Source organism: Campylobacter concisus (genome assembly GCF_003049705.1).
Classification (GTDB): Bacteria; Campylobacterota; Campylobacteria; order Campylobacterales; family Campylobacteraceae; genus Campylobacter_A; species Campylobacter_A concisus_AR.
The window spans coordinates 1-230,686 of the sequence record NZ_PIRF01000001.1 but is presented as its reverse complement, the minus strand read 5'-3'; the positions used below and the strand labels follow the sequence as shown (position 1 = coordinate 230,686).

236 protein-coding genes, 1 tRNA gene and 1 pseudogene (1 of these 238 cut by a window edge) are annotated in these 230,686 nt (G+C 37.5%); 97 read left to right on the top strand and 141 right to left on the bottom strand.

What is annotated here, in order from left to right; genetic code table 11:
* The 17 genes from CVT05_RS01180 to gap form a co-directional block, all read right to left on the bottom strand.
* A protein-coding gene (locus CVT05_RS01180) for an STT3 domain-containing protein (RefSeq protein WP_107697531.1) crosses the window boundary here: on the bottom strand, positions 1-2,047 show its 5' portion. It extends 80 nt beyond the left edge of the window; only the first 2,047 of its 2,127 coding nucleotides appear in the window; the start codon lies at positions 2,045-2,047; the stop codon falls past the left edge of the window.
* Between the two features lie 8 nt (positions 2,048-2,055).
* Positions 2,056-3,288, bottom strand: coding sequence for a nucleotide sugar dehydrogenase (locus tag CVT05_RS01175; RefSeq protein ID WP_107697530.1), 1,233 nt, complete (start codon positions 3,286-3,288; stop codon positions 2,056-2,058).
* Complete coding sequence (locus CVT05_RS01170) at positions 3,285-3,725, bottom strand: ecotin family protein (protein WP_107697529.1); 441 nt, start codon at positions 3,723-3,725, stop codon at positions 3,285-3,287. The genes CVT05_RS01175 and CVT05_RS01170 overlap by 4 nt, the downstream gene beginning before the upstream one ends.
* On the bottom strand, positions 3,722-5,044 hold the full coding sequence (locus tag CVT05_RS01165; protein ID WP_107697528.1) for a UDP-glucose dehydrogenase family protein: 1,323 nt from the start codon (positions 5,042-5,044) through the stop codon (positions 3,722-3,724). Before CVT05_RS01165 ends, CVT05_RS01170 begins: the two co-directional genes overlap by 4 nt.
* Before the next feature lie 8 nt (positions 5,045-5,052).
* Complete coding sequence (gene galE, locus CVT05_RS01160; protein WP_107697527.1) at positions 5,053-6,036, bottom strand: UDP-glucose 4-epimerase GalE; 984 nt, start codon at positions 6,034-6,036, stop codon at positions 5,053-5,055.
* 80 nt (positions 6,037-6,116) lie between these two features.
* Entirely contained in the window at positions 6,117-6,965 is an 849-nt protein-coding gene (locus CVT05_RS01155; RefSeq protein ID WP_107697631.1) for a DNA ligase, read from the bottom strand.
* On the bottom strand, positions 6,965-7,543 hold the full coding sequence (locus tag CVT05_RS01150; protein WP_107697526.1) for a DNA-3-methyladenine glycosylase I: 579 nt from the start codon (positions 7,541-7,543) through the stop codon (positions 6,965-6,967). Before CVT05_RS01150 ends, CVT05_RS01155 begins: the two co-directional genes overlap by 1 nt.
* Positions 7,544-7,552: 9 nt before the next feature.
* A complete protein-coding gene (locus CVT05_RS01145; RefSeq protein ID WP_107697525.1) occupies positions 7,553-8,611 on the bottom strand; it encodes an NAD-dependent epimerase in 1,059 nt (352 codons plus the stop codon).
* A 45-nt stretch (positions 8,612-8,656) separates the two neighbouring features.
* Complete coding sequence (locus CVT05_RS01140; protein WP_234400516.1) at positions 8,657-9,334, bottom strand: DUF4272 domain-containing protein; 678 nt, start codon at positions 9,332-9,334, stop codon at positions 8,657-8,659.
* A gap of 38 nt (positions 9,335-9,372) precedes the next feature.
* Complete coding sequence (locus CVT05_RS01135) at positions 9,373-10,719, bottom strand: FAD-dependent oxidoreductase (protein WP_107697523.1); 1,347 nt, start codon at positions 10,717-10,719, stop codon at positions 9,373-9,375.
* A gap of 127 nt (positions 10,720-10,846) precedes the next feature.
* On the bottom strand, positions 10,847-12,859 hold the full coding sequence (locus CVT05_RS01130; RefSeq protein WP_107697522.1) for a TonB-dependent receptor domain-containing protein: 2,013 nt from the start codon (positions 12,857-12,859) through the stop codon (positions 10,847-10,849).
* 633 nt (positions 12,860-13,492) lie between these two features.
* Complete coding sequence (locus tag CVT05_RS09610) at positions 13,493-13,639, bottom strand: DUF2625 family protein (protein ID WP_265094338.1); 147 nt, start codon at positions 13,637-13,639, stop codon at positions 13,493-13,495.
* Positions 13,585-13,776 (bottom strand): DUF2625 domain-containing protein, encoded by a 192-nt coding sequence (locus tag CVT05_RS09405; RefSeq protein ID WP_265094337.1) that lies wholly within the window; start codon positions 13,774-13,776, stop codon positions 13,585-13,587. The genes CVT05_RS09610 and CVT05_RS09405 overlap by 55 nt, the downstream gene beginning before the upstream one ends.
* A gap of 238 nt (positions 13,777-14,014) precedes the next feature.
* A complete protein-coding gene (gene fabI, locus CVT05_RS01120) occupies positions 14,015-14,833 on the bottom strand; it encodes an enoyl-ACP reductase FabI (RefSeq protein ID WP_107697521.1) in 819 nt (272 codons plus the stop codon).
* Between the two features lie 171 nt (positions 14,834-15,004).
* On the bottom strand, positions 15,005-15,682 hold the full coding sequence (locus CVT05_RS01115; protein WP_107697520.1) for a triose-phosphate isomerase: 678 nt from the start codon (positions 15,680-15,682) through the stop codon (positions 15,005-15,007).
* Positions 15,679-16,881, bottom strand: coding sequence for a phosphoglycerate kinase (locus tag CVT05_RS01110; RefSeq protein ID WP_107697519.1), 1,203 nt, complete (start codon positions 16,879-16,881; stop codon positions 15,679-15,681). Before CVT05_RS01110 ends, CVT05_RS01115 begins: the two co-directional genes overlap by 4 nt.
* A 16-nt stretch (positions 16,882-16,897) precedes the next feature.
* Positions 16,898-17,896 carry a type I glyceraldehyde-3-phosphate dehydrogenase gene (gene gap, locus CVT05_RS01105; RefSeq protein ID WP_107697518.1) on the bottom strand — a complete coding sequence of 333 codons (999 nt, stop codon included), beginning with the start codon at positions 17,894-17,896 and terminating at the stop codon, positions 16,898-16,900.
* A 79-nt stretch (positions 17,897-17,975) separates the two neighbouring features.
* Between gap and nadD the strand changes: the two genes are divergently transcribed.
* Positions 17,976-18,857, top strand: coding sequence for a nicotinate (nicotinamide) nucleotide adenylyltransferase (gene nadD, locus CVT05_RS01100; RefSeq protein ID WP_107697517.1), 882 nt, complete (start codon positions 17,976-17,978; stop codon positions 18,855-18,857).
* Here nadD and CVT05_RS01095 read toward each other — a convergent pair.
* On the bottom strand, positions 18,841-19,824 hold the full coding sequence (locus tag CVT05_RS01095) for a YeiH family protein (RefSeq protein WP_107697516.1): 984 nt from the start codon (positions 19,822-19,824) through the stop codon (positions 18,841-18,843). The two genes, nadD and CVT05_RS01095, sit on opposite strands and share 17 nt — an antisense overlap.
* 103 nt (positions 19,825-19,927) lie before the next feature.
* On the opposite strand from CVT05_RS01095, the gene CVT05_RS01090 reads away from it, so the two are divergent.
* Positions 19,928-20,863: a sugar transferase gene (locus CVT05_RS01090; protein WP_107697515.1), complete on the top strand. Its 936-nt coding sequence runs from the start codon at positions 19,928-19,930 to the stop codon at positions 20,861-20,863.
* Between the two features lie 5 nt (positions 20,864-20,868).
* On the opposite strand, the gene CVT05_RS01085 is transcribed toward CVT05_RS01090, so the two are convergent.
* From CVT05_RS01085 to gpmI, 29 genes are read right to left on the bottom strand one after another with little or no spacing between them, the layout of a single operon-like run.
* Complete coding sequence (locus tag CVT05_RS01085; RefSeq protein ID WP_107697514.1) at positions 20,869-21,612, bottom strand: glycosyltransferase family 2 protein; 744 nt, start codon at positions 21,610-21,612, stop codon at positions 20,869-20,871.
* Positions 21,609-23,267 (bottom strand): sulfatase-like hydrolase/transferase, encoded by a 1,659-nt coding sequence (locus CVT05_RS01080; protein ID WP_103588449.1) that lies wholly within the window; start codon positions 23,265-23,267, stop codon positions 21,609-21,611. Before CVT05_RS01080 ends, CVT05_RS01085 begins: the two co-directional genes overlap by 4 nt.
* Positions 23,242-24,351, bottom strand: a complete 1,110-nt coding sequence (locus CVT05_RS01075) for a glycosyltransferase (RefSeq protein ID WP_103588450.1) — start codon at positions 24,349-24,351, stop codon at positions 23,242-23,244. Before CVT05_RS01075 ends, CVT05_RS01080 begins: the two co-directional genes overlap by 26 nt.
* Complete coding sequence (gene asnB / locus CVT05_RS01070) at positions 24,341-26,260, bottom strand: asparagine synthase (glutamine-hydrolyzing) (protein ID WP_103588451.1); 1,920 nt, start codon at positions 26,258-26,260, stop codon at positions 24,341-24,343. The genes CVT05_RS01075 and asnB overlap by 11 nt, the downstream gene beginning before the upstream one ends.
* Position 26,261: 1 nt before the next feature.
* Entirely contained in the window at positions 26,262-27,725 is a 1,464-nt protein-coding gene (locus CVT05_RS01065; protein ID WP_107697513.1) for a lipid II flippase MurJ, read from the bottom strand.
* Entirely contained in the window at positions 27,725-29,170 is a 1,446-nt protein-coding gene (locus CVT05_RS01060; RefSeq protein ID WP_107697512.1) for a hypothetical protein, read from the bottom strand. The genes CVT05_RS01065 and CVT05_RS01060 overlap by 1 nt, the downstream gene beginning before the upstream one ends.
* The gene (locus CVT05_RS01055) at positions 29,167-30,252 is read right to left on the bottom strand and encodes a polysaccharide pyruvyl transferase family protein (RefSeq protein ID WP_107697511.1); all 1,086 of its coding nucleotides are present in this window, start codon (positions 30,250-30,252) and stop codon (positions 29,167-29,169) included. Before CVT05_RS01055 ends, CVT05_RS01060 begins: the two co-directional genes overlap by 4 nt.
* Entirely contained in the window at positions 30,249-31,136 is an 888-nt protein-coding gene (locus CVT05_RS01050; protein ID WP_159071210.1) for an acyltransferase family protein, read from the bottom strand. Before CVT05_RS01050 ends, CVT05_RS01055 begins: the two co-directional genes overlap by 4 nt.
* Positions 31,129-32,307: a hypothetical protein gene (locus tag CVT05_RS01045; protein WP_159071209.1), complete on the bottom strand. Its 1,179-nt coding sequence runs from the start codon at positions 32,305-32,307 to the stop codon at positions 31,129-31,131. The genes CVT05_RS01050 and CVT05_RS01045 overlap by 8 nt, the downstream gene beginning before the upstream one ends.
* Positions 32,304-33,404 carry a non-hydrolyzing UDP-N-acetylglucosamine 2-epimerase gene (gene wecB, locus CVT05_RS01040; RefSeq protein ID WP_107697508.1) on the bottom strand — a complete coding sequence of 367 codons (1,101 nt, stop codon included), beginning with the start codon at positions 33,402-33,404 and terminating at the stop codon, positions 32,304-32,306. Before wecB ends, CVT05_RS01045 begins: the two co-directional genes overlap by 4 nt.
* 2 nt (positions 33,405-33,406) lie before the next feature.
* Entirely contained in the window at positions 33,407-34,462 is a 1,056-nt protein-coding gene (locus CVT05_RS01035; RefSeq protein WP_107697507.1) for a GNAT family N-acetyltransferase, read from the bottom strand.
* Complete coding sequence (locus tag CVT05_RS01030; protein ID WP_107697506.1) at positions 34,459-35,229, bottom strand: oxidoreductase; 771 nt, start codon at positions 35,227-35,229, stop codon at positions 34,459-34,461. The genes CVT05_RS01035 and CVT05_RS01030 overlap by 4 nt, the downstream gene beginning before the upstream one ends.
* 27 nt (positions 35,230-35,256) lie before the next feature.
* Complete coding sequence (locus CVT05_RS01025) at positions 35,257-36,549, bottom strand: glutamate-1-semialdehyde 2,1-aminomutase (protein ID WP_107697505.1); 1,293 nt, start codon at positions 36,547-36,549, stop codon at positions 35,257-35,259.
* Complete coding sequence (locus CVT05_RS01020; RefSeq protein WP_107697504.1) at positions 36,546-37,262, bottom strand: cytidylyltransferase domain-containing protein; 717 nt, start codon at positions 37,260-37,262, stop codon at positions 36,546-36,548. Before CVT05_RS01020 ends, CVT05_RS01025 begins: the two co-directional genes overlap by 4 nt.
* Entirely contained in the window at positions 37,262-38,308 is a 1,047-nt protein-coding gene (locus CVT05_RS01015; RefSeq protein WP_107697503.1) for a nucleotidyltransferase family protein, read from the bottom strand. The genes CVT05_RS01020 and CVT05_RS01015 overlap by 1 nt, the downstream gene beginning before the upstream one ends.
* On the bottom strand, positions 38,305-38,964 hold the full coding sequence (locus CVT05_RS01010; protein WP_107697502.1) for a PIG-L deacetylase family protein: 660 nt from the start codon (positions 38,962-38,964) through the stop codon (positions 38,305-38,307). Before CVT05_RS01010 ends, CVT05_RS01015 begins: the two co-directional genes overlap by 4 nt.
* Positions 38,961-39,842 (bottom strand): formyltransferase family protein, encoded by an 882-nt coding sequence (locus CVT05_RS01005; RefSeq protein WP_107697501.1) that lies wholly within the window; start codon positions 39,840-39,842, stop codon positions 38,961-38,963. The genes CVT05_RS01010 and CVT05_RS01005 overlap by 4 nt, the downstream gene beginning before the upstream one ends.
* A complete protein-coding gene (gene neuC, locus CVT05_RS01000) occupies positions 39,839-41,002 on the bottom strand; it encodes a UDP-N-acetylglucosamine 2-epimerase (RefSeq protein WP_107697500.1) in 1,164 nt (387 codons plus the stop codon). Before neuC ends, CVT05_RS01005 begins: the two co-directional genes overlap by 4 nt.
* Complete coding sequence (gene neuB, locus CVT05_RS00995; protein ID WP_107697499.1) at positions 40,999-42,000, bottom strand: N-acetylneuraminate synthase; 1,002 nt, start codon at positions 41,998-42,000, stop codon at positions 40,999-41,001. Before neuB ends, neuC begins: the two co-directional genes overlap by 4 nt.
* Before the next feature lie 24 nt (positions 42,001-42,024).
* A complete protein-coding gene (locus CVT05_RS00990; protein WP_107697498.1) occupies positions 42,025-42,636 on the bottom strand; it encodes an acetyltransferase in 612 nt (203 codons plus the stop codon).
* 2 nt (positions 42,637-42,638) lie between these two features.
* Positions 42,639-43,790, bottom strand: a complete 1,152-nt coding sequence (locus tag CVT05_RS00985) for a LegC family aminotransferase (protein ID WP_107697497.1) — start codon at positions 43,788-43,790, stop codon at positions 42,639-42,641.
* Positions 43,777-44,964, bottom strand: a complete 1,188-nt coding sequence (locus CVT05_RS00980; protein WP_320205010.1) for a UDP-N-acetylglucosamine 4,6-dehydratase — start codon at positions 44,962-44,964, stop codon at positions 43,777-43,779. The genes CVT05_RS00985 and CVT05_RS00980 overlap by 14 nt, the downstream gene beginning before the upstream one ends.
* Complete coding sequence (locus tag CVT05_RS00975; RefSeq protein ID WP_107697495.1) at positions 44,964-45,689, bottom strand: class I SAM-dependent methyltransferase; 726 nt, start codon at positions 45,687-45,689, stop codon at positions 44,964-44,966. The genes CVT05_RS00980 and CVT05_RS00975 overlap by 1 nt, the downstream gene beginning before the upstream one ends.
* Position 45,690: 1 nt before the next feature.
* On the bottom strand, positions 45,691-47,274 hold the full coding sequence (argS, locus tag CVT05_RS00970; protein ID WP_107697494.1) for an arginine--tRNA ligase: 1,584 nt from the start codon (positions 47,272-47,274) through the stop codon (positions 45,691-45,693).
* 9 nt (positions 47,275-47,283) lie between these two features.
* Complete coding sequence (gene tatA / locus CVT05_RS00965) at positions 47,284-47,505, bottom strand: twin-arginine translocase TatA/TatE family subunit (protein WP_021091616.1); 222 nt, start codon at positions 47,503-47,505, stop codon at positions 47,284-47,286.
* Positions 47,506-47,555: 50 nt separating this feature from the next.
* The gene (gene gmk / locus CVT05_RS00960; RefSeq protein WP_107697493.1) at positions 47,556-48,167 is read right to left on the bottom strand and encodes a guanylate kinase; all 612 of its coding nucleotides are present in this window, start codon (positions 48,165-48,167) and stop codon (positions 47,556-47,558) included.
* Entirely contained in the window at positions 48,168-49,610 is a 1,443-nt protein-coding gene (locus tag CVT05_RS00955; RefSeq protein WP_107697492.1) for a Highly acidic protein, read from the bottom strand. It abuts the gene before it with no gap.
* A gap of 57 nt (positions 49,611-49,667) precedes the next feature.
* Entirely contained in the window at positions 49,668-50,429 is a 762-nt protein-coding gene (fliR, locus tag CVT05_RS00950) for a flagellar biosynthetic protein FliR (RefSeq protein WP_103600644.1), read from the bottom strand.
* Between the two features lie 4 nt (positions 50,430-50,433).
* Entirely contained in the window at positions 50,434-51,897 is a 1,464-nt protein-coding gene (gene gpmI, locus CVT05_RS00945) for a 2,3-bisphosphoglycerate-independent phosphoglycerate mutase (RefSeq protein WP_107697491.1), read from the bottom strand.
* A gap of 79 nt (positions 51,898-51,976) precedes the next feature.
* Here gpmI and mraY point away from each other — a divergent pair, with 79 nt between their 5' ends.
* From mraY to CVT05_RS00905, 7 genes are all read left to right on the top strand, one after another.
* Positions 51,977-53,041, top strand: a complete 1,065-nt coding sequence (mraY, locus tag CVT05_RS00940; RefSeq protein WP_107697490.1) for a phospho-N-acetylmuramoyl-pentapeptide-transferase — start codon at positions 51,977-51,979, stop codon at positions 53,039-53,041.
* An 8-nt stretch (positions 53,042-53,049) separates the two neighbouring features.
* On the top strand, positions 53,050-54,267 hold the full coding sequence (murD, locus tag CVT05_RS00935; RefSeq protein WP_107697489.1) for a UDP-N-acetylmuramoyl-L-alanine--D-glutamate ligase: 1,218 nt from the start codon (positions 53,050-53,052) through the stop codon (positions 54,265-54,267).
* A 144-nt stretch (positions 54,268-54,411) separates the two neighbouring features.
* On the top strand, positions 54,412-57,972 hold the full coding sequence (locus CVT05_RS00930; protein ID WP_107697488.1) for a glycoside hydrolase family 19 protein: 3,561 nt from the start codon (positions 54,412-54,414) through the stop codon (positions 57,970-57,972).
* 11 nt (positions 57,973-57,983) lie between these two features.
* A complete protein-coding gene (locus CVT05_RS00925; RefSeq protein ID WP_107697487.1) occupies positions 57,984-58,781 on the top strand; it encodes a hypothetical protein in 798 nt (265 codons plus the stop codon).
* Between the two features lie 464 nt (positions 58,782-59,245).
* Positions 59,246-59,542, top strand: a complete 297-nt coding sequence (locus CVT05_RS00915) for a hypothetical protein (RefSeq protein WP_107697485.1) — start codon at positions 59,246-59,248, stop codon at positions 59,540-59,542.
* The gene (locus CVT05_RS00910) at positions 59,514-60,071 is read left to right on the top strand and encodes a hypothetical protein (protein ID WP_107697484.1); all 558 of its coding nucleotides are present in this window, start codon (positions 59,514-59,516) and stop codon (positions 60,069-60,071) included. Before CVT05_RS00915 ends, CVT05_RS00910 begins: the two co-directional genes overlap by 29 nt.
* A 188-nt stretch (positions 60,072-60,259) precedes the next feature.
* Positions 60,260-60,517: a hypothetical protein gene (locus tag CVT05_RS00905; protein ID WP_199906720.1), complete on the top strand. Its 258-nt coding sequence runs from the start codon at positions 60,260-60,262 to the stop codon at positions 60,515-60,517.
* 71 nt (positions 60,518-60,588) lie between these two features.
* On the opposite strand, the gene CVT05_RS00900 is transcribed toward CVT05_RS00905, so the two are convergent.
* Positions 60,589-61,620 (bottom strand): 3'-5' exonuclease, encoded by a 1,032-nt coding sequence (locus CVT05_RS00900; RefSeq protein ID WP_107697482.1) that lies wholly within the window; start codon positions 61,618-61,620, stop codon positions 60,589-60,591.
* Positions 61,621-61,683: 63 nt separating this feature from the next.
* Between CVT05_RS00900 and waaC the strand changes: the two genes are divergently transcribed.
* The 9 genes from waaC to CVT05_RS00855 are packed head-to-tail and all read left to right on the top strand — an operon-like array spanning position 61,684 to position 68,482.
* Positions 61,684-62,658: a lipopolysaccharide heptosyltransferase I gene (gene waaC / locus CVT05_RS00895; RefSeq protein WP_107697481.1), complete on the top strand. Its 975-nt coding sequence runs from the start codon at positions 61,684-61,686 to the stop codon at positions 62,656-62,658.
* Positions 62,651-63,544: a lipid A biosynthesis lauroyl acyltransferase gene (locus tag CVT05_RS00890; protein WP_107697480.1), complete on the top strand. Its 894-nt coding sequence runs from the start codon at positions 62,651-62,653 to the stop codon at positions 63,542-63,544. Before waaC ends, CVT05_RS00890 begins: the two co-directional genes overlap by 8 nt.
* Positions 63,538-64,242, top strand: coding sequence for a glycosyltransferase family 2 protein (locus tag CVT05_RS00885; protein WP_107697479.1), 705 nt, complete (start codon positions 63,538-63,540; stop codon positions 64,240-64,242). The genes CVT05_RS00890 and CVT05_RS00885 overlap by 7 nt, the downstream gene beginning before the upstream one ends.
* Positions 64,239-65,300, top strand: coding sequence for a putative lipopolysaccharide heptosyltransferase III (gene rfaQ, locus CVT05_RS00880; protein ID WP_107697478.1), 1,062 nt, complete (start codon positions 64,239-64,241; stop codon positions 65,298-65,300). The genes CVT05_RS00885 and rfaQ overlap by 4 nt, the downstream gene beginning before the upstream one ends.
* Before the next feature lie 4 nt (positions 65,301-65,304).
* The gene (locus tag CVT05_RS00875) at positions 65,305-66,378 is read left to right on the top strand and encodes a glycosyltransferase family 4 protein (RefSeq protein WP_107697477.1); all 1,074 of its coding nucleotides are present in this window, start codon (positions 65,305-65,307) and stop codon (positions 66,376-66,378) included.
* Positions 66,375-67,172 (top strand): polysaccharide deacetylase family protein, encoded by a 798-nt coding sequence (locus CVT05_RS00870; RefSeq protein ID WP_107697476.1) that lies wholly within the window; start codon positions 66,375-66,377, stop codon positions 67,170-67,172. Before CVT05_RS00875 ends, CVT05_RS00870 begins: the two co-directional genes overlap by 4 nt.
* Positions 67,172-67,390 (top strand): hypothetical protein, encoded by a 219-nt coding sequence (locus tag CVT05_RS00865; RefSeq protein WP_107697475.1) that lies wholly within the window; start codon positions 67,172-67,174, stop codon positions 67,388-67,390. Before CVT05_RS00870 ends, CVT05_RS00865 begins: the two co-directional genes overlap by 1 nt.
* 43 nt (positions 67,391-67,433) lie before the next feature.
* Positions 67,434-67,679, top strand: a complete 246-nt coding sequence (locus CVT05_RS00860; protein WP_107697474.1) for a hypothetical protein — start codon at positions 67,434-67,436, stop codon at positions 67,677-67,679.
* 17 nt (positions 67,680-67,696) lie between these two features.
* Entirely contained in the window at positions 67,697-68,482 is a 786-nt protein-coding gene (locus CVT05_RS00855; protein WP_107697473.1) for a glycosyltransferase family 25 protein, read from the top strand.
* Positions 68,483-68,491: 9 nt separating this feature from the next.
* Here CVT05_RS00855 and CVT05_RS00850 read toward each other — a convergent pair whose 3' ends face one another.
* The 3 genes from CVT05_RS00850 to CVT05_RS00840 are packed head-to-tail and all read right to left on the bottom strand — an operon-like array spanning position 68,492 to position 71,340.
* Positions 68,492-69,262 carry a polysaccharide deacetylase family protein gene (locus CVT05_RS00850; RefSeq protein ID WP_107697472.1) on the bottom strand — a complete coding sequence of 257 codons (771 nt, stop codon included), beginning with the start codon at positions 69,260-69,262 and terminating at the stop codon, positions 68,492-68,494.
* Positions 69,259-70,308 (bottom strand): glycosyltransferase family 4 protein, encoded by a 1,050-nt coding sequence (locus CVT05_RS00845; RefSeq protein ID WP_107697471.1) that lies wholly within the window; start codon positions 70,306-70,308, stop codon positions 69,259-69,261. The genes CVT05_RS00850 and CVT05_RS00845 overlap by 4 nt, the downstream gene beginning before the upstream one ends.
* Positions 70,309-70,311: 3 nt before the next feature.
* A complete protein-coding gene (locus tag CVT05_RS00840; protein ID WP_159071208.1) occupies positions 70,312-71,340 on the bottom strand; it encodes a glycosyltransferase family 2 protein in 1,029 nt (342 codons plus the stop codon).
* Positions 71,341-71,426: 86 nt separating this feature from the next.
* Here CVT05_RS00840 and CVT05_RS00835 point away from each other — a divergent pair, with 86 nt between their 5' ends.
* On the top strand, positions 71,427-72,602 hold the full coding sequence (locus CVT05_RS00835; protein ID WP_103600434.1) for an O-antigen ligase family protein: 1,176 nt from the start codon (positions 71,427-71,429) through the stop codon (positions 72,600-72,602).
* Between the two features lie 57 nt (positions 72,603-72,659).
* Here CVT05_RS00835 and uvrA read toward each other — a convergent pair whose 3' ends face one another.
* A complete protein-coding gene (gene uvrA / locus CVT05_RS00830) occupies positions 72,660-75,488 on the bottom strand; it encodes an excinuclease ABC subunit UvrA (RefSeq protein ID WP_107697469.1) in 2,829 nt (942 codons plus the stop codon).
* A 175-nt stretch (positions 75,489-75,663) separates the two neighbouring features.
* Between uvrA and CVT05_RS00825 the strand changes: the two genes are divergently transcribed.
* The 14 genes from CVT05_RS00825 (at position 75,664) to CVT05_RS00760 (ending at position 87,798) form a co-directional block, all read left to right on the top strand.
* On the top strand, positions 75,664-75,948 hold the full coding sequence (locus tag CVT05_RS00825; RefSeq protein ID WP_021091598.1) for an NADH-quinone oxidoreductase subunit I: 285 nt from the start codon (positions 75,664-75,666) through the stop codon (positions 75,946-75,948).
* A gap of 110 nt (positions 75,949-76,058) precedes the next feature.
* The gene (gene ndk / locus CVT05_RS00820) at positions 76,059-76,472 is read left to right on the top strand and encodes a nucleoside-diphosphate kinase (protein WP_107697468.1); all 414 of its coding nucleotides are present in this window, start codon (positions 76,059-76,061) and stop codon (positions 76,470-76,472) included.
* 16 nt (positions 76,473-76,488) lie between these two features.
* Positions 76,489-76,848, top strand: coding sequence for a hypothetical protein (locus CVT05_RS00815; protein WP_087579289.1), 360 nt, complete (start codon positions 76,489-76,491; stop codon positions 76,846-76,848).
* Positions 76,849-76,860: 12 nt separating this feature from the next.
* Complete coding sequence (rpmF, locus tag CVT05_RS00810; RefSeq protein WP_002942540.1) at positions 76,861-77,007, top strand: 50S ribosomal protein L32; 147 nt, start codon at positions 76,861-76,863, stop codon at positions 77,005-77,007.
* A gap of 3 nt (positions 77,008-77,010) precedes the next feature.
* Entirely contained in the window at positions 77,011-78,000 is a 990-nt protein-coding gene (gene plsX, locus CVT05_RS00805) for a phosphate acyltransferase PlsX (RefSeq protein ID WP_072594492.1), read from the top strand.
* A gap of 3 nt (positions 78,001-78,003) precedes the next feature.
* Complete coding sequence (locus CVT05_RS00800; protein WP_107697467.1) at positions 78,004-79,008, top strand: beta-ketoacyl-ACP synthase III; 1,005 nt, start codon at positions 78,004-78,006, stop codon at positions 79,006-79,008.
* 238 nt (positions 79,009-79,246) lie between these two features.
* Positions 79,247-79,846 carry a peroxiredoxin gene (locus CVT05_RS00795; protein ID WP_107697466.1) on the top strand — a complete coding sequence of 200 codons (600 nt, stop codon included), beginning with the start codon at positions 79,247-79,249 and terminating at the stop codon, positions 79,844-79,846.
* A 123-nt stretch (positions 79,847-79,969) separates the two neighbouring features.
* On the top strand, positions 79,970-81,052 hold the full coding sequence (locus CVT05_RS00790; protein WP_107697465.1) for a pilus assembly protein PilZ: 1,083 nt from the start codon (positions 79,970-79,972) through the stop codon (positions 81,050-81,052).
* A gap of 8 nt (positions 81,053-81,060) precedes the next feature.
* Positions 81,061-83,349 (top strand): ATP-binding protein, encoded by a 2,289-nt coding sequence (locus CVT05_RS00785; RefSeq protein ID WP_107697464.1) that lies wholly within the window; start codon positions 81,061-81,063, stop codon positions 83,347-83,349.
* A gap of 59 nt (positions 83,350-83,408) precedes the next feature.
* Positions 83,409-84,020, top strand: coding sequence for a glycerol-3-phosphate 1-O-acyltransferase PlsY (gene plsY, locus CVT05_RS00780; protein WP_107697463.1), 612 nt, complete (start codon positions 83,409-83,411; stop codon positions 84,018-84,020).
* Positions 84,017-84,343: a dihydroneopterin aldolase gene (locus CVT05_RS00775; RefSeq protein WP_107697462.1), complete on the top strand. Its 327-nt coding sequence runs from the start codon at positions 84,017-84,019 to the stop codon at positions 84,341-84,343. The genes plsY and CVT05_RS00775 overlap by 4 nt, the downstream gene beginning before the upstream one ends.
* Positions 84,344-84,419: 76 nt before the next feature.
* Positions 84,420-85,091: a homeostatic response regulator transcription factor HsrA gene (gene hsrA / locus CVT05_RS00770; RefSeq protein ID WP_021091657.1), complete on the top strand. Its 672-nt coding sequence runs from the start codon at positions 84,420-84,422 to the stop codon at positions 85,089-85,091.
* Positions 85,092-85,129: 38 nt separating this feature from the next.
* Entirely contained in the window at positions 85,130-86,347 is a 1,218-nt protein-coding gene (locus CVT05_RS00765) for a sensor histidine kinase (protein WP_199906719.1), read from the top strand.
* A 2-nt stretch (positions 86,348-86,349) separates the two neighbouring features.
* Entirely contained in the window at positions 86,350-87,798 is a 1,449-nt protein-coding gene (locus CVT05_RS00760; RefSeq protein WP_107697461.1) for a Ppx/GppA phosphatase family protein, read from the top strand.
* 61 nt (positions 87,799-87,859) lie between these two features.
* Here CVT05_RS00760 and CVT05_RS00755 read toward each other — a convergent pair whose 3' ends face one another.
* The 10 genes from CVT05_RS00755 to CVT05_RS00710 all read right to left on the bottom strand — a co-directional run bounded on the left by CVT05_RS00755 (position 87,860) and on the right by CVT05_RS00710 (position 96,254).
* The gene (locus tag CVT05_RS00755) at positions 87,860-88,738 is read right to left on the bottom strand and encodes an excinuclease ABC subunit A (protein WP_107697460.1); all 879 of its coding nucleotides are present in this window, start codon (positions 88,736-88,738) and stop codon (positions 87,860-87,862) included.
* Positions 88,735-89,052 carry a flagellar motor switch protein FliN gene (gene fliN, locus CVT05_RS00750; RefSeq protein WP_021091807.1) on the bottom strand — a complete coding sequence of 106 codons (318 nt, stop codon included), beginning with the start codon at positions 89,050-89,052 and terminating at the stop codon, positions 88,735-88,737. The genes CVT05_RS00755 and fliN overlap by 4 nt, the downstream gene beginning before the upstream one ends.
* Positions 89,049-89,468: a chemotaxis protein CheX gene (locus CVT05_RS00745; protein ID WP_072594500.1), complete on the bottom strand. Its 420-nt coding sequence runs from the start codon at positions 89,466-89,468 to the stop codon at positions 89,049-89,051. The genes fliN and CVT05_RS00745 overlap by 4 nt, the downstream gene beginning before the upstream one ends.
* A gap of 78 nt (positions 89,469-89,546) precedes the next feature.
* Positions 89,547-90,296: a tryptophan synthase subunit alpha gene (gene trpA, locus CVT05_RS00740; RefSeq protein WP_107697459.1), complete on the bottom strand. Its 750-nt coding sequence runs from the start codon at positions 90,294-90,296 to the stop codon at positions 89,547-89,549.
* On the bottom strand, positions 90,289-91,470 hold the full coding sequence (gene trpB, locus CVT05_RS00735) for a tryptophan synthase subunit beta (protein ID WP_107697458.1): 1,182 nt from the start codon (positions 91,468-91,470) through the stop codon (positions 90,289-90,291). The genes trpA and trpB overlap by 8 nt, the downstream gene beginning before the upstream one ends.
* Positions 91,463-92,074, bottom strand: a complete 612-nt coding sequence (locus CVT05_RS00730) for a phosphoribosylanthranilate isomerase (protein WP_107697457.1) — start codon at positions 92,072-92,074, stop codon at positions 91,463-91,465. The genes trpB and CVT05_RS00730 overlap by 8 nt, the downstream gene beginning before the upstream one ends.
* The gene (gene trpD, locus CVT05_RS00725) at positions 92,061-93,677 is read right to left on the bottom strand and encodes an anthranilate phosphoribosyltransferase (protein ID WP_107697456.1); all 1,617 of its coding nucleotides are present in this window, start codon (positions 93,675-93,677) and stop codon (positions 92,061-92,063) included. The genes CVT05_RS00730 and trpD overlap by 14 nt, the downstream gene beginning before the upstream one ends.
* Positions 93,678-93,760: 83 nt before the next feature.
* Positions 93,761-94,333: a recombination mediator RecR gene (recR, locus tag CVT05_RS00720; RefSeq protein ID WP_103570086.1), complete on the bottom strand. Its 573-nt coding sequence runs from the start codon at positions 94,331-94,333 to the stop codon at positions 93,761-93,763.
* Positions 94,330-95,586 carry an ArsS family sensor histidine kinase gene (locus tag CVT05_RS00715; protein WP_103583079.1) on the bottom strand — a complete coding sequence of 419 codons (1,257 nt, stop codon included), beginning with the start codon at positions 95,584-95,586 and terminating at the stop codon, positions 94,330-94,332. Before CVT05_RS00715 ends, recR begins: the two co-directional genes overlap by 4 nt.
* The gene (locus tag CVT05_RS00710) at positions 95,583-96,254 is read right to left on the bottom strand and encodes a response regulator transcription factor (RefSeq protein ID WP_021091583.1); all 672 of its coding nucleotides are present in this window, start codon (positions 96,252-96,254) and stop codon (positions 95,583-95,585) included. Before CVT05_RS00710 ends, CVT05_RS00715 begins: the two co-directional genes overlap by 4 nt.
* A gap of 122 nt (positions 96,255-96,376) precedes the next feature.
* On the opposite strand from CVT05_RS00710, the gene dnaJ reads away from it, so the two are divergent.
* Positions 96,377-97,519, top strand: a complete 1,143-nt coding sequence (dnaJ, locus tag CVT05_RS00705) for a molecular chaperone DnaJ (RefSeq protein WP_054197114.1) — start codon at positions 96,377-96,379, stop codon at positions 97,517-97,519.
* A gap of 514 nt (positions 97,520-98,033) precedes the next feature.
* On the opposite strand, the gene pyk is transcribed toward dnaJ, so the two are convergent.
* Positions 98,034-99,485 carry a pyruvate kinase gene (pyk, locus tag CVT05_RS00700; RefSeq protein ID WP_107697455.1) on the bottom strand — a complete coding sequence of 484 codons (1,452 nt, stop codon included), beginning with the start codon at positions 99,483-99,485 and terminating at the stop codon, positions 98,034-98,036.
* A gap of 91 nt (positions 99,486-99,576) precedes the next feature.
* Between pyk and CVT05_RS00695 the strand changes: the two genes are divergently transcribed.
* Positions 99,577-100,632, top strand: a complete 1,056-nt coding sequence (locus tag CVT05_RS00695; RefSeq protein ID WP_021091622.1) for a TRAP transporter substrate-binding protein — start codon at positions 99,577-99,579, stop codon at positions 100,630-100,632.
* A gap of 151 nt (positions 100,633-100,783) precedes the next feature.
* On the opposite strand, the gene CVT05_RS00690 is transcribed toward CVT05_RS00695, so the two are convergent.
* From CVT05_RS00690 to gatC, 9 genes are read right to left on the bottom strand one after another with little or no spacing between them, the layout of a single operon-like run.
* Entirely contained in the window at positions 100,784-101,572 is a 789-nt protein-coding gene (locus CVT05_RS00690) for a shikimate dehydrogenase (RefSeq protein ID WP_107697454.1), read from the bottom strand.
* Complete coding sequence (locus CVT05_RS00685; protein ID WP_107696009.1) at positions 101,569-102,414, bottom strand: SPOR domain-containing protein; 846 nt, start codon at positions 102,412-102,414, stop codon at positions 101,569-101,571. The genes CVT05_RS00690 and CVT05_RS00685 overlap by 4 nt, the downstream gene beginning before the upstream one ends.
* Positions 102,415-102,427: 13 nt before the next feature.
* Positions 102,428-102,970, bottom strand: coding sequence for a DUF1882 domain-containing protein (locus CVT05_RS00680; RefSeq protein WP_107696102.1), 543 nt, complete (start codon positions 102,968-102,970; stop codon positions 102,428-102,430).
* Positions 102,970-104,214: a serine hydroxymethyltransferase gene (locus tag CVT05_RS00675; protein ID WP_107696010.1), complete on the bottom strand. Its 1,245-nt coding sequence runs from the start codon at positions 104,212-104,214 to the stop codon at positions 102,970-102,972. The genes CVT05_RS00680 and CVT05_RS00675 overlap by 1 nt, the downstream gene beginning before the upstream one ends.
* Positions 104,211-105,719, bottom strand: coding sequence for a lysine--tRNA ligase (gene lysS, locus CVT05_RS00670; RefSeq protein ID WP_223154669.1), 1,509 nt, complete (start codon positions 105,717-105,719; stop codon positions 104,211-104,213). The genes CVT05_RS00675 and lysS overlap by 4 nt, the downstream gene beginning before the upstream one ends.
* Positions 105,720-105,723: 4 nt before the next feature.
* Complete coding sequence (locus tag CVT05_RS00665; RefSeq protein ID WP_021091630.1) at positions 105,724-106,191, bottom strand: Fur family transcriptional regulator; 468 nt, start codon at positions 106,189-106,191, stop codon at positions 105,724-105,726.
* Position 106,192: 1 nt separating this feature from the next.
* On the bottom strand, positions 106,193-106,804 hold the full coding sequence (locus tag CVT05_RS00660) for a CvpA family protein (RefSeq protein ID WP_054197121.1): 612 nt from the start codon (positions 106,802-106,804) through the stop codon (positions 106,193-106,195).
* Positions 106,804-107,943: a type IV pilus twitching motility protein PilT gene (locus tag CVT05_RS00655; protein WP_103577001.1), complete on the bottom strand. Its 1,140-nt coding sequence runs from the start codon at positions 107,941-107,943 to the stop codon at positions 106,804-106,806. Before CVT05_RS00655 ends, CVT05_RS00660 begins: the two co-directional genes overlap by 1 nt.
* 10 nt (positions 107,944-107,953) lie before the next feature.
* Complete coding sequence (gene gatC / locus CVT05_RS00650; RefSeq protein WP_072594515.1) at positions 107,954-108,241, bottom strand: Asp-tRNA(Asn)/Glu-tRNA(Gln) amidotransferase subunit GatC; 288 nt, start codon at positions 108,239-108,241, stop codon at positions 107,954-107,956.
* Positions 108,242-108,368: 127 nt separating this feature from the next.
* Here gatC and CVT05_RS00645 point away from each other — a divergent pair, with 127 nt between their 5' ends.
* The 6 genes from CVT05_RS00645 to CVT05_RS09400 all read left to right on the top strand — a co-directional run bounded on the left by CVT05_RS00645 (position 108,369) and on the right by CVT05_RS09400 (position 111,989).
* Positions 108,369-108,932: a hypothetical protein gene (locus CVT05_RS00645; protein WP_087580345.1), complete on the top strand. Its 564-nt coding sequence runs from the start codon at positions 108,369-108,371 to the stop codon at positions 108,930-108,932.
* A complete protein-coding gene (locus CVT05_RS00640) occupies positions 108,932-109,939 on the top strand; it encodes an L-seryl-tRNA selenium transferase (RefSeq protein ID WP_107697453.1) in 1,008 nt (335 codons plus the stop codon). Before CVT05_RS00645 ends, CVT05_RS00640 begins: the two co-directional genes overlap by 1 nt.
* The gene (locus CVT05_RS00635) at positions 109,936-110,268 is read left to right on the top strand and encodes a hypothetical protein (protein WP_107697452.1); all 333 of its coding nucleotides are present in this window, start codon (positions 109,936-109,938) and stop codon (positions 110,266-110,268) included. Before CVT05_RS00640 ends, CVT05_RS00635 begins: the two co-directional genes overlap by 4 nt.
* Entirely contained in the window at positions 110,255-110,884 is a 630-nt protein-coding gene (locus CVT05_RS00630) for a type III pantothenate kinase (RefSeq protein WP_084041953.1), read from the top strand. Before CVT05_RS00635 ends, CVT05_RS00630 begins: the two co-directional genes overlap by 14 nt.
* The gene (gene hisG, locus CVT05_RS00625) at positions 110,881-111,489 is read left to right on the top strand and encodes an ATP phosphoribosyltransferase (protein WP_107697451.1); all 609 of its coding nucleotides are present in this window, start codon (positions 110,881-110,883) and stop codon (positions 111,487-111,489) included. Before CVT05_RS00630 ends, hisG begins: the two co-directional genes overlap by 4 nt.
* Positions 111,490-111,815: 326 nt before the next feature.
* Positions 111,816-111,989, top strand: a complete 174-nt coding sequence (locus CVT05_RS09400; RefSeq protein ID WP_167496287.1) for a hypothetical protein — start codon at positions 111,816-111,818, stop codon at positions 111,987-111,989.
* A gap of 194 nt (positions 111,990-112,183) precedes the next feature.
* Here the strand turns inward: CVT05_RS09400 and CVT05_RS00615 are convergent, their stop codons facing one another.
* The 15 genes from CVT05_RS00615 to CVT05_RS00545 form a co-directional block, all read right to left on the bottom strand.
* Positions 112,184-112,828, bottom strand: coding sequence for an ABC transporter ATP-binding protein (locus tag CVT05_RS00615; RefSeq protein WP_107697450.1), 645 nt, complete (start codon positions 112,826-112,828; stop codon positions 112,184-112,186).
* Positions 112,828-113,892 (bottom strand): translation elongation factor Ts, encoded by a 1,065-nt coding sequence (gene tsf, locus CVT05_RS00610; protein WP_107697449.1) that lies wholly within the window; start codon positions 113,890-113,892, stop codon positions 112,828-112,830. Before tsf ends, CVT05_RS00615 begins: the two co-directional genes overlap by 1 nt.
* On the bottom strand, positions 113,892-114,680 hold the full coding sequence (gene rpsB, locus CVT05_RS00605; protein ID WP_002941277.1) for a 30S ribosomal protein S2: 789 nt from the start codon (positions 114,678-114,680) through the stop codon (positions 113,892-113,894). The genes tsf and rpsB overlap by 1 nt, the downstream gene beginning before the upstream one ends.
* A 145-nt stretch (positions 114,681-114,825) precedes the next feature.
* Positions 114,826-115,041 (bottom strand): acetyltransferase, encoded by a 216-nt coding sequence (locus CVT05_RS00600; RefSeq protein WP_021091731.1) that lies wholly within the window; start codon positions 115,039-115,041, stop codon positions 114,826-114,828.
* Positions 115,042-115,118: 77 nt separating this feature from the next.
* Entirely contained in the window at positions 115,119-115,898 is a 780-nt protein-coding gene (locus CVT05_RS00595; protein ID WP_107697448.1) for a DUF4198 domain-containing protein, read from the bottom strand.
* 155 nt (positions 115,899-116,053) lie between these two features.
* The gene (gene pgeF, locus CVT05_RS00590; RefSeq protein ID WP_107697447.1) at positions 116,054-116,785 is read right to left on the bottom strand and encodes a peptidoglycan editing factor PgeF; all 732 of its coding nucleotides are present in this window, start codon (positions 116,783-116,785) and stop codon (positions 116,054-116,056) included.
* Positions 116,786-116,794: 9 nt separating this feature from the next.
* A complete protein-coding gene (locus CVT05_RS00585) occupies positions 116,795-117,409 on the bottom strand; it encodes a riboflavin synthase (protein WP_107697446.1) in 615 nt (204 codons plus the stop codon).
* Between the two features lie 215 nt (positions 117,410-117,624).
* The gene (locus CVT05_RS00580; RefSeq protein WP_107697445.1) at positions 117,625-118,476 is read right to left on the bottom strand and encodes a YwqG family protein; all 852 of its coding nucleotides are present in this window, start codon (positions 118,474-118,476) and stop codon (positions 117,625-117,627) included.
* Positions 118,477-118,486: 10 nt separating this feature from the next.
* Entirely contained in the window at positions 118,487-119,341 is an 855-nt protein-coding gene (locus tag CVT05_RS00575; protein WP_107697444.1) for a CbrC family protein, read from the bottom strand.
* A 192-nt stretch (positions 119,342-119,533) separates the two neighbouring features.
* Positions 119,534-120,469, bottom strand: coding sequence for an acetyl-CoA carboxylase carboxyl transferase subunit alpha (gene accA / locus CVT05_RS00570; RefSeq protein WP_107697443.1), 936 nt, complete (start codon positions 120,467-120,469; stop codon positions 119,534-119,536).
* 1 nt (position 120,470) lies between these two features.
* Positions 120,471-121,682, bottom strand: coding sequence for a beta-ketoacyl-ACP synthase II (locus CVT05_RS00565; protein WP_107697442.1), 1,212 nt, complete (start codon positions 121,680-121,682; stop codon positions 120,471-120,473).
* Positions 121,683-121,715: 33 nt separating this feature from the next.
* Entirely contained in the window at positions 121,716-121,949 is a 234-nt protein-coding gene (gene acpP / locus CVT05_RS00560; protein WP_021091725.1) for an acyl carrier protein, read from the bottom strand.
* Between the two features lie 88 nt (positions 121,950-122,037).
* Positions 122,038-122,781: a 3-oxoacyl-ACP reductase FabG gene (fabG, locus tag CVT05_RS00555; RefSeq protein ID WP_072594528.1), complete on the bottom strand. Its 744-nt coding sequence runs from the start codon at positions 122,779-122,781 to the stop codon at positions 122,038-122,040.
* A 58-nt stretch (positions 122,782-122,839) separates the two neighbouring features.
* A complete protein-coding gene (locus CVT05_RS00550; RefSeq protein WP_107697441.1) occupies positions 122,840-123,259 on the bottom strand; it encodes a pyridoxamine 5'-phosphate oxidase family protein in 420 nt (139 codons plus the stop codon).
* The gene (locus CVT05_RS00545; RefSeq protein ID WP_234400515.1) at positions 123,260-123,628 is read right to left on the bottom strand and encodes an L-arabinose ABC transporter; all 369 of its coding nucleotides are present in this window, start codon (positions 123,626-123,628) and stop codon (positions 123,260-123,262) included.
* 84 nt (positions 123,629-123,712) lie between these two features.
* On the opposite strand from CVT05_RS00545, the gene CVT05_RS00540 reads away from it, so the two are divergent.
* Positions 123,713-124,234 (top strand): ATP/GTP-binding protein, encoded by a 522-nt coding sequence (locus CVT05_RS00540; protein WP_103593654.1) that lies wholly within the window; start codon positions 123,713-123,715, stop codon positions 124,232-124,234.
* Between the two features lie 18 nt (positions 124,235-124,252).
* On the opposite strand, the gene CVT05_RS00535 is transcribed toward CVT05_RS00540, so the two are convergent.
* Both CVT05_RS00535 and CVT05_RS00530 read right to left on the bottom strand, forming a co-directional pair.
* Positions 124,253-124,993, bottom strand: a complete 741-nt coding sequence (locus tag CVT05_RS00535; RefSeq protein ID WP_107697440.1) for an EI24 domain-containing protein — start codon at positions 124,991-124,993, stop codon at positions 124,253-124,255.
* Positions 124,990-125,685: a dUTP diphosphatase gene (locus CVT05_RS00530; protein WP_107697439.1), complete on the bottom strand. Its 696-nt coding sequence runs from the start codon at positions 125,683-125,685 to the stop codon at positions 124,990-124,992. Before CVT05_RS00530 ends, CVT05_RS00535 begins: the two co-directional genes overlap by 4 nt.
* Before the next feature lie 129 nt (positions 125,686-125,814).
* Here CVT05_RS00530 and CVT05_RS00525 point away from each other — a divergent pair, with 129 nt between their 5' ends.
* The gene (locus tag CVT05_RS00525; protein ID WP_107697438.1) at positions 125,815-126,003 is read left to right on the top strand and encodes a hypothetical protein; all 189 of its coding nucleotides are present in this window, start codon (positions 125,815-125,817) and stop codon (positions 126,001-126,003) included.
* Here CVT05_RS00525 and CVT05_RS00520 read toward each other — a convergent pair.
* Positions 126,000-127,715, bottom strand: coding sequence for a bifunctional diguanylate cyclase/phosphodiesterase (locus CVT05_RS00520; protein WP_234400514.1), 1,716 nt, complete (start codon positions 127,713-127,715; stop codon positions 126,000-126,002). The two genes, CVT05_RS00525 and CVT05_RS00520, sit on opposite strands and share 4 nt — an antisense overlap.
* Before the next feature lie 106 nt (positions 127,716-127,821).
* Between CVT05_RS00520 and CVT05_RS09395 the strand changes: the two genes are divergently transcribed.
* Both CVT05_RS09395 and CVT05_RS00515 read left to right on the top strand, forming a co-directional pair.
* On the top strand, positions 127,822-128,055 hold the full coding sequence (locus CVT05_RS09395; protein WP_234400513.1) for a hypothetical protein: 234 nt from the start codon (positions 127,822-127,824) through the stop codon (positions 128,053-128,055).
* Positions 128,056-128,445: 390 nt separating this feature from the next.
* A complete protein-coding gene (locus CVT05_RS00515) occupies positions 128,446-128,985 on the top strand; it encodes a hypothetical protein (protein ID WP_107697436.1) in 540 nt (179 codons plus the stop codon).
* Here CVT05_RS00515 and CVT05_RS00510 read toward each other — a convergent pair.
* Complete coding sequence (locus CVT05_RS00510; RefSeq protein WP_234400512.1) at positions 128,978-130,861, bottom strand: putative bifunctional diguanylate cyclase/phosphodiesterase; 1,884 nt, start codon at positions 130,859-130,861, stop codon at positions 128,978-128,980. The genes CVT05_RS00515 and CVT05_RS00510 overlap by 8 nt on opposite strands.
* A 453-nt stretch (positions 130,862-131,314) precedes the next feature.
* The gene (gene ciaB / locus CVT05_RS00505; protein WP_107697434.1) at positions 131,315-133,156 is read right to left on the bottom strand and encodes an invasion protein CiaB; all 1,842 of its coding nucleotides are present in this window, start codon (positions 133,154-133,156) and stop codon (positions 131,315-131,317) included.
* A 91-nt stretch (positions 133,157-133,247) separates the two neighbouring features.
* Between ciaB and CVT05_RS00500 the strand changes: the two genes are divergently transcribed.
* Together CVT05_RS00500 and CVT05_RS00495 are read left to right on the top strand one after the other, a co-directional pair.
* Positions 133,248-133,661 (top strand): acyl-CoA thioesterase, encoded by a 414-nt coding sequence (locus tag CVT05_RS00500; RefSeq protein WP_087580368.1) that lies wholly within the window; start codon positions 133,248-133,250, stop codon positions 133,659-133,661.
* A 148-nt stretch (positions 133,662-133,809) separates the two neighbouring features.
* On the top strand, positions 133,810-134,448 hold the full coding sequence (locus tag CVT05_RS00495; protein WP_107696032.1) for a Crp/Fnr family transcriptional regulator: 639 nt from the start codon (positions 133,810-133,812) through the stop codon (positions 134,446-134,448).
* Positions 134,449-134,528: 80 nt separating this feature from the next.
* Here the strand turns inward: CVT05_RS00495 and CVT05_RS00490 are convergent, their stop codons facing one another.
* The 11 genes from CVT05_RS00490 to CVT05_RS00440 all read right to left on the bottom strand — a co-directional run bounded on the left by CVT05_RS00490 (position 134,529) and on the right by CVT05_RS00440 (position 145,033).
* Entirely contained in the window at positions 134,529-135,395 is an 867-nt protein-coding gene (locus tag CVT05_RS00490) for a formate/nitrite transporter family protein (protein ID WP_072594540.1), read from the bottom strand.
* 162 nt (positions 135,396-135,557) lie between these two features.
* Positions 135,558-136,004 (bottom strand): hydrogenase 3 maturation endopeptidase HyCI, encoded by a 447-nt coding sequence (locus CVT05_RS00485; RefSeq protein WP_021091859.1) that lies wholly within the window; start codon positions 136,002-136,004, stop codon positions 135,558-135,560.
* Positions 136,004-136,348 (bottom strand): formate hydrogenlyase maturation HycH family protein, encoded by a 345-nt coding sequence (locus CVT05_RS00480; RefSeq protein ID WP_107691306.1) that lies wholly within the window; start codon positions 136,346-136,348, stop codon positions 136,004-136,006. Before CVT05_RS00480 ends, CVT05_RS00485 begins: the two co-directional genes overlap by 1 nt.
* Complete coding sequence (locus CVT05_RS00475) at positions 136,345-137,169, bottom strand: NADH-quinone oxidoreductase subunit B family protein (protein ID WP_021091627.1); 825 nt, start codon at positions 137,167-137,169, stop codon at positions 136,345-136,347. Before CVT05_RS00475 ends, CVT05_RS00480 begins: the two co-directional genes overlap by 4 nt.
* Positions 137,166-137,705 carry a formate hydrogenlyase complex iron-sulfur subunit gene (locus CVT05_RS00470; RefSeq protein WP_021091765.1) on the bottom strand — a complete coding sequence of 180 codons (540 nt, stop codon included), beginning with the start codon at positions 137,703-137,705 and terminating at the stop codon, positions 137,166-137,168. The genes CVT05_RS00475 and CVT05_RS00470 overlap by 4 nt, the downstream gene beginning before the upstream one ends.
* Positions 137,702-139,438, bottom strand: coding sequence for an NADH-quinone oxidoreductase subunit C (locus CVT05_RS00465; RefSeq protein WP_107691304.1), 1,737 nt, complete (start codon positions 139,436-139,438; stop codon positions 137,702-137,704). Before CVT05_RS00465 ends, CVT05_RS00470 begins: the two co-directional genes overlap by 4 nt.
* The gene (locus CVT05_RS00460; RefSeq protein ID WP_021091695.1) at positions 139,435-140,916 is read right to left on the bottom strand and encodes a hydrogenase 4 subunit F; all 1,482 of its coding nucleotides are present in this window, start codon (positions 140,914-140,916) and stop codon (positions 139,435-139,437) included. Before CVT05_RS00460 ends, CVT05_RS00465 begins: the two co-directional genes overlap by 4 nt.
* Before the next feature lie 2 nt (positions 140,917-140,918).
* Positions 140,919-141,563, bottom strand: a complete 645-nt coding sequence (hyfE, locus tag CVT05_RS00455) for a hydrogenase 4 membrane subunit (protein WP_107697433.1) — start codon at positions 141,561-141,563, stop codon at positions 140,919-140,921.
* A gap of 1 nt (position 141,564) precedes the next feature.
* Positions 141,565-142,485, bottom strand: a complete 921-nt coding sequence (locus CVT05_RS00450) for a respiratory chain complex I subunit 1 family protein (protein WP_084041928.1) — start codon at positions 142,483-142,485, stop codon at positions 141,565-141,567.
* 9 nt (positions 142,486-142,494) lie between these two features.
* Positions 142,495-144,462: a proton-conducting transporter membrane subunit gene (locus CVT05_RS00445; RefSeq protein WP_107697432.1), complete on the bottom strand. Its 1,968-nt coding sequence runs from the start codon at positions 144,460-144,462 to the stop codon at positions 142,495-142,497.
* 1 nt (position 144,463) lies between these two features.
* The gene (locus CVT05_RS00440; protein ID WP_087577839.1) at positions 144,464-145,033 is read right to left on the bottom strand and encodes a 4Fe-4S dicluster domain-containing protein; all 570 of its coding nucleotides are present in this window, start codon (positions 145,031-145,033) and stop codon (positions 144,464-144,466) included.
* 413 nt (positions 145,034-145,446) lie between these two features.
* Here CVT05_RS00440 and CVT05_RS00435 point away from each other — a divergent pair, with 413 nt between their 5' ends.
* A complete protein-coding gene (locus CVT05_RS00435; protein ID WP_107697431.1) occupies positions 145,447-146,532 on the top strand; it encodes an MBL fold metallo-hydrolase in 1,086 nt (361 codons plus the stop codon).
* A 44-nt stretch (positions 146,533-146,576) separates the two neighbouring features.
* On the top strand, positions 146,577-146,864 hold the full coding sequence (locus CVT05_RS00430) for a hypothetical protein (protein ID WP_103640812.1): 288 nt from the start codon (positions 146,577-146,579) through the stop codon (positions 146,862-146,864).
* A 694-nt stretch (positions 146,865-147,558) separates the two neighbouring features.
* On the opposite strand, the gene CVT05_RS00425 is transcribed toward CVT05_RS00430, so the two are convergent.
* The 4 genes from CVT05_RS00425 to mnmG form a co-directional block, all read right to left on the bottom strand.
* Positions 147,559-148,602: a c-type cytochrome gene (locus tag CVT05_RS00425; RefSeq protein WP_107697430.1), complete on the bottom strand. Its 1,044-nt coding sequence runs from the start codon at positions 148,600-148,602 to the stop codon at positions 147,559-147,561.
* 2 nt (positions 148,603-148,604) lie between these two features.
* Positions 148,605-149,849: a cytochrome b gene (locus tag CVT05_RS00420; protein ID WP_107697429.1), complete on the bottom strand. Its 1,245-nt coding sequence runs from the start codon at positions 149,847-149,849 to the stop codon at positions 148,605-148,607.
* A gap of 10 nt (positions 149,850-149,859) precedes the next feature.
* Positions 149,860-150,363 (bottom strand): ubiquinol-cytochrome c reductase iron-sulfur subunit, encoded by a 504-nt coding sequence (gene petA, locus CVT05_RS00415; protein ID WP_021091707.1) that lies wholly within the window; start codon positions 150,361-150,363, stop codon positions 149,860-149,862.
* Between the two features lie 174 nt (positions 150,364-150,537).
* Positions 150,538-152,403: a tRNA uridine-5-carboxymethylaminomethyl(34) synthesis enzyme MnmG gene (mnmG, locus tag CVT05_RS00410; protein WP_107697428.1), complete on the bottom strand. Its 1,866-nt coding sequence runs from the start codon at positions 152,401-152,403 to the stop codon at positions 150,538-150,540.
* A gap of 169 nt (positions 152,404-152,572) precedes the next feature.
* Between mnmG and CVT05_RS00405 the strand changes: the two genes are divergently transcribed.
* The 5 genes from CVT05_RS00405 (at position 152,573) to CVT05_RS00380 (ending at position 159,325) form a co-directional block, all read left to right on the top strand.
* Entirely contained in the window at positions 152,573-156,025 is a 3,453-nt protein-coding gene (locus CVT05_RS00405; protein ID WP_107697427.1) for an acyl-[ACP]--phospholipid O-acyltransferase, read from the top strand.
* Positions 156,026-156,381: 356 nt separating this feature from the next.
* The gene (locus CVT05_RS00395) at positions 156,382-157,134 is read left to right on the top strand and encodes an amino acid ABC transporter substrate-binding protein (protein WP_084041921.1); all 753 of its coding nucleotides are present in this window, start codon (positions 156,382-156,384) and stop codon (positions 157,132-157,134) included.
* A gap of 9 nt (positions 157,135-157,143) precedes the next feature.
* On the top strand, positions 157,144-157,896 hold the full coding sequence (locus CVT05_RS00390; RefSeq protein ID WP_107697426.1) for an amino acid ABC transporter substrate-binding protein: 753 nt from the start codon (positions 157,144-157,146) through the stop codon (positions 157,894-157,896).
* Positions 157,897-157,919: 23 nt separating this feature from the next.
* Positions 157,920-158,588 (top strand): amino acid ABC transporter permease, encoded by a 669-nt coding sequence (locus CVT05_RS00385; protein ID WP_103566155.1) that lies wholly within the window; start codon positions 157,920-157,922, stop codon positions 158,586-158,588.
* Positions 158,588-159,325: an amino acid ABC transporter ATP-binding protein gene (locus tag CVT05_RS00380; RefSeq protein ID WP_107697425.1), complete on the top strand. Its 738-nt coding sequence runs from the start codon at positions 158,588-158,590 to the stop codon at positions 159,323-159,325. Before CVT05_RS00385 ends, CVT05_RS00380 begins: the two co-directional genes overlap by 1 nt.
* A 33-nt stretch (positions 159,326-159,358) precedes the next feature.
* Here the strand turns inward: CVT05_RS00380 and fldA are convergent, their stop codons facing one another.
* The 4 genes from fldA to CVT05_RS00360 form a co-directional block, all read right to left on the bottom strand.
* Entirely contained in the window at positions 159,359-159,850 is a 492-nt protein-coding gene (gene fldA / locus CVT05_RS00375; RefSeq protein WP_103583123.1) for a flavodoxin FldA, read from the bottom strand.
* Between the two features lie 11 nt (positions 159,851-159,861).
* Entirely contained in the window at positions 159,862-160,575 is a 714-nt protein-coding gene (locus tag CVT05_RS00370) for a UDP-N-acetylmuramate--alanine ligase (RefSeq protein WP_107697424.1), read from the bottom strand.
* Positions 160,576-160,578: 3 nt separating this feature from the next.
* Positions 160,579-160,890 (bottom strand): DUF2325 domain-containing protein, encoded by a 312-nt coding sequence (locus CVT05_RS00365; protein WP_002939277.1) that lies wholly within the window; start codon positions 160,888-160,890, stop codon positions 160,579-160,581.
* 132 nt (positions 160,891-161,022) lie between these two features.
* On the bottom strand, positions 161,023-162,186 hold the full coding sequence (locus tag CVT05_RS00360) for a sugar transporter (RefSeq protein WP_107697423.1): 1,164 nt from the start codon (positions 162,184-162,186) through the stop codon (positions 161,023-161,025).
* A gap of 168 nt (positions 162,187-162,354) precedes the next feature.
* Here CVT05_RS00360 and nifJ point away from each other — a divergent pair, with 168 nt between their 5' ends.
* The 7 genes from nifJ (at position 162,355) to CVT05_RS00330 (ending at position 170,839) form a co-directional block, all read left to right on the top strand.
* The gene (nifJ, locus tag CVT05_RS00355) at positions 162,355-165,957 is read left to right on the top strand and encodes a pyruvate:ferredoxin (flavodoxin) oxidoreductase (protein ID WP_107697422.1); all 3,603 of its coding nucleotides are present in this window, start codon (positions 162,355-162,357) and stop codon (positions 165,955-165,957) included.
* A gap of 133 nt (positions 165,958-166,090) precedes the next feature.
* A complete protein-coding gene (locus tag CVT05_RS00350; protein ID WP_107697421.1) occupies positions 166,091-166,591 on the top strand; it encodes a DNA-deoxyinosine glycosylase in 501 nt (166 codons plus the stop codon).
* A 351-nt stretch (positions 166,592-166,942) separates the two neighbouring features.
* On the top strand, positions 166,943-167,695 hold the full coding sequence (locus CVT05_RS00345; RefSeq protein ID WP_107697420.1) for a DUF4198 domain-containing protein: 753 nt from the start codon (positions 166,943-166,945) through the stop codon (positions 167,693-167,695).
* A 245-nt stretch (positions 167,696-167,940) separates the two neighbouring features.
* Positions 167,941-168,063, top strand: coding sequence for a hypothetical protein (locus CVT05_RS09605; RefSeq protein WP_265094336.1), 123 nt, complete (start codon positions 167,941-167,943; stop codon positions 168,061-168,063).
* Entirely contained in the window at positions 168,033-168,182 is a 150-nt protein-coding gene (locus CVT05_RS09390; RefSeq protein ID WP_234400511.1) for a hypothetical protein, read from the top strand. The genes CVT05_RS09605 and CVT05_RS09390 overlap by 31 nt, the downstream gene beginning before the upstream one ends.
* Before the next feature lie 107 nt (positions 168,183-168,289).
* Positions 168,290-169,435, top strand: coding sequence for a toxin-antitoxin system YwqK family antitoxin (locus tag CVT05_RS00335; protein ID WP_107697419.1), 1,146 nt, complete (start codon positions 168,290-168,292; stop codon positions 169,433-169,435).
* 693 nt (positions 169,436-170,128) lie between these two features.
* Complete coding sequence (locus tag CVT05_RS00330) at positions 170,129-170,839, top strand: aspartate/glutamate racemase family protein (RefSeq protein WP_107697418.1); 711 nt, start codon at positions 170,129-170,131, stop codon at positions 170,837-170,839.
* A 58-nt stretch (positions 170,840-170,897) separates the two neighbouring features.
* On the opposite strand, the gene CVT05_RS00325 is transcribed toward CVT05_RS00330, so the two are convergent.
* Positions 170,898-171,257, bottom strand: coding sequence for an HAD family hydrolase (locus CVT05_RS00325; protein WP_320205009.1), 360 nt, complete (start codon positions 171,255-171,257; stop codon positions 170,898-170,900).
* Here CVT05_RS00325 and CVT05_RS09385 point away from each other — a divergent pair.
* The gene (locus tag CVT05_RS09385) at positions 171,244-171,399 is read left to right on the top strand and encodes a hypothetical protein (RefSeq protein ID WP_234400523.1); all 156 of its coding nucleotides are present in this window, start codon (positions 171,244-171,246) and stop codon (positions 171,397-171,399) included. The two genes, CVT05_RS00325 and CVT05_RS09385, sit on opposite strands and share 14 nt — an antisense overlap.
* Before the next feature lie 231 nt (positions 171,400-171,630).
* Entirely contained in the window at positions 171,631-171,858 is a 228-nt protein-coding gene (locus tag CVT05_RS00320; RefSeq protein WP_141089978.1) for a M3 family oligoendopeptidase, read from the top strand.
* 102 nt (positions 171,859-171,960) lie between these two features.
* Here the strand turns inward: CVT05_RS00320 and CVT05_RS00315 are convergent, their stop codons facing one another.
* Positions 171,961-172,509: an NAD(P)H-dependent oxidoreductase gene (locus tag CVT05_RS00315; RefSeq protein ID WP_054197179.1), complete on the bottom strand. Its 549-nt coding sequence runs from the start codon at positions 172,507-172,509 to the stop codon at positions 171,961-171,963.
* A 65-nt stretch (positions 172,510-172,574) separates the two neighbouring features.
* Here CVT05_RS00315 and CVT05_RS00310 point away from each other — a divergent pair, with 65 nt between their 5' ends.
* Complete coding sequence (locus CVT05_RS00310) at positions 172,575-172,886, top strand: hypothetical protein (RefSeq protein ID WP_103583463.1); 312 nt, start codon at positions 172,575-172,577, stop codon at positions 172,884-172,886.
* Between the two features lie 9 nt (positions 172,887-172,895).
* On the opposite strand, the gene CVT05_RS00305 is transcribed toward CVT05_RS00310, so the two are convergent.
* The 9 genes from CVT05_RS00305 to CVT05_RS00265 form a co-directional block, all read right to left on the bottom strand.
* The gene (locus CVT05_RS00305; RefSeq protein WP_103583218.1) at positions 172,896-173,318 is read right to left on the bottom strand and encodes a Sua5 YciO YrdC YwlC family protein; all 423 of its coding nucleotides are present in this window, start codon (positions 173,316-173,318) and stop codon (positions 172,896-172,898) included.
* Complete coding sequence (locus CVT05_RS00300; RefSeq protein ID WP_107697416.1) at positions 173,315-174,202, bottom strand: DMT family transporter; 888 nt, start codon at positions 174,200-174,202, stop codon at positions 173,315-173,317. The genes CVT05_RS00305 and CVT05_RS00300 overlap by 4 nt, the downstream gene beginning before the upstream one ends.
* A gap of 5 nt (positions 174,203-174,207) precedes the next feature.
* Positions 174,208-174,885, bottom strand: coding sequence for a DUF799 domain-containing protein (locus CVT05_RS00295; RefSeq protein ID WP_107697415.1), 678 nt, complete (start codon positions 174,883-174,885; stop codon positions 174,208-174,210).
* Positions 174,875-175,279, bottom strand: coding sequence for a DUF4810 domain-containing protein (locus CVT05_RS00290; protein ID WP_107697414.1), 405 nt, complete (start codon positions 175,277-175,279; stop codon positions 174,875-174,877). The genes CVT05_RS00295 and CVT05_RS00290 overlap by 11 nt, the downstream gene beginning before the upstream one ends.
* Positions 175,264-175,932 (bottom strand): CsgG/HfaB family protein, encoded by a 669-nt coding sequence (locus tag CVT05_RS00285; protein WP_103599902.1) that lies wholly within the window; start codon positions 175,930-175,932, stop codon positions 175,264-175,266. Before CVT05_RS00285 ends, CVT05_RS00290 begins: the two co-directional genes overlap by 16 nt.
* Positions 175,933-175,979: 47 nt before the next feature.
* Positions 175,980-177,338 (bottom strand): MATE family efflux transporter, encoded by a 1,359-nt coding sequence (locus CVT05_RS00280; RefSeq protein WP_107697413.1) that lies wholly within the window; start codon positions 177,336-177,338, stop codon positions 175,980-175,982.
* Positions 177,339-177,417: 79 nt separating this feature from the next.
* Positions 177,418-178,749 carry an acetyl-CoA carboxylase biotin carboxylase subunit gene (locus tag CVT05_RS00275; RefSeq protein ID WP_072595397.1) on the bottom strand — a complete coding sequence of 444 codons (1,332 nt, stop codon included), beginning with the start codon at positions 178,747-178,749 and terminating at the stop codon, positions 177,418-177,420.
* A complete protein-coding gene (gene accB / locus CVT05_RS00270) occupies positions 178,749-179,195 on the bottom strand; it encodes an acetyl-CoA carboxylase biotin carboxyl carrier protein (RefSeq protein WP_084041901.1) in 447 nt (148 codons plus the stop codon). The genes CVT05_RS00275 and accB overlap by 1 nt, the downstream gene beginning before the upstream one ends.
* A gap of 109 nt (positions 179,196-179,304) precedes the next feature.
* Positions 179,305-180,147 carry a DUF3737 family protein gene (locus tag CVT05_RS00265; protein ID WP_107697412.1) on the bottom strand — a complete coding sequence of 281 codons (843 nt, stop codon included), beginning with the start codon at positions 180,145-180,147 and terminating at the stop codon, positions 179,305-179,307.
* Between the two features lie 118 nt (positions 180,148-180,265).
* Here CVT05_RS00265 and dcd point away from each other — a divergent pair, with 118 nt between their 5' ends.
* The 8 genes from dcd (at position 180,266) to CVT05_RS00225 (ending at position 188,199) form a co-directional block, all read left to right on the top strand.
* Complete coding sequence (gene dcd / locus CVT05_RS00260) at positions 180,266-180,826, top strand: dCTP deaminase (RefSeq protein WP_021091674.1); 561 nt, start codon at positions 180,266-180,268, stop codon at positions 180,824-180,826.
* Between the two features lie 216 nt (positions 180,827-181,042).
* Positions 181,043-182,038, top strand: a complete 996-nt coding sequence (pseB, locus tag CVT05_RS00255) for a UDP-N-acetylglucosamine 4,6-dehydratase (inverting) (protein WP_021084119.1) — start codon at positions 181,043-181,045, stop codon at positions 182,036-182,038.
* The gene (gene pseC / locus CVT05_RS00250) at positions 182,035-183,153 is read left to right on the top strand and encodes a UDP-4-amino-4,6-dideoxy-N-acetyl-beta-L-altrosamine transaminase (RefSeq protein ID WP_107697411.1); all 1,119 of its coding nucleotides are present in this window, start codon (positions 182,035-182,037) and stop codon (positions 183,151-183,153) included. The genes pseB and pseC overlap by 4 nt, the downstream gene beginning before the upstream one ends.
* Entirely contained in the window at positions 183,150-183,830 is a 681-nt protein-coding gene (pseF, locus tag CVT05_RS00245; protein ID WP_107697410.1) for a pseudaminic acid cytidylyltransferase, read from the top strand. The genes pseC and pseF overlap by 4 nt, the downstream gene beginning before the upstream one ends.
* Positions 183,831-184,703, top strand: a complete 873-nt coding sequence (pseG, locus tag CVT05_RS00240; protein WP_107697409.1) for a UDP-2,4-diacetamido-2,4,6-trideoxy-beta-L-altropyranose hydrolase — start codon at positions 183,831-183,833, stop codon at positions 184,701-184,703.
* Positions 184,688-185,146, top strand: coding sequence for a UDP-4-amino-4,6-dideoxy-N-acetyl-beta-L-altrosamine N-acetyltransferase (pseH, locus tag CVT05_RS00235; protein ID WP_107697408.1), 459 nt, complete (start codon positions 184,688-184,690; stop codon positions 185,144-185,146). The genes pseG and pseH overlap by 16 nt, the downstream gene beginning before the upstream one ends.
* A gap of 3 nt (positions 185,147-185,149) precedes the next feature.
* Positions 185,150-186,181, top strand: coding sequence for a pseudaminic acid synthase (gene pseI / locus CVT05_RS00230; RefSeq protein ID WP_107697407.1), 1,032 nt, complete (start codon positions 185,150-185,152; stop codon positions 186,179-186,181).
* Positions 186,178-188,199, top strand: a complete 2,022-nt coding sequence (locus CVT05_RS00225) for a motility associated factor glycosyltransferase family protein (RefSeq protein WP_107697406.1) — start codon at positions 186,178-186,180, stop codon at positions 188,197-188,199. Before pseI ends, CVT05_RS00225 begins: the two co-directional genes overlap by 4 nt.
* A gap of 264 nt (positions 188,200-188,463) precedes the next feature.
* Here CVT05_RS00225 and CVT05_RS00220 read toward each other — a convergent pair whose 3' ends face one another.
* Entirely contained in the window at positions 188,464-189,969 is a 1,506-nt protein-coding gene (locus tag CVT05_RS00220) for a flagellin B (protein ID WP_072595387.1), read from the bottom strand.
* A gap of 190 nt (positions 189,970-190,159) precedes the next feature.
* Between CVT05_RS00220 and topA the strand changes: the two genes are divergently transcribed.
* The 3 genes from topA to crcB all read left to right on the top strand — a co-directional run bounded on the left by topA (position 190,160) and on the right by crcB (position 194,164).
* Positions 190,160-192,274 (top strand): type I DNA topoisomerase, encoded by a 2,115-nt coding sequence (topA, locus tag CVT05_RS00215; RefSeq protein ID WP_107697405.1) that lies wholly within the window; start codon positions 190,160-190,162, stop codon positions 192,272-192,274.
* 697 nt (positions 192,275-192,971) lie between these two features.
* Complete coding sequence (locus tag CVT05_RS00205; protein WP_107697403.1) at positions 192,972-193,811, top strand: biotin synthase; 840 nt, start codon at positions 192,972-192,974, stop codon at positions 193,809-193,811.
* The gene (crcB, locus tag CVT05_RS00200; protein ID WP_107697402.1) at positions 193,811-194,164 is read left to right on the top strand and encodes a fluoride efflux transporter CrcB; all 354 of its coding nucleotides are present in this window, start codon (positions 193,811-193,813) and stop codon (positions 194,162-194,164) included. The genes CVT05_RS00205 and crcB overlap by 1 nt, the downstream gene beginning before the upstream one ends.
* A 418-nt stretch (positions 194,165-194,582) precedes the next feature.
* Here crcB and CVT05_RS00195 read toward each other — a convergent pair whose 3' ends face one another.
* Entirely contained in the window at positions 194,583-195,065 is a 483-nt protein-coding gene (locus CVT05_RS00195; protein ID WP_103588327.1) for a hypothetical protein, read from the bottom strand.
* A gap of 117 nt (positions 195,066-195,182) precedes the next feature.
* Between CVT05_RS00195 and CVT05_RS00190 the strand changes: the two genes are divergently transcribed.
* Genes CVT05_RS00190 through CVT05_RS00180 form a run of 3 tightly spaced genes read left to right on the top strand, consistent with a single transcriptional unit; the run spans position 195,183 to position 198,429 of the window.
* Positions 195,183-196,346: a cation:proton antiporter gene (locus CVT05_RS00190; RefSeq protein WP_072595383.1), complete on the top strand. Its 1,164-nt coding sequence runs from the start codon at positions 195,183-195,185 to the stop codon at positions 196,344-196,346.
* Positions 196,347-196,348: 2 nt separating this feature from the next.
* Positions 196,349-197,626 (top strand): citrate synthase, encoded by a 1,278-nt coding sequence (locus CVT05_RS00185; protein WP_107697401.1) that lies wholly within the window; start codon positions 196,349-196,351, stop codon positions 197,624-197,626.
* The gene (locus CVT05_RS00180) at positions 197,623-198,429 is read left to right on the top strand and encodes a 3'(2'),5'-bisphosphate nucleotidase CysQ (protein ID WP_107696069.1); all 807 of its coding nucleotides are present in this window, start codon (positions 197,623-197,625) and stop codon (positions 198,427-198,429) included. Before CVT05_RS00185 ends, CVT05_RS00180 begins: the two co-directional genes overlap by 4 nt.
* A 3-nt stretch (positions 198,430-198,432) precedes the next feature.
* On the opposite strand, the gene CVT05_RS00175 is transcribed toward CVT05_RS00180, so the two are convergent.
* From CVT05_RS00175 to CVT05_RS00145, 7 genes are read right to left on the bottom strand one after another with little or no spacing between them, the layout of a single operon-like run.
* Positions 198,433-199,989, bottom strand: coding sequence for a class I SAM-dependent methyltransferase (locus CVT05_RS00175; RefSeq protein ID WP_107697400.1), 1,557 nt, complete (start codon positions 199,987-199,989; stop codon positions 198,433-198,435).
* Positions 199,990-199,997: 8 nt separating this feature from the next.
* Positions 199,998-200,495 carry a redoxin family protein gene (locus tag CVT05_RS00170; protein ID WP_107696071.1) on the bottom strand — a complete coding sequence of 166 codons (498 nt, stop codon included), beginning with the start codon at positions 200,493-200,495 and terminating at the stop codon, positions 199,998-200,000.
* Positions 200,496-200,543: 48 nt separating this feature from the next.
* The gene (modB, locus tag CVT05_RS00165; RefSeq protein ID WP_107697399.1) at positions 200,544-201,221 is read right to left on the bottom strand and encodes a molybdate ABC transporter permease subunit; all 678 of its coding nucleotides are present in this window, start codon (positions 201,219-201,221) and stop codon (positions 200,544-200,546) included.
* Positions 201,218-202,075: a sulfate/molybdate ABC transporter ATP-binding protein gene (locus tag CVT05_RS00160; RefSeq protein ID WP_107697398.1), complete on the bottom strand. Its 858-nt coding sequence runs from the start codon at positions 202,073-202,075 to the stop codon at positions 201,218-201,220. The genes modB and CVT05_RS00160 overlap by 4 nt, the downstream gene beginning before the upstream one ends.
* Positions 202,072-202,467 carry a TOBE domain-containing protein gene (locus CVT05_RS00155; protein WP_107696073.1) on the bottom strand — a complete coding sequence of 132 codons (396 nt, stop codon included), beginning with the start codon at positions 202,465-202,467 and terminating at the stop codon, positions 202,072-202,074. The genes CVT05_RS00160 and CVT05_RS00155 overlap by 4 nt, the downstream gene beginning before the upstream one ends.
* Positions 202,464-203,219, bottom strand: coding sequence for a molybdate ABC transporter substrate-binding protein (gene modA / locus CVT05_RS00150; RefSeq protein WP_107697397.1), 756 nt, complete (start codon positions 203,217-203,219; stop codon positions 202,464-202,466). The genes CVT05_RS00155 and modA (CVT05_RS00150) overlap by 4 nt, the downstream gene beginning before the upstream one ends.
* Positions 203,220-204,002, bottom strand: a complete 783-nt coding sequence (locus tag CVT05_RS00145; RefSeq protein ID WP_072595374.1) for a TOBE domain-containing protein — start codon at positions 204,000-204,002, stop codon at positions 203,220-203,222. It lies immediately after the preceding gene.
* Positions 204,003-204,167: 165 nt separating this feature from the next.
* On the opposite strand from CVT05_RS00145, the gene CVT05_RS00140 reads away from it, so the two are divergent.
* From CVT05_RS00140 to CVT05_RS00130, 3 genes are read left to right on the top strand one after another with little or no spacing between them, the layout of a single operon-like run.
* The gene (locus tag CVT05_RS00140) at positions 204,168-204,878 is read left to right on the top strand and encodes a VacJ family lipoprotein (protein ID WP_103588304.1); all 711 of its coding nucleotides are present in this window, start codon (positions 204,168-204,170) and stop codon (positions 204,876-204,878) included.
* 2 nt (positions 204,879-204,880) lie between these two features.
* Positions 204,881-205,483, top strand: a complete 603-nt coding sequence (locus tag CVT05_RS00135; RefSeq protein WP_107697396.1) for an ABC transporter substrate-binding protein — start codon at positions 204,881-204,883, stop codon at positions 205,481-205,483.
* Positions 205,483-207,927: an efflux RND transporter permease subunit gene (locus tag CVT05_RS00130; RefSeq protein ID WP_107697395.1), complete on the top strand. Its 2,445-nt coding sequence runs from the start codon at positions 205,483-205,485 to the stop codon at positions 207,925-207,927. Before CVT05_RS00135 ends, CVT05_RS00130 begins: the two co-directional genes overlap by 1 nt.
* Before the next feature lie 7 nt (positions 207,928-207,934).
* On the opposite strand, the gene CVT05_RS00125 is transcribed toward CVT05_RS00130, so the two are convergent.
* Positions 207,935-208,510 (bottom strand): BON domain-containing protein, encoded by a 576-nt coding sequence (locus tag CVT05_RS00125; protein WP_084109631.1) that lies wholly within the window; start codon positions 208,508-208,510, stop codon positions 207,935-207,937.
* 75 nt (positions 208,511-208,585) lie between these two features.
* Here CVT05_RS00125 and CVT05_RS09250 point away from each other — a divergent pair.
* Positions 208,586-208,683: transfer RNA gene (locus tag CVT05_RS09250), tRNA-Sec, on the top strand.
* Between the two features lie 8 nt (positions 208,684-208,691).
* On the opposite strand, the gene CVT05_RS00120 is transcribed toward CVT05_RS09250, so the two are convergent.
* Positions 208,692-209,351 carry a molybdate ABC transporter permease subunit gene (locus CVT05_RS00120; protein WP_107697394.1) on the bottom strand — a complete coding sequence of 220 codons (660 nt, stop codon included), beginning with the start codon at positions 209,349-209,351 and terminating at the stop codon, positions 208,692-208,694.
* A gap of 8 nt (positions 209,352-209,359) precedes the next feature.
* Complete coding sequence (modA, locus tag CVT05_RS00115; RefSeq protein ID WP_107697393.1) at positions 209,360-210,058, bottom strand: molybdate ABC transporter substrate-binding protein; 699 nt, start codon at positions 210,056-210,058, stop codon at positions 209,360-209,362.
* A gap of 124 nt (positions 210,059-210,182) precedes the next feature.
* Here modA (CVT05_RS00115) and CVT05_RS00110 point away from each other — a divergent pair, with 124 nt between their 5' ends.
* From CVT05_RS00110 to CVT05_RS00060, 11 genes are all read left to right on the top strand, one after another.
* Positions 210,183-211,271, top strand: coding sequence for a nicotinate phosphoribosyltransferase (locus tag CVT05_RS00110; RefSeq protein ID WP_107697392.1), 1,089 nt, complete (start codon positions 210,183-210,185; stop codon positions 211,269-211,271).
* An 8-nt stretch (positions 211,272-211,279) separates the two neighbouring features.
* Positions 211,280-211,777, top strand: a complete 498-nt coding sequence (locus CVT05_RS00105) for a chemotaxis protein (RefSeq protein WP_107697391.1) — start codon at positions 211,280-211,282, stop codon at positions 211,775-211,777.
* A gap of 112 nt (positions 211,778-211,889) precedes the next feature.
* Complete coding sequence (locus CVT05_RS00100; protein WP_234400521.1) at positions 211,890-212,705, top strand: MqnA/MqnD/SBP family protein; 816 nt, start codon at positions 211,890-211,892, stop codon at positions 212,703-212,705.
* Positions 212,702-212,971: a flagellar biosynthesis protein FliQ gene (fliQ, locus tag CVT05_RS00095; protein ID WP_223154231.1), complete on the top strand. Its 270-nt coding sequence runs from the start codon at positions 212,702-212,704 to the stop codon at positions 212,969-212,971. The genes CVT05_RS00100 and fliQ overlap by 4 nt, the downstream gene beginning before the upstream one ends.
* Complete coding sequence (locus tag CVT05_RS00090) at positions 212,968-213,765, top strand: UDP-N-acetylmuramate dehydrogenase (protein WP_107697389.1); 798 nt, start codon at positions 212,968-212,970, stop codon at positions 213,763-213,765. Before fliQ ends, CVT05_RS00090 begins: the two co-directional genes overlap by 4 nt.
* Positions 213,766-213,773: 8 nt before the next feature.
* Positions 213,774-214,262, top strand: coding sequence for an addiction module antitoxin (locus CVT05_RS00085; protein ID WP_107697388.1), 489 nt, complete (start codon positions 213,774-213,776; stop codon positions 214,260-214,262).
* A 62-nt stretch (positions 214,263-214,324) separates the two neighbouring features.
* Positions 214,325-215,422 carry a recombinase RecA gene (recA, locus tag CVT05_RS00080; protein WP_087580781.1) on the top strand — a complete coding sequence of 366 codons (1,098 nt, stop codon included), beginning with the start codon at positions 214,325-214,327 and terminating at the stop codon, positions 215,420-215,422.
* Positions 215,422-216,672: a phosphopyruvate hydratase gene (gene eno, locus CVT05_RS00075; protein ID WP_107697387.1), complete on the top strand. Its 1,251-nt coding sequence runs from the start codon at positions 215,422-215,424 to the stop codon at positions 216,670-216,672. Before recA ends, eno begins: the two co-directional genes overlap by 1 nt.
* Positions 216,669-216,959, top strand: a complete 291-nt coding sequence (locus tag CVT05_RS09380; RefSeq protein WP_107697386.1) for a septum formation initiator — start codon at positions 216,669-216,671, stop codon at positions 216,957-216,959. The genes eno and CVT05_RS09380 overlap by 4 nt, the downstream gene beginning before the upstream one ends.
* A 5-nt stretch (positions 216,960-216,964) precedes the next feature.
* The gene (locus CVT05_RS00065) at positions 216,965-217,825 is read left to right on the top strand and encodes an AMIN domain-containing protein (RefSeq protein WP_107697385.1); all 861 of its coding nucleotides are present in this window, start codon (positions 216,965-216,967) and stop codon (positions 217,823-217,825) included.
* A 68-nt stretch (positions 217,826-217,893) separates the two neighbouring features.
* Positions 217,894-218,958, top strand: a complete 1,065-nt coding sequence (locus tag CVT05_RS00060; protein ID WP_107697384.1) for a tyrosine-type recombinase/integrase — start codon at positions 217,894-217,896, stop codon at positions 218,956-218,958.
* 316 nt (positions 218,959-219,274) lie between these two features.
* Here CVT05_RS00060 and CVT05_RS00055 read toward each other — a convergent pair whose 3' ends face one another.
* The 5 genes from CVT05_RS00055 to CVT05_RS00035 form a co-directional block, all read right to left on the bottom strand.
* A complete protein-coding gene (locus tag CVT05_RS00055; protein ID WP_107697383.1) occupies positions 219,275-220,408 on the bottom strand; it encodes a glycerate kinase in 1,134 nt (377 codons plus the stop codon).
* The gene (locus CVT05_RS00050; protein WP_107697382.1) at positions 220,405-221,799 is read right to left on the bottom strand and encodes a GntP family permease; all 1,395 of its coding nucleotides are present in this window, start codon (positions 221,797-221,799) and stop codon (positions 220,405-220,407) included. Before CVT05_RS00050 ends, CVT05_RS00055 begins: the two co-directional genes overlap by 4 nt.
* A 166-nt stretch (positions 221,800-221,965) precedes the next feature.
* Positions 221,966-222,934 carry a phospholipase A gene (locus tag CVT05_RS00045; protein WP_234400509.1) on the bottom strand — a complete coding sequence of 323 codons (969 nt, stop codon included), beginning with the start codon at positions 222,932-222,934 and terminating at the stop codon, positions 221,966-221,968.
* On the bottom strand, positions 222,924-223,499 hold the full coding sequence (locus CVT05_RS00040; protein WP_103648652.1) for a molybdenum cofactor guanylyltransferase: 576 nt from the start codon (positions 223,497-223,499) through the stop codon (positions 222,924-222,926). The genes CVT05_RS00045 and CVT05_RS00040 overlap by 11 nt, the downstream gene beginning before the upstream one ends.
* Positions 223,500-223,605: 106 nt before the next feature.
* Complete coding sequence (locus tag CVT05_RS00035; protein ID WP_087586026.1) at positions 223,606-224,094, bottom strand: hypothetical protein; 489 nt, start codon at positions 224,092-224,094, stop codon at positions 223,606-223,608.
* Between the two features lie 159 nt (positions 224,095-224,253).
* Here CVT05_RS00035 and CVT05_RS00030 point away from each other — a divergent pair, with 159 nt between their 5' ends.
* Positions 224,254-224,478, top strand: coding sequence for an SWEET family sugar transporter (locus tag CVT05_RS00030; RefSeq protein WP_265094339.1), 225 nt, complete (start codon positions 224,254-224,256; stop codon positions 224,476-224,478).
* Positions 224,479-225,083: 605 nt separating this feature from the next.
* Here the strand turns inward: CVT05_RS00030 and leuC are convergent.
* Positions 225,084-226,349, bottom strand: coding sequence for a 3-isopropylmalate dehydratase large subunit (leuC, locus tag CVT05_RS00025; RefSeq protein WP_107697380.1), 1,266 nt, complete (start codon positions 226,347-226,349; stop codon positions 225,084-225,086).
* Between the two features lie 84 nt (positions 226,350-226,433).
* Positions 226,434-228,578 carry a TonB-dependent siderophore receptor gene (locus CVT05_RS00020; protein ID WP_107697379.1) on the bottom strand — a complete coding sequence of 715 codons (2,145 nt, stop codon included), beginning with the start codon at positions 228,576-228,578 and terminating at the stop codon, positions 226,434-226,436.
* A gap of 233 nt (positions 228,579-228,811) precedes the next feature.
* Between CVT05_RS00020 and CVT05_RS00015 the strand changes: the two genes are divergently transcribed.
* The 3 genes and pseudogenes from CVT05_RS00015 to CVT05_RS09375 all read left to right on the top strand — a co-directional run.
* Positions 228,812-230,134 (top strand): NFACT RNA binding domain-containing protein, encoded by a 1,323-nt coding sequence (locus CVT05_RS00015; RefSeq protein WP_107697378.1) that lies wholly within the window; start codon positions 228,812-228,814, stop codon positions 230,132-230,134.
* A 3-nt stretch (positions 230,135-230,137) separates the two neighbouring features.
* On the top strand, positions 230,138-230,482 hold the full coding sequence (locus CVT05_RS00010; RefSeq protein WP_072595345.1) for a hypothetical protein: 345 nt from the start codon (positions 230,138-230,140) through the stop codon (positions 230,480-230,482).
* Positions 230,482-230,686, top strand: a pseudogene (locus CVT05_RS09375) (hypothetical protein); the annotation flags it as partial. The gene CVT05_RS00010 and the pseudogene CVT05_RS09375, both read left to right, overlap by 1 nt.

Sequence of the window (230,686 nt, the reverse complement as noted above, 5' to 3'; positions counted from 1 at the left end):
TAAAAAGCTGCACAAAAGATGAGTTAAAAGCATTTTCATCAAGCAATAATATCCGCGCATAGTCTTCCAAAAAAACCACATAAATTTTGGCGTTTTCATCTATGATTTTTTCATCTATTCGCAAATCTCTTCCAGCACCTTTTACCTTATAAAATGATTTTACGGCTATTTTCTCACCGTTATGTATGATAAATTTTTGCTCATTTGTAGGCAAAGCATAGCCATCTCCAAGGTCGATACCAGCTTCACTAATGCCATTTAATGCACTAACATGATAAAAATCCTCTTTTTGCTTTTTACCAGTTGTAATGTCGATATAGCTATACCTAAAGATATTTGGCGCGATGTCAATCATATTTGGCACAAGATAGTAAAAAACCTCTTTTTTTGCAGCTGGCAGAGTGAAATTTTTGCTTTCAAGCTGACTCAAAAAAGTATTTATATCGCTTGTGTTGTAGTCTTTTAAAATTTTATCTATTGGCCTTATATTTTGCTCAAGCGAGATGTCATTATACGTAACTGCCACTCTTGCAAGTCTAGCCGAAAATGCCTCATCTTTTCTCAAAGCAAGGCTAACAAAATAATTATTTTCGCTACCTTGTCTGCCAGGATCATTTAAAGTCATAACATCAGCAAAATACCTTATAGCATACCCGTAATCCCACCATGAAAATACATAATTATCGCGCTTTGTGACCTTTTTGAGCCCATCAAGCGCTACTGCTTCATCACGGCTAATTACAGTCTTTGGCCTATATGAATAAGCAAAATCTAAATTTATAGCAAGAGCAGCTACGGCAAAAACTAAAAATGATAAATTTTTAATAGATTTTCTAAGATCAAATAAATTTAAAAAAAAATGCAAAAAATACCCAAAACCAAGCGCAACAAGTGGTGTTACGTACATAACAAATCTAACTCCACCAAAGAAAGAGAGGAGTCCAAGTCCAAGCATTGGCAATGTAAGCAAGAATGGACGAAATTTAAAGCAAAGTAGCAAGTATCCAATAATAGCTGCCAGCAATATAAGAATATTTCCTGACATGAAATATATAAAATACAAAGGACTGGCACTTTTTACTTCGCTGATGTAATTATACTCATTTATAAAGTGAAATTTATCGCTAAGAATTTCATTGCCTTTAAAAACATAAATACCCATTTTTGAAGTAATGAAATCAAAACCACCAAAATAGATAAAAATAGCTAGCATCAAAGTAAGAAAAATGGCTAAATTTCTAGCTGAGAGTAAATTTTTATATTTGCAAAAAAGAGAGAAAAATAAAGCAATAACTGCTAAATTTAAAACCAAAATTTTATTTGCTATTAGTGGATCTTTAGTAAAAACATTTGAGCTTACGATGCTTATAAACATAAAAAATATCGCTTGATAATTTTGCAATCTATCTCGCATAAAAACTAGCGTATATAGTAAAAACATAAAGAAAATGCTTAAAATAAGTGCATATGAGCTTTGATACCACCAAAGATAAAGCGATACAAAGACTCCAGGCAAAACGATAAATTTTTGTTCATTTGTGTTTAAGAGCCTGATCAAAAAATAGATAATAAAAAGCGCAAATGTGACATTTAACATGTCACTATCAAAATATCCAGGCAATGTCCTTGAAAGATAGCTTGGCAAGACAACGCTCATAAATGCAGCCACAGCCCCAGCTTTTAGCGCCTTAAGCTCATTTGATATCAAAACAACTGGAAGTGCGATAAGAGGAGCTAAAAAGATGCTCATATAAAACATCACGCTTTCGATCTTAAAAGGTAAAATTTTGCAAATATAAAAAACTATAGTTGAGATTGGGTGATTAAAGGGGCTAAAGTCATTTTGCTGATGAAAGCCAGCTAGCATATCTCTAGCACCCTCTGCGTAATAATATGCGTCATTTGTTGTAAGCATAAACTCGCCATTAAAGTAAAACTCTGGCATCTCCTTTGCCCACAATACCCAAAGCATCCTAGCCGCAAATCCAAACAGATAAGCGACTAGAAATATAAGTAAAATTTTACAATTTACGCTTACTTTGTGCACTAAATTCCTTACAGCCTAGCATCAGCCTCTGGATAGATATTTTTTATATCATAAACTAAATGGCCTTTTAAATTTAGCTTTTTAAACTCATTGTGAGCTACGGCGATCACGATACAGTCGTAGTCATCTAGGTTATACTCTTTCACTAGATCAAAGCCGTACTCGTGTTTTACCTCAGCGCTATCAGCCCAAGGATCAGTCACATCGACCTTGCAGCCAAAGTCTTTTAACTCATCAACTACGTCTATAACGCGAGAATTTCTTATATCTGGGCAGTTTTCTTTAAATGTCATACCAAGAACAAGCACGCGGGCTTTGTTAATAAGCACGCCTTTTCTTATCATTAGTTTTATCACTTGATCAGCTGCGTATCTGCCCATATCGTCGTTGATACGGCGGCCTGCTAGGATCATTTCAGGATGATAACCTACCTCTTGAGCTTTGTGAGTGAGGTAGTATGGATCTACGCCGATGCAGTGACCGCCAACTAGACCTGGGCGAAAATTTAAGAAATTCCACTTCGTACCTGCAGCCTCAAGCACGTCGATGGTGTTGATGTGAAGCTTTTCAAAGAGCATAGCAAGCTCGTTTATAAATGCGATGTTTATATCGCGCTGTGTGTTTTCTATAACTTTTGCGGCCTCGGCTACCTTGATGCTTGAAGCTTTGTGAGTGCCAGCTGTGATGATCGAGCGATAAATTTCATCGACTTTATCAGCAATCTCTGGGGTTGAGCCGCTAGTGATTTTTTTGATTTTAGTTACGGTGTGTTCTTTGTCACCTGGGTTTATACGCTCTGGAGAGTAGCCGCAGAAGAAATCTTTGTTAAATTTAAGCCCACTCTTTTCAAGAAGTGGCACGCAAATTTCTTCTGTAACGCCTGGATAAACGGTGCTTTCATAGACAACGATGTCGCCTTTTTTAAGTACTTTTGCCACGCTCTCAGTCGCTTTTACGACTGGAGTTAGGTCAGGGCGCTTGTTCTTATCTATCGGAGTTGGAACGGTCACGATGAAGAAGTTGCAACTTCTAATATCATCTAAATTTAGGCTAAATTTCATGCCATTATCGATCGCTTTTTTCATCTGCTCGTTGCTAAGTTCAAGCGTTCTGTCATACCCAATTTTAAGCTCCTCTATACGTTTTGCATTTACATCAAAGCCCACTACTTCGTACTTTTCGCTAAAAGCTGCTGCAAGTGGAAGTCCAACATATCCAAGTCCTACTACTGCTATTTTCATTTACTTTTTCCTTTCTTTTTTGCTTCTATCTTTTTTACGCGTTCGTACATTCTTATTTCCGCACTTACACCTTTTGGAGTTATAATTCTAATAGGGCTAACGCCTGGTAAAATTTGAGTGAGCTCGTAATAAACCCGTCTCTTTTTCTTTCCGTCCTTGCATAGCATCATCGTTTGCGCTAGCTCATCCCCGCCGCTAAATTCGTAATAAATCCCGCGCGCGTCCTCTTTTTCCTCGAGCTTTCCGCCGAGCAAAAAGGCGAAGTTGCAGTCGATTTCTATCTCTTTAAAAAACGCGACTTCGTATTTAAAATAATCAGGCGGCATCTTTGAGATAGGTAACTCAAAAATATTTTCCTCGGTTTTTGGCGCATTTTCGCCTGCAAAAAGCGCAAATGGAAGCACGCAAGCTGCGATAAAAAGTAAAATTTTTCTCATGCCTTTACTCCGATTTGAAAATACTTAAATCCATGCTCAGCTAAAATTTTAGCGTTATATTGATTTCGTCCGTCAAATATGACGGCATTTTTTAGCCTCTCTTTGATCTCCATAAAATCAGGCGATCTAAACTCACTCCACTCGGTTACAAGCACCATTGCATCGGCGTTATCAAGCGCGTCATATTTATTTTTAGCGTATTTTATATCTAAATTTGGCATATATTTTTTAGCTTCTTCGCTTGATTTTGGATCATACGCCACCACTTTCGCACCAGCCTCATCCAAAAGCTTTATCAAAGTTAGCGAGCTAGCCTCGCGCATATCGTCTGTGTTTGGCTTAAACGCAAGCCCCCAAATAGCGATAGTTTTGCCCTTTAGATCGTCGCCAAAGAAGTTATAAATTTTATCAAACAGCACTCTTTTTTGAGCCTTATTTCTTGACTCGACCGCGTTTAGAAGCTCTGGCTCAAAGCCATTTTGTCTAGCTGTGTAGATGAGTGCCTCGACGTCTTTTGGAAAGCAGCTGCCACCGTATCCGCAGCCTGGATAGATGAAGCTATAACCGATACGAGAGTCGCTGCCGATGCCTTTTCGCACCAAATTTACATCAGCACCCACGCGTTCACAGATATTTGCTATCTCGTTTATGAAGCTTATTTTGGTTGCCAGCATCGAATTTGCAGCGTATTTTGTCATCTCGGCTGACTTTACGTCCATGCAAATGAGCCTGTCGTGATTTTTCATAAATGGCTCATAAAGCTCTCTCATCACGCTAAAGCCCCACTCGCTGCTAGCTCCGATAACTACGCGATCTGGCTTTAAAAAGTCCTCGACTGCCGCACCCTCTTTTAAAAACTCTGGGTTTGAAACGACTTCAAATTTAACCTCTACATTTCTCTTTTTAAGCTCAGCCTCGATCACCTCATGCACCTTAGCTCCAGTGCCTACTGGAACGGTTGATTTATCTACGACTATTAGTGGTTTGCTTAAATTTTCTCCGATCGATTTTGCCACCGAGAGAACGTATTTTAAATCCGCCTGTCCATCAGCGCCCATAGGCGTGCCAACTGCGATAAATAGCACATCTGCATGCTCTAGCGCCTCAGTTATATGCGTGCTAAATTTAAGCGAGCCATTTTTGTAGCACTCGCTCACGATATCAGCAAGCCCTGGCTCATATATCGGCACGATACCGTTTTTTAGTGCCTCGATTTTTTTTTCATCGACATCGACGCAGATCACGCTATTGCCCATTTTAGCAAAGCATGCACCACTTACTAGCCCGACATATCCGGTTCCAATCACAGCTACTTTCATACTTATCCTTAAATTTTCTTTTCCCACTCAAGGGCAGTTTTTATGATGAGCGCTAGATCATCTCTTTTTGGCTTCCAGCTTGTTAGCGAGCGTAGTTTGCTTGCGTTTGAGATGAGGATAGCTGGGTCGCCGTCTCTTCTTGGCGCGTTTAGCACTTTGAAATTTACTCCGCTCACCTCTTTTGCGGTCTCGATGACCTCTTTTACGCTAAATCCTCTGCCGTATCCCACGTTAAAAGTTTCACTTCCATTTTGACCGATATACTCAAGTGCGCTAATGTGAGCGTCTGCTAGGTCACTAACGTGAATGTAGTCTCTTACGCATGTGCCATCTTTTGTCGCGTAGTCATCACCAAAGATGCCCATGCTATCGCGCTTACCAAGTATAGTTTGCACAGCCACCTTGATAAGGTGCGTGGCATTTGGATAGTTTTGACCGATAAGTCCCTCTTCGTCTGCACCTGCCACGTTGAAGTAGCGAAGTATTGCAAATTTAAAATTTTCATTTGAAGCGGCGTAGTCTTTGATGATCTGCTCGCTCATAAGCTTACTTCTGCCGTATGGATTTATTGGGTTTGTAGGCGTTGTTTCGCTAACCTCCGCCACATCTGGCTCGCCGTAAACTGCAGCAGTTGAGCTAAATATAAATTTATTTACATTGTAAGCTTTTGCGTATCTTAGCACCCTTGCGACGTTTGCAGTGTTATTTAGATAGTATTTTAGCGGCTCGCTCATACTCTCAAAAACCTCGATAAACGCTGCAAAATGGATGATCGCATCAAATTTGCCATTTTCAAAAATTTCACTTAGATCATCTTCTAAATTTGCATTTATAAATTTAAAATTTCCGATTTTTTGGAGCGCCTCAAGTGCTTTTTGTGAGCCCTTGCAGAGATTATCGATGATGGTTATCTCATCTTTACCTTGCTTTAAAAGTGCTTTTACTACGTGGCTGCCGATGTATCCAGCACCACCTGTTACTAAAATTTTCAAGTTTAAGCCTTTCGTAAAAAGTGGTTAATTTTATCAAAAATAGGGTAAAACAAAAGTAAAGCAAGGCTTTTGAATAAATTTTAATCTTCTCTAACCCTTAAAAATATTGGAAATCTTGGCTTGCCATTAGCAGTTAAATTTTGAAATTTATATGTAATTATAGAGCCTATTTTTGGGGGATTTTGACGATTTTTGTCGCTTAGTCCTGAGCCTATTTTAAAGATAGTGCCAGATTTTGGCTCGCCAGCTTTTTCTTCATCCTGCTTGCCACCAAGTGCTTTGCAGGTAAGCGAGCCAGCAAATTTCGCATATTTGCCGCTACCTTTATTTATAGCGATTACTTCGCACTCGGCATCTTTAAATTTTTTAAATTTCAGTGCATTTTTGCTTCTTTTTCGCTCGTACGGTGTATTTGGCTCACGCACGACGGCTCCCTCTCCGCCCTTTGCGATAATGTCCTTTGTAAATTTTAAAAACTGGGCGTTATCTCGCATTTTTATCTGTTTTATGATGATTAAATTGTGATTTGGCTTATTTTTTAGAAATTTAGCCAAAACTTCAAGCCTATCAAGCAAGCCACCACTTGCCTCTGGCACGTCAAAAACATGAAATTTAAGCCTTCTCCACGCCTTTTCATCTGGCAACTTATCCATCACGGTCGCTTGAATTTCTTCAAATTTAAGCTCTTTTGCGTAAAGCTCGCCATCGAGCGCAAATTTAGGAAAATTTTTAGTAAAACTTAGCGGTGCATTTAGCTTTTTGCCCTGTCTTGAGAGTAAATTCTCTCCGTCCCAGTAGGCACGCACGCCATCAAGCTTCTCGCTAGCTAGCCAGCCTGAGATATTTTGATCTTTATACTCGCTAAGGCGCAATAAATCAAGAGAAAATGCAAAATTTAAAAGGACTAAAACCGCAAAAATTATTCTAATCAAGCTTTTGCCTTGCAAAAACAATAATCCATATGATCGTCCACCACGCCCACACTTTGCAAAAATGCATAGGTGCTAACAGAGCCTAGAAATTTAAACCCTCGCTTTTTTAGCTCCTTTGCCACAAAGTCTGACATAGGCGTAGTGGCTGGCACTTGTTTGATATCTTGATAGTGATTTATGATCTGTTTGCCATCAAATTTGGGGTCAAATTTTCTTAACAAATATCCCCAAAGATAGTCATAAAAGCTGCCAAATTCTTGCGTTACGGATAAAAATGCAATGGCATTTGCAGAAAGTGATTTTAGTTTTAATCTATTGCGAATCAGCCTCTCATTTTGCATAAATTTCGCTATCTCAGCCTCGCCGTAAAGCTTGATCTGCTCTGGATCAAAGCCATCAAATGCCTCTCTCATAGCCTCTCTTTTTTGAAGCACTCCATGCCACGAAAGTCCCGCCTGAAAGCCTTCCAGAACTATCATTTCAAAAAATTTTCTATCATCTTTTATGGCTTTGCCCCACTCATTATCGTGGTAAGCTATATCAAGCTCGCCTTTTGCCCATTCGCATCGCCTCATCTGCGTCCCTTAAATCTCAACCCCGTAAAACTCGCAGTACCACTCGATAAACCTAGCCACCCCGTCATTTACGCTAGTTGCGGGCTTATACTCAAAGTCCGCAACTAGATCGCTCACGTCCGCAAAGGTCGCAGGCACGTCGCCAGCTTGCAGCGGAAGGAAGTTTTTCTCTATCTCGCGGCCGATTTTTAGCTCGACGGCCTTGATGTAGTCCATGAGCTCTACGGGACTGTTGTTGCCGATATTATAGACCTTAAACGGCGCGCTTGAGCTGGCAGGATCGGGATGCTTCGCGTCCCACGCGGGATTTGGCTTGGCTGGGTTATCGACGCATTTTATGATGCCCTTTACGATGTCGTCCACGTAGGTAAAGTCGCGCTTCATCTTGCCGTAGTTAAAGACGTCGATTTTCTTGCCTTTTAGCGCGGCATCGACGAACAAAAACAGTGCCATATCAGGGCGTCCCCATGGTCCATACACCGTAAAAAAGCGAAGTCCAGTCGTTGGCACGTTAAATAGATGACTATAAGTATGTGCCATCATCTCGTTACTCTTTTTAGTCGCTGCGTAGAGGCTTATTGGGTGATTCACCGCCTCGTGCGTAGAAAATGGCATGTTCTCATTTAGTCCATAAACCGAGCTAGAGCTTGCATAGACTAGGTTTTTGATCTCATTGTGGCGGCAGCACTCGAGGATATTCACAAAGCCCGTGATATTACTGTCTATATAGGCTTTTGGGTTTATGAGCGAGTAGCGAACGCCAGCTTGTGCGGCTAAATTTACTACTACGTCAAATTTTTCTTTGGCAAAAAGCTCTTTCATTGTCTTTTCATCAGCGAGGTCTGATTTTATAAATTTTAAATTTGGATGCGTTTTTGAGATGATAAGCTTGCCATAGTCTATCTCGCTCGTATCAAAGCCAGCCGTTTTTAGGCGTGCAAGCTTTAAATTTACGTCGTAATAGTCGTTTATCACGTCATATCCAACGACCTCATCGCCTCTTTTTACAAGGGCATTCGCAAGGTGAAATCCTATAAATCCAGCTGTTCCAGTTACTAAAATTTTCATATTTTTCCTTTCATTTTTGGCTTATTTTAGTGCAAAAATGTAAATTTACGTATTTAGATCAGGGTAGTCCCAGGCGTTAAATTCAGACTTTATATCATCATTTTCTTGTCCTTTGCAACATAACCACTCAAGCCCTGCACGTCTTTCCATAACGATCTCTTCGTCAAGTCCAGCAACCTTTTTGCCATTTACCCTTGCATCCACACACGCCCAGTGGTAGCGATAAACTAGGTCAAGTTTGTTTAAAATTTCATCCAAACTGCGCGGTTTTGAGCGGTTTTTGAGTCCACCCTCTCTAAAGATATCCATCACAAAATCACAGTCGCAAATTTTATCCATCTTACCGATATCTTCAGCAATACCAAGTACCCAAAGCAAGATCCAAAGCGACTCATACTTCCAGCCCATATTTACGGCTAAATTTATATCAGCCCTGCCCTCTACGACCTCTTTTTCTTTTACACTTAGATTACCATAAAAATCGCCCAAAAAGTCTTTAGCCCAAGCTATCTCATCTTCACTTAGGTGGCCATTGTCGCGGATAGTGCAAGCACACATAATGGCCGTAAATGAGCAAACCGCACGAGCAATGATCTCATCAACGCTTCTTGGCGTAACTTCACTATTGTCATACCTTAGTGGCAGGCTCTCAAGCACAGCCACACCCTCTTTTTTTAAAATTTTTATACTCTCATCTTTTCTTTGTTGTGCTGTTTTTGGCATATCCGCACCTTTTTTAAAAATATCAAACACTCCCATTTTTATCCAAAAAACTCAGCGTTAAATTTCTCTTCGTTAAAATTTTTACCTAAAAATTTACAAGCTTCGATCATATCAGTTCTTGCTATTTCAAAGCAACTCGTAGCCCCAGGGCTTGGAGTCATATTAAAACTTATGCCCTCGCCTGTGCTTATCTTGCCCTCGCCAAGCTCAAGGCACTTTTTATTACGGTCGATAACTTGCGGTCTTACGCCGCCAAAATTTACAGCATAGCTTAGGTCATTTTCACTTAGGCTTGGCACAATCTTTCTGGCATCTTTTACAAATTCTTTTTTATTGATAAATGGCACTTCAAATAAGAAATTTCTTAAAATATAAGATCTGATGTCGCTATCTTTTAAGAGATTTGTAAAGACTTCAAAGATATTTTTATCAAATTTTAGACATTTACAAAAGTCAAAAAAGCTTGAACAGCCGTGGTATCTCTCTAGTTTTGGTATGACTAGAGCTGTTGGTCCAAAGCGAGTGTTTCCATTAGCTAGGATATCTGGATCGCCGTGAAGCGCGGCAAATGGTAGCTTATCGTTTTGTACCATATAAACTTTGCCGTTTAGCAGGCGTTTTTTTGCGAAATAAAAGCTTCCAGCAACAGGCAATGTGCTAAGATGAAGTCCATAACCCATTTTGTGAGCCAAAAATAGCGAGTGTCCTCCAGCATCTACTACAACGTAGTTTGCGGTGATCACCTCGCCATCATTTATCTTTATGTGAAATGTATCGCCTGCCTTTTTTATATCAGTTACTTCTGAGTTTAGACTGATCTCGTAGCCATCTCCGCCTAAATTTAGCGCATTTTGCACAAGTGAGTTTGCTAAGCCACCAAAGTCCATCGTCGTAAACTGCCCATTTTGCGTGCCTATGGCGATGATGTTTTCTGGCCTCTCATTGCCATTTGCATCAAAAACGACGTTTGGCTCGATTTGTTTTAACTTCTCTTTGCCATAAATTTCAAGGTAAGGAAAAAGCTCTCTAAAACTCTCATATCGCTCTTTCATGCGCTCTACTTCGGCATCTCCGATAGCTAGTGCCATCTTTTGATGAGCGAACATATATTTACCATCAAGATTGTATTTTAGAGCATATTTTACTGGCATATTTGCCACACGAGAGACTTTTTTTGCCTTTTCTAGTGTGTAGTTTGTCTCGATATCGCCACAATGAATGGTTTGTGAGTTGCCTTTGCCGTTTGAATTTAGAGTAGCTACGCCGTCATATTTTTCTAAAAGTGCGACCTTTTTTATATCACTAAATGCAGCCAACTCATAAAAGAGCGCCGTCCCACTAATGCCTGCTCCGACAATTACCACTTCAAAGTGCTTCTGCCTCATTTTTTCTCCCAAAAAGTTTAGTCGTCAAAATGATACTATATTAATTTTAAAACAAACAGCATGATGAAAAAAGCTAGAATTTTTATATAAAAGAGAAATTTGGCAAGGCTTTCACCTTGCCTTGAAGTTAAAATTTATAAGATACGTTTACTTTGAAATTTCTACCTGGCTCCCAGTCTACATAGTCTGGATTGCCTGTATAATCAGCCATTCTTTGAGACTGCGAAGCATAAGTTTTATTAAAGAGGTTATAAATTCCAGCATTTATCTCTAGTCCTTTAAATTTACCGCTACTTGGCGTATAGCTAGCATAGATGTCGCTGACCGCATAGCTTGGTATCTTGGCATTTTCACTATTGCCAGCCGAGATGGTATTTTTCGAGGCAAAGTAGATTAGGTTATAGCCTATTAGCGTATCAATCCTTGAAAATGCATACTCGGCGTTAAATGTGTATTTATCGCCTTGATCTCGGTAGCCAATGATATTTGAGGTGTAGTAGCTGCCGTTTGCTTTAGCAACCCTATCTTTGTATTTTACATTTTGATGAGTGTAGCTAGCAGCTAGGCTTAATGCATCTAAATTTAGCCTTGCAAGTAGCTCAACGCCACTTATATCAGCCCCGCCAGCGTTTATCCTAGCTAAGGTTGGATTTACGCCACCATTTGCTGCGTTGTTATCTACTATTAAATTTTTATATTTTGTCATAAAGTATTTTGCAGAGAGGCTGTACGAGCTAGTTTCACTTATTTCACCTTGATATCTAACGCCCGTCTCATAGCTATTGCCAGTTGTCGCTTTTAGATCTTTATTTGCCGCCCAGCTTAAAGGCCTGCCCCTACTAGTTCCACTCGCCATCATAGACTCCATGACGTCAGGCCCTCTAAAGACCCTCGCATAGCTTGCAAACGCATGCAAGCCTTTAATGATCTCATAATCAAGCGCAAGCGCTGGGGTAAATTCGTTAAATTTATAAGTGTAGCTCTTTACATTTCCAGCCCTGCCATCGTAGCTTTTTAGCTCATGGTGCGTATATCTGATGCCAGGTGTAACGGTTAGCGAGCTAAAATTTAGTGCATCTTCTGCGTATATCGAGTAGTTATTTACCTTTTCTGGATAGCGATTGTCTGGTTTGTTGAAATTTTTACTTTGATAAAACTCAGCACCATATCTAAATGTCTGCGTCAAAGTGCCGGTCTCGACTATACTCTTAGCCTTTGCATTTATACCGTTTGTTTTTACGCCTAAAATTTTTAAGACCGGGTCATCTTTTTTATGCTCGGTATTGTATACCGTTACATCTAAATTTAGAAGATCACTTGGTTTGTACTCGTATTTTAGCGTTGTAGTATCACGTTCATATTTTCGGTTATCAACAGGATAATCACCAGTATACCAGCTGCCAAACTCGGCTCTCATTGGATACATGCCCTTAAATTCATTGTGCTCTCTTGAGATAGAAATTCTATGCGCATCAAGGAAGCTGTAACCAAGCTTTAAAAGATAGCTAAGGTCGTTGCCGTCGCCGCCTATCTTTCTTTTGTTGCCGCTTTTGCCGTAGTCGTAGCCCTTATGATTAATAGCGGCTATAAAGTCAAGCCCTTCAACCGGTGCAGTAAAGAGCATAAGGCCTTGAGAAAATTCGCTGTTATTTGAGGCGTATCCTGTCTTTATCTTTGCGCCGATGATCTCACCATCATCAAGCAAGTCTTTTGCATCAACCGTTTTAAAGGCGACCGAACCGCCAAGTGCGCCCGAGCCGTTTACCACTGATCTTGAGCCAACCTCGACATCAACAGCTTTTATAAGATCTGGATCGATCAGCAAGTCAGCGTTGTGGTGAAATGTATTTCCGTTTTGTTTTGCGCCGTCTATCGTGATATTTAGACCGCGGTCGCTCACGCCCCTCATGTAAATTTTTTGATTCATGCCGTTCGTGCCGCCCACATAAACACCAGGAATATCTCTCATCACGTCTTTTACTAGGCCAGCGTTTCTAGTTGAAATTTTGATGTCATCAACGCCGTATCCGCCACTACTACTTGTTACCTCAACTCCGCTTAATACGCTCTCGTCTGCCCCATTTGCACAAACTGCTATGCTTGCTGCAAGAGATAGTTTAAATAAGCTTTTAAATCTCATATTTTCTACTATTTTGGTTATTAAAATTACTATTTTAATTTTATAGCATAATTTTGAGATTGAATATTATAATTTTAAATATAAATTTTGGATAAATTTTTTAGTTTTTTGGCAAAAATATAAATTATTTTTAAATTTTAATTATCTAATAAATTAATTAGATTCTGAGATAAGGAACGAAATTATATAATTTTATCAAGGTAGTAAATAAGGTTAATTTTTAATAAAAAATTCTTAAATTTTACAGATAATTTTTATCAAGAAAGGCTTAAGAAATCTAAAATAAATTTTACTTTTTTAGCGCTCAGATTTTTTTTATAAACACTCTTAAGTAGCTTATGAATAATTTTTATAAATTTTAAATAAAATAGAGCAAAACTCCTGGATCTGCTGGAAGTATCATATAAATTTACTAGACGCCCCTTAAAGGCAAAAATGAAAAATTCATTCATACAAACATCATCTTTTTTCATGTCTTTTAGTCTTAACTTTATGTCGACGCCTTGCCAAAGTATCGGCGGTAGCGCAAATATCGTCCTATCAAGACTAAAATTTCTCACATCCTCGCGTCAACCATCCCAGTGGTAAAGCTCGCAAAATTTAGATATATCCCCACTTAGCACCCAGTAAAAACTACGAGTAGCCAAGCTGTGCATCTTCCCATTTGCCGCTATCTAGCGCGCAGTAAAAGATATTGCCAGCTTTGCCACCAAAGTCGACGCCATTTAGTGTGAAAATTTTACCCAAAATATCGTTTGCCACGAACAAATAGCTAGGCATCTGCCTTGCTTCGCTAAAGCTTTTACCAAGGTAAAGCTGTAAATTCCCCGCTTCATCTGTTCACATCCTGAGCCAAGCATACACAGCCAACCTTCATCCATCACGATGCCACCATACCTATAAACAAGCACACCCATCGACGATCGAGTGGCTACTTGAAGCCCAAAAAAATCGCTCTTTGCGCCCTGCCCTCATCACGCAGTAAAATTTCACCCATTTTTAGCTTATTTAGCCGTTCTTCGACCAAGCTCCCAAGCCCGGCTTATTTGTATCTATAAGCCACCCTAGAGCTCTTATTGCGTACCGTTACAATAAATTTAATGAAATTTAAAAGAAGAATTTGGCGAGTCACCCCACCAAATTTGTATTAGTAGATTATTTTGCGTCCCAAGCTAGGATCGTGTTGCCTTCGGCGTCGGTAGCCACGTCGCCCATACCCATGATGTTGTAGCCGCAGTCTACGTAGTGAACCTCACCTGTTACGCCGCTAGCTAGGTCGCTAAGCAGATACATAGCGCTGTTGCCGACGTCTTCAGTCGTGACATTGCGTTTTAGCGGGCTATTTACTTCGTTATAGCGTAAAATCATCCTAAAATCGCCGATCCCGCTTGCAGCAAGCGTTTTAATCGGACCCGCGCTGATAGCGTTTACGCGGATATTTCTAGCGCCAAGATCGTGAGCGAGGTAGCGCACTGAGCTTTCAAGAGCTGCTTTTGCGACGCCCATGACGTTGTAGTGAGGTACAAATTTCGGCCCGCCAAGATAGGTGAGAGTAAGTACCGAGCCGCCCTCTTTTAGCACCGGAAGCACCGCGCGCGTAAGGCTCAGTAGTGAATACACGCTCGTACCCATCGCGATATCAAAGGCTTCTTTGCTCGTGTTTACAAACTCACCCTCAAGCGCTTCTTTTGGTACGTAAGCCACTGCATGCACAACAAAATCGATCTCGCCAAGGTCTTTTTTGATCCTATCAGCAAGGCCGTCTAGGTGAGCTTGGTTATTTACGTCAAGCTCATAGACAAATTTGCTACCAAACTCCTCAGCGATCGGCTCTACGCGCTTTTTAAGAGCATCGTTTAGGTATGTAAATGCCATCTGCGCACCTTGATCATGACAAGCTTTTGCGATGCCGTAAGCTATTGATTTAGCATTAGCAACGCCTACGATCAGACCTTTTTTACCTTTTAGTATCATCATTTCTCCTTTTTATTTTGTTTGACTTTTAAGCGATATTTAAATTTTAAACCAAATTTAATAGCGGCAGTATCGTGAGATGAATTTTAATGTTGTGTAGAAATTTTAGGTCAAGACTAGGCAAATAGCAGCCTGTCGCAGACTTAAAATTTCGAACTCATTAAAAGGCACTCACGAGACAACGCGTATCAAATTTAGAAAATTATTCGCATCCCAGCTGGCCGTGCCTACCAAAACCCCATCGCAGCTTTTTATACCTGCGATATCAGCGATATTTGCTGCATTGACGCTTCCGCCGTAAAGTAGCGGCACATTTGCCTTTGTCTTTAAAAAACTTAGCACCTCATCTATCTGCTCTATGCTAGCGCTCTTGCCGGTTCCTATCGCCCAGATCGGCTCGTAGGCGATCAGCAGCCGCTCGTAGCCAAGGTCGATATTTTTTAGCTGTTCCGCCAAAAACTCCTTCGTGCCGCCAGCTTCGTTCACGCTCAAATTTTCGCCAATGCAGTAGACGATCTGCCAGCCCACCTTTACGGCAAAATCAAATTTAGCTCGCAAAAGCTCCTCGCTCTCGCCAAGCTCGCGTCGTTCGGAGTGCCCGATCAGCACGCTTTTTACGCCAAACTCGTCCAGCATCGCCTTACCGATCTCTCCGGTGTAAGCGCCGCTTTCGCATGGGTAGAAATTTTGCGCGCCGAGTTTAAATTTATGAGCCGCGCCATCAAGCGCGCTAAACGGGGGGAATACCGTCACGTCGTCGTTTGCGCTTAAATTTGCGTCTAAAATTTCAGCGTATTTAGCAAAGCTAGCTCTCGTGTGATTGCACTTCAAATTTGCTAAAAACCTCACTCCGCAGCCTTTCTAAGCGGTTTTATACCAGGTAGCTCCTTGCCCTCGATAAGCTCCAAGCTAGCACCTCCGCCCGTGGAGATAAAGGTCATCTCGTCGGCGTCTCCCGCGCGCTCGACCACGTCAGCCGTATCACCGCCGCCAACGACAGTTGTCGCGTGAGTGTCGATGATAGCGTGGCTCATTTTGATGCTACCTTTGCTAAATTTATCCATCTCAAAAACGCCCATAGGTCCGTTCCACCAGATAGTTTGCGCATCGGCGATGACCTCTTTAAATAGCCTAATCGACGCAGGTCCTATATCAAGCCCCATCCAGCCATTTGGGATCTCTTGGGCAGGGACATATTTTACGGCACTTTCAGCTGAAAATGTCTGAGCAGCGACGACATCTACTGGTAGGTAAATTTTCACTCCTAGCTCTTTGCCTTTTTGTAAAATTTGCCTTGCATCTTCGATGAGCTCTTCTTCAAGGAGCGAATTTCCGATGTTTTCGCCAAGTGATTTTAAAAATGTAAATGCCATGCCACCGCCAATTATGAGCTTATCGACGCGTGGCAGAAGGTTATGTAGGGCTTGAAGCTTACCACTAACCTTTGAGCCACCCACGACTGCGACAAATGGACGAGATGGATGTTTTATCAAATTTTGAGCGAAATTTATCTCTTTTTGTAGTAAAAATCCCGCTGCTTTGTGCTTTTCATCATAAAATTTAGTGATCGCTTCGACAGATGCGTGAGCCCTGTGGCAAACGCCAAATGCGTCATTGATGTAAAATTCGCCGTATTTAGCGAGCTCGGCGGCTAGCGCCTCGTCGTTTTTGGTCTCGCCCTTTTCAAAGCGTAAATTTTCAAGAAGCAAAATTTCGCCCGGTTTTAGCGCGGCGACTTTAGCTTTGGCGTCCGCGCCGACGACGTCCTCGGCAAATATCACGTCTCTATCAAGCAGTCTTGAAAGCCTCTTTGCCACGCCTCGTAGCGAAAATTTCTCCTCAAAGCCGTTTTTCGGGCGTCCTAGGTGGCTAGCCAAAACCACGCTGCAGCCGTTATCTAGGCAGTAGCGGATAGTAGGGATCGCCGAGCGGATACGGCGGTCGTCGGTGATGTTCAAAAACTCGTCCATCGGCACGTTAAAATCGCACCTGACAAATACCTTCGCGCCGCCGAGCTCAAGGTCGTTGATCGATAAAATTTCACTCATTTTTCACCCTTTAAATTTACTTCGTAGCCACGATCTTAGCTAGATCCACAAGCCTTGTCGAGTAGCCCCACTCGTTATCGTACCACGCAAAGACCTTCACCATATCATCAGCAATGACCTGCGTAGTGTCGCTGGCTACGATGCTGCTGTATGCACTCGTGCAAAAGTCGCTGCTAACCCTATAATCGTCATCGACGAATAAAATTCCCCTTAAATTTGACTCAGCAGCCGCTCTAAACGCCTCGTTTATCTCCTCTTTGCTAGCAGGTCTTTTTAAAACCGCCGTTAGATCAACCATAGAAACGTTTGCTACCGGTACGCGCACGCTTTGTCCGTGCATCTTGCCGTTTAGCTCGGGAAGTACTTTTGCGATCGCTTTTGCAGCTCCGGTTGTCGTAGGTCCGATATTTAGCGCTGCAGCGCGTGAGCGGCGGAAATCTTTAGCTTTTACATCAACTAGGCTCTGACCATTTGTATATGCGTGTATCGTAGTCATCAGCCCTTTTATGATGCCGAATTTATCGTTTAGCACCTTTGCCACTGGAGCTAGGCCGTTTGTGGTGCAGCTTGCGTTTGAGACGATCGCTTCGCCTGCGTATTTATCATCGTTTACGCCGACTACAAATGTTGCTGTATCGTCTTTTGCTGGAGCGCTCATAACGACTTTTTTGACGCCGCGAGCAAGATATGGCTCACATTTTTCAGTGGTTAAAAACTTGCCAGTACACTCTAAAACTACGTCCGCGCCGTAATCTACGTAGCCTAGCTCGTTTAGATCTCTTGTTGAAAAAACTCTTATCTTTTTGCCATTTACTTCTATAAATTCGTCGCTTATCACCTTAACGTCTTGCTTAAATTCGCCGTGCACGCTGTCGTATTTGAGCAGATAGCGCGTCATATCCCTTGTTGCGGTGTCGTTAATAGCGACAAGCTCAACATCATCACGCTCTAAAATAATACGAGCGGCACACCTACCGATACGCCCAAAGCCGTTTATTGCTACTTTAACTGACATCTTAGCTCCTTTTGATATAATTACGCCTAATTCTACAAAAAAGAATTTTAAAACAAATATAAACAAGGCACTTTAATAGATGAAGTTAGCACTTTTTGGCGGGAGCTTTGATCCGGTTCATTTAGGACACGATAGCATTGTGAAAATGGCACTAAGCGGCCTTGACATCGACAAGCTCATCATCATGCCAACTTTTATAAGTCCCTTTAAGAGCGAATTTTCAGCTCCGCCAGAGCTTCGCCTAAAGTGGATAAGAGAAATTTGGGGCGGACTAGAGAAGGTCGAGATATCAGACTATGAGATAAATTTAGCTCGCCCAGTGCCTACCATAGAGACGGTTAAGTATTTGTATAAGAAATTCAAGATAGAGAAATTTTATCTCATAATAGGCGCGGACCACCTAGCCACGCTTGATAAGTGGCACGGATATGAGGAGCTAAAAAATTTAGTGCAGTTTGTGATCGCTAAGCGCAATCACATAGAAATTCCGCGAAATTTACAAAAAATGGACGTGCACGTGGATGTTAGCTCGTCGCAGATCAGGCACCAAAAGGGGCTTGATGAGCTGCCTAGCGAGATAAAAGATGAGATTATAAATTTTTACCAAGGATTAAAGATGCAAGAGAGATCGATGCAAGAGCGCACCGAAAGTATAGTTAAGGTTTTAGACGCAAAAAAGGCTGAAGAGATACAAGTGTTTGATATGAGCGGGGATGATTATTTCGTAAAGGCCGTAGTTATCGCTACTACGCTTGGCGAGAGGCACGCTTACTCGCTGGCTGAGGATCTAAAAGAGGAGCTTAAGCCTCTTGGAGAGAAATTTATAGGCACGGAGAGCTCGCCTGACTGGATCGTGATGGACCTTGGCGACATTTTGATACACCTTTTGAGCCCAGCTTACAGGGCAAAATACAACATCGAAGAGTTTTTGCAAAAGCTAAAAACTAGCAAAGAGTCTTAACAAATACAAGCGATGAGCAAATAAGCCATAAAAATATAAAAAATGCTAGCAAAAATGGCTTTTTACCCGTCGCTTTAAAAATGCTTCTATCTATCCCAAATCCTAAAGCACACATCGCGACGCAAAGACAAATGCTAGCAACCAGCTTTAAAATTTGTACCAAATTTTCAGGGAAAAATGGCAAAGATCTAACGCAGATCGCCACTAGGAAAAACAGCGCAAACCATGGTATGCTCTTTAGCTTTGAGCCACCGCTATTTTGGCTTAAATTTAAGAAATTTAGCAAAAACAAAAATGGCACAAGCATGATGACACGAAGCATTTTTATGATGACGGCAGTGCTGCTTGCTGTGCCATCAAATGCTGCTGAGGCTGCCACTACATGGGCTACCTCGTGAAGTGAGCCGCCGATAAAAAAGCCAGTTTGGTGTGACGTGAGAGCTAGAAATTTAGCGATAAATGGATAGATAAACATACCAATCGTCCCAAAGAGCACCACCGTGCAAATGGCGATAGCAAGCTTGTTTGCGTCTGCTTTTATCTCATTTTGTGTAGCCATAACAGCAGCTGCTCCGCATATACTTGCCCCTGAGCCAATGAGCACAGTACTATCCTTGCTAAGCCCCAAAGCCTTAGCGGTAAAAAGTGCAAAGCAAAAGGTCGCAAAGACCATAAAAGCTGCGTATATCACGCCTAGAGTGCCGACACTTGCGATCTCACTAAGGCTTATGTTAAAGCCAAAAAGTATGATGCCTAGCCTTAAAATTTGCTTCCCAGCGATCGCTACGACGCCACTACTTTTTAAAATTTGAGTTTGTTTTGTAAAAAGATTTGCAAAAATGGCGCCTAGAATGATAGAGATGATGAGCGGGCTGGTGTGAAATTTGGCCAAAACCGTGTTTGAGAGCGCAAAAGAAACGCCGCATATGAGCGCCAAAACAAGCACAGCAAGAAATTTATGAGACATATTTTAACCTTAACTCTTTTTTTAAAAATGCAATTAGCACGTTTGGGTATAATTAGACGAATTTTATAATGCAAATTTAAAATAAAGATAAAGGGATAGGCCTATGATCATCCTTGGCGAGAAATATGCTTTTACCAGCTTAGAACTAGAAAAGCTTAGAAAGAAATTTGGTCAAGTAAATTTTTTATCCCATGAAAATAGCGACGCAAAAGCCTTGCGAAGCGCACTAGAAAATCTCATAAAATCAGGCGATCAAAGGCTGATCGTACTAAATACTGCAAAGCCAGTCGATGGCAAACTGGTGAGATTTCTCACGCTTTTGCAGTTTAAAACGAAGTATAAAAAGATAAAATTTCTAAACGTAGAGAATTTTTTAGAAATTTATCTGCACAAATGTTATATCCCAGAAAATGGCGAAAATCTTAATTTTTTAGATGAGATAAGGCCTTATAGTGCCTTTGATTACGCACTCAAGCGAATGATCGATTATGCTGGCTGCTTAATACTTTTCATCTTGCTTTTTGGCCTAAAATTTTATGTAAAAAGAAAGATAGATGAGCAATCGCCTGGAAGTCTTTACTTTTTACAAAGTAGAGTTGGGCTGGATAATAGAGAATTTGAGTGCATAAAATTTCGTTCGATGATGGAAGATGCCGAGAAAGATGGAGCAAAATTTGCTAGTGAAAATGATGAGAGAGTGTTTGAGTTTGGCGAATTTATGCGAAAAACTCGTATAGACGAGGTGCCACAGTGCATAAATGTCTTTCGAGGGCAAATGCATCTGATAGGGCCAAGGCCTGAGCGAAGACACTGGATAAATTTCTTTGAAAAAGAGATACCCTACTACAACGAACGTCATATCGTTCGCCCAGGGATAACTGGCTGGGCGCAGGTAAACTACCCTTATGGCTCAAATACAAACGACGCCAAACAAAAACTCATGTATGATCTTTATTACATCAAACACTGGTCACTTTGGCTGGATATAAAGATCATAGTAAAAACCATTGCAATTGTATTTGAGAAAAGGGGAGTTTAGCCTATTTATTTTTTGTATTTAGTTACCCCATTGTAGGCGTAAAATACAAAATAATATAAGCTTTTTAAAAAGCTTAGCTTCTCTATATCTCTATAAATTTTCCACTGGTATTTGGCTGCTTTTACCTTGTTTGAAGATACTGAATTTTTACGAATTCTATAGGTAGCCAGTGGCTCCGAAATACCCTTAGTCTCGCCAATAAGCTTTAATATTTTCAACCACAACCCATAATCTTGTCTTTTTAAGATCAGTGGCATATATTGTTTACCTATTTTTTTTGTGTCATATATTGCAGTTAAGCATCCCACACTGCATGTTTTTAACATATTAAAATATGAAATTTTATCTTTTGTGATAAAAACACCTAAGTGTTCATTATCCTCTCCAACAAGCCTATACGAACTATATGTAAAAGCCAGATCATTATCATGCATAAAATTTATTTGAGTTTCAAGTTTGTTTGGCAGCCACACATCATCAGAGTCTAAAAAAGCTATATATCTACCACTTGCAGCTTCTATAGCCGTATTTCTAGCCACAGCTGGACCGCTATTTTTTTGTAATTTTATTAATTTTATACGGCCATCGCTATCAACATACTTTGTTATTATCTTATTTGAATCATCTGGCGAACAATCATCTACAATTATTAGCTCCCAGTTAGAATATGTTTGCGCCAGAACGGACTCTATTGACTCTATAATAAATTTTTCAGAGTCATATGACGGCATAATAATAGTAACGCTCATTGCGCACCCTTGTCGTCAAATGCATTTTTGTATCCATTACCAAAGACATTACCAGAATAAAAAGATCTGACTTGTTCTCCGCTGACACTATCACTGAAAAAACTATAGTTGTATTTATGATAAACATCTTTGTCATACCCCATCAAGTCCAATATAGATGGAAAAATCATAAAATGGCTATATATATTTTTATCAAATTTATATTTACTAGTGATGTCTTTTGCAAAAAGCAATATAGGAACAGTTGCCGTTGTCTTTGGCGGATTTAGCTCCATTCCATAGTGCATAGTAGTGCCGCTCTCTGCTATATTGATCCCATGATCAGAAGTATAAATAATAATCGTATCATCCAAAGATATATTGCTTAATAATTCTTTAAAGAACCCATCCATACTCCATCTTAGGCTATTTACATATGTGTTTATAGCTCTATCCCTATTGCTAAATTCAACCGACTCCATGTTTTCAAGGACGGGTGAAAAGGTGGCTGAATTTTCTGGATAGTTCATCTTCCATGGAACATGAGAGCCATATTTCACGATATAAATAAAATTATGGTCATTTGATGATAGTATTGTCTTTATTTTTGGTATCAACTTTCTATCCAAATAATAAAATGGTTTTCTATCTTTAATAGTAAAATACTCATCTATGTATTCTAGATCGTAGCTAGACATAAAATTTTGTAGTTGCTGATACTCCACCTGACTATCTAGATAGTATGTGTGGAAATTTGCATTTTTTGCATATTGAAATATATTAGGGATTGCCAATGTAGCAAATTTATTATCTGGCAAATCTCGCATCTGGACACCATTTCTTATTATGTATTGAGATGGCGCAGAGTTATTGCCACCAGAAGAAGCTATGCCCAAACTAACGACATTATCATATGTATCAAGAAAAGGAGTGGTCTGCATGTTAAATCCATTGATAGATAGATAATCTCCCCTTACACTTTCATCAACAATTAAAATAATATTCTTATATTTTGCAGCACCGTCTGGACGGATAGTCAAAGCATCCCTTGCTTTAAATTTGATATCAAAATAGCCATTATGTTTAGCTGCGTATATATACATAGGTATTTTTGTAAAAAATGGATACTCATATGCTGCATACGCTGACTTATTAAAGACCATATATGACCCAACCAATGAAAGTGGCAGCATAATAATTGGAATGTAGAAAAATTTAATATCTATAAATTTTCGTATAATTTTTATTGTAAACAAGACAGTTACAGATATTAGCAGTGAAATTATTATTGCCCCAGAATAAGCCCAAAAAGCACCTAATATATGAGATGTTTCATGATAGGCAAGTACTATCTGGTGCATAGAAATTCCAGTACCATTCTTATCAATAAGATAATATACGATATCCACATTAAGTAAAATAAATAATGCAAATATCAAAATTTTAAATATCACACCATTTTTCATAAATAAGATAAATATAAGATTAGCAAATACAAACAAGTAAGATGCAACATATATTGATACTTTTAGCAACCCCTTAGGTCCATGCGGTTGATACAGCACATCCATAATATTAAAAAAAGCAAAATTACTCAATGAATTTATGCCAACAAAAACAACAAGCGAACATAAAAATAATAACAAATATTTACTCAATAATTTTTTTGTAATCATGGACCAAATCCTCTATACTATTTAAAGTTTTATGCTTTACATTTTTACTGTTTTTAGCATCCAGGATCGCTTGAGACAATCCAACTATATCACACTTTCTAACGATTTTACCATACTCATCATTACCTATCAACTCTTTTGATCCGGCCTTAAAATCAAAAGATATGATTTTAAGATTATCAAAGACCATAGCTTCAGCTAGCGCATTTGGATATCCTTCGTATAGTGATGTAAAAGCAAAAATATTGGCTCTTGATAGATATTTATATGGATTTTTCCTATATCCCAATAAAAAAACAAAATCACATAACCCCAGCTCAGAAATCAGCCTCTCCAAATACTCACGCAAGGCCCCTTCTCCAATTATCAAAAGACAGTAGTTTGATCTACTTGGTAACATTGCAAATGCCCTAATAAGATACTCTTGTCCTTTTTGTTTATCCAGTCTACCAACATTAACAATAACCTCCTTTTCAGCAAAAAGAGGAAGCAACTCTACTTCTATCTCCTCTTTTCCAAGCCTAGTAATAATTTTAGCATCATAAGCATTTTCTATAACTGTAATTTTATCTCTATCACAATTATAAAATTGAACAAGCCCTTCTTTAATATCTACAGAATTGCAAGTAATGGCATCAGCCTTATTATAAAGTACTTTTATGGCGTTATTAAAGAAATTTTTTTTAAAATCATGCTCAAAAAAATCTTTTGTATATATTCTTTCACTTATGATGCTTTTAAATTTTTTAAATAGCAACTTAGACAAACAATTTATTATGTTTGAGCGGTGTTGAAATGACAAAACAACATCTATATTTAAATTTTTAATTAAGCCTATTAGCCTAAAAACATCTAATAAAATTGTTATAAGCTTTTGGAAAACGCCAAAATTATAGCTATTTCTAAAAGAGATACATTTTATACCAGAATTTAGCTCAAACGAGATCTTGTCTTCTAATAAAACCAAATATATTTCATATCTAGGGTCTTTAACCAATTCATTGGCTAAAACCGCCATAGATCTCTCGGCTCCGCCACCATACAACCAGTCGTTTAATAATATTAGCCTAATTTTATCTTTCATTTATCATCCACTGCTTGTACCATAGCTGAAATATCAAAAAAAGCCATAATTTATATCCAGGTTTTTTTTCTTCATAAAATTCTTTTTTTAGCTTAACTACCTCTGCATGGCAAAAAATACCTTGGTCTTCAATAAAATCTTTATTAGAGCAATCATCAACAAAATTTTTTAGATCACCATTTAACCAATCCTCAAAAGGTGGAACGAAGCCCTGCTTTGGACGGTCTAGTAAATTTTTTGGGATAAAATCATGAACAATATCTTTTAATATCCCCTTGGGGCCATTTTTTAGCTTTAGACTAGATGGAACTTGTGCTAAATATTCTATTATCCGCTGATCTAAAAATGGCTCTCTAGACTCCAATGATACAGCCATGCTAGCCCTATCTACTTTCATCAAAATTTGGTACATATATGTTTGAAAGTCTACACACATTGACTCGTCGAAGTAATCTCCATTTACACATCCAAATTTATTATAAGATGTTTTGTACTCAGAGCTATAATTTTTTATGAATTTTGCGACATCTTCCTTTAAAAAATACTGACTTGAAATTTTAAAAACACTTTCCGCTTTAGCGTCAAGTATATTTATAAATTTTCTAAATTTTCCAGAAAAATTTGTCATTTTTTTCCCAGTTAGCTTTAATAAAATTTTTTCCAATATTTTTATATCTAGCAATAACAAAAACGACTTAGCTACTTTTTTAACAAAAGAGGGAACTTTTGATGATAAACGATATACCTTGTTCCCAATAAAATACTTTGGATAACCACCAAAAATTTCATCCCCACCATCGCCAGACAAAACAACCGATACATGCTCTTTTGCAAATTTTGAAACAAAATAAGTCGGTATAGAAGAGACATCACCCATTGGCTCATCATTTATAACACAAAGCTGATCCACCAAATCCAAACAATCTTTTTGAGTAACATAATACTCGTAATGCTCTGTGCTTAAAAAATTTGCTATATCTTTAGCATATGGAGCTTCATCAAAATTTTTATTATCAAAACCTATACTAAATGTTTTTAGCTTGGCACTAGAATTTGACTGCAATATCGCTGCAACAGCAGAGCTATCATATCCTCCGCTTAAAAATATCCCAACTGGCACATCAGATACCAACCTATATTTAAAAGCAGATAATAGCAATTCAGAGACTTCTTTTTTTATAACCTCATACCCTTTGTCTGTCTTTTCTTTATTATAGTATTCCTCTACGCTCCAATACTGCTTCTGGGTATACGACATCGATCTTAAATCAAATTCCAGCATATTACCAGCTGGTAGTTTATGGGTATTTTCAAAAATAGAGTATGGTGCCGGTATATAAGAATACTGAAAATATAATCCTAGAGCATTTGGATCAATTTTTTTATCTATTTCTTTAATACAAAAAAAAGATTTTAGCTCTGAGGCAAAGGCAAATAAGTCATTTTTAAAATAATAATAAAATGGTTTGACACCAGCCCTATCTATAAAAACTTTTATTTTTTGATCTTTAACATCATAGATAACTATAGAAAACATACCAATTAGTTTCTTGATAAAATCGTCGCTGTATTTGATATATAAGTATAGTATTACCTCTGTATCACTATTAGAATTAAATTTGATACCATCACCTAAGAGTTCTTCGTAAAATTCTTTAAAATTATATATTTCACCATTATAAATAATAACATATTGACCAGTTTGATCAAACATTGGTTGGTGTCCATGTTTTGATAGATCCTGTATCGATAGTCTGCGATGGCCTAGGCCTAAATTAAAATTTTCATTTTCAAAAAATTCGTACCCACTATCATTTGGACCTCTATGCCGCAAAACATCTGTCATGCTTATTAAATTATCCATATCCTGTTTTTTATTAAAATCGCAAAATCCAGCCAATCCACACATACTATCTTTTCCTTGTCATGCTATAAATTCTTATTATAAATTCATTCCTTAACAAAACTAATATTACATAGTTAAAAACAAAAAACAAAAAACTACTTATAAAAAATGGCAAACCAAGCATTCTAATCATAGCAAAAGAGGCGCCCGCTGCCAACAAATACTTCATAAACTCAAAAAGTATATTTTTATAGCTTAAATGCAAATTCTCTTTATAATGAATTATCGGCAGATTTAGGGCTATAATAACACCAGTTGAAACAAGAGTTGCCAAAGCTATACCTACTATACCATACTTACTTATCCAAAGATAATTTAAGATAAAATTTATTATCACCCCTATTAATGATAAACAAATAACATAAGTATATTTTTCCAAAGACTGATATAAACTTTGAAATAGACCATTAACAAGACTTAAAAATAACAATGGCGATAATATCACAATAATAGAACTTGTTATCTCTATGGAGTTTTTATCAAATTTTCCACCTCCATAAATTATCGAGATAAACTCTTTTGAATAAAAAAGCAAATATACAATGACAGGCAATGTTAAAAATATATAAAGCTTAATTGCAAGAGTAAACACTGCCGCCTTGTCCTCTTTTTCTGAAAATTTTGTGATATAGACATAAGCAAAGTCAAAGACAAAACCCATACCAGAAATAAGTATAGAAGCGTAAACTAACGCGCTTATTGCTCCATTATCAAGCAAGGAAGCAAATCTCTTATCCACCACCCTATATAGTTGCAGCACTAAAAACCAAAGCGAAAGTTTAGCAATATTTTTATATATATTTTTCATATATGGTGTAAAAATCGAGCCACTAAATCCAATTATTTTGATCTTAATAGCAAAATAAAGTGCAAAAAATATAGTAACAACATATGCGACACTCAAAGATAATGGAATGATGACAATATCACTACTCATAAAAATAATAAGATACGCAACAGAGAATATAGCGATTAAAAAATCTAAAAAGTTAGAAATAGAAAATAAATTTAGTGATCTAAAAAAAGATATAAGAGCAAAATATGGCAAATAAACTATATTCATGGGCAAAAAGTATTTAAAAATTTCATAAGACAAGGCACTTTTCTTATCATCGAAACCTGGCGCTAAAATAGATACTAGATCATAAAAAAATATATATTGAAAAACTATAATAATCGCTGCCAAAACTAAAGAAAAGACAAATATAGAACCACTTAGCTTTTTAAATGCTGTAAAAGATTTTTTTCTAGATTTTACCAGCATAGGTATCCCAACTACAGAAAAAACATGTCCTAATACAAACATAGATACATCAAGTATCGTTAAAGCCATATTGTAAGCATCCATTTGCATGCTTGTACCAAACAAAAATGCAAACAAGAGGTATTTTCCGTACCCTATACCTTTTGAAAATATCTGGTACAACAAAGTATTGATCAAACTCTTTTCTATAGAAGAAGCAAACATTATATTAGTTCACCTTTAGAGATGCCTTTTATATAAAAAGAGATAGCTTTTAGTGTATTATCTAAATTTGCGTCCATCAATGCAACCGGTCTTGGCTGATAGTAGTATTGAGCTGGCTGCTCTATATAAAAATCAAATAGCACACTATATAAATCTGCAATAACTAAATCTATATTATTTTCTCTATCGTTGTTTATAATGGCCTTTAAATCACTTGACATGCTTCTAAAAGAGTCAAATCCAAACTGATCTTGATAAAAAAATGTTTTTCCAAACTGAAAGACTGGTTTATTGCGCAGCATTGCCTCTAGTAGTGCTGTGCCGGTCACAGAGCATACTATTATAGAGCTATCTATCAAGTCGTTACTTGATATGGCTAACGAAGAGATCTCTACACCTGGTTTACAAGAAAGAATTTTATAGAATTTTTCACTTCTCTCTCCAGCAAAAATCGGGTGCTCTTTGACAACAACCTTAATATCTGGTGTTATATTCATAAGTAATAGATCTATGACTCGCATCTGATCTACAAAGTATGGCTCTAAATTATTGATTGAAGATTCTGGGGTTACTTGTAACGGGAAATATATAAACTTCTTTGGCAACATCTCTATAGTTTTTACTGTTACATATTTTTCATAAATGTACTTTCTTGAGCGCCTATATTTATTTAGTAGGCCCAAAAACCGCATTCTAAACCTAACTATAAAAGACATATCTTCTTTTAAATAGTGTTTTTCGTAAATAAATTTATTTTTTAAAAATGATATTAGCTTTTCTAGGTTAGTTCTACCATATTTTGATATTTTATGGTCATATTCCGCTTGGTTAAATTCAAGTGTAACCTCATAGGCTTTTTTATTAGAATTTTTTATTTTTGCGATAAAGTCACTAACCCCGTCATTGTTTGTAGCGGTACTTTTATAGTACTCTTCATTAATATTTTTTGCAAAAAAAGATCCACCAATGCTTCTTGCATTGACATAGTAAAGTACCTTTATGTTTAGCTCTTTACACAAGGCAAGAAGTATCATTCCCTCCACAAATTCAACATCAGGAAATACAATGTAATCGATATCATTATTTATCAAATACTCTTTCCAAATTTTATAAATTACTGACACATTTTTCATCTGATAAGAAGATGGCTTGGTAAAATAAGCATGCTTATCTGTCAATATATCTCTATATAAGCTGCCGCAATAGCCATCAAGGTTGTAGGTAAAATTTTCATCAGACATATATTCATTAAAATTTTCAAATAAATAACATATATTTTTATTGAATATATTTTTTTTCAAGTGTGACAAATATATATTTGTATTTGTCAATACAAACCAATTAACTTCATCATTTTCTATACAAAATTTATTCTTTTTAGCATAGTCAATTAGTTCATTAAAAAATATACAATAGACACCAGGAGAAAAAAGAGCTATATTCAAATTTCACCCCTTGATATAAAATCAAAATTAACACCAGAGCTCAGGGCCAACTTGGTTAACATATCCGCATCTAGTCTTCTAAAATTACTATTCATTACCCTATTTAGCGTTAAATCATTTAAAAACAGATAATCTACTCCGGTTTCTAAACATAGTTGTTGATTTTTAACTTCATGCACAATACCTAAAGTATATTTTTGAAATAATATCCCCAAAAGTATGCCATGAAATCTCATGCTTAAAACATAATCAAGACTATTGAAATGTTCGAAAAGATTAACAATATTTAAATTTACTATCTCAATATCTTCATGATGCATTAGTCGCTCATAAAATAAATTATCCGCTTTATCTGTATTAATTTGAAATGATAAAAGTTTTATTTTAAAACCATTTTTGATATAGGCGTTTAGTATATTATTAAGCTCAGGTATATAATTTTCACCATATTTATCAGAATAATCAATTAAGGATATGCCGATTGTTTTATGCTCACGATTAACACCATCATCATTCAAAATACTCTTACTCCAAAAGGAACCAAAAACTAGATCTTGCGTCAATATAACATTAGCTGTTGTACTTAATTTTTTTGCTATTTGAAAAGACAAAGCATCTCTACAATAGACAAAATGAGAATTTGATAATATTTTTTTCATTGCCAGTATAGAAAAAAAACTGCTTAAAATATCTATCCCTATACCGATCAAAACAACCTTTTTTCCAATACTTTTTGCATATGATACAAAAAATGATAAATATATCATCAAAAAACTAGCCTTATTACTATCCATAAAAATCGTTCCGCCACCGAGCAAAAAAACGTCGCATTCATCGATATATTTTTTAAAGGCACTAAAAAAACTCCAAAATTTTAGTACTTTATTTTTTGAACTATATAATATATCTCTTATATTTGAGTAGTATACATTTGGATACTCTTTTAAGCTATTTGAACTTTTATTCAAGATAGTGAAATCAGCATCCATATCTTTTTCTTTTATACGGTTTATAATAGTATCCAGCAACAGATCATCGCCCAGATTGTTGTATCCATAATATCCGTATATTAAATATTTCATTTAACACCTTTAAAATATATGCTCTCTATAAATTTATATGAAAACATGGCAATCAAAATAGATATCAAAGTAACAAAAATTATTTTAAGAGCAACGAAGTCTTCAGTAAAATTTTTTGTTATAAAATAAAACAAACTATATCCAATTGGTGCATGTGCCAAATATAAAGAGTACGATATATTACCAAAAAATATCAATATACGATTTGTGCAATTAAAATAAAAACAAAAAGCAAAAATTAGAGTACACATAACAGCACTAAGGAAGGAGCTTAAGTCTCTAAAAATATATACTGAGACCAAAATAGCAAAATAACAAACCAATAAAATACCGATCTTTATTTTATTTGTCACATACTTATAAAAAAGAATACCTATAAAAAAAAGCAAAAGCCAAGTAAGAAACCAGCTCCCGCTACCAGTAAAAAACAACTTAGTATAGTTTACCAGCAGCAAAAGTAGTAGCAAATACTCTATCTTTAAAAATTTAAAATACCTAGAAAGAAGAAAAAAAACAAAAATAATAAAATAAAATCTAACCTCAACCAGTAAAGACCAATAGACATTATTCATATAGGGAGCATTTAAAAAATCTTTGATAAAAAAAATATTTGCAAATATATCACGCATACCGTAAACTGGATAGAAATTAAAAAAAAATGCTATGTTTTTTCCACGATCTATAGATGCGTAGATCAAATAGCCACTTAGATAAAAAAATAAAATTACTCCAGTATTTCCAAAAAAAGAGAAATTTAAAGATGTATTTCCTAGCATGGTAGTCGAATAATCATCAAAAACAACACTATTTGTTAAAAAATGAGCTGCCAAAACAAATAAGATCGCCATTCCTCTCATGGTATCAAATGATAAATTTCTATTCACCAACAATACTCACAAATTTATTTACAACGTCATTAATGTCGTATACATTACCATACTCTTGGCTAAGACCCCAATCACTACATAGATAATCAGCTATCTTATCAGTTTCGCTTAAATCAAAATAAGCAAGTCCATTTTCTTCAGCCACTCTTTTGCTTGCTCCATCCGGGGATATAACCATAATAGGTGTTTTAGAACCAATGTAATCTACAAGCTTTGATGGAAAAAATATGCTCTTATGCTCGCTTGGAGCATCTATCAAAACCAACAAATCAGCGCCAACCATCAACTCTAAACTTTTAAGGTAACATACGCTTCCTTTAAATGATATGTACTCCGATATGTCATATTTTTTTAATAAATTTGTTATAGATCTACCAAAACCATATATCTCAAAAATAAAATCTATATTCTTTCCGTCTTCTTTTAGCTTGTACATTGCCTTATATAGCGGCTCTGGTGTTCTGGCACCATAAAAACCACCGATATATCGCACTATCTTTTTACTACCAGATACATTATCTTTTCTTGGAAATAGACTAGGATCATTTGAATGCTCCAAAAGATAGAATTTGCTAGATAGATATGGGTATTTGCTAGTATAAAATTCTCGTGTCTCTATGGAAGTAAATATGATCTTATCGGCAGCATAAAAACATTCTTTTTCTAAAGCAACATTTTTTTGATTTATGCCTTTGCTGTAGCCATTATAAATATTATCAGTCCATGGATCAGACTGATGTGCCACCCACTTACATTTAAAATATTCTTTTAATTGCCTGCCAAGTATATTTGTGGACAGAGGAAAAGAAAATGTTAGTATTAGGTCAAAATCACCACTTTTAAATTTATAAGACAAGCTTTGATATGCTTTTTTATGCCATTTTTTATATTCATCTGGTGTCTTATAGATACTTGGAATGACTTTGCTAATAAAATATTTGACGTATTTATTTTTTACCACGTCATCTACGTATATGACCTCTTTTATTTTATCAAAAATATCTGGGTATAAACTATTATCTATCAAGGCGTTCTTTAAATTTGCAGTTACTACAGTTATTTCATATTGCTCTGATAACGAAAAATACCTCAGTAATCTTCCTATTTGTATGGCTTGCGGAGAATTAAATGGGGGCAAGAAATAAGATATAAAAAGTACTTTTTTCACAAAAGAGACTCAATGATTTCATAAATTTTATTAGATGTTTTTCCGTCACCGTAAGGATTTTTTAAATTTTTAAATTTGTTATATTCATCAACATTTTCTACAAGCTTACAAACCTCATCTGCGATCCCAGTGGTGCCAACAAGCCTCACAGTTCCGGCCTCTACAGCCTCTGGTCTTTCTGTATTGTTACGCATAACTAAAACAGGCTTGCCAAAACTTGGCGCCTCCTCTTGTATGCCACCGCTATCAGTCAAAATAATATATGCCTTTGACATGAGATATACGAAGCTTTCGTATTTAAGTGGCTCTATTAAATAAACATTTTTTATATCTGATAATATTTTTTTAGCTGGCTCGCATATATTTGGATTAAGATGCAACGGATAAACAAAATCCATATCACTACTATATTTAATAGCTAATTCTTTTATTGAATTGCATATATTCAAAAAATTATCACCAAAATTTTCTCTACGATGGCCAGTTATAAGAATAAATTTTCTTTCACTTGGCGTGTAATCTAAGCAAGGAGTTGTCTTTTTTAGCTTATCTAGTGTAAAAAATAGTGCGTCTATTACACTATTGCCTACTACAAAAACATTATCCTCATCTATATTTTCTCTTAATAAATTTTGCTTAGCCAGCAAAGTCGGTGCAAAATGATACTTTGCTATTTTGGACGTTAGCTGTCTGTTGACCTCTTCAGGAAATGGAGAATAAATATCATAAGTTCTAAGTCCAGCCTCTATATGGGCAATATCTATCCTTTTGTAAAATGATGCTAATGATGCAGCAAAAGAAGTAGTTGTATCACCATGAACAAATACTAAATTTGGCATAAATTCATCTAGTATACTTGATACTCCTAGTAAAATTTTTGATGTTAGCTCGTCTAGTATTTGATTTTGCCGCATAAGGTCTAGGTCATAGTCTGCTTTAACCCCAAAAAAGGACATTACATCGTCAAGCATTTTTCTATGTTGTGCAGTTATGCATATTTTTATATCAAATTTATTATATTTCTTAAAAAAAATATATATTGGTAAGATCTTAATGGCTTCTGGTCTAGTACCAATAATAAATAATATTTTTTTCATTTTTATAATTCTCTTACCACTATTTCTCTGAAGCTATCTATATCTTTTAAGAGTAAATTTTTATCAAAGTACATTACACCTCGAAATAGTGGCACCATTTTTGTACCCATACCCCTTTTAAAATGTGCTATATTTATCTGTTTTTCGTCTAAATAATCTAAAAATCCATCCACTAAGTTATACCCTGCAGGCTGAGAGTACTCCATATGCTTAAAACCCATATCATGAAAATACTCAGTAGCTTTTTGCAAAATGGCGTGATATATAGGAATTTTCATATTTGTAAATTCTGGATCATCTGCGCCGCTCATATATACAACAACTTCGCTTGCATGTAAAAAATAGCAAAGACCTATAAATTGGCCTTTATATCTTAATCCTATAATAGTAGCATTGCCATTTTGTAGCATTTCATACTGCTTATCAAAGGTTGTTTTAGGTCTTGTCTCTCTACCTGCGGCCTTTTTGTGAAGCTCTCTATATGCCTCATGGATTTCATAGCTTGGATTTTCTTTAGATACTACAACAAAGTCATATTCACTATTTTTAAAAATTGCATTTATGGATGATTTGTATCGTTTTCTTAGCCTCGTCCACAAAGCGCTTTTTTCACCACAAAGATCAATCACGCAGTTGCTGCCAGTAGCATCTATAAAGCCATATTTGATAAGATAGTTATATTTATTAAAAAACTCCATAACCAAAGAGTCCAAATAAAACATTATCTTGCCAACATTATAATTTTTACTTATCTCAAAAATTTCTTTAAAAACTATGTCATAAACCCTATCGCTTATAGCAAGCGGAGCAACTGTAAAATATCCAGATAAAGATATAGAGACAACGCCATTTACTTGCTCTACTGGCAAAAAACAAATTCCAACAGACTTGTTGCTCTCAACAACCACAAAGCTTTCATCGCTAAGTATATCTTTGGAATAAAATTTCATATAGTCCAGATATGAGTTTAGATATCTTGGGCTGTGAATATTTTCTGAGATATATTCCTGCCATCTAGCTTCAAAATTCTCACGATCCTCTTTATAGCACACTATCATATGCTAAATCCATCATCAACTACGATATTTTGACCATTTACATATCTACTCATATCGCTAAGTAGATATACCAAGGTACCTTTTAAGTCACTATTGCTTAGCATGCCCTTGTTTAGGCACTGATCTTTATATTTTTCCAAAAACGGCTCTGGCTGGTTATCAAATATACCGCCAGGACTTAGCGCATTTACCTTGATGTTCATCCCTTTAAAATACTTTGCCATATATTTAGTAAGGTGTATAAGTCCTGATTTTATGGCAGCATATTCAACCGGCATAGTCATTGTTGTGTTGTTATATATTTCAAATTTTGGAGCAACCACGCCATAGATTGAGCATATATTTATGATATTTCCATATCCTTGCTCTTTAAAATATCTTGCAAACTGCTGAGATGCGGCAAAATAACCACCCAAATTTAGCCCCAAATTTTCTATAAAGTCACTATACTCAACATCAAAAAAGTGCCTTCCATAGTTCTTGTTTCGAGGGTACGCATTATTTACTAATACATCTATCCTTTTATACTTATCATGCAAATATTTTATACAAGCTTCCAAAGAGTCTTTAGACGTGATGTCGAGTTTTACAAAGTCTATATTTTTTGAATTTAGCTCTTTAGATAGCGCCTCTTTTGCCTCTTGTCCTATTTTTTCATTTATATCAGCGATAATAGCTATGCCGTTGTTTTCAACAATGGCTTTTATAAATTCTTTACCAATAAGTCCAGCTCCACCAGTAACTACAACTACTTTATCTTTTAACACTGCTGTTCCTTATATAAATTTTACTTTTTAGTTAAATTTTCTAAACACTGGCTTGATAGGGCTACCTACTAAATATCTTTCATATCCCTCATCAACTGCCTTTCTATAAACTTCAAAAGTTTTTTCTAGTGCGTTTTTTGTCTTTGCAAGTTCATTTTCTCCGTGAGCATAAGAAAGTGCCACCCAAGGAATAAGCACACCATTTTTGATCATTTCTTGAGAAAAAAGAGTTCTTAGCCCTAAAGAATTTTGACCATTTTTATCAAAGGTCAAATAGTACGGACTACACTCTATACCACCTGCTACGAAATTTCTTTCGATTTCATATTTTTTTGCGAGCTCATTTATCATCGTGATTAGTTTTGTGCCATAGTCCCAAATATACTCGACCACATTATGCTCTTTCATAAATCTCATAGCCGCAACAAATGCGCCCAAACCACTCATCTCTGCACCATGTGTTGTTGATAGCAAAAAGACTCTCTCTCTGCCTTCAAATTCTATACTGCCAAGCTGCATTATCTCTCTTTTTCCAGCAATAGCCGCAACTGAAAATCCATTTGCCATTGCCTTTCCAAAAGTGCACAAATCAGGCTTAATGTCGTAATAATATTGAGCCCCTTTTAAATGCCATCTAAAGCCAGTTATCATCTCATCAAGTATAAATACTGCTCCATTTTTATGACATAGATCTCTTACTTTATGTAAAAAGTTATCTTTTGGATGCTCTGTTGTCGCTGGCTCTAAAATCACACAAGCTATTTGATTAGGAAATTCATCAAAAAGCCTCTCTAGGCTTTCAATGTTGTTATAGCCAAACGTTTTTGTACCTTCAGTATCCTTTTGCGGTATACCCTTGGTAAGTTGCGTAGAGCCAATAAACCAGTCATCATAGCTAAAAAATGGATGCTCTGCGCATCTTGCAACCAGCTCCCTTCCATTGTATGCTCTACTAAGTTTAATAGCTGCTGTTGTTGCTGTTGAGCCATTTTTAGTAAATTTAACCATATCAACACTATCTATCATATCTATTAATAATTCAGCAGCCTCTAGCTCAATCATGCTAGGCTTAGTTAGATTGTTTCCAAATTCTATTTGCTCGATCGCAGCTTTGTTTATTTCTTCATTCGCATAGCCTAAATTTACAGCCCTAAGCGCCATTCCATAGTCCAAAAATTCTCTATCATTTTCGTCATATACATATGCGCCTTTGCCTCTTTTTAAAATTTGTGGGGCATTGGCTGGATACTGGTCAAACCCTCTGCTATAAGTATGGGCACCGCCTGGTATTGCTTTTAATAATCTATCTTGATAAGTCATTTTTTATAACCTTTATAATTCATTATCGCTTCAACCATAACAAAATCTTCAATATCATCTATCTCTAGCGATTTGTATTTTGGAACTTCATAGCCTATGGTGTTGTCGTGATAAAATGTTTTTTTATCAAGCAAAACATCTGTCTTAGAAACGTAGATGGTTCCTTCAAAAAAATAAACATCTTTTATATCTTGCCTTCTTAAAACTCTCATATCTTTATTTTCATATCCAGAAATTAAGCCATTTTCATTTTTTGAGACCAAAAAAGCTGGATTTTGACTCTCTGTTTTGCAAATTCCAACAATCGAATCAGCTTTTGACTCTAGTAAAATTTCAATAGCCATATCTATATCACAAACTTCTCTCAAAGGCGATGTAGGCTCTAATAAAACAATATAGTCAAACTCTTTTTTTAATTCATTTTTATAATAATCTATAGTATGTTTTACGGTATCAAAGGTTGTAGCTGTGTCACTAGCCAACCCACTTGGTCTTAAAAAGGGGACACTTGCGCCATACTTTTTAGAAATTTCTGCAATCTTCTCATCATCAGTGCTAGTCATTACCTCATCGACATATTTACTTTTTAGTCCAGCCTCTATACTCCATGCAACAAGTGGCTTTCCACATAATTCCTTAATATTTTTACCAGGTAGCCCTTTGCTGCCACCTCTTGCCGGTATAATCGCTAAAAAACTATTGTTTTTATACATTAAAAAACTTCTTTATATTCTTCATTTGCTTTTTGGTATTCTTCAATACGTCCGATATCAAGCCAATATTCTCTGATCGGAAATGATATAACATTTTTACTTAATTTTATTAGCTTTTCAAACAGCGTAGGCATATCATAAAACTCATTTTGTGGTATTAGATCTAAAATTTCAGGCGAGAGCATATATATCCCAGCACTTACGAAAAATTTCTGCACCGGTTTTTCTGAGATCTCTACTATCTTGTTGTCATTCATTTTTACAACGCCATAAGGCACTTCGTAGTCATACTCTCTTACACACATTGTAGCCGTCGCTTTATTTAGTGTGTGGTAGTTAAAAATATGCTCGAAATTTACATTTGTAAGAAGATCGCCATTCATTACAAAAAATGGTTCGTTTGGTCGCTCTTTAAGTAGACTTAAAGCACCTGCTGTACCCATTCTTTTTTGCTCTAAAATGTAGTCGATGTTTACTCCAAATTCTTTGCCGTCACCAAAATAGTCCTTGATGATGTCTGCATTAAAATTTACACACATCGTGATATTTACAAAGCCATACTCTGCAAATTTCTCAACTATCGTTTGAAGTATCGGCTTGTTTCCGACCTTTAGCATCGGCTTTGGAGTATCTTGCGTAAGTGGTCTAAGTCTAGTACCAAGACCTCCTACCATTAAAATGACTTTGTTTGTCTTGATCTTTGGCTCAACAAGCTCTTCTATCTCTTTTAAGTCTAATACTATTCCGTTATCATCTACTATTGGTATCTGGTGAAGTTTTTTGGATAATGCTATCTTTAAAATTTCTTCTTTTGTGTTAGAAATTTTTGCAACAGCCGGCTCTTTATAAACGATCGTCTCTATAAAGCTGTCAAGGTCTAGCCCTCTTAATATACCTCTTCTTATATCGCCGTCAGTCAGTGTTCCAAGAAGCTTATCATTACCATCAACAACTAAAGCTATCTGCATAGCTCCGCTATCTATAATCCCCAAGGCTTCCTTTATAGTGGCATTTTGTTTTAGCTTTATACTTTCTATGTTTTTCATAAAATTTCCTTTAAAAGCATAAAACTTTCAGCATATTCACACCCACAAGTTGCCCCCCTTAAGACAGCTAAAGCTCTTATATTCTTTTCACTTCTTGGAAATGGATGCTCAGCAACTTCGCTCTTAAAAATTTTCATAATTTCTATTTTTTTTTCAAAATATTCACTTATATCAACAAATGAATTCGGTATAAAAGAATCTTCTTTTGTGCTAGGCGCAAATTCAGTTTCACTTAATGTCTCCATCATATATATCTTTTTGATAAATGGATATCTAAATACCTTTGTACAACTATAGCTCGCTTCAAAAATTTTCCTATGGTCGCTATGCACGTCACCTCTAAATGGAAGGTATATGATGTTTGGCTTTACCTCGTTTATTACCTTTGAGACTTTGCCTATAAGCTCGCTCATACTATACTCATCTACTCGCATTGTCTTAAGCCCCAAACTAAAAACACCATCAAATTTATAAACGTCTGAAGCTTGTTTTATCTCATTTTCCCTAGTAGTATAATAGTCGCTACCCTCATCTATTTTTGTACAAATAAGCCAATAAATTTTATCTCCATTATGCTTGTGTTTAAGTAGCGTACCACCACAACCTAATGTCTCATCGTCTGGATGAACAGCTACTACAAGAATTTTGTTTTTCATATATATTCTCCGACTTTAGGTAGTTCTTTAAAATCATGGTCTATAATTTTGATTGCCTTATCGTATGTTTTTACTACAATACTCTTGCCATCATTCTCTAGAACTTTACCAAATTCAATATTATTTTGGTCAAATTCCACTTCCTCTGCCTTCCATATAGATATATCTTGCCCATTATATTCCACATGAGCTCCAACGTAAGGTTTTGTTAACGCCCGAACAAGATTATATATCGCCCTAGATGTCATTCTAAAGTCAATTTTTCCATCTACCTTACCTCTTTTTCTCCATACATTAGCCAAATCATTATTTTGTTTGATTGTTTTAAAACTATTGTTTTGTAGCTTTGGCAAAAAGGTTTCTATTTGCTTTAGTGCAACATTTGAAACTTTATTATATAGGCTTTTTGCATCATCTTCGTATAAAATTTCGATCTTTTCTTGGGACAATATATCCCCATCATCTGCACCTTCTGTCATGAAAAAGAATGTAGAGCCACTGTCATTAAGTCCAAGAGCCAAAGCCCAAATAAGCGGGTGTCTACCTCTATTTTTTGGCAGCAAAGCTGGATGATATCCAACAACTCCCATTTTTGGTAAACCGAGTAAATCCTTTTTTATTAAATTTGACCAGCCAAAGCAAAATATAATATCCGGACTTAAACTTCTTATCCAAGCAATATTTTCATTAGAATTTATATCATCTATATATTTAAACGGAATACCTGCCTTCTTGCAAAGTGGAGTTAAATCCGCAAAATCAGAGTTAAAATCAGATTTTTTTTTGGTGCAAATTCCAACTATTTCCGCGTTTAGTTCGATAAGCTTTTTTAAAGCTTTATATGAAAACTCGACAGTACCTATAAATAAAATTTTCATAAATCAACCTTTAAATCATAAAATGATTTCTTCAAAATATTTGTTAAATCCACTTTTTTTATAACTTCTATTATTTTTTTACTAGCACACCCATTGCCATACGGATTTACTACACTTTTTAAAACATATTGAAATTCGCAAGAATATACCTTATTAAAAGCTTCTAAAATAGAATTTTTATCGGGCTTGCAGTCAATTACGCTAGACGCCTTTATGCGTCCCTTTTGTCTATCTCCGATATTTACGGTAGCTATCTTAAAGCTAGGAGCTTCCGCAAGCCCGCTAGAGCTATTTCCAACCACTGCATCTACATACTGAAGAGCACTCAAGTATCTTAATTGTCCAAGAGAAGTGAAACAAACTGATTTATCTTGGTTATTAGATACATATCTGTCAATCATTAAATTTATAATTCTTCCATCTGTGTCACTATTTGCCTTCGTAAATATAATATTTGTATTTTCTAGCTCATCTATAGCATTTAATAACGCTTGAAATTGCTCTTCCGCAGTATCATCTTCCAAAGTAACAGGATGAAAAGTAACTAATATATTTTTTTTATTTAACTTAAAATTTATTGACTCTTCAAACTCTTTTTTATTTAGGAGTTTTAGTCTTTTTACATTTTCTACTCCCATGCCACCTACATTATAAACTCTATCTGGATGCTCACCAAGCTGGATTACCCTATTTTTATATTCATTGGTTGCAGTAAAATGCAAATGGCTCATTTTCGTAATGCTATGCCTTATTGCTTCGTCTATTAATCCCTCGGTTGCTTCTCCGCCGTGTATATGAGCGATTGGAATTCTAGCTATCATTGCAGCACTGGTTGCACTAAATATTTCATATCTATCACCAAGCACAACAACAATATCTGGATTAAGCTCTTCATAAGCTTCACTAAAAGATATCTGAGCTAGCCCCATTGATTTTGAAATCCCTATAGATGTATCCGATGACAAAAGAATTTCAACCTTTTTATCTATATTAAATTCTTTTTCAATCTCTTTGTATGTGAGCCCAAATTCAGGACTTAGATGCATACCAGTAACAATAAGCTGAAGCTCGAGCTCGCTATCCGCTTTTATTTCTTTTAGAAGCCAATAAAGCAAGCCATACTCTGCTCTCGTGCTTGTTACTACACAAATTTTTCTCATATCATATCATCTTGCTTGTAATCTTTTTGTGAAATTTGCCCGATTACTTCATCCCATCTCATAGGATTTATGCCATCCCCTGGACGTTTTACACAGATATTTTGTTCGCTAAAAATTTCGCCTTTTTTTATATCACACTTTGCTACGATCGACTTTCTAGCTATTTTTATATTTTCTCTCTCACTTTTGCTAAAGTGCTTAAGTCCGTCTCCAAGCGCTAGTTCTATATTTCTAATAGCTCTAACCATCGCCACTAGCTCATCTGGCTCAAGGCTAGCCTTATGATCAGGTCCAGGCATGCTCTTATCAAGCGTAAAATGCTTTTCTATGATCTTTGCACCCATGGCAACCGCTGCAATATCGACCTCAATGCCAAGCGTATGATCACTATATCCGACCTCAAGCTCAAAGGCATTTTTTAGAGTTATCATCGCCTTTAAATTTACATCCTCCATCGGCGTTGGATACTGCGTATTTGCATGAAGAAGGCTTATATTTTCACGTTTCGCGCCGCTTTTTACAAGTACTTCTATCGCGGCTTCCACCTCGCCTAAATTTGCCATGCCAGTTGAGAGAATGATCTTTTTATTTAAGCCGCCTATCTGCCTAAGATAAGGTAAATTTGTTATCTCGCCACTAGGGATTTTAAATATACTAAGCCCAAGCTCATCAAGAAGCTTTATACTATCAGTATCAAAAGGGGTTGAGAGAAACGTGATATTTTTTTCTTTGCAGTAGGCTATGAGCTCTTTATGCATATCCTCATTTAATTCAAGCTTTTTTATCATCTCAAACTGGCTTTCATTTTTATCAGTAGTTTGTTTTTGATAGTTAGCTTTTTGTGCGTTTTTTGAAACTAGGTTTTGAGCTTTAAAGGTTTGAAATTTTACCGCGTTAGCACCAGCTCTGGCTGCTACATCGATCAGTTTTTTGGCTAAATTTATATCACCATTGTGATTTACTCCAGCCTCAGCTATGATAAAAACCCTATTTGACATCAAAATTCCTTTAAAATTCTAGTTTTATACCTTTATAAAAGCGTTTTGCTCCAAGCTTCTCATCACGCTAGTTCCGCCACCTATGATAGAATTTTTACCTATCACTATATACTCTTTGCTAGTTGCATTGCTACCAAAGAATGTCCCATCCTGCACGACAACGCCGCCATTTACCACACTTGCTGTTGAGATATGGCAGTGATCGCCGATAGTTGCGTCATGCTCAACAAGTGCTTTTGTGTTTATGATGCAGTTTTTGCCGACACTTGCACCAGCGTTGATCAAGGCATGATGCATCACAACCGTTCCCTCACCTACACTTGCGTGCTTTGAGATATACGCAAGTGGCGAGACTATGGTTGGAAGTATAAAACCTATCTCTTTTAGTAGCGCAAACAGCCTTTTTCTAGGCTCGCTACTTTTTATCTGCCCAACCGTCACCACAGCATTTTTGCATGATTTAAAAACCTTAACCAGATCATCATCGCTACCGATGATCTCATAGCCAAGCACCTTTTTGCCAATATTTTCTGTCGTATCTATGATACCAATTATATTAAATTTAGCTTCGCTCTCGATGACATCTATCACACTTTTACAGTGCCCACCGCCACCTACTAAAACTATATCTTGCACGACTAAACTCTTGCGCTGCTTGGGATATTTACTATCCTATCGCTTAAAAATTTAGCATTTTTTAGCTCGTCTCTTTGGCAGTCCTTAAACATATCAAGCTCATTCATGAGCTGCCAGATAGGACGCGTAAAAACGCCATTTTCATTACTAAATTTCAAAAACTCATCTCGTTTTTCATGACTTTCAAAGAGCACTGCGTTTAGCCAAAAATTTGACCTAGCGTCCGCTGGTTCATCTATAAATTTCACATCATCAAATTTAGAAAAATACTCTTTATAGATCATCGCAAGTTCGCGTTTGCTCTTTAAAAATAGCTCCAAATTTTCAAGCTGTGCCACAAGCAGAGCTGCATTTAAATTTGGCAAGCGGTAGTTGTAGCCGATCTCGCTGTGACGATACTCAAAAGGATGTGGCACCTTGGCCGTTGTGGTGATAAATTTGGCGTGCTTTGCTATCTCCTCATCGTTTGTGATGATAGCTCCGCCACCTCCACTTGTGACGATCTTATTGCCATTAAAACTCATCGCTGCAAGCTTGCCAAAATTCCCTGTATGAGTGCCTTTGTAGTAGCTACCAAGGCTCTCGGCACAGTCTTCTACCAAAACGATATTCCAACGCTTGCAAATTTTAGCTATCTCATCTATCTTACAAGGTAGTCCAAAAGTATGCATAGGCACGCAAGCACGCACTATCCTGCCGCTAGTTTTATTTACACATTTGCCGCCTTTTAGCTTGCAGTTTTTCTCTAAAAACTCGCTAAGCGCTGCTGGCGACATACCAAGCGTGTCAAGGTCGACATCCACAAAAACTGGCTTTGCAAAAAGGTAGCTAATGGCATTGCAAGTGGCTATAAAGGTAACTGGCTGTGTGATCACTTCGTCATCTTGGCCAACACCAGCTAGCTTTAAGCAGATATGAAGCGCAGAGGTGCCATTTGTCGTAGCAACTGCGAATTTAGCACCAACCATTTGAGCTAGCTTACTCTCAAGCTCATCTACAAATTTACCGACACTTGAGACGAAACTAGAGTCGATGCACTCAAGTAGATATTTTTTCTCATTGCCTATAAATTTAGGCTCGTGAAGCGGGACTTTATCCTTGCCAAAGGTGCTTTTTATAAATTTCAAAACCTCGTCAAAATCACATTTTCTCATCGAGATACTTTCCTGTTTCTTTATGCATAAAATTCGGTATAAGCTCGAAAACTTCGCGCAAAATGTCCTCTTTGCTCCATGTCAAGCTTGATTTTAAATTTAAGATATTGTTTTTAAAAATTTCTAGCTTTTTGCTGTCAAAATTTGCATCATTTTTGACTATGCCGATATTTTGAAGTCTTTGCATGTCAAGTCTTTCGCCGTCAACGAAAAACTCCTCATAGTCCTTCTCTCCAGTCGTGTCACTAGGCGCAAAAAGGCAAGGGTAAAAGCCATCTTTTGGAAGCTCTTTTGCAAGCTTTCTGGCCTCCTCCTCATTTTCACATAAAAATGGCTCGTATCCTAAATTAGCCAAGTAGCGCTTGGCTATCTCGCTAAATGTTATAAGGTCTAAATTTTCATCTAGTTTTGGGAAAAATATATCTCTATTTTCACCAAAAATGGTACTTAAAAGACAAAGCTCGCCGCTCTCTTTTGGCGTTAGGAAGTAGCGCCTGACGTCGTTTGGGGCGACTATAGGCTGAAATTTTTCTATGCGCTTTTGAAATCCAAAAAGAAGTGAGCCGTCGCTAAATGCCACGTTTGCAAACCTAGCCATTGAGACGTCGATATTTAAAGAGTGCCTAAACGCAAACATCTCCATGATGCGCTTGCTAGCTCCCATTAAATTTACAGGATTTGCGGCCTTATCGGTGCTAACGCAAAAGTATTTTTTTGACTTCATACTAAAGGCTTGAGCCAGCGTTTTGTCAGTGTTAAGGATATTTGTTTCAAGCATCCTCATGAGTGTAAATGGATCTTTTTCACTTCTAACATGCTTTAGCGCTGATAAATTTAACACGTAGTCAAATCCACCACTTTGTGCCAAAAGTGCGTCAAACTCGGCACTTGCAACATCTATGGCAAAAGTTTTAAAGTCACCATTTATATATCCAAACTCACTTCTTATGTCACGCACTAGCTCAACAAGGTTGTTTTCAGAGATATCAACGACGTAGAGTTTTTCGGGGTCTCTTATAAAGATCTCTTTTGTCACGGCAGAGCCTATAGATCCTGCCCCACCGATAACTAGAAAGCTTGAGCTTGAGACTATCTCTTTTAGGTCTTTATCAAGTGCATTTATGTCATCTTCAAAGAGATTTTTCGTGCGTCCTATTAGGCTTAAGATATCCATTATTGCTTCACTATCAGAATATCTTCTCTTGTGTTGTTCATAGGAAGACCACTAAGCTGCTCAAGCAAATAAGACTCACAGCCCATAGAGCGGTACCTTTGGAGTATGGAAAAAATTACACTGTCGTCTATACAAAGTGACTCTAGTTTATTCCAACAAATATTTGGAAAAGTTTTAGACGATGACCACTTCATGTGAGAGTCACGACCAGCCTCTGATGATAAAAAACGTTTCTTTTTGCTTATATTAGGAATATCGCCGATCAATAGCCCCCCACTCTTTAAGAGCTCTACGCAAGTATCTAAAAATTTTAAATAATTAGCATGATATACGACATAATGCAAAACAGAGTAAACAATAATATAGTCCACTTTTGAGTATAAGCTTTCATAGCCATAATCACATGGAAATTCATGAGCGATTTTAATAATAAATGGCTCATTTGACAAATTATCTAACATTTCTTTTGAATCAATTAAATATAGAGTAAAACTATTTTTTTTAGCATATTCTATAAGAGACTTTACAGGACTAGAACAACCACATCCTATGTCCATTATGATTTTAGTTTTTTCATTGTCTGGTTTAATGTTTAACTTTTGTAAAATATCTGGAAATATATTTTCTTCGGTGCCTTTTCTGTAAATATCAGGAAAGCCAACCTTTTCATTATCATTTAATGAATTGTCCGAAGCCATGTTCTTAAAATCATCAAAACTAAGCATTTTACATCCTATCTTTAGCCGTAATTCCCATTATATTAAATGCTGTTTTTATCGAGATAGCGACAACTGCAAAAACTTTTAGTAAGCTATCTTCGTTTTCATTTCCAACCACACGGTTTTCATTATAAAATTTATGAAAGCTAGCAGCCAGCGACTTCAAATAGTCTGGTATCTTTTGAAGCTGCCTTGAGATAAAAGCATCTTCTAAAATTTCAGGCAAGATTAGCGCTTCGAAAAGTAAATTTTTGGCATTTTCATCTAGGCATTCAAAGTCCGCATTTATCACGTCATTAACGCTTTTTTCAGCCTTTGTAAAAATTTGATTTATCCTAGCGTGAGCGTAGTTTATATAAAAGATAGGATTTGAGCTATCCTCTTTTTTAAGCTCATCTACGTCAAATTCCAAACTACTCGTATTTGCCTTGCTTATAAAGATAAATCTAAGCGCCTCAGCACCGATCTCACTTACGATATCGCTCATCAGCACGGCATTACCAGCGCGCTTGCTCATCTTGTACGGCTTACCATCTTTTAGCAGACTAACCATCTGCATAAGTATTACTTCAAGCTTATTTTCATCGTATCCAAGGAAATTTATCGCAGCCTTTAGCCTTGCGATATATCCGTGGTGGTCAGCACCCCAAATGTTTATATAATGATCAAAATTTTTCTCAAATTTAGCGTTATGATAGATGATGTCGCCAGCTAGATATGTTGGTCTGCCGTCATTTCTAACCACAACCCTATCGTTATCATCACCAAGCGTGGTTGAAGCGATATAAGTAGCGCCCTCTTTTTCATACATTTGATTTGAACGTTTTAGTTTGTTTATAGTTGGCTCTAGGCCGTCATAAAGAGCCTTTTCACTAGCCCAGCTCTCTATAAATATCCCAACGTCCGCCAAATCTTTTTTGATGATCTCAAGTACGATATCCTTGCCAAACTCGGCAAGTTCGAGGTTTCTACTCTTATCATAAAAAATTTCCTTGCCAAATTTCTCATTTACAAGCTTAGCAATATCTAAAATATAATCCCCGCGGTAGTATTTCTCTGGATATACAACACTTTCGTTAAAAAGCTGCTCTTTTGCCGCAAGCGATATCGAAGTGCCAAGCAGATCGATTTGATTACCGGCGTCGTTTATGTAGTATTCTGTTGAGATAGCGTAGCCAAGTCTTTTGCCAAGTCTTGCCAAAGTATCGCCGTAAACTGCACCTCTAACGTGTCCGATGTGAAGTGGCCCAGTTGGATTTGCGCTAATGTATTCTATTAAATAGCTATCTTTTTTCACATCTTCTTTTGCAAAATTTTCGCTGTCTAGCAAAATTTGCTTTGAAATTTCATCTAAAAACTCGCTTTTTAGCTTGAAATTTAAGTAGCCATTTACTGCACTAGCTTCAACTATTTTGCTATCACTAAATTTATCGGCAAACTCGCTAGCTATCATAGATGGAGACTTTCTTAACTCCTTTGCTAGGCTAAAAAGTGGCGTAGCATAATGGGCTAAATTTTTATCTTTTGGCTTTTCAAGCACAAATTCACGCTCTAAAACCTTTGAAATTTCAGCTTTTATTTTATTTTTCAACTCTAAAACCTATGCGTTTTTAGTTGTTTCTTCTATTTTTTGACTATCAGCATTCTCTTCTTTATGCTCGACTTTCTCACTTTTTTCAGGGGTTGTATCCTCCATCTCAGCCTTAAAAGTCTTTATACCTTTGCCTAGTCCTTTTGCAAGTTCTGGGATCTTCTTTGCTCCAAAAAGTAAAACAATAATCGCTAAAACAACTAGCCAGTGACCAATACTAAAAGAACCCATCTTTTCTCCTCAATAAATTTTTCAAAATGTTATCATAAATTCCTGAATTTCTAGCAATCTATCCACTCATCAATAACGCGTCTTAAGTCTATTTTTGTGCTTTTTAACCTCATCGCTCTAAGAATTGATTTTAGGCCCTTATAACTCTTTTCAATGTCATCATTTACTAAAAAATAATCATATTCTAAGATGTGCTCCATCTCACCAACTGCGTTCATTAGGCGATTTTCTATCGTCTCCTCACTATCAGTTCCGCGGTTTTTCAAGCGCTTTTTAAGCTCTTTTTTATTTGAAGTTGTGATAAAAACTGAAGTGATATAGCTTTTAAATCTCTCAAGTGCGATGTGAAAACCCTGTACGTCGATGTCAAATATAACTATCTTTCCAGCCTCAAGTGCTGCCAAAACAGATTTTAGGCTCGTGCCATAATAGTTTTTATGCACCTGCGCCCATTCTAAAAATTCGCCCTTTTCTATGCCACTTTTAAACTCATCTTCTTTTATAAAATAATAATCCACTCCATCGACTTCGCCTTCTCTTTTTGCCCTAGTCGTGCTTGAAATAGAAAAATAAAGATCCTTCTCTTCCTTTAAAAGACGGCCCAAAAGCGTACTTTTCCCACTTCCACTAGGCCCAGAAACTACTAAAATTTGTCCTTGCAACTACTTTTCCTCAAAACTTATATTTATCTTTATGTTCATATCTTTTAGCACATCTCTTAGCGAGCTTTCATTTAACGACTCATGGACGTGTTTTGTGATCTTTTTGGTTAGCTCTTCTTTATAGTCAGCATCGATTTTTGTTTCATAGCATGAGCTAGTTTGTGGTGCATTATTTAATCCAAATGCTGCTTGCATCGTATTTTCATCTATTTCTTCAATAGACGCTACATCAAAATTTAGGCTACCCAACATCTCTTCTTTAAAATTTTCTTCCTCAAATACCTCATCTACCATACCTAGATCTTCTTGAGCAAGGACTTCTTCAGAAATTTCTTCATGATCTTCTTTGGTTGGCTCATTTTCAAGGTCTATATCTTCATCCAAAGAAATATCCTCTGCTTCCTGAGTAGATTCTTCATCTATATCTTCCTCTAAATTTTGACTAGCTTCATCTATCAAATTTGCCTCGCTGCTTTCAGGCTCAAAATTTTCATCATTGCCAAAATCTGTCTCTAGCTCATCAAAATTTTCGCTATCTTCGCTAGATTCTTCGTTTAGCTCTTTATCCAAAGACTCGATCTCGCTGAGCTCTTTTTTACTTTGACTTATATCATCTACAAAATCTTCATTAAGCTCGGCAGTTTCTAAATTTTGAGAATTTTGCTCGACCATTTTATCAAGCTCGTTTTTAGCCTCTTCATCAGCCAAGTCGCTCTCACCCATATCATCTATCTCATCCACAAGCGAACTAAGCTCATCAAAGTCATCGCTATGCTCTTCTTTTATCACAGGCAGCTCATTGTTTTGCTCTAAGGATTTATCCATATCTTCTGAATCAGCCATATATTTGCTAGCTATGTCATTTATAATATCATCATCTATGAGTTCAGTGTCTGTTTCATCAAAACTGATATCTTTATCCTTTAAATCCTCGGTCTCTAGTTCACTTAGCTCCTCTTTTAAAAACTCATCGTCTAAAGCCTCATTATCAAAATTCTCTGCTTCATCATCTTCTTTTGCTAAATTTTCAAGACCCATGTCAATTTCTGGAAGCTCAAAATTTTCTAAATCATCAAAGTTTTTATTGCTTTCGTCAAAGTCATTAAAATTTGCAGGCTCATCTAGTCCAAGCTCAAGTTCTTTATCATTGTCAGTATTTTTGTTTTGTTCAAATAAACTAATAAATTCTGTTGGTAAAAAGGGCTTTTCAAGCATAACATCAGCAAAATCTGGCTTTTCACCGCCTCTAGGTGCTAGATACATTATCTTTTGATTTAAATTAACATCGCTGCTATCCATATCACTATCGATGATAATATAATCAAATTGATCTCCAACACTATTAACATCGTCAAATTCGCTATATTCTATGCCTAGTTTATTTAAACTTAACGTTATAAGGCGAGAAACTGCTGGGTTTTTGTTTACAAGTGCAACTTTCATAATCCCTCCTTGAAGAGCTTGAGGCTGTATTTTATGATAAATTTCATTGCTATTTACTTAAAAAAATAGTGCTGGCATATCGTTTAAAATCTGCACCATCATATCAGTTATGATTTTTATAATGCCGGCTAAAATAGCTATCAAAACCGAAAAGCCAATACTTACTTTAATAGGATAGCCAACAACCAATAGGTTAAATTGTGGCATAGTTTTCATAAGCATGCCAAAAATAGCATCTGAAAGTATAGAAAGTGCGATAATAGGGAAAGCCAGAACAAATCCAAACATAAAAAGATTGCCAAAGAGCTTTAGGGCGTAGCTCATCACACCGCTTCTTGGATAAAAATCTCCAAGCGGTATAGCAGAAAGTGAAGTGGAATAAAACTGCAATATTAAATGGTGCCCATCAAGCATCAAAAATGCAAGAAGCGCGATAAAATTTAAAATATTTGCGATCACTGGTGAATTTGTACCGGTTTGTGGATCAAGCACTGAAGCCATCGAAAAACCCATAATCATCGAGATCTGCTCGCCAGCCATTTGAAGTATTGCAAAAACGATATTTAGCAAAAGCCCAGCGCAAAGTCCGAGCATAGCCTCACTTAAAATTTCCATGATCAAAAAATTTATAGCATGCTCATGAGCGTGAGATAATGGAAAAAGCACAATACAAAGAGCAAAAACTAGCAAAGTTTTTACGCTAAGCGGGATTTGATTGTGAGAAAAGAATGGAAAAAATACGATAAGCCCACTAAGACGTGCAAAAAGGAGCATAAAGGTTATGACTTTATCAGCTCCAAAAAACTCGACTAACTCCATTATTTTATATTAACGCCTCGTCCATCTCAGCTGGAATTTCAAGCCCCATGATCTTTAAAACACTAGGAGCGATATTATTTAGACCGCCGTTTTTTACTTTTTTTACGCCATCAGCCATCACAAAACAAAAGACATCATAAGTCGTGTGATTTGTCAGTAGCTCACCGCTGCTATCACGCATCTCTTCGCAGTTTCCGTGATCACTCGTGATGATCATCGCATAGTTTTTCTCTTTTGCCTTAGTGTAAATTTCTCCAAGAGCCGTATCTACTGCCTCTACTGCTTTTATAGCAGCCTCATAGTTGCCAGTATGCCCCACCATATCGCCATTTGCGAAATTTACCACGATGAAGTCTTGCTCGTCATCCATGCCTTTTAGTACGGCTTTGCAAACTTCTGCTGCGCTCATCTCTGGCTTCTCGTCGTAGGTTTTTACCTTTGGACTAGGGATTAGTACCCTCGTTTCATTGCTAGCTAACTCCTCGACGCCACCGTTAAAGAAAAATGTGACGTGGGCGTATTTTTCAGTCTCAGCCGTGTGAAGCTGCCTTAGTCCAGCCGCTGCTATGACCTCGCTTAGGGTGTTTTTTATCTTTTCATTTTTAAATAGCACTTCAAAATTAAAATTTGCGTCGTATTCGGTCATAGTAATTAGATTTTTGATAGCAAAAGGTCGCTCAAACTCGCTAAATTTCTCTTCGCCCAGAGCCTCGCAAATCTCTCTTACTCTATCATTTCTAAAATTTATAAAGATCACGCCGTCATCTTCGCCCATGCCCTTAAAGCCATTAAAGCTTGCTGGCTTTACAAACTCATCTGTCACGCCCTCATCGTAGCTTTTTTGCAGATACTCACTTGGCGATAAGCTGCTTAAATTTGCTCCCTCTACTAAGCTATCATAGGCCTCTTTTACGCGCTCCCAGCGTTTATCTCTATCCATCGCATAAAATCTCCCACAAACGGTAGCTATCTTAAATTTAGCTTCCAAACTTTTTATAAAATTTATACCACTATTTGGGCTAACGTCGCGTCCATCGGTGATAGCGTGGGCAAAAACTTCGCAGCCATTTTTGCTAGCAAGCTCGCACATACCATCAAAATGCTCCATATGAGAGTGCACGCCGCCGTCGCTATAAAGCCCTATGATGTGGATCTTTTTGCACTTTTTAAAAAGAGCTTTTAGGGCTTCATTTTCTGCTATAGAGCCGTCAGCGAAGCTGCGTGAAATTTTGACCAAATTTTGATACAAAACTCGCCCACTTCCTATACACATATGTCCTACTTCGCTGTTTCCCATCTGCCCTTCAGGTAGTCCCACAGCGTTTCCAGAGGTTTTTATGAGCGAGTTTGGAATTTCTTTAAAAAATTTCTCGTAATTTGGCTTTTTAGCCGCCTCAAATGCGTTAAATTTACCGCTTTTATTAAATCCAATACCATCAGTTATTATTAAAATAGTTTTTTGACTCATTTTGAAAATTTATCCTTAATTTTAGATAATTTTTAAGGCCATTATACTAAAATTGCTTTTTTTAAAAATAAAGGCTCTCATGTTTTACTATATCTATGAAATTTTAAATTTTAATATCTTTCAATACATCACCGTTCGTGCTGGTATCGCTTTTTTCATCGCTTTTGCACTCACAACTTATTTGATGCCCAAATTTATCGCTTGGGCAAAGGCAAAAAACGCCGCCCAGCCTATCTACGAGCTTGCCCCACAAACTCACCAAAAAAAGGCAAAAACGCCGACTATGGGCGGACTTGTCTTTGTCTTCACAGCCGTACTTTCCACGGTAATTTGCGCAAGGCTTGATAACGCATTTGTCTTAACATCTCTCTTTTGCCTAGTTTGCTTTACACTGCTTGGCTACAAGGACGATTACAGTAAAATTTTAGGAGCAAAAAATCACGCCGGCCTAAGCCCAAAAACAAAGCTCTTTTTTCAGTTTTTAATAGCCTTTGTAATTTCTATTTTTTTATATGCAAGTCACGAGCTTAGCACCGAGTTTTATCTACCTTTTTTTAAGCAACCTATTTTAGATTTAAAAATTTTTGCCATTTTCTTTTGGACACTGGTCATAGTCGCTGCTTCAAATTCAGTAAATTTAACAGACGGGCTTGACGGGCTAGCTACTGTGCCATCGATATTTTCACTTTTAACACTTGGCGTTTTTGCTTATATCTGCGGACACGCTGTCTTTAGCTCATATTTACTCTTGCCAAAGATCATAGGCGTTGGTGAAAGCGTTGTTGTCTCTTCAGCCCTAATTGGCTCATTGATGGGCTTTTTGTGGTTTAACTGCCATCCAGCTGAAGTCTTTATGGGCGATAGCGGCAGCCTAAGCGTTGGAGCATATATCGGTTTTATGGGCGTTGCGACCAAAAATGAAATCTTACTCATCATCATTGGCCTCATATTTGTCGTTGAAACCCTAAGCGTCATTCTGCAGGTAGGCAGCTTTAAAATTTTTAAACGCAGAATTTTTCTTATGGCGCCTATACATCATCATTTTGAGATAAAAGGCTGGGCAGAAAATAAGATCATCGTGCGCTTTTGGATCATCGCGCTTTTAGCAAACCTAATCGCACTAACTGCGCTAAAGATCAGATAAGGAAAGTCATGAGAAAATCGCTATTTGGCTACGGTGGCACGATAAAGGCGATCGCTAAAAATTTCATAAAAGATGGATTTTGGGATATCTATGATGATAAATTTAGTGAAATTTCAAAAGATGAGTTTGGCAATGTTCTTTTGCCAGTTAGCGAATTTGATCCAGCAAAAAGCGGCCTAGAGATACCAAGCCCAGGTATCCCGCCTCATCACGAGCTTATTAAAAAAGCTAGAAATTTAGTTAGCGAGTATGACTATTTTTATGAAATTTATAAAGAAAATCTGCCATTTAATATCTGGATAAGCGGCACAAACGGCAAGACGACGACCACAAAAATGATGCAGCATTTGCTAGAGAGCAAAGGCTCAGTCATGGGTGGAAACGTTGGCATTGCACTGGCAAATTTAGACTCAAACGCTAAAATTTGGATACTTGAGACTAGCTCATTCACTCTTCACTACACAAATCACGCCACACCGGGCATCTACGTGCTTTTGCCGATCACTCCAGATCATCTAAGCTGGCATGGCGACATGAGCGAGTACGAAAAGGCTAAGCTAAAGCCGCTTGCTAGCATGAGCGAAAGTAGCGTGGCGATCGTGCCTGAAATTTACGCCAACACGCCAACAAGGGCAAAAGTGATCGCTTACAAAGACGAGAGTGATCTGGCTAAATTTTGTGGTGTAAGCATAGATGATATAAATTTTAAAACGCCATTTTTGCTTGATGCACTGCTTGCATTAGCGGTGGAGAAAATTTTATTTGACCGATGCGATGTCGCGCTTTTAAATACCTTTGTTATTGAAGCAAACAAGCTCGAAGAATTTAATGATAAAAATGGCAGAATCTGGGTCAATGACACAAAAGCGACTAACATAGACGCGAGCATACAGGCCGTAAAGCGCTACAAAGATCATTTCATACATCTAATACTTGGTGGCGATGATAAGGGTGTTGATATGACGCCACTTTTTGAAGACTTAAAGAGCTTAAGAGTAAAAATTTACGCCATTGGCTCAAATAGTGACAAACTCATGAAATTAGCGACTAAATTTGGCATACCGGCTTTAAAATGCGATTTTTTACAAAATGCTGTCAATGAGATAAATAAAGAGCTAAAGACCAGCGAGATAGCACTTCTTAGCCCGGCAGCTGCAAGCCTTGATCAGTTTAAGAGCTATGCCGAGCGAGGCGATAAATTTAAAGAGTTTATAAAGGCGCTTTAAATTTACAAGCCCTTTTAAGTAGTCTAACCAAAAACAAAAATATGCAAATTTATGTTTTTGATATAAATTTTTACTATAAAGTTTTATTGTTGAATACTTTTTAAGTTTGTGCTAATATTTAGCAAAAATTTCCAAGGAAGTTTAATGCCTCTAACGCCCAGAAATGATGTAAATTTTAAAAGAAATTTAATAGATATCATAAAATTTTCATATGACAATGACATAAGCAGACCATTTATATCTAACAGCAAGTTACTTATTGGATATGGCTTTAGTTTAAAAGATGATATAGAACTTATTTGTACTCAAATTTATAAAAATAACAAAGACAAAGTCATAAAAGATGTTAAGCAAACTATCGCTAGCACCACGAGCACGACTACCATAGAAAAGATAGATACAGATGAACTTTTTAAAAAGATAAATGATGCCGCAAAAGGGGCTTATGCAAAGTCTGGAAGTGCCGATACTTTGCCTGAGTTTGAATTTAGCTCGGAAGATCAGCTAAATGCCATCTTGGAGCAAAAGCTTACGCCGCTAATCCAAGAGATAAATCAAAAATTAAATAACTCGCTACTTGAAAATTTACAAGCCCTTTCACTTACTTCCGATACGCAAAACAGTCAAATTTCAAGAGAGCATGTCGCGCTTTTAGCACTTCTTTATATCAGCAAGAAAAGTAATATTGATCCATCCCTAGCAAGCTACATCAAAAGCAAAAATCGTTTTAAAGCTTGGTTTTGTCTAGCATATGAGAGCTTTAGTGATGAAGCAAGCAATAAAATATCTCTTTTACGAGAAAAAATTTCAACTCAGTTTGGGCTTTATGAAAGCGATGAACAAAATATTAATTTTGCCGAGTGTATAGATGTTTTTAGCCATTTAAATATATCCAAAGTAAAATATAAATCAAAAAACCAAAACAATAAAGAGATCATCCAAAACATCACTCATTTAGAATTTATGAAACTTCAAGAAAATGGATCAAATTTAAATGCATCAGATACATCAAAATGTGAGGCTTTATTTCAGCCATTTGTTACAAAGATAAATTCTTTATTAAGCGCTCAAAGTACAAAGACCTTTGGCCTTGAAAATATATACTGCGTAAATTTAATCAGCTCAAATGCTTCAAATACTTCAAGAATAAATAAGCTCTTAAGGCAAAGAGAGGAGGAATTTTATAAACAAGAAAATATACTCTTGCTATGCCCAAGAAAGATGACAACTCCTATTAGAGTCTTTCAACCTAAAAAGAGCGAATTTACCGTTGTGCTAGCTAGTCAGACTCCATTTGATTGCAGTGAGCTAAATCCAAAAGAGCTAAATTCTAGTAGTCCAAACTATGGCAAGGCAAATTTATGCGAGCTAATACTTACTGACTTTAAATTTGACTCTTACGAAGATAGTAAAAATGAAGAGATAAAATTTAAAAATGCAAAGAGCAAAGATACGGTAATACTCTATCAAGAAAACAAAAATGAAGAAGACAAGATAAATGGTGCTACCTTTATTAGCATAAAGCAAAATAGCGATGATATAGAGTATAAGCTAGAAGATGGCGCTATAAGCATGAAGTACTTTGAAGACCAAACGTCTAACAACAAACACCTAAATTTCTCTTTATTAAATTTTGCTAAAGAGAATAACTTTACCCTAAGAGATGATAAAGATTCAGCCATGTTTGACATAAAGCTTCGTCTAGCTCATGGCAATAATATAGTACCTACATCAGCATCAAGTTCAGGTCTTACTCTTACAATAAATAATCTCATCATTGAAAACGAAGATGGCAAGGTAAGTGAAGATATAGATAAGATATATCTTCATCACTGCTTTGATAAAAGTATATATGAGAGTATATCTTTAGTAAAAAATGAAGACTCAGATATCAAGAACTCATATACAGCTACATTTAATATCCCAATAGACAAAGAGAATAAAGGAGATACTAAATTTATACTTTATTCAAATGATCTAAGTAAGGTTTATAGCACTAAAGATATTCATGCTCACTCTGATACAGCTGTAATATCTTTAGGATATCAAGATAAGAGTAGCTCTAACTTTTGCTATAGCAATAAGGTCTCGTTAAGAGATATAACAGATCATATAACAAATGTAATCTCTGATAGTGAGTATCCATTTAAGACAAATGAGCCAATAAGCTTAAAGGCTATATATAAACAAGAAAAAGGTAGTAAGAGATATAAAGAGATACTTTGGGGATATAAGGTAATAAATAGTAAAGAGTATGATGAACTATCCAAATTAAGTCCAAAAGATGCAGTAGGCTTAAAAGATCAAAAGGGTAAAGAGATAACATTTAAAATTTCAGATGTTATACAAAAAGATGATCTAGATAAGCTAAAGCAAGGTGGTCATACTATAGTATTTTTTGCATATCTTGAAGGTGATAAGGATAAATTTAAGTTTTATACAAGATATGGCAAAAATCATATAAGGATAGATATAAAGATACCTTTATATATTAGATTTAGTAATGATAAGCTAGTTATATATGAGTTTGAGCATGCTATAAAAGAGAAGGCATTTGATGCTAAATTAAAGCTTAGTGATAATAAAGACGATGCTTTAATAAAAAATGATAATTACTTATATATAAATAAAGATATCTCATCAAATGAGATAAATATCTATGAAGATGATAAGCTAAGCAAAGAGCTAAAAAGTGATGAGAAGACAAATAAGAGCTATCAAATTTATGCAAAAGAAGAGAGCTCTAGTAATAATCAGTCTAATGCAGATAAAGATGATAAGCTTGGTATAAATTTATTAAGTAAAGAGGATATGGATAAATTTATTAACTCTTTTAATGAATCAAAGAGTTTAACTAGAGTAGATAGTGGTATGTGGGAAGATGGGGATGAGGGGATAAATGTTTTAATAGAGATTAAAGATTATCCATTTACACTAGATATGCTAAAACAAGTATTTACCAATATAAAAACAAATCAAGAATATATCTTACAAGAAATGGTAGATGAACTAAATAGAAGAGATGATGATGGAATTCAAATGTATGTAAAATATAAGCTTAATACTAGAAATAGATTAGAACATTTTTTTGGGCAATGTGCAGTAGAGGTGGAAAGTAGCTTCCCAAAACTGACAGAGAGTTTAGATTATAGTGTGGAAGGTCTTGTGAGATCCAATATTGGTTATTTTAAAAATAATTATGATAGAAGTAAAGATGTAGGAAGAATAAAAGATACAAAAGGAAAAATAATTCAAAAAGCCGATCAAGAAGCTATAGCCAATCGAGGATATGCTGATGAAAATAGACCTAAAGACTTGCGACTTGGCAATACCGAAGAAGGCGACGGCTGGAAATATAGAGGTAGAGGGATAATACAAATAACTGGTAGAGAAATATATACCGAATTTAATACATTTGCACACGAAGTTAAATTGGTAGGAGATGAAATAAGCTTTGTAGATAATCCAGAACTAGTAGCTGAAAATAAAACCTATGCTTTTGTGTCAGCTGCATTTTTCTGGATACATAAATATAGAATGATATATAAAATAGCAGATGAAAGTAAAGTGGACTCAGAAAATGAAGATGTGGTAAACAAAATAACAAAAAAAGTAAATGGTGGTACAGATGAAAAAAGCAGAACAAAAAGAATAAACTCTTATAAACGTATAAGAGAAGCAAATATATTTAAGAAATTTAAATAAAAGGATAAGAGATGAAACCTAAATCTATATTATTAATGAGTTTGATAATAGTCTTAAATTTATATGCTTTTGAGCCTATGATGCCAGGTAAGGCTACCAAAAAAGCTAGTGATGATTATGGACAGGTTGATGGTGGAGCTTTTTGTGATGCAGACTATGGTACCGACTTTATTACTCCTAGCTTTAAATGCTATGACGATAAAGAGAAATATAAATTTAAAGAGTTCTCTTTAGAGGACTTCATATGTCAGTCAAGAAGCACTGCTTTTAGAGACAACTACTTTGCTGATCTTTACAATCTAATCATAAAAGAAAATCCTAAGCTAAAAGATAAAGCTCAAAAGATAGCTAGAGAGAGGATAGCTAAAACTCAAAAAGAGTGTATAGTTCCACGCTCTAAAAAATTTAAACAAAATTGTAAACTAACATTTAGTATATCTGGTGCTATTCATTGCTCTAGGTCATATTATAGAAGCTATACGGCAAAAATAGCACTGATGCTTTATAAGAGCGATAAAGAGTTATTTAAAAGAATTTATGGTGAAGACTATGAGAAATTTAAAGAGGTTTTTGAAGATACTTTAAAGTATGTGCCGATACTTTATTCAGAAGTAGAGCTAAATGGTATTAAAAAGACAGATAATAAGCCTTATGCCGAGTTTTTAAGAAAATATGATGAATATACTGGTGATTTTGATAGATACAAAATACATGACCTAATTTACATAGTATTAATCCAATACTCCTTAATAGACAAAAATGGTCATTTGATTTTGCCTGAGAATAGAAAAAATGATGATAAAAACTAGATTTTTATACTTATTGCTACTTTTAGCTATATTTTCTAATGCTCAAAACTTAAGTATAGAAACGTACAGCAAGGACGACAAATGCTCCATAAGTATAAATGATGAAAAAATTTATAGCAGAGAGTGCGAGTATGAGCTTGAACCAAATTTAATATTTTACACCAAATTGAATCGCAGCGAAGTATGGATATTTCAAGACATACAAAACTATGCTGCTTGCAATGGACACGGGCCTTTGAGAATTTTTGAAAAAAAGAGGACAATAATGTTAAATTTCAAGGCAAGATAGATTGGTGCGCGAGTATACCATTTTTCGAAGTCACTAATGAAAGCATCTTAATAATAGACAAACCACACAAAAATACACTAACCAACAATGGTGAGCCAAATTTTAAAAGTAGCGGAAAACTATCAGACGAAAGAAAATATAAATTTGAGAATGGAAAAATCAAAAAGATATAGTTTTGCATTTTTTTAATAACTATATTAATAAAAATTTTAATACTGAAGATAATATAGTAGAAAATCCAACTTTAGTAGCCGAATATGGAAAGTACGCGATAATGAGTGCTGCATGGTTTTGGCTTTCTAATAATCTGCATAAAATAGCAGATGAGAGTAAAAATGACTCAAATAATGAAAATGTAGTGGATAAAATAACTTATGTTATTAATAGGGGGACCGACAACCAAAGCAAAAGAGATAAAAAAGAAAATTACACAAGGATTAGAAATGCTGAAATTTTTCAAATTTTTAAATAGTGCATTTTTATTAGTATCATTGCTGGCTTGCAATGGTATGGGAAAAGATGAAATACCAAATTTTAAATACAAAGACGTATCTAACTATTATTTTAAAATAGGCAGTGATAGCTATTCTGTAAAGATTTTACGTAATTATAATGAGGATAACCTGGGGCGGGCAATAGAAATAAAAGAGTGCGCCATTATTTACAAAGAGAAAATGAAAAAATGGAGTTTTTGTTACGACAATATGTCCATGTGGAGTGTTACAGCTAATAGTAATATAATTGAGTTTAAAGACGGGACTCAAGACAGAGACGGAAATATAGTAGATTTTTATATACTTTTTAAAAAATTAGCCTCGGAATTTTATTTGTATGAGTACACTTGGAAATTTGGATACATAGATGAAAATATGAGCGACGAAAAGATTAGTAAAGTAGAAAATTACTATACGTATCATGATAAAAGAGATAGGCTTTATATAAATCAAATCACTCCAAAAATTCTTAATGACATGAGAAAAAACTTTTATAAAAATAAGTAGTAATTAGGTAATTTGAGTAACATATTAAAAAGTAAATATATTTATAGGACAAAATTTATATGTTTTTGAGCTCTTAATGTCTAGCAAAGCTACTATAAAACATTGAACTAAAAATTTGAACAAACAGAAAATAGTGGGGTAACGGTAACTTAGCAGTCATAGGTGACCCAATTATCATCAGAAATATTTTGCGAAAAGCAAATATAATAAAAGATTTCACTACAAATTCTGGCATCAAACTTGGCGACAAACAAGAGCAAATTTTAAAGAAGCTAGGTAAACCAAACGATCTGCAAGAAGAAAATGCCACCTCTATTGTCACCTACATCACTGAGCAAAATGAAAGCAAACTCTTACAAGAATTTGACATGCCACTCTATTATGAAAAATTCATCTTTTCTAATGGAGTTTTAAAAGAGTATGAATTTGGATTTGAGTACCCGTGATATTCCGCGGATCAGGATATTAATTCCATAGAGTAGCAAAAGATACATTACGACCTAAAAGCGTAGAATTTCTATTCTTCCTCCAAATTTATTTCAGGTAGTTTCTCTTCAGAAAAACTCTTGTCTTTTTTGGCAGCTGACGCAACCTCACTAGCTTTTTTTAAAAGCCCATCAAGCCCTTGTCTTGCCAAACGCTCATTTAGCTGCTCTGGCGTATCTTTTGTGCCGTCAAGATCACTAAAATCATCAAATTCTTCATCGTCTTCTTTTTGGATCTTTATCTCATAATCAAGCTTGCCATTAAGTCTAGCCAGCTCATCACTTATCGCAGTGCAAAAGACCTCAGTGTATCCTCTGTGAGCGCAGTTTTTGGCTAGAAATTCACTCATCACGTTTAGGTGATTTATGTAGTCGTCTTGTAAGATATTTGCCTGTAAAAGTTCAAATTTTAAAAAGAGCCAGTAGGTATTAAGCACGTCGCTTTCGCAGTATTCGTTGATCTTATCAAGCTCTCCTGCATAGTATAGCTCAAGCACCTGATCGCCGTGCACGTCGTACTTGCCAGGTAAATTTAAGCTAGCACAAAGCGTATCAAGCTTTAGCCCTCTTACGCTTCCAAAATCGCTTATAAAATCAAGCAAATCAAGATGAAATTTAGGCGAATATCTGGCTCTATAGTTTTCCCATTTATTTTTGTTTAGCTCTTTGTTTTCGCTCTCGTAATACGCCGCCGCGTTTAGGTTGTAGCGCATCGCACGCACCATTAGCATAGGTAGATCAAAACCACGGCCATTAAAGCTAACAAGCCTTGGGTTATAGTCATTTATAAATTTTAAAAATTTAGCGATGATCTCGCGCTCATCCTTACCATCCATCGTGCTAACTTTTAAAAATTTGCCGTACTCATCAGCCATTACTGCAGAGATCGCCACGACTCTATGAAACATCACAGGCAAAAACTCACTCCCACTGGCCTCTTTTTGCAGCGCCATCGCTTGCACGCTCACATCTTCATTGCTCCCGTCAATGCCATAAATTTTTCTTATCAAATTTGCATCAGGTATCGTTTCGCAGTCAAAGACACAGATGTAACTTTTCGCCATTTTAGCCCTTTTTTAAGCATTTTTTTTTAAAATCATACCAAAAATTTATATCTAAAGTGATCAATGCAAAACAAAAATCAACTAAAAATAGCCATCGTCAAACTCTCCGCTCTTGGGGATATCGTGCACGCAGCTATTGTGCTTCAGTTTATCAAAAAGTACCATCCAAATGCCCATATCACATGGCTAGTTGATGCTCGTTTTGCAAGCCTTTTAAAAGATCATCCGCTTATCGACGAGCTAGTCGTTTTACCACTTAAACAAAGCTTTAAACAAAGCTACAAGATACTAAAAACGCTTGGTAAATTTGACAAAGTGATCGATCTACAAGGACTTTTTAAATCAGCTGTCGTCGCAAAAATAATAGGCAAGCAAACTTATGGCTTTAGCAGAGAAAGCGTCAAAGAAAAGATCGCAGCTAGGCTTTACAAGCATAAATTTAAGATCGACTACAATGAAAATATCATAGTTAGAAATTTAAGCCTTGTTGGATACGCTCTAAATTTTAGCTTTGAAGCAAGTGAAATTTTAGAAAAAGCACCTTGCTTTGAAGTAAGTGAAATTTATAAAAATGAAAGTGGTAAAAAACGCGTTTTGATTGCTGCCTTTGCAAGCGAAGAGAGCAAAATTTATAACAAATTTAAAGATGTGATCAGGCTACTTGATGGATGCGAAATTTATCTTTGCTACGGAAGTGAGAGCGAGAAAGTAAGGGCTGAGGCGATCATCTCAGGCACCTCAGCAAAGCTACTTGAAAAACTTAGCATAAAAGAAATGATAAGCTTCATTACAAGCTGCGATCTGATAATCGGCAACGATAGTGGTCTAACGCACCTTGCTTGGGCGATGAATAGGCCTTCTATCACTCTTTTTGGCAACCGTCCAAGCCACAGAAATGCTTACATCACGGATAAAAATTTAGTTATAGATATGGGCAAGCAAATAGACGCCAGAAGTATCGATAAAAACGACTTTTGCATAAGAGAGATTTTCCCAGAAACGATTGCAAATTTTGCAAAAAGGCTGCTAAATGGATAGGCTCTATCTGGCTAGCTTTTATACTTTAAAATTTTTTATATTTTTACTGCCTAGCTCACTTAGAGATTTACTTGCTAAATTTTTAGCATTTGCGTTTATGAAACTTAAAAAAAAGAGATTTCATATCGTTATGACAAATTTAAATCTTGCATTTGGTGAGTCAAAAACCAAGGAAGAGAAGCTAGAGATCGCTAAAAAATGCTACTACAACTTTGCAAAATATCTTGGTATAAATTTTATCCTCAATCAAAACACGACAAAGCAAAAAGTGCTTGAAAAAGTTAGTTTTAAAAATGAGCATAATCTGCTTGAAGCGCTTAAGCTTGATCGTCCTATTATCGTTGCAACTGCGCATTTTGGGCAGTGGGAGCTTTTTAGTCTAGCAATGGCCGCTCGTTTTGGTGCAGTCTCAGTACTTGGTAGAAAGCTTGATAGTGGCGTCATGAATGAAATTTTAAAGGCGAACAGATCGCAGTTTGACGTGGAGCTCATTGACAAAGATGGCGGTGCAAAAGATATTTTAAAAGCGCTAAAAGCTAGGCGAATAGTGGGAATTTTAGTCGATCAAAATACCGCTCCAAAAGATGGCATAAAGGTGAAATTTTTTGACAAGGATGTGCTTCACACACCAGCTGCAAGCGTGTTAGCTCAAAAAACAAACGCACTAATAATTAATGCATTTATCTATCAAAAAGATGAAAATATAAGTGAAATTTGCTTTTCGCCAGCCATTGATATAAATAAATTTGACAAAGAAGAGGCGGTGCAAAAAGTAACGCAAATGCAGTGCAGCGCGTGCGAAGAGGTGGTTAGAGCAAGGCCTGAGGAGTACTTTTGGTTTCACCAAAGATTTAAGAGATTTTACGAAAAAGAGTATGAATGCTAAGCGTTGTCATCTTAACTTTTAACAGCGAAAAATACCTAAAAGAGGTGTTAGATAGCGCTAAATTTGCTGATGAGGTCATCGTGGTTGATAGCGGCTCAAAAGATAGCACAAGGCAAATTTGTGATGGCTTTAGCAACGTGGAATTTCACGAGCAAGCTTGGCTTGGATTTGGCGCACAAAAGCAAAAGGGTGTGGATCTAGCCAAAAACGAGTGGATCTTTGTGCTTGATAGTGATGAGGTGATCACGGATGAACTTAAAAACGAGATCATAGATACGCTAAAAGAGCCAAAATTTATGGCCTACAACGTAGCTAGGCTAAATTTTTTCTTTGGCAAAGCGATCAAAAATATGGGGCTCTATCCAGACTACACAGTGAGGCTTTTTAACAAAAATTTTGCCAAATTTGATGGCAGAGCTGTGCATGAAAAGGTCGTTTTAAATGACGGCTCACAAAGGCTTGGCGCGCTTAAAAATCACTTCTTACACTATGCATATGAGAGCATCGAGCAGTTTATAGCTAAGCAAAATCGCTACTCAAGCATGGGCGCAAAAAGAAATTTACTAAAGGCGCTTACAAGCCCAGCGTGGACATTTTTTAAGCTTTACGTGCTAAAAGGTGGCTTTAAAGAGGGCTTTACTGGCTACGTCATAGCCAGACTTTACGCCCAGTACACATTTTGGAAATATATAAAATGAAAATACTTGTAATTAAATTTAGAAACATCGGCGACGTGCTTTTGACTACGCCGCTCATTGAAAATTTGCACCACTACTACCCAGATGCAACCATCGACTTTGCTCTAAACAAAGGTACAGAAGTAATGATCGAAGGAAATCCTTACATAAAAAAAATCCACATTTACGATAGACAAAGTGCAAATTCTGGCTTTTTTAAAAAACTAATTACCGAGATAAAATTTATAAAAGCCATTAAAAAAGAAAAATACGATATTGCCGTGCAAACAACCACGGGGGATCGCGGCATCATCATCTCAAAATATGCAAAGATCAAAAAAATAGTAGGCTTTCTTGGCAAAAATCAATCAATAAATAAACTTCTAAACGTCAAGGCTAAATACTACGAAAATTTTTCACATACTATCGATCATAATCTAAACGCTCTAAGGGCTTTGGGATTTGAACCAGTTAGCAAAAAGGTGAGCGTATTTTCAGACGAGAGTGTGGAGCATCTAAATTTACCAAAACGCTTTGTACATATGCATCTTACAAGCCGCTGGATGTTTAAATGCGGAAATGATGAGAGCATGGCAGAGCTCATCGACTACTGCGAAAATGAGCTTGGTGTAAAGGTCGTGCTAACAAGCGACAATAAAGAAAATGAGCTAGAAAAGCTAGCAAGCGTGCTAAAAATTTGCAAAAGTGAGCCTATAAATTTAGGCGGTAAGCTAAATTTGAAACAAACGATCGCCCTATCAAAGCATTCAAGCCTTTTTATCGGTGTTGATACCGCCATCATGCACATAGCCGCAGCAAACGACGTGCCTGTGATCGCTTTTTTTGGTCCAAGCAATGCTTTTGAGTGGGGGCCTTGGGATAACTCACTCATGGAAAATGGCTACACAGCGCAAAATGGCATCCAAAGTATGGGCAAACACATCGTCTATCAAAAAGACTGGGACTTTGTGCCTTGCGATAAAGAGGGCATAGCAAAGCATGGTATAGAAAAGACCTTGATGGATTTTAGCGACGAAATGCCAAAAATAAAAGCCAAAATAAAAGAAATTTTAGGATAGGCAGATGAATATTCTTCACACGCAGACACTTTTTAATTGGGGTGGCGAGCAAAACAAGACACTAAATGAGATGCGTTTTATGCGTGAGATGGGTCACAATGTCATACTTTTTTGCAACCCAAATTCTCAGATAGAAAGTATTGCAAAAGAAGAAGGCTTTAGCGTTATAGCACAAGAGATGAATAAGAAAAATTTTCATAAAAGCGTGCCAGCGTTTTGTGAAGCGATAAGCTCAAACAAGATAGATGTTGTGATTACGCATGGCTCTACTGATAGCTGGGTCGGCGCCATAGCTGGGCTGAAATATCGCAAAAAAGGCATTAAATTTTATAAAGAAAGACATAATCTCTTTCCGATAAAAGGGCTTGTTTCTAAATTTATGCACAAAAAGCTTTTTGATAAAATTTTGTACATCTCAACTAGCGTTAAGGAGTATCTGCTAAGCATCGGTGTTAGCGAAGATAGGCTCTTTTTTATGCCAAGCACGGTTGATGTTGAAAAGATTAATAGCACAAAAAGCACTTTTAGAGATGAGTTTAATATCTCTCAAGATGAGCTAGTCATCGGTACTTTTACCTCTCTTTACCGCAAGAAAGGTGTCTATGACTTTGCAATTGCTGCAAAAGAAATTTTAAAAGAGAAGGACGCCACAATAGTTTTTGCAGGAAATATCAGCGAAAGCACAAAAAACGAGATTGCCTCTATTTTTAGCAAAAAAGATAAGATCATATTTACTGGATTTAGAAATGACGCGGCAAATGTTATAAAAAGTTTTGACATCTACGTATTTGCTTCGCACTCTGAGGGGCTTGGTACTGTATTGCTTGAAGCAATGAGCTCAAAAGTGCCGGTCGTAGTCTATGATAACGCCCCAATGAACGTGCTAGTTAAAGACAAAGAGCGTGGGCTTTGTGCTAAAAATTTAGATGAGGTTTCTCTAAAAGAGTGTATTTTAGAGCTGATAGACGAGCCTGAAAAAGCCAAAATTTACTCACAAAATGCCTTTAAATTTGTAGATGAAAACTTTAGTCATAAGGCGCTAAAAGAGGCTATTAAAAATTTACTGGAGCAAAAATGAACTACCCAGTTTGCGTGCTAACGATGCACCACTGTAATAACAATGAAAACGACTTTGCCATTAAGCCGGAGCTATTTAGAAAAGCACTTCTTATGGCTCTAGATGAGGGCTATAAATTTATAAACTACAGCCAGTTTAAAGATATTGCTAGCGGCCGAGTAAAGGCTTCTAAAAAGAGTATTTTACTAACCTTTGATGATGGGTATTTTGATAACTATAAATTTGCATTTCCTATCTTAAAAGAGCTAAATACCCCAGCTGTTTGCTTTTTGATAACAGATAAGATTAAAGATTTTAAAAGGCAAGATTACGACTTTGCATTTAAAAAACATAAAGAAATAGACTACGAAAAAGATGGTGAGTATTTTTTAAATTTAGACGAGATCAGGCAGATGCAAGAGAGTGGGCTTTTTGAGTTTGACAGCCATACAGCCAGCCACTTTTCTTGCAAAAGCAACGATGAAGCAAAGTTAAGAGAGGAATTTTCAAGCTCGCTTACTAAAATAAAAGAGCTTTTTCCTGAAAAAAAAGAATTTGGATTTTGCTTTCCCAAAGGGCATTTTAACGAGCTTTCACTAAAAGTTGTGAGAGATTATTATGATTTTGCCTTTAGTGTAATAGACGGTGGATTTTGCGTAGGAGATGATAAATTTAAGATAAGACGCATAGATATATCAAACAATGCAAAGAGTGAGAACGACTACATTTTTAGGATCAAAAAGAAGCTTTTTATTTATTCAACTCCATTTATTGGCAAATTTTACTCAGATTTTAGGAATAGGGGCTATAAATAATGTTTGAAGCATTAAATGAGGCTTGTAAAAAAATTTTAAAAGATAAAAAACGAGCCTTAATCGCTCTTACTGGACTTCATGGTAGCGACAAAAGCACACTTTGCAAAGAACTAAGGCGCAAAGGTTTTGTAGACTTTAAGCCGCATCAGATCGCTGTCATAGACGATGGTGTAATGAGTATAAATCTCTTTTTTTATACGGACAAGGGTAAAAATTAAAGCCGATCACAAAGATGAGCTAAGACCGTTTTTTAAATTTATCATGCCGTTTGTAAAGATTGTAATATATGCAAGTGCGTATCCTTTTTCGCGCATCAGCAAATGCGATATACTTTGTGTTTTAAATGCTGATGAAGAAGCTGCTCGAATAGCCGGAATTTATAAGAGAAACTCCGGTGAAGATCTAGACAACACTCAAAAGCATATAGACAAAAAAGAGCTTGATCTAGCAGGTCTTGAGTATAAATTTAAACTAGAGTTCAAATCGCCAATAAAGCGAAATATTTAAAATTACTGGAGTAAAAAGTGAACTATCCTATCTATGTTATATCACTAAAAAGAGATGAAGAGCGAAGGCAAAATTTACAAAAACAATTTAATAGATATGATGAATTTAAAATAATAGATGCAGTTGATGCTAAAAATTTTAGCATCAATGAGTACTACAAAGCCATGATAGATTGCCTACTAAAATCATGCGATGAAAAGTATAAATTTAAAATACCACCATTAGTAGCAACTCCGGGTGAGCTAGCCTGCACAATGTCACATATAAAAGCCTATGAGGATTTTTTACAAAGCGATGCGGAATTTACTTTAATATTAGAGGATGATGTTATTGGAAATGATGAACTAATAAATGAAGCCTTTTTACTATGCAAAGATATAAGTAGTGATAGTATTTTTATATGCGGTGTGCAAGATGGGTTAAGTAGTAGATTTCGTGCTTTTGGCAAAAAAATAAAAGAAAATTTATATCTCATCTCACCATACTCATATAGCAGTATTTATAGGACAGCAGCCTATATCTTAACGAGAAAAAGTGCAAAATCTTTACTTGATTTTTATAAAGATGGTCTTTATGGAGCCGATAAATGGGAGGCTATTTTAAGAAATACTGAGCTTAAAATGTACTTTAGTAATATCTTTTCTCATCCAGATGAGCTTAACAACTCTACTTTAGAGTTGCAAAGAAAGCAAAAAGAGAAGATAAATTCTCTTTTTAAAAAATGTAATAAAGATTTCTCATACAAGGTTTCAAGATTTTACGAGAAGCATATAGTAAAAAATGAGAAAATTTTTACCAAATAATTTAGCCCACTAGGACCTTATAGCCGCGTAAATCGAGCCTAAAATATCATTTTGATATATAAACATAGTCTTTTTTAGCCATTTTTCATCACGTTTTGTAACAATGCGCTTTATCTCTTCAAGGTTGCCATCAGCTTTATTAATGCCACGTTTTGTAGTGAAAAACGCGTTGTATCCGTGCTTTTTAGCAGTACTTAGATATTCGTCATTATATTTACCGCGCGGCCAGCAAAGTGCATCGTCCTCAAAGCCAAAATTTTTCTTCATAAATTCACGGCAAAGGCCAAATTCCTCGTCCAGACTAAGCTGCCCAAAATATCCATCAAAATGTCCATGCGTGTGTGAATGAAAGTAGAAGCAGTCGCTCATTTTCTCGATCTGCTCTAAATTTAAAATCACATCTTGTGGCCTACTTAGAGCAAGCCTCTTGCACTCGTTGTGATCGACATTTAAAAAGCTAGCAGGCCTCATCTCGTGTGCCTTTTGTGCCGCTTCTATCCAGCCAGTAATTATAAAAATATTTGCTTTTAGCCCAAATTCCTTCACGATAGGATAGGCGTAAATGTAGTTATCCATCCAGCCATCATCAAATGTTATGCAAACACTCTTTTTTGGCACTTCAAGCTCGCCTTTTTTATAAGCGATAAACTCATTTATACTTAACGTTTTATAGCCATTTTTAGCTAGAAATTTCATATGCGATCTAAACTCATCCACGCTGCTAGCGATAAAACCACTCTTTTCAAGCACGTGGTGATACATCAAAACAGTTACACTCATTTTACAAGTTCCATATATAAATTTTGTGTGTTTTCTATCATTTTTTCGATACTAAATACCTCTTTTACATACTCTCTGCCAAACTCACCCATCTGTTTTCTTAAATTTTTATCCAAGATGAGCCTTTCAAGTACTTTTTTTAGCCCTTCTTTATCGCCATTTTGAAATAAAAATCCACTCTTTCCATCACTCACTGCCTCACCAAGACCGCCAACGGCACTTCCGATAGTAGCTAACTTGCACGAAGATGCCTCAAGTAGCGCCCCGCCGATAGCCTCCATGTCTGAAGGTAGCACACAGATATCAAGTGAGCCCAAAAAATCGCTCACATCGGTTCTATTGCCAAGCATAAAGATATTTTTTTTATCTTTTATATATTCGTGTAAATTTTTATTTTGCGGACCATCGCCTACGATAAAAAGGGCTGAATTTTCCAAATTTAGCTCGCTAAATGCATCGATTAAGAGCTTATGATTTTTAGCAGCTCTTAGCACCGCAACGATACAAACTCCAACTACATCGTCATTTAAGCCAAATTCTTTTTTCATATTTATCTTAAATTCTGGCGTATATTTTTGCGTATCGATGCCAGTGTAGATTTTTAGCACCTTCTCTTTTTTTACGCCTCTTTTTATAAGATCCTCACATACTGAGTCACACACGCCGACTACTTTTGTGCTTAGATTATAAGGCAAAGGCGATGTTATAGGCAGCTGCAAATGCCTAGTACGAACCACACTAACGCCGCAAATTTTGCCCACGATAGCGCCTATGGTGCCGTCTTTGCCTGAGTGAGTTGAGATGATTTTTATATTATTTTGCTTTACAAATTTGCAAATTTTTAAAATTTCAAAGATATTGAAAGACTTTTTGAGATTAAACTCAACGAATTCACACTCTATTTGCTTCTCAAAGCTTTTTGAGCCAGGATTTAGCCCATAAAAAACCTTAAATTTGCTCTTATCTAGTCCATTTATCACACGCTGTGTGCGGTGTTCCTGTCCACCAAATCCAAGAGAGCTTTCAAGCTCAAGTATATTTATCATCTTCTACTCTTTAAATTCTTTCATTTTTTTATTTGACAAAAAGCCATTTATTGTATTAAAGATTTTTAAAATTTTTGATACATTTTCGTACAATTTTACATTTTTTAGCACTTTAAGCAAAATTCTTTGTTTTAATCTAAGCTTTGAAAAACCAGCTGAGCTTATAATGCTATCAATATCTGCATAAAAAAGATCAAGTGCCTTTACATAGCTACTATTTTTTAGATTTGGTCTTGCCAAAATGGCTGGCATATAGACGCTTTTTATCTTTCTAAGCTCTAGATCTGGCACCATTTCAAGAGCTAAATTTTTGTTTTTTAAAATTGAGATTATGTCATCATAAACAAATTTATGATCTATCGCAGCTTTTAGCTTTTCAAAACCAGCAGTGTTGTTGTCTCCTATCTTATAGCAATAAAAAGCCTTATTTAGCTTTACAAGAGTTTTTGAAGCGATAACATTTCTCACTACAGTATGAAAATCTTCAGCTTGCGTGATCCCAACTGGAAATAAATTTTCTTTTAAAATTTTAGTCCTAATCGCCTTGTTTGCCGCATTATGCAAGACTTTGTTGTGCCTTGAGGCCAAAAGCCTTTTTAAATACTCGTTTTTATCGATTACGCCATCCTCTTTTGTCTCAAAATCCTTTAAAAGGAGCTTTTTATGACCATAGACCTTACACATATCTGTTATCACTATGTCGGCATCAAATTTTTCTGCGATATCATAAACACTTGAAGCATAATCTTTTTCCACATAGTCATCAGCATCTACGCAGATAGTATATTTCCCACTAGCTAGTAATATACCGTCATTTCTGGCAGCACTGACACCAGCATTGCTCTTTGTCTTTAATATTATTTTATCTTTATATTCTTCTAATATTTCTAGCGTATTATCAGTACTTCCATCATTAATAACTATAATCTCAATATCATCCATGTCTTGAGATATAAGCGAATTTAAACAATCCCTAATATGCTCTTTTTTGTTAAAAACAGGCACTACAAAGCTTATTTTCACATCAGGCACGATACTTCCTTTTAATTTTTGTTTAATTGTATATTATTTTTAGTTCAGCAATGATAAAATGCCCACTTAAAATTTAAAGGATCTGCATGAAAAACGACATTGCCTCTAAGCTCTACAATCTTTTTTTAGTTATTGTCTTATTTACGCTACCAGTAACTGAGGGCTTAAAGCAAATTTCACTCACACTTTTCGTCTTGGCTGGAATTTATATTTGCGTCAGAGAAAAAAGGCAATTTAAATTTGATCTCATAAATATCTCACTTTTTATCTTTGTTTTGGCTACTTTTATAAGTTGTCTTATAAATGGAGTTTCTGCATCAAGAGCACTTGATCCGCTAAGGTGTATGCTATTTTTCTTTGTAGCCAGAAGTGTTGGCATAGAAAAAATAAATTTTAAATTTTTATTTTTTGCCTTATTTGCTGGTTTGATTGTTGCATTTATCCCTGCTTGTGTAGAAAAATTCTCTTCAAATGATCCTTTAGCACTTTTTGAGCTTAAATCAATAGGACACGTAAATCATAGTGCTATTTTTATGCTACTAGTTTTTTGTGTAGCTTTAATATCATCAGCTGAGCTTAAAAAGATATATGAAAAATATATAGCTATAATAGTAGCTGGGATTTGTGTATTTGGCATTATGATCGCTGGCTCAAGAGCCACCATGTATCTTTTGCCTATTATCATTTTTTCTATATTACTTTATCAAATTTCAAAAAGGCAAACTGAACTTAAATTAGCATTTAGTCTAATAATTTTATTTAGTGTCATAGCCATTTTTTATACATATATATCAGCAAATATTATACAAGATGAAAGATTTTATAGTCAGCTAACAAAGGGTGTGACAGGATCAGAGACTAGATATCCGATCTTTGCTAGTGCATTTTATATGTGGCTTGAGAATCCATTATTTGGGATAGGTTCTGGTCAGTTTAAAATCATTGACATAACAAAGTATTTTCCAGGCAATGGCGAGATTCATGTTAGTCATTCTCACAACACCTTTTTAACATTTTTAACAGAAAAGGGCATCGTTGCCTTGCTTGCATATTTGGTATTTCAACTATCACTCTTTATAAAATTTATTAAAAATTTTAGACAAAATAACATAGTTTTTCTTGCACTTTTAATGCTTATGGCTAATAATATAATTTCACTTGCAAATACAACGTTTCACCATGAAAATGCACTTTTAATGCTACTATTTTGGGCTCTAGCTTTAAGTGCGACAGATAAAAAATCGACCTTAAAAATTAGCTAATGCTCCAACACGCCTCAACCGTTTCAAATTTTACAAAGAAACGGTTGAGCTAAATTTCTACTTTTTCTTCATTTCCTCAAGCTCTTGTGCTAGAAATTCTCCTGTATAGCTACCAGTTTTTTTATAATTTTTAGCTACTTCTTTTACACTGCCGCACGCTATCACTTTACCGCCCTTTGCACCACCTTCTGGCCCCATATCGACGATATAGTCGCAGTTTTTGATAACATCCATATTATGCTCGATCACAAAGACTGAATTTCCAAGATCAACTAAGTGATTTAGCACCTTTACTAGCCTATCAACATCGGCAAAATGAAGCCCCGTCGTTGGCTCATCAAGGATATAAAGCGTATTTCCAGTGTCGCTTCTACTAAGCTCTTTTGCTAGCTTCACACGTTGCGCCTCGCCGCCACTTAGTGTGACTGCATTTTGTCCGAGAGTGATGTAGCCAAGCCCTACGTCTTGAAGTGTGGTGAGTTTTGAAGCGATCTTTGGTACAGCTTTAAAGAACTCAACTGCCTCGTCGATGCTCATATTTAGCACCTCAGCGATGTTTTTGCCCTTGTATAAAATTTCCAAGGTTTGAGCGTTATATCTAGCACCATTACAAACGTCACAAACTACGTTAATATCAGGCAAAAAGTGCATCTCAATCGTGATCTCGCCCTCGCCTTGGCACTTTTCGCAGCGTCCACCTTTAACATTGAAGCTAAAGCGCCCTATTTTATAGCCTCTAAGCTTAGCTTCTTTAGTCTGCGCAAACAAATTTCTGATCTCGTCCATCACGCCAGTGTATGTCGCTGGATTTGAGCGTGGGGTGCGGCCTATCGGGCTTTGATCAAGATAGATCACCTTGTCTAAATTCTCAAGTCCGCTTAAATTTACCCCAGCTATTTTTTTCACTTTTTTAGCTCTATTTAGCTGCTCCTGCGCCTCTGGGAGCAAGGTCTGAAGCACTAGAGAGCTCTTGCCAGATCCTGATACGCCAGTGATGCCAACTAAATTTCTAAGTGGAAATTTCGCGGTTAAATTTGAGATATTGTTGATATTTACATTTGAAATTTCAAGCCACTTCTCAGCTTTTCTATTTTTTTGATAGTTGATCTTTTTCTTACCATTTATGTATTGTGCAGTCTGAGTATCTGAGCTTAAAAGCTCTTTTGCTGTGCCTGCAAAGACCACATTACCGCCAAATTTACCAGCTCCAGGGCCGATATCTACGATAAAATCAGCCTCTTCTATCGTTTTTTTATCATGCTCGACGACGATTACAGAGTTGCCTTTGGCTTGTAAATTTCTAAGCGTCTTTATGAGTTTTAACGTATCTCGCTCGTGAAGGCCGATACTTGGCTCATCAAGCACATACATGACGCCACTTAGCCCACTTCCTATCTGGCTTGCGATCCTGATGCGCTGTGCCTCGCCGCCGCTGATCGTCCTAGCATCGCGCCCAAGCGACAAGTAGCCAAGTCCCACGTCATACAAGAAGAAAAGCCTCTCGTTGATCTCTTTTAAGATAGGCTTTGCGATCGCCTTGTCGTAGTCACTAAGATAGGCGAAATTTTTCTCATTCGAGAAAAAAGCGGTACAGTTTTCTATGCTCATATCTAAAATTTCACCAAGTCCAAGGCTAGCGACCTTGACCGCTAAACTTTGAGGCTTTAGCCTGTGACCGTTGCAAGCGTCACAAATTTTCTCACTCATATACTCATCAAAGTCTTTATAATCCTTCAAAAGCCCGTGTGAAATTTTAACCACTCCATCAAATTTTCTAAGCAGCTTATTTCGCTTCCAAAAAAACTCAACTTCTTTGACATTTCCATATAAAACGAGCCTCTTTTCATCTTCGCTAAGCTCATAATATGGCTTTTTGATATCGATGCCATTTTGCTCGCAAAAAGCAAGTAAAAATTTATAGTAATAGCTCATGTTATAGCCATAAAGTAGCTTGATCGCACCATTTTCTATCGACTTTTCTTCATCAATGATCTTACTCATATCTAGGCTATATCTTATGCCAAGTCCGTCGCAGTGCTCGCAAGCGCCCTTTGGCGAGTTAAAGCTAAAGCTAAGTGGCTCAAGCGGCGTAAATGAAATTTTACAATCAAAACAAGCCATGTGCTCGCTGTAATGTATAAAACTCTCTTTTAAGCCCAGCTCATCAGCATTTGCGATCTCTATCTCGACCTCGCCAAAGCTCTCATTTAGCGCCTTTTCTACGTCACTTGCAAGGCGTTCGTGATTTTGCTCATCGATAGCAATCCTATCAACAATAACCTTGATCGTGTGTTTTTTCGTTTTTGCAAGCTCGATATCCTCATCAAGCCTCACCACCACGCCATCTATTTGCGCTCTTACAAAGCCTTTTTGGCGTAAATTTTCGATCAAATCCGCCCATGTGCCCTTTTTCTCACGAACTAGCGGCGCATAGATGATCACTTTTGCGCCAAGTGGGAGTTTTGAAATTTCATTTATGATATCGCTTGCACTCATTTTTGAGATAGGTTTGCCACATTTATGGCAGTGCTGAACGCCGACTCTTGCGTACAAAAGCCTTAGATAATCATAAATTTCTGTAATCGTACCGACCGTTGAGCGAGGGTTTTTAGAAGTCGTCTTTTGATCGATCGCAATAGCAGGCGTTAAACCTTCTATCTTATCAACATCAGGCTTGCCAACGCGATCTAAAAACTGCCTAGCATAGCTGCTAAGGCTCTCCATGTATCTTCTTTGTCCCTCGGCATAGAGCGTATCAAAGGCTAGCGTACTCTTGCCGCTTCCGCTAAGACCGGTAAAAACTACTAATTTATTTTTAGGAATTTTAAGATTTATATTTTTTAAGTTATGTTCCCTTGCGCCAGTTATTTCAATAATATCGTTCATTAAATTTATACAACCTTTTTAAAATTTTAATCTGTAAATTTAGTCTAAAAGTGATAAAAAATTTATAAAGTAGTTTTTCTAAAATTTAAGATCGTAGTTAAATTTAAGGGCTTATTTATATCATTTTCAGCTTTTTTTGATATTCTACGCCAAATTTTAACCTAAGGAGAAAAAAATGTCTGTAAAAATAACTGATATATGCATAAGCTGTGGTTCATGTATTGATGAATGCCCAGTTTCAGCTATCGTTGATGATAGCGACAACCCAACTGGAGCAGATACATACTATGTTTATTCAAATAAATGCGTTGAGTGCGTAGGCTACAACGATGAGCCAGCCTGTGCATCTGCCTGTCCAACTGACGGTTGTATCGTATGGGACGCAGTGGTAGCAGGACAACCTTCACGCGATCAGATCGGTGCTGATGCACGCAATGGTTCTATTCCAGTTATTCAATAAATTTATATTTATAAATTTTTTAGGCTCAAATTGAGCCTATTTTATTTTTAAGCTTTATTTGATATAATTGCCAACTTCAATTTAAATAACCTAGATTTAAGGAAAAATTTATGCAAAGAACACTTTCTATTATTAAGCCTGATGCTGTTAAGAAAAATGTTGTTGGAAAAATTATAGATAGATTTGAAAGTAACGGCCTAAGGATCGCAGCTGCAAAGAAAATCCAACTTAGCAAATGCGATGCAAAAGCATTTTACGCTGTTCATAAAGATAGACCATTTTTTAATAATTTGGTTGAATTTATGATTAGTGGACCAGTTGTGGTTATGGTACTTGAAGGTGAAAATGCTGTTGCTAAAAACCGTGAGCTTATGGGTGCTACCAACCCAAAAGAAGCAACTCCTGGTACTATAAGGGCTGATTTTGCCGATAGCATTGATGCAAATGCAGTTCACGGAAGTGATAGTCTAGAAAATGCTGTGAATGAAATAAATTTCTTTTTTGCTTCAAGAGAAATTTGCTAATTTTAGGTCAAGAAAATTGATTATATCTTTTTCTAAAATAGCAAACAAAGATATAAGCTTTGAGCTAGTAGGAAATGATAATTTAGTTTTTATTGGAATTTTAAAAAGAAAAGACCCTTTTTTGGTAAAATGTCAAGGTAAAATAAAAGGGAATATAAATTATGTTTGCGATCGATGCGGTGAAGCATTTATGTTGCCTATCGATCAAGATGTAGAGCTAAATTTAAGTGATGGTATCTATAAAGATAGCGAAAATGAGCTTAGCAATACGATGGAATTTTTCGATGGCAATATTAATTTAAAAGAAGTCTTTGAGAGCGAGTTAGAAGCTTTTAAAAGTGATTATTTCTATTGTGAAAAATGTAAAAATTTATAAAGGAGAGTAAAAATGGCAGTACCAAAGCGAAGAGTGAGTCATTCTCGTGCAGCAAAACGTAGAACACATTATAAAGTTACACTTCCAGTACCTGTAAAAGACAAAGATGGTTCTTGGAAAATGCCTCACCGTATAAACAAAACTACGGGTGAATATTAAAATATGATTCGCATTGCTATCGATGCTATGGGTGGTGATTTTGGTGCAGATCCTATAATATCTGGTGTTATTGATGCACTAAAAGAGACAGAATTTAAAGCCGTATTAGTTGGCGATAGCAATGTCATCAAACCACTCATTCCACAATCTTATTTAAAAAATATCGAATTTTTAGAAGCTAGCGAAGTTATCTCAATGGCAGATGGTGCAACTGATGCACTCAAGAGAAAAGATAGTACGATCTACAAAGCAATTGAACTCTTAAAAAATAAGGAAGTTGATGCTGTAGTTTCTGCTGGTCATAGTGGTGCAACTATGAGTTTAGCTACTCTAAGAATTGGTAGACTAAAAAATATTTCTCGCCCAGCAATTGCAACACTTATGCCAAATTCAAAAGAATCTGCTACTTTAGTTTTAGATGTTGGTGCAAATGTTGATTGCAGAAGTGAGCATCTGTTTCAATTTGCCATAATGGGTGAAGCCTATGCAAAAGAAATTTTAGGTAGAAAAGAGCCAAAAGTTGGTCTTTTATCAAATGGTGAAGAAGAAAGCAAAGGCAATGAAGTTAGCAAAGAAGCATTTAAATTAGTTTCTAGGCTTGATAGCTTTGTTGGCAATGCAGAAGGTAATCAAATTTTTGATGGCAGTATCGATGTAATGGTTTGTGATGGTTTTATGGGAAATATTCTTTTAAAAACTAGTGAAGGCGTTGCAGATGCTATAGGTAAAATTATCAAAAAACAAATTAAAAAATCACCTCTTGCTATAGCTGGCTCTGTACTCATGAGAAAAGTTTTTAAAACGCTCAAAAAGCAGGTTAGCTATGACGAATATGGCGGTGCACCGCTTCTTGGTGTAAATGGTTGTGTTATCATAAGTCACGGCAAAAGCAATTCAAAAGCTATAAAGAATGCAATTTTTCAAGCAATAAAATTTGCTAATTCAAATATAAATAAAGTTATCGAAGAAGAACTTTCGCACTTTGCAAGGTAAAATATGCCAAAAGCTTCACTGATTTCTATCGCTTCTTATATTCCAGAAAAAATTCTAACAAATTTTGACTTTGAGAAAATGGTTGAAACAAGTGATGAATGGATAGTAAAGCGAACAGGTATTGAACAAAGGCATATTGCAACTAACGAAACAACAAGTGACCTTGGTACAAAAGCTGGTGAATTAGCTATAAAACGCTCAGGATTTGATAAATCTCAAATCGATGCAATCATCTGTGCCACAATATCTCCGGATCATCTTTGTATGCCATCTACCGCTTGCAAAATAGCTGCAAATTTGGGTTTAAATTATGGAGTTACAGCATTTGATATAAGTGCGGCTTGTACCGGTTTTATTTATCTTTTAGAGCTTGCAAATTCTCTCATTGTTAGCGGTGCCAAAAAAAACGTATTAATTATCGGAGCCGAAAAATTAAGCTCTATTGTTGACTATACAGATAGAAGCACTTGTATACTATTTGGTGATGGAGCAGGTGCAGCTGTAATTAGTAGTAGTAATGGTAATGAGATCATTGATATTCATACAGCAAGTGACGGCAAGCAAGCTGAACTTTTAATAACTCCAGGATGCGGGAGTGTATTTCCAGCCAGTGAGGAAACACTAAAAAATAGACTAAATTTCATCCATATGAGTGGAAATGAAGTTTTTAAAATAGCAGTTCAAACACTTAGCAAAAGCGTAATAGAAATTTTGCATGCAAACAAAATGCAAAGCGAAGATATTGATTTTTTTATACCTCATCAAGCAAATATAAGAATAATAGACGCAGTAAAAAATAGATTAAATTTTAAAGATGAGCAATGTGTCTTGACTGTTGCCAAATATGGCAATACAAGCTCTGCTTCAATTCCGATGGCTATAAATGATGCCTATGAAGACGGCCGTATCAAAAATGGTTCTATTTTACTTCTTGATGCATTTGGTGGCGGCTTTACATGGGGATCAGCGATTCTAAAATTTGGCGGAAAGAATTTTAGTGATTTATGACAATCGCAATAATTCATTTTCTAAATTTTTAGCAATGCTTTTACTAATTTCTTTCAAATACTCTCATTAATAAATTTTTAAAATTCAAATTTTTACAACTTTTAACAAAATCCATTTTCTATTTTTTCCAATAACACTAAATTTACTAAATAAAAATTTCTAAAATATGTTTAAACTAAATTTAATTTTGAATAGATATAATTTCGCAATCAATAAAATTTATTATTAAGGAGAACAAATGTTAGTAACAAAAAAAGCACCTGATTTTACAGCTGCAGCAGTTTTAGGAAACAATCAAATTGTAAATGATTTTAATCTTTATAAAAATATTGGCGAAAAAGGCGCGGTTGTATTTTTCTATCCAATGGATTTTACTTTTGTTTGTCCAAGCGAGATTATCGCATTTGATAAAAGATATGACGAGTTTAAGTCACGTGGTATCGAAGTTATCGCAGTTTCATGCGACAACCAATTTTCACATTTTGCATGGAAAGAGACTCCGGTAAACAAAGGCGGTATTGGTAAAGTTCGCTTCCCTATCGTAGCTGATATGACAAAATCAATCTCTCGCGGATTTGACGTACTTCTAGAAGATGCTGGTGTGGCACTTCGTGGCTCATTCTTACTAGACAAAGATGGCACTGTTCGCCATGCAGTTATCAATGATCTTCCACTTGGCAGAAACATCGATGAGATGATAAGAATGGTAGATACTATGCTATTTACAAATGAGCACGGCGAAGTTTGTCCAGCTGGCTGGAACAAAGGTGATGCTGGTATGAAACCAAGCACAGAAGGCGTTGCTGACTACCTTTCACACAACGAAGGCAAACTATAATCAATAGAAATTTCTAGGTATCCTTTACCTAGAAATTTCTCCTCCAAATAAATTTAAATACTTTTTTAATATAACTTTTTATATCATAGCCTTGGCTTTAATCAACAACATTCCGGAGACTACATGGATTTTAAAGGCAGGCAAGAGCTTGTAATAAATTGTGAAGACAGCATACTTAAATTAAGAGATAAATTTATCGATGACGGTATCAAATTTTGTAGGCAGCTAACATTTATCGTGCCGCACGATCAGATAAAAATTTGTCTTAAAAACATCTTTGATATACTGCTTATTCAAAAGCCAAATGCTACGCAGCTACAAGATGATTTAAATATTCTAATACCAAAATCAAACGCAAGAGACGAATTAATAAATTTCCTGCTTTTAAATTTGACTTTAAATTTTAGTCACTCTTGCGACAATAGCACCTTCGTAGGTTATTTCGTAAATGCCGTTTCAAGAATCAAAGAAATTTTATGTGGTGCCAAAGACCAGCAAGAAACAAATGTAAAAGAAATGATTGAAACCGGAACATTTTTTTATGAAGATCCAATCAATACATTCACTCGCATGAAAAAAGCCAAGGTAAGGCCTGAGCTTTTAAATTTATATGATGGATTAAATATAAAATATGAGGCTGAAATTTTAGAAGTTAAAGAAGATAGTGTCGTTTTTCGCGTGGATATGATGCAAATTTTAGCTATGAAACAAGACGGCAAAGGTTTTATTTTGCCAAATAGCTTTTTCTCAAAGCCATTATGTGCTGATATTGTTAATTACAATATAGTCAATAAAGGCGTCACTCTTTCAAATTTCTTACGAAATACGACGATGTACGCATATAAAAGAAAATTCCAACGTATCTTGCCAAATCGTTTCACCAAAACTATCATCAAAGGCAAGCAAGACAAGATCGAAGGTAGCCTTTATGATGTTTCCGAAGGCGGCATAAGTGTATTAAGTTCACAATCTGCAAATTTTAAAGATAACGAAGAATTAGAAGTCAATTTTGATCTCTTGATGTCTGAAAAAATGGTAAAAAGAGTTTCTTTAAGGCTAAAATTAGTTACTGAAATAACCTATAAAGGTTACATTAGATACTGCATGAAGCTTATTGATGATGATGAAACTATAAAAGATTTTACGCAAAAGCGCATAAAAGAGACGCTTGACGAGCTTCGCTCACGTATAAATTTATACGAATAAGGCAGTTAGTGAAAACAATACAAGAAAATTTAAAACTTTTTTATATCGGATTAAAAGACAAAGAGCCATTTTTTTATAAAAATAAGGATCTAACCACCCACGCAGCTATCATAGGTATGACAGGTAGCGGTAAAACAGGCCTTGGTATCACGCTTTTAGAAGAAGCCTGCATAGACAATATCCCTTCTATCATCATCGATCCAAAGGGCGACATCACAAATTTAGCTCTCACTTTTCCGCAGATGAGGCCGGAGGATTTTTTACCATACATAGATGAAGCAGAAGCAACCAATAAAGGTCAAAGTGTAGAGGAATTTGCCACTGCTCAGGCCGAGCTTTGGAGAAACGGCATAGAGTCGAGCTTTCAAGATCTTGAGCGAGTAAAAATTTTAAAAGAGAGCGCTAGCTTTAACATCTACACACCAAAAAGCTCAGCTGGCATAGGTGTAGCGCTACTTAGCGACTTTGCCTGCCCAAATATCAATGATGAAGAAATTTTTAGCAACTATATAAATTCGCTTGCAGCATCGGTGTTATCTCTTGTAGGTATAAATTACGAGGATATGAACTCAAAAGAACAGCTTCTCATCTCAACCATATTTGAGACTAAATTTAAAGAGCAAAAAGACGTAAGCATCGAAGAGCTTATTAATTTCATCGCAAATCCGCCGTTTAAAAAGATAGGCGTTTTTGACGTCGATACCTTCTATCCAAGCAGTGAGCGCCTAAAGCTTGCCATGAAGATAAACGCTCTCATCGCAAGCCCAAGCTTTAAAGGCTGGACGCAAGGCGTTAGACTAGAGATTTCAAAGATACTATTTGACGAAAACGGCAAAGCAAAGTGCAACATCTTCACGATCTCGCACCTAAATGACGCTGAGAGGATGTTTTTTGTCACCCTTTTACTAAACGAGATCATCGCGTGGATGCGCGGCACCGAGGGCACAAGCTCACTTAGAGCGATCCTATATATGGATGAAATTTTTGGATTTTTCCCACCAAATGCAAATCCACCATCAAAAACGCCTATGCTTACACTTTTAAAGCAAGCTCGTGCATTTGGTCTTGGCTGTGTCTTAAGCACACAAAACCCAGTAGATCTTGACTATAAAGGCCTTAGCAACATCGGTACTTGGTTTATCGGCCGCCTCCAAACAGCCCAGGACAAAGCCCGCGTTATAGACGGACTAAGCGGCATCGCAGGCTCAAGCTTAGACAAAGCTTCACTTGAAAATCTCATATCAAATTTAGCCAAAAGAAATTTCTTACTCAAAAATATAAACGAAGACGGCTTAAACGTCATCTCCACGCGCTGGGCACTTAGCTATCTAAAAGGTCCGCTCAGCCGTGAGCAAATTTCAAATTTGATGAAAGATAAAAAAGAAAATTTAAGTACTCAAAGCGTAGATAAAAGCGAGATGAAATTTAGCGCAAAGCCTATCATCTCAAATGAGATCACACAACTTTATGCTAACTCAAAAAGCCTCACGCCAAATTTATTTGCAAGTGCGAAGGTGAGAATTTATGACACCAAAAAGGGCATAGACATCGTTTGTGAAGTAAGCTATCTTTATGAACTAAACGAAAATGACAAAGAGCCAAACTGGAGTGAGGCTAGCGAAGGCATGCACGTTGATGCAAGCGAAAATGAGCCAAGTGGTGCTAGCTTTGCAGCTGTGCCAAATTTTATTTTAAAAGCTAAAAATTTTGACAATATCCAAAAAGATTTTAAAGAGTATCTGTATAGAAATTTCAAATTTAATATCTTTGAAGCATTAGGAATTTATTCAAAAAACAATGAAACAAAGGTGCAGTTTTATATCAGGCTTCAAGATAAGTGCAATGAAATTTTAGAAGAACAAACCGCAAAACTTACAGCAAAATTTGAAAAAGAGCGAAAAAGCTTACAAGATAAGCTAAACAAGGCTCTAGCAAAGCTTGATAAAGAGCAAAAAGAGATGACCACAAGTGGGCTTGATGCTGCCATAAATATAGGCGCTAGCATACTTGGAGCGATATTTGGCAACAAGTTTTTATCTCGTCAAAATGCGGGTAAAATCGCATCAAGCGCAAGAAGTGCAAATAGAGTCTTAAAAGAGCGAAGTGATGTAAAGCTTAGTGAGCAAAGCGTAAATGATATAAATTTAGCCATTAGCGAACTTGAAGAGAAATTTGAAAAAGAAAGCGACGAGCTAAAAGAAGCAAATGATATAAAAAATATCACCATAAATGAAATACAAATTTCACCAAAGAAAAGCGATATCTATGACGAAAAAGTCGTACTTTTGTGGAGATGATTTATAAAATAATTAGTATTTTTTTACTATCATTTCTCTTTAAATTTAAAAGGTAAAATATGCAAAATTTAATACTTTATGCCATTAGTTATTTACTTGGAAGCATTCCATCTGGCCTCATTCTTGCAAAAATTTTTGGGCATGTCGATATAAAAAATGAAGGTAGCAAGAGCATTGGCGCAACAAATGTTTTAAGAGTTTTAAAACAAAAAGATCCGAAATTAGCCAAAAAACTAGCCATTTTAACGATAGTTTGTGATGTTTTAAAAGGCGTTTTGCCACTTGTTGTCGCTTCATATTTAGGAGCTAGCCAAAGCGTGCTTTGGACTATGGCGGTTTTAAGCGTGGCTGGACATTGTTTTTCTATATTTTTGGGCTTTCAAGGCGGCAAAGGAGTCGCAACTGGAGCTGGCGTGCTCGCATTTTTCTTGCCAGTTGAGATCATTATTGCTCTAGCTGTTTGGTTTGTGGTCGGAAAATTTTTAAAAATTAGCTCTCTTGCTTCACTTTGTGCATTGATAGCTCTGATTGCATCAAGCTTTATAATCCATCCAGAGCTAGATGAAATTTATACACACGCTCCGATACTAATCATCGCATTTTTGGTGGTTTATAAACACATACCAAATATCGTTCGTTTAATATCCGGCAAGGAGAAAAAAGTCGTATGAAAAGCGAAATGACGACGATCATTAAAGATTATAAATTTGAAACGATCATCGGAATGCTTGATTTTGAGCGAGTCGCTAAGCAAGAAGTACAAATGAATCTAGAAATTTGCTCAACTGGTTTTATTGATTATGTTTTAATTATTGACTTTGTTAAAAATTTTTACAATGAAAGACAGTTCCAAAGCGTTGAAGAGTCTCTTGAAGAAACTAGCAAATCATTAAAAGAGAAATTTAGCTCACTAACTAGCCTTAAAATGGAAATTTTAAAAACAGAAATTTTACCAAATGCAGTTGTTGGAGCAAAAATAAACACTATTTTTTAAAAATTTATTAAACTATCTTGAAATATTGCTTAATTTATGATACAATCGCCCATAAATTTTAGTTTAAGGAAGCAAAATGCGTATTTTAATAGTTGAAGATGAAGTGACGCTAAATAAGACGATTGCTGAGGGCTTGCAGGAGTTTGGCTATCAAACTGATAGCTCTGAAAATTTTAAAGATGCTGAATACTATATAGGTATCAGAAATTACGATCTAGTTTTGACTGATTGGATGCTCCAAGATGGCGATGGCATAGATCTTATAAACATCATCAAACATAAATCTCCACGCACTTCAGTTGTAGTTCTTTCTGCAAAAGATGACAAAGAAAGCGAAATAAAAGCACTTAGAGCTGGTGCTGATGACTATATCAAAAAGCCATTTGATTTTGACATCTTAGTAGCTAGACTTGAAGCAAGACTACGCTTTGGCGGCACAAATATTATAAAAATAGATGAGCTCATTATCAATCCAGATGAAGAAAAAATCACATATTTAGGTCGTGATATTGAGCTTAAAGGTAAACCTTTTGAAGTCCTAACTCATCTTGCAAGACACTCAGATCAGATCGTATCTAAAGAGCAACTACTTGATGCTATCTGGGAAGAGCCAGAGCTTGTAACTCCAAACGTTATTGAAGTCGCTATCAACCAAATCCGCCAAAAAATGGACAAACCGCTAAATATTTCAACAATTGAAACTGTTAGAAGACGCGGATATAGATTTTGTTTTCCCAAAAAAGCCTAAGGAATAGATTTATACTACAATTAGCATCTGGTGCTATGATGCTAATTGTAGTTATTTCGGTAATGCTTTATCACTATATAAGGGTTACCGTTTTTCAAAGTGTAGTTAATGAGCTAAACTATCAAGCCGAAGCTTATAAAAAAAATCCTCAAAATTTCAATCCTTTAAATTCAAAAACATTTACGATAGAAAATCCAAACAAAACCCTAGCAACGATAAAAACAGACGAGCCACAAGATAAAGAAACATATATCGTAACGCAAAAATCAAAAGATCAGAGTAAAACTATTTTAATAACAAAACTTGATGAAAGCAGTTATTTAAGCCTGGAAAAAGATACTACACTTCAAGCTCATATAGTAGGAGAAATTTTTATAGATATTATAATCGTAAATGTATCAGCGATACTTTTGGTGCTTTTTTATGCACTATTTTTATCAAGAATGCTTTTAATACCTATAAAAATTTTGAGTCACAAACTTACAAATTTAGACGAAAAATTTCTTCATGAGATCGATATCAAGAGCCTACCAGATGAGTTTTTACCACTTGGGCAGAGCATAAATAGACTAATCTCTCGCATCCAAACATTTGTCTTGTACCAAAAAGAACTTTTTGTAGGCGTGGCACATGAACTAAAAACGCCGCTGGCTGTAATGAAAACAAAAAATGAAGTTACGCTTTTAAAGCCACGCGAGAGTGAAAAATATATCGAGGCTCTAAAATCAAATAATGAAGCTATAAACGGCATGAACGCAATGATAAGTTCTGTGCTTGAGATCGGCCGCCAAGAGGGAGCTCAGTTTGAAGAGCCAGTAAATACCGATGTTATAGGATTTTTAAAAAAACTTGCAAAAAACTATGAGATACTTGCAAAAAATGATGGAAAAAATATAAAACTGGACCTAAAACCAGAAATTTTAAATCTAAAAATACAAACTAGCTTACTAACCCACATTGTGCAAAATTTTGTTCAAAATGCCATTAAATTTTCACCAAAAAATAGCACCATTACGATTAGCTCTAAGCTCATAAAAAATAAATTTATTATCGAAGTAATAGATGAAGGAATAGGCATAGATGAGAGTAAAGATTTATTTGCTCCATTTAAAAGATACGGCGACAAAGGTGGTGCTGGGCTTGGATTGTTTCTAGCTAAGGGTGCGGCGCAGGCTCTTGGTGGCGAAGTAGATATTAAAAATAGAAACGATAGAAGCGGTGCAGTCGCAAGCCTAGTTTTAAATATAAAAGGATAAAAATGGCAAAGAGAACCGCAGTAATCGACCTTGGTTCAAATTCTATGCGAATGGCGATATTTGAGAGAACGTCACGCTTAGCGTTTTTTATACTAGCTGAATATAAAACAAAAGTGCGTCTAGGCGAAGGTGGATATGGCTCAAACAATGAAATATCCGAAAGCTCAATGAAAAAAGCGCTAAAGGCCTTTAGCGAATTTTCAAATATCATAAAAAGCTACAAATGCAATAAAGTCTTATGTGTTGGTACTTCAGCGCTTAGGGACGCTCCAAACGCAAATGTTTTGATCTCTCTTTTAAGAAAAAAACTTGGCATAAATTTAAAAGTCATAGACGGCAAAGAAGAGGCTACTTTTGGTGCGATCGCAGCCAAAAATTTACTCCATAATATCGATGAATGCGTCACTATAGATATCGGTGGCGGATCAACTGAACTTGCCAGAATAAGCAAAGGCAAAATAATAGATACGCTCTCGCTTGATATTGGTACGGTTAGATTAAAAGAGCTTTTTTTTGATAAGAAAAACTTAAATAAATTGCCAAAATTTCTAGAACAAGTTATAAAACAGATAGACGAGCGATTTAAATGCCAAAATATAATCGCTATTGGAGGCTCTCTTAGAGCGATATCATCTGCCATAATGAGCAAAAATTTATATCCGCTCTCTTCACTGCACGGCTTTTGCTACAAGCTTAGCGACGAGCAAGCCTATATCGAGAACATCGCAAATATTAGCGTGCTTGAGCTAAATAAATTTCCTATTAAAAAAGACAGATACGACACCATTAGAGAGGGTGCACATATCTTTTTGGCCCTCACCAAAGCTCTGAATGCCAAAAATATTATAACAAGTGGGGTTGGCGTAAGAGAGGGAGTGTTCTTGAAAGATTTTTTACGCCCTAGCCTTAAATTTCCACAAAATTTTAATCCAAGTATCAAAAGTTTGCAAGATCGTTTTATATTATCATGCAGTAAATCAGTCACAAGATATGCAAAAGATATATTTATGGTATTAAAAAAGCTTCACGGTCTAAGTGATAACTATCTTGAAGTGCTTTTAGTTGCTGCAAAACTTCACAATGTAGGTCAAGAGATTGGCTTTTATGGCGATCATAAAAACTCAGCCTATATAGTCCTAAATGCCTTAAATTATGGCTTTTCACATGAACAAAAAGCATTGATTGCAGTAGTAATTGGCACAAACGGAAAGAAAAATATCTATGAATTTGAGCGATATAAAAATTTACTTCCAAAAGCCGAGTGTATAAGATGGCTAAGTTTTATACTCTCACTTGCAAAGGCACTTGATCTAACCTGTGAAAGGCTAAATTTAAACTTCGAATTTAGTGGGCATACGCTAAAAATAGAAGGCGCAAAAGAATTCGCTATGGCAAAAGAAGAGATAAAAAAGATCACAAAACCTGAAATTTTTGCTATTTCGTTTGTATAAATTTTGAAACTAGCTTTAACGCATAAAAATTTAAATTGGATGAGAATTTTAGCTAAAACTACTAAAATTCTCCGCTCATTTTATCTTTATAGTTACTTAAACTATTTTTTCGCTCTTCTAAAAATGAGCTTAGTTTTTTCTTGTTCTCTTCGAAAAATATAGCAAAATCTTGCTCATTTTGTATCTTGTCTTCACCAAAGCTATCAAGCATTACATTTGAGCTACCAACTATCACTAAATAACGTCTATTTTCATAGCTTAATAGCATTAGTTTATTCGTGCGATCAAGATACTTTTCATATATTATATTGACGTTACTATTTTGATTTTTAAGTAGCCAGTTCATTGATTTTGTATCATTTTGAGACTGATTTCTAGGTATTTTAAACCCGCTAAAATCACTACTCTTTGAAGTAATATATCTTTTAAATACATATAAAAATACAAGAAGCGCAATAAGCACACTTAAGACTATAAAATACCTTGAGTCTATATTTAACATAGGCTCTTCATCTATCTTTGGAGTGCTAGGGGTTTCTATTTTTGCACTAGCTTGAGGCATATTTTGTATTTGAGGTTTTGCATTTTTTAGAGTTACACGAATGCGGAGTCCAAAACTATCAGTCGTCTTTGAAGCATTTACGATAATAGCATCATTTGAGCGCAAATTTAAGACAAGCGAGTTTTGCTTTGGCTCTATCTCAAGCTCTTGAATAATCTTTGAGTTTATGTCTTTGCTAGCACTTTGATCGTAATTTAGCGAATTTAATATCAAAGACGTTGTATCTTTTTCGCGCTTTTGAAAGATATTTCCTTCATAAGGTGCATCAAAGCTAAGCATAATATCGACTCTATCAGCACGTTCATAGATATTGTAAGTTAATAGGTTTGAAGCTAAAATTTGAGTTACAAAAAGTAAGAAAAATAGTATAAATTTCATAAAAGTTCTTTTTTGAAGTACTGAATAACTGACTTTGAATCCAAAATTTCATTTATCCTGATGGCTAAATTTTTCTCATAAACCATTACTTCGCCTTTTCCAAAAATTCTATTATTTATATATAACTCCACACTCTCACCAGCTGGCTTTTCGAGATCTATGACCGAGCCAGCTTCAAATTTCAAAAGCTCATTTATACTAACTGTAGTAGTTCCTAGCTCAGCTATAAAATCAACGCTTATATCCATAAGCTCATCATAGCTCTTAAAAAGCCCTAGCTGCTCTAGTGTCTCTATCGCACTCTCGTCGTTCATTGTATGTCGTAGCCTATTTGAAATGTTCTATTTTTTATTTTATATACAAATTTCTCTTTTAGTTTGATGCCAAAATTTTCAACTTCGCCTAAAAATTCAGGCGTTCCAAGCTTATAAGCATTTGGCTCTTTTTCATTTAGTAAATTTTTAGCTTTACCGATGATTTGATTTGCTATCTCTTTACAAAGATCGTCCAGATCGCCACCATCAACATCTTCGTGACCAAAAAAGGCATTCATGAAAATTTTCAAAGTATCTTTTTTAAAAAATAAGTAAAAATGATACTCGCTCTTGCCCTTATAGACTGGTATGCTAGCTCCGTAAAATCCCTTGCCAAGGCTCTTACCAGCTTCTAAATCTAGCCCTAAAGTATCCTTGCAAAGATAGCTTGTAGCTTCATCTATAACTTTTCTCATATCTCTTCCTTAAGACTTGAAATGCATTTTCAATTATACTTTGGCTTTACTAAATTAGCTATAAATTTATTAAGCATTTTAAAAGAGTTTATCTATCTCTTTTGCTAGCTTTTCACCGCTAAATTCGGCACAAAGCTTAACTATTTGCGTACCTATTATCGCTCCGTCAGCATATTTTTTTACCTCATTAACATCATCTTTGTTTTTTATACCAAAGCCTACAGCCACTGGCAAATCGCTCTTTTTCTTAAGCTCTAGGACCAAATTTTTTATCCTATCTTCATCAGCCCTTTTTGAGCCGCTAACGCCTATCGCGCCAAGAGCGTAAATAAACCCTGAGCCAAATTTTAAAATTCCATCTGCCCTGCCCCCAGAGGTGACGCTGATAAGTGGTATCAGGCTTAAATTTAGCTCCTTACATTTTAGAGCAAATTCCTCGCACTCCTCGCAAGGCAGATCCGGCACGATAAAGCCGCTCACTCCAGCTTCAACTGATCTTTTTAGAAATTTATCAACGCCGTAAGTAAAGATGATATTAAAATAAACCAGAAAAACAAGTGGTTTTGTCACTTTTGCTTTACAACTCTCAAGCATATCAAAGACAACGTCGGTATTTACGCCATTTTGTACCGTCTCAAAGCTAGCTTGCGCGATGAGTTTCCCATCAGCCAACGGGTCAGAATAAGGGATGCCGATCTCGACTAGATCAAGCGTGCTCTCATCTAAATTTTCTAAAAATTCCTTCGTTTTTTCTAGGCTTGGATATCCAGCCACGATGTAGCCGATGTTTGCCTTTTTGCCGCTAAATGCGCTTTTGATCTTATCCATAAATTTTTCCTTTTTCGTAGCCTATAACTGTGTTTATGTCCTTATCACCCCTGCCTGAGACATTTACGACTATGACACTTTTTTTCTCTAGTTTTGGGCAAAGCTTCTCCAGATACGCCAGTGCGTGCGCGCTCTCGATGGCTGGGATGATACCCTCCACCTTGCTTAAGAAATAAAGAGCGTTTATGCACTCATCGTCAGTTACAGCTTCATATTTTACCCTTTTGATGTCGTTTAGATGAGCATGCTCTGGACCGATGCCTGGGTAGTCTAAGCCTGCTGAGATGCTGTGAACTGGCGAGATCATGCCATACTCGTCTTGCAAGACCGTAGTTTTCATGCCGTGGATGATGCCGGTTTTACCTTTGCTAAGCGTAGCTGCGTGATAAGGCGTCTCTATGCCAAGTCCGCCAGCCTCGATACCTACCAAATTTACGCTCTCATCGTCCAAAAACGCACTAAAAATGCCAATAGCATTACTACCGCCACCGACGCAGGCGATGACGTAGTCAGCCTTTTTGCCGTAGTCTGCAAGCTGAGCTTTGGCCTCTGTGCCGATGATGCTTTGGAAGTCACGCACGATCTTTGGATATGGGTGCGGACCAACGGCTGAGCCAATGACGTAAAATGCACTCTCTATCTCATTTACCCACGCTTGTATGGCTGCTGTAGTCGCCTCTTTTAGCGTTTTTAAGCCATCTTCTACGCTCACCACCTTTGCGCCAAGAAGCTGCATACGAAAGGCATTTAGCTGCTGTCTAGCCACGTCCGTAGCGCCCATATACACATCACACTCTAAGCCCAAAAGTGCCGCTGCAGTCGCTGTTGCCACGCCGTGCTGACCAGCTCCAGTCTCAGCTAAAATTTTCTTTTTACCCATTTTTTTAGCAAGCAGCGCTTGAGCTAGGGCATTATTTATCTTGTGCGCGCCAGTGTGGTTTAGATCCTCTCTTTTTAGGTAAATTTCATGTCCGTAGTACTCGCTTAGGCGCTTTGCAAAAAAGAGCGGACTAGGCCTGCCAACGTAGTTTTTCAAAAGATCATCAAGCTCGTCTTTAAACTCTTTTGTCTTTGCGATGCTCTCATAAGCATTTTCTAGCTCGTCAAGGGCAAACATCACCGTCTCAGGCACGAACTGCCCGCCAAATTTTCCAAAATACGCCTTACTATTCATCTTCTACCTCACCTATGATCTTTAAAATTCTCTCTATCTTTTGCGCCTCTTTTATGCCGTTTTCGTCCTCAACTTTTGAGTTGATATCGACTAGATATGGCTTAAATTTCAGCGCCTCTTTTATGTTGTGCTCGCCTATGCCCCCAGCCATGCCGAATTTAAATTCTGTCTCTTTTAAAATTTCCCACTCAAAGCTAGTGCCATTTCCACCGGCATTTTTGCCCTTGCAGTCAAAAAGTACCATGTCAAAATGCTTAAAATCAACCTCTGGCAAGCTATCTTTCACGCTAAAAACCTGCCAAATCTCAAGCCCCATATCTTTTAAATTTGCCTCTAAATTTTCACTCACCACTCCATGCACCTGAGCCACGTCAAGACCAGCAAACTGGCAAATTTCTATTATCTCGCACTCACTTTGCTCAGCAAAAACGCCAACTACTTTTTTGCCCTTGCTGTGAGCAAATTTCGCTATCTGCCTAGCTAAATTTAGCTCGACCTTTCTTTTACTTTTGGCAAATATTAACCCGATAAAATCAACATCCAAAGCGCAAACCGCACTTGCCTCGTCTAGCGTTTTGATGCCACAAATTTTAACTAGCGCCATTAGCCCCAGCCTTTATAAACTCTTCATAAAATTTATACGCCTTACCAGAATTTATCGCTTCAAGTACCATTTTTTTGGCCTCGTCTGGTCTCTTTGCGCCATCAGCTGCGTAGAGCGCAAACATCGCGTTAAAGACCACGATGTCAAATTTCGCCCCCTGCTCCTCGCCTTTTAGCGTGCGGATCAAGGTTTTGGCGTTTTCTTCAGGTGTGCCGCCCTCGATGTCGCTGTGAAGCGCTCTTTTAAAGCCAAACTGCTCTGGCGTGATGCTGTATTCAAAAATTTCGCCATTTTTTAGCTCCACAACGCTTGTTTCGCTACAAAGCGTGATTTCATCAAGTCCGTCATCACCGCGGACGACCAAAGCGTGCTTTCTACCAAGAATTTTAAGCGTCTGGGCGTAGAGTTTTAGAACAGGCTTATGATAGACGCCAACTAGCTGGTTTGTAAGGTTTAAATTTGGATTTAAAAGCGGTCCAAGCACGTTAAAGACAGTTCTTATACCAAGTCTTTGGCGCACTTCTCTCACCTCGCCAACTAGCGGATGAAAAAATGGCGCGTGGAAAAAGGCTAAATTTTTACTAGCTAAATTTTCACGCTGTTTTGCCAGTGATTTTTCACTTTTTACGCCTAAAATTTCAAGCACATCAGAGCTACCTGACTTGCTTGAAACTGCCTTGTTGCCGTGTTTTGCGACCTTTATGCCAAGGCTTGCAAGGATAAATGCCACAGTTGTTGAGATATTTATCGTCTTAAAGCCATCTCCTCCAGTGCCGCAAAGATCGATCATAGGCGTATCATCGCGGTAAGTTTGCGAGTATTTTAGGATATTTTTTCCAAGCGCAGCGAGGCTTTTTGGATAGAGGCTCTTTTCGCTAATTAGCACCAAAAGGGCTGAGAGCTGCACTATCTCATACTCTTTGCTGGCTATTATCTCGCAAATTTGCTCAAAGTCGCTATCATCAAGCGGGATGTTCTCTTGAAGCTTGATAAGATATGGCTTGAGTGAGCGAATTTTAGGCTCTTTTATCTCTTCTTTTGCTTTGTAATTTACAAAATTTTCAACTATCTTTTTGCCGTATTGCGTGAAGTAGCTCTCAGGGTGAAACTGGATGCCAAAGATCGGCTTATCTTTAACGCTAAGTGCCATAACTACGCCATCATCACTCACCGCATCAGCGCTTAAGCTAGCTGGGAGCTCATCGACATAAAGCGAGTGGTAGCGCATAACCTCAAAGCGCTCAGGCAGCCCCTCAAAAAGTGGCTCTTTGTTTTTCACCTCGATAAATGAGGTCTTGCCGTGAAGTGGGTCGTCTAGTCTTTTTATCTTTGCGCCAAAACTAAGTCCTATGGCTTGATGTCCAAGACAAATGCCAAGCACAGGCACGCCAAGGTTGGCCTGCAAAATTTCTAAGCAAACTCCGCTATCTTTTGGGTGCTTTGGCCCTGGGCTTAGGATGATCTTACTTGGGTTTAGTTTTTTGATCTCTTCAAGCGTTATCTTGTCGTTTCTAACGCATCTAACCTCTTCATTTGTGAGCTCTTTTACGTATTGCTCGACGTTGAAGACAAAACTATCGTAGTTATCTATAAGTAAAATCAATCTCTATCCTTTTAAATTTAGCGGCGGCTACGCGGACTAAATATTATAAATTTAGGTGAGATTATAACTAAAAGAAATTTTAATTAGGCTTTTGTGCGGCTTTCGTAGGCTTTTAAGAGTGAGAGCATATCGACGTTTTCTAAATTTACGCCAGTTGGCACGCCCTGAGCGATCTTGCTAAATGAAATTTCACTCATGGCAAGCTTATCTTCGACGTAAAGCATAAGAGCGTCTGAATTTAGCCCCGGCGTAAAGGCAAAGACGACCTCTTTTGAGCCATTTTGCTTAATAGCACTTCGCAGCCTCTCTATGGCGTCCTCGTCGATCTCGTCAAGCACGAAGTAAAGGCCGTTATAAATGCCATTTTGCTCAAAAACCAAGATATCTTTTGGACTCTCAACCAGCAAGATGACCTCACTGTCCCTGCTCTCGTCACTGCAAATGTCACAAATTTCATTTTCGCTTAGCCCACCACAACGCTCACAGCGCTTGATAAACCTCACCGCGTCTTCAATATTTTGAGCGAGCCTTAGCCCTGCAAAGCTATCTTGCATGCAGACAAAATAGGCAAACCTTGCGGCTGATTTTTTACCGACACCTGGCAGCTTAGCAAAAGACTCGGTTAGCTCGTTAAATTTTTCTAAGCCTCTTTTCATGCTCGCTTCGCCTTTGATCTAAGTAAAATTTTAAATACATGATAGCCATCCTCGTAGTCGTAGGCAAGCTCAAATTTTTGCATCTGACAAATTTGCTCGATGATATAAAGTCCAAGCCCCATACCGCTTCCTGCACTTACCTTGTCACCACGCACAAAGGCTTGTTTGTAGTAATCAATCGGATGATTTAGCTTTTTGCCTAAATTTTTAACCGCAATAAATTCACTATCGCAGATCAAAATAGCCTTTTTATCCTCTGCGTATTTTAGGGCGTTATCTATCAAATTTTTAATCGCTAAGCTAAAAAGCTGAAAATCCACTCTTAATATGACGTCATCTCTGATATCACAGCTCACTCGCTCTTCAAATTTATCAAGCATTAGCATATCTTGCACTTGCTCCAATATAAGTGAAAAATGGCACTCTTGGTAGTTTAGTGCGTAGCTTTTTGAAAGGAGCTGTTCGACTTTGCTAAATTCATTTATCAGCATCTCAAGTCGCTCAAATACATTGATAAGCCTCATCTTTTGAGTCTCATTTGCGACCATTTCAGAGACGATCCTACCCTTGCCAATAGGGGTCTTTAGCTCATGCATGATCGCACGCAAAAATAGCTGCCTTGAGCGGATGAGCTCTCTTATCTTACAAACGGCATTATCAAACTCAACCGCAACCTGTCCGATCTCATCTTGCTCATTTTCATTTAGCCTAGCCGTCATCGCCATTTCCATATTTCCACTGGCAAATTTTCTGATATCTTTACTAAGCCTTCTAAGTGGTGAAAGACTTCTAAGAACGGAAACATAAAGTGAGATGAGAAGGGCTGAAACTATCAAAAATGCGACCCAAAGCGGATCATTTACGTGTCTTGCGTCGTTACTTTCAAGAAGTAGCTGAAAGGATGGGTTTTTAATAAGCAAATACAAATCGCCTTTATAATTAACCGATTGCACCACTCCAAGAGGTGTGTGCTGCGTAAAAACAACAGTACCGTTTGTAGCTATTGAAGTAGCTAAATTTTTATTTCCAACATACTCTAGGTAAAAATTTTTAAAATAATGCTCTAAATCTCTTGGGGGATTTCCACGTTCATAGAGTGCGACAAGATAGTTCATCGCACTTATTTGTCTATCCTTTAGTTTTTCTAAAGCGCTTTCTTGCTGAATGTTTGCAAAAGTTACAAAGAGCAAGCACATCAGCGAGAAAGCTATGGCAAAGATAATAGTTATCTTCGTAGTTATGGAATATTTCATCCGATAAGCTTATATCCTATGCCTCTTACTGAAAATATATGTTTTGGGGCTTTTGAGCTATCACCGATTTTTGATCTAAGGCGTCCGATAATAACATCTAAGCTCTTTGAATCTTTATCTTTTAGGCTTTTGCAGTTATAAACTAGCTGTTCGCGTGATACTGAAAAACTGTGTTGCTTAATGAGATAAGTTAAAATTTCATACTCAGCTGGAGTAAGAGCTAATGGCTCATTGTTAAAGTAAATTTCGTGACGTTTATCATCGATCCTGAATGCGCTATCAACGACCTCTTCTTGTACTTCATTTGTCTTTTTGTATCTTCTAATAAGACTTGTGATACGAGCATACATCTCTTTTGGATCGTATGGTTTTGGCAAATAATCATCAGCACCAAGCTGAAGTCCAACAACCTTGTCACTAATATCACTTCTAGCTGAGCTTATGATAATAGGAATATCATATTTTTGGCGAATTTCTTTACAAACCTCAAGCCCATCAATGCCCGGCAAAGTAAGATCAAGTATTAACAAATCATAGTTTTTTATCCCAGCACTAAGTCCTAAATATGGATCTTCAAAATTCGTAACTTTTATATTAAAACTATCAAGATATTCAGATAAAATTTGCGCAAATTCTGGATCGTCTTCTATCATTAAAACATTAACCATGAATTATCCTTTTTATTAAAAATAGTAGAGATTATACGGCAAAAATGTAAATTCTTTTTTAAATTTAAACTTTTTTGGGTAAAATCCCATATTTAAAATAAGCTTAATTAACAAGGAAAAATGTGGAATTTGACTATTACGAAATCCTTGAAATTTCAAGAAATGCAAGCGGAGATGAGATCAAAAAAGCCTTTAGAAGACTTGCTTTAAAATATCACCCAGATAGAAATTCTGGCGACAAAGAGGCTGAACTAAAATTTAAACAGATAAATGAAGCTTATCAAGTTTTAAGCGACGAGCAAAAACGCTCTATCTATGACAGATACGGCAAAGAAGGCCTTGAGGGTCGATTTGGTAGCGGTGGCGGATTTAGTGCCGATTTTGACCTTTCAGATATTTTTGACTCATTTTTTGGTGGCGGTTTTGCAAGTAGTTCTAGGCAGAGAAAAAGATACTCTGAAAAATACTCAGCCGATCTTGAAATTCCTATAAATTTGGAGTTTAACGAAGCTATTTTTGGTTGCGAAAAAGAGATAAAATTTGATCAAAAAGTACCTTGTCCAACATGCAATGCAACTGGCAGTAAAGATGGCAAGAGCAAGACATGCCAGCACTGTGGCGGAAGTGGCAGGATAACACGCGGAAATGGCTTTATGAATATCGTCCAAGAGTGTCCATATTGTCACGGAAGCGGTGAAGTAATAAGCGAACCATGCCCCGATTGTAACGCGAAAGCTTATAAAATCCAGCAACAAACTGTAAAGATTACCATACCTGAAGGTGTTGATAGCGGTATGAGGATGAGAGTAGCTGGTAAAGGCAATATCGGCACAAACGGCGTTCAAGGCGATCTTTATGTAAGCATAAACGTAAAAGAAGACAAGCATTTCATTCGTCACAACGACGATGTTTATCTAGAAATTCCTGTCTTTTTCACGCAAGCTATACTTGGCGAGAGTATAAAAATTCCAACGCTTCGAGGAGAAACCGAGCTAAAACTACCTGTTGGAGCAAAAGATAAGCAGCAATTTATATTTGAAAATGAAGGTATTAAAAGCGTAAATTCGCGTAAAAAGGGTAGGCTCGTAGCGCAAATTTCTATTCAAACGCCTGAAAAACTAAGCGATGAGCAAAAAGAGCTTTTAAATAAGCTTCAAGCTAGCTTTGGCATAGAATCAGGTAAATCAAATACCGATGAAAGCGTCTTTGATAAGATAAAAAGCTGGTTTAAAGGCGATGAGCCAAAAGGCAAAAAGAAAAAATAAATTTAATTTGTGGCGTTAAATTTAGCGTCACAAATTTCTGCGAAATAAATTTCCCAAATATTTTTAATATTCACAAAAATGAACGAAAATTTTAAAATTTTGAGTGAGTAAGATTTTAAAATTTACAGAAATAAAACAACATATATTTTTTATTCTTTCATTAAGGGAGAAGTGGCTTTAATTACGGTCTGCTTGCAGTTGCGAGCTAGCACTCTCTTCTCCCTTAATAATCCCTCTTCCCTGACACGTTTAAGGTACATGCTCTAACGCTAAATTACCGCATGTAGTCTAAAACTCTATCAAATTTTTAAATTTACTTTGTGATATAAATTTATCAAAAGGGAGACAAGAGGACTTAAGTTACGAAGCCGTCCCCCTATCCCCCTTTTAAATCCCCTAAACTCCTCGCACGTTAGAGGTGCATGCGTTTTGCTATCGAGCAAGTGTCAGGCAAATCTTAGCAGTCAATTCTTACGAGCAAGCAAAATTTTAAAATTTGCAAGAGAGTATAAATTTACTCAGTTGCAAGATCAAGGTAATAATCAAGCTGGTCGCGTCTGATGATACGTATGAGGTTTGTGCTGCCCTCTACGCCTGTTGGGTGGCCAGCCGTGACGAGATAGGTCTTGTCATGCTCGACATATCCAGCGTCGTAAGCCTTTTTGATGACATTTGCAAGAAGGACATTTAGCTTTGTCTTTTCAAGCACGAGCGCTGGCGTCACGCCCCAAGCAAGGGTAAGCATGTGAGCTGTCTGCTCGTCGTGCGCGATAGCGATGATGTCGATATTTGTGCGGTTTCTAGCTAGTTTTATGGCTGATTTGCCTGAGCCTGTGATAGAGAGTATCGCATTTGCCTTGATACGCACGGCTAGCGAAGCTGCGCTATTTGCGACCATATCCGTCTCGTCAAAAAAGTCAAATTCGTCAAATTTATTGTATGGATAGATGCTTTGCGTCTGGATGATCGTTTTGCTCATCGCCTCTACGACCGCGACTGGGTTTTTGCCGATCGCACTCTCCTCGCTTAGCATAACAGCATCAGTGCCGTCTAGCACGGCGTTTGCCACGTCGCTGATCTCCGCTCTTGTAGCAGTTTCATGCTCAGCCATGCTTAGCATCATCTGCGTTGCTGTGATGACTGGCTTGCTGGCTGCATTTGCCTTTTTGATGATGAGCTTTTGAATAGTAGGCACCTTGTAAAATGGCACCTCTATGCCAAGATCGCCACGAGCTACCATGATACCGTCACTCTTTGCGATGATGTCGTCTATGTTTTCGACCGCGTCAAATTTCTCGATCTTAGACAAGATAGCCGCTTTGGAGCCAAATTCTTTTAAGATATTTCTTGCTTTTATCACATCATTTGCATCTTGCACGAAGCTAATGGCAACGAAATTTACGCCCTGCTTTGCGCCAAATTCCATATCTTCTTTATCTTTTGGCGTGATGATGTCGATGCCAAGGGCGGTGTTTGGGAAATTTACCCCTTTGTTTGAGTTTAAAATCCCGTCATTTTCGATGATGGTTTTTACCACCTCTTTGCCCTCGCCTGTAACTCTTGCTCTGATCGAGCCATCGTAGAGATAGACGTACTCGCCAGCCTTTAGCATAGGTAAAATTTGAGGCTGATTTAGGCTCACTCTATAAACGCCTTTTTCAATCTTTTCGCCCACGATATCCTCGGCATAAATGCTAAGCTCGTCGCCAGCTTTTAAGTAAAATGGCTCGCTAAGCTTGCCAACTCTGATCTTTGGACCGCAGATATCTTGTAAAATTCCTATTCTTTTATTTAGCTTTTTTTCGATATTTCTTATCTTGTCAATGTTTGATTTATGGTATTCGTGTGTCCCATGGCTAAAATTTAAACGAAAGACATTAACACCCGCTTTTACCATCGCTTCCATTGTCTCTTCATTATCACTTGCTGGCCCCAAAGTAGCTACGATTTTTGTCTTTTTTATCATTTTATGCCCCATAAATTTGATTTTTGCGATTATAACACATTTTAATAATGTAATTTTTTGTATAATAGGCAAAAATTTCAAAGGAGAAGATATGAATAAATTTTTATTAGCGTCTCTTGGTTTAGCAGCTGTTGCTTGCGTTGCTATGGGAGATGATAAAGTTTATAAGCTAAAGCTTGCTAGCTCATGGGAGAGCACTATGCCAGTGCTTGGTGATGTACCAAAAGAGCTAAAGGATAAAGTTGAAAAGATGAGCAATGGCAGACTTGAGCTAAGGATTGATTATCCATCAAAACATAAATCACCTTTTGCAATGCTTGATTTTGCTAAAAGCGGTCAATACGACATTACCTACACAAGTAGCTATTATTATAAAGGCAAAGATGCTAAAACTATATTTTTTACAGCAACTCCATTTATGATGAATACTGACGAGCAAACAGCTTGGTATGAATTTGGCGGCGGTAAGGAGCTTGAGGCAAAAGTTTACGATCCATACAACATCAAAATTTTTAGAGCTGGAAATACCGGCATGCAAATGGGTGGCTGGTTTAAAAAAGAGATCAAATCACTAGATGATATCAAAGGCTTAAAGATAAGAATTCCAGGCTTTGGTGGTGAAATTTACGCTAAGCTTGGCGCTAACATCAATACTATCCCAACTGGTGAGCTTTACATGGCTCTTGAGATGGGAACGATCGACTCAGTCGAATGGGTTAGCCCAGCTTATGATATGGCACTTGGCTTTCACAAAGTGGCAAAATACTACTACACAGGCTGGCAAGAGCCAAACGGTGAAACTCAATTTTTCTTTAATAAAAAATCATACGAGAAGCTTCCAGATGACCTAAAAGCAATCTTTGAAGCAGCTGCAGCCGAAGTAGCAAGAGATGCAAATACAAAAGTATTTTATTCAAATGTCGAGTACTGGGATAAAATGAAAAGCGAGTATCCAGACATCCAAGTAAAATCTTTCCCACCAGAAGTAATCGCAGCTCTTAAAAAAGCCACAAATGAGCTTCTTGATGAAGAGAGTGCTAAAGATCCATTATTTAAAGAGATCGTTGAGTCGCAAAGAGCTTTCCTTAAAAAAGCAAGAGAATGGACTAAAATTTCTGACTACGCTTATATCAAAACAAATGAATAGTAAAATTTAGCAGGGATCTTCCCTGCTTTTTATATTTACTCCAATTACTTTCAATAAAAATTTTAATCAAAATATTTTCTACAAGCCATAAAATTTAACTTAGTTTAAAACCAAACTTACGCAAATTTTATAAAAAATAAATACTAATTGGTTATAGATAGAAAATTTCTCTCATTGAGCGCTCGATCTTTGATTCATCAAGTGTATTATTAAAAAATAAATTTAGTGCTAGAACTGCTTGATATAAAAGCATATCAGCACCATCTTTTACGTCAAGGCTACTTTGCTTGGCCATTTCTAAAAATGGTGTTTGCTTACCATAAATCACATCAAATGCGAATTTAGCATCTTTAAAAATGCTTTTTAAAATTTCTTTAGGTGCTGGTAAAAAATCATCCTTTAAGCCAGCAGAGGTCGAGTTAATGACTAGATCAAATATTTGCTCTTCGTAGTTATCCCAGCTAAAGCATTCGTATTCATTTTTAAATTTCTCAAGCCTATCTTTGCTTCTATTTAGTATGCAAACATCAACGCCTTGTTCTTTTAATGCATAAGTTATGGCATTTGCAGTACCGCCAGCTCCAAGAACAATAGCTTTTTTTACATCTTTAAAATTTTTTATTGCCTTTAAAAACCCAGGCGCATCTGTATTGTGAGCATAAATTTTGTCATTTTTAAGCACAAGAGTATTTGCAGAGCCTATTTTACGAGCTATATCTGAAGCTTCATCGGCTAAATTTAAAGCCCACTCTTTATGTGGAAGTGTTACGTTTGCACCATTTAATTTTAAGGATTTAAATTTATTGATTAATTCGCTACCATCTTTTAGCAAGACTCTTGTATAAAGTGCTTTTAAGCCCAGGTCTGCAATGGCTTTATTGTGCAGCCTCGGAGATACCGAGTGAGCTATTGGATCTCCAAAGACTGCGAATGTTTTCATTTTGCTCTAAAGATAAAAGCGTCTTTATTGATATCTTTTCTAATATCGCCTACTGCTTTTTGAAGCGTTTTTTCATCAAATGGACCAACTAAAATTTTAGTCAGTTCACCAACTTTTATAGTCTTGTAGCTATATCCCTTAGCAGCGATCTTCTTCATATATTCAGCATTTGGATTAAATTTACTAGTCACAAATACTTGAACATAAGAGCCTTTTGTAGCAGGTTCAGTTTTAGCTACTTCAGCTTTTTTATCCGTTTTTTCTATTTTGGTTTCAACCTTTTTTTCAATCTTTTTATCTACTTTATTTTCAGCCTTAGCTGGTTTTGCCTCACTCTTTTTATCAGTAGCTGCTACTTTTTCGACTTTTTTAACTGAAGTATCTACTTTTGTCTCAGCTTTTTTTGCTGGTATTTCAGCAGGCTTTTCGATAGGCTTAACTATCTCTTTTGGCTCTTCAGTTTTAGAAATAGGCTTATTATTTTCTTTATCTTTTAGCTTTTTGATCATATCTTCAAATTCGTCTTGTTGCTTATTTTCAGGCACGATCGGTACTTGTTCAAAAAGCTGTGTATCGCCTTTTTTATTGTCTGAATTTGTATCAGCTATCGGAGCTTGTCTATCTACTGGCTGCTCAGCTGGTACTGGAGGAAGCACTAGTCTTGAATCAGCTTCATTTTGAGCTTGTGAAGGATCGCTTGAATTTACTAGCTTCATAGCCACTACAATGATCAAAAAAAGTATAATAAGAGCTGCTATAAATATAAGAAGTTTTTTTAGCTTCAATCCTCTTGCGTCATCGTCTCTTTCTAAAAGAATATCTTTTAACTCATCGTTTTCCACTTTTTATCCTTAATTACATATATTTTGACCAACTTGCCCCGCGCTCTTTTTGATAGAGCTTATAAGGTAAAGTTAGTATGTTAAATTCTTTTGGCATATCGATATTTGGAAACATCCTCCACTCTTTAGGTAGCTTCTGTGAAAGCTTTGCGTTGAGCACGTTTGCCAGCTGACAAGCCTCATTTAGCGTAGTGTGGCCTTTATGCACATAAAGATGCAGATGACCTGGTGTCTTACTCTCATAGGCTGTAAAATTTATAAATCCCTCTTCTCTTAAAAGAAGCTGTGCTTTATGCCAAAATCTATCAGGGGTTCTGCCGTTATAGTCAAAGACTATATTTTCAACTTTATCATTTGCATTTATTAAAGAGTGTGCGATAACAGCTTTGCCTTCTTCATGCTCTTTCATAATACTATAGGTCAGTGGCTCATTTATCTTTTCAAATTTATCAAAGAAAATTTTGCCTCTGTATTCTATTTTATTAACGATCATATCACGTTTGATATAGTAGTGAGTTGTAATAATCTTTATAAGTGCCGTATCAATACTTTGCATCAAAATGTCGCTTTATCATAGATTATAAATTTATGAGCAAGTTCAACTAGCTCAGCTTTTGTCTTCTCTTGCAAAGATGTGTTGTTTATGTCGCTTAATACGTCAGCTATTTTGTTTGCTATTAGTTCAAACTCAGCTTCTTTCATGCCACGAGCTGTAAGCGCAGGACTACCAACACGTATACCACTTGTGATAAATGGGCTTCTTATCTCGCCTGGAACCGTATTTTTATTTACCGTTATTCCAGCATTTCCAAGAGCGATATCTGCGTCTTTACCGCTAAAATCTCTATTTAAAAAGCTCATTAATATTAGGTGGTTATCGGTACCGCCGCTCACTAGATCAAAGCCTCTTTTTATTAGTACTTCGCCTAATTTTTTAGCATTTGCTTTTACTTGTTTAGCATAAATTTTCCACTCAGGGCTAAGGTTGTGCTTAAAGCCAACTGCCTTTGCTGCGATGACATGAACTAGTGGTCCGCCCTGGATGCCTGGAAAAATAGAGGCATTTATCTTCTTAGCATACTCTTCGTTGTTTGTCATAATGATACCGCCTCTTGGGCCTCTTAGGGTTTTATGCGTAGTTGAGCTTACGACATCGCAGTATGGAAAAGGACTTTGATGCTCACCAGCAACAACAAGACCAGCAATGTGAGCAACATCTGCAAAGAGTATCGCCCCAACAGCGTCGGCTATCTCACGAAATTTTTTAAACTCGATCTCTCTTGTGTATGCGCTTGCGCCACAAACGATCATCTTTGGTTTTACTATCTTTGCGATATCCATGACCCTATCGTAGTTTATACGGCCATCAAGCTCTACACCATAGAAAAAGCTCTCATACATCTTGCCAGAGCTACTTACCTTTGCGCCGTGTGTTAAGTGTCCACCATGGCTTAGATCCATTCCTAAAATTTTATCGCCTGGATTAAGTAAAGCGCCGTAAACACCTTGATTTGCCTGAGAGCCAGAGTTTGGTTGAACGTTTGCAAATTCACATCCAAAAAGCTCTTTACATCTATCGATCGCTATTTGCTCGATCTCATCGACAAATTCGCAGCCACCATAATATCTCTTGCCAGGATAACCTTCAGCGTATTTGTTTGTTAGGATTGAGCCCATTACTTCCATAACTTCTGGATATGTAAAATTTTCACTAGCGATCATCTCAAGGTGATCACATTGGCGTTTTAACTCTAAATTTACTAGATCGTAAATGTCCTTATCATAGCTTTGCAAACTCATTTTTCATTCTCCTTTATCTCATTTTTAAGTGGCCTCATCGCTGGGAAGAGCACAACATCACGTATTGATTTTTTATCCGTTAAAAGCATCACGAGCCTATCGATGCCTATACCCTCACCTGCAACTGGTGGCATGCCGTATCCTAGGGCTTTTACATAGTCCTCGTCCATCTCATGTGCCTCGTCATCGCCTGCGTTTTTAGCATCGATTTGCGCTTTAAAGCGGTTGTATTGATCAATTGGATCATTTAGCTCGTTAAAGCCATTTGCTAGCTCGCGACCAGCGATAAATAACTCAAATCTCTCAGCCACATCAGGATTTGCATCACTTCTTCTTGAAAGTGGGCTGATCGAAATCGGATAATCAATAACAAATGTTGGGTGTATAAGCTTGCTCTCTACATAGTTATCAAATAGCTCAGCCTGCAAGTGACCAAGATCAAGCTTCTCATTTGCTTCAAGGCCATCAGCTCTTAGTTTTGCTAAAATTTTATCTTTATCGTTTATGATATTCTCATCTAGTCCGCCGATCTCAACGAGAGCTTTTTTGTAGCTTATTCGCTTAAATGGCTTACTAAAATCAATTTCCATGCCATCAAAATTTACAACTTTTTCCATATCTAGCTTGTCTAAAATGACATTAAAAAGATCCTCTGTGATACCCATTAAATCGTGGTAGTTGTGGTATGCCCAGTAAAACTCTATACTTGTAAACTCAGGATTGTGAGTAAGATCCATACCTTCGTTTCTAAAATTTCTATTCATCTCATAAACAGCCTCAAAGCCACCTACTATAAGGCGTTTGAGGTATAGCTCAGGTGCGATCCTTAGATATCTCTCTACTCCAAGGGCATTGTGAAAAGTGATAAATGGCTTGGCGTTTGCACCGCCTGCTATTGGGTGTAGCATCGGAGTTTCAACTTCTAAAAAGCCTTTTTCTTCAAAAAATCTTCTAATCGTACTTATAATCACTGAGCGTCTTTTAAAATCAGCTCTAACTTCAGGATTCATTATCATATCAAGATATCTTTGGCGATATCTTGTCTCAACATCAACTAGACCATGATACTTCTCAGGAAGTGGACTTATCGACTTTGAAGCAAGGCTAAGCTCGCTTACATGCATGGAAAATTCGCCAGTTCTTGTTATAAATGCATAACCTCTGACATAGACGATATCGCCTATCTCTACGTATTTTTTAACGATTTTAAACCACTCTGGATCAAGCGTTTTATTGCTAAAGTAAATTTGTAAATTTCCATCTTCATCTTCGATATTTGCAAAAACCGCTTTTCCAGCATCACGAATTAGTTTTATTCTACCTGCAAGACCTACTAGCTGACCTTCGGCCTTTTTTTCTTCTGTATCATTAATGTAATTAAATTTTAGTCTAAATTTAGAGATATTCATATCTCTTCTAAGAAAATGCGGATATGGATTAATTCCTAAATTTCTTAGCTCGTCTATGCTTTGTAGTCGTTGAATCTCATGTTGATTGTCAAATATCACCTTACTTTCCCTTTATATTATTTTTTGAGCATTTTTCACAAATTCCATAAAGCTGCATCATATGACCGGTTAGTTTAAAGCCATGATCTTTTGCGATACTGATTTGTCTTTTTTCTATCATTGGATCTTCAAATTCTATGATAAGACCACATTTTCTGCATATCATATGATCGTGATGTGGCTTTGTAGCAAGCTCAAATTTTTTGCCTTGTGAACCAAAGCTGATTGATGTCACCATCTCTGATTCTTCAAGTAGATTTAGTGTTCTATAAACAGTTGCGATACCAATATTTAGCTCAGGGTGTGTCTCTTTTATAAAAAGATAAAGTCTTTCTGGAGTAAAGTGTTCGCCATTGTTGTATAGCGTTTTTAGTAAAATTTCACGCTGTTTCGTATATTTTAAACCATTGTCGCGAAGCACTCTTTTGAATTTCTCAAGCAACGCATCATATTCTAAATTTTCTATCATTTTATTCCCCTTTTGTGATATTAGAGTCGGTATTTACACTAGCATTTGCATCCATTGAGATAAATGCATCAGTTTTATTTGTATCCATTGGTCTTGCCACTATCTCATCTAACTCACTTTTGATATTTTTTACATCAAGGTTTGTTATCCATTTGCCAGTTTCTATCAAAACCGGATAAACTTTACTGTTCGCAAAATAAGGAGCAATTATATTATTTAGCGAAGTGCCAGATATCACAGCAACTACTGCCGAAAATGTTAAGAAAATTTTTCCACTTCCCATAACAAATCCACCAAGTCTATCCAAAAAACCAAGTCCGCTTACTGAAACTATTTTTGATAAAAATTTACCAACTAGCAAGCAAACTATCCAGAAAACTAGCCAAAGAGAGATAAATGCAACAAACTGTAAAAACGAAGGATTTTCAAATTTATATATATTTTTAGTTATAAACTCACCAGATAGATCTGAAAACCTGCTAGCTATAATTAAGCCACCGATAAGTCCGATAAGCCCGAAAGCTTCTTTGATAAGTCCATTTAATATGCCTTTTATGCCAAGCATCAAGACAAGAGCAATAATAATAATATCAAACCACGTTACTAAATCCATTATATAGTTCCTATTAAATTTTGAAGTTCTTGCTGGCTAGTTGAATAAGCTAGCGCATTTTCTTTTGTAATCTTACCCTCTTTTAGTACTTTCATCAAAGCCTGGGTTTGCGTACTCATACCAGTTTGTTGTTGATTTAGCTGCATCTGAGAGTAAATTTGATGTATTTTGTTTTCACGTATCAAGTTTGAGATAGCCATATTGTTTATTAAAATTTCATGCACAGCGCACCTTCCACCGCCTATCTTTGGGATCAGACTTTGTGAAACGACAGCAGTTAGCGAAACACTAAGCATATTTCTTACTTGTAATTGCTCACTTCCATCGAAACTATCAACGATCCTATTTATAGTTTGAATGGCTGAATTTGTGTGAAGCGTACCAAAGACTAAGTGTCCAGTCTCAGCCGCCGTAATAGCCGTTGAAATCGTTTCTCTATCTCTCATCTCGCCCACAAGTATGATATCTGGGTCTTCACGAACCGCAGATTTTAGAGCCCTTGAATAAGAAGTTGCGTCAGTGCCGATATTTCTATGAGAAAATAGGGCTTTTTTATTGTTATGCACAAACTCGACTGGATCCTCAATTGTAATAATATGCTTTCTATAATTTAAATTTATCTCATTAAGCATGGCTGCAAGAGTTGTTGATTTACCACTTCCTGTTGGTCCGGTAACCAAAATAAGACCTTTTTCACGCTTAATAATATGTTTAAAAATTTGTGGGGCATTTAACTCATCAAGAGATGGGATATTTATTGGGATTATACGAAAAGCAGCAGCTAAATCACCATTCATGGTATAGTAATAGTTGCCACGAAAGCGACCAATATCTGGAAGCTCGATCGCAAAGTCAAGCTCTTTATTATTCTCAAGTTCACTTTTTTGTTCATCAGTAATCAAAGCAAAACATAAATTCTCTATATCCTTGCCTCTTAGCACGCCAAAATCAATAGGCTTTAAAGCACCATCTACTCTTATTTGCGGCTCAGATCTTGAAACAAGGTGAAGATCGCTTGCCTTATCACTCACAACAGTTTTTAAAAGTGTTTTTATATCGCCAGCAAGATTATTAAGGCTATTATCTTCTGGTATTTTTACACTTAAATTCTTTGCCTGAAGCTGTTCGATTAGATCCATATTTTTACCATTATTCTATTATTTTTGGTACAGCAAAAAAATGCCCTTCACGCGAAGGAGCGTATTTCAAGATCGTATCAATCACATCGCTTGGTCTTGGCTCATCTTCTCTTAAAGGTGTGCCACCTTTTATAGAGCTAACTACAGCTTCATCGCTGCTTAGATCAAGTTCGTTTAAAATATCAACAAAAGATACAATCTCACTTAGTTGTTTTTTTACTTCTTCTCTTTTTTCATCACTGATTTGTAAGGCAGAAAGTTTTTCTAATTTATTTAAAAGAGTATCATCTATTTGCATTATATAAGTAACCTTATTAATTAATTTTGAGCCATTATATCACATTCAAGCTTTAATTTTGGGATAGTTTTAATTTAATTATGTTAAAATCTGCGAATTAAAATTTTTTAAAAATAAAGGAAAAGCGTTGGCTATAAAAGAAGATCTAACACAGATAAAACAAGAGATTGGTGCTCAAGAACAGTTTTTAGAAAGCATGATCAAAGGTGAGCGTTTCTTTAGAAAGTATAAAAAATTTATGATAATTGCCATTATCGTTGCCGTCATTGCAATTATTGGATTTTATTCGAACAAAATAATAAATGATAATAGAATTGAAGATGCAAATTTGGCTTACTCAAAGCTCATTTTAAATCCAAACGATGCAAATGCCTTAAGCATTTTAAAAGAAAAAGAACCAAATTTATATGCACTTTTTTCACTTCAGCAAAAGCTTGATAAAAATGAGACAAATGGCATTAGTGAACTTGCAAATTTAAAAGTAAATCCTATAGTAAAAGATATCATTCTTTCACAAAATGGTAATGCAAACACTCAGATTTTAAGCGAATATAGCACACTTTTAAAAGGTTTTGAGCTTTTAAAACAAAACAAAATCAAAGAAGCAAATGATGAGTTTAATAAAATTTCACTCGACTCTCAACTTCAAACTTTAGTTAAAAATTTAAAACACTATCAGGGAATAAAATAATGAAAAAAATTACTCTTTTCTTGGCTTTTGCCTTGGCTTTAGTTTTAAGCGGATGTGGCACAAAAAGACAATATTTCGAGCCAGCTCAAACCTCTGGCAAAATTTCTTTGTCAAAAGATATGCCATCTTATATCAAATCAGCAAATGCAAATGGCGCCACTCTTGACAACGGCAATATCATCACCAAAAACGGTCTAAATACAAACATCAAGTTGCCTGAAAATTTTAATTTCTTAAATGAAAACAACGGCTTTATCATATCAGCTAGTATAAATGGCGATCTAAATGTGACAGATCCTAGTGGACACAGCGTTTATAGCAATAAATTTCCAACAGCAATCGTTGCTGCTTCTCTTGATCAAAACCTATTAGCAGCTATCAGCACGGCAAACCACATCTATCTAATAGACATAAATACCGCAACAACAATAATGGAATATAGCTCGTCTAATATAGCAGCGGTTGATTCAAGGGTCGTAGCACCATTTTTTATGAGCTCGCTTATCGTTTATCCGGCATTAGATGGCAAAATTTATATAGTACAAAAAGAGACTGGTAGAATTTTACGTGACGTGGTCGTAAGCTCTGAAAATTTCTTTAATAACATCATATTCTTAGGCGTTGAGGGCGATAATCTAATTGCAGCAACAGCAAAAAAACTAATCGTCATTAACCCAAGTCAAACGGTTTATTATGACGGTGAGATCAAAGATGTACTAGTTAATAACGATGAAATTTATATCTTTAAAAAAGATGGTACGATCGTAAGAACAAATCTTATGCTAAAAGAGCAAAATAAAGTAAATTTCAAATTTGCCATCTTCTCAGCAGCTACTATTATCAATAATAAGCTCTACATAATCGAAAAAACAGGCTACGTTATAAAAACAAATTTAGACCTCAGTGGAGCTGAAATTTATGAATTTAGCGATGAGATAAAAGATAAAAGCTTTATGGGCAATGATACCTTTTATTATGATAATGAACTTGTTAATTTAGGGCAATGAACCAAAAAATTTGGGAGCTTTTTGAAGCCAAAAAAATCCTTTTAAAAGATATCAAAGCACTTAATACAAGTGAATTTAGTACAAAAAAGACGCTTGATATCTTTTGGGGAGTGGACAATAAGAGCTTTTATAGTCTTATCTTTTTAAGAAAAGCAAAAAGTAGATTGCTACGTAAAGAGGCTTTGGAGCTTGAAGAAATTTCTAAAAAAATAGAGATGAAATTCCAAACAAATCTAAGAAAAAAAACTATATTTTATAGCTCAGAAATTTGTTCTAAAGCCTTAAAAGAACTACAAGACAATAATTGGCGATGTTATGATTTTGTGTAATATAGGCAATACTAACGCTACATTTTTAGAAGATGGCAAAATCTCACGTATGAAAATTTCTGAGTTTAAAAGCTATAAGCCAGAAAAAAAAGTATATTTTATATCCGTAAATGATGAAATTTTAAATATTTTAAAAGATAATAAGATGTTTGTGGATCTAGAACCATTTTTTACTATTGATACGATATATCAGGGTCTAGGTGTAGATAGAATCGCAGCATGTTACTCTATAAATAATGGCGTAATCGTTGATGCTGGAAGCGCCATAACAGTTGACATTATGGCAAATTCTATCCATCTTGGAGGATATATCTTGCCAGGCATTTCAAGTATGCTAAACGCCTACAAAAGTATCTCGCCACGACTTGATATTACTATAAATTCACAAATTGACATAGATGCACTACCACAAAAAACAGCTGATGCCGTGAGTTATGGCATTATTAAACCAATAATAACTCTACTAGATAAGCTAGCCGGTGATAAAAAAGTCTATTTTACTGGTGGAGATGGCGATTTTTTGTCAAAATTTTTTAAAAATGCTATTTGCGACAAGATGCTAGTTTTTCGTGCCATGCAAAAGCTAATAACTGAAAAGAAAGATATGATAATATGATAACAGTAGCACTACCAAAGGGAAGAATAGCCGAGGCAACACTAGAAATTTTTAGAAAAATTTTTGGTTCAAGTTTTTTATTTGAAGATAGAAAATTAATCCTTGAAGAAGGAAATTTTAGATTTTTAATGGTTCGCAACCAAGATATCCCAACTTATGTCACTGAAGGTGCGGCTGATATTGGTGTAGTGGGGCTCGACGTACTTGAAGAGCACAAGCCAAATGTTGTAAGGCTACTGGATTTAAAAATCGGACAGTGCAAAGTTTGTATTGGCATAAAAAACGACTCTGAACTAGATCTAAACCAGCCAGAGCTAAAAATAGCCACAAAAATGCCAAATATAACAAGAAATTATTTTACGAAACAAGCCGTAGCTGTAAAGATCATTAAGCTTTATGGCTCGATCGAACTTGCACCATTAGTTGGCTTAAGCGATGCGATAGTTGATGTAGTCGAAACTGGCTCAACCATGAAACAAAATGGGCTAAAGATCGCTGGTGATATCATACAAAGCTCAGCTTATCTAATAGCAAATAAAAATAGTTTTATTATTAAAAAAGATGAGATTTTAGAACTTTACAAAAAAATCAAAGAAGAAATTTAAAGTCCTTCTCTCTTATCATAAAGTGCAAAATTTCTCTAATTATAAAGTCCGACTATTCGCTTATAAATTCTTTTAGAATAACGCATTGGTAGTCACTGACACACTTTTTATATTAATTTATCTTAATAGATTAGTACTGACATACAAATAACGATCTAAACGTAACAAAAATAGTAGTCTCCAACGAGCTAAGAGCCAAACATAAGCTAAAGTCTCATCACGAGTATCTAAGCTTTGATTGTATTGATTTCCATCAAAATTAAGGTGATGATCCTAGTAAATTTAAAGAGATAGGTGATAATGGCTGCACTAGCTGTCATACAAATGTGATAGATAGCAATAAAATATCAGCACAAGCTCAAAAGATGTATGCCCACTATAAAAAACTTCTTGGCAGTGATAAAGAGCTAAAATGTGTAAGCTACCACTATAATGCAGGATATAGCGCTGGCTTTAGAAATTACCTTGAATACTGGAAGCCAATATATAAAAATTTATGAAAATAAGATGCTTGAGCAAAAGATTGATACTAAGAAAAAATTTTAAAAGATGATTATAACCCTACAAAAGAAGAAGAGGAATTTTTAAAACAAAAGGCTGATAAGAATAATACAAAACATGTTGGTGGGTAGTCTAAACTTTCTATTAATCAGGCAAGCAAAAAGATAAAATAATAAATTTTAGTTTTTAAATTTTAAGAAATTTGCACAAGCTCTTTGTTCTCAAGCTTGTATGAATTGTCGCATTTAGCGGCTAGGTCGTTGTCGTGAGTAACTAGAACAAGGGCAGCGTTATTTTCATTTATATAGTCAAATAAAACTTGCATCACTTCATTTGCCGTCTGCTTATCAAGGTTGCCCGTTGGCTCGTCTGCAAAGATGATCTTTGGCTTTTTAGTAAGCACTCTAGCGATACTCACACGCTGCTGCTGGCCGCCGCTTAGCTCGCCAACTTTTTGATTTATCGCACTTGAAATTTTAAGCGCTTCAAGATCATTTTTTTCTATATTTTCGCCAGATAAGATGCTTGCAAGCTCGATATTTTCATAAGCACTAAATCCTTTAAAAAGATAGTGTGACTGGAAAATAATACCAAAATGAAGCCTTCTAATGGCCAAAAGCTCGTTTTGAGAAAGCTCATAGATCGATCTATCTTGATAGATGACCTCGCCAAAATTTGGTTTTAAAAGTGTTGAAAGTATGTGTAAGAGCGTTGATTTGCCACAACCGCTAACGCCGGTTATCGCGATGCTTTGTTTTTGATTGAGAGTTAAATTTATATTATTAAAGAGCGTATAATCATACGCAAAGCCTAGATTAGACGCTCTTAAAATTTCCATTAGCCTATTTGAGCAGCAACTTCTGCAGCAAAGTCATCTACTTTTTTCTCTAAGCCTTCACCAAGCTCAAAACGAACGTATTTTACGATCTCGATCTTACCGCCAAGCTCTTTGCTCTTCTCTTCGATAACTTGTTCGATAGTCTTTTTATCGTCCATTACATAAAACTGACCTAAAAGTGTAAGGCGTTGGTCAAGTACTGTGTTGTCAGCGTAAAATCTCTCGATCTTACCAGGGATGATCTTATCCCAAATTTTCTCAGGTTTGCCCTCAGCTTTTAGCTCTTCTTCGATCGCTTTTGTAGCTTTTGCAAGCTCAGCATCACCTATCTGGCAGTGGCTAGCATACTCAGGGATGTGATGAAGTGGCTTGCCTAGGCGTTTTAACTCTTCATTTTCTTTTTCAAGCTCAGCACGAAGTGCGATAAATTCTTTCTCAACAAAATCTTTATCAAGGTCTTTGTAGCTTATAACGCTTGGCTTCATAGCAGCTGCGTGCATACATAAATTTCTTATAAAATCAGCTGCTTTGTTTGCAACTTCAGCACTTTCGCAAGCTGCACCGATAAGTACGCCAACACGGCCATTTGAGTGAACATAGCCATTTACCACGCCCTTATCGTCAGCACTAATAGTCTCAAAGCGGCGCACTACAAGATTTTCACCGATAGTTGCGATCTGAGTTTTGAAATAATCTTCAAATTTAACACCATTTAAAGTGCTCGCATTTAGCTCTTCAACTGTTTTTATGCCGCTTGATTGGATGTGAGCTGTTGCGTCTTTTGCAAGTGCTTGAAACTGTGGGTTTCTAGCAACGAAGTCAGTTTCAGAGTTGATCTCACTGATAGTTGCTTTTTTGCATTTTGAGCAAACTTCAACACTTACCAAGCCTTCGCTTGCAAGGCGGTCAGCCTTTTTAGCAGCTTGGCCTAGGCCTTTTTCACGAAGGATGTCAACAGCTTTTTCCATGTCACCATTTGCTTCGCCAAGTGCCTTTTTGCAGTCCATCATGCCAGCTCCGGTTGATTCGCGGAGCTCTTTTACCATTTGTGCAGTTATTTCCATTATTCTTCGTCCTCGCCAAAGTCTTCTTCGCTCATAGCCTCAGCTACAACTGCGTCTTTCTCATCTTGGCTTACTTCTTCGCCAGCAGCTTGTTCGCCACCATCTTGCTCAAGAAGTGATTTACCTTCGTTGATCGCTTCAGCCATCTCTTGGCAGAAAAGCTGAACAGAGCGGATCGCGTCATCGTTTCCTGGGATCGGATAGTCAACAACATCAGGATCGCAGTTTGTATCGATCGGTGCTACAACTGGGATCTTTAAGCGGTTTGCCTCTTGAACAGCGATCTTTTCTTTAACTGTATCAACGACAAATATCATATCAGGTAGGCTTTTCATATTACGGATACCACCAAGAGTTGCGATAAGCTTCTCTTTTTTGCGGCGAAGCATCAAAGCCTCTTTTTTAGTTAGTAAATTTATCGAACCATCTTCTTCCATAGTCTCGATAACTTCTAGTTTGCGGATAGACTGGCGGATAGTACCGAAGTTTGTCATCATACCACCTAACCAGCGGTGATTTACATAAGGCATTCCACATTTTTCAGCGTACTCTTTGATAGCATCGATAGCTTGTTTTTTAGTACCAACAAATAGCACTGACTTACCTTCAGCAGCTGCGTCACGAACAATGTTGTAAGTGTAGCGGAAGTAGCGGATAGTCTTTTGTAGATCTATAATATAGATACCTTTTCTCTCGCCAAAGATAAATTTTTTCATCTTTGGGTTCCAGCGGCGTGTTTGGTGACCAAAATGTACGCCACACTCTAATAAATCTCTCATAGTTACCATGAGTTTCTCCTTGTTTTAGGCATTTTGCCTTGAATTTAGTTTTATCCTCCACGACCATTAATGCTTTCGCACAACCAAATTTAGGATTGTCGTGTGTGAAATAAAGGGGGATTATACTTAAAGTAATATGAATTTAAACTAAAGTTTATTTACTTAATTGTGAGTCTTCTTCGATTTTTATTAACTTAGCAAAAATTTCTGCCATTGCTTGCCTTTGTTCGGATGAAATTTCAAGCTTCTTAACATTTAAAAGAATACTTACAAACTCCTCGTTTTGTAGCGTTTCTACGCCAAATTTTCTTGCGTTTGTAGTGATTTTTAGCACAAGAGGATTTTTTGATTTAAAGTTTTCGTAAGGCATTCTTTCTCTACTTTCAAAATTACAAAGCGATTATAAAAAATTTATAATAAATTCGGACTCAAATTTATATCAAACTTTTATTCTTTTATCTCAAAACTAAGTGTCGTTTTTAACGTCTCTTTGTCACACTTCGTAGCATCTGGATAAGGTCTTTCATAAATCACCTCAAATACCCAAAAACCTGGCCTTAGAGCTAACACTTCAGTGATGCCTTGCTCATCTGTCATACCGTAAAATGCGTGCTTATGGTCTAAAAATCCAGCAAAAGTACCAGTTAGTTTGGCTCGCTCTAGCGGCTTTCCATCAGCAAAAACCTGCAATTTAAAAGGCTTATCCACTCTAAAATCCGCTGGGTTTTGTAGCGGTGCGATCTCGATTTTAACTCCAATAGGTTTAGTTACGAAGTCGTTTGTTTCACCTAAATTTAAGACTCTTTTAGATGTTATCGTCATCAGCCGGCAAATCTGTATATCGCTTAGATCCTTTAGATCAAGCTTAGTTTTGTCTATTAACCACTTGCCATCACTACGCTTTTTAAGCGAATACATAGGATTTTGCTGTGCTAGTAAGATATATGTGCCTTTGTCTAATCTTTCGCCCTCATAGCGGTAGTTCTCGCCACTTTGTGTAAGCTTCTTTTTGCTACCATCTTTACTTATTACAGTAATTGGCGCAAAAAGATGGACGCGTTCGGCCATAATAGGCTCTAGCTTTGGAAAATCATCGCTATAACCCATATTTGCGATAAATTTTCCTAGCTTTTCATCATTAGCTCCATCTACCCAAAACATGTGTGCTTGCACCATATAAAAGGCTCCTGTTAACATAATGGCAGTCAAAATTCTACCTATTTTCATGATTTTCCTTGTTGTTATTTTTGAGATTCGATGTCAAATTGTAGCTAAAAATTATTATATTTAGCCATTTTTTAGATCAAATTAAATATCAAAACATTCAATACAATTTAGCTGGCAAATTTTAACAAGCAAGTAATAAAGCTAAAAATTTGCTTTTATTTTTTAGTATTTATTGATGTAGCTCTATTCATCACAAATCCGCAAAAACGTCCAGTCCTACTCTGTTTGCGGTATGAGAATAATTCATCTCTCTCAAAAGTGCAGCGAGGATCTAGCCATATTTGCTCTACTCCAAGCTTAGCAAATTCGTCTAATAAAGCTGCGTTTATATCAAATTTTCCATCTTTTTTGTATCGGTTAAATTCACCAAGATCTAGCTTGCCTACTTCGTAGTTTTGCACTTTGATATTTGCGCCTATAAATACGCGTAAATTACTAGCGCAGCAACCAAACTCACTCGTCATTAGCCCCACTGCATTTGTGCAAATTTTACTAGTAACACCTGCGCGTCCCGCATGCACAGCTGCGACTACGTCAAGATGTTCATCTATTATCAAAACAGGCGCACAGTCAGCGACTAAGACGCAAAGCGCCACGCCTTTTAATGATGTTATCACACCATCGCATGGAGGTAGAGTATCGTTAAAATCTTGCAAAATTTCCACTCTATTTGAGTGGATTTGGTTCATAAATTTTAAACTAACAGGCATAATACCAAGCGCCGTCGCTAAAATTTCACGATTTTGTGCGACCTTTAGCGGATCATCGCCAACATGATCTGCTAAATTTAAGCTCTCAAAAGCACCCTCACTCACACCGCCAAATCTATTTGTAAAGCCAGCTAATACGCCATTTTTATCAAAGACTATCTCTAAATTTTCACGCATTTTATCCACCTAATAAAGGCTAGAAATTCGCTCAACATCATCCCAGCTAAGGTCACTATCTTGCTTGCAAAAAAGCTGCCTAGCTACGTATCGAGCCAAAAGATCACTTTCGATATTTACGCGTCTGCCGACCTTGAAAGTGCTAAAAAGGCTATCTCTAAATGTGATTGGTATGATTGTGAGCCTTATACCCTTTGGCAAAATTTCATTTATAGTTAGACTCACACCCTCAACACCCACTGAGCCTTTATTTGACATCAAGCTCATAGCCTCATGCGGCAGGTCGATGTAAAAATCAACCCCATTCTCATTCTTTTTGATATTTGAAATTTTACCGATAAAATCGATATGTCCTTGCATCAAATGCCCATCTATTCGGTCTCCTAGCTTCATCGCTGGCTCGATATGCACTCTTTCTTTTAAATTTTCAACCGCGATATTTGCCCTACTCTCTGCACTTAGCTCCACACTAAAGCCATTTTCATGTAGTTTTATCACACTCAAGCAAGCACCATTTACAGCAATGCTATCGCCTAAATTTGGACGAAAATTTGTCTTTAGCCTTAAAATATTTTGTGAATAACTAACAACCTGTGCGATTTCACGGATCAAGCCATTAAACATATTTTGCCTTTAAAATTTTTAAGGATTTTACTAAATTTTGCCTAAATTTGGGCATTACCATCTTTGATTATTTTATATATTTAAGTAGTTAGTGGTAGAAATGGAAGTGAAATTTTGATAATCGCACTAAAAATGTTAGTAAAAATTTATTGTGTAACCCTAGTATAAAATTTCCCTATAAATTTTAATTTTTATCTTTTATAAATTCGGTAGCCTTAACTTGTTTGCAAAATTAGCCACGTCTTGCTAAAATCGCGTGCTACCAGATCATCCCTCTTTATCCACAGATAAATTCTGCCCTCTCCGTCCCAGTCCATATCGCCCTCATCATCACTATCTATCTGTAAAAGTAGTTGCCACTGGGCAACATTTTTCTCAAATTCTGCTATTCTTGGGTGGTGATAAGCACTACTATCGCCGCAACTAAGCCCATTTGTAACTAGCTCACACTCTAGCTCCATACCATCTTGGACATTATCAGAGTGCCCAAGGAGCTTATTTTCTTTAGCCTGCCAGCTTGGCTCAATAACCTCATGATAAGCCTCCCACTCAGCTTCACTAATTTTACTAAATGGCACAATTGAGCTTTGTAAATTTGGCAAATTTATCTCATTTTCAAAGCTAAGCAAGCGCGCATTAAATGTGAAATTTTCTCCCTCTAAGCTCTCCGCTCTCCTGCGAGAAAGTGGCCCATGATTTACATCAGAAAAGATCACTGCAAAGCCGTTTTTATCGGTAGGATCATAGCCCCAAACACGCAAATTTCTATCATAAAAGAGATAGAGCATTCCGCTTTTTGGCAGTAGTGAGTCAATGTCAAATTTGCTAGCTTCAGCAAAATTTATCTGTGCCACAAAACTCAAAGCGCCATTTTCATTTGAAGGCCATGATAAACCATCTGGCAGATCTGGTGAGCCGCCAAATTTAGACGCTCCAACGGCGATATCATCGTTATTTTTAGCTTGCGTATCTATCCTTATGGCATTTCTTGCCAGTGGCGATAAAAGTTTAAAAAGTTCATCCAGCCCACGTTCTTTACAACCTTTAGAAATTTTTATAATATCCATATTTTCCTCTTTAACAAGCATCAACGTATATATGATACTTCTTACAATGCAAACAACGAAACAAATATCCGGCAATATCGCCAGCTTTAACAAGATGTTCGCGTAGCATTTTATCGTCATATTCGGCTCTTTTTGCATAGTCCTCAAAGACCTCGTCTACTATGCCCATTTCTTCAAGCTCTCTTGTACCAATGTCACCTAAAAATTCGCAATAATCATCATAACAAACTATCCAATGCTCGCCCTGCCAGCTCTCGTAGCCCGGGGTTCTTCTAAAAAGTTCGTCATCCCTTTTAGCATCACTTGTAGTTAGTTTGTCAGCATCTTGCACAAATGTTGCGTCAAATTTCTTAGCAGCCTTACCACTAGAAATGCAAGTAGGACAAAGATACGAAATATCCTGCTCGCAATAAATGCTGCCGCTATAATAAACTTCAGTATCTTTGCCACAACACTCACACACTATGTTCATATCATCTTTAAATGCGCCAGTTCTTAAAGGATTAGGATGGTAGATAAATTTTGGTAACGTGATGGCTTTGTCTTTTTGAGCTAAAATTTGACCTCTACTTTTTGGGCGAGGTAGTGCCCATCTATCATTTTCGTCAATGAATTGCACTAGATAGCCAAGTGTCTTTAGCTGCTTTTTATCACTTTTGTCATGTATTTTTAAAAGTAAGTCGTAAGCACTCTTTCTCATAGATAAAAGCTGATAAACATCGACCAAAACATACTTTGCGCAAATGTCATCACAATTTTCCAACTCTTCTTTAAACTGGTAGAGTGCCTCAATGCTAGAAGCATTGCCATTATTTTTATAATATTCTTTTGAAAGAGTGATATATTTTTCTTGAAATTTATTCATTAATACTCTTTATGTGGATTTGATATTAACAATTTTAGTGTTTAAATCTTAAAGATATAAAAGCTAGTATAAAAATTATGGCTGTTAAAGCGATTAAATTTATATTGATTTTTAAATTGTTTTAGTATTTTAGTAGATGATGCCACAAACAAATTTGATAAGTATTCTTATAAAATTGTTGTGACTATAAATTTATTCTTCAAATGCTCCGATAGAGAGAATTTTTTCTATTCTTTTTGAAACAAGATCATTTATATCAAGCTTTTCAAGCTCAGCTAGCTCTGAGATAAAATAATTTGCAAGTGCTTTTGCAGCACCTTCTTTGTCTCTATGAGCTCCATTTATCGGCTCGTTTATCACGTCATCTATAAGTGATAAATTTTTTAAGTCATCAGCCGTTATCTTCATAGATTTTGTAGCTTGCTCTTGCTTAGCTGGGTCATTCCAAAGTATCGCTGCACAGCCTTCTGGTGATATAACTGAAAACACAGAATTTTTCATCATGGCAAGTCTATCAGCCACACCAATAGCTAAAGCACCGCCACTTCCACCTTCGCCGATAACAACAGCAATTATTGGAGTTTTTAAATTTGCAAACTCGAATAAATTTCTAGCTATAGCTTCACTTTGTCCTCGCTCTTCAGCTCCAACACCTGGATATGCGCCTGGAGTGTCTATGAGAAATAAAATGGGTAGATTAAATTTTTCAGCCATTTTTGCAACTCTAAGAGCCTTTCGATAACCCTCAGGGTGAGGCATACCAAAATTTCTTCTTAATTTATTTTTAGTGCCACGGCCCTTTTGCTCGCCTATAACAATAGTCTTTTTGCCTCCGATATAGCCGATGTAGCAAACTATTGCTGGATCATCTCTAAATGCTCTATCTCCATGAATCTCATATCCATCAATCAAAAACGCATTAATATAATCAATAGAATATGGTCTATCTGGATGACGAGCAAGTTGCAAACGTTGATATTCGTTTAAATTTTTATATACTTTTGATATCTCTTTGGATAAATTCTTATTTAAAATTTCAACAGCATGTTCATCGCCTCTGATCTTAGCATTTGCTATATCTTCATCAATTTGCTTTATGCTTTTTTCAAAATCTAAATAATTTGACATCTTAATCCAACTTTTTAAATATTACGACACCATTCGTGCCACCAAAGCCAAATGAGTTGCTCATAACAGCTTTTATATCAGCTTTTCTAGCTTTATTTGGAACGTAGTCTAGATCACACTCTGGATCAGGAGTTTCGTAGTTTATTGTTGGAGGGATAATACAGTCTCTCATTGCCATTATAGATATAACAGCCTCAATCGCACCAGCACCACCTAGACAGTGTCCAGTTTGACCTTTTGTTGAGCTAACTGGTGGACATTTATCACCAAAAACTGCCTTTAATGCCGCAGTTTCATTCTTATCATTTACAGGCGTTGAAGTACCGTGCGCATTGACATAATCTATCTTTACACCTTTTGCCATATCAAGTGCTTGTTTCATCGCACTTAATGGGCCTTCAAGTGTTGGTGACGTGATATGATGAGCATCTCCACTCTCGCCAAATCCAACTACTTCAGCATAAATTTTAGCACCTCTTGCAATAGCTGACTCATACTCTTCAAGCACAAGTGCACCGGCTCCTTCACCCATTACAAAACCATCACGATTTGCATCAAATGGCCTTGATGCCTTACTTGGCTCATCATTTCTAGTTGAGAGAGCTTTCATTGCTGCAAAACCACCTATACCTACACCACAAATAGTAGACTCAGCGCCGATAACTAGCATATTTGTAGCTTGACCAATCATAATGCATTTTGCAGCTTGTGATATCGCATGAGTGCTTGCTGCACATGCCGTTACACTAGATAAATTTGGACCCTTAAGCCCGTGATTTATAGAAACTATGCCACCTAGCATATTTACAAGTGCCGATGGAATAAAAAATGGCGAAATTCTCTTTACGCCTTTTTCAAAGTATGTAATTGAGTTTTTCTCAATATTTGGCAAACCACCTATGCCAGCTGCCGAGCTAACGCCAAATTTATGAGCATCAAACTCTTTAAAATTCGCATCAGCCATAGCTTCATTAGATGCTTTTATGCCAAGCTGTATGAAACGATCTACTTTTTTCACCTCTTTGCCGTCTAAAATGCTATTTGGATCAAAATCAGTTATCTCGGCAGCAATTTTAACAGGAAAGTCACTTACATCAAAGCTCGTGATCTCTTTCACACCTGTTTTACCCTCGCAAATAGCCTTAAAAGAACTCTCTTTGTCAAGGCCAAGTGCGTTTATCATGCCTATACCAGTTACAACGACTCGTTTCAATACATCTCCTTAAATCAAACTGTGTAAATTTAATTATTTACCTAGTTTTTCTATATAATTAACAACGTCTTGAATGCTTATTAATTTCTCTGCTTCGCTATCAGGAATTTCTACTTCAAATTTCTCTTCTAAAGCCATAACTAGCTCTACAACGTCAAGTGAATCAGCGCCTAAATCCTCAATGATTTTAGACTCTAATTTTACTGCTTGTGGATCTACACTTAGTTGCTCTACAACTACGTCTCTTACGTCTTCAAATACTGCCATTTTAAGGTCTCCTTATAAAAAATGTCTGTTATCTTATAATATTTACGCTTTTATTTATTTTAAATTGCAAAACTTGTCTGAAATTTACCTACATATAAAGTCCGCCATTTATTTTAAGCGTCTCACCAGTTACGTAGCTTGCATGATCACTTAGTAAAAACGCTACTACCTCAGCTACTTCACTAGCACTGCCGAAACGTTTTAACGGGATATTATCGCTATAAGTTTTTTTCACCTCATCACTTAGTCCATGCGTCATATCAGTCTCGATAAAGCCCGGAGTTACGCTATTAAAGCGTATATTTCTGCTTGCACCCTCTTTTGCAAAGCTCTTACTCATAGCGATCAGTCCGCCCTTGCTGGCTGAATAGTTTACCTGTCCTGCATTTCCCATCTCACCAACGATAGATGCAACGTTTACGACCGCTCCAAAGCGCTTTTTGCTCATCACTTTCAAAGCCTCTCTACATCCTATGAAAGCTGAAGTTAAATTTGCATTTATTACATCTGTAAATTCGCTAGTTTTCATGCGAAGTGCTAGCTTGTCGTTTGTAATGCCAGCGTTATTTACAAGGTAGCTTAGCTCGCCGTCGCTATCGACTATCAAATTTATACCTTTTATAAACTCATCTTCGTCTGTCGCGTCAAATTTTATCACCGCAGCCTTGCCACCATTTTGCTCGATCTCAGCCTGCAAAGCGTCTGCTATCTCAGGCTTTGAACGGTAGTTTATCCACACCTTTAAGCCCATATTTGCAAGCGTCTTTGCGATCTGTGCACCGATACCTCTGCTTGCACCTGTTATTAGCACGTTTTTTCCGCTAAATTTCATAAATTCTCCTTATTTTTTTCTAATTTTTCAATGATTGTAGCTTATATAAGCTTAACGTCTAAATTTTATCGCTTCTTTCCCACTTTATCTTTTTGCCAAAACCAAGAACATTACTTGTAAATTTTAGTTTTTCAAGATTTATGCACCAAATCTTTGGATCCATTGCTTTTGCATAAAAAAACCTTTTAAAGTAAATTTCTCGCTCACTTGCGCTAGCCTCTCTCATCACTCCTTGAAACTGTACGCCCTTTATCTTGCCAACAATCTTTGTATCAAGAGCGACCGTACCAGCAACAAGCTTTGAGTTTTTTAAAAATTTAACATGTGAGCTCTCATCAGAGCTAGCTAACAAAAGGCTAAAATTTAGCTCATCAAAGGCGTAAAATGCACTAAAAGCGTAAGGCTGCCCATCATCATCGATGGCGCAAATACTTGCAAGATGCATCTTTTTTAGAAATTTAACTATCCTCTCATCCATCTAAATTCCTCTAAAAATGTCAAGAATGGTTTGAAATTTAAAAATGACTATGGCGGTTATTAGCATCCAAAGCGTAAAAATAATAAGCTCTATTAGAGTAAATTTATCTTTTGCAACTTTTTTAAAAACAAGCATCGTTAAAAGTGCTCCTAAAAAGCCGCCGATTAACGAAAAATAGTGGATCGCATTAACCTTTACAAAGCTTGGCAAAAGCCCTTTAAAAAATAGTGAAAACATCAAAATAGCAAGCAAATTTGCAAGTATCAAATAATAGCCAACAACTGGTAAAGCTGGGTAGAGCCTAGCAAAGCCAAAGCTTAAAACAGTGATAAGCATAAGCAAAAAGATCCTAGTCCCAAAACAACACATCGCCCGTCCTTTTTTGACGCATTTTACAAAATTTTGCTTTATGAAATTAAAAATTTGACGATTTAGCCTCAAAAGGATTTAAAAATGCAAACAAATTTTTACTCTCAAGGAAGCTACAACAACATGAGCTTTTCGATGAAAACTAGCTCAGGCGATGAGATAAGCTTTTCGATGTATGATAACAAAAGCTTGGAGTTTTCAAGCCAGAAAAATGGCACTTCAAGCCAAAGAAGCCTTACTCTCACGCACGAATACGGCTATGAGTTTTTATATAAAGGAAACGGCATAGACGAGCAAGATATGAAAGAGATCGAAGAAGCGATGAAGCAAATTCGCCCACAAGTTGATGAATTTATGAAAAACGTCAAAGAGGGCGACAAGATCGCTGGCAGCAGCCAAAGCATAAGTGATCTTTCAAACAAGATCAAGCAAATGCTACCTGACGCAAAAGATCTAAATCATAAAAATTTCATAAATGACAATATGCTAAAGATGTTTGACGAGCTTCTAGCTAAAAATGACGCAAATAAAAATCTACTAAGTGCGACAAAAAGGCTATTTGATACATTGCTTGATGAGAGCAACAAAGTATCTTACTATGCGTAAATTTAGGGCCTTTTAGCTCTAAATTTTTATAAGCGCCTCTCTCTCAAAAAAGAGGTGCGATAAGACTATCACAAAATAAAGCTGAAAAAATAGTCCCACAAGCGGCACAAGCGAGATGAGATAAAACAAAAGTGTAAAAATTATAAATTTTATCCCGCCACCTTCAAGTAGTGCTAGCTCAAATTTATCACTATCAAGAGTATTTGAGCCAACGTCTATTAGTAAAAGTTTGTAATAGATATAAAAAAATGGCACGTTGATGATGAAAAAATTTAAGACTGGTACAAATAAAAGAGGTAGGCAAACGAGCAATATCCCAAGAAATTTCATAATCTCAATCATCATCACCTTTAGCACTCTAGCCGTGCTAGCCTCGCTTTTAAGCACGTAGTTGTAGTGCCTTTTGTTTATCTCTTTGGCTACAACCGGCGTTAAAAAGCCAGCTACGACTAGAGCGATCACGATGCTAATGATGATCGTTAAAAAGGTGCTCAAAATATAAAAAAGTATGCTAACTATCCATTTTGTGGCGCTAAAGCTTAAAATTTTAATAGCGATAAAAGAGAGCGCCGAGTTTGGCTCTAAAAAGGTAAAATTTTCATTTTTGGCACTATCACTTAAAAAATCAAAAATCTCACCGCCGCCCCAGATCGTAAGCCACGCAAGACTAAAAATACTAAGGCAAAGTGGCAAGATGGATAGCGCTATAAATTTGGCTGTAAAAAAATCTTTAAAACCAAGGCGAAGAAGGTTTATCATTTCACCTTTTTATACTCGTGCTCAAGTGCTGCGTAAATTTCACCTATCTTGCTAACGCCATTTGACAAAATCTCACTCATCACTTCATTATCTTCGCGTCCGTTCCAATTTTTCTTATAGCTACCTTCTTTGTAGCCATTATTTTGACGGAAGCGATTTAGCACGTTTTTAGCGATGTAGCATTCGTAAAGCGAGTATAAATTTACTCCACATTTTAAAGACATAGAGAAATAAATTTTTAAAATATCAAATATATCGTAGTCAAACCCGCTACACTCATGTATAAGCATCTCAACGTCATTCATGATCTCATAAATACTCTCATCTTCGATCTTTAGTGGCTCTTTGCAAAACTCACTAAATCCGCTTGATTGGCAAATATCATCGGCTAAAGTTTCTATATCTCCAAGCTGTTTTGATTTATAAATTTGCAAAGCTAGGCTCATTATAAAGTGCCAGATATCAACAACTTCTACGCGTAAATTTTGCTCATCAGTCTTTGCATCGATGCTCTTCCAGTGTTTCCACGCAAAGCTATCTATGAGTTCAGCACACTCCATATAAATGCAGCGTTTCCAGCTGATTAGTTTATTTTTATTAGTATAACCATTTTCCCAGCCAAGCCCATTTGTCTCGTCATTTAGGCTCTGCTGCATCTTTAACATCTCTAAAATAATCGTTCTTTCATTCATTTTAGACCCTTTTAAATTTTAAAGGATTATAACAAAAAATTATTAAATGCCACGAGGTAAGCTTGACTTAAATCATTTTATGTATAAAATTTAGGAGCTAAAATAGGCAAAAATTTCAAAGGAGAAAAGATGAGAGAAAAAGATCTAGTTGTTTGCAATGTTTGCGAACTAAAAAGCAGTGATGATACAAATGCAGTTTTTATCCACGCTCATAAAAATGGTGAAGAAGTTGATATCTGCACCAGTTGTGTTCCAAGCGTGATCCATGGCTCAGGCATGGTCGTAAAATCAAACGAAGAGATAAAGGCTGAAATTTAAGCTTTAGCTATCATTTGAGGATCTTGTCTTACAAGGTCTTCAAATTCTTCTGCACTCATAGGACGAGATAAGAAAAGTCCTTGCACTTCATTACAATCAAGCTCTTTTAAGAAATGAATATCTTCTTCTTTTTCTACACCTTTTGCGTCAACTTTTATCTTCATTGCCTTTGCTAAATCTATAATTGCAGATACGATTTGTGCGTCTATTTTGCTATTTGATGCTTGAGCAACAAATTCACTTGCTATTTTTATACGCTTAACACCGTATTTTCTAATATAAATAAATGAAGTATATCCAGAGCCAAAATTATCTATACAAACATCTATATTATTTTCTTTAAGAATAGAAAAAATTTTATCAAGCGTCTTAGAATTATTTGTCCATATTTCTTCGCCAAATTCTATTTCAAAAAGCCCTGGATTTATATGGTGCGAGCGTAAGCTAGAAACAAAATCTAAAACAAATTTTTCTGATTTACTTTGAATCTGTGCAACATTTATACTTATTTTTGGTATCAAGAGTTTTTCTTTTTGCCATCTATCTACGTACTCTATGGTCTTTGAAACCAAAAGCGAGCAAATATCGTTTAAAATATCACTATTTACATTGACCTCTTTCATAAATTTGCTTGCTTCCATCAAGCCAAATTTTTTTGATTTCCAATATAAAAAAATCTCTGCGCAGATCATTTTTTCGATTTTTAGATCAAATATTGGTTGAAAATATACATGAAGGTCTTCTTGCAAATTAGCTTTTTTAAGCGCGATCTCGATACTTGAGCTTAGGTGCATTTCATTGCTAATTTTATCGCTATAAACCATAGGATTTAAAGCTGGATTTTTCTTGGCGTAATACATTGCCATATCTGCATTTTTTATAATATTTCTTGGATTTGCCGTGCTATTTTTTGTTGCTACGTCTATGCCTATTATACACTTAAGTCCAAAGTGATATCTATCTATTTGAATTGGCTTTTCAATAGTATCTTTTAAGGCAATTCCAAGATTTAAGCGTTTTGTATGACTATTTATCTCCATTTTTGCTAATACGATAAATTCGTCCGCGCTAATCCTTGCTATGGCCTCTTGTCTATTGCAAACTTCAAGTATCCTTTTTGCAACTAGCTTTAAAATTCTATCGCCTATTTCATGCCCGTAAGATGTATTTATGCTTTTAAAACGGCTTAAATTTATATAATAAACTACGATTTCCTCATCTTCAGAGATACTTTTGCACATTATTTCAAGCTCATTTACTATAAAATTTCTATTACCAAGATCTGTTAGATAGTCTTTCTCGGACATATCTTGAAGTCTTAAATTTGCGAGCATAAGTTCATTGGTTCGCTCATGCATCGACTTTTCCATCTCTCTATGAATATTTCTCTCATAATCTAATATTTTTCTACTTGCAATAGAGCTTTTAACGTAGTAATTAACAATAGCATTTACAACCAAGATAAATAGTGAGATAAGTGCACTAAAAGATGTTAGATCTTCCTGTAACAGCAAAGGCAAAACTATTATTATTGGTAGCCATTTTGATCCTATTGAGATATCTTTATCGGTATTTGTAACATATTCATTTTTAGCTTTTAAATGAAAAGCTCCTATCATCAAAAAAAAGAAAGGAACGATATATAAAAAATCTATTTTATGGCCAAAATTTACATTTGAGATCTGGCTATAAAAAATAAATAAATTTAGCATCGTAAATAAAATGCTAGCCGATATAAGGTAAAAGCCGCTAATTTTTATATGAAGCAAACTACTTGTAAAAATCTCACTTAAAGTAATAAAAAGTATAAGAAAATTTATGGCTACAATAGAGAGAAAAACGATATTTGATCCATTATTTATCATCGATGAAATATCTATTTCGTCAAAAATACCATATATTAAAATTACTATTAAAAAAAAGACACTTATGCTATCCATAACAATGGCTAGTTTTTCTTGGCTGGCTACAAATTTTGAATACAAAAATATACTAACGCCAGTTAAAATAGATATCATCGGCAACATAAAAAATACATCAAGATACGCGTAAGAACTATGAGTCCGCAATAGTATATCTTGATTTAACACCATTAATGCATCGCAAATAGACCATAAAAAAACACCAAAACATATTGCAAGCCAATGCGTTATTTTGGTTTTTACTTTATCCATTGAAGTATAAATGCCAAAAGTTATCATAAAGAAACTAAGCAAAATAGAAATTTTTCCAATTAGATTATAGTCTAGTAAAGATGCTAATAGTGCAAATACGAATAGCACTACAACTGCAATTAAAATCCATTTTCGCATACCAGTTATAGATGATTTTGATATTAAAAAAATAGTGTCCCTCTCCTAAGAAATAGTCCAAATTATACAAAAATTGACTTTGCTTTTGGTTATAATTTCCCAAAAATTTTAAAATTCACAAAGGTATCTTATGAAGTGCAATATCGTCATAAATGGACAAAATTTAATAGATTATAAATCTTTTATCTTATTTTTCTCAAGGGCGGCAAGAAAGCAGTATTTTATAAACACATTTATGATATTTACTGAAGCCATCATAGCTGGTTTTGTTGCTGATATGCTATTAAAAAGTAAAATTTTTACTGTTATTGGGGCTGTTTTTGCTATATTTTGGATCATTTTTTATCCTATTTTTTTAAAAAGAAGTCGCATAGCTGCATTAAAAAGAATTGAAATTTCAGACGTTCAAAAGCAAATGAATTTTGAAGTAAATGAGAAATTTCTGGCTTATTACGAAAACGAACCCAAAGAAAATGAAAAATTTGGCCTAAATGAAGTTAGTGAAATTTATAAACTCAAAAATATTTTTATCATTTTTTTAGAAGAAAAAATTCATCTAATAATCCCAAAAGATGAAGTTAGTTCAAAAATGATAAATGAGCTGGCCAAACTTTGCCATAAAGATATTTTGAAATTTGAAAATTTTAGCGCAAAGAGCGTGCTTAAATAGCACTTATTATAAGCTTTTCAAAATCCTCTGCACTCATTGGCTTGCCCCAAAGATACCCTTGCACCTCATCGCATCCAAGCTCTCTTAAAATTTCAAGCTGGGTTTCATCTTCGACGCCTTCAGCAATAGTCTTTAGCTCCACATTTTTAGCCAAAGCTATAACGCTTTTTACTACGTCTTTATCTATATCATTTTTAGCAATATTATCTATCAGCTCTTTAGCGATCTTTAGACGACTCATAGGATATTTTTTGATGTAATTCATCGATGAAAAACCGGTACCAAAATCATCTATGGAGATGCAAATTCCTCTATTTGAAAGCTCGGATAACGCACTTTGCATCATCTCTTCTGCATTAACGAGGCTAGCCTCAGTGATCTCAACATCTACACAAGATGGATCGATGCCGTATCTATCTATATAGCTTAAAAATTTAGATGCAAAATTTATATTATCAATCTGTTTTGGTGAGATATTTATACCTATTTTTAGGTTTGTATTATATTTTTCATTCCAAAAGGCCATTTGTTTTATAGCATTTTTTGCCACCCATTTTCCTATCGCATTGATAATCGAGCTTTGTTCGGCTATTGGGATAAATTTTGATTGATCTACCGGACCTTTTATAGGAGAGTTCCACCTAACAAGAGCCTCTGCTCCTACTATTTTTTTACCTTCTATTAGATATTGGGGCTGAAATTTTAGCTCAAATTCTTCATCAAAGCTTATGCTATTTAGCAATATTTCTATATAGTTTCTATCCTGAATCATGCTTTTTATATCATTATAAAAAACATACTTTTCAGATGCGTCTTTTTTTGCTGCTTCTAGTGCTGCTTCTGATTGCATGATAAAATCATCAGCCAAAATTTCACTAGTTTGTGTCGAGCTAATCCCTATTTTTGCATCAAGTACAATTTTATAATCATCTATAACTATTGGCTCTGAAATAGCTTTTAGTAGATAGCGTAAAAATTCCCTGCAATGTACATTTTCATTTTGCTTGACAACAACAATAAAGTCATCGCCGCCAGATCTTGCAAATAAGGAATCGTTTGGTGGCAATATTGACTCAATATTTAAAGCAAACTTTGCTATTACATCATCGCCGATATAATGCCCGTACGAGTCATTTATCGCCTTAAAATGGTTTATATCAATATTATAAATATCTATCTTTTCGCCAAGCGCCTTTGACTTTATCATCTCTTCAAGCCTTGCGATAAAATACTGGCGATTTAGAGCATTTGTTAGATAATCATATTTACTGATCCTTTGTAGGTGCCTATTTGTCTCTTCAAGCTCTTTTACTTTACTTTCTATCTGATTATTTAATAATTTTTTGATATGTATTTCACGTTTAATTAAAATATCCATCTTTCTAACATTAGAAAATGTATAAGATAATGCCCCGTATGCAAGCAAAGTAACTAAAATAGAAAATAACCATGTCAAATTTATCTTCCAAGAGTACAAGATCATAATCATCAAAAATACGGCGAAAACAAATAGCTTTTGTATTAAAATTTTATCAAAATCGTTTCTGAGTGCCCTAAATTTTAGATTTGCCTCACCCTCTCTTAAATGAAGCGCAGCAACAAACAACATAAAAAATGAACTCTTAAATACAATGTCGTATCCAGAAAAGGATATTTCATCTATCCAAAAATCCATTGTAGTGGTAAAAACATCATAAGTGCTTATTACAATAAGTGCTATCAAGCATAAAAGTATAGATAGTCTTCTTTTTGAAAATTTGAGTGAAAAAAATGCAATAAATGAAGTACAAAACATAAATAAATCTATGGCGATGTAACTTAGATTAAAAAAATCTTTTTGACTTAAAACTTGAGTTAAATTTCTATTAAAAATCATAAACCACATAAAACTAAAATATATTGCGGAAATAGAGACTGAGTCCACAAATACTTGCATTAAAAATAAATTTTTCAAATTTTTGATCAAAATATAAAAAGCAGAAAATGCAAACATAAAATATGAGACCAAGTATGAGATTTGTATAAAATTGGCTTTAGGGAGAAATTGTTTAAGAAAATCAACCTTATCATATAGCATCCACATAGTGTCTGATGCTACCCAGCAAGTAAGGCCTAATAATATATATATCCAATATGTTTTTAAATTTTTTGTCTCTTTTAGCTTTAAAAAGATAAATAATGTGATCATAAAATCAAATAGAGCAGTAATTATGTCTTCATAAAAACCACTAGCAATAAAACAACTAACAACATATACACAAAAAAGTATCAACATAAATAAAAAAGATACTTGATTTTCGTTACTTATTTTACTTATCATGTTCTGTCTTTATCTATCTTTCTCTGCCTTTTTGGCTAAACTTTGCCATCTTTGCCACTCGCCACTTTCATCGACGTCGTTGCCGATAGCTTCGTATCTAGCGTAAAAATGCTCAACAAATTTCTTGCACTCTTCATCTTTTGGTAGATAGCTTAGTTCATCTTTTTGGCAAAATTTCTCTAAAAATGTGCTCGCATCATCTTTTTTAGCGTATGTTTGCGCTAGATCGTAGTAGTTTTCTAAGCAAATTTCTTTAAATTTAGCGTAAGCTTGCTCGCTCATATCTACGCTTAGCTTGCCGTCAAATTTAAGCACACCAGCCCTAAAAAGTAGGCTAAGATGTATGAGTCCCTCGCAGTAATACGCCCTCACCTCATCGACCTTTCGCCATGCGATAAGCCCAACAGCACGGGCTATTAGCTCATGAAAGACGGCCATTTTATACTCCGCCTCTTCATGCAAGAAAAAATTTACTAACCCGCCAGTTGTCGCCTTGTACTCTTCTATAAATTTAAATACGCCACTTTTATTCATGCTCATCTCGGTATCAAGCCCGATAAAGAGGATGTGTCCAAACTCATGGCCGATCGTTGAGATTTCATAGACTTTTTTCCAAATTTTTGGCTTTAAAAATAAAATTTCTCTACCAAAATTCAAAAATTCCTTGCTAAAAATTTCAGCCCCAAGCTTCATAAAAGGCTTTGCTTTTGCTCCTTCATAGACGTGATTTACAAAGGCAAAAATTTTCTTGCCACATTTTGCACTAACACTCTCATCGTTTGGCACGACCTGAGCGCTAAAAAGCCCGTTTAGCTCAGCTCCGTAATAGATCATCGGCACGCTTATATAAAGCTGCGTTCTAGCGATATTTTCGCTAACTGCCCTATTTGTCTCAGCGTTATCAAATTTTATCTTTTCGCAAACACTCTTATAAGTTTTTATCACTTTTTCTTTAAATTTAAGCTCATCTATGCCCTCGCTATCAACAAGTCTAATATCCCACTCAAGTGCGACTGCGTGCGTGTAGGCATCCTCGTAGTACTCTAGAGGATGGCCTGGCTGAAGTGCGCCTTTTACATCCATCCACGCTATCTCAGCCTCTTGCCAAGCGTTTATCACCTTTGTATTATCTTCTTCGCAAAAGGCATTTTGTAGCTTTTCAAGGTATTTTATGTAAGATTTTTGCTCGTCGTTTTTGGCTAAATTTCTTAAAATTTCAAGATTTTTAACAAAAACACTTTTAAGCTCTCTAACCTCATCTTTAAAAGCAAGCGCATAAGGCAAAAAGCTAAATTTCTCGCCCTCTTTGCAAACTGCGCCATACGTTCTATCAGCTCTTACGCCGTTGCTATCACACTGAAATAAAGCATTTTTAGTAATAAACTCATTTGCCTGGCTTAAATCTTTAAATTTAGCCTCAAACTCTTTGTTTGTAGTGTCTATTATCTTTTCTTGCCATGAAATTTGCCACGCATTTAGACTAAGCCCAAGTTCATGCATCACCTGCACAAAAACTTGGTTAAATGGATCTAAAATTTTCTCTTCTTTGGCCTTTTCTAAAAGCTTGGCGTGCAGGTTTTCATATAAATTTCTAACGTAGCCATACATTAAATTTAGCACTCGTTTTTGCTCATCTTCGCCTAAATTTAGCTTTTTTAGCTCATTTTGAAGCGGATCTACTTTAAGATCTACTATCCTTCTTGCAAGAGCCAGTTTTTGGCTTGGTGTACCAGCAAGACCACAAATTTTAACAGCTTCGTTTATAATGTCATCGTCTAAATTTTTATAAATAGCATTTAACTTATTTTTTTGCTCTTTTGTAAGCTCATTTAATCTTTTAAAATCGTTCATATTTTCATCCCCTGAAGTTGCAAGATTTTAGCATAAAGCCATTAAAATTTGCTACAATCAACCAAAAATTTTAACATCTAAAAGGCAAAAAATGGATATTTTAAAAGATTTTGGTGAGCCGCGCATAAAACAAGTCATGCTGCCAAAAGATACAAACTCGGCTGGAAATATATTTGGCGGTTGGATAATGAGTCAGATCGACCTTGCAGGTGCACAAGCCGCAAGAGAAATTTCTCCCGAACGCGTTGTGACAATTTCTATGAAAGAGATCATATTTAAGCAACCAGTTTTTGTTGGCGATGTGCTAAGCTGCTACGCTAAAATCATCTCTGTTGGCAAAACTTCGATAACAACGCAAATAGAAGTGACTGCACTTAGGCTAAATGACGGTGGCTTTAGAGAGACTATACACGTTACTAGCGCTACTGCAACTTACGTAAGCGTAACGAAAGATGGACTTAAAAAGCCAATCGATGAGAAACTAAAACAGCTTCATGGATTTTAAAAATTTGGTTGCGATTTATGCAACCAAATTAAAAAATTAATACTACTTTTAAAAATTATTGAAATTCTTAAACTAAAAGCAATATTTTTCAACTTCTTTAAATGCTTTGTGAAGTAAAATCAGGCCCTATACATTTTTTGGGAGAATCATGAAAAAGTCACGTTTAGGCCTTTTGCAAACACAAATTTTAGATATCCTAACTCAATCCGAGCTTGATAAATTTGAGTACAAAAACCTTCCAAAAACAAGCATCATCTACGCAGAAGAGATCAAGATCATCATTTTAAAAAGCGGCTGTGCAAAGCTTTCGTTTTTTGAAGATGGGGAAGAATTTATCCTTTACCGTTTGGAAGCAAATAACATTGCTGTTCTTGATGATAACTGCGCTTTTGAAATTTTAGAAGATGCAAAAATTTACTCCATAAACTTAAGCGAAATAAGTGAAATTTTATCAAATGTAAATGTTGTAGATGAAATTTTAAAAGCGGCGTTAAACGCCATTATCGTGCAACGCCAAATCATAAAATCCATACTTTTTGAAGATGCAAAAGGCAGGATTGCAAATTTTTTGATCGAGCTTGCAAAGGAGCAGGATCTAAAGCAAAATGGATATCACTACATATTTTTGCCATTTTCTCTAAAGGTGCTCTCAAGCTTTGTGGGGCTCAAACGCCAAAGCGCTTCAACTGCCTTTAATGAGCTTATAAAAAACGACATCATAAGAAAAATAACGCCACATGAGTTTTTGATCATAGATTACGAAAAGCTCGAAAGTTACACAAACTAAAAATCAAAAATTTTTATAATGGCTAGCAAAGAGTAGCCTTAGAGGATTAGTCTTTGCCAAAAAGCAAAGACTAAAAATTTTTAAGCTTTTTTCTTCATATCAAATTTATTAGCCATAAAGCCAACTAAACCAACAAAGAAAAGTCCGCCACAGATATTACCAAGTGTAACTGGAACTAAGTTTTTACCGATGAAATTTCCCCAGTTTAAAACTTCTAGTTTTTCAGCCGTAATACCATGTCCTAGAGCCGCAGCTGCAGCAGCGATATCTCCGCCGTTTGCTGCTATATAGTGAGCTTTTGAGATGATGGCTTCAGTGATTATGAACATATTTGCCACGCAGTGCTCCATTGAGCAAGCCACAAATGCGCCGATCATCCACATAATGGCAAAGAATTTACCAGATAGATTGCTCTCGCTTGTCGCAGTCCAAATAGACATACAAACAAAGACATTACAAAAAATTCCGCGGATAAATAGCTCATGAAATGGTGCTGTGATCTTGCCAATGCCAGCTGGTATAAAGTGCTGCAAGATGTAGCCATCATACTTTAGTGGCAAGCCTGAGTAGTAGTACATATAAGCAATCAGTGCGCCGCCAACGAAGTTAAATATCCAAACGATAGCCCAGTATCCGATAGTCTTACCTAGTTTTAGCTTTCCTTCATATGCGCTAACGCCGCTTAAAACTGAGCTTGTAAAAAGATGTCCGCCATAAAAGACAACCATCATAAGACCACAGCTAAATGTGATACCGCCGATAAAATTTGAAAGACCAATAGACTGATTTTCAGCCATACCAACTGTCGAGTGAGCCCAGAAAATATCACCCATAGCAATAGCAGCTCCAGCCATGATAGCAAGGAAGATAATACTAGTAAGCGGCATATGAGCCTTATGCTCCATAGAGCTTGAGACCGCTTGAGCGGTTTCTGCCGGATTTAACATCACATTCTCCTTTTTATTTTCAATCTCGCACATGAGCCAAGCTCATCTTTGCGACCAAAGTTTAACACTTTGCAAAATCACTAAAGTCAAATCACTGCTTGCGGTTAAAAGCAAATTTTGCCTTTAGCAACTAAAAAGACTAAATTTAGCTATTTGCTAAATTTAACCGACTAAATTTTTATCAATCTCTACAATTCTTAAAAATGCTTTTCTGGCACTTTTTTTAGCCTGCTCGCTTAGTCCTTCTTCGAAATTTAAGACATTTTCGAGCAAGACGCTAATGCCAAGAAAAAGCGTCTTTGGGCAAATTTTACGCAAATAGCTTAAAAGTACTGGAGTTGGTAGATTGTGAGTTGAGTAGATGTAGTCTCTATCGTCACTTAGGTCAAAAAACTCTATCTTATCCTCATCAAAGCCGCTCATCGCATCGACTACTATCAAGATATCAGGCGCAAATTCTCTAATAGCTGAGAATTCATTCTCAGGCACATCTTGCCCAAAAAAGACCTTCCACTCTTTTAGCTCAGCTTCTACGATGCGGCCTACTTCATTGCCCACATCATCATCGCCACGCATAGGATTACCGATGCAAAGGATGGCTTTTTTCATCAAAAGTCCTTCCTAAGCACGATATAACCCTCTTTTAAATTTGCCAAAATTTCTTTAAGCTTACACTCACAAAGCTGCGGCAAGAGTTTAGCGATATGCTCGGCAAAAATTTCAACTTCAAAATATTTGCTTAAATTTCCGATCTTAAATTTCACATATTCGCCTGAGTTTTTGATCATCTCGTCAAATTCCTCATCGCTTAGCTCTAAAATTTTCTCGCTAAAGTCTATCGTGCCAACGCCGTGTCCCACGCAAGTGGAGAAAACTTTTATCTCCTTTAGCTCGCGTGGAAGCTTATCGTTGTCGTCCATATGCCTTTTTGTAAGCTTATAAACTTGTATCATCTTTTACTCCAAACCTCGCTATCAACGTCTATCGCAAAGCTTTTATCAGCTTTTGCATATTTTAGATAGACATCATTATGCAAAAGCCCCATGCACTCAGCATATCTAGGATCTTCCTCTTTTTTGATAGCTGTAAGCACAGCCTCTCTTGAAATGCTTGGGTCATGAACATCTTTTGAACATTTGATAGCATTCATATATTTTTCAAAAAGGATTCTACCAAAGATATAGCTCATTAGCCTTCTGCTTTCAGCTTGTAAGTCACGCTCAAATAAAATATCGCCTATGACTGACTTCTCAACTGAAGGCGGCAATGTATTATCTTCTTCATAGCTTTTTTTATGAAGTTTTTGATCGATGATACCAAGAGCCATGCCAAGGCCGTAAATAATGCTTGCTGGATGTGGAGGACAGCCTGGGATATAGACATCGACTGGGATTATCTTATCAATGCCACCCCAAACGCTATAAGCGTCGTGGAAAATTCCGCCACTGCTTCCGCACGCACCAAGAGCAACTACGATCTTAGGATCTGGAGTCGCCTCATAAGCACGAAGAAGCGGATAATACATCTGCCTTGTTACAGGACCGGTGCAGAGCAAAATATCAGCGTGTCTTGGGTTTGCTACAAGCTTAAAACCAAAACGCTCAGGATCCCACATAGGTGTAATAGCTGCAAAAATTTCTATCTCACAGCCGTTGCAGCTTCCGCAGTCGATCCTATAAACGCTAAAGCTTCTTTTGATATTTTTTAGATGCTCTAGCTTTGCAGTTAGATCATTTGCTGTTTTTATGTCCTCTGGGACTTGATATAGACTCATTTTATAGCCTCCTCAATGCCTTTTGTTAGCCTCTCAGCAGATTGATTTTTCTTGCACTCTGGGCAGATATAAAGGTAGTCTTTTGCCTCTTCAAGTCTGCCTGGGAGTAAATTTGCAGTGCCAAGCTTTTCAAGTGTGAAATTTATAAGCCTTTTTGGCGTAAATGGCTTGCCGCAGCATTTGCAAGTTTGCATCTCAAGCTCGCCTCTTTGTATAAGAGCACTCTTGTCAAATTTAACCGCAAGCTCAAAGCTATCGCTAAGCCTTACAGCTCCAGTTGGGCAAACCTCATCGCAGCGACCGCAAAATATGCAGCGCCCGCAGTCAAATTCCCAAACAAGCTTTGTTTGCTCATCGTTCATCTTAAGCTCTATCGCGTTACTAGGACAAGCGATACCGCAAGCTGCACAACCTATGCAAAGATCGTATGTATAGTTTGGCTGACCACGGAAATTTTCAGGAACAATATATGGCTCAAATGGATAGGCGTATGTCGCCTTTCCATATTTTTCTGTGATGTCAAATAACTTCATCATCTTAAATCCTTTTTACTAACCCCGCCATCTTGACAGAATTTTTTAAGGTCTTTTTCTGTTAAAATTTTGCTCTTTTTAGTCCTTACATCGACTAATGTAACACGCTCTGTACATGAGTAGCAAGGGTCAAGTGAGCAAACGATAAGCGCAGCGTCACTTATGTTGTTGCCTCTGAATTGATATCTTAGGCTTGGCCAGTTGTTATATGTTGCAGCTCTGCATCTCCAGCGATACACTTTTTGAGCGCTGCCTTGCATGATCCAGTGAACATTCTCGCCACGTGGTGCTTCATCATGACCAAGTGCAAAATTCTCAGGTTTGATCATAGTCACAGGATCGATCATGATCGGAGTTTGAGGCATTAGCTCAAAGCATTGGCGGATGATGTGGATAGAGCTTTTTAACTCTTTATATCTAACCATCTCGCGAGCAAAAACGTCGCAACCATGCTCAACTGCTACTTCAAATTCTATCTGTTTAAAGAAGTCGTATGGGTGATCGTAGCGGTTATCACGTTTAAAGCCAGAGCCTCTCATATTTGGACCAACTGGGCTAAAGTCACGTGCTATTTGGCGATCTAGGATACCCACACCTTTCCAGCGACCGATTTGACGTTTATCCTCCATAACTGCGTCCCAAATTTCTGAAATTTGAACGTCAAGTTTGTTAATGATCTCGATGCCTTTTTTGATCTCTTGGTTTGTCATATCACGTCTTAAGCCACCCATAACGACGTTGCCGTATGTTTTACGTCCTCCAGTTACTAGTTGAGCTAGCTCCATAGAGTACTCACGAACCCTAAAGATGTGCATAAACGCATTATAGTTACCAGTGACCTCACAAGCTAGACCGATATTTAAAAGGTGGCTATGAAGACGCTCGATCTCAAGACAGATGACACGTATAGCTTGAGCTCTTAGTGGAATTTCAAGCTTGATAGCTTTTTCTGCTGCTTCGATACAAGCGATAGCGTGAGCATAACCACAAATTCCACAAACGCGCTCTGCAAGATAGCCCATTTGATCATAGTTCATTCTGTTTTCAGCTAGCTTTTCCATACCGCGGTGTTGATAAAAGAGGCGGTAGTCAGCATCGATGATCTCGTCGCCGTCACAGAAAAGTCTAAAGTGACCTGGCTCATCTGAAGTAATATGTAGTGGTCCAAGTGGCACATCAACTACTGCATCACCTGTTGGAAACAAAAATTCAGAATCAGGCTCATCTCTATGGTCAACCGGATCAGGGCGGTAGCGATAATCCATCGCATCTTTTCTAAGTGGATGAAGTCCGTCTGGCCAGTCATCACTTAAAACTAGACGCCTTTTATCAGGCAAACCTTCGGCTACCAAACCAAACATATCATAAGCTTCTCTTTCATACCAAACACAAGCTGGCACTAGCGGGGTAACTGATGGGAATGTCGGATCGCTTCCTGGGATAAGCGTTTTAACAGTGATAAAGCACTTATCCTCAGCTGCAAAATCATCCGCTTCAGTCATCTTGCTACCTTCCATTGAAAGAGCATAATAAAGCGCAAAACTGCCATTTATCTGGCGCTCGTCATTTGGTATCATCGTGCTTATGAAGCCGCCAATATCATAATAAAGCGTTTTAACAGCTAGTGGAAGATCGTTTCTATCAACCAAAACTGTGATTTGATCGTCTGCTTGACGAGTTACTTCTAAAATTTTTACCTTGGTTTTTAGGATTTCTATAAATTTATCGCCTCTCATTTTAAAGCTCCCATCATTATATTAACACCGTTATCTACTAGCGTATAAAAGCTATCTACGTGCCATACGCCAAAGATTATGATAAGGGCACAAAGTGCTATAAGAGGTAAATTCTCTAACAAACTCATCTCTTTATTATGAACAACCACACCTTTTGGCTCGCCAAAGCTTGCCATGTTAAAGTGTGCAAAGTCAGCTATGAAAATAACTGCAAGTGCAATAGCAAATAGCGCAACTGCGATGTATTGACCACTTGTGATAGCTCCTACAAAGACGTTATATTCGCTAACAAATATAGCAAATGCTGGAACACCAACTAGTGAGCAAACAGCCGCGCCAAACATTATAGTGGTGATCGGTGCGATCTTAACCATGCCGCCCATCTTGCTCATATCTTTGTGGCCATAAATTCTTGCTATGTTGCCGGTTGAGCAAAACGCAAGAGCTTTAGTAAAGCTGTGAGCCAAGCAGTGAAATATCGCTGCAAATAGACCAAATTTACCGCCAACACCAAGTGCAAATGCGATAACACCCATATGAACAATTGAGTGGTACGCAAACATTCTTTTTACATTGTGTTGTCTGATTAGGAAAAATCCCGCTACAAAAAGAGTGATAGTTCCTGAAACGATCATTATGCCCTCAACAAAGCTAAATCCAACAGCTTGAGCTGTGATAGCATAGTATCTCAAAAGTGCTAGCATCGCACATTTTAAAAGTACACCTGAAAGCAAAGCTGAGATAGGTGCTGGACCTTCAGCGTGAACGTCTGGTAGCCAAGTGTGAGTTGGCGCGAGACCAGCTTTTGTGCCAAAACCAATTAGAGCAAATACAAAGATAAGTTTTGCTGCATCTGGGTTTAAATTTTTAGCGTTTGCCATTATGCTTGAAAATAGCATAGAAGCTTCGCCATCTCCTAGAGTGCTAAATGTGGCTGAATATAAAAGAACAGTCGCATAAAGTGCAAATGCTAGACCGATTGAGCAAAGAACAATGTATTTATAGCCACTTTCTGTTGATTTTTGATCTTTGTGAATAGCGACCAAAAATACTGAAGCAAGAGTTGTGGCCTCGATAGCTGCCCACATAAACGCAACGTTGTTGCAAATAACGCTTAAAGTCATTGTAAAGATAAATACATGGCTTAATGCATAATATTTTTTAAGATCACTTAAGTGGATGTGCCCATCTTCAAGCTCCCATCTCATGTAGTGGATAGAGTAGAAATTTACTATAAATCCAGTTACTGCTATAAGTACCAAGAAAACACAGCCTAAGCTATCTAAAAACAAAAATTTATCAAAACTATAAAAAGTTCCGCTACTTAAGACTTTAAGAACATTGTTAAGTAAAGCCACCGATGTCGCAGCAGAAAACAAAACGTGAAGTCCGCTTAATACCGCATAATTTTTAGGACTCAAAAACAAGACCAAAGCACCAAGGAGCGGTAAGATAAGTATTAAAGCTAAACTATCCATCTCTAACCCCTTAAATTTGAAGCTTTAGAAGTATCTAAGCTATCATAAGCTTTATAAAATCTAATCGCTAAGACGCTCATGATGATAACGGCAAATATTGCATCTGTTAAAATTCCAAGCTCGACTAACTCATGTGAGTTATAAGCCATTAGAGCAAGGCTTAGGTGGATACCGTTTTCAAACAAGCAGTAAGCTAGAATTTGTTTTATAAATGAATTTCTTAGCATAAAGCCAAAAATTCCCATCATAAAGACCGTTCCAGCCGCGATTAACATGATCTCTTCTTTGATAAGAGAGAATTTTAAAAATATTGGGTGGATACTCATTGAAAGAGCTAGAGAAAATCCCATAGCAATAATAGGACTTACAAAAAATCCACCAACTGGCTCATCTTCACTAACTACGCCAAGTTTTTTGATAAGCCAGAATAAAATTCCTGGCACAAGCAAAACTTTGGTAAAAAATGCAACGATCGCCCAAGTTTTGAGCTGCTCGGCGTTAAATTTCTCAGATAGCAAGAAAAATATGCTAACTAAAAGTAGTGTCTCAATCGCATAAGCGATGATTGAGAGTTTTAAGCTTCTAAGACCAAAAACCGCAAGCGAAGTTACGATCATGCAAATGGCTAAAATATCAAGTGTTTGCATCTCACACTCCTACTACATAAAGTGTTAGTGCAACAAACGAGATAGCAAGTGCACCAAGTGCATTTTTGCGTAAAGATGAAGTCATTTTAAAGCGTGGGCCAAAGTTATCTATAAAGACAGCCGCTACGTAAAATACTCCAGTTTTTATCACAAAAACGATAATAGCTAAGAAAGGATTGCTAAAATTCCATGGCTCAAATATAGTTAGGAAAAGTCCGATCATAGCAAACTGTTTTAATATAAGTGATGCTTGAACTAAACCAAGGTCGCTACCTGCATACTCGCCAAGTAAGCCTTCTTGAAGCTCTTGCTCAGCTTCAGCTACGTCAAATGGTTTTCTGCCAGTTTCAACATACATGCACCATAAAAATGCGATAGAAGCTACGGCAAAGCTTGGGATTTGATATCCGATAACGCCAGTTTTTACCATCTCTTGGATCTCAATTAAATTTGATGTTTTAGCTGCAAGCATTACTACGATTAGGCACATGATCATAACTGGCTCGACATATACGCCAAGCATTTGCTCCCTACCGCCGCCTGTTGCTGCAAATGGGTTGCCGCTATCCATTGAAGCTGCACCAAATACAAATCTAAGCAATGCGCCAAGATAAAGGATCACAAATATATCTGAATATGCTCCAAAAACAGTGTCTTTGCTATATGTTATAGGTATAGCAGCTAATACTGCAGCTGAAGTTGCAAAAAGGAAAAATGGAGCCCATCTAAATACCCAGTGTGAGCACTCAGGCACGGTTCTTCCTCTTCTAAATAGTTTTATAATGTCGCGATATGTTTGAAAGAAATCGCTACCTTGTTTTGATTGAAGTCTAGCTCTTAGTTTTCTTGCCATACCATCAAACAAAGGAGCTACCAAAACGATAACGACTACTTGAAATATCATTAAAAGTATAGTTTGCATTTTCGTCTCCTAAACTAAAAAGTAGCCCACAGCAAGTATGGCACAAAGATAAATTAGGATATAAAGCGTATAGATGTTTGTGTATCCGCTTTGAACGATGCCTAGTTTATCGGCAAATTTCATACACCATTTGATGACTGGCTCATAAAACATTCCCCACCAGATATCTTTTGGATGGTTGTGATATTCAACCGCGTCAAAATAATTTCTAGTAACGATCTTTTTATCAGCTCTAAATAGCCATTGCATGATCTTTCTAAGATCGCCTGTAAATGGACCACCTGTCATTTGCATACGTGAGCTATATTTAAAGCCGCATGCCCAAGGATCAGTCTCGCGTGGTTTATCTCTATTTGCTTTCATAACAGCAAGGATGATAAATGGCAAAATCATTGTTGAACAAAGAACCAAGGCTATCAACGGAGTTGAGATCATACTGCCTATAGGTGAAGTTACATTTATAGCACCAAGACTAGCTTTATAGTCACTTATAGCGATAGAATTTACAGCTTGCATGATGTAATCAACTATGTAGTTTGCGCCAAGGCCAAAGCCAACGCAGCCTATCATTAGGATGATCATACCAAGAACCATACCTATCGGACTCTCTTTGGCATTTTCCCAAATTTTTTGATCTCTTGGAGTACCTGCAAAGATAACAGCGTAAAGTTTGAGGTGCATACCGACTAAAACGCCTGTTAGTGCAAGAGCTACGACACCAAGTGCAAATGCGTATCTAACTAATGTTCCCTCGCCCATCGCACCTTGAAGCATACCTTGATATGTAAACCACTCTGAAACAAAGCCATTTACTGGAGGCAAAGCTGCGATACCCATGATACCTATAAACATACCAAGGCTTGTCCATGGCATCTTTTTAGCAAGACCACCAAGGATGTCCATATTTTGTGTATGAGTAGCGTGGATAACCGAACCAGCGCAAAGGAAAAGTAGACCTTTAAATATAGCGTGGTTAACTACGTGGTAGCAACCTGCTAGAAAACCTACTGCTGCAAGTGTTAAATTTCCAGCTGCAACGCCATAAATTCCTGTGCCAAGACCTAGCAAGATGATACCTATATTCTCGACTGAGTGATAAGCAAGCAAAGCCTTGAAGTCGTGTTGGCAAAGAGCGTATAAAACACCAAATAGTGAGCTAGCTGCACCAAGAGCGAGTATAGTAAGTCCAAAATATGTGCTAAGCGGCAAGTAAAGTGTAAATTTAACTAGTGTAAATAGAGCAACTTTGATCATAACGCCTGACATAAGTGCTGAAACGTTTGATGGTGCTGCTGGGTGAGCTTGTGGAAGCCAAACGTGAAATGGCCACATACCAGCTTTACTACCAAAGCCAACCAAAAATAGTGCAAATACAGCAGCAGAAGCACCAAATGGCATCTTAACACCCATAAATGCGCTAAAGTCAAAGCTTCCTGCGTAGTAAGCAGTGATAAGCAAACCACAGGTGATACAAAATGCACCGATTTGTGCGATGCCAAGATATACCATAACTGCTTTAAGTGTATTTTTGCCATCATTTACTATGATAAGGAACGATGAGATAAGAGTCATAAGCTCCCATAAAACAACAAAGCAAAATACATTATCAGCGCTAATTACTAGAAGCATTGAAAGGATGAATGTATTAAACAAACATGCAAACACGCCAACATTTGCTTTTTTGATGTACTCATCTGCATAGCTCATACCATAAACGCTACTTGCAAATCCGATGAAAACAACAACAAAGCTAAAGAAATTTCCAAGTGGATTTAGCGCAAATTTTGGCGAATACAAAAAGCCATCCATAAGAGCAAAGCTATCGCTTACTCCCATATTTACAACAAAGTGACACATCGCATAAAAGCAGCTTAAAGCACTTAGACCAAAACCAACCTTTACAGCGGCCTTTGGAGCACAATAAAGCAAGATGCTAACGACAGCACTTACAAGAAATAGCATATAAACCGTAGTCATCTTATGCTCCTTGTCCGTTTAAAATTTTAGTAGCAAATTTATTCGCTGCTTCATAATCTATCCTCTTGCCAAGTTTATGTTTGCCCTCTTCTGGATCAATCATAACAAGAGCACTTGTCGGGCAGACATCAACGCAAGCTGGTCCGTTCTCACGACCAAAGCACATATCGCATTTAACAGCGATATTTTTTGCGCCTGATTGTGACTCTATCTCAAGGTTGTACTTTGGCTCGATAGCGTAATTTACTGAAGGCATAAGCTCTGCACTTGAGCTTATCGCACCGTAAGGGCAAGCGATCGTGCACATCTTACAGCCTATACAAATTTCCTCGTGAAGCTCGATGCAATTATCATTAAATCGTAATGCTCCAGTTGGACACACATTCGCACAAGGACCATCGTCGCATTGTCTGCACTGAGTTGGCATAACGCCAGTAGCTTCTCTTAGCACACTTAGCCTTGCACGTGACAGCTTGCCGCGTTCATAAGCGCTCTTAAAACATGCAGCCATGCAGGTTGCACATCCTATACAGCGTTTATAATCGGCAATCACAAATTTATGTTTTTTCATAAATTCCTCCCATTAAACAAGGCTAAACTGCCCTGCTCACTTTTAAAGTGATGGTTAGTCACCAAAATAGAGATAGTTAAATTTTTATTTAACATCTCAAACGCTCCTTCCTAATTTTTGTAATAATTCTATAACTTACAATGAATAAATTCCGTCATCTATCTGACAAATTTTGTATTTTTAGAATTAAATTTTTATTTTATATACTTTTAAGATTATCTATTTAATATCGATTTTTAGGTATGTTTATTTGCTAAAGGATAATATTTATTAATAAAATTTTCCTATAAAGAGTAAAAATATCTTAATTAAGTTAAAATTTACAAGTTAATTATTTAAGCTCGGGTTAATTAAATAAAACTGAAATTTAAAAATCTAAAATATAATACGGCCTTTAAATTTAAAGGCTTTTTATGGAAATTTTTATAGTTATAGTTTTGCTTATTGTTGCAGTTTTTATTTTTATGAAATTTGTCCCTGTTTTTGGTGGCGCGCCAGATATTAAAAGCCAAAAGCTGATAAAGGCTTCGCCAAATTTCAACGGCAAAGTTTTTATAAATTTAGAACCAACGATTGATATGGTAAAAAATAATCCACAAGCATCTATGTTAAATTATATTCCGCAAGCGCTCTTTCCACCAAAAGGTAAGCTACCAACTAAGCCTTTGCCAAATTTAAAATTTGACGCAAATGCCTTGAAAAACGGCGAGTTTATCTGGCTAGGGCACGTTAGCCTCATATGCAACCTTGATGACAAAACCATCGTCACAGATCCAGTTTTGCACCGAGCATTTCCACTGCCAATTGGCGGTAAGCCCTTTACCTACGAGCATGCTATCACCGCTAGCGACTACCCAGATGCGATCGACATCGCCCTCATCTCGCACGATCACTACGATCATCTTGATCACAAAACGATCCTTGAGCTAAAGGATAGAATTTGCAAATTTCTAGTTCCACTTGGCGTAAAAGCTCACCTTGTAAAATGGGGCGTTGATGAGTCTAAAATTTATGAGTTTGACTGGTTTGGTGATCAAAAAATAGGAAATTTAAACTTCACGTTTTGTCCTTCAAGGCACTTTAGTGGGCGCACATTTAAAAGAAATACGACGCTTTGGGGTGGCTGGGCGGTTGAAGAGGCTGGCTTTAGCTTTTATTTTAGCGGAGATGGCGGATACGGCAAGCATTTTAAGATGATAAATGAGAAATTTGGCGCCTTTGGTCTAGTTTTTATCGAAAATGGTGCTTACAGCGATGGCTGGCCTTACGTGCATATGAAGCCAGAGGAGTCAGCGCAAGCACTAAAAGATCTTGGTGCAAGGCTTGGTGTGCCGGTGCACTGGGGCAAATTTGATCTATCTTATCATGCTTGGGATGAGCCGATCAAGCGTTTTGAAAAGGCAGCGACAAAACTTGAGCTAAACTACGCAACGCCGATGATCGGAGAAGTTTTCACTATCCAAAATCCGCCTAGAAAAAAGTGGTGGGAGAAAATTTAGGAATAAAATTTGCTCTAAATTTTAAAATCCAAAAGGAAATGCTGATGAAAATTTCTGAAAATTTAGCAAATCTAAAAAATGTCATCAATAAAGCTGCAAAAAGTGACCTTGATATGAGCGCAACTGGAAGCTTTTTACAAAATTTAGAAAAAGCAAACAAAGAGACTGAAAAAATTTATAAACAGCTAGAAAAAGAGCTAAAAAGCGATGCGCAAATGTTTAAACAATTTGACTTCATGCAGATGATAACAAAGCTTCAATACGGCAACCTAAAGCCAAATGAACGTGAAAAACTGCTCAATAAAATGAGCAAGATCGCCAAGGAAATTTAATTTTAAATAGGCTTGATGCGGAGCTAAATTTTGCTATTTCTGTGAAATTTGGTGGGTTTTAGTGAGTGATTTGCTTAAAATAAATTTATTTAAATAGCAACCGTTAAAACTCAGATATATTTCTATTTTCTACCGAAATGCTTACGTGGCAGTAATAGTATGCTGCTATTTTTAGAATCTTAGACAAATTTAAAATTTCATAAACGAGTAATTTCGGCTTTGATTTTAGTGGCAAGCCTTGCGGGACCTAAAATCAATAGTCAAATTCTTGCAAGTGAATGAAAGTTTAAAATTTGTAAAGCATATAGACCATATAACTCCTATTCTTTTATTAAGGGAGAAGGGAGCTTAAATTACGGTCTGCTTGCAGTTGCGAGCTAGCAAAGCAAAAGAACTCCCTTCTCCCTTAACAATCCCTCTTCCCTGACACGTTCAAAGGGCATGCTCTAGTGCTAGAGCACTGCATGCAGTTTTGTTAATTTCAATCAAACTTTAATGAGTAATTTCGGTTCTAAAATTTGAGCTAAGCGGTAAGTGAAGCCAGATTTTAGTAGTCGGCTCTTACGAGTGAATGAAAGTTTAAAATTTGCAAGACTGCTTGATTAAATTTTGTAAAAGAATAAATTTAAAGAATACCTATTTATATATGTAAATTTACCAGAGAGGATTTAAGAGCCAAAGAGGCTCTTAAATTTTAGTGTAGTTCGCTCCAAACTTTGCGTTTCCAAAGCCAAGCAAAAATTCCTAATATAAAGAAGTAGATCATGACATAAAGCCCTGTGCTCTCGCGCTCAGCCTTCTTCTTGTCACCTACTTTTTGGATATAAGCTACCACATCGTCTTCAGCGGCTTTATTTAAACCAACTCTTGGCATTGCAGTACCTGGTAGCATCTTTTGAGTATCGTTTATAAATTTATGTAAATACTCATCGCCTTTTGAACGAATCATCATCGATAGATCAGGTGGGTTTGAGCCCATATAAGCAGCAAGGCTTACTTTGTTGCTAAATGCATATTTTTTGTCATATTTTATATCATGACATCTTTGACATGCATCAGCGAAAACCTTTTCTTCAGTGATCTTATTATTTGCCTTTTCATAATCAGCAGATACCTTTTTCAAATAAGCTACTATATCGGCAGTCTCAGCATTTATATCGCCACCAGCACCCATAAATGCGGTCATCGGAAATGGATGCTCGTCGTTAAATTTATGAGTTAGCTTTAAAGCCATATTTGGATTTTTAATGAGTGCAGCTAAGAATTTATCGTCATAAATTTTACCAGCGGTACTAAGATCTGGTGGCACTACACCAAAGCTTTGACTAGCTGTCTCAGCATCCATACCAGCTGGCATACCTGCTGCTTCTATACCGTGGCATCCTGTACATCCTGCTGCTACAAAAGTATCAGCACCCTTTGTGGCGTCACCTTTTGTAAGGTCGATAGAGTTAATGTCATTCCAAAATGCTGTATAGTCATCAAGAATTTTTTGTGCTACTTCTACATCTTTTGTAGCCGTGTCTATACTTGCCTTATTTCCGCTAGCCTTAGCAGTCTCAAGAGCTGCCTTTTTTTGCTCTAAAAAGTGCTTTGCATAGTCAGTATCTTCTTTTGAAAAGTTATACTCAGCATTTGCAGTATGAGGATGAAGTTTTGTATGAGCATAAGGCTCGATACCCCAATATAAAACACCTGAAAGAATAACAACAATGGCAAAAATTTTAAGCTCTTTCATAATTAGCCCCTCTTTCTTTCAAGTATTGTTATAACTGGCAACGCAATTATAAATAAGAACAAGAATAGCAATGATGAATAAAACCCTATCCAGTCATTATAACCACCTGTTGGGAGCTTACCATATATAGATAAAACGATAAGATCAACAACTAAGACCCAAAACCATATAAAAAATAGTGGTCTTTTGTGAGCTGGAGCCACAAGGTCACTTCTATCAAAAAGCGGTATAAGCATAAACGCAACACCTGCAAATGCAAATGCGATAAGACCAATGTTATAAGCAGAAATTCCAGCTATATCAAAGAAGAAGCCACGTAAAATTTCATATTGCCACAAGAAATACCACTCTGGATAGATATGTGGTGGGGTTTTTAGTGGATTTGCTGGCTCAAAGTTAATAGGATCCATTGCAAAATTGAAGTGATAGCAAACGAGGTAGATGACAAATATCATAAAGAATGATACATACATAAAGTCTTTTGCTAAAAATCCTGGCCAAAATGGTATAACTTTAGATTTCGCTCTATCGCCGTGTAGATATTCTTGTGCCTCTACTTCAAAATCTATATCTTCGCTTGTTAGGTTATTAACGTGTGGAACTCTTAAAGAGTAGAAGTGAATAACCAAAACAGCTATCGTTACAAGTGGCAATAAACAAACATGAAGCATAAAAAATCTAGTAAGCGTTGAGTCACCAACTGCGTAATCGCCTCTAATCCACTCAACTAAAGCATCGCCAATAACTGGCACACCGCCAAAAAGCTGAGTGATAACAGTTGCCGCCCAGTAACTCATCTGTCCCCATGGGAGCATATAACCACTAAATGCCTCTGCTGAAAAACAGATAAATAGTACCATACCACTTATCCAAATGACTTCTCTGCCTCTTTTGTATGAACCATAGTAAAGTCCAGTAAGCAAGTGAATATACATAATAAGAAATATCGTAGAAGCTGAAACTGCGTGAATGTGACGCCAAAGCCAGCCATACTCAACCTCTTGCATGATAGTATAATTTACACTATCAAATGCTAAATTTACATCTGGTTTGTAATACATTAAAAGTAAAAAACCAGTAACGATTAAGAGCATAAAAAGCGTTGTTAAAATAACGCCCATTGCCCAAAGGAAATTTATATTTTTTGGAATCCAGTATTCGCTAACTAGAACCTTTATAAGTTTTGTAAAAGCTAGGCGTTGATCAAGCCAGTCAATAACGCCAGTTGATTTATGAGCTAAAGACATTGCTATCCTCCTAAGCTTTTGCTACTAATTTTTCGTATTCTGGGCTTGTTTCGCCTAGAACTAGCTTGGTTCCATCAATCTTAAATGGTGGTATATCAAGTGGTCTTGGAGGAGGTCCGTATGTTTGCATTCCGTCGGCGTTAAATTCGCCGCCATGACAGGCACATACAAACATTTGTTTGCTTGCTTTATACTCAGGTATACAGCCAAGATGCGTGCAAAGTCCGATAAGAACTACGTATCTAGCATCCCCTACGACAACATCTCTTTTGTCATTTTTAGCCATATCAGGACTTTTTTTGAGGATGAAAATAGGCTTTTTACGCCATTCAACCTGCCTCATTTCTCCATCTTTGATCGGACTTAGATCAACTGTTGTGAAACCAGCAGCTTTTACACTTGGAAGCGGATCCCAAGTCTTTTTAACAGCCACTAGTGACATAGCGCCGCCGACAGCTGCCACAGCACCAAACGCAAGGCCGATAAAGCTACGTCTTTCTTGCTTTACTGACATTAAATTCCTTTCTATAAATAAATTCTTAACGATTATACTCTCAAAAAATTAAAAAAGTATAATTTCTAAATATAATCTGCAAAAATAATGTTAATTTTAGCTTAAACGTAAATCTTGATTTTAAGATAAAAATTTTAAGCTTTATGACTTTTTGAACTAAACCAAAAATCAAAATCAGCCAAGCCTTTTCTCATTCATCTTTATATAAATATGTAAGATATCAATCGCAGCTGGCGTGATACCTGAAATTTCACTCGCAGCAAAAAGCGTAGGCGGTGCAAATTTCTCAAGCTTTTCTACCACTTCATTACTAAGGCCACTAACACTTCTAAAGTCAAAATTTTCAGGAATTTTCACATCCATCATATCTTTCATTTTTTCTATTTGATTTTTTTGCTCATTTATGTAGTGCTGATATTTACACTCGGTTAAAATTTGATCCACACTCACATCATCTAAATTTACAAATTTCCGATCAAGCTTTCTTAGTTTCTCAGCCGTAAAGCTTTTGCGTGCAACAATCTTTTGAAGGCTCACATTTTGGCTTATTGGCTCTTCATCAAGACTAGCTAAAAGCTCTAAATTTTGCTTGCTCGGCGTAATTTGAGTATTGTTGAGGTATGCAAGTCCATCTTTTAAATTTTGCCTGATAGCTTCAATTTCATTAAAAGTCTCGTCATCAATAAGTCCAAGCTCATGGCCATATCCGCCAAGCCTTAAAATGGCATTTTCCTCACGCAAAAGCAAGCGGTACTCCGCCCTACTCGTAAACATCCTATATGGCTCTTTTGTCCCTTTTGTCACAAGATCATCTATCAAAACGCCAATATACGCCTCATCACGGCGCAAAACAAGCGGCTCTTTGTTATCAAGCGAAAGCGCTGCATTTATACCAGCCATTAGCCCTTGAGCGCCCGCCTCTTCGTATCCAGTCGTACCGTTTATCTGCCCAGCCAGATAAAGCCCTTTTACTTTTTTAGTCTCCAAACTATGTTTTAGCTGTGTTGGCTCAACGTAGTCATATTCGATAGCGTATCCATGCCTTACGATTTTTGCGTTTTCAAAGCCCTTTACGGAGCGTAACATCTGCACTTGCACCTCATAAGGTAGGCTCGTTGAAAAGCCGTTTATGTAGTACTCTGTAGCTTCAAATGTTTGAGGCTCTATAAAAAGATGGTGTCTGTCGCGGTCGCCAAAGCGGTTTATCTTATCCTCGATACTTGGACAATATCTTGGTCCTATACCCTCGATCTGGCCTGTAAAAAGTGGCGCTTTGTCGAAATTTGAGCGAATTATTTCATGCGTGGTTTCATTTGTATAGGCGATGTAGCAAGGTAGCTGTGTTGGTGAGAAATTTTTAGTTCTAAAGCTAAATGCAACTGGCTTTGCGTCGCCATCTTGCTTCTCTAAAATTTCAAAATTTATCGTTTTTGCATCGATCCTTGGACATGTTCCGGTTTTTAGCCTGCCTAAATTTAGCCCAAGCTCTCTTAGACTGCCGCTTAGATCCTTTGCGCTTAGCTCGCCCACACGGCCAGCTTCTAGTTTGTTAAATCCAACATGGATTAGCCCATTTAAAAATGTGCCAGTGGTGATTATCACCTTTTTTGCATTATAGATGTTATTTAGGTGGGTTTTAACGCCCGTTACTTCGCCATTTTCGCTTAAAATTTCAGTGGCGATCTCTTGAGAAATTTCTAAATTTGGAGTGTTTAAAAGCAAATTTCTCATATAAACGCGGTATCTATCCATATCTATCTGAGCGCGGCTACCACGTACTGCTGGGCCTTTGCTCTCATTTAGCACGCGAAACTGGATGCCAACAGCGTCAGTTGTAAGCCCCATTTGACCACCAAGCGCGTCGATCTCTTTTACAAGATGCCCCTTTGCAAGGCCTCCGATGGCTGGATTACAGCTTGCAGCGCCTATTTGCTCGGCTAAGATCGTGATAAGTAAAGTTTGCTTGCCCATTCTAGCAGCCGCAAGACTTGCCTCAATGCCTGCATGTCCGCCGCCAACGACGATTATTTCATAGTTCATGATAAAATTTTCCTAATTTTTTGATTGCGTGATTTTATCCAAAAGCATATAAAATTTAAATTTTTTAAAAATTTTTATTGCCAAATTTAATGTAGAGTTTTTTATTAATAATATTTTAAATATTTTGCTGTTAGATTTACAAAATTTTTAAAATCACAAAGGTATTTCTATGATGAGTTTATTAAAAGTTGCTGGCTTTTTGCCCTACCTTGCAATCGCATTTTTAAATGCAAGCGTCGATCTGGCACATAAAATCACTATACAAAATGTTCTTTTAAAAACATACGATGGTGACATACTTTTTATATTAACAGCAGTTATAAATGCAATGATTTTATTTCCTTTTATATTTTTATTCTCGCCGTCAAGCTTTATAAATGATAAATTCTCAAAGACAAAAGTCATAAGAATTTGTGCTATTTTTGGCCTTATTATTAGTGTTGCAGTACTTTTTAGCTATCTTGCGGGCGCTTTTGGTGTAGCCTTTGCTCTGACGCTCATCCTAGCAGCCCAAAGTGCGATCTACTCGCCTGCAAAATACGGCATCATCAAAGCTCTCGTCGGCCCTGAGCGCCTTGGTACCGCAAACGGTATCATCCAAGCACTAACCATCGTTGCCATCTTATCAAGCTCATTTTTATTTTCATTTATATTTGAAAATTTATACATCCAAGGCGAAAACTCAGAAGAAATTTTAAAAAGCGTCTATCCTATCGGTATCTTTTTAGTGGTCTTTAGCGCGCTTGAGGCATTTTTCGCCTACAAGCTACCATACATCAGCGAAACAAACGAAGAAAACGACACATTTGACCTTAAAAGATACATTAGCCTTAGCTATTTAAGAGAAAATTTAAAAGAAGTAAGGTCAGATAAAAATATCTGGCTAAGTATCGCTGGGCTTAGTATATTTTGGGGAATTTCTCAGATCATCATCGCAGCTTTCCCAGCTCATTACAAAGCCGTTTTTAACGACGACAGCTCGCTAGCGGTGCAAGCAATTCTAGCAGCAAGCGCCATAGGCATCGCATTTGGCTCATACGTGGCTGGCTCTATGTCAAAGCTTCACATCGAGCTTGGTATCGTGCCGATGGGTGCTATTGGTATATTTTTTTCGCTTTTATTTTTCGCATTTGGCTCAAATATCGGCGTAGTGAGCCTTAGCTCATTTGCATTTGGCTTTTTTGGTGGAATTTTTATAGTGCCGCTAAATGCGATGATCCAGTACTTTGCCCCGCAAAAGACCACCGGCAAGATAATGGCGGCAAATAACTTCTTACAAAACGTCTCAATGCTGCTATTTCTAGCTATTGGCATAGGCTTAGTATATTTTAAAATTTCAACCACCGGGCTCTTTGTCTTTACAGCGCTTGTTTGCTTAATTGGCAGCTTCTACGCCATTTTGCAGCTTCCGCACCTTTTTACAAGGCTACTTTTACTACCATTTTTAAAGACAAAGTACCGCTTTTTTGTAGAAGGCCTTCAAAATTTACCACAAAGTGGCGGCGCACTACTTCTTGGCAATCACATCAGCTGGATCGACTGGCTCGTGCTTCAAGCTGCAAGCCCGAGGGGTATAAGATTTGTCATGTATAGAACGATCTATAACAAATGGTATCTAAAGCAAATTTTTAAATTTTTTAAGGTGATCCCAATAGGTGCAGGGGCAAGCAAAGAGTCGATCGAGCTAGTTAGAGAGTGCCTAAAAAATGGCGAAGTGGTCGCACTTTTCCCAGAGGGTCACATCAGCTACAACGGCCAGATAAATGAGTTTCAAAAGGGCTTTGAGCTTATCATCAGAGATCTAGAAGAAATTTGCATCGTGCCATTTTATCTTCGCGGCCTTTGGGGCTCGAGCTTTTCAAGAGCTAGTAAATTTTACAAAGACCTCACTTCTAAAAACGGCAGACGCGACATCATCGTCGCCTTTGGCAAACCAATAACCACATTTATAAACGCTGCAAAGATGAAGCAAAAGGTGCTTGAGCTTAGCTTTTCATCGTGGGAGAGCTTCATCTCAAGGCAAAAACCACTAACGAGCGAGTGGCTAAACAACGCAAAAGAAAGTAAATTTAAAGAGTGCGTGAGCGACAGCACTGGGCTAAATTTAAGCAACTTGAAATTTATAACAGCTGTTTTAGTCTTTATCAAAATTTTAAAACGCGAGCTAAAAGATGAGAAAAATATAGGCATCTTGCTACCTAGCTCAAGCATCGCAGCTATCGTCAATATGGCGCTTCTTGCCATGGGCAAAGTAAGCGTAAATTTAAACTATACGTTAAATGAGACCTCGCTAAATCACGCCCTAAGAAAGGCAAATATAAACACAGTCATAACCTCTAGCAAATTTCTTGAAAAGCTCGCACTTAAGGGATTTGATCTAAAAGATGCGATGAGCGAAAAGGCTAAATTTGCAGAAGATCTCTCAGCCAGCGTCTCAAAAAAAGAGAAATTTTTAGCGCTTTTAACCGCGTTTTTTGCTCCAGTTTGGCTTATTAAGCTTTGCTATTTTAAGCGTGTAAGCTTAGAGGATACAGCTACTATTTTATTTAGTAGTGGCAGCGAAGGCGAGCCAAAAGGCATCGAGCTAAGCCATAAAAATTTACTTGCAAACATTAAGCAAATAAGCGAACTTCTAAATTTCAAAAAAGATGACGTGATCTTAAACTCACTCCCTGTATTTCACTCATTTGGCCTAACAGTCACCACGCTCATGCCACTTTGCGAGGGCATAAAAATGGTAAGCGTGCCTGACCCAACAGATGGAGCAACTATCGGCAAAATGGCCGCAAGACACAGCGCTAGCATCATCTTTGGCACCTCAACGTTCTTTAGGCTCTACACAAGAAATAAAAAGCTTCATCCGCTAATGTTTCAAAGTGCCAGAATGGTCGTAGCTGGGGCGGAGAAGCTAAAACCTGAGATAAAAGATGAGTTTAGGCTCAAATTTGGCATAGAAATTTATGAAGGATACGGCGCAACCGAAACGGCACCGGTGGCTGCTGTAAATATGCCAAATATCCTAGAAAAAGAGAGTCTAAAAGAGCTTACATTTAATAGACCTGGCAGCGTTGGCATGCCTCTGCCTGGCACTATCATAAAAATAATCGACCCAGAAACTCTTGAAGAGCTTGAAACTGGCGAGGACGGACTCATCGTCATCGGCGGATCGCAAGTGATGAAAGGCTATCTAAACGACGAAGCTAAAACAAACGATGTCATCACGCACATTGATGGCGTAAGATACTATAAAACTGGCGACAAAGGTCACATCGATGAAAACGGCTTTGTATTTATCGTCGATAGATACTCAAGATTTGCCAAGATCGGTGGCGAGATGATAAGCCTTGGAAGCGTCGAAGAAGAGCTTGCAAAGGTGCTTGGGGGCGACGCCATCTTTAGCAGTGCAAATGTACCAGATAGCAAAAAGGGTGAAGCGATAGCACTTTTAGTAAAAAGTGGCACAGAGCCCAAAAATTTAGAGCAAATTTTAAAAGAGAGCAGCCTAGCTCCGATAATGATGCCAAGCTATATCTTCATCGTTGATGATATACCAACGCTTGCAAGCGGCAAGGTTGATTTTAAGGGGGTAAAAGCTCTAGCAGTCTCACTTCTAGCGGAGTGAGGCACCGCCCTCTTTCTTTGTGACAAAATACTACCCAGGTTGCAGTTGCGACTGATATTTGCATAAATCTTAAAATTTTTTTGCAAAGAGTTTTGTATAAAAATTTCTATTGCTTTTTAAATTTGGTGCAATTCGTGCGATTGTTTGCTAAATTCTGCCTTTACAGAATTTTACTGGCAGATCATAAAAGATGATGCTATACAAATAGTGAACAAATGGGCTATAACGTAGAAAAAGGTAACAAAGTGCTGCTAATTAAGATAAATTTTGCCCTAAATGAGCTTAACAAAGAAGGAGCTTTAAGCGAAATTTCGCTTAAATACTTCGGCAAAGACATTTCTAAATAAGGAGAATCAATGAATTTTAAGCCCATTTTTGGCTTGATCGCAGGTGCTTTTTTAGCTTTAAATTTAAATGCTTCAACTATCAAAAAAGGCGAACTTATCGTCGCAACTGAAGGTACTTACTCACCTTACTCATTTTATGATGAAAAGGGCGAGCTAGTAGGATATGACGTAGATATTGCAAGAGCAGTAGCACAAAAGCTAAATTTAAAAGTCGAGTTTCTAACAGCTCCTTGGGATGCGATGCTAGCAGCATTTGACGCTGGCAAAGCAGATGTTGTTTTTAACCAAGTTAGCATAAACGAAGATAGAAAGAAAAAGTATGGTATGAGCGTGCCTTACACTATGCCATATCCGGTAATTGTCGTGCATAAAGACAATAACGACATCAAAAGTTTTGCTGATCTAAAAGGCAAAAAGAGCGTGCACTCTGCGACTAGCAACTGGGCGGCGATAGCCGAGAAAAACGGCGCAACAGTGGTCGTAGCTGATGGCTTTAGCAAAGGCGTGGAGCTTATCATCTCAAAAAGAGCTGATGATACGATAAACGATAACGTTACATTTTTTGACTACATTAAACAACGCCCAAATGCACCACTAAAAATCGCATACACAAGCAACGAGCCGATGCCAACAGCTGCAATCGTTAAAAAAGGCAACACTGAGCTACTAGAAGCGATAAACAAAGCACTTGATGAGCTAAAAGCCGAGGGTAAGATAAGCGAAATTTCGATGAAATATTTTGGAAAAGATATTTCAAAATAAAGGACCAAAATGAAATTTACAAATTTATTAAAAATAGTAGCAGTGCTTGCAATAGCTCTAAATTTACAGGCAAAAACTATAAAAGATGGCGTGCTAATAGTAGCAACTGAAGGCACTTACGCGCCTTTTACATTTTATAATGACAAAAATGAGCTAGTAGGATACGATGTAGATATCGCAAAAGCAGTAGCACAAAAGCTAAATTTAAAAGTTGAGTTTCTAACAGCTCCTTGGGACGCGATGCTAGCGGCATTTGACGCGGGCAAGGCAGACGTTGTATTTAATCAAGTAAGCATAACTGATGAGAGAAAGAAAAAATATGCTTTTTCAGTGCCTTATACTGTAACATTTGGTGCCATCATCACTAGAAAAGATAATAACGACATAAAAAGTTTTGCTGATCTAAAAGGCAAAAGAAATGCCGACTCAGCTACGAGCAACTGGGCGAAAGTCGCTGTAAAATACGGTGCTGAACACGTCGTAACAGATAATTTTGCTAAAAGCATGGAGCTTCTTATATCAAGACGTGTAGATGCTGTTGTAAGAGATAACATCGTATTTTACGACTTCATAAAAGAGCGTCCAAACGCACCTGTGAAGATAGCTGCCTCACTTGACGAGAAAGACTACACAGCAGCAGCTGTCAAAAGAGACAACGCCGAACTTGCAGAGCAAATTTCAAATGCACTAAACGAACTTTCAAAAGAGGGAAAACTAGAAGCCATCTCAAAAAGCTACTTTGGCAAAGACGTCTCAAAATAAATTTATAAACCAACAAGGCAAAAATGGAAAATTTAGATAGAGTGATCGAGCTTGTTTCAAGCTCGACGCTACCGATGATCATCGCACTTTTAAAAGTGACGATCCCACTTACTTTGCTCTCGTTTTCGCTAGGGCTTGTCATCGCCATTATCACAGCAGTAGCAAGGCTTTCAAATATAAAAATTTTAAAATTTATATTTGCCACCTATGTTTGGATATTTCGTGGCACGCCGCTTCTTGTGCAGCTTTTCATCGTATTTTACGGACTTCCTAGCCTCGGCGTTACGCTTGATACTTGGAGTGCGGCGACTATCGCATTTAGCCTAAACGTGGGCGCTTATGCGTCTGAGTCTGTAAGGGCTGCCATACTTTCTGTGCCAAAAGGTCAGTGGGAGGCTGCCACATCGCTTGGCATGACGCACTATCAAATTTTAAAGCGCATCATCGCGCCTCAAGCGGTGAGGATCTCGTTGCCACCGCTTTCTAACACATTTATAGGCCTTGTTAAAGATACTTCACTAGCAGCTTCTATAACGATGGTAGATATGTTTATGGTCGCTCAAAGGATCGCAGCAAGGACCTTTGAGCCACTCATCCTCTACATCCTAGCAGCGCTCATCTATCTAGTGGTTTGCACACTCTTAACCTATCTTCAATCAAGGCTTGAAAAAGCTGTCTCAAGGTATGTCTAATGGCTATAAATTTTAAAAATATAAGCAAATCTTACGGCGATCATTTGGTGCTAGATAACATAAACACAAGCTTTAAAGAGGGGCAAACAACTGTGATAGTTGGCTCATCTGGTTGTGGCAAATCAACACTTCTTAGATGCATAAATTTACTTGAGATCCCACAAAGTGGCACTTTAGAGGTAGATGATAGGAGTGTAAATTTTAAAGAGAAGCTTAGCTCAAAAGAGCTTTTAGAAATTCGAAAAAAAACAGGCATGGTCTTTCAAAGCTTCAACCTCTTCCCACACCTAACAGCACTTCAAAATGTCACTGAAGCTCCGATCTACATTCAAAAAAAAGATAAAAACGAAGCGATAAAAGAGGCAAAAGATCTTTTAGCCAAAGTGGGGCTTAGCCACAAAGAAGATACCTATCCAAACAGGCTCTCTGGCGGTCAAGCACAGCGTGTAGCCATCGCTAGAGCACTGGCCGTAAATCCATACTTTTTGCTACTTGACGAGCCTACAAGCGCGCTTGACCCAGAGCTTGAGGCTGAAGTTTTAAAAGTCATCTTATCTCTTGCAAAAGAGAAAAAGTCTATGATCATTGTCACTCATAATATGAATTTTGCTAGAAAGATAGCTGATAGAATTTTGTTTTTAGATAAAGGTGTGATCGCATTTGATGGCTTGGTAGATGAGTTTTTTAACAGCCAAAACGAAAGAATAAAAAGCTTCATCTCAGCTATGGATATATGAAAATTTTAGCTAGAAAATCTAGCTAAAATTACATTAAGCAAAATGAGGCTTTATCTGCTCTATCCAAGCTGAAATTCTACCCTCAGTTTTATCACTTTGGTTATCAGCATCAAGCGCTAGGCCTACAAATTTTCCATTTCTTACAGCATCAGAGCCATCAAATGTATAGCCATCAGTGCTAACCTCACCAACTACCTTTGCGCCAGCTTTTACGACCTCATCATAAAGCTTTGCCATGCCGTTACAGTATTCATCAGAGTAGCTCTCGCTATCACCCATGCCAAAAACAGCGACTGTTTTTCCGCTTAGATTTAACGCTTTAAAGTCAAACGCGTCCCAGTCATCTTGAAGATCACCACTACCCCAGGTTGATGTACCAAGGATGAGCTTATCAAAGCTATTTATCTTCGCTGCGTCTACATCAGCAACGTTTAAAAGCTCATTTTCAAGGCCCAAACCCTCACTTATAAGCTTTGCTGCATCTTCGGTATTTCCCATGCTGCTTCCATAAACTATACCTATCATTTTTATCCTTTTTAAAAAATTTTACTAATAATCGTATAAGGCACAAGCTTAATCAAACCTCTCGCATAACAGTGCCTAACCTCAACGTGTCGCCTAAATTCCTCATTTCTAGGAAAAACAATATAAACCATCTCGCACTCGTGACCAAGCACACCGACAGCTCTATCTATATCGTCGTTTAAATTTCTCATATCATCAAAGCTCACTTTTTTAAAGCTTGGCATGACGCTGAGCAAATTTTTACCATCTTTTTTAACCGAAATGACACCACCATTTAGCACGACCTCTTTATCTTGATGGCGGAGGCGTATTTTATCATAAACAAATTGACAAAACATCTGTGCCGCATCGATACAAAACTCAAATTTCCCACTTACATAAAGCATTTTTATCATCTTTGCAGCTGCCATTTTTGGCTCTTTTGCTATAAATTTGATCTTTGAAAAGTCGCCTTTTAAATAAGCATTTATGATGATATTTGATGAAATACAAAAGCGATCTGCTGGCTTAAAATTTAGACATTTTTCATAAAGTAGGAAATTTACCCTAGCCTCAAAAATTTCTTTGAAATTTAGAAATTTAGCGTAAGAAAGTGGTATTTTTAGCTCACTTTCTACGCCAGAATTATAAAGTGCAATAAAAATTTTTGCACGTGAAAGCCTATCAAGCTTTGCAAAAATATTTGGAGTTATTTCGCCAATATCTGATAAAAGCCCGAATCTCATTGATTATTCTTTGCATCCAAATTCCTTATCTAGCCCAAAGACCTTGCAGTACTCGCAAAATACGCAGCTAACGCTTCTTTTTGCACAAACAATTGGAATATTTCTCTTTTTTGCTTGAGTTTTAATAGTCTTCATAGTGTTGTGGTTTAAAAAACTAGTTAGCATCACCACACACTCGGTATCTTGAGGGATTGGCTTGCGATTTACACGGTTTTCATTTCTAGCATCCCAGTGTTCTATCTTCTCAGCTCCCAAATCATGTAAAACTGCCTTGATAGGCGTTATCTCATCTGCACCGATAACTAAAACTGACATAATAAGCTCCTAAAATTTATTCATTTTCTGATAATGATTATAAGGAAGCTTAACTAAAATTTTTCTTAGTTATGATACTTATTATCACTTATATGTAGAAATTTGTAACGTTTTACTTAGACATTTAAACATCTAAACTCTTTTAATCTTAGATACCGCAAACAAAAATATGATAAGTCCGCTTGCGGCAAAAAAACTACCGACATTACCGATATTTTGTTCGCCTAAATAAACTATCGTTTGATGCCCTATTAGCGTCCCTGCTCCGATACCTATGTTATAAATAGCCGAAAATATCGCCATTGCAGCGTCAGTAGCATTTGAGGCTAAATTTAGTACTTTTATTTGAAAACTCATGTTTACACCGGCTATACCAAGCCCCCAAATAAAGGCTAAAACTAGCATTAAAACTTCATTTTTAGCAATAAAATTTAACACAAGCAAGCAACATAAAATAAGCATGATAGAAATTGCTGAAAATGCATTTGGAATGAGCTTATAAAATTTAGAGAAAAGCAGGCTTGCAACTACGCCAGCAACACCAAATATAAGCAAGAATATTGTGATAAATTTCCCATCAAAGCCACTGATATCTTTTGCAAATGGCTCAATGTAGCTATAGGTGCTAAAATGCGCGCTTATGATAATTGCCGTTAGTAAAAATACGACCATTAAAAGGCCATTCCTTGCAAGTTCTGGTAAGCTTTTAAGTGAGCCTGAGTTTTTACTTGGTAGAAGTGGCAAAATTTTATATAGCCAAGCTCCAACACCAACAGCAAAAATTCCGATCAGCCCAAAGGTCACACGCCAACCAAGTGCATCACCTAAAATTCTTCCAAGTGGCAGACCAAGTATCATCGCTAGCGATGTGCCAAGAGCTAGCAGTCCAAGAGCTTGCGAGCTTTTATTTATCGGAGCTAGCCTAACAGCAAGTGAAGCAGTGATAGCCCAAAAAATAGCATGAGCAATAGCTATCATCAACCGAGCAATAATTAAAATTTTAAAATTCCAAGCAAAGGCACAAAGCGTATGAGCTACAACAAATACGATAAAAACTTTTAAAAGAAGAGATCTTCTCTCTAAATTTGCAGTTAAAAGCATAAGCGGTAAAGAGAGTATCGTGACGCTCCACGCATAAATCGTGATGATAAGACCGGTATCGGCCGTGCTCATGTCAAAATCTTTTGCAATATCACTTAAAAGTGGCACTGGGACAAACTCAGTAGTGTTAAATATAAAAGCACAAAAAGCAAGAGCTATAACCCTTAAATAGGCTACCCTATGAACGCTTATCAAATTTTATCCTTAATTTTTTCATTAAGGTAATGGAATTTTGCTTAAAGTTAGTAATTTAAAAGGCAAAATTCTCGGAATTTATTAATGACATAGATTAATAGTATATTTTGGAAACTAGCTCTATAATAAAAGATTTTTAAAAATCGTAAGAAAATTTAAGGCGGAAAAATGGCTAAAATAATGAAAACTATGGACGGAAACGAGGCTGCGGCGCATGCGGCTTACGCATTTACGGAGGTTGCTGGCATCTACCCGATCACTCCTAGCTCGCCGATGGCTGATTACACCGATATGTGGGCGGCCCAGGGTAAGAAAAATTTATTCGGCATGCCCGTTAAAGTCGTCGAAATGCAAAGCGAAGGCGGGGCTGCGGGCACCGTGCACGGCTCGCTGCAAGTGGGTGCGCTAACTACGACATACACGGCTTCGCAAGGTCTTTTACTAAAAATCCCAAATATGTACAAGATCGCAGGCCAACTACTACCCGGCGTCATCCACGTGAGCGCGCGCTCTATCGCGGCCCAGGCGCTTTCTATCTTTGGCGATCATCAGGATATCTATGCCTGTCGGCAAACTGGCTTTGCTATGCTGGCAAGCGGCTCCGTGCAAGAGGTCATGGATATCGCGGGCGTCGCGCACCTAGCTGCGATCAAGGGTCGCGTGCCGTTTTTGCACTTTTTCGACGGATTTCGCACGAGCCACGAGATACAAAAGATCGAGGTGCTTGACTACGCTCACTTTGATAGACTGTTAGACCGCGAGGCGCTGCAAAAATTTAGAGACGAGGCGCTAAGCCCCGAGAGCCCTAAAACTCGCGGCACGGCGCAAAACGACGATATCTACTTCCAGACGCGCGAGCTAGCCAACCGCTACTACGACGCGGTGCCTGATATCGTGGCCGAGTATCTAAAAGAAATTTCAAAAATCACGGGACGCGATTATAGACCGTTTAATTATTACGGCGATCCGCACGCTACGCGCATCGTGGTCGCGATGGGCTCTGTTACGCAAACTCTAGAAGAAGTCGTCGATCACCTACGCGCAAAGGGCGAAAAAGTGGGCGTGCTAAAGATACATCTATACCGTCCGTTTAGCCTAAAATACCTCTTTGACGTGATGCCTGAAACAGTAGAAAAGATCGCCGTACTAGACCGCACGAAAGAGCCGGGAAGCCTGGGCGAGCCGCTATATCTGGACGTCAAGGCGGCGTTTTACGGACGCAAAAATCAGCCCGTGATCGTAGGCGGCCGCTACGGCCTAAGCTCAAAAGACGTCGATCCGGCTCAGATGCTAGCCGTCTTTGAAAATCTAAATTTAAGCGAACCCAAAAACGGCTTTACCGTCGGTATCGAGGACGACGTGACCTTCACCTCGCTAAAAGTCGGCGAGAAAATTTCGCTAAGCGACGCAAGCGTGAAAGAGTGCCTATTTTACGGCCTTGGCGCGGACGGTACCGTGGGAGCTAATAAAAACTCAATCAAAATCATCGGCGATAAAACCGATCTTTACGCGCAGGCGTATTTTGCCTACGACAGTAAAAAATCCGGCGGCTACACGCGCTCGCACCTGCGTTTCGGTAAAAACCCGATCCGCTCGACCTACCTCGTCTCAAATCCGCACTTCGTAGCCTGCTCGGTTGCGGCGTATCTTGAAATTTACGATGTGATAGACGGTATCCGCGAGGGCGGGACATTCCTGCTAAACTCGATCTGGGACGCCGAGCAGACGGTCGCTAAACTGCCGAATAAAGTAAAGAAAATTTTAGCCGCTAAAAAGGTAAATTTCTACATCATCAACGCCACTAAGCTAGCTCGCGAGATCGGGCTAAAAAACCGCACGAATACCATCATGCAGTCGGCGTTTTTTAAGCTAGCTGACATCATCCCGTTTGCCGACGCGCAAAAGTACATGAAAGAGTACGCGCACAAAGCCTATGCCAAAAAGGGCGAAGCGATCGTAGAGATGAACTACAAGGCTATAGACATGGGCGCGGACGGACTGGTTAAGGTTGCGATCGACCCTAGCTGGGCAAATTTGACGGATGACGCGAGCGCGGAGGAAAAATACGTCGGCGACGAATTTATAGAAAAAATCGTCAAGCCTATCAACGCCGCTAGGGGCGATAGCTTGCCTGTTTCGGCCTTTGTGGGCTTTGAAGACGGACACTTTAAATCAGGCACGACGGCCTACGAAAAACGCGGCATCGGCGTAATGGTGCCGAAGTGGATCGAGGAAAATTGCATCCAGTGCAACCAGTGCGCCTTCGTCTGCCCGCACGCGGTCATCAGGCCGTTTCTAATCGATGAAAACGAGCTCGCCGCCGCGCCGCAAACCGTACAAGATCACGTCCTAGACGCCAAAGGCAAAGAGGTAAAAGGGCTAAAATATAAAATCCAAGTTAGTCCGCTTGACTGCACCGGCTGCGAACTGTGCGCTCAAATTTGCCCGAGCAAGGAAAAATCGCTCGTCATGGTACCTCTAGCCGAGGAAATGGAGAAAAATGAGCAGGAAAACGCCGATTATTTGTTTAAAAAAGTAACCTACAAAGACGATCTAATGAGCAAAGAAAGCGTCAAGGGCGTGGGATTTGCTCAGCCGCTATTTGAGTTTCACGGCGCATGCCCGGGTTGCGGCGAGACGCCTTATATCGGGCTTGTCACGAGACTATTCGGCGACCGTATGATCGTGGCAAACGCGACTGGTTGTAGCTCGATCTACGGCGGTAGCGCGCCTTCGACGCCTTATACGACAAACAAAGAGGGCAAGGGTGTAGCGTGGGCGAATTCGCTGTTTGAGGATAATGCGGAGTTTGGCATGGGTATGAACGTCGCGGTAGAGACGCTTCGCCACCGCATCGAAGACGTGATGTTGCGCACCAAGGATGCCGCGCCAAATGCCCTAGCCGCGCTATACTCCGACTGGATCGCGCACAAAAACGACGGCGAGAAAACGACGCAAATCGCTAAAATTTTAACGCCGATTTTGGAGCAAAATTTAGACGTAGAGGGCGTAAAAGAAATTTTAGAGCTAAAAAGATACCTCGTCAAAAAATCCCAGTGGATCATCGGCGGCGACGGCTGGGCCTACGACATCGGCTTTGGCGGTCTTGATCACGTACTAGCTAGCGGCGAGAACGTAAACGTGCTCGTACTTGACACCGAAGTCTACTCAAACACCGGCGGTCAAAGCTCAAAATCAAGCCGCGCAGGCTCCATAGCGCAGTTTACGGCCTCCGGTAAACCGATGCAGAAAAAAGACCTAGGCTATATCGCGATGACCTACGGAAATATCTTCGTAGCGCAGATCAACTCAAACGCGAGCCAGGCAAACACGATAAAAGCCATCGCCGCAGCCGAGGCCTACGACGGACCTAGCCTCGTGATAGCGTATTCGCCGTGCATCGCGCACGGTATAAAAGGCGGTATGGCCTACTCCGGAGGTCAAGGCGAGCTAGCGACCAAGTGCGGCTACTGGCCGACCTACGTCTACGATCCGCACCTAATCAAAGAGGGCAAAAATCCGCTCAAAATGACCTCAAAAGAGCCGGACTGGTCGCTTTACGAGGAGTTTTTGCTAAACGAAGTTCGCTACAATTCGCTTAAGAAAACTAACCCGCAGCACGCGGACGAGCTGCTGGCTAAAAATAAGGCCGACGCGCAAAGACGCTACCGCCAGCTAAAACGCCTAAGCTTAGCTGATTTTAGCGACGAGGTCGAGTCTAGTGCGCCTGAGAGCGCCGAGGATACCTCTGTCGGCACCGCAGCCGAGTAAAGCGCAAATTTCTCTCGCCTAAATTTGACGGGCGAGGGAAAATATCCGTAAATTTGGCTGCTCGTTTGGGCGGTTAAATTTGCTTTCAAATTTGAAATTTTAAATTTAACGCAGGAAATTTAAAAGGCGCAAAATGAGCCAAACCCATCCTTTTAAACCGATTTTCGATAAAAATTCTAAAATTTTAATCCTCGGCTCCTTTCCTTCCGTCGTTTCTCGCAAGCTGGGCTTTTACTACGCAAATCCGCAAAACCGCTTTTGGCGAGTGCTGGCCGGGATTTTAAACGCTTCGGTGCCTACAAGCACGGATGAAAAGATAAATTTCCTAATCGCCAGCCGCATCGCCATCTACGACGCTGCGATCTCGTGCGAGATAAAGGGCTCGAGCGATGCTAAAATGACCGCTATCGAACCTGCAAATTTGGAGCCGATTTTTAGTGGAGCGCGCATAGCGCAAGTTTACGCAAACGGCGGTAAGGCTTATGAAATTTGTAAAAAATATTTAGAAGACGAGATTTTAAAAGCGACCAAAAATGTAGTGATAAAGCTACCATCAACCAGCCCTGCAAATGCCAAATTTAGTATAGATAAACTTGCAAGCGAATGGTCGGCGATAGCTGAGGTTTTAAAGTAAGTCAAAAACTCAAAACAGCTTCGTCTTTCGTCTCTATGCTTATTAGTCTTTTAGTAAAAATTACCTTCTTGAGTAACTTAACTAACTATACCGTTTTTTAAAATAAAAAAATTATTTTTATATTGACATTGGTTATTATTTTGATATAATTGCACCATTGATTTAAATTTTCAGTGGCTAAAGTATTTTTAATACTTGTATTATTTTATAAATTTAAATGAACAAAATCAGTTTTGATTACTAAATTTATTAAAGCAATAGCAAAATTTAGTTATGTAGAAATTTAAAAATATTTTTGTGGCATATATTAGAAACATAAAAAATAGACATCTTAATCTAAAAGGATAGGTAATGAACAAGCATTTATTTGCACTTTTGGCTTTGGCGGCTTTTAGCAGCCATTCTTTGGCCCATGAGTTTTGGCTATTTGGAAACAGCAAGGACGTAACTAGCGTTGATATCGGCTATGCGGACGATTTTCCGACAGTTGAAAAGATACCAGACAACAAGACCGGACTATTTGAAGCCCCGTACGTCATAGCCAAAAACGGCGAAAAGCTTAGCCTAAAACAAAGCGGTGAAAACTACCACTACGAAAGAGGAAAGCTTGAAGACGGCTCTTACCTTATAGCTGGCGAGTACAAGCCTACATTTTGGACAAAAGCTAGCGATGGCACATGGCACATGGGCAAAACCAAAGAGGATATCAAAGACGCCAAATACTGCAAAAAAGCGAGCATGAGCGCAAAAGGCGTCATAAACAAAAACGCGAAGGACAACTCTGTAACAAAGCCTTCCAATCAGCGTTTAGAGATAGTTCCGCTTGAAAATCCGGCAAATTTCAAAGTTGGCGTACCGTTTAAAGTTAAAATTCTATTTGAAGGTAAACCGCTAGAAAGCGCTACGCTTAATGGAACATTTGACGGCTTTTTAAAAGAAAAAAGTGCATTTCACGGCGAAACTGAGCCAGACGGCACGATAGAGGTGCTAGCTCTTAAACCTGGAAAGTGGCTACTACAAGTGGTGCATAAAATGCCGTTTGCAGACTCAAAAATTTGCGATGACGAGACGATCGCAGCAACTCTTGCGTTTGAGCTAAAATAGATCAAAATTTACAAGATCGCATCTCAAATTTATTAATGGGCGCAGCAAGATGCGCCCTGCTATTTTGCATTTTAAACTAAATTTTCCCAGTAAATTTTATAAAATCGTTGTTACGATAAAAGAACTTCTAAAACGATAAACTCAAAACAAGCAGTTAAATTTATTGGTAAATTTAGTTTTTACTACGCAAATCCGCAAACACGCTGGCGACATCGTGCGAGATAAAGGGCTCGAGCGATGCTAAAATGACCGCCGTCGCGCCTGCAAATTTAGAGCCGATTTTTAGCGGCGTGCGCATAGCGCAGGTGTTTTCAAACGGCGGCAAGGCTTATGAAATTTGCGAAAAAAACCTAAAAATCAAATTTTAAACGCAACGGGTAAAGAACCAGTCAAGCTACCCTCGACTAGCTCGGCGAATGCAAATTTTAGCTTTGAAAGGCTCGTGCAAGAGTGGACGGTCGTCGCGGAGGCGCTAAAAGACGGCTAAATTTGACGTGAATTCTAAAATTTAACTCATCCGAAATAATCGTGCCTTCACCTTAAATTTAGTTTCAAAATTTAAAATTACCCAAATAAAACAAAGCAGGAAAAACCGTGAAAATCCTAAAATTTCTATTTTTACTTCCGCTTCTAGCCATCGGTGCGCAAGCACTAGAGCCAAAAGTCGTAATGAAGCCCGAAGCGAGCCTCAAAAACGGGCTTTACTACGTAAAAGGCAAGCTCTACGACGGCACGTTAAAGATGCTTCGCTACAGCGTCGAGGACCTATATGACGTAAATGCGATGGGCATGGTCTATCCGAGGCTAAAACCCCTGCCGCCCACGCTCATACGCGAGATAGACGTGCAGGGCGGCACGGCGGTGCGATACAGGGACTATTTTGACGGTAGGGACAAACCCTCAAACGAATACCCCTTAAAAAACGGCATCCGCGAGGGCACGGCGAAGCACTACCACGCAGATAGCGGCGCTCTGATGGGCGAGAGCGAATACAAAAATGACGTCCGCGACGGGCGCTACCGCCGCTACTACTTTGACGAGGGCGGCGCGTTAAAGCAGGAGGGCACCTACAAGGCAGACAAGCGAGAGGGCGTATTTACCGACTATTACGTTAGCGGCGAGGTTAGCGCACGCAGCCCATACGCGGGCGGGCTTCGAAACGGCGAGGACTTCGACTACTACAAAAGCGGTAAAATTCGAGGCGTGCGAACCTACAAAGAGGGCAAGCGAGAGGGCGCGGAAACGTGGTACTACGAAAGCGGCACCGTGGAGGAGACGGGCGAATACAAAAATGACCGCAAAAACGGCGTTTGGAAGCGATTTTACGAAAACGGCAAAACGCGCGTGGTAGAAAATTACAAAGACGGCAAAAAGGATGGCGTCGCGCGCGAATATTACCCAAGCGGCAAGCTACGAGGCGAATACGAGTACAAAGACGGCCGCCAAACGGGCGCGGGTCTGGACTACTACGAGAGCGGGGCGCCGGCGGCAAAAGTAATGTTTAAAAACGGGCGCTATCACGGGCTATACGAGGAGTATCACGAAAACGGCAAGCTAAAAGCTAGAGTGATGTTTGAGGACGGGCTGGAGATCGGCGAGGCGCGCCACTACTACGCAAACGGAAAGCTCGAAGCCCTGGGTGAGTTTGAGCGCGGTAGGCTCATCCGCGCCAAAAAATACAACGAATCGGGTAAGCTAATCAGCGACAAGTCTGATAAAAACGGACTTCCGAGGGAGTAAATTTAGCTAAATTTATGCCTTTGCGGTTTAAATTCGCTCTTTAAATTTTAGCTTTTAGCCGTAAATTTAACATTTATATCGCTTTGACTGGAAATTCGGCGCGCAAAGCTCAAAAAGCGGCGAAGCGATAAAAATCCGCGAAATTTTATAAATTTCGCTTAAATTTCACGGCGCGAGATTAAAGCGCTAAACTGTAAAGCGACGATATTTGCGCGGCAAGGGGCGGGGTCTAGGCGAATTTGACGGCAAAACGCGGGCTTTTGCATTTGCTGGCGTAAAACGGAGGCGGTTTGGGCGTCAAGCTAGCATTTAAAAGATGCCGAAGCGACTCTGGCAAAGCACTACAAAACGTAGGCGCGAGACTTATGGAAGCGAACGGGTAAAATTTGCAGGCTATTTTTCTTGCAAAAAGATAAAGCTTTGCCAATTCAGATCGTAAGCGCACTGAATTTAAACTATTCTCCGAGCCGAGCGTTTAAATTCTCTTTGTAAATTAGGCCCCATCGGTTCGTTAAATTTAGCGCGTTTGGTTATGCTAAATTTACCCTTTTGCGTCGCAGGCTAAAAATTTATGCGGTTAATTTATGCTCGTTATTTTAGGCGGTTGCAGCCGAATTTAACGCGGCGAGCTAAATTACATTTAGAGCAAATTTAATTTAAAACCGTAAAATCGCCGAAATTTAAGGAGCAAATATGAAAAAAATCGGCCTAATCGGCGGGATGAGTTTTGAGTCTACGATAACGTACTACGAGCAAATAAATCGCAAAATAAACGAGCGCTTGGGCGGGCTTAGCAGCGCGGAGATACTGCTAAGCAGCGTAAATTTCGAGGAGATCGAGGCCTGCCAGCGCGAAAATAGATGGGATGACGCGGGCGAAATTTTGGCGCGGCACGCGAGGATTTTGCAAGGCGGCGGGGCGGATTTTATCTTCATCTGCACAAACACGATGCACAGGTGCTTTGACGCCGTGCAAAGCGCCGTTAGCGTACCCGTAGCGCACATCGCGGACGCCACGCTAAAAGCGCTAAAAAACGCAGGCGTCGCCAAAGTAGGGCTGCTCGGCACCGTTTATACGATGACGCAGGATTTTTACAAAAGTCGGTTGATAGAGGGCGGCGCGGAGGTGCTTTTGCCAAGCGCGGGCGATATGGCGGAAGTAAATCGCGTCATCTTTGAGGAGCTTTGCTACGGCAAAATCGCGCCTAGCTCAAAGGCGAATTTCTTGCGTATCATCGAGGATTTTAGGTCGCGCGGCGCGCAAGGAGCAATACTTGGCTGCACCGAGATAGGCATGCTGGTATCGCAGGCGGATACGGATATGCGACTTTTTGATACGACGCAGATACACATTGACGCGGCGGTTGAGGCGGCGTTGTCTATACTTAATCAAAACGGTCGCTAGACGAAGGAAATGACTTAGCCGAACGGTAAGCAAGGTTGTTTAATAAAATCCACTAATTTTAGTTGCTTGCTAAAAATTTTACCGCTTCATAAGCGTTTTGAAAGATTAAATCCAAATGCTCTTTTAGACTTTGCGCATCCGCGTATCCGCAAGTTAGGCCGACACCTTTGATACCGGCGTTCTTTGCCGCCATTAGATCCATCTGCGTATCGCCTATCATAAATGCGTTTCGCTTATCTTTTCCAAGTTTTGCAAGAGCTAAATTTACGGGCTCCGCGTTAGGTTTTGGATTTAGCACGTCGTCGCGGCCTACCACCACTTTTATAAAATTTAAGACCCCTAAATTTTCAAGCAAAATCTCCGAAAATTTCGACGTTTTCATAGTAACTACGCCGACGTCGGCAATGCTAGACGCCAAACCTACGGTGTCTTTTGCAAACGGCAAACTAGAGGCCCAGGGCGAGTTTGAGCGCGGCAGGCTCATCCGCGCCAAAAAATACGACGAAGCGGGTAAGCTAATCAGCGATAAGCGGGGTAAAAACGGACTTCCGAGGGAATAAATACTAAAATAAGTTGCTACTGGCATCATTTGAATTTTTACCAAACCAAACATTTACGTCCTTTTGTATTTTACATATTTTAATTGGCTTTAAATAACACCGCAATAGTCGTACTTAATATTAAAATTTTATATTTATCTTTTGCATCTTAGTCATAAAAGTAGCAATCTCATCTATAAAATCATCAAAAAAGCATTAAAACCACTGGGCGAAGATAGTTTTATAGAGCTTATGATAGACAAACACTGGATAGAAAGCGATGTGCGAGAAAATAAAGCTGGTGGAGCATTTTTTGTAAGTTTGCCAAAATTTAAGCAACCAAGAATTTTTACCACATACATGAATACTCTTTCGCACTTAATCCAGCAAGCTCATGAGCTTGGGCATGCTTGGCACTACTACTTGATGCGTGATCTTCCGGTTTTAAGCGCAAATTTTACTAAAAAACGTATTTTTTAATATCACGCAAACATCGTATAACACGTACCAGTCAGACGTATTGCAATGCTTTTAGCCACGTTGTTGTCGCGAAATTTTAACTCGCGGTCGCAAAAGACGAGGCTAAATTTGATATTCGCCTGGGCTTAGCTCTCCTCGTAAAAGCTTGCCAAAGCGCGCAGCTGCGGCATCTACGGCATCGTCGCCAAACTCGCCCGGCTCAAATCCGCTACTAATAAACGGCACGGCAAACTCCATCCCGCAGTAGTTTGCCGCGATCTTAAGCGGCGTTAAAATTTCATCCAAGCTAAAGCCGATCGCGCCCTGTTTAGAGTATTCGCTAAGCGGAGTACTGACGCTTAGCGCAAGCTGCAAGACCTTGCCTTTAAGCGCGCCGGAACCCACCAGCTCGTGCGAAAAGACGATGTCGATATAGGCTTTTAGCATAGGCGGCACGTTTAGCCAGTGCATCGGGTACAAAAATACGATGCGCTCGGCAGCCGCTAACGCGTCTTGCTCTGCGCGGGCGTCTATGCGCGCGATATCTAAGCCGTAAAGCCCCTCCAAATGCCGCACCTTAGCGTCCGCTGCGGCCTTTGCTACCTGAGATAAGGCTTTGTTTACGCGCGATGCGGCGAGATTTGGGTGCGATAAAATCACAAGAGTTTTCATGTTGTTTCCTTTGTTAAAATTTGCGGAATCATATCGCTAAAAAGCTAAAAGTAGATTAAAAATGCTTGCCAGAGCGAGACTTTTACAAGCAAGAAAGCAAAAAATTACATTTTTATAAAACAGACAACTATATCTACAACTATCCTTATAGCGTCGGTTATCTGCTATCACAATTCTTTCTAAGTGAGTTTAAAAAAGATGAAGCAAAATTTTGCAAAATTTATAAACAATTTTTAATAGAGTGTGGCACAAAAAGCGTGGAAGAGCTAATGAAAAAACACTTTAAAAAAGATACGACAAAGTGCGAATTTTGGCTGATTGGCATAGATGAAGCGCTAAAAAATTTAGATGAGTTTAAAAAGGTGGTGGCTGTATAAATTCACTAGTTATCTTAAACGCTTTATCTTTTTTCGAGAAATTTTATAAATTTTTGATGGAGTATCTTCGAAAAAATGATCATCTACTATTTCATCGGCCACGCTCATAGCCCAAGCTTCATTAAAATTTTGTCCATTTTTGTTCGCACTACTTGAATAAAGCCAGTCAAATTTAGCTAAAAATTTTTCGTGCTCGCACTCTTTTACGACTCTAATAGCCTTTAAATTTGGATACAAAAATGTAGTTTTTCTTGAACGGCGTATAAAATTTTTATACTTTTTTGGCACTCTAACAAGCTCATTTAAAACGCTAAATTTTGCCGTCGTGATAAGACAAGGTTTATTCTCATCACGCATTTTGGCCTTATTTATCTCTTTATAATCTTTACTCAAAAAGCCAGCTGTCGTATCGGTTTGTGCTAGAAATATCATAATCTTTCTCTTTTTGATAGTAAAAATATACAAGAGATTATTAGAGCAAATCCTAAAAAATCCCAAAATACAAATTTTGTTCCAAGCCAAAAATAGCCAAAAAATGCTGCGCTTAATGGTTCTATGCAGGCTAATAAACTAGCTTTTGCTGCGCCTATTAGCTTAACACCTATCATATAAAAGCTAAATGCAAAAATGGTGCCAAGCGTAATAACAGCAATAAATGCAAGCCATTGATTTATACCATTAAGCCCAGCAAAATCCCAAACTCTCATATAGCAAGCAAGCACTACCCCGCCCATAACCATGCCCCAGCCAAGCGTGAGAGTGACTGAATATTTCGTATTTAGCCTTGCTGGAGCTAGGTTATAAACGCAGACGCAAACGGCGCTAACTAAGCACCAAAATAGCGCTTTTGGCGAAATGACAAGAGATGAAATTTGCGCATGTGTGCTCAGGAAGAATACGCCAAGCATGGCTAAAAATAGAGCTAAAATTTCAAGTTTTCTTGGGGCGCGTTTTTCTTTTATGCAAATGACCATTAAAATTAAAGCAGGAGCAGTGTATTGAATAACAGTTGCTACTGCGGCATTTGAAAGCTCGATGGAGTAAAAATAAGCGTACTGCGTCATCATAAGCCCAAGTATGGCATAGACTAAAAACTCACCAAGGAGCTTTATATCTTTAATCGGAGCAAAAACGGCACTTGGTTCTTTAAAAGCATAAAAAATCACAATAACAATGCCAGCTAGCATCAGTCTATATGGCACCAAAAAATCAGAATTTATACCAAGTGAAAATAGATACTGCCCACAAACCCCACTAAATCCCCAAAGGATACCGCCAACCAAAGTAAGGAGTATCCCAAGACGATGAGTATTCATTAAATTTATCTATCTTTATGAAGCTGTGCATCTTTGCCATAATACGGCGAATATGGTCCATAAAGTATGCAGTTATGGCAATCTCTTGAAAATAAATAAGCATCTGCCATTACTGCTAGATCATATGATCTATCTGAGATGGTATTTGCCACCTGTGAAATGACGGCTGAGACTAACATACCAAGTAGGCTACTTTGGCCGCTGCTGCTATCTTCTGCTGCCATAGCACTGCCTTGCCAAAGAGTAGCGCCGCTTTTTATATCGATAAGCTTTGCTTCAAGGACAACCTTTGTTGAGCTTGAGATGACTGCATAGCTCGTACCATAATCTTTTATATTTATGTAAAGCACACTATCAGCATGAAAAATTTTATCAAGCTTATTTAGTGGCACGGCTGCGATCTCGCTTGGCTCGGTTATGCCATTTAGCTTAAAGGTATCATTTACAAGAGCCACTGGAAATACGTAGTATCCCGCCTCACTTAGTGGTGCGACTGCATTTGCTAAAACAGCAGCTGGACCTGAAATTTCTGTGCTATCGTTTGTTGGCATAAGCGCTAAGATAGAGTGAGGTTTTTTTTGTAAAAATTCTGAGTAGTCGTATGGCTCAGGCTCTTTTATAGAGCAACCCGTAAAAAATACTACCAAAAATATAGCGGCTATAAATTTCAGGCTATTTTTCATTATTTGCCCCCTCTTTTTGCTCTACTTTTTTCGGAGTTAAATTTTTAGAGCCTTTGATGAAATTTATATACTCCCTTGACTCTGGGAAATTTTGAACCTCTTTGTCAAAATTTGCATTTGCAGCGCCTAAATTTCCGTTATTTAGATATAAAAGTCCAAGGTGTGCGTATACGCCAGGAGCGATCTTGTAGCCCTTTTGTGTTGAGATCTGCACCAGATTTTCTAAGCGTGAAATTTGCTCATTTGTATCGCCATCTTCATTTATATAACTATATAGCGAGCTACTATATGATCCATCCCAATAATAAAGTGATCTTGGAGCGTTTGAATGGCCGCAACCTGCTAAAAATAGTGCAAAAAGCGCGAGGCCGGCAAGCTTTATTTTACTTGCCATGCTCCACTTTCTATGCCATTTACTAGATTATTTACCGCTTCAATAATAGCTAGGCTTAAAACCTTGCCATTTAGCGTAGAGTCATATCCTGCTGTGCCACCAAAGCCGATGATCTCTCTGTTTGAAAGGGTGTATTCGCCAGCGCCGCTAACCGAATAGACAACCTCAGCTGTTTTGGTATCAACGATATTTAAATTTACCTTCGAATAGGCAGTTTGTTGCTTGCCTTTGCCAAGTATGCCAAATAGCTGATGATCGCCCGTAGTTTTTCGTCCAAACTCGGTTACATCACCAGTTATCACGTATCTTGCGCCTTTTAGATTTTGAGCGGTTTTACTTAGCTCGCTCTCTTGTTTGATCACTTTCATATTTGATCTATCAAGCACCAAAAATCTACCACTTTGCTGTAAATTTGTGATCAAAATGCTTTGAGCTTGGTTGCCAAGCCTATCCTCGCCATCAGCAAATATACCATTTTGGTAAGCTGATTGATTATTAAATCGACCTATCGAAACTGAAATTTTTTGACCATTATAAACTGTGCCGTAGCTTGCTACTTTTGGAGTCTCAACAACCCTTGAACTCTCACTCGCACATCCAGCAAAAAGAGCTGCCGTAAGCAAAACTGCACCAAATTTAAATACATTTTTCATTTTTTATCCTTTGCGACAAAATCGCTTGTATATTACTAAATTTCTTTTTAAATAGCTTTAAATTTCATCCATGTGCCTTTTAGGTATCTAATCGTAAAAAGCACCGCCTTTACGGCCCAGTCAGCAAACATTGCAAACCAAGTACCTATCATGCCAAGATCAAATGTAAGTGCAAAAATATAGGCCAAGATGACTCTACAAGCAAACATGCAAACTAAATTTACAATCATTGGATATTTAGCATCCCCTGCAGCACGAAAAATAGTCGGATACGTATAGGCAAGTGGCCAAATAAGGCACATAGCGATACCGTGATACCAGACGATCTGCCTTGTTAAATTTATGGCTTCGCTTGAGAGATTATAAACAAGAAGCAATGGCTCAAGCAAAAATAAAATTACTGCCGTACTAAAAAGCTGGACGATATAGATGCTTATCATCGACTTTTTTGCGTAAAATTTAGCCTGAGCAAAGTCATTCGCGCCAACACACCTTGAGATAACCACACTAAGCCCTGTTCCTATCGCCATGCCAAGGAGTACTTGAAACATCACAATCGTCCCGCCCACGGCATTTGCAGCGATACTTGCTGTGCCAAAGAGTGAAACAAGACTCAAAACGATGATGCGACCCACATAAAACATCGAATTTTCAAAGCCATAAGGCACACCGATATTTAAAATTTTCTTTATGATCTCGTAGTCAAATTTATAGATGAAGCTCTTTCTTATGTGAAGTTTTAGCCTTATATCAAGAAGCAAATAGACTATGACAAAGCAAGCAAGCATCTTGGCTATAAGCGTACTGATGGCAATACCTAAAATACCAGTATGAAATGTATAAATACTAATGGCAGTTAGAAGTACGTTTAATAAATTTGCAGCCGCCATAATATACATAGGAAGCTTGGCATTTGACATTGTGCGAAAGATCGCCGCAGCTGCTGCATAGACAGCCAAAAATGGCGCAGAAATAGCTGAGAAAACAAGATAGTGACTAGCATCATGCCTTACTTGCTCACCAATATCGCCAAAGACATAATCTAAGATAATATCTTTTAAAACTATGATGACCGCTGCGATAAAAAGGGCAAAGATAAAACTAAACCAAACGAGCTGATTTGCTGTGATTTTGGCATTGCCACTTTGTTTATTGCCTAGATACTGGCTAGCAATCACTGAGCCGCCAGTAGCGATAGCTGTAAAAATGCTAATAAATAGCGCCATGACAAATTCCACAAGACTAATCGCACTTACAGCGCTTTCACTAACACTTGCTGCCATTAGCGAGTTTGCAAGCCCTAGACTATACTCTAAAAACTGCTCAACTGCAATAGGGAAAAATAGCTTTGCAAGGTCGGCATCTGAGAAAAATTTTGTATTTTGATCTTTGATTTTGTTTACCATACTTCCCCTAAGATAAACTTAAAAATTTTAATAGATTTAAGCCAAGATCTGCCTTTTTGCAAATCCTGACTTAAAAATTTTAGTGTCTTGAAAGGTAGTTTGTATCGTAGTTATTGCTTAAAAAGTCTTTGTTCTCCATCATAGCGATGTGAAAATCTTTTGTTGTTTTTATACCATTTATTATGAGCTGATCAAGAGCTACTTTCATTTTATGGATCGCCCTATTTCTATCGGTATCCCAAACCACGAGTTTGCCAATCATACTATCGTAATACGGTGGTATCGAATAATCTTGATAGATATGACTATCCATTCTAACATTGCGGCCACCTGGACAGACATATTTTGTGATCTTACCAGGACACGGCGTAAATGTATTTGGATCTTCAGCTGTTATCCTGCATTCGATCGCATGACCTTTTAGTTCAATACTCTCTTGTGATGGTAGTGCCTCACCTTCAGCCACTTTTATCATAAGCTCGATGATATCAAGTCCGCTTACCATTTCGCTCACTGTGTGCTCAACTTGAAGTCTTGTATTCATCTCGATGAAGTAAAAGTCTAAATTTTTATCAACCAAAAACTCAAACGTACCAGCTCCCTCGTAGCCGATCGCTTTTGCCGCTTTTATGGCTGTTTCGTGAAGCCTCTCTCTTGTTTTTTCATCAAGTAAAATAGCTGGGCTCTCTTCGATCAGCTTTTGGTGGCGACGCTGCATAGAGCAATCACGCTCACCGATGTGAAGTACATTGCCATGGCTATCGCCAATTACTTGAACTTCGATATGACGTGGATTTAGGATATATTTTTCCATATACATTGTGCCATCACCAAATGCGCTCATAGCTTCGCTTTCAGCAGACCAAAACGCTTTTTCTAAATCAGCCTCTTTTTCAACCACGCGCATACCACGTCCGCCACCACCTGCAGCAGCTTTTAAGATGACAGGATAGCCTATCTTTTTAGCTAGCTCTTTTGCAGCTTTTGTGTCAGCCACAGCGCCGTCTGAGCCAGGAATTACTGGTACGCCAGCTCTTTGCATGACCTGCTTTGCCTTGCTCTTATCGCTCATCAAAGCCATCGCAGCGACACTTGGTCCTATAAATTTGATCTTGTGATGTGAGCAAATTTCAACAAAATTTTGATTTTCACTTAAAAAGCCATATCCAGGGAAAATAGCGTCTGCTTCGCTGATCTCAGCTGCACTTATGATAGCTGGGATATTTAGGTAGCTATCGCTTGAGCGCTCTTTGCCGATGCAAATGGCTACGTCAGCATATTTTACGTAAAGTGCGTCTTTATCAGCGGTTGAATAGACTACAACGGCTTCTTTACCCATCTCCTTTATCGTTCGCAAAGCACGAAGGGCGATTTCGCCTCGGTTTGCGATTAAAATTCTTTTTAATTCCATTAATTTTTCTCCACGCCAAATAACGGCAATCCAAACTCAACTGGCTGTCCGTCAGAGACTAGCATTTCAGTGATCTGGCAGTCAAACTCAGCCTCGATTTCATTCATGATCTTCATAGCCTCGATGATACCTACTACATCGCCTTTTCTTACTCTTTGACCTACTTTTACAAATGGTGCAGCGCCTGGGCTTGGAGCAGCGTAGAAAGTACCTACCATAGGAGATTTTATGCTATCTTTTGGCGAGTTTGCAGCTGGTTTTACCTCTGAATTAACGACAACATTTACAGGTGCTGGAGCTGGCGCTTGTGCTGCTGGTTTAGCAGGCGCGCAATAATCTGAAAATTTTTCAAGCTCTACCTCAAAATCACCACTTTTTATTTTGATATGATTCATCTCCATATCATTAAAAAATTCGATAAGCTCTTTTATATCTTCTTTTTTCATAGAAATTTCTCCTAAATTTTTATATAAGCGTCTAATTGTAGCGAAAATTAGATAAAAAATTTTTTTATGAAGCAAAAACGAGAACTCAAAGTTACTCTTTTTTGCTAAGTTATTTTTCAGTAATAATTATCTTAATGCCTTTAGCATCAACTAAATTTTCATCGATGATGATCTCATCTATCTTTGCTGCCCTTATCACGCCACTTTTTGGATTTTTTATACTTTTTATCGCTCCGATTGTGCTTACATCGACACTTGAATATTCAAACGCAAGACTCGTATCCATAAAAATACAATCTTTTACGACCAAATTTTCCACGTAACAAAGAGCTTGCAAGCTCTTTATCGTGCAGTTTATAAGCGTCACATTTTTTGAGTTCCAAGCTAGATATTCGCCTGAGATTAGGCAGTTTTGTGCGACCACGTTTTCGCAGTTCCAAAATGCATCTTTTGAGATAAGTTTTGAGTTTGTGATATGGACATTTTTACAACCATCAAAGCAGTAGTTTCCATCTAAATTTAGCCCATCGATCTCTAAATTTTCGCTATTTGCCCCAAAGTAATCGCCCCTAGCAAAGACGTTTTTTATCTTCACATCCGCGCATCCCCAAAGTGTTTCACTAGCATCTGAGAAATTTACATTTTCTAGCAAAATTTGCGAGCTTTTTCTAAAGCTTTTTGGAGCATTGATGAGCGCATCTTTGAAGCTTAAATTTGTACTGTACCACATGCCAGCCCTTGCTAGAAGCTCCAAGTATCCGCCATTTAGCGTGATATCGCTTGCGTACCAAAGTGGGTATTTGTAGGCAAAAACGCACTCATTTAGCTTTAAATTTGAGCTATGTTTTAGCGGCGACTCGCCATCTTCAAAGATACAGTTTGTAAAATTTACACTTTTTGCCCCAAACATCGCGCGCTCACCAGTAAAAATTTCTGCATTTTTCTCTTGCATTTTTGTCCTTTATTAATTTTTGCTGTTAAAATTATACTAATTTTCATCTAATTTATTCGCTTTATTAAATTTATTTTAAAGACGCAAAGCGTTATAATCGCCCAAAAAAGGAGCAAAAATGGGTTTAAAATCAGACTCTTGGATAAGGAAAATGTCGGTTGAAAAGAATATGATCGTGCCGTTTGCTGAGGAGCAAGTGGGTCGCGGCGTCGTTAGCTACGGCGTTTCTAGCTACGGCTACGATATCCGCGTGGGCGATGAGTTTAAAATTTTCACAAATATCGGCGGAACCGTCGTTGATCCAAAGAATTTTGATGAGAAAAACGTGGTTGATTTTAAGGGCGATGTCTGCATAGTGCCGCCAAATTCTTTTGCTTTGGCGCGCACGATCGAGTACTTTAACATGCCTGATAATGTGCTAGCGATCTGCCTTGGCAAGAGCACATACGCAAGGTGCGGCATCATCGTAAATGTGACGCCTTTTGAGCCTGGATTTAAGGGGCATATCACGATAGAGATCTCAAACACGACGCCACTTCCCGCGAAGATCTACGCAAATGAGGGCATCGCGCAGGTGCTATTTATCGAGGGTGATGAGCCTTGCGAGGTGACTTATGCTGATAAAAACGGCAAATACCAAGCCCAAGAAGGCATTACACTACCTAGAATTTTGAAGTAATTTTCATGCCTTTGCGACCTTGCAAAGGCTAAATTTATCGCCCACTTTTTATAAAAACCCTAAACAATAACGAAATTTTGACGAAATAGAAGCTAGAAAGAGCAGAGCTTTGATAAATAAATTTTAAATTTGGTACAGCTTTTGCTTAAAAAATTATAAAAAATAATTCAAATTAGCCATTTATAAATCAAAAAATGACTAGCAAAAAGGCGCAAAATGTTTAACAACAAATCGATATTGATCACCGGCGGAACAGGAAGTTTTGGTAAAAAGTACACCGAAATTTTGTTAAAAAAATACAAGCCAAAAAGGCTAGTTATCTACTCACGCGATGAGCTAAAACAATATGAAATGGCTCAAATGTTTAAAGACAAGGCCATGCGTTTTTTCATCGGCGACGTGAGGGACTATAAGCGCTTAAGAACTGCGATGAACGGCATAGACTACGTCATCCACGCAGCAGCAATGAAACACGTACCAATCGCAGAATACAACCCAATGGAGTGCATCAAAACAAACATAGATGGCGCTCAAAACGTCATCGATGCCTCTTTGGAGTGTGGCGTTAGCAAGGTGATCGCGCTCTCAACCGACAAAGCATGCAACCCTGTAAATTTATATGGAGCTACAAAGCTAGCGAGTGATAAACTATTTGTTGCTGCAAATAACATTGTTGGAGACAAAAAAACAAGATTTAGTGTCGTAAGATATGGAAATGTCGTGGGCTCTCGTGGCTCAGTCGTGCCGCTCTTTAAAAAGCTAATCGCACAAGGAGAAAAAGAGCTTCCTATAACGCATGAGAAGATGACTAGGTTTTGGATTACGCTTGAACAAGGCGTAAATTTCGTCCTTAAAAACTTTGAGAGGATGAAAGGCGGCGAAATTTTCATACCAAAGATCCCATCGATGACGATGATCGATCTCGCAAAAGCCCTTGCACCAGATCTTGGCGTCAAGATCATAGGCATTCGTCCAGGCGAAAAGATGCATGAGATGATGATATCAAGAGATGACGCGCATCTTACATACGAATTTGATGATTACTACGTTATTAGTCCGTCTATCCAGTTTTTAACAGCGCAAGACTTCTCGACAAATGCTCTTCATCAAAAGGGCAAACCAGTTAGTGAGGACTTTGAATATAGCTCAAATACAAATAAAATTTGGCTCGATAGAGCAGGCCTTCTTGAGATGATAGGAGATGCTAAATGATCCCTTACAGCTGTCAGCAGATCACAGAAGAGGACATAAAGGCAGTCACAGATGCCTTAAAAGATGACATCTTAACAGGTGGCCAAAAGGTTAGTCAATTTGAAGAGGAGCTGGCAAAGTATGTTGGCGTAAAGCACGTGATCGCTATGAACTCAGCCACTTCGGCTCTTCACGTAGCCTATCTTAGCCTTGGCGTAAAGGCTGGCGATGAAGTGATCACGACACCCATCACCTTTGCAGCCACTGCAAATGCAGCTTTGATGGCAGGAGCACAGGTGAAATTTTGCGACGTAAAAGCAAATGGCAACATCGATGAAGAGAAAATTCCAGCTCTTATCACGCCAAAGACAAAGGTGATAACCGCAGTTGATTACGGTGGCAATCCAGTGGAGCTAGATAAGATCATAAATTTAGCCAAAAAACACGGCATAAAAGTGATAGACGACGCCTCTCACGCCCTTGGTAGCGTGCAAAACGGCGTAAAAGTGGGCGTTAAGGCTGATATTAGCATATTTAGCTTTCATCCAGTAAAGCCTATCACCACGCTTGAGGGCGGCGCACTTGCTACAAACGACGATGAGCTAGCAAGACTAGCAAGGCTATATAGAAGCCACGGCATCACCAAAACAAAGCTTTGGGATAGCGACATGAGCCTGCTTGGATACAACTACAGGATCACAGACGTAGCCTGCGCTTTGGGGCTTAGCCAGCTAAAAAGGCTGGACGGCTTTATCGCTAAAAGAAATGAGATAGCTAAATTTTATGATGAGAAATTTAGTGATTGTGAATACTTTAAAACTATAAAAATCCCAGCAAATACAACAAGCTCAAGGCACCTATATCCAGTGCTTTTGGATGAGAAATTTTGGGATAAAAAAGAGCAAATTTTTGAAGTACTCTTGCAAAAAGGAGTTGGTGTGCAGGTGCATTATAAGCCAACATATAAATTTAGCTTTTATAAAGCTCTTCTTGGCGAAATTTCACTGCCAAATGCGGAGAAATTTTATAGCGCTGAGCTTAGCATCCCATGCCATCACGGCATGAGCGTAGATGATGCTAAATTTGTTGCAAGCACGCTTTTTGATGTGCTAAAAAGTTTTAGCGAGCAAAAATGATCTGTATCATCCCAGCAAGAGGCGGCAGCAAGAGAATACCTGGCAAAAACATCAAAGACTTTTTAGGCAAGCCTTTAATCGCATATAGTATCGAGGCTGCGCTAAATTCTAAAGTTTTTAACGAAGTAATAGTAAGCACCGATGATGAAATGATCGCAAATGTGGCTAGAGAATTTGGAGCTATCGTGCCATTTTTTAGAGATGCAAACCTAAGCGATGACTACGCGACAAGTACTGACGTGATAAAAGACGCGATAGGGCGCGTAAATTCTAGCTTTAGTGATGTCTGCTGCCTTTATGCTACAGCACCACTCATAACGGCTGAAATTTTAAAAGAGGCCGCAGGAGAGTTTAAAAAGCAGGAGTGTAAATTTTTATTTTCAGCGACTGCGTTTGATTTCCCTATACAAAGGGCGATAAAACTTGATGAAAACGCTAGAGTTAGCATGTTTTATCCGCAGTTTGAAAAGACACGCTCACAAGATCTTGAGCCTGCGTTTCATGACGCTGGGGCATTTTATTTTGGCAAAAAAGAGGCTTGGCTGGAGTGCAGTGCTTTGTTTGCGCCACACTCAAAGGCGTATTTGCTGCCAAGAAATTTAGTCTGTGACATCGATACGCTAGAGGATTTTGAGTTTGCCAAAAAGCTTTATTTGGTAAATAGTGGAAAGATCTGATTGAAAGAATTTAAAGGACTCCCCCTGCTAAAAACGCTCGTGCGCGCTGATAGTGGCAGCAAGATAGGGCATGGGCACATCAGGCGAGACCTTTTGCTTGCTAAAAAATTTAGCGACATCTCATTTGCATCTTTGAGGCTAGATGGTGACATTTTTGATGAGATAAACTACCCTAAATTTAGTTTAACAAGTGGCGAGATAGATGAGCTTTGCGAGCTTATAAAAGATAATAAATTTGAACTTCTCATCATCGACCACTACGGCTTTAGCTTCGAAGACGAAAGAGCTATAAAAGAAAAAACTGGCGTTAAAATTTTATCATTTGACGACACTTACGAGAAACATTGCTCAGACTACATTTTAAACGTAAATTTATATGCGCAAAAGGCAAGATATGAGGGGCTGGTAGAAAAAAGCTGCGAGGTATTTTGCGGAAGCGAGTTTTTACTAGTTAGGGATGAATTTTATGAAGAAGTGCAGGTAAAAAGGGAGAAAATTTATGACTACGCTATCATTCTTGGAGGCACTGATATCTCAGGGCTAAGTGCAAAAATTTCAGAAAAACTGCTCCTTAAAAACCTAAAAACAGCTGTCATAACAACAAGTGGAAATAAAAACTTAAGCGCACTAAAAGAGCTATCAAGTAAGAGTGAAAATTTCAGCCTTTTTGTAGATAGTAAAAACGTAGCAAGGCTGATGAATGAAGCCAAAATGCTCATCATAACAGCAAGCTCACTTGTAAATGAAGCTTATGTTTTAGGAGCTAAATTTAAAGCCATTTGCGTAGCGGATAATCAAAAAGAGATCTTTGCTTGGCTAAAAGAAAATGGGTATGAAGCTTACTGGGGAGATGAAATTTGCTTGAGCTTATAAATTTTACCTCGCTTAGTGACGAGCAAAAGCTGATGGTCTTAAAGTGGCGAAACGACGAGCGGATAGCTAAATTTATGAAAAATAAAAGCGTTGGTAAAGAGGAGCATTTTGCTTTTTTAGAGAGATTAAAGAGCATTCAAGATAAGATCTATTTTCTAGTAAAAGACGAGAGTGAATTTATCGGAGTGATAAGCTTTGTTGATATCACGAAAGAAAGTTGCGAATTTGGCGTTTATAAAAACCCAGAGCTAAAAGGAGTGGGCAAAAAGTTGCTTGATCTCATAAAAAACTACGCTTTTTTTACGCTAAAAGTTGGCTCGCTAAAGGCAAAAGCTTATAATAACAACGAAAAAGCGCTCGCACTTTATGAAAATTTTGGCTTTAAAATTTACGCAAAAGATGATGACTTTAGCTATCTTGAGCTTAAAAATGAAACGGACTAACGGATGAAAATAGGAAATTTTGATACAGACAAAAAGGTCTTTATAATAGCAGAGCTCTCCGCTAATCACAGCGGCAGCCTAAAAACGGCGGTAGATACGATAAAGGCAGCTAAGCGCGCTGGAGCTGACGCGATAAAGCTTCAGACATATACGCCTGATAGTTTGACTCTAAATTCGCACCTGGACGACTTTGTCATAAAAGGCGGACTTTGGGATGGAAGAAATTTATACGAGCTTTATCAAGAGGCGCTAACGCCAAAAGAGTGGCACGCCGAACTTTTTAAAGTAGCAAAAGAAGAAGGGCTTGTCTGCTTTTCAAGCCCATTTTGCAAGGATGACGCCAACTTTTTAGAGCAGTTTAACCCACCAGCTTATAAGATCGCAAGTTTTGAGGTAACGGATTATGATTTTGTAGAGTTTGTAGCCAAAAAAGGTAAGCCCATCATCATCTCAACTGGCATAGCCTATGAAGAAGAGATAAGAGATGTGGTACAAATTTGCAAAAACGTAGGCAATAGTGACATCGCCCTTTTAAAATGCACTTCAAGCTACCCAGCGCCGCTAAATGGTATGAATTTGCAAACGATAGCTGATATGAGAAAGAAATTTGGCGTAGAGGTTGGCTTTTCTGATCACACACTAGGCGTGACAGCCCCAGTTGTTGCGGTTAGTTTGGGCGCCAGGATAGTTGAAAAACATTTTATACTTGATAAAAGCGTAAAAAGTGTCGATAGTGCTTTTAGTCTTGATGAGAGCGAATTTGCTCTTATGACAAAGTGTGTTAGGGAGGCTGAGGAGCTTTTGGGCAAAGTAAGCTACGAGCTAGATGAAAAAGCGGTTTTAAATAGGAGATTTTCACGCTCACTTTATGCAAGCGCAGATATAAAAAAGGGTGAAAATTTTAGCGAGCAAAATATAAGGAGCGTGCGTCCAGGGTACGGCCTGCACCCTAAATTTTTAAAAGAGCTGATCGGTAAAAAAGCAAAAAGAGATATAAAATTTAGCGAGAGATTAACAAAGGAGGATTTGATATGAACAATAAAAACGATAAGGCATCTAATAAAAAGGCAAAACCATCTAAAGATAATGTATCAAATATCCAAAATCCTATCTTTCAAAAAAATCTTCAAGCACTATTTCAGCAAGATGAAATTCTAGCAGCAAGGCTTTGGTCTATTGCAGGTAATGAAGACTATGAAATTTTTATAGGAAAAGATCCAATTGATATAAATTTAATAAACAAACATACTCTTAAATATATCTATGAAAATCCTGGAGCAGACATTTTAAAGCTACTTGAAGATATAGAAAGTGACTATAAACGTTATCCGATACTATTTTTTTATGGACTAGGTAATGGCGTACTCTATAAAGCACTAGCAAAAAATGAAACACACCAAAAAATCGTAGTCATAGAGCCAGAGATCGAGATCATATATCTTGTTTTAAATGTTATTGATCTATCAAACGAACTAGAAAGTGGACAGATAATACTTTTTTATTCAAAATTTGCCACCTATACACATTTTTATTATCTGGTTACAGAAGCGAAACTAAACTCATATGCAAAAACCTATGATAATCTTATGATTCATATGCCTTTTTATGATCAATTTGAAGAAGACTACATAAGAATAAACAAAGAGATTACAAGGGCATTTTCTCAAATAGTAGTTGCTCACGGCAATAGCATAGACGATCTTTTATTAGGCACAAGACAAAATTGTGAAAATTTAGTGCCCATGATTAGCAATTATTGCTACACAAGTCTTGTTAAAAAAAGATATGGTCTTATGGATACAGCTATAATTGTATCAACTGGCCCAAGCCTAGATAAACAGCTTAATACGCTTAAAAAATTTGCTCCATATGTTAGCATTATAAGCGTTGATGCCTCTTATCCAATCCTTGCAAGGCATGATATCAAGCCTGATTATGTAATGTCGATTGAAAGAATAGAACCAACTTCTAGTTTTTTTGAAAAAAAACATCCAAATATTGATGACAATATACACTTTATTGTTGCCTCAGTTACACACAAACAAACTATTAAAAATATCTTGCCAAGAAAACTAGTACTAACTATGAGACCTCAACAAGAGGAGTATATGTTTGGTCTAAAAAGATATGGATATTTGGGTGTGGGGCATAGTTGTGCAAACATGGCCTACCAGCTAGCCTATGTCTTAGGACATAAAAATATCGTTTTCATAGGACAGGATCTAGCATTTGGTAAAGATGGAGCAAGCCATGCAAAAGGTCACGCTTTTGCACAAGCGGATGAAAATTTATATGTTAAAGCTTATGGCGGAGAGGGGGAGGTTAAAACAACATATGTTTGGACTCTATTTAAAAACCAGTTTGAAAATGACATCGCCCAATCAAGCCTAGAGAATATAAAATCATATAACTGTACCGAAGGTGGTGCTAGAATAGAAGGCACTATAGAAAAGCCGTTTTTAGAAGTAATGCATGAGCTTTGCAAAGACAAAGAGATTAAAAAACTGCCTAATATAAAAAAAGATAGTGAAACGACGGTAAATAAAAACCTTTTAAAAGCTTATAAAGTCATACTTGCAAAAATAAAAGCTCAAAGTGAAGTCAAACAACAAATAGAAAAAGTCTTTTTAGAAGTAGTGCCTAGTATAGATAAATTGCTTGAGCTCAATAAAGAAAATAAAATAGAAAAAAAGCACTTTGATGAGCTTCTTAAAATAACAAAAAAGATAGATAAACTAAAAGATGTAATCGCAAAACGTAATTATCAAAAATATGTAGATAATATATTGCAAATTTCAGTCTATTATCAAGAACTTGAGCTTGCAAAAATTTCTGTAGCGCCAAGTGACACAACCATCCAAAAAACCAATAAGCTTCTTATGTGGGTAAATATGCACAAATACTGGATGTTCTCTGCAGCTGGCGGTCTAAATGCCGATATCGAAGTTACTAAAAAAGCTTCAAAAGCACTTGTTGCTGAGCTAAAAAAGAGAAAACTAATAGCTAAAAATGAGATAGGAAAAGCAAAAGAAAATTTTATACTGAGTATATAAGCTAATTTGTAAGTAGAATTATTTTACTTACGATCTTTTTATTTGGCTTACTAGTTTTAGTAAGCCTTTGTCACAATTATAAATTTATAACACAACCCATTATAAACCACTAGAGCAAAGACAAAATAGATACATTACTATTTATTTTTAGTAGATAAAGCCCCAAAGTTAAACTCTGGGGCGTGGGTTTGCGTATTGTAAAAGCATTAACACTCTTAAGGCTTTGTTACTGCGACAAAGCCTCTATCTAAAACCTTAATGAAACTATTGTAGTAGCTTCATTACGTTTTGTTGTACGCTGTTTGCTTGACTCATGGCATAAGCACCTGATTGAGCTAGGATATTATGTTTTGAGAAGTTAGCAGACTCGCTAGCAAAATCAACATCTCTGATTTGAGATTCTGCTGATTTTACGTTAACTTGAGTTACAGTGATGTTATTAACTGTAGCTTGAAGTTGGTTTTGAACTGAACCAAGGTCTGAACGAACTTGATCAAGTGTTTTTTGAGCAGACTCAGCAATACTCATAACAGCCATCGCACCGCGAAGTGTCATAACACCAGCAGACTGAGCTACTGATAAAGCTCCACTCATTCTTTGGAAGCCCATAGCTGTTGCTAGGGTTTTATCTATTTGTCCTCTTATATCTCTTAGAGATACTGATTGTTGAGCTCCACCATTAGCAGAGAATGCTAGCGATAGTTTAGCAACGCCACCAGCATTTAGCTTGATATCTCTACCATCAAGACGAACAAGGTTTAGTCTACCTACGAAACCGGTTAAAGATGTACCTTTAGCAGCTGCACCTTTACCGCCAAGACCCTTTGAGATGTCTTTACCAGAAGCTACGATAGCACGGCCATCACGGCTTGTTAATACCATTTTGCCTGTTTCAGCATCAACAGAAGCTTCAACACCAGTTTGATCTTTTACAGAGTTGATAGCATTTACAAGTGCACCGTTTGCATCATTTGCTTTAACTTCTAGATCGCCGATTTTAACGCCGTTGATTGTTAAAGACTGAATTAAACCACCGCCAATAGCAGCACTTGCTTTCCAAGTAACATCAGCTGTAGCTCTAACACCAGTTCTATCAGCAACTTTGTTGATGTTCTCGGCTAGAGCGCCAAGGCCTTTACCGATACCTGTTGAGATAGTAGCGCCTGTAACACCTACATCGTTTACACCATCAACGTTTAAGAATTTAAGGTTTACTTCACCCATAGCTGTAAGTAGTCTTGAACTCTCAAAACGTGTAAGACCGATCTTATCAGACGTAGTCGCACCAATACTTGCTTTAACAGTTTGGTTTGAATAAGCACCTATTTGGAATTCTTTATTAGAGAATGTTCCGTTTAGTAGTTGCTGACCGTTAAATGAAGTAGTGTTACCGATATTATCAAGCTCTTCCATTAGACGAACGATATCAGCTTGCAATGCTTGGCGTGATTGAGTTGTTTGGCCGTCTTGAGCTGATTGAGTAGCTTTTGTCTTGATAGTATCAAGAATTTTTAGCTGCTCGTCCATAGCTTTATCGGCAACTTGAATGATACCAATAGCATCATTACCGTTTGCAATAGCTTGACCTAAAGCTGAGGCTTGACTTCTTAAGCTATCTGCGATAGATAGACCTGAAGCATCGTCTGCAGCTGTTTGAATCCTAAGACCTGAGCTAAGTTTGTTAAGTGACTTAGATAGGTCAGTGTTGTTGCTAACTGCGTTAGCGTGTGTGTTAAGTGCGTTTACGTTTGTGTTAATACGAAAACTCATTGTAAATCCTTTTAATTTTTTAGTTACGACTTCTTGTCGCACAAAAACTATATCGTGAAATTTTCTAAAAACTTTATAGGCATGAATGAAAAAATTTTTAAAGATTAACATGGATTTGATTTTTATGCCTTGATACTTTAAAAATTATTTTTGCTACAATTACGCCAAAAAATTCAAAGGCTATATATAAATGAAAAGCTTAATCATCGTGGAATCTCCCGCAAAAGCAAAGACTATCAAGAATTTCTTAGACAAAAGCTATAACGTCATCGCCTCAAAAGGCCACATCAGAGACCTGCCAAAAACGAGCTTTGGCATCAAGATAGAGGATGATAAATTTACCCCAGAGTACCGCGTAAACAGCGATCACTCCGCCATTGTAAAAGAGATAAAAGAGCTAGCCAAGGGTGCAGATGAAATTTACCTCGCGACCGATGAGGATAGAGAGGGTGAGGCGATCGCGTTTCACATAGCAAATGCCATCGGCAAAGAGCCAACCAGCCTGCCTCGCATCGTCTTTCACGAGATCACCAAAAGCGCCATACAAAACGCTCTAAAAAGCCCAAGACACGTCGATATGAACAGCGTCAATGCCCAGCAAACAAGGCGCTTACTTGACCGCATCGTTGGCTATAAGCTAAGTCCGCTTTTAAATTTAAAGATACAAAAAGGCTTAAGTGCTGGCAGGGTGCAAAGTGCGGCACTAAAGATAATAGTCGACCGTGAGCGTGAAATTCAGGCATTTAAGCCGGTTGAATACTACACTATCGACACCGTTTTTAAAAAAGACCTAGACGCCGAGCTAGTTAAATTTGAAAACCAAAAGATCGAAAAGCTCACTATCCAAAACCCAGACCGCGCAAAATACATCATTGAAAATTTACAAAATGAGAAATTTAGCGTCCGTGAGATCGAGAGCAAGGATAGAAAGATCCAGCCAAGCCCGCCATTTATGACATCAACACTTCAGCAAAGTGCGAGCAACCGCCTTGGCTTTAGCCCCAAAAAGACCATGATGATCGCTCAAAGCCTATATGAGGGCGTGCAAACAAACGAGGGTTTCATGGGTGCGATCACTTACATGAGAACGGACAGCTTAAATTTAGCCAAAGAGGCCGTCGCAGCCGCTAGAGAGCACATCCTGCAAAACTACGGCAAAGAGTATCTGCCAGCCAAAGCGATAAGCTACACGACAAGCTCAAAAGGTGCGCAAGAAGCCCACGAAGCGATCCGCCCTACAAATTTAAACTTCACACCGCAAATCGCCGCTAAATTTTTAGAAAAAGATGCGCTCAAACTCTACACGCTCATCTACAATAGATTTTTAGCCTGCCAAATGAGCGCATGTGTGAGCCAAACGCAAAATGTCTATGTCGCAAGCGAAAAAGGCGAGTTTAAGATAAGTGGCAGAAAGGTGCTATTTGACGGCTTTTACAAGGTTTATGGCGAGCTTGATAAGGATAAAATCTTGCCAAATTTAAAAAAGGGCGACGAGATGAGTTTGCAAAGCATAAAAAGCACACAAAACTTCACCGAGCCACCAGCCAGGTACTCAGAGGCTGGCCTTGTTAAAAAGCTAGAGAGCCTAGGCATCGGCCGCCCAAGCACCTACGCACCGACCATCTCGCTGCTAACATCAAGAGACTACGTGAGGATCGAGAAAAAGCAACTCATACCAAACGAGATCGCATTTAGTATGATAGGCGTTTTGGAGGAACACTTTAGCAACATCGTCGATAGCGAATTTACCTCACATCTTGAAGAAAAACTCGATGAGATCGCACTTGACAAGGCTGACTGGCAAAAGGTACTAAGCGACTTTTACTATCCATTTATGGAAAAAATTAGCGCTGGCAAAACTGGAATAAAAAGCCTAAAAACAGCCACTCCGATCGGTGAGAAATGCCCAGAGTGTGGAAGCGAGCTAGTGCTTAGAAAGGGCAGATACGGCGAGTTTATCGCTTGCTCAAATTTCCCAAAATGCAAATACTCAAGAAATATCGCAAAAGATAATGAAAAGAGCGCAGAGGCAGGCGCTACTGTGGTAGCTAAGCCAAAACGTGAGCTTAAAAAGCTTGATGTGCCATGTCCAAAATGCGGCGGCGAGATCGTCGAGAGATTTAGTAGGCGCGGTAAATTTTACGGGTGTGCCAACTATCCAAAATGTGACTTCGTCTCAAACTACGAGCCAGTTGAGCAAAAATGCGACGAATGTGGCGGCGATATGATCAAAAAAGAGCTTAAAAAAGGCACATTTCACGAGTGCACAAAATGCAAGAAAAAGACCCTTGTCTCTGAAAACTAAAAAATTCTAGCCAAATCTGAGTCCTTGAGCCTAAATTTGACTTTTATAAATTTGGGCTTTAAATGTCTGACACCACCGCTAAGCTTAGCCAGCATAAAGGGCAAAAACCTCGTCATCAACTATACTCAGTTAGAGGGTAGTTCACATCGTAGCACCCACTTTTTGGACTTTTTGATGAGCTTAGCGCTTTGCTAAATTTAAAAAACTGGTCTTTTAAGAGAAAGCGGAAATTTATAAGAAAAAGTAATGTCATAAAATTTAAGCTTTTCGCATAGTTTTTAATAAATTTATATCTTGGAGCAAATTTTAAAATTTCACTCGCAAGAATTGACTGCTAAAATTTGGATTTGCTTATAGCTTAACTCAAATTTTAGAGCCGAAATTACTCGTTCTTGAAATTTTAAAATTTACTTGACACTTGCCATATATACGAACGCATGCAGTGCAAAATCGCTATCACATGCACTTCTAACGTACAAAGAGCTTAGATGATTAAAGGGGATAAGGGGACGGCTCTTGGCTTCGCTAGCTCGCAGCTGCAAACAGACCGTAACTCAAGCCCCTTTGCCCCCCCCCTTTTTTTTTTGAATAAAAATAAATTTATACATTTCATCAAACTATTTTTGCAAATTCATAAATCATCCTACTTAAATTTTAAACCTACCAAAGCTATAATACGCCCCAAAAAGGATGAAAAATGAAAACAATTATGCTCTGTGCGATATGCTCAGTCACTCAAGGAAACTGCGCCGAGGACTGCGCTTATTGCACGCAAAGTGCCAAAGCTGGCGCTGATATCACGAAATTTAAAGAAAAAAGCGTGCAGCAGGTGGTGGACGAAGCCAAAATGGCTTATAAAAACCACGCTCTTGGCTTTTGTTTAGTCACAAGTGGTGCTAGGCTGAATGACAAAAAGACCGACTACATCGTCTCTTTAGCAAAGGTAGTGCATAAAGAAGTACCAAATTTGATGCTCATCGCATGTAACGGTATGGCAACTTACGAGCAGCTTAGCGAGCTTAAAAAGGCTGGCGTTTTTAGTTACAACCACAACCTTGAAACAAGCCGAGAATTTTTCCCAAAAATTTGCAAAACTCACACTTGGGATGAGAGGTATCAGACAAATTTAGATGCAAAAAGAGCTGGGCTCATGCTTTGTACTGGTGGCATTTACGGTGTTGGTGAGAGCGAGGCTGACAGAGTGAGCTTTAGAGCTAGTTTAAAAGAGCTTGAGCCGTTTTCATCGCCGATAAATTTTTTCATAAAAAATGAATCTCTAAGTCTTGATCTGCCTCCTCTTAGTGCGGATGAAGCCCTAAAAATAGTGCGTGAGACCAAAAGCGCTCTACCAGAAACTAGAGTCATGATAGCTGGCGGCAGAGAGAAAATTTTAGGCGATAGACAATACGAGATCTTTGAAAATGGCGCCGATGCGATCGTCATTGGCGACTATCTCACCGCAAAAGGCGAGAAAGCTAGCAAGGATATCGAGGAGCTTACAAAGCGTGGTTTTAGCTTCGCTAGTATCTGCCATTGATGCTTGTAAATTTACTTTTCGCAGGGCTTGGAGGCTTTATCGGAGCTGGATGCAGGTTTTTAGCCGGTGAGCTGCTAAAATTTAGTCACTTTCCGCTAACCACACTTGGCGTAAATGTGCTTGGTAGCTTCATTATCGGCGTTTTGTTTTGTCTAAATTTAAGCCAAAGCGCAAGAGTATTTTTGGTCGTTGGCATACTTGGTGGCTTTACAACATTTTCAAGCTTTAGTCTTGATAGCGTGAAATTTTTACTAGAAGGCGAGCTGATAAAAGGCTTTTTAAATATCTTTTTAAACCTTGTTCTTTGCCTACTTGCAAGCTATCTTGGAATTTTGCTTGGCAAGAGTTTATGAGAGTTTGCAAATTTAATAGAGTTTAAATTTTGCTAGATTTTCTTAATCGCATGCAGTGCTTTAGCACCATTGCATGTACTTTGAACGTGCGAGGGGATTGGAGGATTTAAAAAGGGGGATAAGGGGACGGCTTCGTAACTCGAGTCCCCTTGTCTCCCTTTTGAATAAAAGAACCTAAAAATAAAAAAGTCTGTATTTTTAAAAATAGAATTTCACTATCGCGAAAATTTTAAAATTCTATTCACTCGCAAGAATTGACTACTGATTTTAGGTCTCGCAAAGCTTGCCACTAAAATCAGAGCCGAAATTACTCGTTCATGAAATTTTAAAATTTACTTGACACTTATCTGACTTGATAAATAAAAATTTGTCGTAGTTTTTAATCGCATGCAGTGCAAAACATGCCACATCCACCTTTTTACCTAGCTTCTACCTTTGGCATCTGAAGCATAAAATTTCTAGCTTCACTTAAAAGTACAGGCTTAAGCCCATCTACCAGAGTTTTTGGATCATAAATTCTCTCATATGAAAGTATTAAGACTCCATCTTTTTTAAGTAAAAAGTGGATTATTTCTATATTTTTACTGCTAGTTTTATCTTTTATGAGAGCTAAAATTTGATCATTCTCTTCGCTATAAAGCACTTCTTTAGCCTCTTTTATCTTCTTTTTTAGCTCAACAAGCATACTTTCACTTTTTATATTTTTGTCAAATTTCACTCTAAAGCTTACAAAATGCTCATCAAAATTTTCATTTTTTAAAAAGTAAAAGCTCTCATCTTTGGCTGTATTTTTCTTATAAAAAACGCTTCCATCAAATTTAAAACTTTGAACCAAACTTAGCTCGTCTGCAAAGCCAAAAATTCCAAAAAACATCAAGGCAAAAAATAGAAATTTACGCATAAATTTGCACTCCAAATTTTTAAAAATTTGTCGCCATTTTGCCCAAAAGTCGCTTAGCTTAATCAAAAAATAACAAAGCTTTTTATACAATCAAACATTTTTAATTTAAGGATCTTTTTGCAGTTACATCAAGCTAGCGAGCTTAGTATTCTTGTCGTTTTGGCATTTATCGTCTTTGCTTCGCCTTATATTTCTAAAATTTTACGCATTCCTGTCGCTCCTGCTGAGATAATACTTGGAGCACTGGCTAGCTACATCGGGCTTGTCGGCGAGAATGAGATGTTTAAGCTAATTAGCGAAGTTGGCTTTTTCTTTTTGATGTTTCTAGCTGGCATGGAGATCGATCTTAGAATGCTTATAAACATTGACCGCAAAATTTTACGTCTGGGGCTTATCTATCTTGCCCTCATCTACTCGCTAGCAACTGCACTTACGTTTAGTTTTGATCTTAGTTTGCTCTATATTATCATTATCCCAATAATGGCCGTTGGTATGATATTTACGCTATTTAAAGAGTATGGCAGAGATGTGAAATGGCTAAATTTAAGCATGCTTATTGCAACTATTGGTGAGCTTATAAGCATTACGCTTTTGACATTTATAGCAGCCTATTTGCAGTTTGGAGCTAGTATAAATTTATGGCTAACGATTGGCTATTTGATCTTATTTTTAGCTATCAGTGTGCTTAGCTTTAAAATTTTAGATGTGCTTTTTTGGTGGTATCCTGGGCTTAAAGTGATCCTTATGCCACACTACGATAAGGATGAAAAAGATATTAGGCTAAGCATTGCGGTATTTTTTTCGATGATTGCACTCATGCTTTATTTGAATTTAGAAGTTGCCTTTGGCGCGTTTATCGCAGGTATGTTTATAGCTACATTTTTTGATCATAAAAAAGACTTGCCACACAAGCTTTCAAGCTTTGGATTTGGATTTTTGGTACCGATATTTTTTATACACATAGGCTCAACTTTCAAGCTCTCAAGCCTAAGCTCAAATGAAGTGATAAAAGATGCTATTTTTATATTTTGTGCGATGCTTGCCACAAGGCTTTTTTCAAGTGTGTTATTTGTAGGAAAATTAGGATTTAAGGGGATATTTTTGTTTTCTCTCTCACAATCCATGCCGCTAACACTTTTAGTAGCAGTTGCTACTATCGCACACAGATCAGGTGAGATAAGTGATTATTCTTACTCATCTTTTATCCTAGCAAGCCTAGCTCAAGCTATAATAGGGACAATAATTATAAAATTTCTAATGCAATCAAGAAGTAAGGAGTAAAAATGTCATCAAATACAGCTACGCTAACTGATAACAGAACCGGCAAGAGTTACGAGTTTCCTATACTAAAAGGCACCATGGGACCTGATGTGATAGACATCTCGACATTTTTTAGTGATACTGGAATGTTTACTTTTGATAGAGGCTATACTTCAACTGCGATGTGTCGCTCGGCGATAACTTATATAGACGGCTTAAAAGGCGAGCTAATGTATAGAGGTTATGATATCGCGTATTTGGCCGAAAATAAGACATTTTTAGACGTGGCATATTTACTTTTAAACAAAGAGCTCCCAACAAATGATCAGTATATAAATTTTAAAACCGAGCTTAAAAAAAGAAGCTTCATGCATGAAGGCATGATGAAGCTATTTGACGCATTTCCAGACAAAGCTCACCCTATGGCGATCTTGCAGGCAGCAGTATCAGCGTTAAGTGCCTTTTACTCAGATCATCTAAATATGGATAAACCTGAAGAGTATCACGAGATGGCTATGCGCATAATCGCTAAAATTCCAACGATCGCGGCATTTAGTTACCGCTACTCACGCGGACTTCCTATCATCTATCCAAATTTAGATCGTGGCTTTACTGAGAATTTTCTTTATATGATGAGGGGCTATCCATACGAGCACGTAGATCTTAAGCCAATCGAGATAAAAGCACTTGACACGGTCTTTATGCTGCACGCAGATCACGAGCAAAACGCTTCAACTACAACCGTTAGAACCGTTGGCTCAACGCACGCTCACCCATACGCATGTATAAGTGCGGGCATCGGCGCACTTTGGGGCTGGGCTCACGGCGGGGCAAACGAGGGTGTCATCCGTCAGCTTGAAGAGATTGGCTCGGTCGCAAACGTCGATAAATACATCGCTAGAGCAAAGGATAAAAACGATCCATTTAGGCTAATGGGCTTTGGTCACAGGGTCTATAAAAACTTTGACCCACGCGCAAAAGTGCTTAAGAAGATGAGAGATCAGCTTATGGATGAGATAGGCATCAACTCAGAGCTTATTAAAATCGCAAACCGCATTGAGGAAATCGCGCTAAATGATGACTACTTTGTGAGCAGAAATTTATATCCAAATGTTGATTTTCACTCAGGGCTCATCCTAAAAGCGCTTGGCATACCAAACAATATGTTTGCCGTCATCTTCGTCATCGGTAGGACGCCAGGCTGGATCAGCCAGTGGATCGAGCTAAAAGAGCAAGACACTATAAAGATCGTCCGTCCAAGACAGCTTTATGTTGGAGAGACAAACAGAACACCAAAATGAGCGAGCTTTTAAATTTAGCTAAAAAAGCAGCCGTTAATGCTGGAGCGCAAATAATGAAATTTCACTCTGCAGATAATACGGCTCTTAAAGTCTGCCTAAAAGATGACAGCTCACCACTAACTAGCGCTGATCTAGCTGCAAATGAAGTGATACTAAAAGAGCTAAGCAAGAGCGGGATAAAAATTTGCTCTGAAGAGAGCATCTTACAAGAAAGCGACAAAGATGAGTTTTGGCTCGTAGATCCACTTGATGGCACTAAAGAATTTCTAGCTAGAAACGGCGAATTTTGCGTTTGCATAGCGCTTATAAAAAAAGCTAGACCGGTGCTTGGCGTGATATTTATCCCGGTTAGCAAAGAGCTTTTTTATGCTGATGAAAATGGCGCTTTTAAAGAAATTTTAGATGACAATGATGAAATCATAAGCAGAGTTGATTTAAACAAAAAAGATAAAAATTTAGACAATCTAATCTTTTCAAGCAGAAGAGGCGACGCCAAAGAGATAGAATTCATAGGACAGAGCCTAAATTTTGAGCAAAGGTGCATCGGCTCAGCTATAAAATTTTGCCGTTTGGTTGAATTTGGTGGAGCTTATTTGAGATTTGCCCCAAGCTATCTTTGGGACAATGCTGCAGGAGATGCGCTCGTAAATTTTTGTGGCGGAAAAGTATTTGACGCTAATAGCAGCAAAGAGATGAGCTATGAGCTTGCTGATTTAAAAAGCCCATTTTTCATAGCTCTCTCAAAAAATACACTAAATCTAAAAGATAAAATCACACAGCTATATAAGCAAAGTAAAACTTAAACCTTAAATTTCTTCTAGTAGATAAAGCATACTAGCTATTTTTGCTGTGCCTAGCACGTAACTCATTATGTTTGCTGCGACTTTATCTTTTTTAAGCACTTTGCCATTTATGTCAAATATATCTTCGTTGTTCTCTTTGATAAATTTTAAGGTTTTTGCTGCGACATCTTCTAAACTATTTTTACCATCAAGCAATAAAAGTATGTAATAATCGATATTGTTAAGCTTCCTTGAGATGCTAAATTTATTAGCAAAAACAACATCGGCATTATTTTTATGATTTAAAAAATATCTGACATAATTTATTAAATTTTGACTAAGTCTTGAATGTCCGGGCCTATACTCGATATTTTTTTGCTCATCTTTTAAGATCATTGCATCAGACGAGTTTGTTAAAATCCTTACAAAAGCGCTATAAACCATGAGCTTATCTTCTGGCAAAATTTCTAAAATCTGAGAAAGGTTTATGCTAGCTGGATACATCTTATAAAAGACCTCGCAAAGCCATGATATATCCTGTGGCATAGCACCATAACTATCTTGCCACTGGTTATCTTTCCTTATAAAATCTGCCACAACGTGAATTTTATTAATATCGCTTGGGCCTATTTGTTTATTGGCTATGCTCTCATAAGTTTTGCTATGGACTATTAGGCTTTGTCTAAATACTTTGTTGCTAATCATATCCATGAATTGCTCTAGATCGATTCTGTCCTTAAACTTGTTATTTTTGTATTCATCTACTATGGCTGTGCCAACATCTGGGGTAAAAATATCATCAAGTGTATATTCACAAAGATAAGTAAGCTCATTTTTGGCAAGCATGGCATTAAAATCTTTAAAATAAAATGGATCATTTGTATATTCTAAAAACTCATGAGCTATGTAAAAGTCATCTTTTGAGAGCACATGTTCTGTTACAAAAAGAAGCATCTTAAGAGGTATCTTCCCTTCATAAATTTCTTCATCTCTTGTTAGCAAATATTCTTTATAGACTAAAAGTGCTTCTTTAGCTGCTTTTAACCTCTCTTGCATGCTCTCTTTATCTTTTGCGGCAAGTAGCATTATATCCCTTACGATATCTTTTACTTTCCAGCCCGGATAAACATTATAAGAGATAAACGCCACGCCATTTGCACTTAAATTCTCTCTTACGACTTTTAATATAGCTTCTTTTACAAAGTCAGGCACCCAGCTAAAAACACCATGAGCGATGATATAGTCAAATTTCTCATCACTTTTAAATTCGCAAATATCGCCGTGTATAAGCTCTAAATTTGTAAGCCCCATCTCTTTAACGATCTCTTGTCCGCGCCTTATCTGCTCACCGCTAAGATCTATGCCAACTACTTTTGCATTTTTGTTGTTTACTGCAAATGGGATCAAATTTCCGCCAAAGCTACATCCTATCTCTAAAACTCTTGCATTTTCGCATGGCGGTGGAGTTATGCCAAGAAGTGTCGCACAAGCTTCAAGCCTATATGGCGACGATTGGGCAAAGGCTATTGATTTATAAGTTAGCTCATCATAAGACTTTTCGATTTTGCTATTTTGACTCATTTTAGCTCCTAGTAGTCTTTTTCTTTGATTTTTTCTAGCATATTTTTAGCATCATTCTCAGGATCATCCACTATATATGCGCGCCTTATCTTGCCATCTTTTATGATGAGTGTTTGCCTAAAGTAAAATTTATGTCCATTTGATGCAGAAAAAACTGGAAGTTCAAGCGCCCTCTCAAGCATAAACTCACTATCATTTAAAAACATGACTCCAGTTGAAGTCTCTTCTTGAAATTTCTTTTGAGCTGCGATATCTTGTGAGCTAATGGCCACTACCATAAAACCAAGATCGTTAAAGTCTTTTAAAAATTTTTTGTAGTTTATCGCTTGTTTGGTGCAGCCCTTCATGCCCGCAGTATTTTGCAGTTGCTCGCTTAAAAGACTAAAGTCCTCGCCTATCTTTGGATAGATAAAAATAACGCAGTCGTGTGTCCTTGCAAAGGCAGAAAAATCAAATTCCTTACCGTCTAAGGTATTTAAATATATACTTGTAGGCACTTTTATCATACTTCATCCTTTAAAATTTTTTACTATTATATCTTTATAAGCTTTGCCTTAAGCTTTTTTAGAATTTAAAAGATAAACTACGAAAAGGACAAAAAAGCTAATTATTAACATCAAAAGTGCATAGATATGAGCCTTGGTGTAATCAAGCATTTCAACTGCTTCAAATATCGCAATGCTCGCAACCTTGCTCTCTCCAGCTACACTACCACCTATCATTAAAACAACACCAAACTCACCCATAGTGTGAGCAAAACTAACGACAGTAGCTGTTAATAAATTTGATCTTATACTTGGCAAAATCACCCTAAAAATAGTCGTGAGCTTATTTTTACCAAGACTATAGCTCGCTTCAAAAAGGCTCTTTTTTAGGCTATTTAGCCCAGCATAAATCGGACCAAACATAAATGGCAATGAATAGATACAACTTGCCACAACAAGACCAGTGAAGTTAAAAACAAGCCTAACTCCAAAAATTTCTTCAATAAATTTACCAAAGGTGGAATAAGGTGAAAGAAAAATGAGCAGATAAAAGCCAAGAACACTTGGTGGCAAGACCAAGGGCAGTGAGATTATTGACTCTAAAAATGATTTGCCAAAGAATTTTTTCTGCGACATAAAATATGCAAGTGCAATGCAGGCAAAGAACAAGATAAAAGTAGTTGTAAAAGATAGTTTTAATGAGAGCCAAAACGGCTCGTAATCTATATTTTTAAGCTCGTCTATCATGCTTTTTCCAAATTTACGCTAAACGCTTTTGTGCTAACTACTACCATATCGCCTGCTTTTAAATTGATTGCTTCGCTGCTACTTAGCACCACTTCACAAATTTGGCGGTTTATTAATACATTTGCCACGTAAATAGCATCACGTTTTTTTATCTCTAAAATTTTAGCATTAAAGGCAAATTTCTGCGATCCTGCACTCTTTAAAAATATCTCACTTGCGCTACCTGATCTTGAAATTTTTCCATTTTCAAGGACAAAGACTTTATTGCAAAGCTTATAAATTTCAGCGATATCATGGCTTACTAAAATAATGCTCATCTTAAACTCATCATGAAGTGCTAGTAAATAGTCTTGAAGTTTCTCACGCATGGCATTATCAAGCGCACTTAACGGCTCATCAAGTAGTAAAATTTCAGGCTTTCTCATAACCGCGCGAGCTAAAGCAACACGTTGCTTTTGACCGCCAGAAAGAGTGCTAATTTTTGCATTTTTTAGACTTGTTAGGCCACAAATATCAAGAAGCTTGTTCGCCAGATTTAGATCATTTTTTGCAAAGAGTAAATTTTTAAAGACATTCATATTTTCAAAAAGTGCGTAGTCTTGAAATAAAAAGCCGATATTTCGCTTTTGTGGAGCCAAATTTGTCTTTTCATCAAAGAAAACTTTATCCCCAACTCTTATGAAGCCACTTTGTGGTGCTTCAAAACCAGCGATCAAGCGTAAAATAGTAGTCTTTCCGCCACCGCTTGCTCCGTAAAGTGCGACAAAATCGCCATTTTTAAAGCTAAGGTCTGCCTCAAGCATAAATTTGCCGTCGCCACCATTTAGCTCTTTTTTGCAAAAAATTTCTATCATTTTTGAGTACTTATATGAATACTAGTAGATTTTATATAGGCAAAGACTTCATCGTTTTCACCTACGTTCATGGTTTTTAATGCGTGATTTGAGATAATAGCTTCGAAGTAAATTTCGCCACACTTTAAGCTAATAACACTTAAAATTTCACCAAAATTTATAGCTTCAATCACGCACTTTAGCTCGTTTTCAAGCGAGCTAGTGTCAAGTTTATTTTTTGCCAAGACGACATCCGAGCTTTTAAAACCTAAGCCAATCTCATCATTTAAGGCAAATTTACTAGCCTCGTTTAAGACTAGCATAAATAAATTTGCCTCTAAATTTAGACCCTTTAGCTCAAATAAGCTGACATCATCTTTGGCTAAAATCCTAACGATCTTTGCTTTTATCATTTAGCAGGAACGTTATAGCCAAATTTCTTAAAAATTTCTCTTGATTTATCACCCAAGATAAACTCATAAAATGCCTTCGCATCAGCATTATTTTCAGCACGTTTTAAGAGTACGATGCCTTGATCGATCGGAGTGTATAGCTCTTGTGGAACAAGGATGTAATTAACGCCCTCTTTGTATTTTGACATTTTCTCATCAAAAAGTGCACTAGCAGCGATAAAACCTACGTCAGAAGCGCTTAACGCCTGAGATAGAGTCTCAGAAATTTTTTGAGCATAAACGATATTTTTTTCTACTTCGTCATAAAGTTTTGCATTTTTGAGTGCTTCTATGCTAGCCTTACCGTATGGTGCTGTTTGTGGATTTGCAATAGAAATCGCCTTTAAACCACGAACAACTTCGATGCCTTTTTTAAAATCAACATCTCTAATAGAAAAAATAGCCACAGCACCTTGTGCATAAACTTTTGGTTCGGTGCTTGAAAAACCTGTGTCATAAGCTTTTTGTGCAAAGCCCATATCAGCAGCCATGAATATATCGGCTGGGGCTGAATTTTGTATCTGCGTAACAAGACCGCCACTTGCACCAAGGGTTAAGTTGATTTTAGCATCTGGATAAAGCTTGTTAAACTCTTTTATAAGCTCTGGAAATGCGTATGTTGTGTTTGCTGCAGCATATACATTTACTTCAGCGCCAAATGCGTTTATGACAAGCAAAGCTGCCGCACATAAAAATTTAAAAACTTTTCTCATTTAAACTCCTATAATGATTTGAGATGATTTTACTATTGCTAAAAGTGTATCGCCAACACCTATTTTCATCTGGATAGCACTATCTTTTGTGATGATGGCAGTTAAAGTCTGCTCATCACTTAATTTTAAAGTGATTTCAGCATTTACAGCACCTATCTTTGCTTCGATCACTTCGCCTTTTAATTGATTTTTTGTGCTTATTTTTATATCTAGATCCTTAGCCAAAATAACAGCTGGAGCTTTAAAAATATAAATAACTTTTTGTCCAACTTTTAGGCCTAAATTTTTCTCACTTTCAACCGTGATGTTTGACTCAAGCGTGCAGCCATTACTTAGTTTTGCAACTATTTGAGAATTTACCGCACCGCGGTTTATGCCAATAATCTCACATGAGAGCTGATTTCTGGCACTTAAGTTCATATTCATTCTTTGAAGATTTATAATATCTACATCCTCAAAATCTACTTTTTGACAAATTTTTTGTAAAAAATCCTTTTGGGTCTCAAGAATGGCATCATAAATTTTTATCAGTTTATTAGCATACTCACTTAGCTCAGAGCCACTATTTTTCTTATTTCCATCAGCTCTAATAATAAGCGGCTTGCTACTTTTGTTATTTATCGTATCAAGGCAGTCCCAAGCATTTTTGTATGATATGCCAACCAATTCTGCCGCTTTTGTGATACTCTTTGTCTCTTTTATAGCCTTTAATAATGTAATATGTTTAGCTAAAACCTGTGTATCTTCGCCTAAAAATAGTTCTAAATTTATATCTGCTTTCAAAATTTTTACCTTTACTATATTAGAGAATAATTTGTGAAGTATATCTAATTATATTAATCCTTAAGCTTAAAGATTTAAGTCAATTTATAAATTTCTCTTAATTTCTTGTAAAGTTTTTAAAAGATAAAATCAAGCTACATTTTATAAATAAAAATAAGGCTTAGTATGAAATTTTTGCTTTCTATCTTTTTTAGTTTGCTTTTAGCCTGTGCTAATACTGACATAAATACGAATAGCGAAAGCGACGAATTTGATGTTGAATTTGAAGCAAGAAAAGATGTTTTTGACCCTCTTAGTGGCTACAATAGAATGATGACACATGCAAATGACTTTATCTATGTAAATATGCTAACTCCAGTGGCAAAAGGCTACGCCTATGTTGTGCCAAAAACGGCTAGAACAATGGTTTCAAATTTCTTTGACAATCTGCTTTTCCCAGTTCGCTTTGTAAATAACTTACTTCAGTTTAAATTTCAAAATGCTGGTGAAGAGACATTAAGATTTTTAGCAAATACGATAATAGGCTTTGGCGGACTAACAGACGGAGCAAAATACTACAATCTCAAAGCTCACGATGAAGATTTTGGACAAACGCTTGGATATTGGGGGCTTGGCAGCGGTTTTCATATAGTCTGGCCACTTATTGGACCATCAAATTTAAGAGATACTGGTGGTATGGTCGGAGATTATTTTGCTGATCCTATTAGCTACGTTGATCCTATACTTTTATCAACTGGTATCAAGTCATATAGAGCGTTTAATAGCTTTTCACAAGATCCAACAGCTTATGAAAAACTAAGAAAAGATGCTATTGATCTTTATCCATTTTTACGCGATGCTTACGAGCAAAGACGCGACAAGCTTATCAAGGAGTAAATATGAAAATTTTAAAAATTCTAACTATGATTTTACTTTTTACAACTAGCCTTTTTGCTATTTCAAAAGAGCAGATCAAACCTGAAGTAGAGATGAAAACAACAAAGGTTATTGAAATTTTAAAAGATACAAATTTAGACAATAATGCAAAGACAAAAGAAATTTTTGCTCTTCTTGATCCATTTTTTGACTATAAACAAATGGCAAAGATTAGCCTTGGTAAACGTTACAACAGCCTAAGTGGCGATGAGCAGGTTAAGTTTGACGCAGCATTTGAGCAAAAACTAAAAAGCTCATACATAGATAAACTTTTAGGATACAAAGATCAAGAGATACATATAACTGGCGAGAGCGAACCTCAAAAAAATAGATACTGGCTAACATCTGAGCTGACAAATGATGGCAAGAGCTACGAATTTGTCTATAAATTTTATGACGCTAAAGAGCGTGGTTGGCTCATTTACGATCTTGATATCGTTGGTGTAAGCATCATTCAAACATACAGAAGTCAGTTTGGCGATGTGCTAAATAACGCTGATTTCAATACTCTTTTACAAAAGCTAAACGAAGCTGTTTTGCCTGATCAAAATAAAACTAACCCTTAATGCGACAAATTTTAAAATTTATCATTGCTAAAAACAAGCTTATTATTGCTCTAATTTTAGCTTTAAGCGTAGTTTTTGGCTATCTTAGCACCAAGCTTAGCGTTGATGCGTCAGCTGAAACGCTACTGCTTGAGCATGATCCTGACTTAAAAGCTTATAGAGAGATAGCCAAACGCTACGATGCACCTGGATTTTTAGTGGTTGCTTTTACTCCAAAAGATGATCTTTTTTCACCTAAAAATTTAGAACTTATCAAAAATTTAGGCGATAAACTAGCTAAAAACGATATGGTAAATAGCGTCATCTCTATAATAAATATTCCGCTTTTAAATAGTGTAAAAGGCGGGATTACTGGTATCTTAGATCATACTCCAACGCTGCAAGATAAAGATATAAATATTTCAAAAGCAAAGCTTGAGTTTGCCAAAAGCCCGATTTACAGTGGAAATTTGATAAGCAAAGATCTAAAAACCACAGCGATTGCTCTAAATTTAAAACAAGATGAGAAATTTAACGAGCTTGTAAATGAGAGAAATTTACTTAGTCAAAAAGAGTCAAACGGTACTATCACACAAGCTGAGCGACTTAAGCTAGAGGCTCTTGCCTATGAGTTTAAAGCCTACCGAGATGAGCTTAGAAAGAGCGATCACGAAAACCTTGAGGCTATAAAAGCAACCATAGCTAAATTTAACGCAAATGACGAGCTATTCTTAGGCGGTGCAAATATGATCGCTGATGATATGATAAGCTTTATAAAGAGCGATCTTTTGGTCTATGGCTTAAGCGTACTTGCTCTTCTTAGCTTTAGTTTGTGGCTATTTTTCAGACAGGTTAGATGGATAGTTTTGCCGATGTTTATATGTGCCATAAGTGCCATTTTTACGACCGGAATTTTTGGCATATTTGACTGGGAAGTGACGGTCATTAGCTCAAACTACATCGCACTTCAGCTCATCATTACCATTTCAACTGTGATTCATCTTGTCGTTAGTTATAGAGAATTTTACGCAAAGCATCCAAAATATAGCCAAAATCAGCTAATTTATCTAACGCTTCGTGATAAATTATCTCCATCTTTTTGGGCGATATTTACCACGGTTATTGGCTTTAGCTCGCTTATGAGTGCTGACATAAAGCCAGTTATCATGCTTGGCATTATGATGAGCACTGGCATTAGCGTTTCGCTTGTGCTTGCGTTTTTGCTATTTGGTGCGATAAATGTAAATTTAAATAAATTAGCTCCTATTAGAACCTTTGAAAATAGCTTTAAATTTACAAAATACTGCGCAAATTTAGCCTTAAACTCAAGAAAGATTATCTACGTAGTTTGCGCTCTAGTTGTCTGTTTTGGCATTTATGGTATCAGCAAGATAAAGGTTGAAAATAGCTTCATTGGCTACTTTAAAGAAAGCACAGAAATTCGCCAAGGAATGCAAGTTATTGATACCAAACTTGGTGGCACGATACCAGTTGATGTGATAGTGAAATTTAAAGAGCAAAAACAAGATAAAAATACTGAGCAAGATGAGTTTGAAAATGAGTTTGAAAGCAATGCCAAGGATGCGAAATACTGGTTTAATAGCTATCACACAAGGGTTGCTGAGAAGATTCACGACTATTTAAACGAGCAAAAATTTGTCGGACATGTAAGCTCGTTAGCAACCCTTATAAAAGCCATAAAAGAGCTAAATAACGGCACGAGTGATGATTTTTTATTAGCTGCAATGTATGAGAAATTACCACAAAATTATAAAAATATCTTATTAAGTCCTTATGTAAGCGTTGAAGATGATGAGCTTAGATTTAGCATAAGGATCGTCGATAGCAACTCCGAGCTTAGACGAAATTTATTTCTAAAAGAGCTTAGAGAAGGGCTAGCACAGCTTACTAAAAATGACAATGTAAGCATAGAAGTTGCCGGCATGATGGTACTTTATAACAATATGCTTCAAAATTTACTTAGCTCGCAAGTTGATACTTTTGGACTAACTGTCGCTATACTTTTTGTCATATTTTGCTTTATTTTTAGAAGCATAAAGCTAGCAACCATTGCGATAGTTTCAAATTTAATCCCGCTTTGCACACTCTTTGGCGTGATGGGATTTTTTGGCATTCCGCTTGATGTGATGAGTATAACGATCGCAGCCATTAGTATTGGTATTGGCGTTGATGATATCATTCACTATATCCACCGCTTTAAAGAAGAAATGCTTACAAAAAGCGTTTTTGAGAGCATTAAAGTCGCGCATGCAAGCATCGGATATGCGATGTATTACACATCGTTCACCATTTTTCTTGGCTTTAGTGTGATGATAACTAGCAATTTTATTCCAACTATATATTTTGGCTTACTAACCGATCTTGTTATGGTATTTATGCTTCTTGGCGCACTAATCATCTTGCCAAGCCTAATAGCAAGCTTTGTAAAAAAGTGCGATATTTAAGCTAAATTTATTTGATAACTTTGATGAACGAGTAGACATCTGCCACGCCGTCAATGTGCTTAGCGTACCAAATAGCATGTTTTTCTTGCTCAATGCTATCAACTACGCCGCTAAATACAACATCACAGCCAACTATGCTAACACGCACATTTGTGCCCTCAACTATACTATCTTTAAAAAGATTTTGCTTTAAGTTTGCAAGAATTTTTAGACTATCGCATGGATATTCTGGCTTTTTGATACGAAGATAGGTATAAATTTTTCGCACACCATCTGTACTTTTGGCTAGTTCTACTAGCTTATCTTCAAGCTCTTTACTATCAACAAGTCCGATCAGATAAGCATCTCCGTAAAAAACCTCTATCTCGATATCGATATTGCTAAGTCCTTTTGAAAACAAAATTTTGCTTTGCAATTTGCTTTGTATAAATTTATCTCTTGTGATCGAGTAAATACCACGTTTATCACGTGAAATAGAGTATGCATCATATACATTTAGCGGTGCAGTTGCTGGAGAAAGAACCGAAGAGCAAGAGCAAAAAAATAGAGCTAAAAATGTAAAAACGCTAAATTTTAAAATCAGAAATCCTTTTGTAATTTCAAAAAGTTTATAGAAAATGGGCTAAAATTTATCTAAATCTGCTAGAATAACGCACACGGAGGATAAAGTAATCTGGTGATGCTCACGGGCTTCAAACCCGATGACTGGGCGGTTGACCGTCTGGTGGGGAGTTCGATTCTCTCATCCTCTCGCCACTCTCATTTTAAATTTTACTTTTATCAAGCAAATTTATAATCCCAAACAAAATAAAGCTTAATACAACCAAAACAAGGCTTAAAATCAGCGCTTCATCACTTTTGCCATCGTATACGGCATTATAAATGGCAAGCGAAATAGTGTCTGTTTTGCCTATGATATTGCCACCCAAAATTAGTGTTATGCCAACCTCGCCAAGCCCACGCGAGATCGCTAGAACAAAAGCCGATGCTACGCTTTTCGCAACGCATGGAAAGAGCACGAAAATAGCTGTTTGAAATTTATCTTTCCCAAGGCTGTATGCTGCTTCACTTAGGCTTTTTGAAAGTGAGCCAAGAGCAGAAGCGACAGGCTTTACAAAAAGTGGTAGCGAAGCTATAAAAGCAGCTAACACAAGGGCCTTAAAACTAAAAATAATTTCTAAATTTAAAGCCTTGCCGACGATGCCATTTTTACCAAGCAAATAAAGCAGTAAAAATCCAGTAGCAATGGGCGGAAAGATGAGTGGAAAAGTTACGATCATCTCTAAAATAGCTTTAAATTTGGCCTTACCAAAAGCTAAATAATAAGCCAAAGCCAGCCCAAAAACGATAAGCAAAGCCCCTTGGCACAAAACGACCTTTATGCTTAAAAATAGCGGATTAAACAGCCAAGAGAGCTCTTGCAAGCTTAGCCTTATCTTATGCCAAATTTAGTGTAAATTTCTTTTGATCTCTCGCTTTTTAGCTCATTTAAAAATTTCTTACAATCAGCCTTTTTATCGCATCCTTCAAGCTTCGCAGCTACGATGTTTGCTGGAGCGTAAAGCGATTTGTCTATCAAGACAAAACTGCCAAATTCATCTTTGTGTGCATTTAGTTCAGTTTGGTTGATGAATCCAGCATCAACTTCGCCGTTTAATATATAAGTAACGACTTGTGGCACGCCAGCGACTGCTAAAATTTTATCCTTTAGCTCGCCACTTAAATTTGCTTTTTGCATAAATTCATTCGCTCTTTTGCCATAAACTGTCTTTACAGCATCTGGCATAGCGATCTTAGTAAGCGCTTTTAGCTCTTCAACTTTTTCTATTTTCACACCTTTTTTAGTAGCTAGCACCAAAGCACCTGAGCCTAAATTTACATACTCAGCGATCTTTAGATCAGACTTTTTCAAAAAGTCTTCATCGCCCACGATCACGTCAGTTTTGCCCTCTTTTGCCTGAGCCATGATAGCTGTGATGTTTGCAAAAGAAGTGTCGATATTTACGCCATCTTTTTTGAGATTTTGCGCGACTGCTTCGACTATCTTTTTATATCCGCCGCCCGCACTTACTAGCAAATTTTCATTGCCAAATGCAAAAATTGCAACCATTAAAAGTAAGAACTTTTTCATATTTTTCCTTTAAAACTAAAATTTCAAGATTTTATAAAATATACTCTTATACATTCTTAAAATATATTTTTATAATTTTCACTTTTCTACCAAAATGCTATAATCACGATAAAAAAGGACAGACATGAACGAACTTGAGCTAAAGATGCAAGGCAAGATAAAAAGGCTAACAGATAAGACTTTTAGGCTAGATCCAAGGATCGGCGAGGGCTACTTCACCGCAAAATATTTTCTAAAAGTAAATGAGATAATTAAGCAAAATTTGCCAGATCAGCACGTGACGATGCAATTTTTCCAAAGGCGTGATGATATCGTGCTTTGTGGCATTGATGAGGTTTTAGCCGTCATCAATAAATTTGCCAAAAACCCAAGTGAGCTTGAGATTTATGCACTTGATGATGGCGATATCATAAATGCAAATGAGCCAGTTTTAAAGATAAGCGGCAAGTATGAAAATTTCGGCTTTTTAGAAAATGTGATCGACGCAACGCTAACTAGAAGAAGCTGCGTGGCGACAAACTCAAGAGACGTGATAAGAGCAGCAAATGGCAAGGACGTCTTTAGCATGGCGGATAGGCAAGATGACATCTGCACTCAGCCAGGCGACGGCTATGCCTCATTTGTAGGCGGCATCAAAAAGGTCGCCACAGATGCTCAGGGCGAGCTTACTGGGCTAAAAGGTGGTGGCACCATGCCTCATGCGCTTATTCAAATGTGCGGTGGGGATATAGTAAAAGCCTCAGAAATTTATGCTAAAACCTTTAAAAATGAGAAGATCACGGCCTTAGTGGACTACAACAACGACGTGATCACAGATGCATTAAGGGCTGCAAATGCCTTAAAAGAGAGGCTTGGCGCGGTTAGGGTTGATACTAGTAAAAATTTGATTGATAAGTATTTTGAAGGCAAAGATACGAGCAAATTTGACCCACACGGTGTTTGCAAGGAGCTTATATTTGCTCTAAGAGAGGCGCTTGATAAAGCTGGCTTTAAATACGTTAAAATCGTCGTTAGCTCAGGTTTTAGTCCTAAGATTATAGAAGATTTTGAAGCTTATAACACGCCGGTTGATACTTATGGCGTGGGAAGTTATCTTGTTAAAAATGACATTTGTGGCTTTACTGGCGATCTAGTCGAGCTAAATGGCAAAGATGAGGCAAAATTTGGTAGAAAAAATTTCGCTTCAGATAGGCTAAAGAGAGTGAAATTTTAAGAGAGAAGATGAAATTTATAAAAATTTTAACGTTTCTAGCGCTTTTACTGACTGCTTGCACCGCCGCAAACTACGCTAACGCCTTTGAAAAAGTGGGCATCCTCGAGGACGGAGTTTATCGCTTTAGCCAAAATGGCCTCGGCGTCAAAAAAGACCTGCTTGTAAAGGTGATCTCGGTACAAAATTCAGAGAGCTCTCACAAAAAGATCATCTCCATGCTAAATATCCCTAAAAAATCTAAAATCACGGACTTTAAAACAAGCGACGCTGGCGTGATAGTCTGGCCATTTTACGAGTTTGAGGGCAAATTTATAACGACAATAATCGTTGAAAATATAAAAAAAGAAGATAGCGATCAAAAACTGATTAAGATGCTTGAACTTAAGCATCCGTTTTACTCAACGCTCCAAGCTCGAAGAAAAGGGGCTAAAGACGCCATAGACGTGAAATACGTGCTAAATTTCAAAGAGGCAAAACTGGTAAAATCGTTTCAAAACCGCCCTTAAAACTTTATTTTAAATAAATTTCATTAAAATGGCGTAATCAAAAAAAGGATCGTATTTGCAAAATTTCAAGAATATAAACGTCGCTCACTCGCCTGATGCTGACGATATTTTCATGTATGCCGCGGTCAAATTTGGCTGGGTTAGCAGTAAAAATTTAGCCTTCACATCAAAGGCACTTGATATAGAAACGCTAAACGAGGAGGCGCTAAAAGGCACTTACGAGGCAACAGCGATCAGCTTTGCACTCTATCCAAAAATTTGTGACGAGTATGCTCTTTTACGCTGTGCGGTGAGCTTTGGCAATGGATATGGACCAAAGCTTATCAAGCTAAAAGGCAAGCAACTAAAGCGAAATTTTAAGGTCGCGCTCTCTGGCAAAAACACGACAAATGCCCTACTCTTTCGCATAGCCTACCCAGAGGCAAGGATCGTTTATAAAAATTTCTTAGAGATCGAAAATGCTGTGCTTAGCGGCGAGGTCGATGCTGGCGTGCTCATACATGAAAGCATCTTAAATTTCTCAGACCAGCTCTGCGTAGAGCGCGAAATTTGGGACATCTGGAGCGAGCTAAATGGCGAAAATTTACCGCTCCCACTTGGTGGCATGGCACTTAGACGAAGCCTACCGATAACTGATGCGATCGAGTGCGAGAGAGTGCTTAGCGAGGCCGTTAGGATCGCCACTTCGCACAAGCCATTTTTGTCTCACATGCTAATGGAGCGAAATCTCATCAGGGTTGGCAAAGATGAGCTAAAAACATATCTAAATTTATACGCAAATGACGAGTCTATAAGCATGAATGAAACTCAGTTAAAAGCGCTAAATAAGCTCTATCAAATAGGCTACGATAAAGGCTTTTTTGAAAAGCCAATCGACGTAAACGACTATCTTATCCCAACTGAATACAACGAAGTAAGGTTTAGCTGATGCAAAGTACGCTTGTCTCGCTTGGAGTTGAAACTTTTAAGATCGCCCTTTACATCAGCCTTCCGATGCTGCTAAGTGGCCTAATCGCAGGTCTTATCATCTCCATTTTCCAAGCGACCACGCAGATAAACGAAACCACGCTAAGCTTTGTACCAAAGATCCTGCTAGTCGTCGTTGTAATCATATTTTTGATGCCTTGGATGATCTCGATGATGGTTGAATTTACCACTCGCATGCTTGATTTTATACCGGAATTTATCCAGTGACGAGGCTTGTTGATTTTTCTAAATTTACCTCGGTTAAGATAGGCGGCGTGCATGAAATTTTCGAGGTAAATAGCCTTGAAGATCTAAGCTCGCCTCACTTTTTAGGCGCAGTGATGATAGGTGGGGGCAATAACCTGCTCATCTCGCCAAATCCCCCAAAAATGGCGATACTTGGCAAGAGCTTTGACTATATAATTTTAAAACGCTTAGGCGATAAAATTTACCTTGAGATAGGTGCTGCGACAAAATCGGCTAAAATTTATAACTTCTCAAAACAAAACAACATCGCTCACCTTGAGTTTTTAAAAAATATCCCAGGCACGCTTGGTGGGCTCATAAAAATGAACGCTGGGCTGCTTAAATTTAGCATAAGCGACAACCTCACGCATGTGCGTCTGGCTCGTGGCTGGGTGAGCAAAGAGGAGATAAGCTTTAGCTACCGCCACAGCGGCATAGATGAGGCCATTTTGGGGGCTAAATTTAAGCTTCAAAGTGGCTTTGACGTAAGCATTTCTGAAGCTATAAGTGCCAAGAGGGCAAATCAGCCAAAAGGGGCAAGTTTTGGTAGCTGCTTTGTAAATCCTGAAGGGCACTTTGCAGGGGCTTTGCTTGAGGCGGTCGGGCTAAAAGGATACGCTATCGGCGGAGCGAAATTTAGCGAAGAGCACGCAAATTTTTTGATAAATTTTAACCACGCAAGCTTTGAGGACGCCACTAGCCTTATAAATTTGGCAAAAGCTAGAGTTTTAGAGAAATTTGGCGTAGAGCTTAAGACTGAAGTTTGCATTTTATAAGGACGATGATGAGTGAGTTTTTGAGCGAAGTTTTTACCCTTTCATTTTTGTTTATAGTTATTGGGTTTTACGCCATTTATAGGGCTAAAAAGGCGCAAAGCGAGCATGAGAAAAATGTGGCTGATTACGATAAAAATCTACTAAATTTTGCCAAAATTTTAGGCGTTCAAAATCATATCGATCTAGTTAAATTTGATGAAATTTTGGCTGAAGCCTTAAAAGAAAAACTAATTTTTAAATTTAATAAATCCACCTCACAAGAGGAGTTTATCTCTTTTATAAAAGATGAAAATTTCAAAAATAAGCCCCAAATTTCACAAAATTATATTGATGAAGCCTTTTTAAATCTTTGCGCAAGCTCGCTTGTAGAGCCACTTAAGCTTGCGATACTAAAAAACGAAGATCAAATTTATGGATTTTTGTTTGAAAAAGAGCAGCTTTTTGCTCTTATTGATAGCGCTGCACTGCTTGGCGAAAATATTATAATTTGCGAGTAAATCAAGTAAAATTCATCTCTTTTTAGATAAAATCAAGCCAAATTTCAACTATAAGGTAAAAAATGGCAAAAGAAAAAGATAGTGACAAAAAGATAGCTATCCCAGAGAGCGAAGCGGACAAGAAAAAGGCGCTCGAGCTTGCGCTAAAGCAGATCGATAAAGCTTTTGGTAAAGGCACTCTTTTAAGGCTTGGCGATAAAGAGGTTGAGGCTATCGAGTCGATACCTACTGGCTCGCTAGGACTTGACCTAGCTCTTGGCATAGGCGGCGTTCCAAAAGGCAGGATCATTGAGATCTATGGACCAGAAAGCTCTGGTAAGACCACGCTCACACTTCACATCATCGCCGAAGCGCAAAAAGCTGGCGGAATTTGTGCGTTTGTCGATGCAGAACACGCACTAGACGTAAAATACGCTTCAAATTTAGGCGTAAATACCGACAACCTTTACGTCTCTCAGCCTGACTTTGGCGAGCAGGCACTTGAGATCGTTGAGACGCTTGCAAGAAGTGGAGCGATCGATCTTATCGTAGTTGATAGCGTCGCTGCTCTTACTCCAAAGAGCGAGATAGACGGCGATATGGGCGATCAGCACGTTGGTCTGCAAGCAAGGCTTATGAGCCAGGCGCTTAGAAAGTTAACTGGAATTTTAAGCAAGATGAAGACAACTGTTATCTTCATCAACCAAATTCGTATGAAGATCGGTATGATGGGATATGGCACGCCAGAGACTACAACTGGCGGCAATGCACTTAAATTTTACTCATCTGTAAGGATAGATGTTAGAAAGATAGCCACACTTAAACAAAACGACGAGCCTATCGGCAACCGCACAAAAGCGAAAGTCGTTAAAAACAAGGTCGCGCCTCCATTTAAAGTGGCTGAATTTGACATCATGTTTGGCGAGGGTGTGAGTAAAGAGGGTGAGATCATCGACTATGGCGTAAAACTCGACATCATCGATAAATCGGGCGCGTGGTTTAGCTACAAGGCCGAAAAACTAGGCCAAGGCAGAGAAAACGCCAAAGCCTATCTAAAAGAGCACCCAGAAATTTCTGATGAGATAGTAGCGGCGATCAAAGGCTCAATGGGGATCGATCACCTAATAAGCAGCGGCGCAAAAGATGAAGATGACGAAACAAACGAAGCAGGAGATGAATAATGGTATTTATTGAAGATGTAGAAGCTCACGAGGTTTTAGACAGCAGAGGCAACCCAACAGTTCGTGCGACAGTTAGACTAAGCGATGGAACCGAGGCAAGCGCGATCGTACCAAGCGGCGCAAGCACAGGTAAGCGTGAAGCGCTCGAGCTTCGTGACAAAGACGAGAGATACACTGGCAAAGGCGTTTTAAAGGCTGTTTCAAATGTAAATGAAAAGATAGCCGAGGCGATCATCGGCCTTGATGCCTACAACCAAAAAGCAGTCGATGAGGAGATGCTTGAGCTTGATGGCACGCACAACTACTCACATTTAGGCGCAAACGCGGTTCTTGGCGTATCTATGGCGATAGCTCGCGCAGCTGCAAAGAGCCTAAATATCCCACTTTATCGCTATCTTGGCGGTGCAAATGCCAGTATCTTGCCAGTGCCGATGTTTAACATCATAAATGGCGGCGCACACGCAAATAACAGCGTTGATTTTCAAGAATTTATGATCATGCCATTTGGCTTTAGCACATTTAGCGAGGCACTAAGAGCTGCAACAGAAATTTATCACAAGCTAAAATCTATTCTAAACGCAGTCGGACACAGTACAGCTGTCGGCGACGAGGGCGGCTTTGCTCCAAATTTAAAAGACAACGAAGAGCCACTAAAACTAATCTCACAAGCCGTAAAAGAGGCTGGATATGAGCTAGGCAGCCAGATAAAACTTGCCCTTGATGTCGCTTCAAGCGAGCTTTACAAAGACGGCAAATACGAGCTTGAAGGCAAGAAATTTAGCAGCGACGAGCTCATTAGCTACTATGAAAAACTTTGCGAAAAATATCCGATATTTTCTATCGAAGATGGCCTTAGCGAGGATGACTGGAGCGGCTGGGCTGAGCTTACAAAAAGGCTTGGCAGCAAGGTGCAGCTAGTTGGCGACGACCTATTTGTTACAAATGAGAAAATTTTACGCGAAGGCATCGAGAAAAATATCGCAAATGCGATCCTAATCAAGCCAAATCAAATAGGCTCCGTCACGCAAACTATGCAAACTGTCCGCCTTGCTCAAAGAAATGGCTACCGCTGCATAATGAGCCACAGAAGCGGCGAGAGCGAAGATGCGTTTATCGCTGACTTTGCGGTCGCACTAAACACTGGCGAGATAAAGACGGGTGCTACTTCAAGAAGCGAGCGCAACGCGAAATACAACCGCTTGCTTGAGATCGAGCTTGAGGCGGGTGAGTTTTTAGGGGATAATATTTGAGCGAAATTTTAGATGAATATGGCAAAGAAGATGGCATATTTCATAAAATTTTAAAATACATTAGACCAACATTACGCTATGTCATAGCCACCATTTGTGTGGCTATGTTTGCTTTTTATGTAGGCAATATGATGTTTGGCAAACGCTCACTTGATGTTATGTTAAGCCTTCAGAGCAAAAAAGAGAGGCTTAGCGAAGACGTGGAAATTTTAAAAAAAATGAACGCGCGTCTGCAAAAAGATTATTTTGAATTACAAGGCCTTGAGCCAGACTTTAATAAAAAGTAGGAATGATGAAAAAAATTTGGTTAGTTTTATCTATATTTGCAGCAAGCGTCTTTGCTAGAGAGAACCCATTTATGCCTATTAGCGAGCTAAATACAAGCGTTATGACAACAAATATCATAGAAAAATTTGATAGCTTTGATTCTATTTCGTTTAAATTTCCAAGTGATGCGGCACTTTTACTAGATGTCACCATAAGATATAGAGCAAATGACGGTACTATAAAGGAAAAAAGGCTAGCCGATATAAATAAAACTATCGATTACAGCGATGAATTTGCTTTAAATAAGGTAAAAAATCCAGAACCAGTTGTGGCAAAAAAGCTAGATGTTTCGGTCACAATGGCAAATATGCCTAGCCAAAAAGTAAGCACCCCTGTGATAATAGAAAAAAATGAAACTAAAATTTCAAATAAAGATAGAAACAAAACCTCAGATATGCCAACTCCAAGTGTTGTAGTGATCGATCTTAGCACAGATAAAGCAAAAGAAACTACCATAAAGTCTGAACAAAAGGTAGTCGAAATAAAGATTGAGCCTAGCAAAAAGCCAGTTGATAGTGTAAAAAATGGAAAAGATGTTAAATTTCTAGGTTTTATAAGCTTTCTAGCCAACAGTAAAGAGCTAAAAATCGCTACAAAAGCTAAAAATTTAAAGCATTTTGCTTATGAGAAAAATAAGATCGTTCTTGACTTTGCAAGGCCGCCAAGAAGCTTTAAAACTAAGAGCTTAAAACTTGAAAATGAACATTTTAAAAATGTGATCATAGGCTGGCATGATAGATATTTCAGGGTGGTTTTGGAGCTTGATAAGATGCATAAATATAAGCTCGAAGCCGCTGAAAATGGATATTTGCTTAAGCTTTTATAGTTTTTGAATTTTATTTCATAAAATTTCAAATATAATACTTTTCAAAATAAAAATTTAAGGTTATTGGTTTGAAATACCCGCTTGATTGTAAAGATAATTTTGAAAACTCATTTATATTTTGGCTCACTCGCTACGTCAAATTTAAGCTAAGCTCACTTTCAAATAAAGAGCTTAGGGATCCAAAGGCACTTGCAAGTGTGAATTACGCTCTAAGCCGCGAGGTAAAGAACATTGATCAGCTTGATGGCTTGGTAAAAAGTGCGAGAAATGCAGGGCTTACTGGCATAAATACCTACTTTAATCCACTTAAAAAAATATATGAAACGATGAAATTTTACGAGCTTAGTAGCCTAAAGCAGATCGATGAAGAACTGCTAAGCGAAATACTGGCTAGCACAACCGGCGGACTAAGCGACGCTAGTAAGAAAAATTACCGCATCTCAGTGATAAATTTCTTTGCGTTTTTAGACAAACAAAACGAAGAGGATGGCAAGGCCCATGTTTTTGATATAAATTTAAAAAACTGGGGTGGAGTGAGTGGCAATAAAGGGCAAAAGTTACCTGAGTTTATGGGCGAAGATGAGGTCAAGAAATTTCTTGATGCGATCGAAGAAAGTGACTTTAAACAAAACTCAAATCGCAATAAGCTCATAATAAAAACTATCATTTTTACTGGCATTCGTGTGAGCGAGGCCCTAAACTTAAAACGAAAAGACATCACCGAAGATGGCGATCTTTTTATCATTAGGATCCGAGGCAAAGGTAACAAATACCGCATCGTTATGATAAAACGTCACCTAATAGAAGCTCATCTAAATGCGATCGCAATAAACTATATCAATAAAGAAGGCTATCTTTTTATCAATAAAAAAGGCACCAGGCTGACGCAGGCTTATGTTAGCCGCATAGTAGAGCAGATCCTTTTTAAGGCCGGTATCAGAAAAGAGAAAAATGGTGCTCACATGCTGCGCCACACCTTTGCAACAATGCTTTACAAAAAGCAAAAAGACCTAGTCTTAGTGCAAGAAGCCTTAGGCCATGCAAGCTTAAATACCTCAAGAATTTACACTCATTTTGATAGTGATAAGCTGAGACTTGCCGCAAAGGTGGCTGAGGATTTAGCGGGAGAGTAGATTTTGCTTCTTGTGTAAAAAGCCACAATAAACAAAAAGCTTTATGAGAAAACTTATATGTGATTTATAAATTTAGATAAGCCCGCCTAGTAGTGAGATTTGTTGGGGTTTAAAAACATCTTTCATATAAATACAATGAAAAAATGATGGCAAAATTTAAGAATAAATATGGGCTGAGGAATAAAAATTTAAAGCTCTAGTTGATATTTGAGATCAATAAAACACTTTAAATTTATATCCCAAACCAACAATAGCCATTTTTATAAATCGATCATTAGATTTAAGGGCTAGTAAAATTTTACCAGCCTGCTAAACATCAAAGTTTATTTGCTATTTTAAAGAGTCTTACAGCTTGCTCCGCTGTCATCTTTAAATTTCTAATTGCGACATCTTTTCTCATCGCTTCTTCAAGACTCACTGGCTCATTTAATATACAAAAATAGGCATCGATTCCATTTTTATGGCAATCTTTGGCACATTTTTGCACGCTTCCAGCAAATGCGATTACTGGCTTATGATACTTTTTTGCTAGTTTTGCAACCCCAGTTGGTGTCTTGCCCATTGAGCTTTGAAAGTCCATACGGCCTTCGCCAGTGATGACTAGATCAGCCTTTTTGATCTCGTCTTCAAGAGCAATAGTCTGTGTAATGATCTCAATACCTGGGCGAAGTTTCGCTCCTAAAAATGCCACGAATGCAAAGCCAAGTCCACCAGCGGCACCAGCGCCTTTTTGTGTGTGAAATTTGCTATTAGTCTTTTCCTTTACAAGAGTTGCAAAGTGTTTTAGTCCATCATCAAGCTCTTTTACCATGCGGCCATTTGCACCCTTTTGAGGAGCATAAACATGAGCTGCTCCATTCATGCCATAAAGCGGATTATCTACATCGCAGGCGATTAAAAACTCGCACTCCTTTAGCTCTTTTAAAGCATCTTCATCTGTAAACTCATAAATTTTGGCTAAATTCTCGCCTTTTCCTTCAAGTAAAGCACCATCTTTATCATAAAATTTAAAGCCAAGTGCGCTAAGCATGCCTGTACCAGCGTCATTTGTCGCACTTCCACCGATGCCAATGATAAATTTTCTAGCGCCTTTAGCAATGGCATCTTTTATCATCTGACCAAAACCAAATGTGCTAGTTTTTAGTGGATTTCTCTCGTCTGGGTTTATGAGCGTAAGGCCCGAAGCACTTGACATTTCAAGTATAGCAAGGTCATCTTTTAGTGCATATCTAGCTAAAATTTCAATTCCAAGTGGATTTTTAACTATCGTATCTATAAATTTCGCACCAAGTGCATCAGCCATCGCCTCTACACTACCCTCGCCACCATCTGCGATAGGCTTGACAACGACCTCGCAGCCAATCTCTTCTAGTCCTTCTTTTACAGCAAGGCCCGCTTCAAGCGAGCTAAGCGAGCCTTTTAATGAATCAATCGCAACTAAAATTCTCATAAAAGCACCAAAGATAATATGTAAACGCTAATTATACCAACGATACCCATTATAAACGTCATAGCTGTTTGTGTGCGATATCCTTGTTCTGCGCTCATCTTGCTAAAATTTGTCACAACCCAGAAGTAGCTGTCATTTGCGTGAGATACGCACATCGCACCAGATGCTATTGCCATGACGCAAAGTGCAGCTGAAATTTCACTCGTAAAGCCAAGTGTGTGCATGAGCGAGTTGTCGGCACTAAATGCACCCATGATAGACGCTGTCGTGATGATAGCCACGGTCGAGCTTCCTTGAGCGGTTTTTAGTACGGCCGAGATGATGAATGGGAAGAAAATTCCTATCGCTTTTATGGCGGTTGCGTTTTCTTTTATGAAATTTACAAAGCCGGCCTCAGTGATGACATTACCCAAAACACCGCCAGCTGCTGTGATAAAAAGTATCGGTCCAGCGATCTTTAAAGATTCGTTCGTGATGTGGTCAAATTCTCTTATCTTTCTGGCTTCTACTAATAAAAATACACAAAAGATCACGCCGATTGCAAGAGCAATGATGGGATTTCCTAAAAATAAAAGTATCTTTGGCAAGAGAGCCGTTTTATCAAACATGCCTTGTTTTGCTAAAACATCGACAATAGAGCCGATCGCCATAAAAATGATAGGCATGATGATAGGAGCAAGGCTCAAAAATCCGCTAGGTAGCGTGCCAAATTTCTTTAAAAGCTCTTCGTAGGTAGCTGTGATGGTAGCGTCAGCATCTTTGTCGCTGATAGTCACGCTTTTGCTAACACTCTTTGAAAAGAAATAAACAGCTATCAAAACAGGTACTGAAACGACTGTTCCCATGATGATGACAAGGAGTAAATTTCCGCCAAGACCAAGTGTTCCTGCAGCTGCTATTGGGCCAGGAGTTGGCGGGATAAAGACGTGAGATGCGTATAGGCCGCCACTTAGAGCGACTGACATCGCGACTGGGCTTGCTGAAATTTTCTTATAAAGCGCCTCGCGAATAGAGTTTAAAACGACAAATCCACTATCGCAAAATACCGGAATGCCAACAACCCAGCCCATGATGAGCATGGCAAGCTCTGGACGCTTTTGTCCGACTAGCTTAACAACCATATCAGCTAGCTTTAGTGCAGCTCCCGTTTTTTCAAGCACAGTGCCGATTATCGTTCCAAAGATAATAACGATACCAATACTCTTAAATGTGCCACTAAATCCAACACCTATCATCGCTGGGATCTTGGATAGATCGATGCCTGCGACGATCGCAAGAACCAAAGAAATGCTCATAAGTGCCAAAAATGGATGCACTTTTAGCTTAGAGATCATAACGATCATAAGTATGATAGCTACAACAAAACAGACAATTAGTGAGATTCCGCTCATAAAAACTCCTTTGCTCTGAGATTTTGCTTAAGATTTTAGCAAAATTTGCTTGTATTTTTTCTAATATTTTTAAGTTTTTTGATTAATTAAATTTTTTTGACATATTTGAGTAAATTTATGACTATTTGCCTAAATTTAGCCATTTTATAAGTTCAAAATTTTTAGCTTATTTTAAAATAACAAAACCAAGACCAAATTTATCAGTATGCCTATTATAATCAATCAAACTCTCGCCATATCCCGTAAAATACTGCAAATAGCCATAAACTCCGGTTGAGAAGATAGGAAACATATATGAAATTTCAGCCGCACCTTTGTTTGTTTTATCAAAATGTAAGTTATTTCTTAGCATCAGGCTAAAAATGTGTTCATTAAGGTTGTAGCTAAGCCTTACATCGCCATGCCCGATGTATTTTAATATATCTTTATTGTCACCTTTATTGCCCACTACCATCCAAGCTCTTGGTGAAATGCTAAGCTTACCAAAAACAAAATCACTTTGCACATAAGCTCTATTCCAGCTTCTTGAATTGCTACCATCTCGTCCATTTGACTCATGCAAAAGTCCAAATTTTAGGTTTTTTACACCTATTTGATCCAAATATTTTGGCGAAGCAAAATTTAGAAAAATTTCTGGCTGATAGTTCGTCTCACGAAATGGCGCAGATGTCCTTGTTATCTGCCACCAAGATGTCTGCGTGTAGGCTGCCACGAGGCTCTCTCTAAGCCCAAACAGGTCATAAAATAACGGCTTTGCAAGGCTTATTTGAAACTTAGTTTCAACGCTTTTTCGCTCATCGTTTGGCACATTTTTAGCATAAGTTACTGGCAAAAGGTAGTTAAATTTATAAAGCTCGATACCAAGTGCATTTTGTAAATTTTTACCACTTTTATCTTCTCTTAAAAGATCAGCTTGCTTTAGCTTCGCCTCTCTTGGTGCTGGCTCGCTTGCTTGCACATTTTGCATCACGTTTTGCTCGTTTAAAGAGCTTTTGGCTAGCTCTTTATAAATTTGCATCGCAGCCTTTATATCGCCGCTTTGCTCCAGCTCTTGCGCCCTTTTAAAATCATCTAGTCCACTTGCTATCAAAAAACTAAGACTAAGACTTAAAAATAATAAAATTTTACTCATCATCTATCTTCTTTTCTTGGATTTTCTTTGCCATTTCGTATTCGTCAGGGAAATTTATGTTAAAAAACTGCTCACTATCTTTAAAATTTACTACTTTGCATTTACAGCTTTTTCTCAAAAGTCCGATTTTATGCTCATTTTTTAAATAAAACTCATGAGCCAAAGTGACAAGCCTTGGGCTAAAAAAACCACAAAGCGAATGAATGTGCTCATTATCACTAGCCACGACCATGTCAAATTCATCTTTAAATTTAACAAGCTCCTCTAAGCTTTTAAGATCAAAAAATGGCATATCAGCTGGTATCACAAAAATGCTATGATCAAAATTTTTAAGAATGGAGTAAAGTGCGAGCATTGGCGAATAGTTATTGCTATTTTCATCTTTTATAAGCTTTAGTGGCGGGCTAAATTTCTCAAATTTTGAGCTTACATAAACTTCGCCAAAAACTTTGCTAAATTTCGCAACCTCATAATGAGTAAGCGTCTTAAAACCACCAAATGGCAAAAGTGTCTTATCTTGCCCCATACGCGAGCTTTTGCCACCTGCTAAAATCACGCAAGTTTGCATCTTTTTCCCTTAAGAAAGTTATGAGGCTAAATTTAGCTAAAAGCGGCTTTGATATACCAAAAATATGTGATAAAAACTTATTTTTGTTTATGCTACTTGTAAAATTTTAAGCCTGCTTTGCCCTTTTCATTGTTAAAAATTCCTCGTAGCGACGATCAATGATAGCTTTGATCAAGGCATAGTTTTCTTGTGAGTTTTCTATATAAAAATAGGCGTTATCAAAGTATTTTTCACCAAATTTTTTCGAAACAAAATCCGTATAATCCTGCAAATACCAACCATACATTTTGGCAAATTTTGTCCGATCAGTCGTATAGTAAGCTTTTGCAAAGGCTTTACCAGCAGTATTTAGCTCCGCACTTCCAAGTACTCCGTCCATAGCGTCAAAAAGATACTGACGATAGTTAAAATTTTCGTCCATCTGTGCTATATCGTCCGCAAAATCTGCCGCAAATTCCTTTGAATAAAATTTGTGTTCCATGCACCAGCGAAAGAAAAATGCAATGTGTGTCGCACCGTTTTCATGCGGTATATCAGTCGGCGCATCTTTCGCACCCCAATGCCATTTTGCTTTGTCATATACTATATCTGGCATTTTTATCCTTTTAAAATGCTCAATTTTACTAAAACCATCTTAATCGCAGTAAAAATCATGGCTACTTTATCCATTTGCTTGCTATGATTAAAAAAGACATAATGGCGCTTTTATTCAAGGAGAAGCAATGAGCGAAAAAATCTACAAATTTTAGGCTAGATCGGCACATGCCTATCAGTTGTTATGTACTTTTCATACATCCCACAAATAATGGGCAACCTTGACGGCAACAAGACGCCTTTTATACAGCCACTGGCAGCCGCACTAAACTGCACAATCTGGACAAGCTACGGCCTATTAAAATCTAAAAAAGACTATCCGCTTTCTGCTGCAAACTTTCCAGGCATAATCTTTGGTCTTTTGGCAACTATAACAGCGTTTTAATGCGCTGAAAAGCTGGTAAATTTGCAAAAATAGCGGGATTTACCGGTTAAATTAATCCATACAAATACTTTCAAATTTCTTTGGCATTTCATAAATAAATTCATTAAATTTTGTCACAAACATAAGGCAAAATATCGTGGTTCGGTTTTAAATCTTTCAAAAATAAAATCCATCCAAGGTTAGATGTAAGAGCATATCAATTGACTAGGTGGAATTTTATTTTAAAATTTTAGCGGTAAATTTTAGTAGTCAATTCTTAATTTTAAAATTTATAAAATAAGAAAAATATATAACTTCTATTCTTTATTAAGGGAGAAGGGAGCTTGAATTACGAAGTCACTCCCTTCTCCCTTAACAATCCCTCTACCCTGACACGTTCAAAGTGCATGCAATGGTGCTGGTGCACTACATGCGGTTAAAACCCTATCAAATTTTAAAATTTATGGGCAGCAAGCCACGGCTATAAATTTAGTGCTAAACGAAGCGAGGCCTAGATTCCAAGATAGATTTGGATGTTGTGACGAAATTTTCACACAAGATAAAACATCTAGTTTATCGAAGTGTGAAAATTTCTAACTCATTCAAAGATACTTAAAAGCTAACGCCTATAAGTCCCTTGGATCGGCGATTTTACCTGCTATAGCTGAGGCTGCTACAACTGCTGAGTTGGCTAGATAAATTTCACTCGTTCTATCGCCCATACGTCCGACAAAATTTCTATTTGTCGTCGAGATACAGCGTTCATTTGCGCCTAAAATTCCCATATATCCGCCAAGACAAGCGCCACAAGTTGGATTGCTCACGACCGCTCCTGCTTCGATGAAAATGTCGATTAAGCCCTCTTTTTCGGCAGCTCTTGCGATCTTTTGCGTCGCTGGAGTGATGATGAGCCTTGTTTTACGGGCTACTTTTTTGCCTTTTAAAATTTGTGCTGCGATACGTAGGTCGCTTAGACGGCCATTCGTACATGAACCGATAAATGCTTGATCAATGGCTAAATCGTCATGAACCGCCTGTCTTACGCTCTTGCCGTTGCTTGGCAAAAATGGATATGCTATGACTGGATCAAGATTGGTCACATCGATCTCTAAAATTTTGTCATATTTTGCATCTTCGTCTGAGTAGAAAAATTTTGGTTTATCGCGTAAATTTTTATCTTTTAAAAACTCTTTTGTGATCTCATCAACCGCGATGATACCACTCTTTGCGCCAGCCTCGATCGCCATGTTGCACATTGAAAATCTATCATCCATACTAAGGCCCTCTATTACCTCGCCACTAAACTCAAGCGCCTTGTAAAGTGCGCCATCAACGCCTATTTGACGGATGATCTCAAGGATAAGATCCTTGCCATAAACGTGCTTATCAAGCTTGCCTTTAAAGATGACTTTGATACTCTCAGGCACTTTAAACCAGTTTTTGCCAGTGATCATCGCATAAGCTAGGTCGGTGCTACCCATGCCAGTGCTAAAGGCTCCAAGAGCGCCGTGCGTACAGGTGTGACTGTCTGCGCCAATGATGACGTCGCCTGGGATGACTAGCCCTTTTTCAGGCAAAATCGCATGCTCGATACCCATATCTTTTTCGTCAAAATAGTTTTTAAGGTCGTGTTTGTAGGCAAATTCGCGTGAAATTTTGGCTTGATTTGCGCTTAGGATGTCCTTTGTCGGGATGTAGTGGTCCATCACGATGGCAAAGCCATCTGGGTTAGCTAGCTTTTTAGCGCCACTTCGCTCAAACTGCTTGATCGAAATAGGCGTCGTGATATCGTTGCCTATGATCATATCGATCTTGCTCTCGATGATCTCTCCAGCGCCCACCTCTTTGCCAACGTGATCTGAAAATATTTTCTCGGTAATAGTTTGTTTCATAAATTTCCTTTAAATTTTTGAGGCGATTTTAACGAAAATTGCTAAATTTAAAGAAAATTTACTAAGCCAAAAGGCCTAGTAAATTTAGAATTTAACGCTAGCGGTCAGCATAAACTGGCGAGCATAGCCTGGTTGTATCGGTATGATATTAGCATCCGTGCCAGTCGATGAGGACGTATAATAAAGCTTGTCGGTCAAGTTTTTGACGTTAAATGAGAAATTTGTCTCGTAGCCTGAAATTTTAGTTGTATAGCTAACAAAAGCATCGTAAGTAATAGCATGTGGTAATTTATAAAAGCTTCCATAAGCTGCTGAGCTTTTTTGTTGATTGTAAGTATACCAAGAGCCAAAATACCTGGCGCCACCACCTATTCTTAGACCTTTTACGCCAAGATGAGCAAAATCGTAATTAGCAAATAAACTCGCTTGATGCTTTGGAGTAGCCTCAAGCGGCTTACCCACCTTCCAAGCCATATTTCTATCTTCTTTTAATTTAGTTTTGGTGTAGGTATAGCTTGAACTTACACTAAGTCCATCTGTAATACGTCCATTAAAATCAAACTCTACTCCTCTAGAATTTGCTTTACCACTCGTATATGATATATTGTTTACATTGTTTATAATATTTTTCTTATCGATATTAAATAAAGCTGCCATTGCGGTTATGCTATTGTTTTGAAATTTTGTTCCAAACTCGATAGATTTTCCCTCTTCTGGCTCTAATGAGACAGCACCTTTGCTGCCGATAGAAGTTTGTGGCTTAAAGCTTTGAGAATGACTAGTATAAACTGACCACTCAGGAGTTAGTAGATATAAAAGTCCGACATTATAAAGCAGCTTGCCACCACTTTTATCTATACTTTTTGTAAATGGTACAGGTCTAGCGGCATATCTGTTTTGATCGCCTACTATTTGGTTGTAGTATTCATACCTTAGTCCCGCTACAAATATTAAGCTATCGGTTAAATTTATACTATCTTGTGCGTAAGTACCGATCGTTTTTAGTTTGTGGTATTGCGTCTTTTTGCTAGCACCTCTACTTTTGATGTCATCTACGCTAACTCTGCCATAGATCGGTGAGTAGATATTTATATTATTTCTAGCATCGTTTGCTTCGATCTGACGAGCTTCTGGACGTTGTCTTAGATACTCTTTAGCATCTACTCCAAATAATAGATTATGAGTTATACTTCCAGTTTCTACTATGCCGTTTAATGTAAGTGATCCAGCATGGGTCTTATGCTCAAAATCTTCATACCACTCCATACGTCTTTCTGCGATTCCGCTAGCTAAATTTATATTCATAATGCGAGCTTGTCCGTATTCATGTAGTGAGCGTGAAAATGCATAAGCTCCCTTTAATAGCCAATTCTCGCCAAAATTTTTCTCAAAACTTAGATCAAAAGTATCTACTTTGCCATCTATTTCGTTAAATGGCTCATCTAATCTGACTTTTTTATCTATGTCTAAAATTTGTCCTGATTCTAGCATATACATGCCGCGATCTGCGGGGTCGGTGTATTTTGTATGGTAGTAGGCAGCATCAATACGATAGTCGTCGCCTTTATAACTTATACTTGGAGCGATGAGTAAATTTTTATATTCGCCATACTCTCTCCAATAATCCTTACCCGACCAATCAAATATAAATCTATATGCAAAACCGCTCTCACCCAAAGCTCCAGTTGAATCAAAGCCAAAATCTCTATACTTTTTATTACCGGTGCCAAGCCAAATTTCATTGCTATTTTCATAAAGCGGTTTTTTAGTTACTAGATTTATGATACCGCCGGCATCTTGAACGCCGTAAAGCAAGCTTGCTGGGCCCTTTAACACCTCGACGCTTTGTACAGTTGCATTAAAGTTGTGCGTCACACCAGCTGATACACCATTACGCATTATAGAGCCGTCACGTCCGCCACCAAAGCCACGCTTTAAAGCCGCATCAAAATTTCCTGAAGTTGTATTCGCATAGCTAACACCACTTACGTTTTGAAGCGATTCCATTAAATTTTCTGGCTTTTTATCCTTTAGCTGTTGTTGCGTTACGACGTTTACTGTCTGTGGTATCTCAAGAATTGGCGTATTTGTCTTGCCCACCTCACTCGTTGTGGCTCTGTAACCATCGTCTGCGCTATCTTCTACACTGATCCCATCCAAGCTTACATCAGTAGCATTTAAAGCAGAAATAGCAAAACAAAGCACCGCACTAATGCGAAATTTATTCATTAATCATCCCTTAAAGAAAATTTAATATTATAAAAATAGTTATCATTATATAAAAATATATTTTAAATTCTTATGAAAAAAATTTACGAAAAATTTATATTTTAGTAACATTACAAATAAAACATTTGGAAAAATTAAACATGGATCAGAAAACAGATTTTTACTATTCTTTCATAGCTAGCGATAAAGCTTTTATTAAAACATTTTTGCAACATTTCTGATATAATCCCCACATGAAGTACGCACATTTAGTTCAAATAGCAAGTTATTTATCAAATTTTACAAAGATAAACCAAGCAAAACGCATTAATGATATGGCTATTTTGATCGAATTTAATGGCGAGAAGATCATCTTTGATCTAAACAAATCAAACTCTGCTATCTACAAAGATGGCGAGCTAAAAGAAGCAAAAATTTATCAAGCGCCTTTTGATAATGTGCTAAAAAAGCGCTTTAACGCCTCGCATATAAAAAGCGTTGAGTGCTTAAAAGATAATAGAATTTTAAAATTTATCTGCACGCAAAGTGGCTCATATAAAAGTGAAAATTTTATCCTCTATCTTGAATTTACTGGGCGCTTTACAAATGCTGTGATAACTGATGAAAATAACGTAATCATCGAAGCGTTAAGACACATCGATAATAGCTACCGAAAGATAGAAACCGGCGAAGTTTTAAGGGAGCTTCCAGCCATCGCTATCAAAGAAAAACCGTGCGAGCCCATAACTGACTTTGAGGCGTTTTTTAGAAGTGAAGCGGCCAGAGTAAATGAGTCCAGGATAGCTGGCTTAAAAGAGGCGAAGCTTGCAAGCGTACAAAAAAAGATAGATAGCATGAGCGAAATTTTAAACTCACTTGAAGACAAAGATGAGCTAATGAGAAAGAGTGAAGAAGCTGCAAATTTAGGATCGCTTTTGCTTGCAAATCTGGGAAATTTTAAGGGCTACGAGAGGGAAATTTGTCTGAAGGATTTTGATGGCAATGAGATAAAACTAACTCTTAGCGATACACCAAAAAATAGTGCAAATGAGTTTTACGCAAGATCAAAAAAATTTCGTGCAAAAGCCATTGGTGTAGATATAGAAAAAAGAAATTTAAAAGAAAAAATCGAGTTTTTTGAAGGATTAAAGTCTCTTTTAAAAGAAGCGACCAGTCTTTATGAGCTTGAAATTTTAAGCCCAAAAAACAAGGCAAAACAAAGAGAACGCCACGTAAAAGATGTGAGTGAAAATGCTGAAATTTTTTACGTTAGAGAATTTAAAATACTAGTTGGTAGAAACGAAAAAGGCAATATAAATTTGCTTGATCTTGCCAAAAAAGACGATATATGGTTACATCTAAAGGATAACCCAAGCGCCCATGTCATCATCAAGACAAACAAGAGTAGGGTGCCTGAAGATGTGCTAGAAATGGCAGCTAAATTCTGCGTAGAATTTAGTGTAAAGGGAGCTGGCAGATACGAGGTAGACTACACTAAGCGTGAAAATTTAAAACGTGAAAATGGCGCAAATGTCACTTATACGAACTATAAAACTATCATCATAAATAAAGGCTAAAAAATGGCTGTAACACCTTTAGGAAATAGTAACTTTATAAATCAAAATGCCCCAGTAGTATCGCAAGTGCATGCAAATCAACAAGCTAGATTTGATATGCAGTCTTTAATGGCAGCTGAGCTTGCCTCGCAACAAAGTGAAGAAATCAAAGAGGTACGTCCGATGGAAGAGTCTTATAAAATAGACCCTGAAAAGGAGCATGAGCGCCAAAAAAATGAAGAAGAAGCAAGTGAGTTTGAGAGCGAAAAACAAAATTCAAGAGATAGTGACGAGGAAGATTTGGACGATATAGCAGATAATGAGGAAATAGTGCCTAGCGAACATCATATGCTTGACATAACTATTTGATGCCTAAACACCCCAGCTACACAAACACCACGTCTCAAGTCAGTGATACTCCCCAACATCTAACCCTCCTTCAAATTTTTAACGCAGTAAATGATAAAGAAAAACTTTTCAAGATCCACTCTGACTCACCCAAAGCTTGCCCGCTTGGTGGCAAGATCGAAACTCTCTTAACCACCCACTTCCTAAAAGCACAAGAAGCTTTAG

Coding starts and splice junctions, on each gene's coding strand:
- fliN (WP_021091807.1), bottom strand. CDS start 89,052: ATGAACGACGAGAGTGCGATAGAGACACTAGAGCAGCTAGGGCTTTTT.
- CVT05_RS01140 (WP_234400516.1), bottom strand. CDS start 9,334: ATGCCAAAAACAGCACAACAAAGAAAAGATGAGAGTATAAAAATTTTA.
- CVT05_RS01065 (WP_107697513.1), bottom strand. CDS start 27,725: ATGTTTGCTTCTTCTATAGAAAAGAGTTTGATCAATACTTTGTTGTAC.
- plsX (WP_072594492.1), top strand. CDS start 77,011: ATGATTCGCATTGCTATCGATGCTATGGGTGGTGATTTTGGTGCAGAT.
- CVT05_RS00680 (WP_107696102.1), bottom strand. CDS start 102,970: ATGCAAAGTATTGATACGGCACTTATAAAGATTATTACAACTCACTAC.
- CVT05_RS00040 (WP_103648652.1), bottom strand. CDS start 223,499: ATGCAAACTTGCGTGATTTTAGCAGGTGGCAAAAGCTCGCGTATGGGG.
- hyfE (WP_107697433.1), bottom strand. CDS start 141,563: ATGCAAACACTTGATATTTTAGCCATTTGCATGATCGTAACTTCGCTT.
- CVT05_RS00835 (WP_103600434.1), top strand. CDS start 71,427: ATGAAAAACGACATTGCCTCTAAGCTCTACAATCTTTTTTTAGTTATT.
- CVT05_RS00885 (WP_107697479.1), top strand. CDS start 63,538: ATGCTAAGCGTTGTCATCTTAACTTTTAACAGCGAAAAATACCTAAAA.
- CVT05_RS01080 (WP_103588449.1), bottom strand. CDS start 23,267: ATGATTACAAAAAAATTATTGAGTAAATATTTGTTATTATTTTTATGT.
- CVT05_RS01055 (WP_107697511.1), bottom strand. CDS start 30,252: ATGAAATATTTAATATACGGATATTATGGATACAACAATCTGGGCGAT.
- CVT05_RS00540 (WP_103593654.1), top strand. CDS start 123,713: ATGCAAACAAATTTTTACTCTCAAGGAAGCTACAACAACATGAGCTTT.
- CVT05_RS00730 (WP_107697457.1), bottom strand. CDS start 92,074: ATGGCGCTAGTTAAAATTTGTGGCATCAAAACGCTAGACGAGGCAAGT.
- plsY (WP_107697463.1), top strand. CDS start 83,409: ATGCAAAATTTAATACTTTATGCCATTAGTTATTTACTTGGAAGCATT.
- acpP (WP_021091725.1), bottom strand. CDS start 121,949: ATGGCAGTATTTGAAGACGTAAGAGACGTAGTTGTAGAGCAACTAAGT.
- CVT05_RS00865 (WP_107697475.1), top strand. CDS start 67,172: ATGTTTGAAGCATTAAATGAGGCTTGTAAAAAAATTTTAAAAGATAAA.
- CVT05_RS00520 (WP_234400514.1), bottom strand. CDS start 127,715: ATGCTAAATTTATTTATTTTTTATAGCCAGATCTCAAATGTAAATTTT.
- CVT05_RS00015 (WP_107697378.1), top strand. CDS start 228,812: ATGAAGTACGCACATTTAGTTCAAATAGCAAGTTATTTATCAAATTTT.
- CVT05_RS00475 (WP_021091627.1), bottom strand. CDS start 137,169: ATGAGTCTATATCAAGTCCCAGAGGACATAAAAACAGCAAATGATCTA.
- CVT05_RS01035 (WP_107697507.1), bottom strand. CDS start 34,462: ATGATAGTGTGCTATAAAGAGGATCGTGAGAATTTTGAAGCTAGATGG.
- CVT05_RS00180 (WP_107696069.1), top strand. CDS start 197,623: ATGAGCGAGCTTTTAAATTTAGCTAAAAAAGCAGCCGTTAATGCTGGA.
- CVT05_RS00615 (WP_107697450.1), bottom strand. CDS start 112,828: ATGGAAATTTTAAGAGCGTCTAATCTAGGCTTTGCGTATGATTATACG.
- CVT05_RS01170 (WP_107697529.1), bottom strand. CDS start 3,725: ATGAGAAAAATTTTACTTTTTATCGCAGCTTGCGTGCTTCCATTTGCG.
- CVT05_RS09605 (WP_265094336.1), top strand. CDS start 167,941: ATGACCGCCGTCGCGCCTGCAAATTTAGAGCCGATTTTTAGCGGCGTG.
- CVT05_RS00275 (WP_072595397.1), bottom strand. CDS start 178,749: ATGGAATTAAAAAGAATTTTAATCGCAAACCGAGGCGAAATCGCCCTT.
- CVT05_RS01005 (WP_107697501.1), bottom strand. CDS start 39,842: ATGAAAATTTTATTTATAGGTACTGTCGAGTTTTCATATAAAGCTTTA.
- CVT05_RS00460 (WP_021091695.1), bottom strand. CDS start 140,916: ATGGATAGTTTAGCTTTAATACTTATCTTACCGCTCCTTGGTGCTTTG.
- CVT05_RS00195 (WP_103588327.1), bottom strand. CDS start 195,065: ATGCGTAAATTTCTATTTTTTGCCTTGATGTTTTTTGGAATTTTTGGC.
- CVT05_RS00050 (WP_107697382.1), bottom strand. CDS start 221,799: ATGAGCGGAATCTCACTAATTGTCTGTTTTGTTGTAGCTATCATACTT.
- CVT05_RS09385 (WP_234400523.1), top strand. CDS start 171,244: ATGCTAGACGCCAAACCTACGGTGTCTTTTGCAAACGGCAAACTAGAG.
- CVT05_RS00630 (WP_084041953.1), top strand. CDS start 110,255: ATGATTTTGTGTAATATAGGCAATACTAACGCTACATTTTTAGAAGAT.
- leuC (WP_107697380.1), bottom strand. CDS start 226,349: ATGAAACAAACTATTACCGAGAAAATATTTTCAGATCACGTTGGCAAA.
- CVT05_RS00635 (WP_107697452.1), top strand. CDS start 109,936: ATGAACCAAAAAATTTGGGAGCTTTTTGAAGCCAAAAAAATCCTTTTA.
- CVT05_RS09610 (WP_265094338.1), bottom strand. CDS start 13,639: ATGCCTAGCTATTTGTTCGTGGCAAACGATATTTTGGGTAAAATTTTC.
- gpmI (WP_107697491.1), bottom strand. CDS start 51,897: ATGAGTCAAAAAACTATTTTAATAATAACTGATGGTATTGGATTTAAT.
- CVT05_RS00575 (WP_107697444.1), bottom strand. CDS start 119,341: ATGAATAAATTTCAAGAAAAATATATCACTCTTTCAAAAGAATATTAT.
- pseB (WP_021084119.1), top strand. CDS start 181,043: ATGTTTAACAACAAATCGATATTGATCACCGGCGGAACAGGAAGTTTT.
- petA (WP_021091707.1), bottom strand. CDS start 150,363: ATGTCAGTAAAGCAAGAAAGACGTAGCTTTATCGGCCTTGCGTTTGGT.
- mraY (WP_107697490.1), top strand. CDS start 51,977: ATGTTTTACTATATCTATGAAATTTTAAATTTTAATATCTTTCAATAC.
- CVT05_RS00320 (WP_141089978.1), top strand. CDS start 171,631: ATGATAGACAAACACTGGATAGAAAGCGATGTGCGAGAAAATAAAGCT.
- CVT05_RS00675 (WP_107696010.1), bottom strand. CDS start 104,214: ATGAGTTTGCAAAGCTATGATAAGGACATTTACGATCTAGTAAATTTA.
- hsrA (WP_021091657.1), top strand. CDS start 84,420: ATGCGTATTTTAATAGTTGAAGATGAAGTGACGCTAAATAAGACGATT.
- CVT05_RS00490 (WP_072594540.1), bottom strand. CDS start 135,395: ATGTTAAATCCGGCAGAAACCGCTCAAGCGGTCTCAAGCTCTATGGAG.
- CVT05_RS01020 (WP_107697504.1), bottom strand. CDS start 37,262: ATGTATAAAAACAATAGTTTTTTAGCGATTATACCGGCAAGAGGTGGC.
- CVT05_RS00980 (WP_320205010.1), bottom strand. CDS start 44,964: ATGGATATCTTAAGCCTAATAGGACGCACGAAAAATCTCTTTGAAGAT.
- eno (WP_107697387.1), top strand. CDS start 215,422: ATGGTATTTATTGAAGATGTAGAAGCTCACGAGGTTTTAGACAGCAGA.
- CVT05_RS00425 (WP_107697430.1), bottom strand. CDS start 148,602: ATGAAAGAGCTTAAAATTTTTGCCATTGTTGTTATTCTTTCAGGTGTT.
- CVT05_RS00035 (WP_087586026.1), bottom strand. CDS start 224,094: ATGCCAGATATAGTATATGACAAAGCAAAATGGCATTGGGGTGCGAAA.
- CVT05_RS00765 (WP_199906719.1), top strand. CDS start 85,130: ATGCTAATTGTAGTTATTTCGGTAATGCTTTATCACTATATAAGGGTT.
- CVT05_RS00755 (WP_107697460.1), bottom strand. CDS start 88,738: ATGAAATTTATACTATTTTTCTTACTTTTTGTAACTCAAATTTTAGCT.
- CVT05_RS00890 (WP_107697480.1), top strand. CDS start 62,651: ATGGATAGGCTCTATCTGGCTAGCTTTTATACTTTAAAATTTTTTATA.
- pyk (WP_107697455.1), bottom strand. CDS start 99,485: ATGATAAAAAAGACAAAAATCGTAGCTACTTTGGGGCCAGCAAGTGAT.
- CVT05_RS00955 (WP_107697492.1), bottom strand. CDS start 49,610: ATGAAAGTTGCACTTGTAAACAAAAACCCAGCAGTTTCTCGCCTTATA.
- CVT05_RS00790 (WP_107697465.1), top strand. CDS start 79,970: ATGGATTTTAAAGGCAGGCAAGAGCTTGTAATAAATTGTGAAGACAGC.
- CVT05_RS00405 (WP_107697427.1), top strand. CDS start 152,573: ATGATGAGTTTATTAAAAGTTGCTGGCTTTTTGCCCTACCTTGCAATC.
- CVT05_RS01145 (WP_107697525.1), bottom strand. CDS start 8,611: ATGAAAATTTTAGTAACTGGAACAGCTGGATTTATAGGATTTCACCTT.
- CVT05_RS00550 (WP_107697441.1), bottom strand. CDS start 123,259: ATGGATGAGAGGATAGTTAAATTTCTAAAAAAGATGCATCTTGCAAGT.
- CVT05_RS00795 (WP_107697466.1), top strand. CDS start 79,247: ATGTTAGTAACAAAAAAAGCACCTGATTTTACAGCTGCAGCAGTTTTA.
- CVT05_RS00395 (WP_084041921.1), top strand. CDS start 156,382: ATGAATTTTAAGCCCATTTTTGGCTTGATCGCAGGTGCTTTTTTAGCT.
- ciaB (WP_107697434.1), bottom strand. CDS start 133,156: ATGAACGATTTTAAAAGATTAAATGAGCTTACAAAAGAGCAAAAAAAT.
- CVT05_RS00530 (WP_107697439.1), bottom strand. CDS start 125,685: ATGAATGAAAGAACGATTATTTTAGAGATGTTAAAGATGCAGCAGAGC.
- CVT05_RS01025 (WP_107697505.1), bottom strand. CDS start 36,549: ATGACTTATCAAGATAGATTATTAAAAGCAATACCAGGCGGTGCCCAT.
- CVT05_RS01075 (WP_103588450.1), bottom strand. CDS start 24,351: ATGAAAGATAAAATTAGGCTAATATTATTAAACGACTGGTTGTATGGT.
- topA (WP_107697405.1), top strand. CDS start 190,160: ATGAAAAGCTTAATCATCGTGGAATCTCCCGCAAAAGCAAAGACTATC.
- CVT05_RS00345 (WP_107697420.1), top strand. CDS start 166,943: ATGAACAAGCATTTATTTGCACTTTTGGCTTTGGCGGCTTTTAGCAGC.
- CVT05_RS00545 (WP_234400515.1), bottom strand. CDS start 123,628: ATGTGTTGTTTTGGGACTAGGATCTTTTTGCTTATGCTTATCACTGTT.
- CVT05_RS00435 (WP_107697431.1), top strand. CDS start 145,447: ATGGAAATTTTTATAGTTATAGTTTTGCTTATTGTTGCAGTTTTTATT.
- nifJ (WP_107697422.1), top strand. CDS start 162,355: ATGGCTAAAATAATGAAAACTATGGACGGAAACGAGGCTGCGGCGCAT.
- CVT05_RS00875 (WP_107697477.1), top strand. CDS start 65,305: ATGAATATTCTTCACACGCAGACACTTTTTAATTGGGGTGGCGAGCAA.
- CVT05_RS00370 (WP_107697424.1), bottom strand. CDS start 160,575: ATGAGATTCGGGCTTTTATCAGATATTGGCGAAATAACTCCAAATATT.
- modA (WP_107697393.1), bottom strand. CDS start 210,058: ATGAAAAAGTTCTTACTTTTAATGGTTGCAATTTTTGCATTTGGCAAT.
- CVT05_RS00600 (WP_021091731.1), bottom strand. CDS start 115,041: ATGCCTTACGAAAACTTTAAATCAAAAAATCCTCTTGTGCTAAAAATC.
- CVT05_RS00800 (WP_107697467.1), top strand. CDS start 78,004: ATGCCAAAAGCTTCACTGATTTCTATCGCTTCTTATATTCCAGAAAAA.
- CVT05_RS00010 (WP_072595345.1), top strand. CDS start 230,138: ATGGCTGTAACACCTTTAGGAAATAGTAACTTTATAAATCAAAATGCC.
- fabI (WP_107697521.1), bottom strand. CDS start 14,833: ATGATACTAAAAGGTAAAAAAGGTCTGATCGTAGGCGTTGCTAATGCT.
- CVT05_RS00265 (WP_107697412.1), bottom strand. CDS start 180,147: ATGCAAGAGAAAAATGCAGAAATTTTTACTGGTGAGCGCGCGATGTTT.
- CVT05_RS00525 (WP_107697438.1), top strand. CDS start 125,815: ATGAGAGAAAAAGATCTAGTTGTTTGCAATGTTTGCGAACTAAAAAGC.
- CVT05_RS00690 (WP_107697454.1), bottom strand. CDS start 101,572: ATGAAAACATTCGCAGTCTTTGGAGATCCAATAGCTCACTCGGTATCT.
- pseI (WP_107697407.1), top strand. CDS start 185,150: ATGAAAATAGGAAATTTTGATACAGACAAAAAGGTCTTTATAATAGCA.
- CVT05_RS00640 (WP_107697453.1), top strand. CDS start 108,932: ATGAAAAAAATTACTCTTTTCTTGGCTTTTGCCTTGGCTTTAGTTTTA.
- CVT05_RS00295 (WP_107697415.1), bottom strand. CDS start 174,885: ATGAAAAATAGCCTGAAATTTATAGCCGCTATATTTTTGGTAGTATTT.
- CVT05_RS00510 (WP_234400512.1), bottom strand. CDS start 130,861: ATGATTTTTAATAGAAATTTAACTCAAGTTTTAAGTCAAAAAGATTTT.
- CVT05_RS00290 (WP_107697414.1), bottom strand. CDS start 175,279: ATGGCAAGTAAAATAAAGCTTGCCGGCCTCGCGCTTTTTGCACTATTT.
- CVT05_RS00775 (WP_107697462.1), top strand. CDS start 84,017: ATGAAAAGCGAAATGACGACGATCATTAAAGATTATAAATTTGAAACG.
- CVT05_RS00160 (WP_107697398.1), bottom strand. CDS start 202,075: ATGATAGAAATTTTTTGCAAAAAAGAGCTAAATGGTGGCGACGGCAAA.
- CVT05_RS00910 (WP_107697484.1), top strand. CDS start 59,514: ATGCTGAAATTTTTCAAATTTTTAAATAGTGCATTTTTATTAGTATCA.
- rfaQ (WP_107697478.1), top strand. CDS start 64,239: ATGAAAATACTTGTAATTAAATTTAGAAACATCGGCGACGTGCTTTTG.
- CVT05_RS01135 (WP_107697523.1), bottom strand. CDS start 10,719: ATGAGGCAGAAGCACTTTGAAGTGGTAATTGTCGGAGCAGGCATTAGT.
- CVT05_RS00870 (WP_107697476.1), top strand. CDS start 66,375: ATGAACTACCCAGTTTGCGTGCTAACGATGCACCACTGTAATAACAAT.
- CVT05_RS00305 (WP_103583218.1), bottom strand. CDS start 173,318: ATGATATTTCTAGCACAAACCGATACGACAGCTGGCTTTTTGAGTAAA.
- waaC (WP_107697481.1), top strand. CDS start 61,684: ATGCAAAACAAAAATCAACTAAAAATAGCCATCGTCAAACTCTCCGCT.
- CVT05_RS00860 (WP_107697474.1), top strand. CDS start 67,434: ATGCCGTTTGTAAAGATTGTAATATATGCAAGTGCGTATCCTTTTTCG.
- CVT05_RS00350 (WP_107697421.1), top strand. CDS start 166,091: ATGAGCCAAACCCATCCTTTTAAACCGATTTTCGATAAAAATTCTAAA.
- CVT05_RS00170 (WP_107696071.1), bottom strand. CDS start 200,495: ATGATAAAAGTGCCTACAAGTATATATTTAAATACCTTAGACGGTAAG.
- CVT05_RS00925 (WP_107697487.1), top strand. CDS start 57,984: ATGAAACCTAAATCTATATTATTAATGAGTTTGATAATAGTCTTAAAT.
- CVT05_RS00710 (WP_021091583.1), bottom strand. CDS start 96,254: ATGGTTAATGTTTTAATGATAGAAGACGATCCAGAATTTGCGCAAATT.
- CVT05_RS00205 (WP_107697403.1), top strand. CDS start 192,972: ATGAAAACAATTATGCTCTGTGCGATATGCTCAGTCACTCAAGGAAAC.
- CVT05_RS00140 (WP_103588304.1), top strand. CDS start 204,168: ATGAAATTTTTGCTTTCTATCTTTTTTAGTTTGCTTTTAGCCTGTGCT.
- CVT05_RS00100 (WP_234400521.1), top strand. CDS start 211,890: ATGTATGCCGCGGTCAAATTTGGCTGGGTTAGCAGTAAAAATTTAGCC.
- CVT05_RS00480 (WP_107691306.1), bottom strand. CDS start 136,348: ATGATACAAGTTTATAAGCTTACAAAAAGGCATATGGACGACAACGAT.
- CVT05_RS09405 (WP_265094337.1), bottom strand. CDS start 13,776: ATGGGTGTGCTTGTTTATAGGTATGGTGGCATCGTGATGGATGAAGGT.
- CVT05_RS00515 (WP_107697436.1), top strand. CDS start 128,446: ATGAAGTGCAATATCGTCATAAATGGACAAAATTTAATAGATTATAAA.
- CVT05_RS00695 (WP_021091622.1), top strand. CDS start 99,577: ATGAATAAATTTTTATTAGCGTCTCTTGGTTTAGCAGCTGTTGCTTGC.
- crcB (WP_107697402.1), top strand. CDS start 193,811: ATGCTTGTAAATTTACTTTTCGCAGGGCTTGGAGGCTTTATCGGAGCT.
- CVT05_RS00470 (WP_021091765.1), bottom strand. CDS start 137,705: ATGATGAAGTTATTTGACATCACAGAAAAATATGGAAAGGCGACATAC.
- mnmG (WP_107697428.1), bottom strand. CDS start 152,403: ATGAACTATGAAATAATCGTCGTTGGCGGCGGACATGCAGGCATTGAG.
- CVT05_RS00380 (WP_107697425.1), top strand. CDS start 158,588: ATGGCTATAAATTTTAAAAATATAAGCAAATCTTACGGCGATCATTTG.
- CVT05_RS00845 (WP_107697471.1), bottom strand. CDS start 70,308: ATGATAAATATACTTGAGCTTGAAAGCTCTCTTGGATTTGGTGGACAG.
- fldA (WP_103583123.1), bottom strand. CDS start 159,850: ATGATAGGTATAGTTTATGGAAGCAGCATGGGAAATACCGAAGATGCA.
- CVT05_RS00220 (WP_072595387.1), bottom strand. CDS start 189,969: ATGAGTTTTCGTATTAACACAAACGTAAACGCACTTAACACACACGCT.
- CVT05_RS09395 (WP_234400513.1), top strand. CDS start 127,822: ATGGCTACAATAGAGAGAAAAACGATATTTGATCCATTATTTATCATC.
- modB (WP_107697399.1), bottom strand. CDS start 201,221: ATGATAGACGAGCTTAAAAATATAGATTACGAGCCGTTTTGGCTCTCA.
- CVT05_RS01175 (WP_107697530.1), bottom strand. CDS start 3,288: ATGAAAATAGCAGTAGTAGGACTTGGATATGTTGGACTTCCACTTGCA.
- CVT05_RS00020 (WP_107697379.1), bottom strand. CDS start 228,578: ATGAATAAATTTCGCATTAGTGCGGTGCTTTGTTTTGCTATTTCTGCT.
- CVT05_RS01090 (WP_107697515.1), top strand. CDS start 19,928: ATGATCATCCTTGGCGAGAAATATGCTTTTACCAGCTTAGAACTAGAA.
- CVT05_RS00315 (WP_054197179.1), bottom strand. CDS start 172,509: ATGAAAACTCTTGTGATTTTATCGCACCCAAATCTCGCCGCATCGCGC.
- CVT05_RS00445 (WP_107697432.1), bottom strand. CDS start 144,462: ATGACTACGGTTTATATGCTATTTCTTGTAAGTGCTGTCGTTAGCATC.
- hisG (WP_107697451.1), top strand. CDS start 110,881: ATGATAACAGTAGCACTACCAAAGGGAAGAATAGCCGAGGCAACACTA.
- wecB (WP_107697508.1), bottom strand. CDS start 33,404: ATGAAAAAAATATTATTTATTATTGGTACTAGACCAGAAGCCATTAAG.
- CVT05_RS00225 (WP_107697406.1), top strand. CDS start 186,178: ATGAACAATAAAAACGATAAGGCATCTAATAAAAAGGCAAAACCATCT.
- murD (WP_107697489.1), top strand. CDS start 53,050: ATGAGAAAATCGCTATTTGGCTACGGTGGCACGATAAAGGCGATCGCT.
- CVT05_RS00760 (WP_107697461.1), top strand. CDS start 86,350: ATGGCAAAGAGAACCGCAGTAATCGACCTTGGTTCAAATTCTATGCGA.
- CVT05_RS00330 (WP_107697418.1), top strand. CDS start 170,129: ATGAAAAAAATCGGCCTAATCGGCGGGATGAGTTTTGAGTCTACGATA.
- CVT05_RS00500 (WP_087580368.1), top strand. CDS start 133,248: ATGGATATTTTAAAAGATTTTGGTGAGCCGCGCATAAAACAAGTCATG.
- modA (WP_107697397.1), bottom strand. CDS start 203,219: ATGAGAAAAGTTTTTAAATTTTTATGTGCGGCAGCTTTGCTTGTCATA.
- tatA (WP_021091616.1), bottom strand. CDS start 47,505: ATGGGTTCTTTTAGTATTGGTCACTGGCTAGTTGTTTTAGCGATTATT.
- CVT05_RS00930 (WP_107697488.1), top strand. CDS start 54,412: ATGCCTCTAACGCCCAGAAATGATGTAAATTTTAAAAGAAATTTAATA.
- CVT05_RS00975 (WP_107697495.1), bottom strand. CDS start 45,689: ATGCTTAGTTTTGATGATTTTAAGAACATGGCTTCGGACAATTCATTA.
- CVT05_RS00175 (WP_107697400.1), bottom strand. CDS start 199,989: ATGAGTCAAAATAGCAAAATCGAAAAGTCTTATGATGAGCTAACTTAT.
- CVT05_RS00390 (WP_107697426.1), top strand. CDS start 157,144: ATGAAATTTACAAATTTATTAAAAATAGTAGCAGTGCTTGCAATAGCT.
- CVT05_RS00850 (WP_107697472.1), bottom strand. CDS start 69,262: ATGAGTGTAACTGTTTTGATGTATCACCACGTGCTTGAAAAGAGTGGT.
- uvrA (WP_107697469.1), bottom strand. CDS start 75,488: ATGAACGATATTATTGAAATAACTGGCGCAAGGGAACATAACTTAAAA.
- ndk (WP_107697468.1), top strand. CDS start 76,059: ATGCAAAGAACACTTTCTATTATTAAGCCTGATGCTGTTAAGAAAAAT.
- CVT05_RS01110 (WP_107697519.1), bottom strand. CDS start 16,881: ATGAGTGAAATTTTATCGATCAACGACCTTGAGCTCGGCGGCGCGAAG.
- CVT05_RS00300 (WP_107697416.1), bottom strand. CDS start 174,202: ATGAATACTCATCGTCTTGGGATACTCCTTACTTTGGTTGGCGGTATC.
- CVT05_RS00285 (WP_103599902.1), bottom strand. CDS start 175,932: ATGAAAAATGTATTTAAATTTGGTGCAGTTTTGCTTACGGCAGCTCTT.
- recR (WP_103570086.1), bottom strand. CDS start 94,333: ATGAAAAGAGGCTTAGAAAAATTTAACGAGCTAACCGAGTCTTTTGCT.
- CVT05_RS00045 (WP_234400509.1), bottom strand. CDS start 222,934: ATGATGAGTAAAATTTTATTATTTTTAAGTCTTAGTCTTAGTTTTTTG.
- pseC (WP_107697411.1), top strand. CDS start 182,035: ATGATCCCTTACAGCTGTCAGCAGATCACAGAAGAGGACATAAAGGCA.
- gap (WP_107697518.1), bottom strand. CDS start 17,896: ATGTCAGTTAAAGTAGCAATAAACGGCTTTGGGCGTATCGGTAGGTGT.
- accB (WP_084041901.1), bottom strand. CDS start 179,195: ATGAAAAAAGAAGATATAAAAGAGCTTATCGAATTTTTTAATGATATG.
- CVT05_RS00055 (WP_107697383.1), bottom strand. CDS start 220,408: ATGAGAATTTTAGTTGCGATTGATTCATTAAAAGGCTCGCTTAGCTCG.
- CVT05_RS00110 (WP_107697392.1), top strand. CDS start 210,183: ATGAACGAACTTGAGCTAAAGATGCAAGGCAAGATAAAAAGGCTAACA.
- asnB (WP_103588451.1), bottom strand. CDS start 26,260: ATGTGTGGATTGGCTGGATTTTGCGATTTTAATAAAAAACAGGATATG.
- nadD (WP_107697517.1), top strand. CDS start 17,976: ATGAAGTTAGCACTTTTTGGCGGGAGCTTTGATCCGGTTCATTTAGGA.
- CVT05_RS00580 (WP_107697445.1), bottom strand. CDS start 118,476: ATGGATATTATAAAAATTTCTAAAGGTTGTAAAGAACGTGGGCTGGAT.
- trpA (WP_107697459.1), bottom strand. CDS start 90,296: ATGGATAAGATCAAAAGCGCATTTAGCGGCAAAAAGGCAAACATCGGC.
- CVT05_RS00085 (WP_107697388.1), top strand. CDS start 213,774: ATGAGTGAGTTTTTGAGCGAAGTTTTTACCCTTTCATTTTTGTTTATA.
- CVT05_RS00655 (WP_103577001.1), bottom strand. CDS start 107,943: ATGGATCTAATCGAACAGCTTCAGGCAAAGAATTTAAGTGTAAAAATA.
- gatC (WP_072594515.1), bottom strand. CDS start 108,241: ATGCAAATAGATGATACTCTTTTAAATAAATTAGAAAAACTTTCTGCC.
- CVT05_RS00715 (WP_103583079.1), bottom strand. CDS start 95,586: ATGAAATATTCCATAACTACGAAGATAACTATTATCTTTGCCATAGCT.
- CVT05_RS00135 (WP_107697396.1), top strand. CDS start 204,881: ATGAAAATTTTAAAAATTCTAACTATGATTTTACTTTTTACAACTAGC.
- CVT05_RS00155 (WP_107696073.1), bottom strand. CDS start 202,467: ATGATAAAAGCAAAGATCGTTAGGATTTTAGCCAAAGATGATGTCAGC.
- CVT05_RS00440 (WP_087577839.1), bottom strand. CDS start 145,033: ATGAAAAAACATAAATTTGTGATTGCCGATTATAAACGCTGTATAGGA.
- CVT05_RS00745 (WP_072594500.1), bottom strand. CDS start 89,468: ATGAGAAAAGTTATAGATGAAGCTACAAGCTATCTTTGCAAGGATACT.
- fliR (WP_103600644.1), bottom strand. CDS start 50,429: ATGGAGTTAGTCGAGTTTTTTGGAGCTGATAAAGTCATAACCTTTATG.
- CVT05_RS00585 (WP_107697446.1), bottom strand. CDS start 117,409: ATGTTTAATGGCTTGATCCGTGAAATCGCACAGGTTGTTAGTTATTCA.
- pseF (WP_107697410.1), top strand. CDS start 183,150: ATGATCTGTATCATCCCAGCAAGAGGCGGCAGCAAGAGAATACCTGGC.
- pgeF (WP_107697447.1), bottom strand. CDS start 116,785: ATGCGTGAAAATTTAGAGATAGTCTTTGATAAAAATGGCGTATTAGCT.
- CVT05_RS01165 (WP_107697528.1), bottom strand. CDS start 5,044: ATGAAAGTAGCTGTGATTGGAACCGGATATGTCGGGCTAGTAAGTGGT.
- CVT05_RS01150 (WP_107697526.1), bottom strand. CDS start 7,543: ATGAGGCGATGCGAATGGGCAAAAGGCGAGCTTGATATAGCTTACCAC.
- CVT05_RS00365 (WP_002939277.1), bottom strand. CDS start 160,890: ATGTCAGTTTTAGTTATCGGTGCAGATGAGATAACGCCTATCAAGGCA.
- CVT05_RS00825 (WP_021091598.1), top strand. CDS start 75,664: ATGTCTGTAAAAATAACTGATATATGCATAAGCTGTGGTTCATGTATT.
- neuB (WP_107697499.1), bottom strand. CDS start 42,000: ATGTCAAATAGGGTTTTTATCATAGCTGAGGCTGGAGTAAATCACAAT.
- CVT05_RS01015 (WP_107697503.1), bottom strand. CDS start 38,308: ATGAAAAACATAGAAAGTATAAAGCTAAAACAAAATGCCACTATAAAG.
- CVT05_RS00900 (WP_107697482.1), bottom strand. CDS start 61,620: ATGGCGAAAAGTTACATCTGTGTCTTTGACTGCGAAACGATACCTGAT.
- CVT05_RS00595 (WP_107697448.1), bottom strand. CDS start 115,898: ATGAAAATAGGTAGAATTTTGACTGCCATTATGTTAACAGGAGCCTTT.
- CVT05_RS00485 (WP_021091859.1), bottom strand. CDS start 136,004: ATGAAAAAAGCCATCCTTTGCATCGGTAATCCTATGCGTGGCGATGAT.
- accA (WP_107697443.1), bottom strand. CDS start 120,469: ATGTCAAATTATTTAGATTTTGAAAAAAGCATAAAGCAAATTGATGAA.
- CVT05_RS00185 (WP_107697401.1), top strand. CDS start 196,349: ATGTCATCAAATACAGCTACGCTAACTGATAACAGAACCGGCAAGAGT.
- trpB (WP_107697458.1), bottom strand. CDS start 91,470: ATGAATAGTAAGGCGTATTTTGGAAAATTTGGCGGGCAGTTCGTGCCT.
- CVT05_RS01130 (WP_107697522.1), bottom strand. CDS start 12,859: ATGAGATTTAAAAGCTTATTTAAACTATCTCTTGCAGCAAGCATAGCA.
- rpmF (WP_002942540.1), top strand. CDS start 76,861: ATGGCAGTACCAAAGCGAAGAGTGAGTCATTCTCGTGCAGCAAAACGT.
- tsf (WP_107697449.1), bottom strand. CDS start 113,892: ATGGAAATAACTGCACAAATGGTAAAAGAGCTCCGCGAATCAACCGGA.
- fabG (WP_072594528.1), bottom strand. CDS start 122,781: ATGAAATTTAGCGGAAAAAACGTGCTAATAACAGGTGCAAGCAGAGGT.
- neuC (WP_107697500.1), bottom strand. CDS start 41,002: ATGAGAAAAATTTGTGTAGTAACAAGCACGAGAGCAGAGTATGGCTTG.
- CVT05_RS00430 (WP_103640812.1), top strand. CDS start 146,577: ATGAAAATTTCTGAAAATTTAGCAAATCTAAAAAATGTCATCAATAAA.
- CVT05_RS00985 (WP_107697497.1), bottom strand. CDS start 43,790: ATGAGAAAATGTGATTTTGACGAGGTTTTGAAATTTATAAAAAGCACC.
- CVT05_RS00385 (WP_103566155.1), top strand. CDS start 157,920: ATGGAAAATTTAGATAGAGTGATCGAGCTTGTTTCAAGCTCGACGCTA.
- CVT05_RS00465 (WP_107691304.1), bottom strand. CDS start 139,438: ATGAGAGGCGATAAATTTATAGAAATCCTAAAAACCAAGGTAAAAATT.
- CVT05_RS00665 (WP_021091630.1), bottom strand. CDS start 106,191: ATGATAGAAAATTTAGAATATGATGCGTTGCTTGAGAAATTCAAAAGA.
- CVT05_RS00535 (WP_107697440.1), bottom strand. CDS start 124,993: ATGATAAACCTTCTTCGCCTTGGTTTTAAAGATTTTTTTACAGCCAAA.
- recA (WP_087580781.1), top strand. CDS start 214,325: ATGGCAAAAGAAAAAGATAGTGACAAAAAGATAGCTATCCCAGAGAGC.
- CVT05_RS00130 (WP_107697395.1), top strand. CDS start 205,483: ATGCGACAAATTTTAAAATTTATCATTGCTAAAAACAAGCTTATTATT.
- CVT05_RS00105 (WP_107697391.1), top strand. CDS start 211,280: ATGAAATTTATAAAAATTTTAACGTTTCTAGCGCTTTTACTGACTGCT.
- CVT05_RS00450 (WP_084041928.1), bottom strand. CDS start 142,485: ATGCAAACTATACTTTTAATGATATTTCAAGTAGTCGTTATCGTTTTG.
- CVT05_RS01095 (WP_107697516.1), bottom strand. CDS start 19,824: ATGTCTCATAAATTTCTTGCTGTGCTTGTTTTGGCGCTCATATGCGGC.
- dcd (WP_021091674.1), top strand. CDS start 180,266: ATGGGTTTAAAATCAGACTCTTGGATAAGGAAAATGTCGGTTGAAAAG.
- CVT05_RS00280 (WP_107697413.1), bottom strand. CDS start 177,338: ATGGTAAACAAAATCAAAGATCAAAATACAAAATTTTTCTCAGATGCC.
- CVT05_RS00065 (WP_107697385.1), top strand. CDS start 216,965: ATGAAAAAAATTTGGTTAGTTTTATCTATATTTGCAGCAAGCGTCTTT.
- CVT05_RS00660 (WP_054197121.1), bottom strand. CDS start 106,804: ATGGATTTAGTAACGTGGTTTGATATTATTATTATTGCTCTTGTCTTG.
- CVT05_RS00420 (WP_107697429.1), bottom strand. CDS start 149,849: ATGTCTTTAGCTCATAAATCAACTGGCGTTATTGACTGGCTTGATCAA.
- CVT05_RS01010 (WP_107697502.1), bottom strand. CDS start 38,964: ATGAAAAACAAAATTCTTGTAGTAGCTGTTCATCCAGACGATGAGACA.
- CVT05_RS00495 (WP_107696032.1), top strand. CDS start 133,810: ATGAAAAAGTCACGTTTAGGCCTTTTGCAAACACAAATTTTAGATATC.
- CVT05_RS01085 (WP_107697514.1), bottom strand. CDS start 21,612: ATGAGCGTTACTATTATTATGCCGTCATATGACTCTGAAAAATTTATT.
- rpsB (WP_002941277.1), bottom strand. CDS start 114,680: ATGGTAACTATGAGAGATTTATTAGAGTGTGGCGTACATTTTGGTCAC.